184 protein-coding genes and 4 pseudogenes (2 of these 188 running past the window's edge) are annotated in these 230,686 nt (G+C 61.6%); 94 read left to right on the forward strand and 94 right to left on the reverse strand.

The genetic code is table 11. The annotated features are described in order from the left end of the window. The 9 genes from yejB to MHH62_RS04800 all read left to right on the forward strand — a co-directional run. Positions 1 to 63: the 3' portion of a microcin C ABC transporter permease YejB gene (gene yejB, locus MHH62_RS04760; protein ID WP_005788805.1), read on the forward strand. The gene continues 996 nt to the left of window position 1, outside the view; only the last 63 of its 1,059 coding nucleotides appear in the window; its start codon lies beyond the left edge, outside the window; the stop codon is at positions 61 to 63. Continuing rightward, entirely contained in the window at positions 63 to 1,085 is a 1,023-nt protein-coding gene (locus MHH62_RS04765) for an ABC transporter permease (RefSeq protein ID WP_014718210.1), read from the forward strand. Before yejB ends, MHH62_RS04765 begins: the two co-directional genes overlap by 1 nt. Positions 1,086 to 1,095: 10 nt before the next feature. After that, positions 1,096 to 2,667 (forward strand): ABC transporter ATP-binding protein, encoded by a 1,572-nt coding sequence (locus MHH62_RS04770; RefSeq protein ID WP_103452321.1) that lies wholly within the window; start codon positions 1,096 to 1,098, stop codon positions 2,665 to 2,667. 146 nt (positions 2,668 to 2,813) lie between these two features. Continuing rightward, complete coding sequence (locus MHH62_RS04775; protein ID WP_014718208.1) at positions 2,814 to 4,205, forward strand: sigma-54-dependent Fis family transcriptional regulator; 1,392 nt, start codon at positions 2,814 to 2,816, stop codon at positions 4,203 to 4,205. Between the two features lie 293 nt (positions 4,206 to 4,498). Next, positions 4,499 to 5,890 (forward strand): GntP family permease, encoded by a 1,392-nt coding sequence (locus MHH62_RS04780; RefSeq protein ID WP_014718207.1) that lies wholly within the window; start codon positions 4,499 to 4,501, stop codon positions 5,888 to 5,890. Positions 5,891 to 5,897: 7 nt separating this feature from the next. Further along, positions 5,898 to 6,671, forward strand: coding sequence for a 3-hydroxybutyrate dehydrogenase (locus MHH62_RS04785; RefSeq protein WP_020301581.1), 774 nt, complete (start codon positions 5,898 to 5,900; stop codon positions 6,669 to 6,671). Positions 6,672 to 6,798: 127 nt separating this feature from the next. Continuing rightward, a complete protein-coding gene (locus tag MHH62_RS04790; RefSeq protein WP_339232583.1) occupies positions 6,799 to 8,754 on the forward strand; it encodes an acetoacetate--CoA ligase in 1,956 nt (651 codons plus the stop codon). Positions 8,755 to 8,892: 138 nt separating this feature from the next. Continuing rightward, positions 8,893 to 11,430, forward strand: a complete 2,538-nt coding sequence (locus tag MHH62_RS04795; protein ID WP_014718204.1) for a PAS domain-containing protein — start codon at positions 8,893 to 8,895, stop codon at positions 11,428 to 11,430. A 43-nt stretch (positions 11,431 to 11,473) separates the two neighbouring features. Further along, positions 11,474 to 11,749 (forward strand): peptidylprolyl isomerase, encoded by a 276-nt coding sequence (locus MHH62_RS04800; protein ID WP_003174397.1) that lies wholly within the window; start codon positions 11,474 to 11,476, stop codon positions 11,747 to 11,749. A gap of 159 nt (positions 11,750 to 11,908) precedes the next feature. Here the strand turns inward: MHH62_RS04800 and MHH62_RS04805 are convergent, their stop codons facing one another. The 8 genes from MHH62_RS04805 to MHH62_RS04840 all read right to left on the reverse strand — a co-directional run bounded on the left by MHH62_RS04805 (position 11,909) and on the right by MHH62_RS04840 (position 18,480). Then, a complete protein-coding gene (locus MHH62_RS04805; protein ID WP_032903896.1) occupies positions 11,909 to 12,814 on the reverse strand; it encodes a sugar kinase in 906 nt (301 codons plus the stop codon). A gap of 128 nt (positions 12,815 to 12,942) precedes the next feature. Further along, positions 12,943 to 14,151: an amino acid deaminase gene (locus tag MHH62_RS04810; protein WP_014718202.1), complete on the reverse strand. Its 1,209-nt coding sequence runs from the start codon at positions 14,149 to 14,151 to the stop codon at positions 12,943 to 12,945. A 9-nt stretch (positions 14,152 to 14,160) separates the two neighbouring features. Next, a complete protein-coding gene (locus MHH62_RS04815; RefSeq protein ID WP_014718201.1) occupies positions 14,161 to 14,925 on the reverse strand; it encodes an IclR family transcriptional regulator in 765 nt (254 codons plus the stop codon). Between the two features lie 134 nt (positions 14,926 to 15,059). Further along, a complete protein-coding gene (locus MHH62_RS04820; RefSeq protein ID WP_003191822.1) occupies positions 15,060 to 15,449 on the reverse strand; it encodes a RidA family protein in 390 nt (129 codons plus the stop codon). Between the two features lie 14 nt (positions 15,450 to 15,463). Further along, complete coding sequence (locus MHH62_RS04825; RefSeq protein ID WP_020301585.1) at positions 15,464 to 16,246, reverse strand: amino acid ABC transporter ATP-binding protein; 783 nt, start codon at positions 16,244 to 16,246, stop codon at positions 15,464 to 15,466. After that, positions 16,243 to 16,905, reverse strand: coding sequence for an amino acid ABC transporter permease (locus tag MHH62_RS04830; RefSeq protein WP_014718199.1), 663 nt, complete (start codon positions 16,903 to 16,905; stop codon positions 16,243 to 16,245). The genes MHH62_RS04825 and MHH62_RS04830 overlap by 4 nt, the downstream gene beginning before the upstream one ends. Before the next feature lie 11 nt (positions 16,906 to 16,916). After that, the gene (locus tag MHH62_RS04835) at positions 16,917 to 17,579 is read right to left on the reverse strand and encodes an amino acid ABC transporter permease (protein WP_019817612.1); all 663 of its coding nucleotides are present in this window, start codon (positions 17,577 to 17,579) and stop codon (positions 16,917 to 16,919) included. Between the two features lie 52 nt (positions 17,580 to 17,631). After that, a complete protein-coding gene (locus MHH62_RS04840; protein WP_019817613.1) occupies positions 17,632 to 18,480 on the reverse strand; it encodes a transporter substrate-binding domain-containing protein in 849 nt (282 codons plus the stop codon). A gap of 326 nt (positions 18,481 to 18,806) precedes the next feature. On the opposite strand from MHH62_RS04840, the pseudogene MHH62_RS04845 reads away from it, so the two are divergent. After that, a pseudogene (locus tag MHH62_RS04845) lies at positions 18,807 to 19,067 on the forward strand (thioredoxin family protein); the annotation flags it as partial. Between the two features lie 49 nt (positions 19,068 to 19,116). Here MHH62_RS04845 and MHH62_RS04850 read toward each other — a convergent pair. From MHH62_RS04850 to rpiB, 3 genes are all read right to left on the reverse strand, one after another. Continuing rightward, entirely contained in the window at positions 19,117 to 20,685 is a 1,569-nt protein-coding gene (locus tag MHH62_RS04850) for a TerC family protein (RefSeq protein WP_200600852.1), read from the reverse strand. A gap of 434 nt (positions 20,686 to 21,119) precedes the next feature. Then, a complete protein-coding gene (locus MHH62_RS04855; protein WP_003191835.1) occupies positions 21,120 to 22,100 on the reverse strand; it encodes a sugar-binding transcriptional regulator in 981 nt (326 codons plus the stop codon). Positions 22,101 to 22,163: 63 nt separating this feature from the next. Continuing rightward, the gene (gene rpiB, locus MHH62_RS04860; RefSeq protein ID WP_019817614.1) at positions 22,164 to 22,625 is read right to left on the reverse strand and encodes a ribose 5-phosphate isomerase B; all 462 of its coding nucleotides are present in this window, start codon (positions 22,623 to 22,625) and stop codon (positions 22,164 to 22,166) included. A 262-nt stretch (positions 22,626 to 22,887) separates the two neighbouring features. Here rpiB and MHH62_RS04865 point away from each other — a divergent pair, with 262 nt between their 5' ends. The 7 genes from MHH62_RS04865 to dhaL all read left to right on the forward strand — a co-directional run bounded on the left by MHH62_RS04865 (position 22,888) and on the right by dhaL (position 30,249). Next, positions 22,888 to 24,375 (forward strand): sugar ABC transporter ATP-binding protein, encoded by a 1,488-nt coding sequence (locus MHH62_RS04865; RefSeq protein WP_060767524.1) that lies wholly within the window; start codon positions 22,888 to 22,890, stop codon positions 24,373 to 24,375. Beyond that, positions 24,372 to 25,349, forward strand: coding sequence for an ABC transporter permease (locus MHH62_RS04870; RefSeq protein WP_014718193.1), 978 nt, complete (start codon positions 24,372 to 24,374; stop codon positions 25,347 to 25,349). The genes MHH62_RS04865 and MHH62_RS04870 overlap by 4 nt, the downstream gene beginning before the upstream one ends. Positions 25,350 to 25,383: 34 nt before the next feature. Continuing rightward, a complete protein-coding gene (locus MHH62_RS04875) occupies positions 25,384 to 26,391 on the forward strand; it encodes a substrate-binding domain-containing protein (protein WP_014718192.1) in 1,008 nt (335 codons plus the stop codon). Positions 26,392 to 26,544: 153 nt separating this feature from the next. After that, positions 26,545 to 27,300: an SDR family oxidoreductase gene (locus MHH62_RS04880; protein ID WP_020301588.1), complete on the forward strand. Its 756-nt coding sequence runs from the start codon at positions 26,545 to 26,547 to the stop codon at positions 27,298 to 27,300. Between the two features lie 27 nt (positions 27,301 to 27,327). Then, complete coding sequence (locus MHH62_RS04885) at positions 27,328 to 28,443, forward strand: erythritol/L-threitol dehydrogenase (RefSeq protein ID WP_019817618.1); 1,116 nt, start codon at positions 27,328 to 27,330, stop codon at positions 28,441 to 28,443. Between the two features lie 156 nt (positions 28,444 to 28,599). Next, positions 28,600 to 29,601, forward strand: coding sequence for a dihydroxyacetone kinase subunit DhaK (locus MHH62_RS04890; RefSeq protein WP_014718189.1), 1,002 nt, complete (start codon positions 28,600 to 28,602; stop codon positions 29,599 to 29,601). A gap of 3 nt (positions 29,602 to 29,604) precedes the next feature. Beyond that, complete coding sequence (gene dhaL, locus MHH62_RS04895; RefSeq protein ID WP_019817619.1) at positions 29,605 to 30,249, forward strand: dihydroxyacetone kinase subunit DhaL; 645 nt, start codon at positions 29,605 to 29,607, stop codon at positions 30,247 to 30,249. Positions 30,250 to 30,382: 133 nt separating this feature from the next. Here dhaL and sohB read toward each other — a convergent pair whose 3' ends face one another. Then, positions 30,383 to 31,408: a protease SohB gene (gene sohB / locus MHH62_RS04900; protein ID WP_014718187.1), complete on the reverse strand. Its 1,026-nt coding sequence runs from the start codon at positions 31,406 to 31,408 to the stop codon at positions 30,383 to 30,385. Positions 31,409 to 31,602: 194 nt separating this feature from the next. On the opposite strand from sohB, the gene MHH62_RS04905 reads away from it, so the two are divergent. After that, positions 31,603 to 32,313, forward strand: coding sequence for a histidine phosphatase family protein (locus MHH62_RS04905; RefSeq protein WP_014718186.1), 711 nt, complete (start codon positions 31,603 to 31,605; stop codon positions 32,311 to 32,313). A gap of 56 nt (positions 32,314 to 32,369) precedes the next feature. Then, a complete protein-coding gene (locus MHH62_RS04910) occupies positions 32,370 to 32,684 on the forward strand; it encodes an SCP2 sterol-binding domain-containing protein (protein WP_014718185.1) in 315 nt (104 codons plus the stop codon). 191 nt (positions 32,685 to 32,875) lie between these two features. Here MHH62_RS04910 and MHH62_RS04915 read toward each other — a convergent pair whose 3' ends face one another. Then, positions 32,876 to 35,512 carry a hypothetical protein gene (locus tag MHH62_RS04915; RefSeq protein ID WP_060767413.1) on the reverse strand — a complete coding sequence of 879 codons (2,637 nt, stop codon included), beginning with the start codon at positions 35,510 to 35,512 and terminating at the stop codon, positions 32,876 to 32,878. Between the two features lie 198 nt (positions 35,513 to 35,710). Here MHH62_RS04915 and MHH62_RS04920 point away from each other — a divergent pair, with 198 nt between their 5' ends. Then, positions 35,711 to 37,087, forward strand: a complete 1,377-nt coding sequence (locus tag MHH62_RS04920; RefSeq protein ID WP_020301592.1) for a VOC family protein — start codon at positions 35,711 to 35,713, stop codon at positions 37,085 to 37,087. A gap of 855 nt (positions 37,088 to 37,942) precedes the next feature. Here MHH62_RS04920 and MHH62_RS04925 read toward each other — a convergent pair. After that, positions 37,943 to 38,167, reverse strand: coding sequence for a DUF465 domain-containing protein (locus MHH62_RS04925; RefSeq protein WP_060764685.1), 225 nt, complete (start codon positions 38,165 to 38,167; stop codon positions 37,943 to 37,945). Between the two features lie 175 nt (positions 38,168 to 38,342). On the opposite strand from MHH62_RS04925, the gene tkt reads away from it, so the two are divergent. Next, entirely contained in the window at positions 38,343 to 40,400 is a 2,058-nt protein-coding gene (tkt, locus tag MHH62_RS04930; protein WP_336826282.1) for a transketolase, read from the forward strand. 58 nt (positions 40,401 to 40,458) lie between these two features. Here tkt and MHH62_RS04935 read toward each other — a convergent pair whose 3' ends face one another. The 8 genes from MHH62_RS04935 to MHH62_RS04970 form a co-directional block, all read right to left on the reverse strand. Next, on the reverse strand, positions 40,459 to 42,978 hold the full coding sequence (locus tag MHH62_RS04935) for an excinuclease ABC subunit UvrA (RefSeq protein ID WP_339232588.1): 2,520 nt from the start codon (positions 42,976 to 42,978) through the stop codon (positions 40,459 to 40,461). Further along, positions 42,975 to 44,687 (reverse strand): ATP-binding protein, encoded by a 1,713-nt coding sequence (locus MHH62_RS04940; RefSeq protein WP_003191866.1) that lies wholly within the window; start codon positions 44,685 to 44,687, stop codon positions 42,975 to 42,977. The genes MHH62_RS04935 and MHH62_RS04940 overlap by 4 nt, the downstream gene beginning before the upstream one ends. A 101-nt stretch (positions 44,688 to 44,788) precedes the next feature. Then, positions 44,789 to 47,860: an error-prone DNA polymerase gene (locus MHH62_RS04945; protein ID WP_339232589.1), complete on the reverse strand. Its 3,072-nt coding sequence runs from the start codon at positions 47,858 to 47,860 to the stop codon at positions 44,789 to 44,791. 35 nt (positions 47,861 to 47,895) lie between these two features. Further along, positions 47,896 to 49,311, reverse strand: a complete 1,416-nt coding sequence (locus MHH62_RS04950) for a DNA polymerase Y family protein (protein ID WP_038449905.1) — start codon at positions 49,309 to 49,311, stop codon at positions 47,896 to 47,898. Positions 49,312 to 49,318: 7 nt separating this feature from the next. Beyond that, positions 49,319 to 49,933: a translesion DNA synthesis-associated protein ImuA gene (gene imuA, locus MHH62_RS04955; RefSeq protein ID WP_003191873.1), complete on the reverse strand. Its 615-nt coding sequence runs from the start codon at positions 49,931 to 49,933 to the stop codon at positions 49,319 to 49,321. Beyond that, a complete protein-coding gene (lexA, locus tag MHH62_RS04960; protein WP_020301598.1) occupies positions 49,933 to 50,550 on the reverse strand; it encodes a transcriptional repressor LexA in 618 nt (205 codons plus the stop codon). Before lexA ends, imuA begins: the two co-directional genes overlap by 1 nt. Before the next feature lie 595 nt (positions 50,551 to 51,145). Further along, entirely contained in the window at positions 51,146 to 51,733 is a 588-nt protein-coding gene (locus tag MHH62_RS04965; protein ID WP_020302080.1) for an NUDIX domain-containing protein, read from the reverse strand. 28 nt (positions 51,734 to 51,761) lie between these two features. After that, complete coding sequence (locus tag MHH62_RS04970; RefSeq protein ID WP_020302079.1) at positions 51,762 to 52,625, reverse strand: SDR family oxidoreductase; 864 nt, start codon at positions 52,623 to 52,625, stop codon at positions 51,762 to 51,764. A gap of 153 nt (positions 52,626 to 52,778) precedes the next feature. On the opposite strand from MHH62_RS04970, the gene MHH62_RS04975 reads away from it, so the two are divergent. Further along, a complete protein-coding gene (locus tag MHH62_RS04975; protein WP_197865759.1) occupies positions 52,779 to 53,705 on the forward strand; it encodes an alpha/beta hydrolase in 927 nt (308 codons plus the stop codon). Between the two features lie 192 nt (positions 53,706 to 53,897). Here the strand turns inward: MHH62_RS04975 and MHH62_RS04980 are convergent, their stop codons facing one another. Then, the gene (locus MHH62_RS04980; protein WP_339232590.1) at positions 53,898 to 55,058 is read right to left on the reverse strand and encodes an alpha-hydroxy acid oxidase; all 1,161 of its coding nucleotides are present in this window, start codon (positions 55,056 to 55,058) and stop codon (positions 53,898 to 53,900) included. A gap of 120 nt (positions 55,059 to 55,178) precedes the next feature. Here MHH62_RS04980 and MHH62_RS04985 point away from each other — a divergent pair, with 120 nt between their 5' ends. From MHH62_RS04985 to MHH62_RS04995, 3 genes are all read left to right on the forward strand, one after another. Then, on the forward strand, positions 55,179 to 55,964 hold the full coding sequence (locus MHH62_RS04985) for a DeoR/GlpR family DNA-binding transcription regulator (RefSeq protein WP_038449901.1): 786 nt from the start codon (positions 55,179 to 55,181) through the stop codon (positions 55,962 to 55,964). 320 nt (positions 55,965 to 56,284) lie between these two features. Beyond that, positions 56,285 to 56,578 carry a transposase gene (locus MHH62_RS04990; RefSeq protein WP_020300742.1) on the forward strand — a complete coding sequence of 98 codons (294 nt, stop codon included), beginning with the start codon at positions 56,285 to 56,287 and terminating at the stop codon, positions 56,576 to 56,578. Beyond that, positions 56,575 to 57,177, forward strand: coding sequence for an IS3 family transposase (locus MHH62_RS04995; protein ID WP_178128916.1), 603 nt, complete (start codon positions 56,575 to 56,577; stop codon positions 57,175 to 57,177). Before MHH62_RS04990 ends, MHH62_RS04995 begins: the two co-directional genes overlap by 4 nt. Positions 57,178 to 57,733: 556 nt before the next feature. Here the strand turns inward: MHH62_RS04995 and MHH62_RS05000 are convergent. Beyond that, on the reverse strand, positions 57,734 to 58,639 hold the full coding sequence (locus MHH62_RS05000) for a LysR family transcriptional regulator (protein ID WP_020302883.1): 906 nt from the start codon (positions 58,637 to 58,639) through the stop codon (positions 57,734 to 57,736). A 213-nt stretch (positions 58,640 to 58,852) separates the two neighbouring features. Between MHH62_RS05000 and MHH62_RS05005 the strand changes: the two genes are divergently transcribed. The 4 genes from MHH62_RS05005 (at position 58,853) to MHH62_RS05020 (ending at position 63,452) form a co-directional block, all read left to right on the forward strand. Further along, positions 58,853 to 59,464, forward strand: a complete 612-nt coding sequence (locus MHH62_RS05005; protein ID WP_032901907.1) for a cysteine dioxygenase — start codon at positions 58,853 to 58,855, stop codon at positions 59,462 to 59,464. Next, positions 59,461 to 61,044 carry a rhodanese-related sulfurtransferase gene (locus MHH62_RS05010; protein WP_020302881.1) on the forward strand — a complete coding sequence of 528 codons (1,584 nt, stop codon included), beginning with the start codon at positions 59,461 to 59,463 and terminating at the stop codon, positions 61,042 to 61,044. Before MHH62_RS05005 ends, MHH62_RS05010 begins: the two co-directional genes overlap by 4 nt. An 82-nt stretch (positions 61,045 to 61,126) precedes the next feature. Next, the gene (locus MHH62_RS05015; RefSeq protein ID WP_020302880.1) at positions 61,127 to 62,101 is read left to right on the forward strand and encodes an ABC transporter substrate-binding protein; all 975 of its coding nucleotides are present in this window, start codon (positions 61,127 to 61,129) and stop codon (positions 62,099 to 62,101) included. 10 nt (positions 62,102 to 62,111) lie between these two features. Further along, positions 62,112 to 63,452 carry an LLM class flavin-dependent oxidoreductase gene (locus MHH62_RS05020; protein WP_060767288.1) on the forward strand — a complete coding sequence of 447 codons (1,341 nt, stop codon included), beginning with the start codon at positions 62,112 to 62,114 and terminating at the stop codon, positions 63,450 to 63,452. An 802-nt stretch (positions 63,453 to 64,254) separates the two neighbouring features. On the opposite strand, the gene MHH62_RS05025 is transcribed toward MHH62_RS05020, so the two are convergent. The 5 genes from MHH62_RS05025 to MHH62_RS05045 are packed head-to-tail and all read right to left on the reverse strand — an operon-like array spanning position 64,255 to position 70,620. After that, complete coding sequence (locus MHH62_RS05025; protein ID WP_020302090.1) at positions 64,255 to 65,010, reverse strand: energy transducer TonB; 756 nt, start codon at positions 65,008 to 65,010, stop codon at positions 64,255 to 64,257. Further along, positions 65,007 to 65,453 (reverse strand): protein TolR, encoded by a 447-nt coding sequence (gene tolR / locus MHH62_RS05030; protein ID WP_020302089.1) that lies wholly within the window; start codon positions 65,451 to 65,453, stop codon positions 65,007 to 65,009. Before tolR ends, MHH62_RS05025 begins: the two co-directional genes overlap by 4 nt. Positions 65,454 to 65,468: 15 nt before the next feature. Beyond that, positions 65,469 to 66,161 (reverse strand): protein TolQ, encoded by a 693-nt coding sequence (tolQ, locus tag MHH62_RS05035; protein ID WP_014718164.1) that lies wholly within the window; start codon positions 66,159 to 66,161, stop codon positions 65,469 to 65,471. A 47-nt stretch (positions 66,162 to 66,208) separates the two neighbouring features. Continuing rightward, entirely contained in the window at positions 66,209 to 68,074 is a 1,866-nt protein-coding gene (locus tag MHH62_RS05040) for a phytase (RefSeq protein ID WP_336827528.1), read from the reverse strand. A gap of 35 nt (positions 68,075 to 68,109) precedes the next feature. After that, the gene (locus MHH62_RS05045) at positions 68,110 to 70,620 is read right to left on the reverse strand and encodes a TonB-dependent receptor (RefSeq protein WP_038449890.1); all 2,511 of its coding nucleotides are present in this window, start codon (positions 70,618 to 70,620) and stop codon (positions 68,110 to 68,112) included. 820 nt (positions 70,621 to 71,440) lie between these two features. Between MHH62_RS05045 and MHH62_RS05050 the strand changes: the two are divergent. After that, a pseudogene (locus MHH62_RS05050) lies at positions 71,441 to 72,354 on the forward strand (GGDEF domain-containing protein). A 1-nt stretch (position 72,355) separates the two neighbouring features. Further along, a complete protein-coding gene (locus MHH62_RS05055; protein WP_339232594.1) occupies positions 72,356 to 73,393 on the forward strand; it encodes an AraC family transcriptional regulator ligand-binding domain-containing protein in 1,038 nt (345 codons plus the stop codon). On the opposite strand, the gene MHH62_RS05060 is transcribed toward MHH62_RS05055, so the two are convergent. From MHH62_RS05060 to MHH62_RS05075, 4 genes are all read right to left on the reverse strand, one after another. Next, positions 73,380 to 74,261, reverse strand: coding sequence for a LysR family transcriptional regulator (locus MHH62_RS05060; protein WP_020301880.1), 882 nt, complete (start codon positions 74,259 to 74,261; stop codon positions 73,380 to 73,382). The genes MHH62_RS05055 and MHH62_RS05060 overlap by 14 nt on opposite strands. Before the next feature lie 197 nt (positions 74,262 to 74,458). Then, on the reverse strand, positions 74,459 to 75,076 hold the full coding sequence (gene ycaC / locus MHH62_RS05065; RefSeq protein WP_003191905.1) for an isochorismate family cysteine hydrolase YcaC: 618 nt from the start codon (positions 75,074 to 75,076) through the stop codon (positions 74,459 to 74,461). 29 nt (positions 75,077 to 75,105) lie between these two features. Continuing rightward, a complete protein-coding gene (locus MHH62_RS05070; RefSeq protein WP_014718157.1) occupies positions 75,106 to 76,944 on the reverse strand; it encodes an amidohydrolase in 1,839 nt (612 codons plus the stop codon). Next, a complete protein-coding gene (locus MHH62_RS05075) occupies positions 76,941 to 77,531 on the reverse strand; it encodes an antibiotic biosynthesis monooxygenase (protein WP_060767285.1) in 591 nt (196 codons plus the stop codon). The genes MHH62_RS05070 and MHH62_RS05075 overlap by 4 nt, the downstream gene beginning before the upstream one ends. A 178-nt stretch (positions 77,532 to 77,709) precedes the next feature. On the opposite strand from MHH62_RS05075, the gene MHH62_RS05080 reads away from it, so the two are divergent. From MHH62_RS05080 to argE, 4 genes are read left to right on the forward strand one after another with little or no spacing between them, the layout of a single operon-like run. Next, on the forward strand, positions 77,710 to 79,041 hold the full coding sequence (locus tag MHH62_RS05080) for an NAD(P)/FAD-dependent oxidoreductase (RefSeq protein WP_161981182.1): 1,332 nt from the start codon (positions 77,710 to 77,712) through the stop codon (positions 79,039 to 79,041). 23 nt (positions 79,042 to 79,064) lie between these two features. Next, positions 79,065 to 79,475 (forward strand): RidA family protein, encoded by a 411-nt coding sequence (locus tag MHH62_RS05085; RefSeq protein ID WP_014718154.1) that lies wholly within the window; start codon positions 79,065 to 79,067, stop codon positions 79,473 to 79,475. Positions 79,476 to 79,486: 11 nt separating this feature from the next. Further along, entirely contained in the window at positions 79,487 to 80,164 is a 678-nt protein-coding gene (locus MHH62_RS05090; protein WP_339232597.1) for a DUF1028 domain-containing protein, read from the forward strand. Further along, positions 80,161 to 81,306, forward strand: a complete 1,146-nt coding sequence (gene argE / locus MHH62_RS05095; RefSeq protein WP_014718152.1) for an acetylornithine deacetylase — start codon at positions 80,161 to 80,163, stop codon at positions 81,304 to 81,306. The genes MHH62_RS05090 and argE overlap by 4 nt, the downstream gene beginning before the upstream one ends. A gap of 213 nt (positions 81,307 to 81,519) precedes the next feature. Here the strand turns inward: argE and MHH62_RS05100 are convergent, their stop codons facing one another. Then, positions 81,520 to 82,431 carry a LysR substrate-binding domain-containing protein gene (locus MHH62_RS05100; protein ID WP_014718151.1) on the reverse strand — a complete coding sequence of 304 codons (912 nt, stop codon included), beginning with the start codon at positions 82,429 to 82,431 and terminating at the stop codon, positions 81,520 to 81,522. Positions 82,432 to 82,681: 250 nt separating this feature from the next. Here MHH62_RS05100 and MHH62_RS05105 point away from each other — a divergent pair, with 250 nt between their 5' ends. The 5 genes and pseudogenes from MHH62_RS05105 to MHH62_RS05125 all read left to right on the forward strand — a co-directional run bounded on the left by MHH62_RS05105 (position 82,682) and on the right by MHH62_RS05125 (position 87,530). Continuing rightward, entirely contained in the window at positions 82,682 to 84,097 is a 1,416-nt protein-coding gene (locus MHH62_RS05105; RefSeq protein ID WP_339232598.1) for a cytosine permease, read from the forward strand. A gap of 82 nt (positions 84,098 to 84,179) precedes the next feature. Beyond that, positions 84,180 to 84,275, forward strand: a pseudogene (locus tag MHH62_RS05110) (fructose-bisphosphate aldolase); the annotation flags it as partial. 431 nt (positions 84,276 to 84,706) lie between these two features. Beyond that, positions 84,707 to 86,008: an IS4 family transposase gene (locus MHH62_RS05115; RefSeq protein ID WP_080643517.1), complete on the forward strand. Its 1,302-nt coding sequence runs from the start codon at positions 84,707 to 84,709 to the stop codon at positions 86,006 to 86,008. Between the two features lie 302 nt (positions 86,009 to 86,310). Next, positions 86,311 to 86,802 carry a GNAT family N-acetyltransferase gene (locus MHH62_RS05120; RefSeq protein ID WP_014718149.1) on the forward strand — a complete coding sequence of 164 codons (492 nt, stop codon included), beginning with the start codon at positions 86,311 to 86,313 and terminating at the stop codon, positions 86,800 to 86,802. Positions 86,803 to 87,131: 329 nt separating this feature from the next. Continuing rightward, on the forward strand, positions 87,132 to 87,530 hold the full coding sequence (locus MHH62_RS05125) for a hypothetical protein (RefSeq protein WP_014718148.1): 399 nt from the start codon (positions 87,132 to 87,134) through the stop codon (positions 87,528 to 87,530). Between the two features lie 121 nt (positions 87,531 to 87,651). On the opposite strand, the gene MHH62_RS05130 is transcribed toward MHH62_RS05125, so the two are convergent. After that, entirely contained in the window at positions 87,652 to 88,845 is a 1,194-nt protein-coding gene (locus MHH62_RS05130) for a YgcG family protein (RefSeq protein ID WP_020301862.1), read from the reverse strand. 132 nt (positions 88,846 to 88,977) lie between these two features. Here MHH62_RS05130 and MHH62_RS05135 point away from each other — a divergent pair, with 132 nt between their 5' ends. Both MHH62_RS05135 and MHH62_RS05140 read left to right on the forward strand, forming a co-directional pair. Then, complete coding sequence (locus tag MHH62_RS05135; protein ID WP_014718146.1) at positions 88,978 to 89,793, forward strand: alpha/beta hydrolase; 816 nt, start codon at positions 88,978 to 88,980, stop codon at positions 89,791 to 89,793. Then, a complete protein-coding gene (locus tag MHH62_RS05140; protein WP_014718145.1) occupies positions 89,783 to 90,919 on the forward strand; it encodes a PAS domain-containing sensor histidine kinase in 1,137 nt (378 codons plus the stop codon). Before MHH62_RS05135 ends, MHH62_RS05140 begins: the two co-directional genes overlap by 11 nt. Here the strand turns inward: MHH62_RS05140 and dapF are convergent. After that, positions 90,916 to 91,719: a diaminopimelate epimerase gene (gene dapF / locus MHH62_RS05145; protein WP_339232600.1), complete on the reverse strand. Its 804-nt coding sequence runs from the start codon at positions 91,717 to 91,719 to the stop codon at positions 90,916 to 90,918. The genes MHH62_RS05140 and dapF overlap by 4 nt on opposite strands. Before the next feature lie 156 nt (positions 91,720 to 91,875). On the opposite strand from dapF, the gene MHH62_RS05150 reads away from it, so the two are divergent. Then, positions 91,876 to 92,373: an AAA family ATPase gene (locus tag MHH62_RS05150; RefSeq protein WP_014718143.1), complete on the forward strand. Its 498-nt coding sequence runs from the start codon at positions 91,876 to 91,878 to the stop codon at positions 92,371 to 92,373. A 42-nt stretch (positions 92,374 to 92,415) separates the two neighbouring features. Here the strand turns inward: MHH62_RS05150 and MHH62_RS05155 are convergent, their stop codons facing one another. From MHH62_RS05155 to MHH62_RS05165, 3 genes are read right to left on the reverse strand one after another with little or no spacing between them, the layout of a single operon-like run. After that, the gene (locus tag MHH62_RS05155; protein WP_032903525.1) at positions 92,416 to 92,826 is read right to left on the reverse strand and encodes an SRPBCC family protein; all 411 of its coding nucleotides are present in this window, start codon (positions 92,824 to 92,826) and stop codon (positions 92,416 to 92,418) included. A 25-nt stretch (positions 92,827 to 92,851) separates the two neighbouring features. Next, positions 92,852 to 93,649: an SDR family oxidoreductase gene (locus MHH62_RS05160; RefSeq protein ID WP_020301857.1), complete on the reverse strand. Its 798-nt coding sequence runs from the start codon at positions 93,647 to 93,649 to the stop codon at positions 92,852 to 92,854. Positions 93,650 to 93,660: 11 nt separating this feature from the next. Further along, positions 93,661 to 94,671, reverse strand: coding sequence for an aldo/keto reductase (locus MHH62_RS05165; protein WP_339232601.1), 1,011 nt, complete (start codon positions 94,669 to 94,671; stop codon positions 93,661 to 93,663). A gap of 112 nt (positions 94,672 to 94,783) precedes the next feature. Here MHH62_RS05165 and MHH62_RS05170 point away from each other — a divergent pair, with 112 nt between their 5' ends. Next, positions 94,784 to 95,680: a LysR substrate-binding domain-containing protein gene (locus MHH62_RS05170; protein ID WP_339232602.1), complete on the forward strand. Its 897-nt coding sequence runs from the start codon at positions 94,784 to 94,786 to the stop codon at positions 95,678 to 95,680. Between the two features lie 159 nt (positions 95,681 to 95,839). Here MHH62_RS05170 and MHH62_RS05175 read toward each other — a convergent pair whose 3' ends face one another. From MHH62_RS05175 to MHH62_RS05185, 3 genes are read right to left on the reverse strand one after another with little or no spacing between them, the layout of a single operon-like run. Then, entirely contained in the window at positions 95,840 to 97,132 is a 1,293-nt protein-coding gene (locus MHH62_RS05175; RefSeq protein WP_339232603.1) for an FAD-binding oxidoreductase, read from the reverse strand. Then, entirely contained in the window at positions 97,129 to 98,217 is a 1,089-nt protein-coding gene (locus MHH62_RS05180) for a polyamine ABC transporter substrate-binding protein (protein ID WP_339232604.1), read from the reverse strand. The genes MHH62_RS05175 and MHH62_RS05180 overlap by 4 nt, the downstream gene beginning before the upstream one ends. A gap of 25 nt (positions 98,218 to 98,242) precedes the next feature. Continuing rightward, positions 98,243 to 99,601, reverse strand: coding sequence for a glutamine synthetase family protein (locus MHH62_RS05185; RefSeq protein WP_014718136.1), 1,359 nt, complete (start codon positions 99,599 to 99,601; stop codon positions 98,243 to 98,245). A gap of 137 nt (positions 99,602 to 99,738) precedes the next feature. On the opposite strand from MHH62_RS05185, the pseudogene MHH62_RS05190 reads away from it, so the two are divergent. Further along, positions 99,739 to 100,636 (forward strand): annotated as a pseudogene (locus MHH62_RS05190) (helix-turn-helix domain-containing protein). A 59-nt stretch (positions 100,637 to 100,695) separates the two neighbouring features. On the opposite strand, the gene MHH62_RS05195 reads toward MHH62_RS05190, so the two are convergent. The 3 genes from MHH62_RS05195 to MHH62_RS05205 are packed head-to-tail and all read right to left on the reverse strand — an operon-like array spanning position 100,696 to position 103,830. Continuing rightward, on the reverse strand, positions 100,696 to 101,799 hold the full coding sequence (locus MHH62_RS05195; protein ID WP_003190667.1) for an acetoin dehydrogenase dihydrolipoyllysine-residue acetyltransferase subunit: 1,104 nt from the start codon (positions 101,797 to 101,799) through the stop codon (positions 100,696 to 100,698). Beyond that, positions 101,796 to 102,815 carry an alpha-ketoacid dehydrogenase subunit beta gene (locus tag MHH62_RS05200; RefSeq protein WP_003190665.1) on the reverse strand — a complete coding sequence of 340 codons (1,020 nt, stop codon included), beginning with the start codon at positions 102,813 to 102,815 and terminating at the stop codon, positions 101,796 to 101,798. Before MHH62_RS05200 ends, MHH62_RS05195 begins: the two co-directional genes overlap by 4 nt. A 37-nt stretch (positions 102,816 to 102,852) precedes the next feature. Then, positions 102,853 to 103,830, reverse strand: coding sequence for a thiamine pyrophosphate-dependent dehydrogenase E1 component subunit alpha (locus MHH62_RS05205; RefSeq protein ID WP_003190663.1), 978 nt, complete (start codon positions 103,828 to 103,830; stop codon positions 102,853 to 102,855). 307 nt (positions 103,831 to 104,137) lie between these two features. On the opposite strand from MHH62_RS05205, the gene MHH62_RS05210 reads away from it, so the two are divergent. After that, entirely contained in the window at positions 104,138 to 106,000 is a 1,863-nt protein-coding gene (locus MHH62_RS05210) for a sigma-54-dependent Fis family transcriptional regulator (protein WP_032903530.1), read from the forward strand. A 41-nt stretch (positions 106,001 to 106,041) separates the two neighbouring features. Here MHH62_RS05210 and MHH62_RS05215 read toward each other — a convergent pair whose 3' ends face one another. Then, on the reverse strand, positions 106,042 to 106,821 hold the full coding sequence (locus tag MHH62_RS05215; protein ID WP_003190660.1) for an acetoin reductase: 780 nt from the start codon (positions 106,819 to 106,821) through the stop codon (positions 106,042 to 106,044). Between the two features lie 191 nt (positions 106,822 to 107,012). On the opposite strand from MHH62_RS05215, the gene MHH62_RS05220 reads away from it, so the two are divergent. Beyond that, a complete protein-coding gene (locus MHH62_RS05220; RefSeq protein ID WP_339232605.1) occupies positions 107,013 to 109,175 on the forward strand; it encodes a TonB-dependent siderophore receptor in 2,163 nt (720 codons plus the stop codon). On the opposite strand, the gene MHH62_RS05225 is transcribed toward MHH62_RS05220, so the two are convergent. Beyond that, complete coding sequence (locus MHH62_RS05225) at positions 109,165 to 110,295, reverse strand: MFS transporter (protein ID WP_122299251.1); 1,131 nt, start codon at positions 110,293 to 110,295, stop codon at positions 109,165 to 109,167. The two genes, MHH62_RS05220 and MHH62_RS05225, sit on opposite strands and share 11 nt — an antisense overlap. Positions 110,296 to 110,393: 98 nt before the next feature. On the opposite strand from MHH62_RS05225, the gene MHH62_RS05230 reads away from it, so the two are divergent. Next, positions 110,394 to 111,164, forward strand: a complete 771-nt coding sequence (locus MHH62_RS05230) for a helix-turn-helix transcriptional regulator (RefSeq protein WP_038449861.1) — start codon at positions 110,394 to 110,396, stop codon at positions 111,162 to 111,164. A 5-nt stretch (positions 111,165 to 111,169) separates the two neighbouring features. On the opposite strand, the gene MHH62_RS05235 is transcribed toward MHH62_RS05230, so the two are convergent. The 4 genes from MHH62_RS05235 to MHH62_RS05250 form a co-directional block, all read right to left on the reverse strand. Then, entirely contained in the window at positions 111,170 to 111,607 is a 438-nt protein-coding gene (locus tag MHH62_RS05235) for a carboxymuconolactone decarboxylase family protein (RefSeq protein ID WP_003190655.1), read from the reverse strand. A gap of 93 nt (positions 111,608 to 111,700) precedes the next feature. Beyond that, entirely contained in the window at positions 111,701 to 113,146 is a 1,446-nt protein-coding gene (locus MHH62_RS05240) for a mechanosensitive ion channel family protein (RefSeq protein ID WP_014718127.1), read from the reverse strand. A gap of 166 nt (positions 113,147 to 113,312) precedes the next feature. Further along, positions 113,313 to 114,179, reverse strand: coding sequence for a pirin family protein (locus MHH62_RS05245; RefSeq protein WP_020301850.1), 867 nt, complete (start codon positions 114,177 to 114,179; stop codon positions 113,313 to 113,315). Positions 114,180 to 114,255: 76 nt separating this feature from the next. Beyond that, a complete protein-coding gene (locus MHH62_RS05250; protein ID WP_339232606.1) occupies positions 114,256 to 115,461 on the reverse strand; it encodes a multidrug effflux MFS transporter in 1,206 nt (401 codons plus the stop codon). Positions 115,462 to 115,561: 100 nt separating this feature from the next. Here MHH62_RS05250 and MHH62_RS05255 point away from each other — a divergent pair, with 100 nt between their 5' ends. From MHH62_RS05255 to MHH62_RS05285, 7 genes are all read left to right on the forward strand, one after another. After that, complete coding sequence (locus MHH62_RS05255; RefSeq protein WP_236466396.1) at positions 115,562 to 116,668, forward strand: efflux RND transporter periplasmic adaptor subunit; 1,107 nt, start codon at positions 115,562 to 115,564, stop codon at positions 116,666 to 116,668. A gap of 2 nt (positions 116,669 to 116,670) precedes the next feature. Continuing rightward, positions 116,671 to 119,745, forward strand: coding sequence for an efflux RND transporter permease subunit (locus MHH62_RS05260; RefSeq protein ID WP_339232607.1), 3,075 nt, complete (start codon positions 116,671 to 116,673; stop codon positions 119,743 to 119,745). Positions 119,746 to 119,891: 146 nt separating this feature from the next. Beyond that, positions 119,892 to 124,568 carry an RHS repeat protein gene (locus tag MHH62_RS05265; protein ID WP_339233025.1) on the forward strand — a complete coding sequence of 1,559 codons (4,677 nt, stop codon included), beginning with the start codon at positions 119,892 to 119,894 and terminating at the stop codon, positions 124,566 to 124,568. After that, a complete protein-coding gene (locus tag MHH62_RS05270) occupies positions 124,565 to 124,876 on the forward strand; it encodes a contact-dependent growth inhibition system immunity protein (RefSeq protein WP_014718121.1) in 312 nt (103 codons plus the stop codon). Before MHH62_RS05265 ends, MHH62_RS05270 begins: the two co-directional genes overlap by 4 nt. 50 nt (positions 124,877 to 124,926) lie before the next feature. Then, positions 124,927 to 125,211: a hypothetical protein gene (locus MHH62_RS05275; RefSeq protein WP_074059145.1), complete on the forward strand. Its 285-nt coding sequence runs from the start codon at positions 124,927 to 124,929 to the stop codon at positions 125,209 to 125,211. Beyond that, complete coding sequence (locus MHH62_RS05280) at positions 125,205 to 125,621, forward strand: hypothetical protein (RefSeq protein WP_019819573.1); 417 nt, start codon at positions 125,205 to 125,207, stop codon at positions 125,619 to 125,621. The genes MHH62_RS05275 and MHH62_RS05280 overlap by 7 nt, the downstream gene beginning before the upstream one ends. 379 nt (positions 125,622 to 126,000) lie before the next feature. Next, on the forward strand, positions 126,001 to 126,360 hold the full coding sequence (locus MHH62_RS05285; RefSeq protein WP_032903701.1) for a hypothetical protein: 360 nt from the start codon (positions 126,001 to 126,003) through the stop codon (positions 126,358 to 126,360). A 191-nt stretch (positions 126,361 to 126,551) separates the two neighbouring features. Here the strand turns inward: MHH62_RS05285 and MHH62_RS05290 are convergent, their stop codons facing one another. The 5 genes from MHH62_RS05290 to MHH62_RS05310 form a co-directional block, all read right to left on the reverse strand. Continuing rightward, the gene (locus MHH62_RS05290; protein ID WP_014718119.1) at positions 126,552 to 127,781 is read right to left on the reverse strand and encodes a M20/M25/M40 family metallo-hydrolase; all 1,230 of its coding nucleotides are present in this window, start codon (positions 127,779 to 127,781) and stop codon (positions 126,552 to 126,554) included. A 48-nt stretch (positions 127,782 to 127,829) separates the two neighbouring features. Next, positions 127,830 to 128,888, reverse strand: coding sequence for a diguanylate cyclase (locus MHH62_RS05295; RefSeq protein ID WP_014718118.1), 1,059 nt, complete (start codon positions 128,886 to 128,888; stop codon positions 127,830 to 127,832). Positions 128,889 to 128,967: 79 nt separating this feature from the next. Next, positions 128,968 to 129,600 (reverse strand): LysE family translocator, encoded by a 633-nt coding sequence (locus MHH62_RS05300; RefSeq protein WP_014718117.1) that lies wholly within the window; start codon positions 129,598 to 129,600, stop codon positions 128,968 to 128,970. Positions 129,601 to 129,669: 69 nt separating this feature from the next. Further along, on the reverse strand, positions 129,670 to 130,539 hold the full coding sequence (locus MHH62_RS05305) for a sugar phosphate isomerase/epimerase family protein (RefSeq protein WP_020303173.1): 870 nt from the start codon (positions 130,537 to 130,539) through the stop codon (positions 129,670 to 129,672). Between the two features lie 27 nt (positions 130,540 to 130,566). Continuing rightward, positions 130,567 to 130,749, reverse strand: coding sequence for a rubredoxin (locus tag MHH62_RS05310; protein ID WP_014718115.1), 183 nt, complete (start codon positions 130,747 to 130,749; stop codon positions 130,567 to 130,569). Between the two features lie 158 nt (positions 130,750 to 130,907). Here MHH62_RS05310 and MHH62_RS05315 point away from each other — a divergent pair, with 158 nt between their 5' ends. Then, complete coding sequence (locus tag MHH62_RS05315; protein WP_339232610.1) at positions 130,908 to 132,338, forward strand: PLP-dependent aminotransferase family protein; 1,431 nt, start codon at positions 130,908 to 130,910, stop codon at positions 132,336 to 132,338. 156 nt (positions 132,339 to 132,494) lie between these two features. Here MHH62_RS05315 and MHH62_RS05320 read toward each other — a convergent pair whose 3' ends face one another. Then, the gene (locus tag MHH62_RS05320) at positions 132,495 to 132,965 is read right to left on the reverse strand and encodes an Lrp/AsnC family transcriptional regulator (RefSeq protein ID WP_014718112.1); all 471 of its coding nucleotides are present in this window, start codon (positions 132,963 to 132,965) and stop codon (positions 132,495 to 132,497) included. A 123-nt stretch (positions 132,966 to 133,088) separates the two neighbouring features. Here MHH62_RS05320 and MHH62_RS05325 point away from each other — a divergent pair, with 123 nt between their 5' ends. After that, positions 133,089 to 134,333: a methionine gamma-lyase gene (locus tag MHH62_RS05325; RefSeq protein WP_339232611.1), complete on the forward strand. Its 1,245-nt coding sequence runs from the start codon at positions 133,089 to 133,091 to the stop codon at positions 134,331 to 134,333. A 231-nt stretch (positions 134,334 to 134,564) separates the two neighbouring features. Continuing rightward, positions 134,565 to 135,236: a helix-turn-helix transcriptional regulator gene (locus tag MHH62_RS05330; protein WP_072435738.1), complete on the forward strand. Its 672-nt coding sequence runs from the start codon at positions 134,565 to 134,567 to the stop codon at positions 135,234 to 135,236. A 116-nt stretch (positions 135,237 to 135,352) separates the two neighbouring features. Here MHH62_RS05330 and MHH62_RS05335 read toward each other — a convergent pair whose 3' ends face one another. Then, complete coding sequence (locus MHH62_RS05335) at positions 135,353 to 146,740, reverse strand: autotransporter-associated beta strand repeat-containing protein (protein WP_339232614.1); 11,388 nt, start codon at positions 146,738 to 146,740, stop codon at positions 135,353 to 135,355. A 411-nt stretch (positions 146,741 to 147,151) separates the two neighbouring features. On the opposite strand from MHH62_RS05335, the gene MHH62_RS05340 reads away from it, so the two are divergent. Further along, positions 147,152 to 148,963, forward strand: coding sequence for a monovalent cation:proton antiporter-2 (CPA2) family protein (locus tag MHH62_RS05340; protein ID WP_019817299.1), 1,812 nt, complete (start codon positions 147,152 to 147,154; stop codon positions 148,961 to 148,963). Between the two features lie 72 nt (positions 148,964 to 149,035). Beyond that, positions 149,036 to 149,590 carry a hypothetical protein gene (locus MHH62_RS05345; protein WP_336827489.1) on the forward strand — a complete coding sequence of 185 codons (555 nt, stop codon included), beginning with the start codon at positions 149,036 to 149,038 and terminating at the stop codon, positions 149,588 to 149,590. A gap of 133 nt (positions 149,591 to 149,723) precedes the next feature. On the opposite strand, the gene MHH62_RS05350 is transcribed toward MHH62_RS05345, so the two are convergent. The 8 genes from MHH62_RS05350 to MHH62_RS05385 form a co-directional block, all read right to left on the reverse strand. Then, entirely contained in the window at positions 149,724 to 150,440 is a 717-nt protein-coding gene (locus MHH62_RS05350; RefSeq protein WP_020303169.1) for a dienelactone hydrolase family protein, read from the reverse strand. A gap of 10 nt (positions 150,441 to 150,450) precedes the next feature. Continuing rightward, the gene (cobF, locus tag MHH62_RS05355; protein WP_019817301.1) at positions 150,451 to 151,206 is read right to left on the reverse strand and encodes a precorrin-6A synthase (deacetylating); all 756 of its coding nucleotides are present in this window, start codon (positions 151,204 to 151,206) and stop codon (positions 150,451 to 150,453) included. Between the two features lie 56 nt (positions 151,207 to 151,262). Beyond that, positions 151,263 to 152,213 carry a hypothetical protein gene (locus MHH62_RS05360; protein WP_019817302.1) on the reverse strand — a complete coding sequence of 317 codons (951 nt, stop codon included), beginning with the start codon at positions 152,211 to 152,213 and terminating at the stop codon, positions 151,263 to 151,265. After that, on the reverse strand, positions 152,210 to 153,697 hold the full coding sequence (locus MHH62_RS05365; protein ID WP_130175625.1) for an AAA family ATPase: 1,488 nt from the start codon (positions 153,695 to 153,697) through the stop codon (positions 152,210 to 152,212). Before MHH62_RS05365 ends, MHH62_RS05360 begins: the two co-directional genes overlap by 4 nt. A 135-nt stretch (positions 153,698 to 153,832) precedes the next feature. Further along, the gene (locus MHH62_RS05370; protein WP_019817304.1) at positions 153,833 to 154,381 is read right to left on the reverse strand and encodes a histidine phosphatase family protein; all 549 of its coding nucleotides are present in this window, start codon (positions 154,379 to 154,381) and stop codon (positions 153,833 to 153,835) included. A 143-nt stretch (positions 154,382 to 154,524) separates the two neighbouring features. Beyond that, positions 154,525 to 155,844, reverse strand: a complete 1,320-nt coding sequence (locus MHH62_RS05375) for an MFS transporter (protein ID WP_339232615.1) — start codon at positions 155,842 to 155,844, stop codon at positions 154,525 to 154,527. 33 nt (positions 155,845 to 155,877) lie between these two features. Further along, positions 155,878 to 157,407 carry an AMP-binding protein gene (locus MHH62_RS05380; RefSeq protein WP_058410445.1) on the reverse strand — a complete coding sequence of 510 codons (1,530 nt, stop codon included), beginning with the start codon at positions 157,405 to 157,407 and terminating at the stop codon, positions 155,878 to 155,880. A 3-nt stretch (positions 157,408 to 157,410) separates the two neighbouring features. Further along, entirely contained in the window at positions 157,411 to 158,589 is a 1,179-nt protein-coding gene (locus MHH62_RS05385) for an acetyl-CoA acetyltransferase (RefSeq protein WP_014718101.1), read from the reverse strand. 130 nt (positions 158,590 to 158,719) lie between these two features. Between MHH62_RS05385 and MHH62_RS05390 the strand changes: the two genes are divergently transcribed. From MHH62_RS05390 to MHH62_RS05405, 4 genes are all read left to right on the forward strand, one after another. Beyond that, complete coding sequence (locus tag MHH62_RS05390) at positions 158,720 to 159,292, forward strand: LuxR C-terminal-related transcriptional regulator (protein WP_003190613.1); 573 nt, start codon at positions 158,720 to 158,722, stop codon at positions 159,290 to 159,292. 238 nt (positions 159,293 to 159,530) lie between these two features. Beyond that, the gene (locus MHH62_RS05395; protein WP_339232617.1) at positions 159,531 to 160,427 is read left to right on the forward strand and encodes a glyoxalase; all 897 of its coding nucleotides are present in this window, start codon (positions 159,531 to 159,533) and stop codon (positions 160,425 to 160,427) included. Then, positions 160,424 to 161,815 (forward strand): alginate export family protein, encoded by a 1,392-nt coding sequence (locus MHH62_RS05400; RefSeq protein ID WP_339232618.1) that lies wholly within the window; start codon positions 160,424 to 160,426, stop codon positions 161,813 to 161,815. The genes MHH62_RS05395 and MHH62_RS05400 overlap by 4 nt, the downstream gene beginning before the upstream one ends. Before the next feature lie 93 nt (positions 161,816 to 161,908). Further along, positions 161,909 to 162,727, forward strand: a complete 819-nt coding sequence (locus MHH62_RS05405; RefSeq protein ID WP_014718098.1) for an alpha/beta hydrolase — start codon at positions 161,909 to 161,911, stop codon at positions 162,725 to 162,727. A gap of 52 nt (positions 162,728 to 162,779) precedes the next feature. Here the strand turns inward: MHH62_RS05405 and MHH62_RS05410 are convergent, their stop codons facing one another. Next, complete coding sequence (locus MHH62_RS05410; RefSeq protein WP_014718097.1) at positions 162,780 to 163,166, reverse strand: DoxX family protein; 387 nt, start codon at positions 163,164 to 163,166, stop codon at positions 162,780 to 162,782. Positions 163,167 to 163,349: 183 nt separating this feature from the next. Here MHH62_RS05410 and MHH62_RS05415 point away from each other — a divergent pair, with 183 nt between their 5' ends. Then, a complete protein-coding gene (locus MHH62_RS05415; protein WP_072435719.1) occupies positions 163,350 to 164,348 on the forward strand; it encodes an NAD(P)H-quinone oxidoreductase in 999 nt (332 codons plus the stop codon). A 185-nt stretch (positions 164,349 to 164,533) separates the two neighbouring features. On the opposite strand, the gene MHH62_RS05420 is transcribed toward MHH62_RS05415, so the two are convergent. Then, complete coding sequence (locus MHH62_RS05420) at positions 164,534 to 165,664, reverse strand: alkene reductase (RefSeq protein ID WP_336827493.1); 1,131 nt, start codon at positions 165,662 to 165,664, stop codon at positions 164,534 to 164,536. A 78-nt stretch (positions 165,665 to 165,742) separates the two neighbouring features. Beyond that, positions 165,743 to 166,420 carry a type 1 glutamine amidotransferase domain-containing protein gene (locus tag MHH62_RS05425; protein WP_019817311.1) on the reverse strand — a complete coding sequence of 226 codons (678 nt, stop codon included), beginning with the start codon at positions 166,418 to 166,420 and terminating at the stop codon, positions 165,743 to 165,745. Positions 166,421 to 166,586: 166 nt separating this feature from the next. Between MHH62_RS05425 and MHH62_RS05430 the strand changes: the two genes are divergently transcribed. Beyond that, entirely contained in the window at positions 166,587 to 167,525 is a 939-nt protein-coding gene (locus MHH62_RS05430) for a GlxA family transcriptional regulator (RefSeq protein ID WP_014718093.1), read from the forward strand. Between the two features lie 157 nt (positions 167,526 to 167,682). Here MHH62_RS05430 and MHH62_RS05435 read toward each other — a convergent pair whose 3' ends face one another. Further along, on the reverse strand, positions 167,683 to 168,624 hold the full coding sequence (locus MHH62_RS05435; RefSeq protein WP_339233026.1) for a transposase: 942 nt from the start codon (positions 168,622 to 168,624) through the stop codon (positions 167,683 to 167,685). 623 nt (positions 168,625 to 169,247) lie between these two features. Further along, positions 169,248 to 169,886: a GNAT family N-acetyltransferase gene (locus tag MHH62_RS05440; protein WP_014718092.1), complete on the reverse strand. Its 639-nt coding sequence runs from the start codon at positions 169,884 to 169,886 to the stop codon at positions 169,248 to 169,250. Positions 169,887 to 169,933: 47 nt separating this feature from the next. Here MHH62_RS05440 and MHH62_RS05445 point away from each other — a divergent pair, with 47 nt between their 5' ends. Further along, positions 169,934 to 170,806: an undecaprenyl-diphosphate phosphatase gene (locus tag MHH62_RS05445; protein ID WP_014718091.1), complete on the forward strand. Its 873-nt coding sequence runs from the start codon at positions 169,934 to 169,936 to the stop codon at positions 170,804 to 170,806. On the opposite strand, the gene MHH62_RS05450 is transcribed toward MHH62_RS05445, so the two are convergent. From MHH62_RS05450 to MHH62_RS05470, 5 genes are all read right to left on the reverse strand, one after another. Then, the gene (locus MHH62_RS05450; protein WP_019817314.1) at positions 170,803 to 171,765 is read right to left on the reverse strand and encodes a Dyp-type peroxidase; all 963 of its coding nucleotides are present in this window, start codon (positions 171,763 to 171,765) and stop codon (positions 170,803 to 170,805) included. The genes MHH62_RS05445 and MHH62_RS05450 overlap by 4 nt on opposite strands. 48 nt (positions 171,766 to 171,813) lie before the next feature. Then, positions 171,814 to 172,632 carry a sugar phosphate isomerase/epimerase gene (locus MHH62_RS05455; RefSeq protein ID WP_339232619.1) on the reverse strand — a complete coding sequence of 273 codons (819 nt, stop codon included), beginning with the start codon at positions 172,630 to 172,632 and terminating at the stop codon, positions 171,814 to 171,816. 2 nt (positions 172,633 to 172,634) lie between these two features. Continuing rightward, on the reverse strand, positions 172,635 to 173,834 hold the full coding sequence (locus MHH62_RS05460) for an FAD-dependent oxidoreductase (RefSeq protein WP_020303160.1): 1,200 nt from the start codon (positions 173,832 to 173,834) through the stop codon (positions 172,635 to 172,637). Beyond that, positions 173,831 to 174,157 carry a MocE family 2Fe-2S type ferredoxin gene (locus MHH62_RS05465; protein WP_019817317.1) on the reverse strand — a complete coding sequence of 109 codons (327 nt, stop codon included), beginning with the start codon at positions 174,155 to 174,157 and terminating at the stop codon, positions 173,831 to 173,833. The genes MHH62_RS05460 and MHH62_RS05465 overlap by 4 nt, the downstream gene beginning before the upstream one ends. A 104-nt stretch (positions 174,158 to 174,261) precedes the next feature. Continuing rightward, positions 174,262 to 175,344 carry a fatty acid desaturase family protein gene (locus MHH62_RS05470; RefSeq protein WP_339232620.1) on the reverse strand — a complete coding sequence of 361 codons (1,083 nt, stop codon included), beginning with the start codon at positions 175,342 to 175,344 and terminating at the stop codon, positions 174,262 to 174,264. Between the two features lie 161 nt (positions 175,345 to 175,505). On the opposite strand from MHH62_RS05470, the gene MHH62_RS05475 reads away from it, so the two are divergent. Beyond that, entirely contained in the window at positions 175,506 to 176,555 is a 1,050-nt protein-coding gene (locus MHH62_RS05475; RefSeq protein WP_020303158.1) for a LacI family DNA-binding transcriptional regulator, read from the forward strand. An 18-nt stretch (positions 176,556 to 176,573) separates the two neighbouring features. Here MHH62_RS05475 and MHH62_RS05480 read toward each other — a convergent pair whose 3' ends face one another. Next, on the reverse strand, positions 176,574 to 178,535 hold the full coding sequence (locus MHH62_RS05480) for a sigma 54-interacting transcriptional regulator (RefSeq protein ID WP_339232621.1): 1,962 nt from the start codon (positions 178,533 to 178,535) through the stop codon (positions 176,574 to 176,576). 187 nt (positions 178,536 to 178,722) lie between these two features. Between MHH62_RS05480 and MHH62_RS05485 the strand changes: the two genes are divergently transcribed. From MHH62_RS05485 to MHH62_RS05495, 3 genes are read left to right on the forward strand one after another with little or no spacing between them, the layout of a single operon-like run. Beyond that, positions 178,723 to 179,742 (forward strand): Gfo/Idh/MocA family oxidoreductase, encoded by a 1,020-nt coding sequence (locus tag MHH62_RS05485; protein WP_019817321.1) that lies wholly within the window; start codon positions 178,723 to 178,725, stop codon positions 179,740 to 179,742. Then, positions 179,739 to 180,518, forward strand: coding sequence for a TIM barrel protein (locus MHH62_RS05490; RefSeq protein WP_014718082.1), 780 nt, complete (start codon positions 179,739 to 179,741; stop codon positions 180,516 to 180,518). Before MHH62_RS05485 ends, MHH62_RS05490 begins: the two co-directional genes overlap by 4 nt. Positions 180,519 to 180,537: 19 nt before the next feature. After that, complete coding sequence (locus tag MHH62_RS05495) at positions 180,538 to 181,464, forward strand: sugar ABC transporter substrate-binding protein (RefSeq protein WP_339232622.1); 927 nt, start codon at positions 180,538 to 180,540, stop codon at positions 181,462 to 181,464. A gap of 122 nt (positions 181,465 to 181,586) precedes the next feature. Here MHH62_RS05495 and yghU read toward each other — a convergent pair whose 3' ends face one another. Then, on the reverse strand, positions 181,587 to 182,417 hold the full coding sequence (gene yghU / locus MHH62_RS05500) for a glutathione-dependent disulfide-bond oxidoreductase (RefSeq protein WP_020303155.1): 831 nt from the start codon (positions 182,415 to 182,417) through the stop codon (positions 181,587 to 181,589). 95 nt (positions 182,418 to 182,512) lie between these two features. On the opposite strand from yghU, the gene mug reads away from it, so the two are divergent. Next, the gene (gene mug, locus MHH62_RS05505; protein ID WP_014718079.1) at positions 182,513 to 183,046 is read left to right on the forward strand and encodes a G/U mismatch-specific DNA glycosylase; all 534 of its coding nucleotides are present in this window, start codon (positions 182,513 to 182,515) and stop codon (positions 183,044 to 183,046) included. A gap of 30 nt (positions 183,047 to 183,076) precedes the next feature. Then, complete coding sequence (locus tag MHH62_RS05510) at positions 183,077 to 183,673, forward strand: glutathione S-transferase family protein (protein WP_019817325.1); 597 nt, start codon at positions 183,077 to 183,079, stop codon at positions 183,671 to 183,673. A gap of 73 nt (positions 183,674 to 183,746) precedes the next feature. On the opposite strand, the gene MHH62_RS05515 is transcribed toward MHH62_RS05510, so the two are convergent. Next, positions 183,747 to 184,514 (reverse strand): SDR family oxidoreductase, encoded by a 768-nt coding sequence (locus tag MHH62_RS05515; RefSeq protein WP_014718077.1) that lies wholly within the window; start codon positions 184,512 to 184,514, stop codon positions 183,747 to 183,749. Positions 184,515 to 184,652: 138 nt separating this feature from the next. On the opposite strand from MHH62_RS05515, the gene MHH62_RS05520 reads away from it, so the two are divergent. Next, positions 184,653 to 185,801 (forward strand): aldose epimerase family protein, encoded by a 1,149-nt coding sequence (locus tag MHH62_RS05520; protein WP_073454270.1) that lies wholly within the window; start codon positions 184,653 to 184,655, stop codon positions 185,799 to 185,801. A 115-nt stretch (positions 185,802 to 185,916) separates the two neighbouring features. Here MHH62_RS05520 and araH read toward each other — a convergent pair whose 3' ends face one another. Genes araH through MHH62_RS05555 form a run of 7 tightly spaced genes read right to left on the reverse strand, consistent with a single transcriptional unit; the run spans position 185,917 to position 194,222 of the window. Further along, complete coding sequence (gene araH, locus MHH62_RS05525; RefSeq protein WP_014718075.1) at positions 185,917 to 186,885, reverse strand: L-arabinose ABC transporter permease AraH; 969 nt, start codon at positions 186,883 to 186,885, stop codon at positions 185,917 to 185,919. Between the two features lie 9 nt (positions 186,886 to 186,894). After that, positions 186,895 to 188,397: an L-arabinose ABC transporter ATP-binding protein AraG gene (gene araG, locus MHH62_RS05530; protein ID WP_339232627.1), complete on the reverse strand. Its 1,503-nt coding sequence runs from the start codon at positions 188,395 to 188,397 to the stop codon at positions 186,895 to 186,897. Continuing rightward, positions 188,394 to 189,380, reverse strand: coding sequence for a substrate-binding domain-containing protein (locus tag MHH62_RS05535; RefSeq protein WP_339232628.1), 987 nt, complete (start codon positions 189,378 to 189,380; stop codon positions 188,394 to 188,396). The genes araG and MHH62_RS05535 overlap by 4 nt, the downstream gene beginning before the upstream one ends. Positions 189,381 to 189,419: 39 nt before the next feature. Then, positions 189,420 to 190,283, reverse strand: coding sequence for an SMP-30/gluconolactonase/LRE family protein (locus MHH62_RS05540; RefSeq protein ID WP_130175718.1), 864 nt, complete (start codon positions 190,281 to 190,283; stop codon positions 189,420 to 189,422). Between the two features lie 16 nt (positions 190,284 to 190,299). Further along, positions 190,300 to 191,880: an aldehyde dehydrogenase (NADP(+)) gene (locus MHH62_RS05545; RefSeq protein ID WP_288857410.1), complete on the reverse strand. Its 1,581-nt coding sequence runs from the start codon at positions 191,878 to 191,880 to the stop codon at positions 190,300 to 190,302. A 10-nt stretch (positions 191,881 to 191,890) separates the two neighbouring features. Then, positions 191,891 to 192,883 carry an AraD1 family protein gene (gene araD1 / locus MHH62_RS05550; protein ID WP_103452472.1) on the reverse strand — a complete coding sequence of 331 codons (993 nt, stop codon included), beginning with the start codon at positions 192,881 to 192,883 and terminating at the stop codon, positions 191,891 to 191,893. A gap of 16 nt (positions 192,884 to 192,899) precedes the next feature. Then, positions 192,900 to 194,222 (reverse strand): MFS transporter, encoded by a 1,323-nt coding sequence (locus MHH62_RS05555; RefSeq protein ID WP_003190554.1) that lies wholly within the window; start codon positions 194,220 to 194,222, stop codon positions 192,900 to 192,902. A 191-nt stretch (positions 194,223 to 194,413) separates the two neighbouring features. On the opposite strand from MHH62_RS05555, the gene MHH62_RS05560 reads away from it, so the two are divergent. The 3 genes from MHH62_RS05560 (at position 194,414) to MHH62_RS05570 (ending at position 198,565) form a co-directional block, all read left to right on the forward strand. Further along, positions 194,414 to 196,150 carry an IlvD/Edd family dehydratase gene (locus tag MHH62_RS05560; protein WP_019817288.1) on the forward strand — a complete coding sequence of 579 codons (1,737 nt, stop codon included), beginning with the start codon at positions 194,414 to 194,416 and terminating at the stop codon, positions 196,148 to 196,150. A gap of 48 nt (positions 196,151 to 196,198) precedes the next feature. Then, positions 196,199 to 196,921: a FadR/GntR family transcriptional regulator gene (locus tag MHH62_RS05565; RefSeq protein WP_003190551.1), complete on the forward strand. Its 723-nt coding sequence runs from the start codon at positions 196,199 to 196,201 to the stop codon at positions 196,919 to 196,921. Positions 196,922 to 197,263: 342 nt separating this feature from the next. Beyond that, entirely contained in the window at positions 197,264 to 198,565 is a 1,302-nt protein-coding gene (locus MHH62_RS05570; RefSeq protein ID WP_080643517.1) for an IS4 family transposase, read from the forward strand. 637 nt (positions 198,566 to 199,202) lie between these two features. On the opposite strand, the gene MHH62_RS05575 is transcribed toward MHH62_RS05570, so the two are convergent. Together MHH62_RS05575 and MHH62_RS05580 are read right to left on the reverse strand one after the other, a co-directional pair. Next, positions 199,203 to 201,332 (reverse strand): TonB-dependent siderophore receptor, encoded by a 2,130-nt coding sequence (locus MHH62_RS05575; RefSeq protein WP_289329236.1) that lies wholly within the window; start codon positions 201,330 to 201,332, stop codon positions 199,203 to 199,205. 189 nt (positions 201,333 to 201,521) lie between these two features. Next, positions 201,522 to 202,613, reverse strand: coding sequence for an NADH:flavin oxidoreductase/NADH oxidase (locus MHH62_RS05580; protein ID WP_014718067.1), 1,092 nt, complete (start codon positions 202,611 to 202,613; stop codon positions 201,522 to 201,524). 90 nt (positions 202,614 to 202,703) lie between these two features. On the opposite strand from MHH62_RS05580, the gene MHH62_RS05585 reads away from it, so the two are divergent. Beyond that, a complete protein-coding gene (locus tag MHH62_RS05585) occupies positions 202,704 to 203,003 on the forward strand; it encodes a helix-turn-helix domain-containing protein (RefSeq protein ID WP_003190545.1) in 300 nt (99 codons plus the stop codon). Positions 203,004 to 203,013: 10 nt separating this feature from the next. On the opposite strand, the gene MHH62_RS05590 is transcribed toward MHH62_RS05585, so the two are convergent. After that, complete coding sequence (locus MHH62_RS05590; RefSeq protein WP_014718066.1) at positions 203,014 to 204,042, reverse strand: GGDEF domain-containing protein; 1,029 nt, start codon at positions 204,040 to 204,042, stop codon at positions 203,014 to 203,016. Between the two features lie 2 nt (positions 204,043 to 204,044). Further along, a complete protein-coding gene (locus MHH62_RS05595; RefSeq protein ID WP_172832686.1) occupies positions 204,045 to 204,896 on the reverse strand; it encodes a hypothetical protein in 852 nt (283 codons plus the stop codon). Between the two features lie 329 nt (positions 204,897 to 205,225). Between MHH62_RS05595 and MHH62_RS05600 the strand changes: the two genes are divergently transcribed. From MHH62_RS05600 to MHH62_RS05615, 4 genes are all read left to right on the forward strand, one after another. Then, positions 205,226 to 206,116 carry a bestrophin family ion channel gene (locus MHH62_RS05600; RefSeq protein WP_003190542.1) on the forward strand — a complete coding sequence of 297 codons (891 nt, stop codon included), beginning with the start codon at positions 205,226 to 205,228 and terminating at the stop codon, positions 206,114 to 206,116. A gap of 139 nt (positions 206,117 to 206,255) precedes the next feature. Next, positions 206,256 to 208,199 (forward strand): methyl-accepting chemotaxis protein, encoded by a 1,944-nt coding sequence (locus tag MHH62_RS05605; RefSeq protein ID WP_014718064.1) that lies wholly within the window; start codon positions 206,256 to 206,258, stop codon positions 208,197 to 208,199. A 195-nt stretch (positions 208,200 to 208,394) separates the two neighbouring features. Continuing rightward, positions 208,395 to 210,803, forward strand: coding sequence for a glucose/quinate/shikimate family membrane-bound PQQ-dependent dehydrogenase (locus MHH62_RS05610; RefSeq protein WP_339232633.1), 2,409 nt, complete (start codon positions 208,395 to 208,397; stop codon positions 210,801 to 210,803). A gap of 57 nt (positions 210,804 to 210,860) precedes the next feature. Continuing rightward, positions 210,861 to 212,123: a carbohydrate porin gene (locus MHH62_RS05615; RefSeq protein ID WP_019817283.1), complete on the forward strand. Its 1,263-nt coding sequence runs from the start codon at positions 210,861 to 210,863 to the stop codon at positions 212,121 to 212,123. Here MHH62_RS05615 and MHH62_RS05620 read toward each other — a convergent pair. Continuing rightward, the gene (locus tag MHH62_RS05620) at positions 212,120 to 213,295 is read right to left on the reverse strand and encodes a XylR family transcriptional regulator (protein ID WP_014718061.1); all 1,176 of its coding nucleotides are present in this window, start codon (positions 213,293 to 213,295) and stop codon (positions 212,120 to 212,122) included. The two genes, MHH62_RS05615 and MHH62_RS05620, sit on opposite strands and share 4 nt — an antisense overlap. A gap of 139 nt (positions 213,296 to 213,434) precedes the next feature. On the opposite strand from MHH62_RS05620, the gene xylA reads away from it, so the two are divergent. The 8 genes from xylA to MHH62_RS05660 all read left to right on the forward strand — a co-directional run bounded on the left by xylA (position 213,435) and on the right by MHH62_RS05660 (position 222,753). Beyond that, positions 213,435 to 214,751 carry a xylose isomerase gene (gene xylA / locus MHH62_RS05625; RefSeq protein ID WP_103452493.1) on the forward strand — a complete coding sequence of 439 codons (1,317 nt, stop codon included), beginning with the start codon at positions 213,435 to 213,437 and terminating at the stop codon, positions 214,749 to 214,751. Positions 214,752 to 214,895: 144 nt separating this feature from the next. After that, a complete protein-coding gene (gene xylF / locus MHH62_RS05630) occupies positions 214,896 to 215,897 on the forward strand; it encodes a D-xylose ABC transporter substrate-binding protein (protein WP_032903506.1) in 1,002 nt (333 codons plus the stop codon). Continuing rightward, positions 215,894 to 217,447, forward strand: a complete 1,554-nt coding sequence (gene xylG, locus MHH62_RS05635) for a D-xylose ABC transporter ATP-binding protein (RefSeq protein WP_032903505.1) — start codon at positions 215,894 to 215,896, stop codon at positions 217,445 to 217,447. The genes xylF and xylG overlap by 4 nt, the downstream gene beginning before the upstream one ends. Further along, positions 217,448 to 218,584, forward strand: a complete 1,137-nt coding sequence (locus MHH62_RS05640) for a sugar ABC transporter permease (RefSeq protein WP_014718057.1) — start codon at positions 217,448 to 217,450, stop codon at positions 218,582 to 218,584. An 836-nt stretch (positions 218,585 to 219,420) separates the two neighbouring features. Then, on the forward strand, positions 219,421 to 219,729 hold the full coding sequence (locus MHH62_RS05645) for a hypothetical protein (protein WP_003190524.1): 309 nt from the start codon (positions 219,421 to 219,423) through the stop codon (positions 219,727 to 219,729). Between the two features lie 205 nt (positions 219,730 to 219,934). Beyond that, on the forward strand, positions 219,935 to 220,876 hold the full coding sequence (locus MHH62_RS05650) for an ornithine cyclodeaminase family protein (protein WP_032903504.1): 942 nt from the start codon (positions 219,935 to 219,937) through the stop codon (positions 220,874 to 220,876). Positions 220,877 to 220,993: 117 nt separating this feature from the next. Then, positions 220,994 to 222,127: an FAD-binding oxidoreductase gene (locus MHH62_RS05655; protein WP_339232635.1), complete on the forward strand. Its 1,134-nt coding sequence runs from the start codon at positions 220,994 to 220,996 to the stop codon at positions 222,125 to 222,127. Further along, the gene (locus tag MHH62_RS05660) at positions 222,127 to 222,753 is read left to right on the forward strand and encodes a PAS domain-containing protein (RefSeq protein WP_003190517.1); all 627 of its coding nucleotides are present in this window, start codon (positions 222,127 to 222,129) and stop codon (positions 222,751 to 222,753) included. Before MHH62_RS05655 ends, MHH62_RS05660 begins: the two co-directional genes overlap by 1 nt. A 155-nt stretch (positions 222,754 to 222,908) precedes the next feature. Here the strand turns inward: MHH62_RS05660 and MHH62_RS05665 are convergent, their stop codons facing one another. Then, complete coding sequence (locus tag MHH62_RS05665; RefSeq protein ID WP_014718054.1) at positions 222,909 to 223,685, reverse strand: ABC transporter substrate-binding protein; 777 nt, start codon at positions 223,683 to 223,685, stop codon at positions 222,909 to 222,911. A 174-nt stretch (positions 223,686 to 223,859) separates the two neighbouring features. Further along, complete coding sequence (locus MHH62_RS05670) at positions 223,860 to 225,359, reverse strand: CoA-acylating methylmalonate-semialdehyde dehydrogenase (RefSeq protein WP_060767473.1); 1,500 nt, start codon at positions 225,357 to 225,359, stop codon at positions 223,860 to 223,862. Positions 225,360 to 225,467: 108 nt separating this feature from the next. On the opposite strand from MHH62_RS05670, the gene MHH62_RS05675 reads away from it, so the two are divergent. Beyond that, the gene (locus tag MHH62_RS05675) at positions 225,468 to 226,397 is read left to right on the forward strand and encodes a LysR family transcriptional regulator (RefSeq protein WP_339232638.1); all 930 of its coding nucleotides are present in this window, start codon (positions 225,468 to 225,470) and stop codon (positions 226,395 to 226,397) included. Positions 226,398 to 226,406: 9 nt separating this feature from the next. Here the strand turns inward: MHH62_RS05675 and MHH62_RS05680 are convergent, their stop codons facing one another. Further along, positions 226,407 to 228,572: a TonB-dependent siderophore receptor gene (locus MHH62_RS05680; RefSeq protein ID WP_339232639.1), complete on the reverse strand. Its 2,166-nt coding sequence runs from the start codon at positions 228,570 to 228,572 to the stop codon at positions 226,407 to 226,409. 109 nt (positions 228,573 to 228,681) lie between these two features. Here MHH62_RS05680 and MHH62_RS05685 point away from each other — a divergent pair, with 109 nt between their 5' ends. The 3 genes in view from MHH62_RS05685 to MHH62_RS05695 are tightly spaced (at most 36 nt apart) and all read left to right on the forward strand, a layout consistent with a single transcriptional unit that may run on beyond the window. Then, positions 228,682 to 229,854 (forward strand): MFS transporter, encoded by a 1,173-nt coding sequence (locus MHH62_RS05685; protein WP_032903500.1) that lies wholly within the window; start codon positions 228,682 to 228,684, stop codon positions 229,852 to 229,854. 36 nt (positions 229,855 to 229,890) lie between these two features. Next, a complete protein-coding gene (locus MHH62_RS05690; protein ID WP_003190510.1) occupies positions 229,891 to 230,406 on the forward strand; it encodes a sigma-70 family RNA polymerase sigma factor in 516 nt (171 codons plus the stop codon). Then, positions 230,407 to 230,686 carry the start of a FecR domain-containing protein gene (locus MHH62_RS05695; RefSeq protein WP_014718050.1) on the forward strand. 689 nt of this gene lie beyond the right edge of the window, so the window shows 280 of its 969 coding nt (coding positions 1-280); the start codon lies at positions 230,407 to 230,409; its stop codon lies off the right edge, out of view.

The raw sequence follows: 230,686 nt of genomic DNA on the forward strand, positions 1-230,686 counted from the left end.
ATCGGTGACCTCTGCTACACCCTGGTGGACCCGCGTATCGACTTCGCCGCGAGGAACGCCTGATGCTCAACCTCTCCCCCGTGGCCCGCCGACGCTTCGAGCGCTTCAAGAAAAACCGCCGTGGCTGGTGGTCGCTGTGGCTGTTTATCGGCCTGTTTATCCTGACCCTGGGCGGCGAGTTGATCGCCAATGACAAGCCGCTGGTGCTCAGTTTCAAGAACGAGCTGTATTTTCCGGTGTTCAAGCGCTACACCGAGCAGCAGTTCGGTGGGCAGTTGCCGTTCCAGGCGGACTACCGCAGTGACTACGTGCAAAAGCTGATCAAGCAGGAGGGCGGCTGGATGCTGTTTCCGCCAATTCCTTTCAGCGATGACACGCCCAACTACGAACTCACCCGCCCTGCCCCGAGCCCGCCGTCGGCGGTGAACTGGCTGGGCACCGATGACCAGTCCCGCGATGTGTTGGCGCGGGTGATCTTTGGTGCACGGGTGTCGATCCTGTTTGCCCTGGCCCTGACCGCCATCAGCGCCGTCATTGGCATTGCCGCCGGGGCGTTGCAGGGATACTACGGTGGCTGGGTAGACTTGCTCGGCCAGCGCATCCTGGAGGTGTGGTCTGGCCTGCCGGTGCTGTACCTGCTGATTATCCTGTCGGGGTTTGTGGAGCCGAATTTCTGGTGGTTGCTGGGGATCATGGCGCTGTTTTCCTGGCTGGCCCTGGTGGACGTGGTGCGCGCCGAGTTCCTGCGCGGGCGCAACCTGGAATACGTCAAGGCCGCGCGCGCCCTGGGCCTGGGCGACGGCAAGATCATTCGTCGGCACATCCTGCCCAACGCCATGACCGCGACCCTCAGCTATTTGCCGTTCATTTTGACCGGGGCGATATCCACCTTGAGCGCCCTGGATTTCCTTGGCTTCGGCATGCCCGCCGGCAGCGCGTCCCTGGGCGAGCTGATCGGCCAGGGCAAGCAGAACCTGCAAGCGCCGTGGCTGGGCTTGACGGCGTTTTTCACCCTGGCGCTGATTCTGTCGTTGCTGGTGTTTATCGGCGAGGCATTGCGTGATGCCTTCGACCCCCGCTCATGAGTGACCGCGTATGAACCTGATCGAAATCCGCGACCTGTGCGTCGCCTTCAACGGCCAGACCGTCGTGCGCAACCTGAGCCTGGACGTGCGCCCTGGCGAGTGCCTGGCGCTGGTGGGCGAGTCGGGCTCGGGCAAGTCGGTGACGGCCCACTCTATCCTGCAACTGCTGCCGCAAGCCGGCACCCAAACCCTGGGTTCGATCAAGTATCGCGGCCAGGAACTGATCGGCGCCTCACCGAGTACCTTGCAAAAATTGCGCGGCAACCGCATTGCCATGATCTTCCAGGAGCCGATGACCTCCCTGAACCCCCTGCACAGCATCGAAAAGCAGATCGGCGAAACCCTGCTGCTGCACAAGGGCCTGGGCGGCAAGGCGGCGCAGGCGCGCATCCTCGAACTGCTGGAACTGGTGGGCATCCAGAAACCCCAGGAACGGCTCAAGGCCTACCCCCATCAATTGTCCGGCGGCCAGCGCCAGCGGGTGATGATCGCCATGGCCCTGGCCTGCGAGCCCGAACTGCTGATTGCCGACGAGCCCACCACGGCGCTGGACGTGACGGTGCAGCGCAAGATCCTGCTGCTGCTCAAGTCCTTGCAACAACGCCTGGGCATGTCGCTGCTGCTGATCAGCCATGACCTCAACCTGGTACGCAGTATCGCCCAGCGGGTCTGCGTGATGCGTGCCGGGGAAATCGTCGAGCAGGCCGACTGCCAGGCCTTGTTCACCGCCCCCCAGCATCCCTACAGCCGCCTGCTGCTGGATGCCGAGCCCTCGGGCGACGTGCTGTGCAGCGAGCCGCGTGACACGGTACTGGAAGTGGATGACCTGAGCGTGCAATTCCCTCTCGGTGGCGGACTGTTCCGGGCCAAGACCTACCTGCGCGCAGTGGACGGCATCAGCCTCAGCGTGCAGCGCGGCAAGACCCTGGGGATTGTCGGCGAGTCCGGCTCCGGCAAGTCCACCCTGGGCCAGGCGATCCTGCGCTTGCTCGACTCCAGCGGCAGCATCCGCTTTCAGGGTGAAGCTCTGGACCCGCTCAACCATCAGCAGATGCGCCCATGGCGCAAGCAGATGCAGGTGGTGTTCCAGGACCCCTATGGCAGCCTCAGCCCGCGCATGTCGGTGCAGCAGATCATCAGCGAGGGCCTGGAAGTGCATGCCCCGTGCAGCCTGGCCGACCGCGATGCGCAAGTGGTCCAGGTGCTCAAGGACGTGGGCCTCGACCCTGCCAGCCGACATCGCTACCCCCATGAGTTTTCCGGAGGCCAGCGCCAACGCGTCGCCATTGCCCGCGCCCTGGTACTCAAGCCAGCGCTGATGCTGCTCGACGAACCCACCTCGGCCCTGGACCGTACGGTGCAGAAACAAGTGGTGGCGCTGCTGCGCGAACTGCAGGACAAATACGGCCTGACCTACCTGTTTATCAGCCATGACCTGGCGGTGGTGCGCGCCATGGCCCATGACATGATCGTGGTCAAGGATGGCAAGGTGGTGGAGCGTGGCGCGAGCCATGAGGTGTTCGAATCGCCCCAACACCCGTACACCAAAGAACTGCTGGCAGCAGCGCACATCCCTTTGTAGGGGTGAGATTGTTCCCACGCTCTGCGTGGGAACACAACCCGAGACGCTCCGCGTCGTGCCCTGGCCCTACGCCAAGTGACGCAGAGCGTCACGGTAGGCATTCCCACGCAGAGCGTGGGAACGATCATTAACAGGATTCTGTACCCATGAGCACTAGCCTCAAGGACTACCAACAGGTTCGCGGCCTGGCCATCCAGTCGCTGTTCGAGATCATCGAGCAGTCCAGCGAGGGCACGGTCATCGTCGACCGCGATGCAAATATCGTGTGGATGAACGAGCGTTACGCCAAGCGCTTTGGCCTCAAGAGCGCCGACCAAGCCATTGGCCAGCCTTGCGAGCAGGTGATTTCCAACAGCCTGCTGCGCCAGGTGGTGCGCAACGACCGGCCGATCCTGCTGGATATCCAGGACACTCCCAAAGGCCCACTGGTGGTGATGCGCCTGCCGATCCACGACGAGGCCGGGGCGGTGATCGGCGCGATTGGGTTTGCGCTGTTCGATGAACTGCGCAACCTGTCGCCGCTGATCGAGCGCTACCTGAGCATGCAGCAGGAGCTAGCCTCCACGCGCTCGCTGCTGCGTTCGCGGCAAAGCAAATACAACTTTGCGCACTTTATCGGCACCAGCGCCGCCAGCCTTGAGGTCAAGCGCCGGGCGCGGCGCAGTGCGAGTGCCGAGTCGCCGGTATTGCTGCTCGGGGAAACCGGCACCGGCAAGGAGTTGCTCGCCCAGGCCATCCACGGCGCATCGCCCCGGGCGCACAAAGCTTTTGTGAGCATCAATAGCGCGGCGATTCCCCATGACCTGCTTGAAGCCGAGTTCTTCGGCACTGCGCCCGGCGCCTTTACCGGTGCCGACCGCAAGGGTCGCCCCGGCAAATTCCAGATCGCCCAGGGCGGCACGCTGTTTCTCGATGAAATCGGCGACATGCCGCTGCCACTGCAAAGCAAATTGCTGCGGGTGTTGCAGGAAAAGGAATTCGAACCGGTGGGCTCCAACGAGATGCTGCACAGTGATGTGCGGGTGATTGCCGCGACGTCCATGGACCTGGAGGCAGCGATCAAGCGTGGCGAGTTTCGTGCCGATCTGTATTACCGCCTCAATGTGCTGCCGATCCAGGTGCCGCCGTTGCGTGAGCGGCTGGAGGATATTCCGGCATTGAGCGAGGCGATCCTCGAGGAACTGCGCAGCCAGCACGAACTGGACCGCGATGCCCTGGCGCTGTTGGCCCAACATGCCTGGCCGGGCAATATCCGCGAGCTGCGCAATGTGCTGGAGCGTGCGGCGCTGTTGAGTGATGACCTGATGCTCAATGCCAGCGACCTTCGCGCAGCGATTGGCACGTTCAGCCCGGTACAACGGGGCGCGGTGGCCGCGGTCGAGGGTGAAACTTTTGCGGCGGCGCGGCAGCGGTTTGATCGCCAGGTGATTGCGGGCGCGCTCAAGGCCAGTGACGGAAATGTTGTAGAGGCGGCCAAGCGGTTGGGGCTTGGGCGGTCGACGTTGTATAAAAAAATGCTGGCGCTTGGACTAACTTAGTCTCAAACAAGAGACGCAATTCCCAATATCAAGACTTTCTTATGTGGGAGCTGGCTCGCCTGCGATAGCGGTCTAACAGCGCCCTACAAGCCAGCTGAACCACCGCTATCGCAGGCAAGCCAGCTCCCACAAGGATCTCCCCTCGTCTCCAGATTGAGACTGCCGTCGCGAAAATCACTTTAAATCCACAATAAATCCATATATATCAACAAGTTATAAATCTGGCACACATCTCGCTATAGCTTCCTCCCACAGCCTCACCCACAACAATAACAATCCGATGGAGACACACCATGAGTGTGATCATTGCCCTGGCCGCGCTCGCGCTGCTGATGCTGGCCGCCTACCGTGGCTATAGCGTTATCCTGTTTGCCCCCATCGCCGCCCTTGGCGCGGTGCTGCTCACTGACCCGTCCGCTGTCGCCCCTGCCTTTACCGGGGTGTTCATGGAAAAGATGGTCGGTTTTATCAAGCTGTATTTCCCGGTATTCCTGCTCGGTGCGGTGTTCGGCAAGCTCATTGAGCTGTCGGGGTTTTCGCGCTCGATCGTCGCCGCCGCGATCCGCTTGCTCGGCACGCGCCAGGCGATGCTGGTGATTGTGCTGGTCTGCGCCCTGCTCACCTACGGTGGCGTGTCGCTGTTCGTGGTGGTGTTTGCGGTGTACCCGTTTGCCGCCGAGATGTTCCGCCAAAGCAATATCCCCAAGCGCCTGATCCCGGCGACCATCGCCCTCGGTGCGTTCTCGTTCACCATGGACGCCCTACCCGGTACGCCGCAGATCCAGAACATCATCCCCAGCACCTTCTTCAACACCACCGCCTGGGCGGCGCCGTGGCTAGGGCTGATCGGCACGATCTTCGTGTTTTGCGCCGGTATGCTCTACCTCGCACGCCAGCGCAACAAGGCCCAGCGCGCCGGTGAAGGTTATGGCACCGAGTTGCGCAATGAGCCCGAAACCGCCGACAACCTGAGCCTGCCCAACCCGTGGCTCGCGTTGTCGCCGCTGATCCTGGTGGGGGTGATGAACCTGTTGTTCACCCACTGGATCCCGCAGTGGTACGGCAAGACCCACAGCCTCAGCCTGCCGGGCATGAGCGCGCCGGTGACCACCGAAATCGCCAAGCTCACCGCGATCTGGGCGGTGCAGGCGGCGTTGCTGGTGGGGATTATCGTGGTGCTGGTGTTCGGCTTCTCGGCGATCAGGAGCAAGCTGGCCGAAGGCAGTAAAAGTGCGGTCAGCGGTGCGCTGCTAGCGGCAATGAACACCGCCTCGGAATACGGCTTTGGCGCAGTAATCGCCTCGCTGCCAGGCTTTCTGGTACTGGCGGACTGGCTCAAGGGCATCCCCAACCCGCTGGTCAACGAAGCGATCACCGTGACCTTGCTGGCCGGTATCACCGGCTCCGCTTCCGGCGGCATGAGCATCGCCCTCGCCGCGATGTCCGAGAGCTTTATTGCAGCCGCCCACGCGGCCAATATCCCCCTTGAGGTGCTGCACCGGGTCGCGGCCATGGCCAGCGGCGGCATGGATACCCTGCCCCACAACGGCGCGGTGATCACCCTGCTGGCCGTCACCGGGCTGACCCACCGCGAAGCCTACAAGGACATTTTTGGCATCACGATCATCAAGACCCTTGCGGTGTTCGTGGTGATCGGCACTTTCTACGCCACCGGCATTGTGTGAGGTTTTCATGACAACTTTGAATGGCAAGACCGCCCTGGTCACCGGCTCCACCAGCGGCATCGGCTTAGGGATTGCCCTGAGCCTGGCCAAGGCCGGCGCCAACCTGATTCTCAACGGCTTCGGCGACGCCAGCGCGGTGATCGCCCAGGTACAGGCGTTTGGCGGCAAGGTCGGGCATCACCCGGCAGACGTCAGCGCCCCCGCGCAAATCGCCGACATGCTCGCCTACGCCGAGCGCGAGTTCGGTGGCGTGGACATCTTGGTCAACAATGCCGGTATCCAGCATGTGGCAGCGGTAGAAGACTTCCCTGTGGAGCGCTGGGATTCGATCATCGCCATCAACCTGTCCTCGGTGTTCCACAGCACACGCCTGAGCTTGCCGGGCATGAAGGCCAAGGGCTGGGGGCGCATCGTCAATATCGCCTCGGTGCATGGGCGAGTCGGCTCAGTGGGCAAGGCGGCGTATGTGGCGGCCAAACATGGGGTGATCGGCCTCACCAAGGTGGTGGGCCTGGAAACCGCCACCAGCAATGTCACCTGCAACGCCATCTGCCCGGGCTGGGTGCTGACGCCGCTGGTGCAGAAGCAGATTGATGATCGCGTGGCTACCGGGGTCGACCCACTGCAAGCGCAGCAGGATCTCCTGGCGGAGAAACAGCCGTCGCTGGAGTTTGTGACGCCGTCGCAGCTCGGGGAGCTGGTGTTGTTCTTGTGCAGTGAAGCCGGTGCCCAGGTGCGCGGCGCGGCCTGGAACATCGATGGTGGCTGGCTGGCCCAGTAAACCCGTGATGATCGTTCCCACGCTCTGCGTGGGCACGCAGACCGGGGCGCTCCGCGCCCCAAAAGTGGACGCAGAGCGTCCAGTCAGGCATTCCCACGCGAAGCGTGGGAACGAGAAGAGGCAGCTTATGTCCGACATCCTCTGGCAACCGTCCCCGGAACGCATCGCCAACACGCGCATGGATCAGTTCCGCCGCTTCATCAATCAACGCCACGGCGTGCAGCTCCACGACTACCCCGCCCTGCACCAATGGAGCATCGACCAACGCCCGGACTTCTGGCAGGCGATTGTCGCGTTCTTTGACGTGCAGTTTCGCAGCCCGCCCACGGTGACCCTGATCGAAGACATCGAGATGCCCAGCGCCCAATGGTTTCCCGGCGCCACCCTGAACTTTGCCGAACACCTGTTGCGCCGCCGCGACGATCATCCTGCTGTGGTGGCTGTCAGCGAAGACGGCCAACGTGAACAATTGAGCTATGCGCAGCTGGCGGAACACGTGGCCGGCCTGCAAAAAAGCCTGCGGGCGGCAGGGGTCGGCCTGGGTGACCGGGTGGCCGCGTGTATGCCCAACACCTGGCAAACCCTGGTCGGCATGCTCGCCACCACCAGCCTCGGTGCGATCTGGTCGTGCTCCTCGCCAGATTTCGGCACCCAGGGCGTCATCGACCGCTTCGGCCAGATCGAGCCCAAGGTGCTGATCACCTGCGCAGGCTACCGCTATGCCGGCAAGCGCATCGACCAGAGCGCCAAGCTCAATGAAATCCTCGAACGCCTGCCCTCCCTGCAACAGCTGATCATCGTGCCTTACGCCGAGCCCGAGGCGCAGGCTGGGGACTACGCCACCCACGCCCATGTCGCGCTGTGGGACGACTTCTACCAAGCCTGCGGCGAACCCGAATTTGTCGCGGTGCCGTTCGATCACCCGCTGTATATCCTTTATTCCAGCGGCACCACCGGCATCCCCAAGTGCATCATCCACGGCACGGGCGGCGTATTGCTGACGCACCTCAAGGAACACGGCCTGCATGCCGACCTGAACCGCGAGGACTGCCTGTTCTACTACACCACCTGCGGCTGGATGATGTGGAACTGGCTGGTGTCGGTGCTGGCGATCGGCGCCACCGCGGTGCTGTACGACGGCTCGCCGTTCCATCCCGGCCCCGAACGCTTGATCGACCTGATCGATGCGGAAAAAATCAGCGTGTTCGGCACCAGCCCCAAATTTCTCGCCACCCTGGAAAAATCCGGGTTGCAGCCGCGCCTGAGCCACGACCTGGGCAGCCTCAAGGGTCTGATTTCGACCGGCTCGCCGTTGTCGCCCCAGAGTTACGACTACGTGTACCGCGAGATCAAGGCTGAGCTGTGCCTGTCCTCGATGTCCGGTGGCACCGACATTGTCTCCTGCTTTGTGATCGGCAACCCGGTGCTGCCGGTACGGCGCGGTGAAATGCAGTGCAAGAGCCTGGCCATGGCCATCGAAGTGTGGGACGACCAGGGCCGGCCCCTGATCGGGGAGAAAGGCGAACTGGTGTGCACCCGGCACTTCCCTGCCATGCCCATCGGGCTGTGGAATGACCCGCAACAGCAAAAACTGCGCGCCTCGTATTTCAGCCAGTTCCCCGGCGTGTGGGCACAGGGTGACTATGCCGAGCAACGCGCCAACGGCAGCCTGTTGATCCACGGGCGTTCCGATGCGGTGCTCAACCCCGGCGGCGTGCGCATTGGCACCGCCGAGATTTATCGCCAGGTGGAAAAGGTCCCGCAGGTGCTGGAAAGCCTCGCCATCGGTCAACGCTGGCAGGACGACGTGCGCGTGGTGCTGTTTGTGCGCCTGGATGATGGAATTGAACTGGACGAGGCGCTGCAACAGCAGATCCGCCAGGTGATTCGCGCCAACACCACACCGCGGCACGTGCCGGCGAAGATCCTCGCTGTCACGGATATCCCCCGCACCATCAGCGGCAAAATCGTCGAATTGGCGGTGCGCAATGTGGTGCATGGCGAGCCGGTGAAAAACACCGATGCCCTGGCCAACCCCCAGGCACTGGAGCAATTTCGCCACAGAGCTGAGCTGGCCGATTAGATGAAAGGTTTCAGCGCTGACACAGCGTTTTGAAGAAAAACCCTCAAGGCATGCTATTTTTCCGGGGTAGCCACCCGTTGTCGTTCCTTGGGACAATGGGTGTTGTCATTTTTCAAAGCGTCAGGCTCAGGGCTTTTTATGAATGGAACATCCACCGGTAGCGAAGCCGCTGCATTGATCAGGCGGCTGGACTGGGCGCAAAGCCCCCTCGGTGAGGCCAGTGAGTGGCCGCAAAGCCTGCGCACTGCTGTCGATATCGTCGTGCATTCACCCATGCCAATGGTGCTGCTGTGGGGCCCACACCTCATACAACTCTATAACGATGGCTTTGCCCACCTGATAGGCGGCAAGCACCCCGGCGCTCTGGGCCAGCCGGCGCACCACACTTGGCCCGAACTGGAAAGCTTCGCCGCGCCGGTCTACGACGCCGTGCTCGGCGGCCAGGTGCGCACCTTCAGCGAGCAACGCTTTGTGCTGCAACGCGAGGGCCGCGACACCGAGATATGGCTCGACCTGACCTACAGCCCGGTGCGCGATGAAAGCTGCCGGGTGGCCGGCATCCTGGTCACGGCCATTGAAACCAATGAGCGGCGCAGCAAAACCCTCGAACTGCAACAGCGCTCCGAAGCCAGCCTCAAGGCCCAGCACAACACCGAGCAGCGCCTGCAACTGGCACTGGCGGCCACCGACGCGGTAGGCACCTGGGACTGGGATATCGGCGAAGACCGTTTCATCGCCGACGCCCATTTCGCCTACCTGCATGGCGTCGACCCCAACGATTCGAGCCTGCTGCCCATCAGCGCCTACCTGCATGGTGTGCACCCTGAGGACCGGGGAACGGTGACGCGCAGCATCAAGCATTGCATTACCCATGGCACCGAATACGCCGAGGAGTATCGCTTGCTGCAAGCCGACGGCCAGGTGCGCTGGGTGTTCGCCCGTGGCCGCTGCTACAAGGATCAACAGGGCCGGCCTGCGCGTTTCCTCGGCGCCGCGCTGGACCTCACCGAGCGTAAAAACACCGAGCAAGCCCTGCGCCAGAGCCAGACCGAGCTGCAACTGATCATCAACGCCATGCCGGTGTTGATCGGCTACGTTGACCACGACCAGCGCTTTCGCCTCAACAACAGCGCTTACCTGGACTGGTACGGCAAGACGCCCCAGGAGCTGTACGGCAAAACCATCCGCGAAGTACTTGGCGACGAGGTGTATGCCGGGCGCGCAGACAAGATTGCCGCCGCGCTCAAGGGCAAGGCGTGCAGCTTCATGACGGTGACGCCTCATCGCGATGGCCGCCCGCGCCATGCACTGATGAAGTACCTGCCGCGCTTTAGCAGTGACGGTTCGGTGAATGGTTTCTACATCTTTGTGATCGACGAGACCGAACGCAAGCTCACCGAAGAAGCCCTGCGCCACCTCAACGAGAACCTTGAAGAACGCGTGGCCCAGCGCACCCAGGCGCTGGCCGAAGCCAACCAGCGCCTGCAAAACGAGATGTTCGAGCGCGAGCGTGCCGAAGATGCCCTGCGCCATGCGCAGAAGATGGAAGCGGTCGGCCAGCTCACCGGCGGTATCGCCCATGACTTCAACAACATGCTCACCGGCATCATCGGCAGCCTCGACCTGATGCAGCGTTACATTGCCGCCGGACGCAGCGACGATATCGGCCGTTTTGCCGATGCCGCCGTGTCCTCCGCCCACCGCGCCGCCGCCCTCACCCACCGGCTGCTGGCGTTCTCGCGACGCCAGTCGCTGGACCGTCGCCCCACCGACCCCAACCAACTGGTGGCGTCCCTGGAAGACCTGTTCCGGCGCACCAAGGGCGCGCATATCGAACTCAAGGTAAAACTGGGCAAGGACACCTGGCCGGTGAACACCGATGCCAGCCAATTGGAAAACGCCCTGCTCAACCTGGTGATCAACGCCCGCGACGCCATGCCCGACGGCGGCGAGCTGCTGATCGAAACCGCCAACAGTTACCTGGACGGCACCGACATCACCACCCTGGAACCGGTCAAGGCCGGCGACTATGTGATGCTTGGCGTGAGCGACAACGGCAGCGGCATGGCGCCGAAAATCCTCGCCAAGGCGTTCGACCCGTTCTTCACCACCAAACCCATCGGCCAAGGCACTGGCCTTGGGTTGTCGATGATCTACGGTTTTGCCCAGCAATCCGGCGGCCACGTGACCATCCAGAGCGAACCTGGCCAGGGCACCTGCGTGCGCCTGTACCTGCCGCGTTTGTATGGCACCGCACTGGAAAGCAGCCTGCCTACCAGCCTGACCGAAGCCCCCGTGGCCCTGGCCGGTGAAGCGGTGGTGGTGGTCGAGGACGACCCGGCGGTGCGTATGCTGGTGGTCAATGTACTCGACGAACTGGGCTATACCGCTCACCAGGCGGCGGATGCGCGTGCGGCGCTGCCGTTGCTGGAATCGGATTTGCGCGTGGACTTGCTGGTGACCGACGTTGGCTTGCCCGGCATGAACGGCCGGCAACTGGCGGAAATCGCCCGCCAGCATCGCCCCGGCCTGCGCGTGCTGTTCATGACCGGTTATGCCGAGAAAGCCGCCGAACGCCAGGGGTTCCTGGAGGACGGCATGGACATGGTCGCCAAGCCTTTTTCCATTGACCTGTTGGCCAACAAAATCCGTAGCATGATCGGCGTCGAGGCCTGAGTTCAGGCATAATCGCGCGCCGTCGCACAGCTGGTAGAGCCCCATGAAAGCCCAAGCCCGTCATATCCTGGTGAAAACCAGCGAAGAAGCCGAACAACTCAAGCAGCGTATTGCCAAAGGCGAAGCCTTTGATGTGCTGGCCAAGAAGTACTCCACCTGCCCGTCGGGCAAACGCGGTGGTGACCTGGGCGAAGTGCGGCCCGGGCAGATGGTGGGGGCGATTGATGCGGTGATCTTCAAGAAACCGGTGAAGGTGGTGCACGGGCCGATCAAGAGCAAGTTTGGCTATCACCTGGTGCAGGTGTTTTACCGCGATTGAGTGGATGGCTTCAGTCCGCTATCGCAGGCAAGCCAGCTCCCACATCCGATCGTTCCCACGCTCTGCGTGGGAATGCCTCACTGGACGCTCTGCGTCCGTTTCTGGGACGCGGAGCGTCCCGGGCTGCGCTCCCACGCAGAGCGTGGGAACGATCAGTGATCATCTCGGTATCAGCGCCCCCGGCACCTGAATCACCCGGCTCGCCAACCGATGCCCCGCCAGTGCGGCGTCTTGGGGCGAACCACCGTTGAGCCGACTGGCCAGATACGCCGCACTGAACGAATCCCCCGCCGCCGTGGTGTCCACCACCTTCTCCACTTTCAACGCCGGCACCGCAAAGCGCTCGCCCGCGCAACGAATCAAGCACGCATCCGCTCCCCGCTTGAGCACCACTTCTGCAATCGAGGGATACGCCGCAAACACCTGCTCGCTATCCTCATAGCCGAACAACGCGCGTTCGTCATCCTCGGTGAACAAGGCAATGTCCACTGCGGCCAACACCCTGCGATACGCCTCACGGGCCGTTTGCACATCGGCCCACAGCCTGGGCCGGTAGTTGTTATCGAACACCACCTTGGCGCCACGCTGGCGGGCTTCGATCAGCGCCTGCAGTAAGCGCTCACGCCCGATGTCTCCCAGCACCGCCAGGGTAATGCCACTGAAATACACCACGTCATAGCCCGGCAATGCCGCCAGGACCGGCTCGGCGGCAGGCGTGGTGAAGCAGTCGCGCACGGCCGCTTCGTTGCGCCAGTAGAGGAATTTACGTTCGCCCTGGGCATCAGTCTGGATGCAATACAAGCCCGGCAGGCGCCCAGGCAGACGCTGGACCCTGCCCAGGCCAAGGCCTTCGGCGTGCCAATGCTCACACATGGCATCGCTGAAGCTGTCATCGCCCAGGGCGGTGACGTAGTCAACGCTGCCGGCATCGCCCAGCTCGCGACGCAGGTACACCGCAGTGTTCAGGGTGTCGCCGCCGAAGCTCTGGTGCAGGCTGCCGTCGGCGCGGTGTTGCAGTTCGATCATGCATTCGCCGATGAGGGCGATGCGGGGGTGGGTGTTCATGGCAAAGTTCTCAGGTGTGCTGGAGGGCCCCATCGCGGGCAAGCCCGACTCCCGCATTCGACTGCATTCCTTCAGTTAAAACGCGGTCACTGTGGGAGCTGGCTTGCCTGCAATAGCCGCGACTCGGTCTAGAAGCAGGTACGCAGAGACTCGACCACCTGCAACTGCTCATCCACCAGGCACCCCACCTGCCATTTATCAAAGGTCAGGCAAGGGTGGGACGTACCAAAGGAAATGATGTCGCCAATACGCAATTCAACCCCGGGCGCCACGGTCATGAACGCATGCTGGTCCATTACCGCCGTGACCTTGCACCCGCTCACATCATCACCTTGCGCCGGCACGATCCCGGCCTTGTAGCGCTTGAGTGGCACCGGCAAACCGGCGTCGTAGGCCACGTCGCGCTTGCCCAGGGCAACCACCGCAAAACCAGGCTCCGGCAACGACTGCACATGCGCCCAGACTTCCATTGCCGGGCGCAGGCCCTCGTTGAGGTCGCTGCGGCGTTCGAGTACACAGCACTGCGCCTCTTTGTAGATGCCATGGTCGTGGGCCACGTAACTGCCTGGGCGCAACACGCTGAGGAAACGACCGGCGGCGTTCTGCGTTTCGAACGACTCGGCGATCAGGTCGTACCAGGCCGAGCCCGATGCGGTGATGATCGGCGTGGGCAGGTCGAACAGGCCGCTGTCTTGCAGCTCGACCGCCAGGCTCACCAGGCTGGCGGCGAAGGCGCGGATACCACTGATGGCGTGCTCGCCGTGGATCACGCCTTCGTAACCCTCGATACCGGTGAGGGCCAAGGCCGGCTGGGCCTGGACCGCCTTGGCCAGATCGCGCACTTGCTGCTCGCTGCGACAGCCGCACCGGCCACCGACCACGCCATACTCGATCATCACATTGAGGCGCTGACCACGGGCGGCGAAGAACAGGCCCAGGTCGGCAACGTTGTCCGGGTGATCGACCATGCAATGAAAGTCAAAATCCTTGTCGGCCAGCAGGTCCGCGATCAAGGCCATGTTCGCTGCGCCCACCAGTTGGTTGGCCATCAGCACGCGACGCACGCCGCTGGCGTAGGCGGCGCGGGTCTGCACGGCGGTAGCCAGGGTGATGCCCCAGGCACCGGCGGTGATCTGGCGCTGGAACAGCGCGGGCATCATGCTGGTCTTGCCGTGGGGCGCCAGCTCGGCGCCGCTGCTGCGGACAAAGTCCTGCATCCAGCGGATGTTATGTTCCAGGGCGTCACGGTGCAGCACCAGGGCCGGCAGGCTGACATCGCGAACCAAATGGGCACCGACGGCAGCGGCACCTTTTTCAACGGCGTTGAGGGCAGACATGGAAAACTCCTATTCGTTGATGCGCCGGGCCAGGCTGTTGGCACTGTCGATCAGTACCCGGCGATAGTCGTGGTAGTTTTTACTCGCATCAGCCCGGGGGGCGACGATGCACAGAGTCGCGATGCTGATGCCCTGGGCATCGCGCACCGGGGCGGCAAAACAATGGGTGAAGGTGTCGGCCACACTGTCGAAGGAGAAGAACCCATCCAGGCTGGCCTGGCGGATCTGCGCCAGGAAAGTGTCCAGCGGCAGGCGCAGGCCGTCCGGCAGGATGAAGTCGTCGGGATCGATCAGGTCGACGATCTGCTGATCGCTCAAATGCCCCAGCAACAAGCGCCCCGAGGCGGTCCAGGGAATGGGGGCGTTTTCACCGATATCCGAAGAAATACGGAAATGCCGCTGGCCCTCGCGCATCAGCGCTACCGTGTATTTGCGCCCGTTGAGCAGGCACATCTGTGCGGTTTCGTGGGTCTGGCTGACGATCTCCTGCAAGGCGTGGTCGGCCTCGCGGGTCAGGTCAAAGTGACGCAAGTGTGCCTGGCCAAGGAAATACAGCTGACGCCCCAGGTACACGTGGCCTTCCTTGCCCACGGTCTCCAGGATGCGCCGCTCCAGCAACGACGCCACCAGTTCGTAGACCGTGGATTTGGGGCTGCCGATGCCGCTGGCAATATCATTCGGGCGCAGGGGCTGGCCGATTTCCTTGAGAAAATCGAGGATATCGAACGCACGGTCCAGGCCTTTGGCGCGGCGTTTGATGGTGTCTTCGGTCATGGCAGTACTCGGTCCCGTTCCAGATGATCGTTCCCACGCTCTGCGTGGGCATGCATGCGGTGACGCTCTGCGTCACAAGCGCGGACGCAGAGCGTCCAAGGCGGTATTCCCACGCAGAGCGTGGGAATGATCAGTTAGGCCTTTTTCTTGTAGGCCACGCAATCAATCTCGACCTTGCAATCGACCATCATATTGGCCTGCACACAGGCACGCGCCGGGGCGTGTTCCGGGGTGAAGTATTCGCCGAACACCTTGTTGAAGCTCCAGAAGTCCCGTGGGTCTTCCAACCATACGCCCACCCGAACCACATCCTTGAGCTCGTAGCCGGCCTCTTCGAGGATCGCCACCACGTTGCGCATCGTCTGGCGGGTTTGCTCGATGATGCCGCCGTTGATGATTTCACCGTCCACCGCAGGTACCTGGCCCGACACGTACAGCCAGCCATCGGCTTCCACAGCACGGGCGAACGGGCGTGGCTGGCCGCCACCTGCGGTGCTGCCGGTGCCGTAACGAGTAATGCTCATATAGTTGCTCCTTGTTAAAAACGAATGTTCTTGAGAAATTCCGCCAGGCGCGGCGACTGCGGCCGCTCGAATATATCTTTCGCGCTGCCCTGCTCTTCAATGCGGCCCTGGTTCATGAACACGATCTGGTCCGAAACTTCATAGGCAAAGCGCATCTCGTGGGTGACCAACAACATGGTCATGCCCTCCTCCGCCAGCCCCTTGATCACGCTGAGCACTTCGCCCACCAACTCCGGGTCGAGGGCCGAGGTGACTTCATCGAACAGCATCAGGCTGGGGTTCATGGCAATGGCCCGGGCAATGGCCACACGTTGTTGCTGGCCGCCGGACAATTGGCCGGGAAAGTGATTGCGGCGTTCCAGCAGGCCGACGCGGTCCAACCATTTTTCGGCCAGGGCTACCGCTTCATCCTTGCCCATCTTCTTGACCTTGAGCAAGCCGAGGGTAACGTTCTGCAGCGCAGTCAGGTGCGGGAACAGGTTGAATTGCTGGAACGCCATGCCGGTCATTGCGCGGTGCTGGGCGATCACCCGCTCCGGGTGGCGTACGCGCTTGCCGCCAACATCGCTGTAACCAATGGACTCGCCATCCAGGGTGATCTGCCCGCCCTGGAACTCCTCCAGCAGGTTCACGCAGCGCAGCAAGGTGGTCTTGCCCGAGCCGCTGGAGCCGATCAACGTCACCACATTGCCGCGCTGCATGGACAGGTCGACGCCCTTGAGCACTTCCACCTGGCCGTATTGTTTACGCAGGCCACGAATGTCCAGCAGCGCTGGGTTGGTTTGAGCTTGGTTCATGGCAAGGCCACCCGTTTTTCAATGTAGCGCCCGAATAATTCGATGGCGTAGTTGATGACAAAGAACAGAAAACCGGCGAACAGGTAGAACTCCAGGGTCATGAAGGTGCGCGCGATCACCTGCTGAGTACTGAGCAGCAATTCGGCCACGCCGATCACCGACAGCAAGGTGGAAGCCTTGACAATTTCCGTGGAGGAATTGACCCAGGTCGGCAAAATCTGCCGCAGCGCCTGGGGCAACAGCACGTAGCCCAGGGACTGATAAAACGTCAGGCCAATCGCCTTACCCGCTTCCATTTGCCCACGGGGAATGGCTTGCAGCGCGCCGCGCACGATTTCCGATACATGGGAGCCACAGAACAAGGTGAGCCCGACCGCACCGGCCTGGAACGCACTGATTTGCCAGCCAAGGGCCGGCAGCATGTAGAAACACGCCAACACCAGTACAAACACCGGCGTGCCACGGATCAAATCGACATACAGACGGAACGGCGCGCGCATCCAGAATTTGCCGTAGGTGAGGATCAACCCGGCGACGATGCCGATCAGGGTGCCAAAGACAATCGCCAGCGCCGAGACCGCCACGCTTGCCTGAAAGCCAGCCCAAAGGGTCTCGCGGGCGATCCACAATTCATGCAGCCAACTGGGGGATTCGTACATGGGACCCTTCCTTAACGACGGATAGCCAAACGCTGTTCCAGGTAACGGAGCAGCATGGCAATCAGGTAACAGGCAGCCACGTAGAGCGCGGTCGTGACCAGCCAGGTTTCAATCACCCGATAGCTTTCGACGTTGATCTTGCGGGCGTAATAGGTCAGCTCCGGCACCGCGATCGCAGCGGCCAGGGAGGTGTCCTTGAACAGCGAGATAAAGTTGTTCGACAGCGCCGGCAGCACGTTGCGCAGCATCACCGGCACGGTGATGTAAGCGCGAATCCGCCACTCGCCCAGGCCGATGGCCAGGCCGGCTTCCCGCAAGCCCTTGGGAATATTCACCAGGCCTGCGCGGAATACCTCGGTGAGATAGGCGCCGGCATACAGCGACAGGGTGATGATGAACGAGGGAATCTTATCCAGGCGAATACCCAGGGAGGGCAAGGCGAAGTAGATCAACAGGATCAACACCAAGATTGGGGTGTTGCGCACCACCGTCACATACACCGAGGCAAGAATACGCAACGCACGGTGCCTGGAGAGCATGGCAAACGCCATCAACAGGCCGATCACGCAGCCGATGGCGATCGACAGCAACGCCAACTGCAACCCCAGGCCGAGCCCCGCCAGCAAGGTGTCGAAATCACGCCAGACGGCGGCAAAGTTCAACTGATAGTTCATGGTCAGCAGCACCTGAAGGGGGCGTGTTCAGGCACGCCCCTATTGTTGCGGGTCACTTGAATTCCACGGGAAAACCAATCGCCGGTTCTGGCAGGTCCACGCCGAACCACTGCTTGAACGAAGCTTTGTAGGTGGGGAACTCCACACCGGTCATGGCTTCGTGCAGCGCGGTATTGACGAAGTTCAACCAGTCCTGGTCGCCGCGCTTGACCGCGCAGGCGTAGGTTTGCGGGCTCCAGGCGTAGGTGGGGCTGCGGTAGCGGCCAGGGTTCTGCACCATCAGGTATTTGACCGAGGACTGATCGGTGGCGGCGGCATCGGCGCGACCTGAGTTCACGGCCTGGTACATCAAGTCGACACTGTCGTACTGGTCGACCTTGGCCTTGGGCAGCGCCTGGTGCACCAACTCTTCGGCGTATACGTTTTGCAGCACTGCCACGGTAACGTCATCACCTGCGGCTTGGAGATCTTCGATTTCCTTGTACTTGCTGTTGTTGGGCAGCAGCAGGCCGACGCCTTCCCGGTAGTACGGCAGGGTGAAGGCCACCTGCTGCGCACGGCTGGCGGTGACGGTGATGAACTGGCAGCTCATGTCGACCTTGTCGGTGAGCAGGTTGGGAATACGTGCATCGGACGACTGCACCACAAACTCCACCTTGCTCGGGTCATTGAACAAGCCTTTGGCCACGATGCGGCCGATGTCGATATCAAATCCCTGCAACTTGCCATCCGCTCCCTGGAAGTGCCACGGCGCATTGGTACTGCCTGTACCTACGATCAAGTGCCCACGCTTGAGCACATCATCGAGCTTGCTGTCCGCCGCCTGCACCAGGCTGGCGAAGGAAGCCGATGCAGCGACGAGAAAAACACACGCTTTGAATACGGAAGGTCGGTGATGCATGACAAGCACTCCAGGGATTGTGTATTCCGCTATACCGGAACTTGGTATGTAACAACGGAATAGACAGCAGAAAGTGTGCCACAGACGCTGGAGGAAACCTATGGGGGTAATAAATGCGTTATGGATCAGCGTGATAGTGATTGCAGAGATAAACAGCGTTGCGCCGTCGTCGCATGGCAGTGCTACGCAACGCCCCACAACGGTGTTACAGCGCACCTAGACGGGTCGAGTGCAAGTGACGCGCACCTGTGAAGGTTGACAGTAGACGGTGACGACCCTCCGGCTTAGCGTGAGCAAAAACCAACACGGCAGGCAGGAGGATCAACATGGGAGTCGCCACGCGCAGAATTTCCAGCGCCCAAGGGTTCAATCGGGTACTGAACACACCGCGCCCGGTGTTTATTCTTTTTTTTTCAGAGCACTGCCCCGCTTGCGCGCAGGCCTGCGACTTCTTCGAGCAGGCCGCCTGGAAGCATCCCTGGATAGTCAGCCTGGTACTGGATTGTGCAAATACGCCGAAGCACCCTGACGTTACAGGCACCCCGACGCTTTTAGTCTACGTGGACGGCGTCCTGGCAGACATATTCAAAGGCTTCGGCCCTTGGGAAAGTCAAGAACAGTGCGTAAAAGACATCTTCAGCCGTTATGACCTGAGCAAGGGCGCAAGTGCACTTGCGTCACCCGGCGCTCTTCCACTTCAGCCACGGTCAAACGCCAGCCTTCATGCTCCAGGCTATCGCCCACCGCCGGCAGGCGGTCGAGCAGGCTCATCACCAACCCCGCCAAGGTTTGATAGTCCTCAGTAGCCGCAGCCTTGAAGCCCGTTCGCTGACGCAGCAGGTTGAGGTTCAAGGCACCATTGGCACGGAAACCATCGCCGTCCTCGACTATGTCCGGCCCTTCGATTTCGCTGGCATCGGGCAATTCACCGGCGATGGATTCCAGAATATCCGTCATGCTCAATACACCCATGAAGTCGCCGAATTCGTTGATCACGAAAGCGATGTGGGTAGACTCCTGGCGCATCTGCTCCAGAGCGTTGAGGATCGAAAAGCTTTCCAGCAGGTTGATCGCCCGACGCGCCAAGTGCGCAAGGTTCGGCTCGTTGCCAGCCAGGTATTCCTTGAGCAGCTCTTTCTTGTGCACAAAGCCCAAAGGCTCATCCACTGCACCGTTACGGATCAACGGCAGACGCGAGTAGGACGAGTGCATCAGTTTCAGACGCGTCGTCTCGGGCTCGTCCGCCAGGTCGATACAGTCAACCTTGGCCCTTGGGGTCATCAGGGTGCGAATCGGCCGCTCGGCCAGTTGCAGCACACCGCTGATCATCACCCGTTCGCGTCGATCAAACAGCGGCCCCTGCGCAGCATCCGGCTCGCCCAGCAGGTCAGCCACGTCTTCACCCACTTCTTCCACCGCCAGGCTGCGGCCGCCCAACAAGCGCATCACCGCATGGGCGGTACGCTCACGCACCGGCAACACGCCCTGCGCCGATTTCTTGCGACGGGCTCGGGCGATCTGGTTGAACACCTCGATCAGAATCGAGAAGCCAATGGCCGCGTACAGGTAGCCCTTGGGAATATGGAAACCCAGGCCTTCGGCGGTCAGGGCGAAACCGATCATCATCAGGAAGCCCAGGCACAGCATGATCACGGTGGGGTGCGCATTGACGAAACGGGTCAGCGGCTTGCTCGCCACGATCATCAGGCCGATGGACACGATCACCGCGATCATCATCACCGCCAGCTCGTCGACCATGCCCACGGCGGTAATCACCGCATCGAGGGAGAACACCGCATCCAGCACCACGATTTGCGCGACGATCGGCCAGAACATCGCGTAAGCCACATTGCCCTTGTGCTGCGCCACATGGCCTTCAAGGCGCTCATGCAATTCCATGGTGGCCTTGAACAGCAGGAATATACCGCCGAACAGCATGATCAGATCACGGCCCGAGAAGCTCTTGTCGAACACCTCGAACAGCGGCTGGGTCAGGGTCACCAACCAGGAAATACTCGCCAACAGGCCCAGGCGCATCAGCAGCGCCAGGGATAAACCGATCAAACGTGCACGGTCACGCTGCTCCGGTGGCAGCTTGTCCGCCAGGATCGCGATAAACACCAGGTTGTCGATACCCAGCACCAGTTCCAGCACAATCAAGGTCGCAAGGCCGAGCCAGGCCGTAGGATCCGCTAACCATTCCATTTATAAATTCTCTGTCTTTAAAGTGTTCAGAACGCCGGGCACGGCAAAGTGCGGTCATACGACCGAGACAAGGTTAGTTGACGGAATACGGGGTGCTTCAGCGGGAACAGCGACAGCGGTTGTCTTGGGGAAAGACGACTGGGAGGCTCCGAGAGGGTGTTCATGCAAGTCCTGAAATGACAAAAGGACTTGAATCCTACATTTGAAATACAAATTTCCTACAGCGCAAAACTATTACAAAACCTGTAGCCCCTATCAGAAGCACACCAATACTTGTGGGAGCTGGCTTGCCTGCGATGCAGGCACCTCGGTGTTGATCGTTCCCACGCTCCGCGTGGGAATGCCGCCTTTGACGCTCCGCGTCCCACCCGCGCAAGGGTGACGCGGAGCGTCACAGGATGCGTTCCCACGCTGGAGCGTGGGAACGATCTGTATCAGGTTTTACGAGTGGCATCGTCCAGCGCCAGGATAGTGTGGGCGTTGGTGACGGTGGTCGCCAGCGTATTGATCACTCCCGAGCGCAACGCCCCCAAGGTCGCCGCCGCCTTGGTGTTCTCACTGGCAATCGCCACCACATCCGGGATGCGAAACAGCTCCTGCACCGTCAACCCGATCACCCGCCCCTGGATGGCGTTGACCGCCGGCTGGCCGTGAATGTCGATAAAGTCATAGCCCATCATGTCGCCCACAGTGCCAGACAGGCGCGCCTGGGCTATTTCCTGGGGCGAGAACCAGCCCATGCGCACCATGTTGCTGTTCTCGCTCATGTCGCCGATGCCGATCAAGGCAATGTCAGCGCGGCGTGCGCGGTCAAGGGTGGAGCGCACCGTGTCGTTGTTGATCAGCACCCCGCGCAGCTCGGGGTTGGCCACCAGCGCTGGAGCGTAGAGGCTTTCACTTTCGCCCCCAAAGCGCAGGGCCAGGCGCCGGCAGATGTGGTCAGGGTTCATGTATTCACCGGCCTTGAGCGAACCGCCGATGGCACACACGAAGGTGCAGTTGCGGGTCACCGGCAGAAACACGTTATCGGCCACCGCGCCGACGTTACGCCCCATGCCCACCGCAACGATCATGCCGTCGCCCAGGGTCTTGTTGAGGTAGTTGGCCACAAGGCTGGCGACCGCCGAGCGCTGGGTGTCGGGGTCGCTGTGGTCGACCGCAATCAAGGCGCGGTCGAGCTTGAAGCGCTCCACCAGTGCCCGTTCCAGCTCGTTGTTCATTGCCGGGTGCTGCAGCACGCGCACCTCGACAATCCCTTCATCGCGCGCGCGCTTGAGCAGGCGGCTGACTTTTGCCCGCGACAGGTCAAAACGCTTGGCAATGGCCTCCTGAGTGACGTTCTCAAGGTAATAGAGCATCGCCACTTCGGTCATCTGATCGATATCACTGGCCATGCGCTGGGTACTGTCACTCATGGGGACGGGCTTCCGTTTCGGCGTCAAAGGCGCATTCTCCCGACTCTTGCCCTGCGCCGTCCACTACTGATGCCCATCGCGCTCGATCGCATTGATGCGCTCGACCTTGGCCCCGGACCGCGCCGCTTCGAACTCCGAGGCCAAAAACGCACTGACGATGCTTTTGGCCAACTCCGCACCGATGACCCGCGCACCGATGGAGAGGATTTGCGCATCGTTGCTCTTGCGCGCCCGCTCCGCCGAGTAGGTGTCATGGGCCTGGGCCGCACGGATGCCCAGAACTTTGTTGGCCGAGATGGCCATGCCTATGCCGGTGCCGCATACCAGCACGCCGAGGCGCTGTTGCCCGGCATTGATGGCGGTGGCCACGGCCAGAGCGATGTCCGGGTACAGCACCGGCGCCGTTGAATGCGTACCGAAGTCGGTGACCGGGTACCCCAACGCCTCGATATGGCGCTTCAACAACTCTTTGAGCTCAAAACCTGCTTCATCGCATCCGATAGCCACCGGGAAAGGTGTGTTCATGGCGCCAAACTCCACTGATCAAATGATCACTTAGTGAAATATCTCTCACTCATTTCGCAAGCATTCACCCCTTACTGTCAAGCGAGATTTAACTGACCTGCCAGTCAAAGCCCTATACCAAGGCAATAACCGCGTCAAAGATGAGAATCACACCTTTTAAGTGAAAGAGATTGACTGATCAGAATTTCATTTGATACACATATGATCACAGCGAAACATGACTGTGCGACCTAATAAGAATTCACAGCACGAGGACACGCCGATGGCCACGCCATTACTGCTCCAGGCTGAACATGTCGCCAAGGCTTACGCCGGGGTGCCAGCCCTGCGCGACGGGCGCCTTTCTCTGCGCGCCGGCAGCGTCCACGCCCTGTGCGGCGGCAACGGTGCCGGCAAGTCGACCTTCCTGAGCATCCTGATGGGCATCACCCAGCGTGACGCCGGCAGCATTGTGCTCAACGGCGCACCGGTGCAGTTCAATCGCCCGAGTGAAGCCTTGGCCGCGGGGATCGCAATGATCACCCAGGAGCTCGAACCCATCCCCTACATGACCGTCGCCGAAAACATCTGGCTGGGCCGCGAACCGCGCCGCGCCGGTTGCATCGTCGACAGCAAGGCCCTCAATCGCCGCACCCGCGAACTGCTCGAAAGCCTGGAGTTCGACGTCGACGCCACCAGCCCCATGCACCGCTTGAGCGTGGCGCAGATGCAACTGGTGGAAATCGCCAAGGCGTTCAGCCATGACTGCCAGGTGATGATCATGGACGAGCCCACCTCGGCCATCGGCGAGCGCGAGGCCGAAACCCTGTTCAAGGCGATTCGCCGCCTTACCGCACGCGGTGCCGGCATCGTGTACGTGTCCCATCGACTGAGCGAACTGGCGCAGATCGCCGATGACTACAGCATCTTCCGTGATGGCGCCTTTGTGGAAAGCGGGCGCATGGCCGATATCGACCGCGACCACCTGGTGCGCGGCATTGTCGGCCAGGAACTGACGCGCATCGACCACAAGGTGGGCCGCGAATGCGCGGCCAGCACCTGCCTGCAGGTCGACCACCTGAGCCGCAACGGTGAGTTCCACGACATCAGCCTGCAACTGCGCCGTGGCGAGATCCTCGGCATTTATGGGTTGATGGGCTCCGGGCGCAGTGAATTCCTCAATTGCATCTACGGCCTGACCGTGGCGGATGCCGGCAGCGTTACCTTGCAAGGCAAGCCCATGCCCATCGGGCAGCCCAAGGCGACCATCGACGCCGGCATGTCGCTGGTCACCGAAGACCGCAAGGACAGCGGCCTGGTGCTGACCGGCAGCATCCTGTCGAACATTGCACTGTCGGCCTATAAGCGCTTGTCGAGTTGGTCGCTGATCAACGCACGCAAAGAGGCGCAACTGGCCGAGGAGATGGTCAAGCGCCTGCAGATCAAGACCAGTTCCCTGGAGCTGCCGGTGGCGTCCATGAGCGGCGGCAACCAGCAAAAGGTGGTGCTCGCCAAATGCCTGTCCACGGAACCGGTGTGCCTGCTCTGCGATGAACCCACCCGCGGCATCGACGAAGGCGCCAAACAGGAGATCTACCACCTGCTCGACCAGTTTGTGCGGGCCGGTGGCGCAGCCATTGTGGTGTCGTCAGAAGCACCGGAACTGCTGCACTTGAGCGACCGCATCGCCGTCTTCAAAGGTGGCCGGCTGGTCACTATCAGCACCGACACCGCCCTTTCCCAGGAAGCCTTGTTGAGTCTTGCCTCATGAATGCCAAAACCATCGTTGCCCCCGTTACCGCCGCGCCGCGCAACCGCCTGCGCCTGTCCCTCGACCGCTTCGGCCTGCCGCTGGTGTTTATCCTGCTGTGCGTGGTGATGGCGTTTTCCAGTGAGTACTTCATGACCTGGCGCAACTGGATGGACATCCTGCGCCAGACCTCCATCAACGGCATTCTCGCCGTGGGCATGACCTATGTGATCCTGACCAAGGGTATCGACCTGTCGGTGGGGTCGATCCTGGCGTTCGCCGGGTTGTGCAGCGCCATGGTCGCCACCCAGGGTTATGGCCTGTTGGCGGCGGTCAGCGCAGGGATGTTTGCCGGCGCGATGCTCGGGGTGGTCAATGGTTTCATGATCGCCAACCTGTCGATCCCGCCGTTCGTGGCCACCCTCGGCATGCTCAGCATCGCGCGGGGCATGACCTTTATTCTCAACGACGGCAGCCCGATCACCGACCTGCCCGACGCCTACCTGGCCCTGGGCATCGGCAAGGTCGGCCCGGTGGGCGTGCCGATCATCATCTTCGCCGTGGTCGCGCTTATTTTCTGGATGGTGCTGCGCTACACCACCTACGGCCGTTATGTGTATGCGGTGGGCGGCAATGAAAAAAGCGCACGCACCTCCGGCATTGGCGTGCGCAAGGTGATGTTCTCGGTGTACGTGGTCTCGGGCCTGCTCGCCGGGTTGGCCGGCGTGGTGCTGTCGGCACGCACTACCTCTGCCCTGCCCCAGGCCGGGGTTTCCTATGAGCTGGACGCGATTGCCGCGGTGGTGATCGGCGGCACCAGCCTGTCGGGCGGTACCGGCAGCATCGTCGGCACCTTGTTCGGGGCCCTGTTGATCGGCGTGATCAACAACGGCCTGAACCTGCTCGGCGTGTCCTCCTATTACCAGCAGGTCGCCAAGGGCCTGATCATTGTGTTCGCAGTACTGATCGACGTGTGGCGCAAGAAGAAACGCTGAAGAACGACCCATAACAATAACCGGAGTTCTACTTATGAAACTGGGTACCACCCTGGCCGCCGCGGCGGCCCTCTCCCTGCTCGCCAGCAGTATCGCCCTGGCCGCCGACGGCAAGACCTACAAGATCGGCGCAGCCGTCTATGGCCTCAAGGGGCAGTTCATGCAGAACTGGGTTCGTGAGCTCAAGGAGCATCCGGCCGTCAAGGATGGCACCGTGCAGTTGACCGTGTTCGACGGCAACTACGACGCCCTGACCCAGAACAACCAGATCGAAAATATGGTGACCCAACGCTACGACGCGATTCTGTTCGTGCCGATTGATACCAAGGCCGGCGTCGGCACCGTCAAGGCCGCCATGAGCAACGACGTGGTGGTCATCGCCTCCAATACGAAAGTAGCCGATGCCAGCGTGCCGTATGTGGGTAACGACGACGTGGAAGGCGGCCGCCTGCAGGCCCAGGCCATGGTCGACAAGCTCAACGGCAAGGGCAACGTGGTGATCATCCAGGGCCCGATTGGCCAGTCGGCGCAGATCGACCGGGAAAAAGGCGAGCTGGAAGTGCTGGGCAAACACCCGGACATCAAGATCATCGAAAAGAAAACCGCCAACTGGGACCGCGCCCAGGCCATGACCCTCACCGAAGACTGGCTCAACGCCCACCCCAAGGGCATCAATGGCGTGATCGCCCAGAACGACGACATGGCCCTGGGCGCCGTGCAGGCCTTGAAGTCCCATGGCCTCACCGCCAAGGATGTGCCCGTTACCTCTATCGACGGCATGCCGGATGCGATCCAGGCGGCGAAAAAGGACGAAGTCACCACCTTCCTCCAGGATGCCCAGGCCCAATCCCAAGGCGCACTGGACGTGGCCCTGCGCGCCCTGGCAGGCGAGGACTACAAGCCGCAATCGGTGATCTGGGAGCGCTACGCCAAGGACGTGAAATGGGCCGACGGCACAGCCAAGAACTACATCCTGCCCTGGGTGCCGGTGACCAATGCCAATGCGGATGCGCTGTACAAGCAAGTCAGCGGCGGTAAGTAGTCGTTGAGTTGAAATTCGATCAAGTGTGGGAGCTGGCTTGCCTGCGATGCAGGCACCTCGGTGCATCAGGTAGACCGGGTCGATGCAATCGCAGGCAAGCCAGCTCCCACATTGGACCAAGTTCTACCTTTTGATCTGTATGGGGAGTCATTCATGTCTGGTTTCTGGAACCAAGCCTTCGACCTCAGCGGCCGTTGCGCGGTGATCACCGGTGGCGCCGCCGGCATCGGCCTGGCCTGCGCCACCTTGCTGGCGGAACGCGGCGCAAGGGTGGCGCTGCTGGACCGCGATCCGGCCGTGGTTGAGGTGGCCGCCAGCCTGGGTGCCGGGCACCTGGGCATTGCCGTCGACCTCGGGAAGATCGACCAGATACAACCGACCGTCGACAAGGTGTTCGCACATTTCCAGCGCCTGGATTACCTGATCAACAGCGCAGGCGTGGTGCTGCTGGACAAGGCCATCGACGTCAGCGAAAGCGCCTGGGACACCACCCTGGACATCAACCTCAAGGCCAGCTTTTTCATGGCTCAGGCCTGCGCCAGGCACATGATCGCCCAGGGCAGCGGGCGCATCGTCAACCTGGCGTCCCAGGCCGCCGTGATTGGCCTGGACCGTCACGTCGCCTACTGCGCCAGCAAAGCCGCCATCGTCGGCATGACCAAAGTATTGGCTATGGAGTGGGCGCCGCAGGTGAACGTCAATGCTATCTCCCCCACCATCGTCGAAACCGCCCTGGGTAAAAAAGCCTGGGCCGGCGAGGTGGGTGAGCGGGCCAAATTGCAGATCCCGGCAGGTCGCTTTGCCCAGCCGGAAGAAATCGCCGGGCTGGCGCTGTACCTGCTCAGCGATGCCGCGCAGATGATCACCGGCGCCAACATGGTGATCGACGGCGGTTACAGCATTCAGTAATTCATCGTTATGTCGTGAGGTTTTGTCATGTCCACTGTCACCGAACGCACACCTGAACAACTCGCCCCGAGCATCCCGAAAACCATGCAGGCTGTGGTCTGCCACGGCCCGGAAGACTACCGCCTGGAAACCGTCGACGTGCCCACCCCCGGCCCCGACGAGATCCTGACCAAAGTCGAGCTGTGCGGCATTTGCATGGGCGATATCAAGACCTATCGCGGCGCGCCGTCGTTCTGGGGCGATGCCGAACAACCGCGCTACGTGAAGCCACCGATGATCCCCGGGCATGAGTTCGTGTGCCGCGTGGTCGCCCTTGGCCCAGGCGCCGAGAAGCGCGGCGTGGCCGTGGGCGACCGGGTGATCTCCGAGCAGATCGTGCCGTGCTGGGGCTGCCGCTTTTGCAACCACGGCCAGTACTGGATGTGCCAAAAGCACGACCTGTATGGCTTCCAGAACAATGTGCAGGGCGCCATGGCCCAATACATGATCTTCACCAAGGAAGGCATCATCCACAAAGTACCGGAATCCATCGCCCCCGATGAAGCGATCCTGATCGAGCCGCTGGCCTGCTCGCTGCACGCGGCGGAACGCGCCAATGTCGACCATGACGACATCGTGGTGGTCGCCGGCGCTGGCACCCTGGGCCTGGGCATCATCGGCGCGGTGCGGTTGCGCAACCCGAAAAAACTCATTGTGCTGGACATGAAACCCGAACGCGCCGCCCTCGCCCTGCGCCTGGGCGCCGATGAAGTGTGGAACCCGGCCGAGGTGGATGTGCTGGCGAAAATCCGCGAAATCACCGATGGCTACGGCTGCGACATTTATATCGAAGCCACCGGGCACCACAAGGCGGTGAACCAGGGCCTGGCGATGCTGCGCAAGCTGGGACGCTTTGTCGAATTCAGCGTGTTCAATGACGAGGCCACGGTGGACTGGTCGATCATTGGCGACCGCAAGGAGCTGGATATCCTCGGCTCACACCTGGGACCGTATATGTACCCAAGGGCCATCGACTTTATCGGCAACCGCAAGATCGACATGCGCGACGTGGTGACCCACAAGTTTGCGCTGGCGGATTTCAAGGAAGCGTTTGCAGTGATGGAGCGCGGCGACAAGTCGCTGAAGGTTGTGCTCGAACCCTGATCTGAGTAACAACACAAAACCCTGTGGGAGCTGGCTTGCCTGCGATGACGGTGCATCAGTAAAAAATCCCCAGCTGACACACCGCCATCGCAGGCAAGCCAGCTCCCACAGTGGAATAGTGCCGCCCCTAAGAACAAGAACACAGGAACCCGCGTTATGAATCGAGTCATCAACGATCCCGACCAAGTGGTCGAAGACATGCTGCGCGGCATCCTGGTCGCGCACCCCGAGCTGCGCCAGTACGAAAGCAACCCACGGGTCATCGTCAAGGCCAAGCCCTCAGCCCAGGGCCGCGTTGGCATTGTCACCGGCGGCGGCTCCGGGCATGAGCCGGCGTTCCTCGGTTATGTTGGCCCAGGCCTGGTGGATGCGGTGGCCGTTGGCGAGATTTTTTCCTCGCCCACCGCCAAAAGCTTTTTCGACGCCTTCCGCGCTGCCGACCATGGTGCTGGCGTTGCCTGCCTGTATGGCAACTACGCGGGCGACAACATGAACGTGAAGCTGGCGATGAAAATGGCCGCCAGCAAAGACATGCGCATCCGCACGGTGGTCGCCAACGACGACGTGGCGTCCGCGCCCAAGGCCGACATCGCCAAGCGTCGCGGTGTAGCCGGGGAGATCTTCATGTGGAAGATCGGCGGTGCCGCCGCTGCCCAGCATTACGACCTGGACGGCGTGATTCGGGTGGCGCAGAAAACCGTCGACCACTGCCGCTCGATTGGTATCGGCCTTACGCCCTGCACCATCGCCGCGGTGGGCAAGCCGAACTTCCAGATTCCCGACGGGCAGATGGAATTAGGTATTGGCCATCATGGCGAGCCGGGCATCGAAGTCATCCCGATTGAACCGGCCGCCGCCATGGCCGAGCGCATGCTGGCGCCGATCCTCGCCGACCGCGATTTCAGCCAGGACGACAGCGTGGTGGTGCTGGTCTCTGGCCTCGGCGCCACCCCGGTGATGGAGTTGTATATTTTCTACGCCGAGGTGGAAAAACAGCTCAAGGCCAAAGGTTTGAAGATTCACCGTTGCTACGTGGGCAACTACTTCACTTCCCTGGAGATGATGGGCGTGACCTTGACCCTGCTCGGCCTCGACGCCGAGCTGAAAACCCTGATCGACCAACCCTGCCGCTCCATCGGCATGACCCAGGCGGAGTGAACCATGAGCCAGCATTTTTCCACCCATGATGGCAGCGCCATCGTCGCCGACCTGGTCAGCGTGATCGTGGCCAACCGGGAGTACCTCAGCGAAGTCGACGGCGCTATAGGCGATGGCGACCATGGCATCAACATGGCCAAAGGCTTTGCCCATTGCGGCCGCACGATCGAAGGCCGCCAACTGACCCTGGCCGAAGCTCTGGATGAACTGACCCTGAGCCTGATGGAAGGCATCGGCGGCTCCATGGGGCCCTTGTATGGCAGCCTGTTTATCGGCATGGCCGACGAAGTGCGCGGCAGTGAAGACATCGACGCCGCCACCTTCGCCCGCCTGCTGCGCGGCGGCTTGACCTCGCTGCAGGACATCACCGAAGCGGGCGTGGGCGACAAGTGCTTGATGGATACGTTGATTCCGGCGGTAGAAGCCTTTGAACGGGCGCAGGCGTCGGGGCGTTCTTTCAGCGATGCGCTCGATGCGATGAAAACGGCCGCCTCCCAAGGGCGGGATTCGACCAAGGACCTGGTGGCCAAGATTGGCCGGGCCAGTCGTTTGGGTGAGCGCTCCCTCGGCGTTCTGGATGCCGGGGCCGTGTCGTGCTGCCTGATCCTTACGCAGTTGGCGGACTCGATTAAACCCCGTTTAACCTGACATGACCGAAAACCAATGTGGGAGCGGGCTTGCTCGCGAATGCGGTATATCAGTCAGTAGATTTGCTGGCTGACACTCCGCATTCGCGAGCAAGCCCGCTCCCACAAGGGATTACCTGGTTATCAGTACTGGCTTACCAGAACCGCTGCTGGGTCAAGCGGCTCCACCAGGTCAACAGCACCCGGTCCACCGAACCGCTGGCCGCCAGGCCCACGCGCTCTTGCAGGCTCTTACGCTCGGCATAGTGCAAGTGGAACACTTCGGCGGTCTTGGCCTTGGTAGCCAGGTATTCGTCGCTGGTTTGCAGCTCATCGACCAGTTGCTTGTCGAGGGCAGCGACGCCCAACCACACTTCACCGGTGGCCACCTCGTCAATCGCCAACTGTGGGCGGTAACGCGAGACGAAGTTCTTGAACAGCTGGTGGGTGATGTCCAGGTCCTCCTGGAACTTCTCCCGGCCCTTCTCGGTGTTTTCGCCGAACACTGTGAGCGTGCGCTTGTATTCACCGGCGGTCAGCACTTCAAAGTCGATGTCGTGCTTTTTAAGCAGGCGATTGACGTTGGGCAACTGCGCCACCACGCCAATGGAACCGAGGATGGCGAAGGGTGCACTGATGATCTTCTCGCCGATGCAGGCCATCATGTAGCCGCCGCTGGCCGCCACTTTGTCGATGCATACGGTCAACGGTACGCCGGCCTGGCGGATACGCGCCAGTTGCGAAGAGGCCAGGCCATAGCTGTGCACCATGCCGCCGCCGCTTTCCAGGCGCAGCACCACTTCATCCTTGGGCGTGGCCAGGCTCAGCAGTGCGGTGATTTCATGGCGCAGGCTTTCGGTGGCCGAGGCCTTGATGTCACCGTCGAAATCCAGCACGAATACCCTCGGCTTGGGCTCGGGCTTCTTCTTGTCTTTCTTCTTTTCGGCTTTGCTTTCGGACTTGCGCAGGGCCTTGAGCTGGTCCTTGTCGAGCAGGCTCGACTCCAGGCGCTCGCGCAAGCCCTTGTAAAAATCATTCAGCTTGCTGACCTGCAATTGGCCGGCGGATTTACGACGACCTTTGCTGCGCAGTGCTGCAAAGCTGATCAGTACCACCAGAATAGCGACCACCAGGGTGACGGTCTTCGCCAGAAAGCTCGCGTATTCGGCCAGAAAATCCATATGTCTCCTTAAAAAAAGCACTGCGCCAGGCGCGGATGGCCCCAGCATACCGACGCCACCGCGAAGGAGCCAGTGATCAAACCGCCAGCAGGCGGGCTCCAACGCGCTTTTAAAACAAGCGTATGTTTTTTCATTGACAGCTCGCAGGCATCCTCATAACCTCGCCAGACTTTCAACGTACCGGGAAAACGGACGTGGGCAGCATTTATCTGATTCGACATGGCCAGGCCTCCTTCGGTGCAGACGACTATGACGTCCTCTCGCCCGTTGGCGTGGAACAAGCGCAAGTGCTCGGTCGCCACCTGGCAGACCTGGGCATTGCGTTTGACCGCTGCATCGCCGGCGACCTGCGTCGCCAGCAGCACACTGCCAGCGCCACGTTCGATCAGTACAGCGCCTTGGGCTTGCCGGTTCCGGCGCTGGAAACAGATAGCGCGTTCAACGAGTTCGACGGCGAAGCGATTATTCGCGGCCTGTTGCCCGACCTGCTCAGCAGTGAACCGGATGCCGTGCACATCCTGCGCAATGGCCCGCAGAACCGCAGCGAGTTCCAGCGCATTTTCGCCCTGATCATCGAACGCTGGCTGGCCGGCACCTATGATCCACCGGGGCTTGAAAGCTGGCTGGGGTTTGTCGAGCGGGTTCAGGGTGGCTTGCAGCGTATCCTGGAAGCCGCGAACCACACCGACAAAATCGCCGTATTCACCTCCGGCGGCACCATCACCGCCCTGCTCCACCTGATTACCCGAATGCCTGCCGCCCAGGCCTTCGAAATGAACTGGCAAATTGTTAACACCTCGCTCAACCAACTCAAGTTCCGTGGTCGCGAGGTGGCACTGGCTTCCTTCAACAGTCACGCCCACTTGCAACTGTTGAAGGCGCCGCAGCTCATCACTTTCCGATGAACTGTGGCCAACCGTGACCCCAAGGTCACTGGACTCTACCCTTAAGGATCGAAACCATGACTGACGTAGCTAAAGCCGTAGAAGCAATGAAAGCCAAATTCAACCCAAGCGCTGCCGAAGGCTTGGACCTGGTGTTCGGTTTCCGTATCGACGACACCAAGAATTTCTCGCTGGTGGTCAAGGACAAGACCTGCGAACTCAAAGAAGGCGAAAACCCTGACGCTCAGGTCACCCTGGTGATGGACAGCGAGACCCTGGAAGGCATCGTCGACGGCTCCACCGACGGCATGCAGGCGTTCATGGGCGGCAAGCTGCGCACCGAAGGCGACATGATGCTGGCGATGAAGCTGAGCGAGCTGTTCCCTTCCTGATTCACGGGTAACCCTGAATCCTGATCCCGCCTCCCCGGCGGGATTTTTTTGCCTGCATTCTCGCGGAGAATGAAGACCCCTTGTGGGAGCTGGCTTGCCTGCGATGGCATCTACTCCATTTGCCGGACGCAACGCGGTGCCTGTATCGCAGGCAAGCCAGCTCCCACAGAAAAGCACATCCGCAAGGTTGCTCAGTTTTTGGGTTGCAGCAGTAACGCCACCAACGCGCTCCACCCGGTCTGGTGTGAAGCCCCCAGCCCTCGCCCTGTCTCTCCATGAAAATACTCATGGAACAACACCAGGTCACGACTGGCCGGGTCCTCCTGCAACTGTGCATAGCCCGCCATCGACGGCCGCACCCCGTTTTCATCTCTTAGAAACAACCGCGTCAGCCGCTCGCTGAGGCTGTCAGCCACCTCCTCCAGAGACGCCAGATACCCACTGCCCGCCGGGTACTCCACGGAAAAGTTATCGGCGTAGTAGCGGTGAAACTCGCGCAACGATTCAATCAGCATGTAATTGACCGGCATCCACAGTGGCCCGCGCCAATTGGAGTTGCCACCGTACAAGCGTGAGTCGGACTCACCGGGCTGGTAACTGGCACACAAGGTGTCGCCATTCATCTTCAACGCCAGGGGCTGCTCGGCGAACGCCTTGGACAGGGCGCGCACGCCAAAGGCCGACAAGAACTCCTGATCATCCAGCATGCGCCGCAGCAAATCCTTGGTGCGTTCACCGCGCAGCAGCGCCAGCAACAGGCGGTTGCCCTGCCCCGGTTCGGTCCAGCGCGAAACCAGCTTGGCCAGGTCCGGCCGATGATGCATAAAGCCCAGCAGGCGCTCGCGCAAGCCCTCCAAGCCTTCATGCTCGCGCTGCTCCAGCACCAGCACCGCGAACAGCGGCATTAACCCGACGATGGAGCGCAGGCGCACCGGCTCGCTCTGGCCATCAGGGCGGTGCAGCACGTCATAGAAAAACTGGTCCTGCTCATCCCACAAGCCTTCGGCGCTGTCATCGACGCGGTTAATAGCGCCGGCGATGTAGAGGAAATGCTCGAAAAACTTCACGGCAATATCCACGTACACCCCATTACGCTTGGCCAACTCCAGGCCGATGCGCATCAGGTCCAGGGCATAGGCCGCCACCCAGGCGGTGCCGTCGGCCTGGTCCAACTGGTAACCCGTCGGCAACGGGGCCGAGCGGTCGAACAAGGCGATATTGTCCAGGCCCAGAAAACCGCCCTGGAACAGGTTGCGGCCCTCGGCGTCCTTGCGGTTGACCCACCAAGAAAAATTCAACAGCAGCTTGTGAAAGATCCGCTCCAGGAAATCCATATCGCCCACGCCGGTCAGCGCCTTGTCCTGCTGATATACGCGCCAGCTGGCCCAGGCATGCACGGGCGGGTTGGCGTCGTCAAAGCGCCATTCGTAGGCCGGCAATTGGCCGTTGGGGTGCATGAAGCGGTCCTTTACCAGCAACAACAACTGTTGCTTGGCGTAACCAGGGTCGATCAGCGCGATGGCCACCGCCTGGAAGCCTTGATCCCAGGAGGCGTACCACGGGTATTCCCAGGTGTCTGGCATCGACAGGATGTCGAAGTTGCACAGGTGCCGCCAATGCGTATTGCGGATATGCAGGCGCTCGGGCGGTGGCGCGGGCTGGGCCGGGTCGCCGTCAAGCCACTGGTTCACGTCGAAATAGTACAGCTGCTTGGACCACAGCAGGCCGGCCAGGGCCTGGCGTTGTACAGTGCGCGCATCGTCATCGGCAAGGCCCTGTTGCAACACCGAGTAGAAGTCATCGGCCTCCTGGCGGCGCTGTTCGAACAGTTTGCGCGCATTGACATCGGGCGCGCCCACCGGCGCAAAACGCAGGTAAAGGGTTTTGCTTTCCTGGCCTGCCAGCTCAAGGGTGAAATGCGCGGCCACCTTGGTACCGGCGTCCCGGCGAACGGCCGACTCAACCGCGCCCACCACGTAATCGTTAATGCCATCCTTGAATGGCCCCGGCGCCGGTTGCCCGTCCAGTTTGGGCCGATTGGTTTGGTTTTCGCAGAACAGCCACTGCAACCCGTCCTGGCCCCAGGCACTGAGGTGGCGATCATCGAGTTCATGATGAAGCGCCAGAATCCGCTCGCCGTCCAGCCTCAAGCTGGGCTTGGGTGCATCGAAGGTCCAGCTCCAGTCATTACGCGCCCAGAGCTGGGGCAGCACCTGCAGGCGTGTGGGTTGGTCCGAACGGTTATGCACGGTGACGCGCATGAAAATATCGTCGGGTTGATGCTTGGCGTATTCGACACTGACATCGCAGTAATGGTTATCTGCAAACACACCGGTATCAAGGATTTCATACTCGGCATCATCCAGCCCACGACGGGCGTTTTCGGCGATCAGGTCGGCGTAGGGAAACGCCGCATGGGGGTATTTGTAGAGCATGCGCATGTAGGCATGGCTCGGTACGCCATCGACGAAAAAGTACAGCTCCTTGACGTCTTCACCGTGGTTGCCTTCGGCGTTGTCGAGGCCGAACAGACGCTCCTTGAGAATTGCATCGCGCTCGTTCCACAGCGCCAGGCCCAGGCACCAGCGTTGGGCCTTGTCACTGAAACCGGCCAACCCGTCCTCGCCCCATCGATAGGCGCGGCTGCGAGCGTGTTCATGAGGGAAGTAGGCCCAGGCGTCACCGTCGGCGCTGTAGTCTTCGCGCACCGTGCCCCACTGGCGTTCACTCAGGTACGGCCCCCACTCGCGCCAACGTTCGGCGTGTTGCGTTGCCAGGCGCTGGCCTTCAATGGTGCCCAGCAGGTTGGTTGCGGGTTTGGCCGTCATCGGGTCCTCCTTCACCTACACAGTGAGGCGCAGTGTAGAGCGCAATGACGCCCGCATGCACATGAAGACTTGGACGCAAGGTCAACTCATTCATTTGCAGAATGAAGTCCAGAGGAATCTTCGTTTGCAAGCCGGCCGGCCGCTCAACAAAATCGGGCAAAGGCCACGATCATCGCTCAAGTCATCAGGAATTTTTCTATGCACGCCACCGCCCATGTCAGCCCCGACGAGATCCGCAAGGGCTTTTCCAAGGCCATGTCCGACATGTATCGAGATGAAGTGCCCTTGTACGGCGCGCTGCTTGAGCTGGTGGCCCAGACCAATGCCCGCGTGCTCGACAGCGAACCGGGCCTGGCGCATCAACTGCAACGTACCGGCGAAATCCAGCGCCTGGACATGGAACGCCACGGCGCCATCCGCCTGGGCACCGCTGCGGAACTGGCAACCATCAGCCGTTTATTCGCGGTGATGGGCATGCAACCGGTGGGCTACTACGACCTCACCCCCGCTGGCGTGCCTGTTCACTCCACCGCCTTTCGCGCCGTGCATGAACATGCGCTGCAAACCAGCCCGTTTCGCGTGTTCACCTCATTGCTGCGCCTGGAACTGATCGAAAACCCCGACCTGCGTGCCTTCGCCGAAAGCGCCCTGGCCAAACGCTCGATCTTTACCGCCGAGGCGTTGGCATTGATCGACCAGGCAGAGACCCAAGGCGGCTTGAATGCCAGCGATGCCGAGGCCTTTATCCGCCAGGCCCTGGAGACGTTCCGCTGGCACCACACTGCCACGGTCACCGGCGCCCAATATCAGCAACTGAGCGACCAGCACCGCCTGATCGCCGACGTCGTCGCGTTCAAAGGCCCGCACATCAACCACCTGACGCCACGCACCCTGGACATCGACCAGGTGCAGGCGGCGATGCCTGGCAAAGGCATCACCCCCAAAGCCGTGATCGAAGGCCCACCTCGGCGCCAGTGCCCGATCCTGCTACGCCAGACCAGCTTCAAGGCCTTGGACGAATCCATCGCCTTCACCGATGCCCACGGCAGCCACAGCGCGCGCTTCGGCGAAATCGAACAACGCGGCGTCGCGCTTACGCCTAAAGGTCGCGCCCTGTACGACCAACTGCTGAACGCCGCCCGCGACGAACTCGGCACATTCCCCAATGAAGCCAACGCCGAACGCTATGTGCAATTGATGGAACAGCACTTCCATGCCTTCCCCGATAACTACCCGCAAATGCGTGAGCAGGGCTTGGCGTATTTTCGCTACTTCGTCACCGACAAGGGCTTGGCGGCACGCGGCCAGGTAGACCAGCCACGCACGTTGCAGACGCTGGTCAACGCCGGTCATGTGGCGGTGGAACCGCTGGTGTACGAGGATTTTCTGCCGGTCAGTGCGGCGGGAATCTTCCAGTCAAACCTGGGGGATGGGGCGCAGGGTCACTACGCGGGCAACTCCAACCGGGCAGCCTTCGAGCAGGCGCTGGGGCGCAGCACGATTGATGAGCTGCAGTTGTATGAGCAGACGCAGCAGCGTTCCATGGATATATGTGTTGAAACGCTGTTGAAATGACTGGATGCAAGACCGAACGCCAAGCGTCACGGCCTTGACGGTAACCACGATGCGAAGCGAGTCGCTCTTGATCTGCTTTTGATCTTGATCTTAGGCGCCCCGTTAAACCACGCTGGCCGGAATTCGACAGGGATTTGGGGGTAAACCGGCAGGGATGCCGGTTTAGCCGCCCCGCGCCATGGATGGCGCGTGGCGGCGGCCCCCCAAATCCCTGGCGGATTACGGGCACACCGAGCCTAGGCGAGGTGCCGAGTGGTGGGGCAAGAGCGTTTTGCTAACTTTTGTCTGGGCCGGCATTCCGGCTTTTCAAAAGTGAGCCGCTGTAAAAGCGGAACCCTAAGTGGCCGTTACCGCAGGAATGGATATGCACCCGGTCCAACTGTGTTGACTGTCAGGCCGTCATCGCAGGCAAGCCAGCTCCCACAGTTTGATTGTGGGGTGTCAGGTGGATAGGCGTCGGCTGGGAGGCCGTCTTCGCAGGCAAGCCAACTCCCACATTGGATTGTGGGGTGTCAGGTGGATAGGCGTCGGCTGGGAGGCCGTCATCGCAGGCAAGCCCGCTCCCACAGGCAGCATTTGCAGCCGACCGATTCGGCCCTGTGTTGCATGAATTCTGAGGATGCCCACCCGGCTCAAACAACGCAATCCTTGCGCCGCAACAAGCCCCAGAGCCGAGTGGACGGGGCGCATCATAAGGAGTGAAACGGCACTTGTCCTCCAGACAATTCTGAACAAATGTGCACATTCCGTGTGTGTGGAGGGAGCTTGCTCCCGCTCGGCTGCGCAGCCGCCGCCAATGGGGGCGCTTCGCACCCCAGCGGGAGCAAGCTCCCTCGCCACAGGTTGCGGGTTTGCTTACGCCAGCCGCTGCGCGATTTCGTCTTTGACCAATAGCCGTTTCTTCTTCAGCTTTTCCACATCCTCATCGCTGGCACTGGCTTTTTCCGCTTTTAGCACCTCAGCGTCGGCGTCGTCGTATTGAGTGAGCAGCGCATCCAACCGTTTATCCTGCGCCCTGCGTTCGTGAACAACTTCCTTGCTCAACCCCAAGTCCTGATACAGGTCGTGTTTCACTGGCATGGCGTACCTCCACAGATTGATCGATGGTCTACGCCCTTGAAGCTAGCCCATTCCAACAGCTCTTGTCATGTTTGAGGCCAACAACGTCCCGTTCGTCGCGGCGCAAGCGATGGGATCAAACCTTTGCCCCGCCCCGCCCTCCACTGTAGATCGCCACCCCAGGGAGAACGGTTTTATGAATCACGTTGCCACTGCTGCCGACACCCAATGCATCAACACCCTACGCACCCTGGCCATGGATGCCGTGCAGAAGGCCAATTCGGGGCACCCGGGTACGCCCATGGGCCTGGCGCCGGTGGGTTATACGTTGTGGAGTCGCTTCCTGCGTTATCACCCCGAGCATCCTGACTGGCCCAACCGTGACCGTTTTGTGCTGTCGGTAGGGCATGCCTCGATGCTGCTGTATTCGCTGTTGCACCTGGCCGGCGTGGTGGAAATCGATGCCCATGGCCAGCGCTCGGGCGAGCCGGCCGTCAGCCTGGACGACATCAAGCAGTTCCGGCAGATCGGCTCCAAGACCCCAGGCCATCCCGAGTACCGCATGACCACGGGCGTGGAAACTACCACCGGGCCGCTGGGCCAGGGCTGCGCCAACAGCGTGGGCATGGCCATGGCCGAGCGTTGGCTGGGCCAGCGCTTCAACCGCGACGGCCAGGTGCTGTTTGACTACGACGTCTACACCCTGTGCGGTGATGGCGACATGATGGAGGGCATCAGCAGCGAAGCCGCGTCCCTGGCCGGGCACTTAAAGCTCGATAACCTGTGCTGGATCTATGACAACAACACCATCAGCATCGAGGGCCACACTGAGCTGGCGTTCAGTGAAGACGTAATCCAACGCTTCCAGGCTTATGGCTGGCACACCGTGCACGTCACCGACGCCAATGACTTGCCGGCCTTGAGCGTGGCGCTGGAAACCTTCAAGGCCAACACCGGCGCCCCCACCTTGATCGTGGTGGACAGCGTGATCGGCTACGGCTCACCGCACAAACACAACACCGCTGCGGCCCATGGCGAGCCACTGGGAGAGGACGAGATTCGCCTGACCAAGGCCGCCTATGGCTGGCCGCAGGATTCAAGTTTTCTCGTGCCCGAAGAGGCCCGCACACTGTTGCGCGATGCCCTTTACGAACGCGCCGAGCCGCTGTACGCCGAGTGGAACCAGACCCTCGCCGCCCTCGACCCGCAACGGGCCGATGAGCTGCAACGCATGCGCGCCGGGGAGATGCCCGAGCAATGGCAAGCACACCTGCCCAGCTTTGCCGCCGATGCCAAAGGCGTCGCCAGCCGTGCTTCGGGCGGCGAGGTATTGAATGCCTTCGCCCAACAAATTCCATGGCTGCTGGGCGGTTCGGCAGACCTGTCGCCCTCGACCAAGACCAACCTCACCTTCGACGGTGCCGGGCGTTTCAGCGCGGGTGACTACGGCGGGCGCAACCTGCACTTCGGTATCCGCGAACACGCCATGGGCGCAATTGCCAACGGCATGGCGCTTTCCTACCTGCGCCCGTACACCTCGACCTTCCTGGTGTTCAGCGACTACATGAAACCGCCAATCCGCCTGGCGGCGATCATGGAATTGCCGGTGATCTTCGTGTTTACCCATGACTCCATCGGCGTAGGCGAAGACGGGCCCACCCACCAGCCCATCGAACACCTGACCCAACTGCGTGCCACGCCGGGGCTGTTGACGCTACGGCCGGGCGATGCGAATGAAACCCTTGAGCTGTGGAAGGTGGCGCTGGCACAAACCCATCGGCCCAGCTGTATGGTGTTATCGCGCCAGGCATTGCCGACCCTCGACCGCAACCACTTTGCCGCAGCTTCCGGCGCGGCCAAAGGTGCGTATGTGTTGGCCGACGCGGATCAACCGGAGGTCATCTTGATCGCCACCGGCAGCGAAGTGGGCCTGGCGGTGGCCGCCTATGAGCAGCTCAAAGACCAAGGCATTGGCGCTCGCGTGGTGTCGATGCCCAGTTGGGAGCTGTTTGAAGACCAGGATCAAGCCTACCGCGACAGCGTCCTGCCGCCTGCGGTAAAAGCCCGTGTAGTGGTGGAGCAGGCAGGGCCCTTGGGGTGGGACCGCTACGTCGGGCAGACCGGCGCCAAAGTGGTGATGAACAGCTTCGGCGCCTCGGCACCGCTGGCCAAGTTGCAGGAGAAGTTCGGGTTTACCGTGGAGAATGTGGTGAAGCTGGCCAAAGAGCAGATCCAGCACAACCTCACTGACTAACACGGGGCTTAATGGGGGAGCGGGCTTGCCCCTCCCACATGTTGGGCATCAGCCCCCGTTAGGTCAGTGATTGGGCTAGATAAGGTGCGGTGCGGCTGTGTTTGCTCTTGGCAACCTTGTGGGGCGTGCCGCACGCCACTACCGTTCCGCCCAGGTCCCCTGCCCCCGGGCCGATATCAATCACCCAGTCACTCTGGGCCACCACGCGCATTTCATGCTCCACCACAACCACCGTATGCCCCGCCTCCACCAAGTGATTCAACTGGCTGAGCAAACGATCGACGTCCTTGGGGTGCAAGCCGGTGGTCGGTTCGTCCAAGACATACAAGGTGGCGCCCCGGGCGTTACGTTGCAGTTCAGTAGCGAGCTTGATGCGTTGGGCTTCGCCGCCGGACAGCTCGGTAGCCGGCTGCCCCAGGCGCAGATAACCCAGGCCGATATCGCGCAGCACGACTAACGAGCGCAGGATGCCCGGTTGCTCGGCGAACACCTGCACCGCCTGCTCCACCGTCAGCCCCAGCACCTGGGCGATATTCAAGCCCTGCCATTTGATCGCCAGGGTGTCGGGGTTATAGCGCGCGCCGTGGCAGGTCGGGCATGGCGCGTACACGCTGGGCATGAACAGCAACTCGACGCTGACAAAACCTTCACCCTCACAGTTCGGGCAACGGCCCTTGGCGACATTGAAGGAGAACTGCCCGGCATCGTAATTGCGCTTTTTGGCCGCTGGCGTGGCGGCGAACAGTTTGCGCACGTTGTCGAACAGCCCGGTGTAGGTCGCCAGGTTGGAGCGCGGCGTGCGGCCGATGGGCTTCTGGTCCACCTGCACCAGGCGCTGGATGTGCTCCAGCCCGGCGCTGATGCGCCCGCCACTGGCTTGCGGTGCAGCATCTTCCAGGCTCGGTTCGTCGTCGCTTTCCAGCACACGCCCCAGGCCCGTGCCCACCAGCTCCAGCAGCGCCTGGCTGACCAGGCTGGACTTGCCCGAGCCAGAAATACCGGTCACCGCGGTGAAACAGCCCAGCGGGAAATCCACGTTCAAATCTTTGAGGTTATTTCGCGTCACGCCTGTGAGCTTCAGCCACCCGGCCGGCTCGCGGCTTGGCGCATTGGCCGGGCGAGGTGGGGCAAACAGGTATTCACGGGTCTGCGAGGCCTCGACGTCCGCCAACCCTGCGGGCGGCCCGCTGTACAACACTTGCCCGCCATGCTCGCCGGCAGCCGGGCCCACGTCGATCAGCCAGTCGGCGCGGCGCATGGTTTCCAGATCATGTTCCACCACAAACAGCGAATTGCCCGCGGCCTTTAAACGATCAAGCGCCGTGAACAATGCTTCGCCATCCGCCGGGTGCAGACCCGCCGAAGGCTCATCGAGCACATAAATAACACCGAACAACTGCGAGCCCAATTGGGTAGCCAGGCGCAGACGCTGCAGCTCCCCGGACGACAGGGTCGGCGTACTGCGCTCCAGGGACAGATAGCCCAGGCCCAGTTCGATCAAGGTGTTGACCCGTTCGAGCAGGTCCTGGGCGATGCGTTGGGCCGCCAGGCGTTTTTCCACCGACAGCTTCATCCTGTCCTGTCCCGCAGCCACCGGCCGCAGCAGCTCGGCCAATTGCGCCAAAGACAGCTGCGACAGCTCACCGATATCCACCCCGGCAAACTTCACCGACAGCGCCGCCTGGTTCAGGCGTTTGCCCTCGCACAATAGGCAGGCGCTGCCTTGCATGAACTGCGATACACGCTTTTTCATCAGCGCGCTTTGGGTGTGGGCGAAGGTGTGCAGGATATAGCGCCGAGCGCCGCTGAAGGTGCCTTGGTAGCTGGGTTCGAGCTTGCGTTTCAACGCCTCGCGGGTCTGCTGCGGGGTGAAGCCGGCGTACACCGGTACGGTGGGGGTTTCTTCGGTGAACAGAATCCAGTCGCGCTGCTTTTTCGGCAAGTCGCGCCATGGGATGTCCACGTCATAGCCCAGGGTCACAAGGATGTCGCGCAGGTTCTGGCCCTGCCACGCCAACGGCCAGGACGCCACTGCACGTTGGCGGATGGTCAATGACGGATCGGGCACCATCAGCGCCTCGGTCACTTCATACACACGGCCCAGGCCATGGCATTGCGGGCACGCGCCCTGGGGCAGGTTCGGCGAGAAGTCCTCGGCGTACAACATGGCCTGCCCTTTCGGATAACGGCCGGCGCGGGAATAGAGCATGCGGATCAAGCTCGACAAGGTGGTGACACTGCCCACCGACGAGCGCGCACTGGGTGTACCGCGTTGCTGTTGCAGGGCCACGGCAGGCGGCAAGCCTTCGATGCTGTCTACATCCGGCACGCCGACCTGGTCGATCAAGCGCCGCGCATAGGGCGCCACCGATTCGAAATAGCGGCGCTGGGCCTCGGCATACACTGTGGAAAACGCCAGGGACGATTTGCCGGAGCCAGACACGCCGGTAAACACCACCAGGGCGTCCCGGGGAATATCCACATCGACATTACGCAAGTTATGTTCACGGGCGCCACGCACCCTGACAAAGCCCGCTTGCCGGGCGGTGAGCGGTGGGATGTTGCGCTGTGAAGTCATGGGCAACCTTGTCTTGCGCTTAGCACCCTGCGCACGCGTTGGGTCAGGGCATCGGGGCTGTAGGGTTTGCTCAGCAGGTGGATATCGGCGCTGAGCAGATGATTGGAAGACAGAATGTCGCGGGTATGGCCTGAGGTAAACAGCACCGGCACCGGCGGGTTCTGCGCGCGGGCCCAGGTGGCCAGGTCGGTGCTCTTGACCCGACCGGGCATCACCACATCGGTGAAGATCAGGTCCGGCGACACGCCGCGCTGCAACACTTGCATCGCGCGGTCGCCATCCTCGGCAATCAGTACGGTATAGCCCGACTGCTGCAGCAACTCGACCACCGTCAGGCGTACGCCTTCATTGTCCTCGACCACCAGGATGGTTTCCTGGCCTCCGCCTTGCAGGTCCGCATCACTGTAGTCGTCGAAGCATTCAGGCTCCAGGCAGTGGGGGAAATACATCTGCACCACCGAGCCCTTGCCCTCCTCGCTCCACATGTCCACGTGCCCGCCACTTTGGCGCACAAAACCGAACACCATGCTCAGGCCCAGGCCGGTGCCGTGGCCTTCGCGCTTGGTGGTAAAAAAGGGTTCGAATGCGCGCTTGAGGGTCGCCTCGGACATGCCCACGCCGGTGTCGGCCACTGCCAGGCGCACGTACTCGCCGGGCTTGATGCTTTTACCGATGCAATCGTCCGGGTTGAGGATGACGTTTTCTCCGGTGATACGAATCACACCCTCGCCCTGCATGGCATCGCGGGCGTTGATCGCCAGGTTGAGCAGCGCGTTTTCCAGCTGGTTGCGGTCGACATTGATGCACCAGGAGTCCTGGGGCAGTTGCACGTCGATATGAATGGTTTCCCCCAACGCCCGTTGCAACAACTCGCCCAGGCCAGCGTAGATGCGCTGCGGGTTGTACACCGCCGGAGACAAGGGCTGGCGACGCGCAAAGGCCAGCAGTTGCGACGACAGCTTGGCCCCACGTTCCACGGCGGCGATGGCCGCGGTGACGCGACGTTGCACCTGGGGGTTGTCCGGTTCATGCCTGGCGAGCAAATGCAGGTTGCCGGCGATCACTTGCAGCAAGTTATTGAAGTCATGGGCCACGCCCCCGGTCAGGCCGCCAATCGCTTCCAGCTTCTGTGACTGGCGCAACTGGTCTTCTGCGGCCGACCGCGCCTGCACTTCAGCGGCTACGCGTTGCTCCAGATTATGGGTGAGCTCCTGGCGCACCCGCTCGGACTTCACCAGTTCGGTGGTTTCCACCACAATCGCCAGCACCCCGGCCGGCTGTTGGTTGTCCCCGGCCACGGGGCTGTAATAGAGGTCGAGCCATACGCTTTCCGGTTGGCCGTGACGCGATAGCACCAGTTCCTTGTTATTGAACGACAAGGTGCCGCCCGCCAGGCACGTATCCACCACATGCCGATTGAACTCGGCCACCTCCGGCCAGCCCAGTTCGACCGGAGTGCCCAAGAGGTAGGGATGGCGCCCGCCGGCAAATGCCGAATAGCTGTCGTTGTAGATCATGTACCCTGCCCGCCCCCACAGCATCACCATCGGCACGGGTGAGGCGAGCATCATTTGCACGGTGCAAGCCAGGCTCGTGGACCACTGATCCAAGGGGCCAAGGTCGGTACTTGACCAGTCAAACGTGCGAATCCGCTGGGCCATTTCGCCGGCCCAGCCTTCACAGCCATGGGGGTTGGATAAAAATTGCATGATTGGGCTCTGTGCAGGGACAAGACAGTCGCAAGTTTTGGAGCGCGCCAGCGGTGGATGGTTTCATCCTGAACACAGAGGAATGCATAAACCCCTGGAACTCAATGAAAATCCCGGCTGCGCACCACCATTCCATCCAGCAGCGGCGTCAAATCGGTGAGGCGCCCCGCGATCAAATGCCGCACCTCACCCACCGCCTCCCAACGGCCGTCCACCTTGAGCAAACGCGAGCCCACCAGCGCCTGGCGCTGCCGCTCGGCCAGGTCGCGCCAGACCACCACATTGAGGTTGCCGAACTCATCTTCCAGGGTGACAAAGGTTACGCCGCTCGCCGTGCCTGGGCGTTGGCGCCCTGTGACCAGCCCGGCGATGCTCACGTTGCGCCCATGTTCCACCGCCAGCAACTCCTGGGAACTGCGGCAGCGGCGCCGGCGTAACTCGGCGCGCAACAACGCCAGGGGATGGGGCCCCAGGGTGGTACCGAGGGTGGCGTAATCGGCGTGCAAATCTTCGCCTACCGTGGGCTCGGGCAATGCCACCCGCGTCTCATCGGGGCTCGGCAGGCCGGCAAACAAGCCCAGTTGCTGATGCACACCGGCTACGTCCCAGCGCGCCTGATGGCGGTTGCCGGCCAGGGCGCGCAAGGCCCCGGCATCCGCCAGCAGCGCCTGGGCACGCGTATCCAGGCCGGCGCGCGCGTCCAGGTCAGCGATGTCGTTGAACCGCCGCTGCTGCCTCGCCGCTTCGATACGCCGCCCGTCGTCCTCGCGAAACCCCGAGATCATGCGCAAGCCCAAGCGAATCGCCGGTTGCTGGCCGTCGATGGGCTCCAGGCTGCACTCCCAGTCACTGGCCTGCACATCCACCGGGCGGATCTGCAAGCGATGGCGCCGGGCGTCCTGCAGGATCTGGTCCGGGCTGTAGAAGCCCATGGGCCAGCTGTTGATCAGGGCGCAGGCGAAGGCCGCTGGCTCATGGCATTTGAGCCAGCAACTGGCATAGGTCAGCAAGGCGAAACTGGCGGCGTGGGACTCAGGGAAACCATAGCTGCCAAAGCCCTTGATCTGCTCGAAAATCTGCGCGGCAAAGGCTTCGGTGTAGCCGTTCTTCAGCATGCCGGTGCGCAAGCGCTGCTGATGCGGCTCCAGGCCACCGTGGCGTTTCCAGGCGGCCATGGAGCGGCGCAACTGGTCGGCCTCGCCGGGGCTGTAGTCGGCGGCGACCATGGCAATCTGCATCACCTGTTCCTGGAACAGCGGGATGCCCAGGGTGCGTTCCAGCACGGCTTTCAATTGCGGCGACGGATAGGTGGTGGGCTCTTCGTTATTCCGTCGACGCAAGTACGGATGCACCATGCCGCCCTGGATCGGCCCAGGCCGCACAATGGCGACCTCGATCACCAGGTCATAAAACGTCTGCGGCTTGAGCCGGGGTAACATCGACATCTGTGCCCGCGACTCGATCTGGAATACACCGATGGTGTCGGCCTTGCTGATCATGGCGTAGGTGGCCGGGTCTTCTTTGGGAATCGTGGCCAGGCTCAAGTCCCGGTGGCGATGCCGGCGCAGCAAATCGAAACAGCGGCGGATCGCGCTGAGCATGCCCAGGGCGAGGATGTCCACCTTGAGCAAGCCGACGGCGTCGAGGTCGTCCTTGTCCCACTGGATAATGGTGCGCTCGGCCATGGCCGCATTTTCCACCGGCACCAGGGTGTCCAGCGGGTATTCGCTGATCACAAAGCCGCCAGGGTGCTGGGACAGGTGCCGCGGAAAACCGATCAGTTGCTGGGTCAACGTCAAGACACGCCGCAGCAGTGGGCTGTCCGGGTCGAAGCCGCTTTCACGCAGGCGCTCCAACGGCGGCGCCTCATCGCTCCAGCGCCCGCAGCAATCGGCCAAGGCGTTGATCTGGTCCGGCGGCAGCCCGAGGGCCTTGGCCACATCACGTACCGCGCCCGTGGCGTGGTAACTGCTGACCACCGCCGTCAAGGCTGCACGGGTGCGGCCATAGCGCTGGAACACGTATTGCAGCACCTCTTCTCGGCGTTCGTGCTCAAAATCCACGTCGATGTCCGGCGGCTCGTTGCGCTCCTTGGACAGGAAGCGCTCGAACAGCAGGTTGGTCAGGCTCGGGTTGATTTCGGTGATGCCCAAGGCAAAACACACCGCCGAGTTAGCCGCCGAACCACGGCCTTGGCACAAAATCGAACGGCTGCGGGCGAAACGCACGATGTCATGCACCGTAAGAAAATAGCTTTCGTAACCCAGCTCGCTGATCAGCTGCAGTTCACGATGGATTTGCTGCAAGGTCTTGTCGTCGATGCCTTCGGGCCAGCGCTGGGCGATGCCTTCTTCGGTGAGGGTGCGCAGCCAGGATTGGGCGTCATGCCCCGCGGGTACCAGCTCGCGTGGATAGTGATAGCGCAACTGGCCGAGGTCGAAGGTGCAGCGCCGCGCGATGGCGAGGGTTTCATCCAGTAAGGCCTGGGGATACAGCGCCGCCAGCGCATCCAGGCTACGCAGGTGGCGTTCGCCATTGGGGTGCAGGCGCGTGCCGGCTTCGGCCACCGGCACGTGGTGGCGGATGGCGGTCATGGTGTCTTGCAGGGCCCGGCGGCCCCGCGCATGCATATGCACATCGCCGCAGGCCACGGCAGGGATTTGCAGACTGTGGGCCAGTTGCAAGCGCTGTTGCAGATGGCGCGCATCGTCCTGGCCGCAATGCAGATGCACCGCCAGCCACAGGCGCTGGTCGAAGGTGCGGCGCAGCCAGTCGAGGCTGGCCTGGGTGTCGCTGTCTTGCGCTACCCACAACGCCAAAAGACCGGGCAACGGTTGCTCGAAATCTTCCTGTAGCAGGCGATAGCGGCCCTTTTCAGCCCGCCGCCGGGCCAGGGTGATCAGCCGGCACAGGTGCTGGTAACCGCTCAGGCTCTCTACCAGCAGCACCAGTTTCGGGCCGTTTTCGATGTGCATTTCGCTGCCGATAATCAACGGCAAGTCTACGGCTTTGGCGGCTTGCCAAGCGCGCACGATGCCCGACAGCGTGCATTCATCGGTAATCGCCAGGGCGCTGTAGCCTTGGCGCTTGGCGCGCTCGAAAAGCTCCAGCGCACTGGAGGCGCCACGCTGGAAACTGAAATTGGACAGGCAGTGCAGCTCGGCGTAACTCATGCACCCTCCTACAGTAGGTGGCGGCCCAAGGGTTTTCATGCAAACCACCCTTGCAACCACAGCCCATCGCCTTGCCCCACCGTGCGATAGGCCCACCCCTGCTGGCCGGCGCGGGTCTGGACCAGGTAATAGTCGCGGCGCACATCGGCGCCATCCCACCAGCCGGATTCAATGCGCTCCGGGCCCATCAGGATCTGTACGCCGTGTTCGGCCAGCAAGGTCGGTTGCGGCAATAACCAGCCTGGGCGGCGGACCTTGTTCAAGCTCGGGCACGCCTGGTGGTCGGTCGTGGCCTGCCAGGCGCATTCGGGGCGATGGTCGGCCTGAAAACGCAGGCCCTGCACCGCCTCATCCCCCAGACGTGCACGCAGGCGTTCGCGCAACTGTTCCCACGGCAGGGTTTGTTGCGGGCGGTCGTCGAACAGGTCCTGGCGTTGCGGCACGAACACCGGCAAGTCCTCGGCCACCAGGCGCACCCCCCGCACCGGCGCGGTGACCTGTACCTGCTCCAGGCGCCCACGGGCCAGTTCGAACAACATCGAAGGCTCGCGCTCGGCACTGAGCAGGCCCACCTTGATCACGCTGTCGTGTGCCTGGGCGTGTTCCAGGTGCAGGTCAAAGCGCTGCACGCCACTGTCACGCCCGCACAGGAAAGCGGACAGATCGCCGGTCAAGCGCCGCAAGGGGAACAACAGCGCCTGGTGGGATTGCACGTCGAAATTCAACTCGATGCGTGCATCGAACTGGTCGGGCGGTTGATAGAACTCCAGGGCCAATGGCCGCTGCCCGCTCAGGGCGTCGAGGTGCTTGAGCAGGCTGGCATCAAAGCGTCGCGCCAAGGTGTGCCGGGGCAAGGCCTGCACCTGGGCCAGGCTACGCAGGCCCATGCGCGACAAGGCGGTGGCGGCCTGGGGTTCAAGGCCCGCGCGGTCGATAGGCAACGATGCCAGGGCCTGCATCAGGGCGCGGTCATCGGCCACGGCCAGGCCGTCGTAGCCGTTTGCCAATATCCGCGCCGCCGCCGGGTTGGGCGCAGCGACGATGCGATGGCGAAAGCCAAGTTCGGTCAGCTCTTTGCGCAAACGCGCCTCGAGGTGCGGCCAGGGCCCGAACAGGCCCAGGCTCGATTCGATCTCGAACAGCAAAGCCCGTGGGTAATACAGGCTGACCTGGGAGCTGAAACGATAGGCCCAGGCGGCCAGAAACTGCTGCAGGCGCTCGATCTCCAACGGGTCATATTCGACACAGGCAAAGTGCTTGACCAGGGCATGGGCCGCCGTCAACGATTGCCCGGGACGCAGGCCCAAGGCGCGGGCGGCGGCGTTGACGGTTTGCAGTACACGCCGCTGCGGCGTGCCGGCCAGCAGCGCCAGCGGCTGCTCGGGTTCGGGGTGCACACGCTGTGCCCCGTCCAGCGCCAATTGCGGGAAGACAATACACACCCAACGCATGGCAACCTCAATGCCCCGCCAGGGCAATCGGCGCCGGATGGGCCAGCCCGCCACGGCACTTGAGCACCCGCACTTGCGCGGGCCTGGCCTCGACCGCCAAGCGCAGGGCGGCGGGCGAGGCATTGATCGCCTCGCTCAAGGAGCGCCACGCAAACGCCAGGGTCTGCCCGGTTTCCGCCGCTACCTGCAAACGCCGCAAGGCACGATCATCGGCCTTGCGCGGCCAACACAACACCGCCCCGCAACTGCCCGAACGCAGGCATTGCTCCACCGCCCACAGCGCGTCACGCTCCTCGGCCCGGATGATGGACAACTGGCGCACATCCACCCCGGCGTTCTGCCACGCATGGGGATAGGGGGTATAGGGCGGCGCCACCAGCACAATGCGCTCGCCCAGGGCCGACAAGCGCGCCAGTGTGGGCAGCACCAGTTGCAACTCGCCCACCCCGTCCTGGGCCATCAGGATTTCACTCAAGGCCGATTCCGGCCAGCCGCCACTGGGCAGCACCGCATCCAGCGCCGCCAGCCCCGTGGGATGTACGCTGGCCGGGGGCGCGGCGGGCCGGCCCTTCCAGACTCGCCCGCCATTGAACAGCGAGTCCAGGGCAACCACGGCGCCCATCAGCCTTGCCTCACCAGGCCGCAGAACACGCCTTCGATGGCCAGGTCCTGCTCGGGCCCGACCACGATGGGTTGATACGCCGGGTTGCGCGGCAACAGGCGAACCCTGTCGCCGTGGCGCTCGAATCGCTTGATGGTGACGTCGCCGTCCAGGCGCGCCACCACAATCTGCCCGTTCAAGGCTTCGGCAGTGCGGCGTACGCCCACCAGGTCGCCATCGAGAATGCCATCTTCAATCATCGAATCGCCCTGCACTCGCAGCAGGTAGTCGGGGGTTTTGGCGAAGGTGGCGGGGTCCAGTTGCAAGCGGCTGTGCACCTCGGCATCGGCGCCAATCGGCCGACCGGCCGCTACACGGCCGAGCACCGGTACATCCAGCCACTCGGGACGCGCAGGTTGATTGAGCAAGCGAATGCCACGGGCCTGGTTGGGGTTGACCTCGATAAAGCCGGCTTCGGTCAGCGCCACCACATGCTTGCGGGCGACGCTGCGCGAGGCGAAGCCGAACGCCTCGGCGATCTCGGCGAGGCTGGGAGGCTGGCCTTGTTGCGCGATGCGCTCGCGAATGAAGGTCAGGATGGCGGTGCGGCGGGGAGTCAGGTTTGTCATGGAGTACATTTGTACTCCTGTGGGAAATTTCTGACAATAACCGTCAGTCTGCTAATTGCCAGCTACCACATGAAGGCATAGGTATCTACTTAAGTCTGTAAGCTCAACGGTTACAACGATGCGAAGCGAGCCGCTCTTGATCTTGATCTGCTTTTGATCTTAGGCGCCCCGTTAAACCACGCTGGCCGGAATTCGACAGTGATTTGGGGGGTAAACCGGCAGGGATGCCGGTTTAGCCGCCCCGCGCCATGGATGGCGCGTGGCGGCGGCCCCCCAAATCACTGGCGGATTACGGGCACACCGAGCCTAAGCGAGGTGCCGAGTGGTGGGGCAAGAGCCCTTTGGTTACTTTGGGGCTCTTTTCCAAAGTGACCCGCCGTCAGGCGGAACCCTAAGTGGCCGTTACCGCAGGAATGGATATGTACACGGTCCAACTGTGTTGACTGTCAGGCCGTCTTCGCAGGCAAGCCAGCTCCCACATTGGATCGCGGGGCATCAGTTATATCTGTGTCGGCTGCCAGGCCGTCACGGGAGCAAGCTCCCTCGCCACAGATTTAGCGTCGTGCCAAAGTTGTGTAGATACCTATGCACATGAAGGCATACCTCACCACCCCTCTTTCAACATCCGCAGCTCCAGATGCTGCAACAACATGATCGTCTTGCCATCCACAATCTCCCCGCTCTGCACCATCGCCAGTGCCTGCTCAAAGCCCAGCTCCAGCACCTCGATATCCTCGCCCTCTTCTTCCAGGCCACCGCCCGCCCCCACTCGGTCGCCTGGCTGGTATTCACCGATAAAAAAGTGAATCCGCTCGGTCACCGATCCCGGGCTCATGAACGCCGCGTAGATTTTCTCAACATGCCCCACGCGATAGCCGGTCTCTTCCTCGGCCTCCAGGCGGATGCGTTCTTCGGCGCTGGCGTTATCGAGCAAACCGGCCGCCGCTTCAATCAGGTAGCCGGGGTAATCGTTGACGAACGTGGGCATGCGGAACTGGCGAATCAGCAAGACTGTGCGTTGCTCACGGTTGTACAACAGGATGGTCGCACCGTTGCCCCGGTCATACACCTCGCGGGTCTGGGCTTGCCAACTGCCGTCGCGACGGCGCAGGTCGAAGCTGTATTTCTTCAGCAGGTACCAGTTGTCCGAGAGGGTTTCTTCGGCGGTGATGCGCACGGGGCTATCGTTCATGGTCGAGCCTTGGTAGGTGGAAACAGATTCAGGTGGTGGCCTGGGTGGGCGGCTGTTTGATATGCGACCACGCGGCGGCCACTTCTTCAGCACTGCCTGCTTTGATCCGGGCAAGATTGCGTGGGTAATCCACGCCAGGATTTTCACTGAAACGCGTGGCGGTGAATTGGCCATTGCTGGCGCGCAGGATATAGCCGGTATCGGTGCACTGCCGGGAAGCCAGGAACAACACGCCCGGCGTCACCCAATCCGGCTTGAGTTCGTCCGGCTCTTGGGTCACGCCCCACATGCGCGTCTTGGCCACCGGCGAGATCGCGTTGACGAGCACCCCGGCCTCAGCGCCTTCGTGACTCAAGGCATTCATGATCCCCACTTGCGCCATCTTGCCAGCGCTGTAGGCCACCAGCCCGGTCTGTTCGTATTGCGCATACATGGCGCGGTCGGAGGTGGTGAGGATGATGCGCGGCGCACAAGAGCGCAGCAGATGTGGCCAGGCATGTTTGCACAACCACAGCGGTGCGTAGAGGTTGATGTCCATGGCGCGCTGCAGGAACGCAGCATCGAGTTCTGTGATGGGCTGGTAGCCCACCCAGCCGGCGTTGTGAATCAAAATATCGAGTTGGCCGAAGGTTTCGAGGGTATAGCTGATCAACTGCCGACACCCCTCGTCCGTGGACAAGTCACCGCCATGGCCCGCTACCATCAACCCTTCGGCGCGCAACGCCTCGGCGGCTTGTTGCACCACCGACGCATCGGTGCCGGTGCCCACGTTGTCGGCGCCAATATCACTGATGACAACACGGGCCCCAGCCTGCGCCAGTGCTCGTGCATAACTGAGTCCCAAGCCACGCGCACCTCCGGTGACGATTGCGGTTTTACCAGTGAAATCCATGTGTTTTTCCTCCTGTTCAGCCCCTCACCCTAACAACCCGCACGAGGATTGTTCAATGCTGTAACACTTTCATCCGTCACGGCCGTCGCATTAATGCCTACCCGCCTAGGCCATCTGGTAAAACCCGTGCTTCATCTTTGTTCTGGAACCTTCATGTCTTCTGTTTCTATGCCCCGCCGGGGCCTGCGCTGGTTTGTCTGGCTGTGCATGGCCGTGTTGATTGTCGGCCTGCCGGTCGGTTGCGCCGTGTTGCAACACAAGGAGCGCGAACTTGTGTTTCGCATCGAGCCGGGAACCGCCGGCTGGTACACCGGCCTGCCCAAGGCGGTGCAGGAATTCGAACTCAAGCCCGCCAGTTTCAAAGCAGGGCAGAACATTCATGGCTGGTGGTACCCGGCAGCCAACAAAGACGCGCCCGCCATCCTCTACCTGCACGGGGTACGCTGGAACCTCACGGGCCAATTGTTTCGCATCGAGCAATTGCATGCCCTGGGCTTTTCGGTCCTGGCCATCGACTATCGCGGCTTTGGCCAAAGCCAGGGCGACTTGCCCTCGGAAGCCACGGTGTACGAGGACGCTCGCATTGCCTGGGAGCGTTTCCAGACCCTGCAACCAGACCCCGGCAAGCGCCTGATCTACGGGCACTCCCTGGGTGGCGCGGTCGCCATCGACCTCGCTGCCGAGTTGGGCAAGCAGGTGCCATTGCCGGTGCGCGGGCTGGTGATCGAGTCCACGTTCACCTCCCTGGCGGATGTCGCCACGGCCGTTGCCAACACCTCATTGCCGGTGCGCTGGTTGCTGTCGCAGAAGTTCGACTCCATCGACAAGATTGCCGACATCCACATGCCGCTGCTGGTGGTCCACGGCCTCGACGACCGCTACGTACCACCGCGCTTCAGCCAGCAGTTATTCGAAGCCGCCCAGCAACCCAAACACCTGTTGCTGGTGCCCGGTGCCAGCCATAACAACAGCATGAACCTCGCCGGACGCAGCTATGGCCAGGCGCTGGAAAACCTGATGCGCACGAAGATGCCTGCCCAGGTGGTGACACACTCCACAGGCCGCGATAACGCCTCGTAAATACGCTTTTCGACACTGGGTTCGCACTTGGCTGTCAAGCGCAAACCCTGGCCATGTTGGTCCGAAATACAAGTTGATCAAATAATGATCTTCGCTGAAATCGCCAACGCTGCCGGGCCTTCGCAAAGTTATCCACAGAGATACCCACGGTTTTCGTGGACAACTCTTTTTATATTTTTACGTTTTTTTTGCTCAAGCCGTGCTTCCAGGAAAGGTACCGGGCAACAGGATTTCGCGATTTACTTCGCGTATATCCTTATAGCCACAGAGCGCCATCGACACATCCAGTTCGCGGGCGATGATATCAAGCGCCTTGGTCACCCCCGCCTCGCCCATCGCCCCCAACCCATACAAGTGCGGGCGGCCAATCATGGTGCCCTTGGCGCCCAGCGCCATGGCCTTGAGCACGTCCTGACCGGAACGAATACCCCCGTCGAGCCACACTTCAATGCGGTTGCCCACGGCCTCGACAATCGCCGGCAATTGGCTGATGCTCGACGGCGCGCCATCAAGCTGCCGGCCACCGTGGTTACTCACCACCAACGCATCGGCACCGCAATCGGCCGCCAAGCGCGCATCCTCCACATCGAGAATGCCCTTGATGATCAGCTTGCCGCCCCAGCACCGCTTGATCCACGCCACATCGTCCCAGCTCAGGCGCGGGTCAAATTGCTGGGCGGTCCACGACGACAGCGAACTCATGTCGGCCACCCCCTTCACATGCCCGACGATATTGCCGAAACCACGCCGCTGGGTAACCAGCATGCCCATCACCCAGCGCGGCTTGGTCATCATGTTGAGAATGTTCGGCAGGGTCAGCTTGGGCGGCGCGGACAAACCATTGATCAAGTCCTTGTGGCGCTGCCCCAGAATCTGCAAATCCAGGGTCAGCACCAATGCATCCACCCCGGCCGCCTTGGCGCGCTCGATCAACTGCTCGATAAAACCGCGATCGCGCATCACATACAGCTGGAACCAGAACGGCTGGCCGACGTGCTCGGCGATGTCTTCCAGCGAACAGATACTCATGGTCGACAAGGTGTAGCGCAGCCCGAACGCAGCAGCGGCACGGGCAGTGAGGATTTCGCCATCGGCATGCTGCATGCCCGCCAGTCCAGTCGGCGCCAGCGCCACGGGCATGGCCATGTCCTGGCCAATCATACTGGCGCGGATCGAACGCTCGTCGATATTGCGCGCCACCCGTTGACGGAACTTGATACGCGCAAAATCAGTTTCGTTGGCGCGGTAGGTGCTCTCAGTCCAAGAGCCGGAATCGGCGTAGTCGTAGAACATGCGGGGGACACGTTTTTGCGCCAGCTTGCGTAAGTCTTCGATGGTTGTGATCAACGGCATCGGGTTACCTCTCCCTGAACTGAACACAGAGAGTAACCGGCAGGAGCGTGGGCAACCAGCCGTTGCGTTTAGATGGACTGACGATTAATCTCGCACAAACCCGCAATAAAGCGCACAAACATGCATAACACTCATCAAGCCATCGACCTGCCTTCCCTGCGCAAACAAAAGATCTTGTTGCTGCTGGAACGCGACGGCAAGGTCACCGCATCTGAGTTGGTCGAGCATTTCGCCGTGTCCCAGGACACCATCCGCCGCGACCTTGGCGAACTCGCTGCCGCCGGCCTGTTGCAACGCGTACACGGCGGCGCCCTGCCCCGGCCCAAGGACACCGGCAAGGATTTCTTTACCCGTGTCGGCGAGACCAACGAGGTCAAGCGCCACCTCGCCCGCGTGGCGGCGGAGCGGGTTGAAGACGGCCAGATCGTGCTGTTCGATTCTGGCTCCACCACCTTGCAGATTGCGCAGTGCTTGCCCCATGCACTGCACCTGACTGTGGTCACGCCATCCCCCATGATCGCCATCGCCCTGGCCGACCATCCGCATATAAAAGTGATCCTGGCCGGCGGCCAACTCAACCCCGCTACGCTCTCCACCGGCGGCCATGAAGCGGTGCGCCTGATCCAGAGCGTCAAGGCCGACCTGTTGTTCACCGGAGTGTGCGCATTGCACCCGCAAGTGGGCATCACCTCGCTGCATTTTGGTGAAGTCGCCGTCAAGCAAGCCTTGCTCGACAGCGCGTCCCACGTCATCGCCGTGACCACCTCAGACAAACTCGGCGCGGTGGAACCCTTTGTGGTGGCGCCATGCAGCCGTATTCATACGCTGATTACCGAGTGGGATGCACCGGATGTGCAGGCATATGAACAGTTGGGGTTGCAGGTGCAGCGAGTGGACGTGCAGTGATACAAACCACGATGCGAAGCGAGCCGCTCTTGATCTTGATCTGCTTTTGATCTGCTTTTGATCTTGATCTTAGGCGCCCCGTTAAACCACGCTGGCCGGAATTCGACAGGGATTTGGGGGGTAAACCGGCAGGGATGCCGGTTTAGCCGCCCCGCGCCATGGATGGCGCGTGGCGGCGGCCCCCCCAAATCACTGGCGGATTACGGGCACACCGAGCCCAAGCGAGGTGCCGAGTGGTGGGGCAAGAGCGTTTTGCTGGGCCTGTCCCGTGACAACGGACGCCAAGAAGCGATACTTAAATCGTTCTCTTGGAGGTTGCCATGTATCCATCCACTCGCCGTAACTACACCGATGAGTTCAAGACTCAAGCGGTTGCGTTAGCTGAAAGCGTTGGCAGAACCGAAGCTGCCCGCCAGCTAGAGATGTCCGTCAAAACGCTCGATAACTGGGTGAACGCCACGCGCAAGGGTCAACCGTTGAGCTCGCCCGAGCGCAAGCCCATCACTAAGGAGGACAGCGAGCTTGCCCGCCTGCGAGCCGAGGTTGCCGAGCTAAAAATGGAGCGTGAAATCCTAAAAAAGGCGGCGGTATTCTTCGCCAGAGAGTCCAGGTGAGATACGCCTTCGTCGCTGCTGAACGGACTCAATACCCGGTACGTATGTTGTGCCGGGTGATGGAAGTCTCAACTTCAGGTTTCTACGATTACACGCACAGGCAGCCTCGCCCTGATCCTGACGCTCAGATTCGCATTGAGTTGCGCAGCGTCTATGCGGCCAGTCGACACACCTACGGTCGGCCACGGTTGGTCGCAGCCTTACGCCAGAAATCGTATGCAGTGGGCCACAAGCGAGTCAGCCGGTTGATGCAGGAGGAGGGTATTCACGGCAAGTCCAAACGCGGTTTCAGGCCCTGTACCACTGACAGCAACCATTACTTGCCGGTCGCGAACAATGTGGTGGCGCGGCAGTTTGCCATCGATAACCCCACTCCGACTTGGGTCAGTGATATCACCTATCTCCCAACCAGAGAGGGTTGGCTGTATCTGGCCGTAGTGTTGAGCATCCAGACCCGCCAGATCTTGGGCTACAGCTTGTCAGACCGCATGCCAGATGGCCTGGTGGAAAGTGCGTTTCTGAATGCCTGGAGCGCCTGTTCTGGCACTAGCGGAGCAGTATTTCACTCCGATCAGGGCCCGTCAGTACGCAAGCAGTAAGTTCCGTCTAGCGTTAGCTAAGAAGGACTTCAAACAGAGCATGAGTCGAAAGGGAAATTGCTGGGATAACGCAGTGGCGGAGAGTTTTTTCGCTACGCTGAAAAGAGAGGAGGCTTTTGGGGTCTACCCCACCAAAAAACAGGCACAGCTATCGATCGCCAGCTATGTGCATGGGTTTTACAACAGCAGTCGACTGCACTCAGCTCTGGGGTATCGTTCTCCGAACGAATATGCAAAGAGCTTGAGGCAGAAGACTGGATAACCAGCTTCATGGCGTACGCTGCCGGGGGACAGGCCCATGCTTACTTTTGCGCTTTTCAAAAGTGAGCCGCTGTAAAAGCGGAACCCTAAGTGGCCGTTACCGCAGGAATGGATATGTACTCGGTATAACTGTATCGACTGTCAGGCCGCTATCGCAGGCAAGCCAGCTCCCACAGTTGGATTGCGGGGGTGTCTGGTAGGTAAATGTCGGCTGTCAGGCCGTCATCGCAGGCAAGCCAGCTCCCACATTGGGTTCGCCGGGGGGTCAGGTGGATAAGCGTCGGCTGGCAGAGCGTCAGGCAGCGCTGCGGATCTTGTGCAAAGCGTCTGCCACCCATTGACCAAAAGCATCCACCGGCCCTTGCAGGTTGCCGAGAAAATGCGGATAGATCAGCCACAAATCCATCACCGGCTTGAAGTCCTTGAGGGGCATCGCCGCCAACTGCTCGCGATGAGCACTGCGTTCCAGCAACGGACGTGGCACCAGGCCAAGGCCGAGGCCGTCGGCCACCAGGCCCAGTTGCAGTTCAGTGCCAAAGGTTTCCAGGTTTACCCGCAGCGCCAGGCCCTGGTCAGACAAGGTGCGCTGCAACCCCGCACGGAACCCGCAGCCGTCCGGGTTGAGGATCCAACCGCTCTGGTACACGTTCGCCAGCTTGCAAGGCTTCTTCGGCAATTGCGCCTTGGCACAGACCACCACCAACTCCATCTTGCCGATGGACTCACCGATCAAGTTGTCCGGGAAGATCTTGCCCGCGGGGAACAACGCCACCGCCGCATCCAGTTCGCCGCGTTCGATCTTGCCGACCAATTGGCTGCCCCAGCCGGTGGCAACCTGGGCACGCAAGTCGGCGTATTCGCTGCGCAGGTGCTTGAGTGCGTCCAGCAGCACCACATCGCCGATGGTCTGCGGTACGCCCAGGCGCAGCACGCCGGTGGGCGGTGCATCGGTGGCCACCAGTTCGCGCAGGGCATCCATCTCGCGCAGGATCAACCGGCATTGCTCATAGACACGGGTACCGATCAGCGTTGGCTTGAGGGGCTTGGTGTTGCGGTCGAACAGTTCCACTCCCAGAGCCTGCTCGAAGTTCTGCACGCGGCGGGTGATGGCTGGCTGGGTCAGCTGCAACGACGCGGCGGCATGGCTGATGGACTGGCAACGAATCACTTCGACAAAGGCATCGATATCGTCAATTTTCATTTGGGCCGCACATACAGATCAGTCATTAAGATGTGCGTGAAGCATAGTGGCCGCACACAGGTCTGGATAGCCCAGCCAGTGATCAATAACGTCTAACCCTATTCAAACCGGTTCTAAATTACCTCCGGCTATAAGCTAATCATTAAAAAATAGCATATTAAAAACAAACATTATGCTTAGATAAAAATACACCAACAGCCCGATGGAATGGTCATGACCCAGGCCCGACACCCCGAGAGACTCAGAGCCTTCATAGGCGCCCTGGCGGAATTGATCGACGGCAACCCGCGTGAAGGCGACCTGCTGCACCGTGGCGGCAAGTTGCTGGCGCAATTGGTCAGCCACGATGATTGGCTGCCCGACGAATTCGCCCAGCCCGACCCCGAGCGCTACCAGCAATTCTTGCTACATGCCGATTCGCGCCAGCGATTCAGCGTGGTCAGCTTTGTGTGGGGGCCAGGGCAACGCACGCCGATTCATGACCACCGGGTGTGGGGGCTGATCGGTATGTTGCGCGGCGCGGAGGTTTCCCAGGGGTTTGCCCGGGCACCGGGCGGCAGCCTGGTAGCGCAAGGCGAACCCGTGCAATTGCTGCCGGGCCAGGTCGAGGCGGTGTCGCCCAAAGTCGGCGATATCCATCAGGTCAGCAATGCCCACGGCGACCAAGTGTCCATCAGCATCCACGTATACGGCGCCAATATCGGCGCGGTGCGCCGGGCGGTGTATCAACCCGACGGCAGCGAGAAACTGTTTATCTCCGGTTATTCCAACGCCTATCTCCCGAACATCTGGGACCTGTCCAAAGAAAAGAGCCCTGCCCTATGACCACCCTATCGACCCGCAGCTTTGCGCAGATTCGCCAGGCCCTGTTGGCACGCGAAGAAGTCGCGCTGATCGACGTACGCGAAGAAGCGCCCTTTGCCGAGGCCCACCCTCTGTTCGCCGCGAATATCCCTTTGTCCAAGCTTGAACTGGAGGTGTACGCGCGCATTCCACGCCGCGATACCCAGGTCACCCTGTACGACAACGGCGAAGGGCTGGCCCAGCGCGCCGCCGAACACCTGGTTGCACTGGGCTACACCCAGGTCAGCCTGCTGGAGGATGGGCTGGACGGTTGGCGTCGGGCCGGTGGCGAGCTGTTTATCGACGTCAATGTACCCAGCAAGGCGTTTGGCGAGCTGGTGGAGAACCAGCGTCACACGCCGTCCCTGGCCGCCGAAGAGGTCCAGGCCCTGCTCGACAGCCAGGCCGATGTGGTGGTGCTCGATGCGCGCCGTTTCGACGAATACCAGACCATGAGCATCCCCACCGGCATCAGTGTGCCGGGGGCCGAGTTGGTGTTGCGCGCCCGTGAGCTGGCGCCCGATCCAGCCACGCGCATCATCGTCAATTGCGCCGGGCGCACCCGCAGCATTATCGGCACCCAGTCGTTGATCAACGCCGGCCTCCCCAACCCGGTGGCAGCCCTGCGCAACGGCACCATCGGCTGGACCTTGGCCGGGCAGACCCTCGCCCATGGCCAGGCGCGCCGCTTTGCGCCGACCTCGGAAAACCATCGCCAGCTCGCCGCCCAAAAGGCACGTGGTGTTGCCGATAAAGCCGGGGTCAAGCGTGCGACGCTCAATGACCTGCACCGCTGGCAACAGGACGCGACCCGCACCACCTACCTGTTCGATGTGCGCACCGTAGAAGAATTCGAAGCCGGCCACCTGCCGGGCGCCCGTGCCACCCCGGGCGGGCAACTGGTGCAGGAAACCGACCACGTTGCCAGTGTGCGCGGTGCGCGCCTGGTCCTGGTGGACGACGACGGTGTGCGCGCCAATATGTCCGCGTCGTGGCTGGCCCAGTTGGGCTGGCAGGTGTACGTATTGGATGACCTGCAAGCGGAGCACTTCAGCGAGCGCGGCGCATGGGTCGCGCCAGTACCGCCGCCGCCCCAGGCCGAACTGATCAGCCCCCATACCCTTGCCGACTGGCTCGGCCATGGCGACACGCAGGTGCTGGACTTCACGGCCAGCGCCAACTACGTGAAACGTCATATCCCCGGCGCCTGGTGGGTGCTGCGCGCGCAACTGCCCGAGGCCCTGAGCAAGGTACCGAGCGCCCAGCGCTATGTGTTGACCTGCGGCAGCAGCCAACTGGCGCGCCTGGCCGTGCCGGAAGTCGAGGCCCTCACCGGCAAGCCGGTCTTTTTGCTGCAGGACGGCACGGCCGGCTGGATCCAAGCGCAACTGCCCCTTGAGTCAGGCGAAAGCCACCTGGCGTCCCCGCGTATCGACCGCTACCGCCGCCCTTACGAAGGCACCGACAACCCTCGGGAAGCCATGCAGGCTTACCTGGATTGGGAGTTCGGCCTCGTGGAACAACTGGCCCGCGACGGCACCCATGGCTTCTACGTGATCTGATTCACCGCTGCACCGTTTCGCCCAACCGACCCCTTCTCCAGGCGGAGGTACTTTCCTTTACCTAACGCCTGGAGTTTTTCCCATGCTGTACGCCATTCCATTCAAACGCCTGTTGCTGGGCGCTGCCCTCGCCCTCGGCCTGCTTTCCACCGTCCAGGCTGGCGACCTGCAACCGCTGCGCGTGGCCAACCAGAAATCCACGATCAAGGCGCTGCTGGAAGCCTCGGGCGAAAGCCAGAACGTGCCCTACGAGATCAAATGGTCGGAATTCCCCTCGGCCTCGCCCCTGGGCGAAGCGCTGAACGCCGGCGCTGTGGATGTCGGCGCCCTGGGCGATGCCCCTTATGTGTTCGCCCTCGGCGCCGGTGCCTCGATCAAGGTGATCAGCATCATCCATGCCGAAGGCCGTAACACCACGGCGCTGCTGGTGCCCAAGGATTCACCGATCAAGACCGCGGCCGACCTCAAGGGCAAGAAGATCGTCACCGGGCGCGGCTCCATCGGGCACTACCTGGCGATCAAGGCCCTGAACGATGCGGGGCTGACCACCCAGGATGTGCAGTTCATCTTCCTGCTGCCCGCCGAGTCCCGGTTGGTACTCGACAACGGCACCGCCGATGCCTGGGCGACGTGGGACCCTTACACCACCGTGGTCACCTCACAGAGCAATGCTCGCGTGCTGGTGAGCGGCAAGCACCTGCTGAGCAATCATCTGTACTTCGCCGCTACCGGCCAGGCCATTGCCGACAAACGTGTGCAACTGGACGACTTTGTCGCCCGCATTGATCGCGCCTACGCCTGGGCCAATACCCATCCCGAGCAATACGCCGCTGCCCAAGCCAAGATCACTGGCCTGCCACTGGCCGTGCATATCGAAGTGGCCAAGGACACCCATCTTTCCCCGGTCACGATTGACGATACGGTGATCCATGGCCTGCAAGCCACCGCCGACACCTATGTAAAAGAAGGCCTGCTGAGCAAACACATCGACGTCTCCCAGGGCTTCGATTCCAGCTTCAACGCCAAGCGTATCCCCCTCGAACAAGCCTCGCGCTAAGGAGCAGAACATGAGCAAGCCGCGTCAATTGAAACTCGGTGCCATGGTGCACGGTGTCGGCCACGGTTGGGGCGAATGGCGCCACCCGCAGGCACAACCCGACGCCAGCACCAATTTCGGCTTCTACAAGCAGCAGACCGCACTGGCCGAAGCCGCCCGGTTCGACTTCGTGTTCATCGCCGACAGCCTGCATATCCACCCCAAGTCCAGCCCCCATTACCTCAACCGTTTCGAGCCGCTGACGATCCTCTCGGCCTTGGCCGCGCTGACCACTCACATCGGCCTGGTCGCCACCGTGACCGTCAGTTACACCGAGCCTTACCAGGTAGCACGCCAGTTCGCCTCCCTGGACCACATCAGCGGCGGCCGCGCTGGCTGGAACGTAGTCACCTCGTGGCTGAGCGGCACCGCCGATAATTTCGGCAAGGCCGAACACCCGCCCCACGCCGTGCGTTACCGCATCGCCAAGGAGCATTTGAATGTGGTCAAGGGCCTATGGGATTCCTGGGAGGACGATGCCTTTGCCTATAACAAACACAGCGGCGAATTCTTCACCCCAGGCAAGTTGCATGCGCTTAACCACAAGGGCGAGTTCTTCTCGGTCAAAGGCCCGCTGAACATCGCGCGTTCGCGCCAGGGCCAACCGGTGATTTTCCAGGCGGGCACTTCGCAGGATGGGCGTAACTTTGCCGCTGAAAACGCCGATGCGATTTTCGTGCATGTGGAAACTATCGATGAGGCCAAGGCCTACAGCGCCGACTTGAAACGCCGCGCCAAGGGCTTTGGCCGCGACCCGGACAGCCTGTCGATCCTGCCGGGCATCCGCCCGATTGTCGGGCGCGATGCCGCCGAAGTGGAAAGCCGCTACCAGCAAGCCGTGGCGCTGGTCACTGTGGAGGACGCCATCGTCGCCCTCGGCCGACCGTTCAACGACCATGATTTCAGCCAGTACCCGCTGGATGCGCCCTTTCCCGAACTGGGCGACCTGGGCGCCAACAGCCAGAAAGGTGGCTCCGAGCGTATCAAGCAACTGGCCCGTGACGAAGGCCTGACCCTGCGCGAAGTAGCCCTGCGTTTCTCACGGCCCCTGCGCGACTTTGTCGGCACCCCGCAACAGGTCGCGGATGCGATCCAAACCTGGTTCGAGAGCGGTGCCAGCGATGGTTTCATTATCAATTCGGTACTGCCGGATGGCTTGCAGTATTTCACTGAGTGGGTGGTGCCGGTGCTTCAACAGCGGGGGTTGTTTCGTACCGAGTACAGCGGCCGAACATTGCGCGACAACCTCGGCCTGGAAGTGCCAGCGAACCGCTACAGCGTGATCGAACCCCACGAGAAAGCGCTGGCCTGAACACATTCCACTGTGAGAGCGGGCTTGCCCGCGAAAGCGGTGTGTCAGTCACTGAATCTTCAACTGGACCACCGCTATCGCAGGCAAGCCAGCTCCCACATTGGTCATGTATTGCCCACAAAATCAGCGCCCGGCACAGATCCCCTGTGGGAGCGGGCTTGCCCGCGAAGGCGGTGTGTCAGTCACTGAATATTCAACTGAGCCACCGCTTTCGCAGGCAAGCCAGCTCCCACACTAGTCATGTATTGCCCACAAAAAATCAGCGCCTGGCACAGATCCCCTGTGGGAGCGGGCTTGCCCGCGAAGGCGGTGTGTCAGTCACTGAATATTCAACTGAGCCACCGCTATCGCAGGCAAGCCAGCTCCCACACTAGTCATGCATTGCCCACAAAAAATCAGCGCCCGGCACAGATCCCCTGTGGAAGCGGGCTTGCCCGCGAAGGCGGTGTGTCAGTCACTGAATATTCAACTGAGCCACCGCTATCGCAGGCAAGCCAGCTCCCACACTAGTCATGCATTGCCCACAAAAAATCAGCGCCCGGCACAGATCCCCTGTGGGAGCGGGCTTGCCCGCGAAGGCGGTGTGTCAGTCACTGAATATTCAACTGAGCCACCGCTTTCGCAGGCAAGCCAGCTCCCACACTAGTCATGCATTGCCCACAAAATCAGCGCCTGGCACAGATCCCCTGTGGAAGCGGGCTTGCCCGCGAAGGCGGTGTGTCAGTCACTGAATATTCAACTGAGCCACCGCTATCGCAGGCAGGCCAGCTCCCACAGGTTTTGGGGAGGTGGCTGGAGAAGCTCATTTGATGCGGTAGTGGAAGGTGTTGCGCACTGCCGGTACGGCAACAGCCTTGCCATCGACGATTCTCGGCTGGTAGCGAAAAGTATTGGCCGCCGCCAATGAGGGCCGAATGAACAACGGGTGACAGCCGTCCAGCACCTTGGGGTTTTCCACGTGGCCCTGGGTGTTGACGGTGTACTCCACCGAACAGTCGCCTTCGATGTTCTTGTCTAAGGCGCGTTCGGGGTAGTCGGGGGCGGCCTTGCTCAAGGGTTGGTACTGGCGGCTGTCGAATGCAGGGGTAGGCACAGGCACGGCGGCTCGGGCTTTTTCCGAAGCGGCACGCGCCTGACTCAGACGCTGCTGTTCCAACGCCTGATTGCGCTGCTCGGTCGCCATGCGCTGCTGTTGTTGCTCGAGTTTCTTTTCTTCCACCCGCTTGCGCGCCAGCGCGGCTTTCTCGAGCTTTTGCGCCTGGGCCTGCGGATCGACCGTCGGTTTGGTTGGTACCGGGATGGCAACAGGTTCTGGCAGTGCGGCAGCGACGGGTTCAGGTGTCGGAGCAGGCGCCGGCGCGGGTAAAACCACCCACTGCGTGTGCATCACCCGTGGCGCTGGCACCCCCGGTCGCTCCGTTGACCAGCCCAGCATCAACGCCACTGCCACCGCACCATGCAGCGCCACGGCCAGGCTCGCTGCCAGGCTTTTACGCCAGAAACCATCGCTGTCAGGCGCCAAGGCCAGTGCCGGACTGTGCATGATCATCACCGTCATTGTGGGGCCTCTGTCACCAGCCCAAGATTGCTGATGCCGCCCTTCTGCAGCACCGCCATGGCCGCCACCACACGGCCATAACCGGCATTGTCATCAGCGCGGATATACACCTGGGTATCGCTGCGCGCCGCCACCACCTGCATGACCTTGGCGCTCATTTCTTCCAGGGTCACCGCGCTGTCGGTCTGCTGGCGGGTCTCCAGTTCGCCCCCCAGGTTCCAGTAGTAGCCACCGTCCGCCTTCACCGATAACGTCAGGATCTGCTGGCGCGTATCGGTGGCCAGTGCCTCGGCGGCGACCTTGGGCAGTTCGATCTTCACGCCCTGGGTGAGCATGGGCGCGGTGACCATGAAAATCACCAGCAGCACCAGCATCACGTCGATGTAGGGCACCACATTCATCTCGGCCTTGGGCCCGTGCTTGCGTTGCGGCCTGATCAACATCGCTTTGCTCCTTGTTCAGGCGGCCACGGCCAGGTTGTTCGAGGTACCGCGCAGTGTGCGGTGCAGGTGCACTTGCAGCTCATTGCCAAAAGCGTAGTAGCGCGTGAGCAAGGTCTGGCTGCGTGCCGCAAAGCGGTTATAGGCGACCACTGCCGGAATCGCCGCAAACAGGCCAATGGCCGTGGCAATCAAGGCTTCTGCAATACCCGGTGCCACGGTCGATAGGGTGGCCTGTTGCACCTGGGACAAGCCGAGGAACGAATTCATGATGCCCCACACGGTCCCGAACAGGCCGATGTAGGGGCTGACTGACCCCACCGTGGCCAGAAACTGCAAGCCCTTTTCCAGCTCCAGCTCCTGCTCGGTGATCGCTACCTGCAAGGCGCGCTCCACACCCTCGAGCACTGCCGGATCGTGGTGGTGCAAGTGCTGGTATTCCTGCATGCCGGCAATAAAGATCGGCGCCACACCGCCCTCGCCCGCCTGCACGGTTTCGCGATACAAGGGTTGCAGGTCCGACGCCACGCGAAAGCGCGCCAGGAAGCCGTCAAGCTGGCGTTCCAGACCACGCAGCACACTGCTGCGCTGAATGATCAGGTACCAGCTGAGCAAGGACGCCAGCAGCAAAGTGACCATCACAGCCTTGACCAACAGGCTGGCGTCGCTGATCAAGCTCCAGATCGTCATATGTTCCATCGTCGCGTGCATGGTGAAGCTCCTATTCGATTAAAAACGGATGACTGCATGATGACAGCTCAGGGTAATTTCAACGCACGGCTCACCTCGGCCCAGGGCACGAACTTGAAGTTCTGGGCTTGCTCGGGCATGCGCTTGCGCCCGTCCTGCACCACCAGCATGCCCTGGCTCCATGGCCCGCCGAGGTTGACGGCAGTGACCTCCAGGCCATCGGTTTCCGAGGCGCCATCAATGCCGGCGGCCGCATTGAGGCCAACGCGCAAGGCGCCGCGCACAGCGAATGGCGGCTCGGCGTCCAGCACCAGGTAGCTGTCATTGCCTTGGCTGGAGATCACCAGGTAATCCCGTGCGGGGCTTTGATACAGCGCCAGGCCTTCGACATCCGCGTGCAGTTGCGCGCCGACATTGATCACCGAAGTGAGCATGGCCGGTTGGTCGGCACGGGCATCCATCGCCCACACGCCGACATCTTCCTCACCGATAAACAAGCGTTGGCGCTGGTCATCGGCCACACAGCCCTCGGGTTGGCTGTCGACCTTGAACTGACGCACCAACTCGCCCTGCACACGGCCAGCCGGTGCACTCAGGCGGTATTGCAGGAAGGTGCCATCCTTGTCATTGGCAAATGCGTAGAGTTCACCGCTGGCGGGCTGGTACAGGCAGATGCCGTAGATGTCCTTGAGTGGCGTGGAGACCTCACCGGCTTCACGCAGCTCGCCGCTCTGACGGTCGATGCTGAACAGGCTCAGGCTGTTGCGGTCGCGGTTACTCGCCACGGCCAGGTCGACGGTGTGCGTACCCAGTTTGAAGCCTGGGCGTAGGTCGACATTGTTCAGGCGCCCCACTGCCAGTTCCTGCAGCAGCTTGCCGTCGAGATCGTAGGCCAGCAGGCCCTGTTTCTTGTTGGTCCCCAGCACACGGCTTTTGGCCGGTGTTTCCGGGTGAATCCAGATGGCCGGGTCATCCGCCGCGTCGCCCTGGCGACCCACGGGTTCGGTCTGGCGCAGTGCAGCGACTTGGGCAAGTATCGGCGCAACCGGCACCGGCGTGGCTTGCCAGTCGAGACGGCCCTGATAGAGCTGGCCGCTGTTGTCGTCCCGCACCAGCACCTGCCGGCCCTGTATTACCAACTGCTCCGGTTCCTTGAGGCCCGGCAAGGCCAGGCTGGGTTGCTCAACCCAACGTTCCCCGACTTGCTGGAACAGGTGCAATTGCGCGGTTTTCGGGTCCAGCGCGAGCATCCCGCCCGGCACCAGCGCCATGACGCCGGCTTCGCGCTGGGGATCGTCGAACAGCGCCACGGGCGTGCGCTTCACCTCGGCTTCCGGGTGCGCCGGGTAGGCCCACCAGCCGACGTTTTGCTCATTCACCACCAATCGCTCGGTCGCATCGTCCACTTGGCAGTATTGCGCCGATGGAGGCAGTGGCAGGCTGCGAACACGCTGCGCCTGGGCCAACAGGGTCGCACCATTGCCCACCAGCCACTGTTCGCCCTTGCCCTCTTCACCGACCAGAAACACAAACAGGTTGGCCGCCGCATCGCGATAGAGGCACAGGCTGTTTACCGCAAAGTCGCGGGGCGGCAGGTACAGCGGCGTACCCCAGGTTTTGCCGGCGCCATCGAGGCCGATCAGCAAGGCCTGCTGGCGGTCGTTGTCGAGGCTGGCGATCAGCGATTGAGTGCCGCCAGTGCGTATGTCGAGGCTGCTGAAACGGCCTTTGAAGCGGGCCAGTTCGACGCCGTTATCGTCGAGCAGCAGCAGGCCGTCGCGGGCACTGGCCGCTACGCGCTGGGTGCCGCCGGGCAGGAAGGCAACGGCTTGGGCGTTCAGGCTCGGTGCCCACGGGGTCAACGGTAGGTCAGTGGCGAACGCATTGGCGCTGCTAACCAGTACGACCAGCAGGCACAGCTTGGAAATTCTCATGAACAGACAAATCCTTCAGGATGCACGCGTTATCGTTAGAAATGGGTGAATGTCAGGCCCAGCTTGTAGGTGGGGCCGTACTCTTCGTACTGGCCGTTGTAGCTGCGGTGGCCGGTGTAGACGAAGTACGACTCATCGGTGAGGTTCTGTGCCTCGAAGCTGACCTGCAGGTTCTTGGTCAGCGAGTAGCGCGCGCTGAAATCAACGAAGGTTTGCGCGTCGACGTGCAGGTCATGGGCCTTGTCGTTGATCGACGCCAACTCGTACAGGTAGGCCGATTTGTAATTGGCCGAGAGACGCAGGCTGAGGGTGTCGTCTTCCCAACCGAGCATCAGGTTGCCGACCGTGTCCGATTGGTTGGGCAGGCTGATGTTGCGCTTGCGATTGCGCCCGCTGGCACTGTCGAAGCCCTCGATGTCCGCGCTGGAACGGCTGAAGGTGCTGTTGGCGCCGATCATCAAGCCGTTCCACGGCGCAGGCAGCCAGTCGAACTTCTGTGAGTAGGCCAACTCCAGGCCATAGAGTTTGGCGCTGTCGCCGTTGGCAAAGGTGTGCGCCTCGGCGAAGTTGGCCCAGGCCCCGGTACCGGCGACATCGGTGTTGTAGACGAAGTTCTGGATGTCTTTGTAGAACACGAATGCCGACACGGTACCGGCACGGCCCATGAAATGTTCGATGCCCAGGTCCAGGTTGCTCGACTCCAGAGGCTTGAGGTCCGGGTTGCCGAAGGTGGCTTCGTCATCGTCGATCACAAAACCTGGGGCCAGTTGGCCAAAGGTCGGACGCACCACCGATTTGGTCCAGGCGGCGCGCACTTGGGTGTTCTTGTCAATCTGGTAGCGCGCATGCAAGCCCGGCAGCCAATGGTGATAACGGCGCTTGGTCTCGGTGGCGCTGAACTGGCCGTCCGTGGCGCCGGTGCCCTTGGCTTCGAATTCAGTGCCCTCGTAACGCATGCCGGCAATGAAGCGCCAGTCGTCAATATCGACGGTGTTCATCAGGTAGCCGGCGTTGATGTCTTCGCGGATGGTGAAGTCGTTGACCGTGGATTCGGTGGGGTCATAGAAGTCATCGCGATTGAGGCCGCCGATCAACTGGCGGATATTGCTCGCGCTGATGCCTGGGCCAAAGCGGCCGAGACGGTAGTCGACGCTGCCCTTCTGGAACTGCGTGAGGTTGAGTTGTTCATCGCTCAAGCCCTGTTCATCCAGGTCCTTGTAGACCCAGGCCTCCAGGTCATTGTCCTTGTGGCGTCGGCTCACCTTGCCGCCGAACTTGAACTGGGATGCGTAACCGCGCAGGTCGTAGTCGCGCGCCAGGTCCAGGCGCAGGTTTTTCTCGGTGTCCTGGGTGTGCTGCTTTTCCCAGTCGACTTTGTCGAGGCTGAAATTGGCAGGGTCGTAGAAACCGCTACCAACGATGGGCCGCGGCTTGGCCTTGTCGTAAAAGCCGCTGTGGGCAAAATCACCGCCATCGAAGGTCGCACCGGCAATATGCCCCGGGCTGTCTTCGCTGGAACGGCTGTAACCGGCCTGGCCGCTCAAGGTCCACAGGCCGAGCAGGCGTTCACCGCCCAATACGTAGGACTGGATTTGCTGGGTTTCCTCGCGGTTCTTGAGCTTGCGTTTGCCCTCGGCTTCGCCCAATTCACCGGGCGCTTGCGGGTCAGCGAACTCGAGGCTGGCGGCGTTGCGGGTTTCGGTGTCCTTGTAGCGGCTGTAGAGGGTGCGCAGGTAGTAGCTGCTCAGGTCATCGGGCTTGTAATCGAAGTTAAGGCCACCACCGGCGCGTTCACGGCTGATGTCGTAGTCGCGCTGCTCGAATTCGTTGAGCCGGGCGCCGTTGGTGAAGTCCCAGGCGCCGCCAGTTTCGACGTTGTCCGAGCCGAAATCACGCTTCTGCCAACTGAGCGCCGCGGCCACGCCAAAGTTGTCGATACCGTCGCCGAGGCTGAACCGGTTACTGGCGGCGCCAGAGAATTTCGGGCTGGTCTGGTGCGTGTTCTTGTCATAACTGGCCTCGGTGCTGCCGGTGTAGAACAGGCCCTTGTGGTCGAACGCCGAGAGGCTCTTCACATCGACAGTGCCGCCGAGGGAGTTGGCGTCCATGTCCGGTGTGAGCGTCTTGATCACCGACAGCGACTGCACCAATTCCGAGGGCAGAACATCGAGGGCCACGGCGCGGCGTTCGCTCTCGGGGGATGGCACCAGGGTGCCGTTGATGGTCACGCTGTTGAGGTCCGGGCCCAGGCCGCGCACGCTGACAAAGCGGCCTTCGCCCTGGTCACGTTCAACGCTGATGCCCGGCAAGCGCTGCACCGCCTCGGCAACATTCTCATCCGGCAACTGGGCGACGCCGTCGGCATGCACCACGCTCTTGATACTGTCGGAAGAGCGCTGCTCCTTGAGGGCGCTGTCGATCGCAGCGGCTTGGCCGACCACATCGACATGCTCGGTGGCCGCTTCGGCGGCGTTGAGCCGCTCGCAGGCTATCGCCAGAGCCAAGGCGGTAAGCGTAAAGCTGACGAGCCCGGTGCGCTTGTACATGAAACCCTCCCCAAGAATCCGTTGGCGCCAGGCAAAGGGCCTGGCAACTGGGAGGGCAAGCTAGGGATGAGGCGTGACGGTTCTGTGACAGGGTTGCGGGCAGAGCCTGTCAAAGCGGGGTTTACAGGCTTCTGGAGGGTACAAATGAGCTGAAATGACCTCACTCAACCTGTGGGAGCTGGCTTGCCTGCGAAGGCGGCGGTTCAATCGACAGAGAAGTCAAATGTGCCGCCCAAGTAACCACGATGCGAAGCGAGCCGCTCTTGATCTTGATCTTGCTCTTGATCTGCTTTTGATCTCAGACGCCCCGTAAACCACGCTGGCCGGAATTCGACAGGGATTTGGGGGGTAAACCGGCAGGGATGCCGGTTTAGCCGCCCCGCGCCATGGATGGCGCGTGGCGGCGGCCCCCCAAATCACTGGCGGATTACGGGCACACCGAGCCTAAGCGAGGTGCCGAGTGGTGGGGCAAGAGCGTTTTGCTTACTTTTGCGCTTTTCAAAAGTGAGCCGCTGTAAAAGCGGAACCCTAAGTGGCCGTTACCGCAGGAATGGATATGTACTCGGTATAAACAGTGTCGCCTGTCAGGTCGCCATCGCAGGCAAGCCAGCTCCCACATTTGGAACGCTGACCGTCAGATAGATAGAGGCCGGCTGCCAGGCCGTCTTCGCAGGCAAGCCAGCTCCCACATGGGCTCTATGTCCAGCTAAAAAATAGGCCAAGGGCATGAGCTGATTCGACCCTCCCCGCCCGTCATCCAACCGTCACATCCATCTGCTGTGCTGGCGCCCATTACTCATTTGCCCAAGGACCCGTGGCCATGTTTTCCGTGCTCAAACCCCACCGCTGGAAACTCGCGTTGCTCCTGATCGCCGCCAACCTCGGGCTGCTCCTGCACCTGGCCTGCGGCGAGCTCAAGAGCGTCAGCGAATGGGTATGGCTGGATATCATCGGCGAAGGCGGTTCGGCGCTGCTCGCGCTGATCTGGCTGGGCCTGGTGTTGAAAAGCCGCCCCGCCGGACGGGTCACCCAATACCTGGCCCTGGGGCTGTCGTGCATCTTTTTTCCTGGTGGATCGACAGCCTCGACGAATTCATCCGCCTGCCTGATAGCGTGTCCTGGGATCACTGGCTGGAGTCAGGGCCAATGCCGGTGGGCATGATCCTGCTGACGATTGGCATTTATCACTGGCACCACGAACAACTGGCGATCAGCGCGCAAATGGAAAAACGCGAGCGGTTGTTTCGCGAGCACCGGCTATTCGACAAACTCACGCCCCTGGCCGGCGCCGACTACCTCAAGCGCCAACTCATCGACAGCCTGCGCGACAGCCAAGCGCAGCAACAACCACTGTCGTTGCTCGCCCTGGACCTGGATAACTTCGCCACCATCAACCAGGTCTACGGGCATGCCGAGGGCGATGCGGTGCTACAGGCGGTCAGCCACGTGCTGCTGCTCAACCTGCGCCGCCAAGACCTGTTGTGCCGCCTGGCGGGCGATCGTTTCGTGGTGCTGCTGCCCAATACCGGCGAGCGTCAGGCCCAGGGCCTGGCGCTGGAGTTGCAACACGCGGTGCAGAGCCTGGCCCACAAGACCCGGCAACAGGGCGAACGCCTGCAACTGGCGGCGACCACGGCGGTGGTAATGGCCTTGCAAGAGTCACCCCACGAGCTGCTCAAACGGCTGAATATAAGCCTGGCCCGGGCCAAGCAACCCCTTGCGAAAAGCGCCTGAAATGGCCGTGAAAACCAGCTGGTATGAAAACGACAGCCGCTTCATCCCCGGTCACTATCAACCCGCCACGTTGATCGACCTGGGCTTGTCCCGGGACATCGACAGCCATCGCCTGCTGCGGGGCACCGGCCTGTTCCACGAAGACATCCTGGCCGGCAACGCGCGGTTGAGCCCGCAACAGTTTCTGGGCTTGATCGGCAACAGCCGCAAACTACTGGACGCCGATGACAGCAGTTTCCTGTTTGGCCAACGCCTGCTGCCCGGCTACTACGGCGCCGCCAGCCATGCGCTGGGGCATGCACAGAACCTTCATCAGGCCCTGGACATCCTGATCCAGCAACAAGTGCTGCTCAGCCCGCTGGCTACGCTGCAACTGGAACTGGATGAGCACCACGCTTACCTGTATTGGTTGGACAGTTGCGGCGCCGGCGAACACTGGCGCTTTCTGCTCGAAGCCAGCATGACCTCGCTGGTTGCCATGAGCCAATGGCTCAGCGGCGAGCGCTTGCCATGGGTGTGCAGTTTCAACCATGCCGAACCTCGGTATGTCGAGCAATACTGGGTGCATCTGGGCGAGCACACGCGCTTCGAACGCCCGCTGGATATGATGTGCATCCCCCGTGAATACCTCACCCACAACTGGCCGGGCGCTTCGGCCACGGCGGGCCAGGTCGCGCGCCAGCAAGCCCTTGAACAAATCGAGCAACTGGGCTTTGCCACAAGTTTTCTGGACTGCCTCTATGCCTACCTGCGCGAACATGTGCGCCAACCACCCAGCCTGGAACAGGCCGCGCACATTTTCGCCATGAGCCCGGCCACGCTAAAGCGCAAGTTGCAACGGCACGACACCGGTTTTCAGCAACAGGTCGACCGGGTGCGCAAGCATGTGGCGTTGCACCTGTACCTGGCCAAGGGCTTGAGTAACGAGGAAGTCGCGGCGTACCTGAACTTCAACGATGCGGCGAATTTTCGGCGTTCGTTCAAGCGGTGGACGGGCAGCACGCCCAACCTGATCCGCCAACTGTTCAGCAGCCGCTAGCGAGGCGTTCGCGCAGGAACTCCACCAGCGCTTGCACCGGGCGTGAACTCTGTCGGTGCTGCGGGTACACCGCCGACAGGGTCAAGGCCTCTGGGGCGAAGTCTTCCAATACCTTGACCAAGCGACCGTCCTTCAAGGCGTCGCTGACGATGAACGTCGGTAGATAGGTAACGCCCAGACCGGCTATCGCGGTATCGCGCAGCAGGTCACCGTTATTGACGCGCATGCGCCCACTGACGCTCAAGGCTTGCACCTTGCCTTTGAAGCGCCATTGCACCTGGCGGCCGTGGCCGTAGGGCAGGCAGTCGTGCGTGGTTAAGTCCTCGGGTTTCGAAGGCGTACCCCGCAACGCCAGGTAGTCGGGGCTGGCGCAATACACCCGCTCGATAGCGGCGATCCGTCGGGCGATCAGGGTGGAATCTTCCAGCGTGCCGATGCGTAGCACCAGGTCGTAGCCTTCGCCGATCAAGTCCACCGGGCGGTCGCTCAGGTCAACTTCAACGCAGACCTGCGGATGCTGACGCAGAAACAACGGCAACAGGCAACCCAGGTGCGCCATGGCGAACGACAAGGGTGCACTGAGGCGAATGGTGCCTCGGGGCTCGCTGTTCTGGCCAGCGATGCCCTGCTCCACTTGTTCCACCTCACCGAGCAGGCGCAAGGCCGACTCGTAGTAACTCTGGCCCAGCGGCGTGACGTCCAGGCGCCGTGTGGAGCGGTTAAGCAAGCGCACGCCCAGGCGGTCTTCCAGTTGGATCAGGCGGCGGCTGACGAATTGCTTGGACAAGCCCAATTGCTCGGCGGCGGCGGTGAAACTGCCGGATTCCATGACCTGGCAGAACAGGCGCATGTCTTCGAAGGGGTTCATTGTCGCTTCTCAGGGGACGATGGGCTGTTTTATAGCCTGTCAGTGGTCACACCACAAACCAAAATGTGAACACAATCAAATGTGGGAGCTGGCTTGCCTGCGATAGCGGTGTATCAGCCAGCAATGCTGTTGACTGATGCACCGCTATCGCAGGCAAGCCAGCTCCCACAGGGTTTTGCGGTGTTTTACCGACCAGGTTACTTGGCAGCGAACGCCGAGTAGCTGTTCATCAGGTTGCGGTAGTTGGGAATGCGCGGCGAGAGCAGGTTGGCCAGGCCTTCCATGTCGTTGCGCCAGTCCACTTGCAGCTCGCAAGCCACCGAGAACCAGTTGACCAGTTGTGCACCGGCGGCGGTCATACGCGCCCAGGCGGCTTGTTGCACGGTTTCGTTGAAGGTGCCGGAAGCGTCGGTGACCACGAAGACCTCAAAGCCTTCGTCAAGGGCACACAGGGTCGGGAACGCCACGCACACGTCGGTCACCACACCGGCAATGATGATTTGCTTGCGGCCGGTGGCCTTGACGGCCTTGACGAAATCTTCGTTGTCCCACGCGTTGATCTGGCCAGGGCGCGGAATGTACGGCGCGTCGGGGAACAGTTCTTTGAGCTCAGGCACCAATGGGCCGTTGGGGCCGCTTTCAAAGCTGGTGGTCAGGATGGTCGGCAGGTTGAAGAACTTCGCCACGTCGGCCAGGGCCAGCACGTTGTTCTTGAACTCGTTGGGGGAGAAATCCTGCACCAGGGAGATCAGGCCGGTCTGGTGATCAACCAACAAAACAACAGCATCGTCTTTGTTCAAGCGCTTGTAAGTCATGGGTAACTCCTTTAGGGATGGGGTGTTCTTCAAAAGGCAAAGCAGGAGCAGCCGAACGCACCCCAGAAACCCTGGAAGTCGCTGACCGGCACGCTGGAAAGGCGCGCTTTTTCATGGCTATGGGCATGCACGCCACAGGGGCCGCTGCACTGGTGAACCTGGGCCTGCATCGGCGACGTGGGGCGCCAGTGCCCCGGCACCTTGACCACCGGCGACCAGTCCGGCAGCACCGGTACCCGTGGCGGGGCGAAATCTTCGAAGTCGCCAGCGCCGTACACGACCTTGCCGCCGACCACTGTCAGCACCGACTCGATCCACTTGATAGCCTCTTCCTCGACACTGAAAAAGTCCGCCGACAACGCGGCGACATCCGCCAATTGACCGACCTTGATCTGGCCTTTCTTGCCCTGCTCGGACGAGAACCAGGCGCTGCCGTGGGTGAACAGCTCCAATGCGGTAAGGCGCGGCAAGCCCTCGGCGTGCAGCTCCAGGCCACCGACGGTGCGGCCGCTGACCATCCAGTACAGCGAGGTCCAGGGGTTGTAGCTCGACACGCGGGTGGCATCGGTGCCCGCCCCTACCGGCACGCCTTCGGCCAGCATGCGCTTGATCGGCGGCGTGGCTTCGGCGGCCTTGGCGCCGTAGCGCTCGACGAAGTATTCGCCCTGGAACGCCATGCGATCCTGAATCGCAATACCGCCACCGAGGGCACGCACGCGTTCGATGTTTTTCGGGGTGATGGTTTCGGCGTGGTCGAAGAACCACGGCAAGCCATTGAACGGAATATCGCGGTTGACCTTCTCGAACACGTCGAGCATGCGCGAGATGGACTCGTCGTAAGTGGCGTGCAGACGGAACGGCCAGCGCTGTTCCACCAGGTGGCGTACCACCGGTTCCAGCTCCTGTTCCATGGTCAGCGGCAGGTCAGGGCGGGGTTCGAGGAAGTCTTCGAAATCCGCCGCCGAGAACACCAGCATCTCGCCGGCACCGTTATGGCGCAGGTAGTCATCGCCCTGGTGCAGGGTGACGCTGCCGGTCCAGTGCTTGAAGTCGCTGAGCTCTTCCTTGGGCTTCTGGGTGAACAGGTTGTAGGCGATGCGCACCGTCAACTGTTGATCCTTGGCCAGTTGCTCGATCACCGCATAGTCATCGGGGTAGTTCTGGAAGCCGCCGCCGGCATCGATGGCGCTGGTCAGGCCCAGGCGATTGAGTTCCCGCATGAACTGGCGGGTGGAGTTGACCTGATATTCCAAAGGCAGTTTCGGGCCTTTGGCCAAGGTCGAGTACAAGATCATCGCGTTGGGCCGCGCCACCAGCATGCCGGTGGGGTTGCCGTTGCTGTCGCGCACGATCTCACCGCCCGGCGGGTTCGGCGTGTCCTTGGTGTAGCCCGCCACCCGCAGGGCTGCGCGGTTGAGCAAGGCGCGGTCGTACAAGTGCAGCACGAACACCGGGGTGTCCGGGGCGGCCTGGTTGAGTTCTTCCAGGGTGGGCATGCGCTTTTCGGCGAACTGGAATTCGTTCCAACCGCCCACCACGCGTACCCATTGCGGCGTGGGCGTGCGGTCGGCCTGGTCTTTGAGCATGCGCAAGGCATCGGCCAGGGACGGCACGCCTTCCCAGCGCAGTTCAAGGTTGTAGTTCAACCCGCCACGAATCAGGTGCAAGTGCGAGTCGTTGAGGCCGGGAATCACGGTGCGGCCCTTGAGGTCGATGACCTGGGTGCCGCTGCCGCGCAGGGCCATGGCTTCGCCGTCGGTACCGACGGCGACAAAGCGCCCTTGGTGGATGGCCACGGCGGTGGCGCGTGGGTTTTCCCGGTCCACGGTGTGGAACTGGCCATTGAACAGAATCAGATCGGCGTTCATAGGGTTTCCTTTACAGAGGCTTCAAGCCAGGGAGCGAACAGGCGGGTGGCCGCCGGCATCAGCAGGTACACCACCAGCAACACGATGGTCAGGGTGACCAGGAAGGTGGAGACCACGTAGTTGGACAAAAACGGGTGCAACCGCAGGATCGGCCCCCAGATAAACGGCAGCAGCAGGGTTTGCGGCAGGATCACAAACAGGCTGACCACCGCCTGCTTCCAGCGCGGCGGCTTGGCACCGCCATCGGCCTGGGGCGTGAACCAGAATTCATTGGCCGCGCCGATTTCCGTCTGGTCGCCATCCGCCAGCATGGGCGCGGCTTCGTCGATCAGGGCCTGGCGTTGCGGGGAGCCGAGCCACAGCTCAAGGGCGTTGGTGGAGCTATAGCGCAGCACGCAAGTGAACAGCGCCATGCCGTTTTGCTGGCTGCGCACCACGTCAACGCCAAGGTGCCCAGGGCGTTCGCCCGCGATGCGCACGATGCGGCGCAGCCAGGCTTCGTACTCGACTTCAAAGCCGGGTTTGACCCGGTGCTTGACGACCAGGGTGACGACTTCGTCGGGGCGGGTGTTGGCGGTTGATTCCATGGCTGGGTGTTTCCCCGGAGCATTGAGCGATGGGGAGAGTGTGGCCGGTTGGCAGGTGTGGGGAATTGCATGTATGTGCTGTCTGGCAGGCATTCGCCGGCTCTGCATCCGATATTTATGCTCACTTCCCAACTTAATAATATTTTATTAATCCCCCCCCGCCGCCTAACTTGACGTCATGCCCGAGCTGAATCCAACTGCATTACGCAAGGATAGAGACATGACTGTAGCGATAACAAAAATAGACACGCTGGTGGTTGGCGCAGGTCAAGCTGGCGTGGCCATGAGCGAGCATTTGAGCAAGCAAGGCGTGCCGCACCTGGTGCTGGAACGCAGCCGTATTGCCGAGCGCTGGCGCACCGGCCGCTGGGACTCATTGGTCGCCAACGGCCCGGCCTGGCATGACCGCTTCCCCGGCCTGCATTTCGATGACGTCCCCGCCGATGGGTTCGCACCCAAAGAGCGCGTCGCCGATTACTTCGAAGCCTATGCCCGTAAATTCAACGCGCCGATCCGCACCGGCGTGGACGTCACCTCAGTAGTACGCAACGAGGGGCGCCCCGGCTTTACCGTGCACACCAGCGAAGGCGTGATCGAAGCCAACCGCGTGGTAGCCGCCACCGGGCCCTTTCAAAAGCCTGTGATTCCCGCTATCGCGCCTAAAGACACCGCGCTGCACCAGATCCACTCCGCCGACTATCGCAACCCTGGGCAACTGCCAGCCGGCGCTGTGCTGGTGGTGGGCGCCGGCTCGTCCGGGGTGCAAATTGCCGATGAATTGCAGCGTTCCGGTCGCCAGGTGTACCTGTCGGTCGGCGCCCATGACCGCCCTCCTCGCGCCTATCGCAACCGCGACTTCTGCTGGTGGTTGGGCGTATTGGGCGAGTGGGACCAGGCGGCGATGAAACCCGGCCGCGAGCACGTCACCATTGCCGTGAGTGGCGCCCACGGCGGCAAGACCATCGACTTTCGCGAGCTGGCCCAGCAAGGCATGACCCTGGTCGGCCTGACTCACGCCTTCGACGGCACGGTGGCAACGTTCCAACCCAACCTGGTGGAGAACCTGGCGCGCGGTGATGAAAACTACCTGGCCTTGCTGGATGCGGCCGACGCCTATATCGAGCGCAACGGCCTCGACCTGCCCCTGGAGCCCGAGGCACGTCGCGTGTTCCCCGACGCTGAATGCATCAAGCAGCCGATCCTGACACTGGACCTGGCGGAGGCTGGCATCACTTCGATCATCTGGGCCACCGGATTTGCCGTGGACTACAGCTGGTTGCAGGTAGACGCCTTCGACGCCGCTGGCAAGCCGCAACACCAGCGCGGTGTCTCCAGCGAAGCGGGCATCTACTTCCTTGGGTTGCCATGGCAATCGCGGCGTGGCTCGTCGTTTATCTGGGGCGTGTGGCACGACGCCAAATACGTGGCCGACCATATCGCCATCCAGCGTCAGTACCTTGAGTACCGCGAAGCCGCCCCGGTTGCCCGCCAGTCCCCTGTCAGCGCCTGATCATTTTTCCCAGGAGTTTTTTGATGCCTACTCACACTCGCATTCGCATGTTCAACACCAAAGAAACCTATCCCAACCAGAGCCTGGACAACGACCTATGCCAGGCCGTGCGCGCCGGCAACACCGTGTACGTACGCGGCCAGGTGGGCACTGATTTCGACGGCAACCTGGTCGGCCTCGGCGACCCACGGGCCCAGGCCGAGCAGGCGATGAAGAACGTCAAGCAACTGCTGGAAGAAGCCGGCAGCGACCTCAGCCATATCGTGAAGACCACCACCTATTTGATCGACCCACGCTATCGCGAGCCGGTGTACCAGGAAGTCGGCAAGTGGCTCAAGGGCGTGTTCCCGATTTCCACCGGGCTGGTGGTTTCGGCCCTGGGCCAGCCGCAGTGGCTGATGGAAATTGATGTGATCGCGGTTATCCCAGAGTAAGGAGGCTAGCCATGACCTTTTCTATCGTCGGCCGTTGTGCAGAGACCGGCCAACTGGGCATTGCCATCAGCTCATCGAGCATCGCCGTGGGCGCCCGCTGCCCGTGGCTGCGGCCCGGTGTGGGCGCCGTGTCGACCCAGAACATCACCTTGCCGGCCCTCGGCCCTGACGTCCTCGACGGGCTGGAACAGGGCCTGGCTCCCGCCGACGCCGTCGATAAAGCGCTCACCCGCAACGGCTACAGCCAGTACCGGCAACTGACGGCGATTGACCATCTGGGCCGCAGCGTGCATTTCAGCGGCAGTCAGACCCTGGGTACCCATCACGCGGTATCGGGCGAGCAATGCGTGGCGGCGGGCAATATGCTCGCCGCCCCTGGAGTGATCACCGCGATGGTCACGGCCTTCGAACAGGGCGAAGGCCAGCTCGCAGACCGTCTACTGGCCGCGATGCATGCCGCCATCGCCGCCGGTGGCGAAGCCGGCCCGGTGCACTCCGCCGCGCTGGTGGTGGTGGGCGAGTTGACTTGGCCGATTATCAACTTGCGCGTGGATTGGGCCGACGAGGCGCCGATTGGCGAATTGCAAAAACTCTGGGATGCCTACCGCCCACAGGTGCAGGACTATATCGATCGCGCCCTCGCCCCCGACCGCTCCCCCGGCTACGGTGTGGCCGGAGACGACCGATGAGCCGCAGCCGCGACCTGCTGGAAACCCTGGTGGGCTTCGACACCACCAGCCGCGAGTCCAACCTGCAATTGATCGAGTATGTGCGCGATTACCTGGCCGGGCTTGGCGTCACCAGCGAGCTGGTCTACAACGCGCAACGCAGCAAGGCCAACCTGTTTGCCAGCATCGGCCCGGTGGAACTGCCAGGTATCGTGCTGTCGGGGCATACCGACGTGGTGCCGGTGGATGGGCAACCCTGGAGCCTGCCGCCGTTCACGCTGACCGAGCGCGACGGCAAGCTGTTCGGGCGCGGCACCGCCGACATGAAGGGGTATATCGCCTGCGTGCTGGCGTTGGTGCCAGCGCTGGTCAAGGCGCCATTGCGCCTGCCGGTGCACATCGCCCTGTCCTACGATGAGGAAGTCGGCTGCCTGGGCGTGCGCTCGCTGCTCGCCGTTCTTGAACAGCGTCCGGTCAAGCCGATGTTGTGCATCATCGGCGAGCCGACCGAGCTCAAGCCGGTACTGGGCCACAAGGGGAAGTTGGCGATGCGCTGCGATGTTCAGGGCCAGGCGTGCCACTCGGCCTATGCGCCCTCGGGTGTGAATGCGATTGAACACGCCGCCGAGTTGATCGGTGAACTGGGGCGCATTGGCCAACGGCTACGCGCGCGTCAGGACCCACGTTTTGACCCGCCGTTCAGCACGGTACAGACCGGCATGATCAACGGCGGCAAGGCCTTGAATATCGTGCCAGCCGACTGCCGCTTTGACTTTGAGGTGCGCGCCCTGCCCTCCATGGACCCGGGCGAAGTAGCTGAAGAGCTACAGGCCTACGCGCGGCAGCAGGTGTTGCCGCGCATGCAGGCGGTCAGCAAGCAGAGTTCGATTCGGTTCACCGAGTTGTCGGCCTACCCAGGGCTGGTCACGGATGAGCGCAGCCAGGCGGCGCAATTGATTGCGACGTTTTGCGACTCGCAGGCATTCGGCACCGTAGCGTTTGGTACCGAGGGCGGGCTGTTCGATGCGGTGGGTATTCCCACCGTGGTATGCGGGCCAGGCAGCATGGACCAAGGGCATAAGCCCGATGAGTTTGTGAGCCTGGAGCAGCTCGATGGCTGCGATGCGATGTTGCAGCGGTTGCTAGGCTTTATCAGCACCTGAAGACATCGCACCACCTATGTGGGAGGGGCCAGCCCCAATGCCGATCAGTTAAGCGCAAATCCCTGTGGGAGCGGGCTTGCCCGCGAAGGCGGTGTGTCAATCACTGCATCGGTTACTGCACGACCGCTTTCGCAGGCAAGCCAGCTCCCACCTTTGATCTTAGTTGCGTTGAGCACTGTGTTCGCTTAACTGATCGGCATTGGGGTTTGGTGTTCAGCCCAGTAGTCGCGCCAACTCTTCGCGGCAGTAGTCGACAAACAACTGCACCGGTTTGGTCAAGGGTGCGCGGCGTAGCCAGACGGCGGACAACCCCGACCCCGTGACCGTTTCCACCAAGGGAATGCACACCACTTTCTGCCCATCATAGGTGTACTCGCTGAACGGTTTGGTCACCAGGATCGAGAACCCGAACCCCCGCCCCACCATGCCCCGCACCATTTCGATGGAGGGCGAGCTAAATACAATATTCGGGGTCAGCCCGCGCTCTTCGAAGATGCTCACGAAGTAGGTACGGCTGGGCAACACGTCCAGCAAAATCATCGGCTCCAGCACCAGGTCGGCCAGGGACACCTTGGCCTGTTGGGCAAAGCGGTGGTCGGCCGGCAGCAACGCATAGGGCTGTTGCGGCGGCATCAGCGGCGTGGTCTCGATGGTGCTGCCCAGGTCGTGCTCAAACAGCATCGCCACGTCGATACTGCCCGCCGTCAGCGCCTGCACCAGCTCCTGCTGCTCGCCATCGCGGATACGGATCTCCACGCCCGGCCAGCGCGCCTTGAAACCGGCGATCAAGCGTGGCAAGTACAACGGTGCCACGGTTTCAAAACAACCGATGTCAATCTGCCCGGCCACCACATCGTTATCGGCCAGGGCGTTCTGTTCGAACTCATGGGCTACCCGCAACAGCTCCAACGCCTTGCGATAAAAGCGCGCGCCGCTGGGCGTGAGGGAAACGCCCTGGGCGTGATGGCGGATAAACAGTTGCACGCCAAAGCTGTCTTCCAGTTGCTTGATCGCCGTGGAAACCGACGGCTGGGCGATATACAGCTTGCGCGACGCCTCGGCAACGCTGCCGCATTCGGCCGTGGTCACAAAATATCTGAGCTGACGCAGGTTATAGGCTGCCATCGGCACCTCCCTAAACGTGTTTTTTTGCCCCAAACAAGTGCGCAGAAACACCGGTTTTTCAAGCCATTGACGTGCATGCAACATACCGGAGCAAAAAACCTCACGAGATACTTTTTTTAAGGTCTATAGCAACAAACTTACTAATTTACCTGCCTGCGCCCATTGCAGATGATCACTCCAACAACAAAGCGGTGCCCATGCGCCGCACAGCGAAGTACGCCCACGTACTCACCTTGCCTTGGAGCTCGTCATGGTTACCACTGCAACATCCTCCGCCCCGCTCATCGAAAAACACACGATTGGATACGTGCCCCCGGAAGATCGCCATGGAAAGGTAAGAGACCTGTTCACCCTGTGGTTCGGCGGCAACATCGCGCCGTTGCCGATCGTCACTGGCGCACTGGGTGTGCAACTGTTCCACCTCAACCTGGTGTGGGGCATTGTCGCCATCCTTGTCGGCCATTTGGTCGGCGGTGTGTTGATGGCATTGCACTCGGCCCAGGGCCCGCAAATGGGTATCCCGCAGATGATCCAGAGTCGTGCACAGTTCGGCTCCCTCGGCGCATTGCTGGTGGTGGTGATTGCCGGGGTGATGTACATCGGCTTCTTCGCCTCCAACATCGTGCTGGCCGGTAAATCCCTGCATGGTGTGGTGGACGCCGTGCCGGTGCCGGTGGGCATCGTTATCGGCGCCATCGGTTCCGGGATCATCGGCATCATCGGCTACCGCTTCATCCACGTACTCAACCGCATCGGTACCTGGGTCCTCGGCGCAGGCATCGTGCTGGGCTTTGGCTACATCTTCACCCATGTGCAGACCACCGATTTCCTCACCCGTGGCAGCTTCAACGTCTCCGGTTGGCTGGCCACTGTTTCCCTGGCTGCACTGTGGCAAATCGCGTTTGCGCCCTACGTGTCGGACTACTCCCGCTACCTGCCCGCCGACGTGCCGGTAGCCGCCACCTTCTGGACCACCTACCTGGGCTCGGCGCTGGGGTCGAGCCTGGCGTTCATCTTCGGCGCCGTGGCAGTGCTCGCCACGCCGGTAGGCATGGACACCATGGACGCCGTCAAACTCGCCACCGGCGCCATCGGCCCGTTGATGCTGGTGCTGTTCCTGCTCAGCGTGATCAGCCACAACGCCCTCAACCTGTACGGCGCGGTGCTGTCGATCATCACCCTGGTACAGACCTTCGCCTACCGCTGGATCCCGACCGCGAAAAGCCGTGCGGTGATCTCCATCATCGTGCTGGCCGCCTGTTCGATTGCGGCGGTGTTTGCCTCCCAAGACTTCATCGGCCACTTCGTTGACATGGTGCTGGTGCTACTGGTGGTGCTGGTGCCTTGGACGGCGATCAACCTGATCGACTTCTATGCCATTCACAAAGGCCAATACGACATCGCCTCGATCTTCCGCGTGGATGGCGGCATCTACGGCAAGTACAACCCCCAGGCGCTGCTGGCCTATGCGGTGGGGATCGTGGTGCAGATTCCGTTCATGAACACGCCGCTGTACGTGGGGCCGATTTCGCAGCACATCAACGGCGCGGACTTGTCGTGGGTGGTGGGGTTGGTGGTGACGTCGCCGTTGTACTTCTGGTTGGCGAGTCGGGACAGTGCGTATAAGCGCCGGATGGACAGTGGGAAGTTGGTGGGTGGGGTTTGATGCATCCTGTCGGTATGGCGGCTGTGCGTGGGAGACCTTCGGGTCTGCCGGGGGTGATTCTTCCTGGTATGCGAACCCGCGCACAGTTGCCAATACCGCCCGGATCATGGTCCAGGATGTGGCGGATGTGTTTACGGTGATTGAAAAACATGGCCTTGATTCGCCTGCTGTGCAGTAAGTTGTGAGAAAACCCGCCTCGGCGGGTTTTCTGGTTTTTGCGAAACTCAATCCTACCCGCTCCTACCCAGGCGGTAACCACGATGCGAAGCGAGCCGCTCTTGATCTGCTTTTGATCTTGCTTTTGATCTCAGGCGCCCCGTTAAACCACGCTGGCCGGAATTCGACAGGGATTTGGGGGGTAAACCGGCAGGGATGCCGGTTTACCCCCCAAATCACTGGCGGATTACGGGCACACCGAGCCCAAGCGAGGTGCCGAGTGGTGGGGCGAGGACCTTTTGGTTACTTTTGGGTCCTTCCAAAAGTGACCCGCTGTAAAAGCCAGCCCTTTCAAGGTCTTCTGTAAAATCCCCTGAAATTCATTCAGGGGGTACCTAAACGATGTGGGCGGAAGTTCTAGCGCGTTTCGAAAAAAAAGCACCTGCCAGTGTCATGGCCAAACTGGCGCTGCAGCAGGCTATTGCCCCCGAGTGGATTGATCAGGTTTTCGAAGAACACCGGCAACGGCAGTATTCTCGTGAGCTATTGTTCTCGACCATCATCAAGCTAATGTCCCTTGTTTCATTGGGCTTGAGGCCATCTCTGCACGCCGCCGCGCGACAACTGGAGGACCTTCCGGTCAGCCTGGCGGCTCTCTACGACAAGATCAGTCGTACCGAGCCTGCTCTGTTGCGCGCCCTGATTACGGGCTGTGCACAGCGCCTGGCTCCAACCATCCGGGAGCTGGGCTGCACGGCGATGCTGCCGGGTTGGCAGGTTCGGGTAGTGGACGGTAATCACCTGGCATCCACTGAAAAACGTCTGGGAGCTTTACGCAACGAGCGCGGCGCCGCTCGTCCCGGTTTTTCGGTTGTTGCATACGATCCCGATCTGGATCAGGTCGTCGACCTTCAGGCGTGTGAGGATGCCTACGCAAGCGAGCGCGTTTGTGTGCTGCCTTTATTGGCCAATGCCGAGCCAGGCCAAGTGTGGCTGGCTGACCGGCTTTATTGCACGCTCCCGGTTATGGAGGCTTGTGAGCAAGTCCAAACTTGCTTTGTCATTCGTCAGCAAGCCAAGCATCCACGCTTGATTCAAGAGGGTGAGTGGCAAGAGCCAGTACCTGTGGAAACTGGCACTGTGCGTGAGCAGATCATCCAGGTCAAAGGCGGTTACCAATGTCGGCGTGTCGAACTGACGCTTCATTCGCCAACGGACTCCGGCGACAGCAGCTTGATGTTCTGGAGCAACCTGCCTGAGAGCGTCAGTGCGCAACAGATCGCCGAACTGTATCGCCGCCGCTGGAGCATTGAAGGTATGTTCCAGCGACTGGAAGCGATCCTGGAAAGTGAGATCGAAACCCTTGGCAGCCCAAAGGCTGCCTTACTGGGGTTTGCAACGGCGGTATTGGCTTACAACGTCCTGGCTGTTCTCAAACGCAGTGTTGAACAAGCTCATCGGGATACCCAGCCTGAAGGATGGGAAGCCTCGATTTACCATTTAGCGGTTCAGGTCAGGAGTGGATATGAGGGAATGCAGATTGCGCTGCCCTCGGAACATTTTCCTGTCATTCCGTTGGAAAAACTGGCTCAGCACTTATTGGCGCTTGCCAGAAATATCCAACCTAAACAAGTTGCGAAAAGCCCCCGTGGCCCCAAGGTACCCAAGCCCAAAACATGGGTTAAAGGCACCGCGGTGAATGCGCATGTTTCAACGGACCGGATAATCAAGGCTGCCAAGACGAAAAGACCTTGAAAGGGCTGGCTGTAAAAGCGGAACCCTAAGTGGCCGTTACCGCAGGAATGGATATGTACGCAATCAACTGTGTCGCCTGCCAGGCCGCCTTCGCAGGCAAGCCAGCTCCCACATTTGGATCGCGTAGGGTCAGATAGATAGGTGTCGGCCTTCAGGCCGTCATCGCAGGCAAGCCCCACAGTTTGATTGCGCAGCACCAAAGTTGAACCTCACGCTTCACCCGTCAGGGCCGGCCTTGCGGTGCCAAAGGTGCAACGTTTCTCTATGATGTGGCCTTTCACTGAAAATCTCTGGAACGGCCCATGCCCACCCTCACCCTGCGCAACGCCCTGCCCACCGACGCAGCACGCTGCTTTGAAATCGAAACCAGCGCCTACGAGGGCGACGAAGCCGCCACGCTTGAAAAGATCACCACGCGTATCGCGCAGTATCCCGAGGGCTTTTTGATCCTGGAGGAAGATGGCGCAGTGGTGGGCTTCATCAACTCAGGGTGCGCCCATGAAGTGGTGATGTCGGACGAGGCCTTCAAGGAGTTGGTGGGCCATGTGGCCGAGGCACCGAATGTGGTGATCATGTCGGTGGTGGTCGACCCGGCCCATCAAGGCAAGGGCTATGCGAAACGGCTGATGACTGAGTTCGTGCAACGCATGCAGGCAATGGGCAAGCGCACCCTCCACCTGATGTGCAAGGCGCAGCATGTGCCGTTGTACCGAGCAATGGGCTACACCTACGTGCGCCCTTCGCCGTCGGATCATGGGGGTATGGCGTGGCATGAGATGGTGAAGACGCTTTAATGCAAGCCGTTGCACGAGTGATTGCAAAAGTGTTTCCAAGCGTGAGGCAACCAAAAGACCTGCAACGACCGAATGTGTTTCGGTGAGTGAAAAGCTGGCACTGCGCTGCGCTATCTGACAGCCAGCCTGACTTTTCGGAGCGTGGGCCGGACTGCGCCTATAGCCTTTTGACTCACTCGAAAACCAACACCTGATGCGGTTTCACGTTGTTACATCCAGCCAAAACAGACCTCGTTGAGCGCCTGCCCCAGGCGCTGTAGCCTGCGAAACGCCCTGTCAGGGCCACCCTCTGACAGGGTCAATTTCCAAGCAATCAGAGAGGTGCAATCATGTCTTCAATCAATGGCTCCGCCCCATTCGTACCCGCGTACCAGCCCGCTGCCAAACACCCTATCGATAACGATGTACCGAGGAAAAACTCTCTGGACAAACAGGCTGGAGAAGATGCCGAAGTGTCCAATGGCAAGGGCGGCTGGAAAAACATTGGCAATGCGACGCGCGACCACGCCAACCGCACTCGGCTGGATCGCAATTTCTTGCCTTCAGACAAAAAGACCGTCGATGACGCCCAGGTCAATACCAGGGCTGGATATCACGGCACCGGCACCCTGCCCGCCTTCCCAACTTGGGATGACAAGGCCTTAAACGACTCCGCGTCCAATGCCCTGCGTCAACCGATCGACTTCGAAATAAAACCTGACGGCAACGGCGGTTGGACCAAGGCGTGACAACTCCACTGTCTAAGCCGCTTTAGCACTCAGGGCTTTGCCGAACAACCAGTACCCAGGGGCTTCACCCTCAAAGGTACAGTTCAGCGGTTGTTCCACTATGGGACAGCCGCCGAGTCATCTACCAACTGCCGGAAGCCCCCCCGCCACCGCTGGAACCGCCACCGCCCGACGAACTGCTGCTGGTGCTGGAGCCGCTGGAACCTGAGCTGGACCCGCCGCCGGAGCCAGAACCTTCGCCGACCTTGCCAAAGATAATCAGCGCAACAAACGATGCGATAGGAAATGCCAGCAACCAGGCGTCGCGATCGCCGTCCATCACCTGCCCCGCCACCCCATACACGGCCACCGCCGCCAGCAGTCGTACGCTAAAACCTGCGCGGCTGGTGCGCCAGGTCTGCCTCATGAGCAGCACCAGCACCAGGTACAACCCCAGCACCACCAAGACGCCCAGGGGCCACAGCAACCAGTGGGTGAAACTGACGTCTACGTAATGGTTTGCCACCACCAACCCGAGGATATAACCCAGCAGCCCGATCACGCCGTAAAACAGCGTGCGCACCTGCCACAACGCGCCGAATAGCGCGCCGCCAATCAACAAGGTCAGCGGCATTGCAACGAGGAACATCGGCCAGTCCCGACCACCGGCCAATACCGTCAGCAACAGCGTGGCCGCAACTGCGATGATCAAAGCTCTGCGCCAGTGCAACTTGCCAGCGGCGATCAGTGTACCGGCGAGCGCCCCCAGGACAAACGCCGCCAATATCGCGAAAAATTGCGGGTTGATCCCCGGCCCGGCCACTTCAGGCAGGTCGCCGCCGTCCACCAGGACCACCAGCGCGCTCACGCCTTGCTGGATGCCACCGGCAAAATCGCCCTGACGAAACGCTGGAGTGAGACGTTCTTCAATGATGCGATGGGCCAGCAGATCAGTGACGATGCCTTCCAGGCCATAACCCACCTCGATGCGCACTGTGCGGTCGGCTTTGGCCACTACCAGCAGGATGCCGTCGTTGACGTCCTTGCGCCCCAGCTTCCAGGCGCGGAACAGTTGGTTGGCATAGTCTTCGATGCCGCTGCTGCCGGTGGTCGGCACCAGCAATACGGCCACTTGCGCGCCTTTGCGTTGTTCAAGGTCGGCGAGTTGTTGCTTGAGGCGCAGCACGGTGCCCGAGTCGAGGGTATTGGTCAGGTCGATGACCCGCTGATCAAGGGCAACCCCAATCGGCGAGGTGTCCGCATGAGCGGCGATGAACAGGCTGGAAAACACCAGGGCCAGTAGGCTGAACACCGATTGCCGCACAAGCACGATCATGTATGGTTACCTGAAGTCTCTCCCTGAAGACGCCGACTTTACCTTATCTGCACGCAAACGCGTGACCCAGGGCCTGCGACTATCTAAACTGCCCGCTAAGCTGCATAGCAATTAGCCATCCACGAGAACCCCATGGACCTACGTCACCGCAACAATATACATGTGATGGGCCACGGTCCCTCGACGCTGGTGTTTTCCCACGGCTTTGGTTGCAACCAGGCCATGTGGAATGCCTTGGCACCGCACTTTCTCGAGCGCTTTCGCGTGGTGCTGTATGACCTGGTCGGCGCCGGCCTGTCGGACTTGAGTGCGTTCGACAAAACCAAATACAGCCGCCTGGATGGCTATGCCCATGACCTGAACGAGATTATCGACGCCTATGCCCAAGGCCCGGTGATTCTGGTGGGCCACTCGGTCAGCGCGATGATCGGCACCCTCGCCGACCGTTTCCTCCCGGGCCGCATTGCCGCACACGTGATGATTGGCCCATCGCCACGCTATATCGATACCGAGGAATATGTCGGCGGTTTCCAGCGCGACGACATCGACGACCTGCTCGACACCCTCGACAGCAACTACCTGGGCTGGTCCAGCGCCATGGCCCCGGTGATCATGGGCGCCCCGACGCAGCCGCACCTGAGCGAGGCGCTCACCGAGAGCTTCTGCCGCACCGAGCCGGACATCGCCAAGCAGTTCGCCCGCGTGACCTTCCTCTCGGATAACCGCCAGGATGTGTTCGGCCTGACCACCCCGGTACTCATTCTGCAATCGACCGACGACCTGATCGCCCCCGTGGCCGTGGGTGAATACCTGCACGCCGTACTACCTAACAGCACTTATTGCCTGGTCGAGAATGTCGGCCATTGCCCGCATATGAGCGCCCCCCAGGCGTGTGCAACGGCGATGGACCGGTTCCTGGCCCCTTGGGCGGCTGCCGATGCCCGTTGACCCGCTGTTTGACAGCGCGGCGTGTGCCCTGGCGGTGACCCAGGAAGATGGCACGATCCTGCACGTCAACCCGCGCTTGTGCGACTGGCTGGGCTTTACTGCGGCCCAGCTGCTGGGCCGGCGTTTCCAGGACCTGCTGGCCATGGGCGGGCGGATTTTTTACCAGACGCACCTGGCGCCGATGCTGCGTATGCATGGCAGCGTCACCGAGGTGAAGCTCGACATCCGTCATTGCAACGGGCACAAAGTCACGGTCTTGCTCAACGCCAACCGGCGCCAGCAGCCCGACGGCGTGGTGTATGACTTGGCGCTGTTCGGCACCACCGACCGTGACAAGTACGAGCGTGAGCTGCTCAATGCCCACAAGCAGGCTGAAGCCCTGCTGCAGGAAAAAACTGCTACGGAACTGGCCCTGCAACAGGCCCAGGCCGAACTGAGCGAGGCCTATGCCATTGCCCAGCGCCGGGCGTTGTTTGCCGAGCAGATGGTGGCGATTGTCAGCCATGACCTGAAAAACCCACTCACCGCGATCCGCATGGCCTCCGACTTTCTCCAGCGTGGCGAGCGCACGGCCAAGGAGCGCCAGTTGTTGGGGCACATCGGCCAGTCGTCCGAACGCGCCCACCGCATGATCGCCGACCTGCTGGACTTCACCCAGGCCCGGGTCGGCCAGGGCATTACCATCAAGCCGCAACCGCTGGACCTGCACAGCGTTATTCATCGCAGCGTCGACGAACTGCGGGTGGCCTTCCCCAAGGCCACGCTGGTGCATCACGCCGAGGGCCAGGGCGACGCGTGCCTGGACGCCGACCGCGTGCAACAGATGATCGGTAACCTGGTGGCCAACAGCGTGGCCTATGGCGACTTGCTGCAGCCGATCACCATTACCTCGCGCCTGGGCGATAACACCTGCGCGGTCGCGGTGCACAACCACGGCCCGGCGATTCCCCAAACCCTGCTGGCCGGATTGTTCGAACCCATGACCCGCGGCACCGACCAGGGCAGCGACGTGCGCAGCGTAGGCCTGGGCCTGTATATCGTGCGCGAACTGGCCAGAGTACATGGCGGCGACGTGGCGGTGAGTTCATGTGCGAGCGCCGGCACCACGTTTACCGTGAAGTTCTAGTACAGGTACGCGGTGCCCTGCATGATCGGCTCGACCCGGCCGGTCAATATCACCCCGCCCCGCCCGTCCCATTGCACCGTGACCGCGCCGCCGTCGCACTGGACCTCCACACGCTCATCGAGCAGCCCTCGCCGGATGCCGTTGACGACCGCCGCGCAACAGCATGAACCGGACCCCAGCGGCACACCTCCACCACGCTCCCAGATACGCAGGCGGATATGGCCGCGGTCCAGCACTTGCACGAAATGCACATTGGTCCTGGCCCGAAACAGCGGGTGAACTTCCAGGCTCGGGCCCATGGCTTCAATATCGAGCGCCGTCACATCCTCCACAAAAAACGTGCAATGCGGGTTGCCCATGCTGCACGCCGCCGGCTGGCCGTCGATAGGCAACACGCAGGTGTCCATCGCCCTGGCCAAGGGTACCGACGCCCAGTCCAGCGAGGGTGGGCCCATATCCACCGACACGCGCTGCCCATCAGCACGTGTGCATGTCAGCAAGCCACGGTCGCTGCCCAGCACGATGCTTTGGGTGCCAGCCTCATGCATCAGGCGATCCGCCACGCCACGCGTCGCGCTGCCGCAGGTTTGCAAGCGTGTTCCGTCCGGGTTCCAGAACTGAACGCGCGCAGCAGCCTCCTCACAGTCGAGCACCACCGCCAGCTGATTGAAACCGATGCCGGTGCGGCGGTTACCCAAGTGGCGGGCAATCTGCGCAGTAATAGGGTTATCCTCGCCACGGCGGTCAATGATAATGAAGTCGTCGCCGTGGGCGTGCATCTTCACGAACGGCAGGGTCATGGGCGCTCCTGTGGGTGAAATGAGTCAAGCGGTTCTAATACCACTGTAGGAGCGAGGTTGCTCGCGAAAAACTCACAGGCGCCGCGTTTATTCAGGGAGTGCGCGTTATGGTTGGCGTTTTTCGCGAGCAGCGCGCCTACAAAGGGTTGAAGGGTCATGCTTATTGTATTCAGCGGCTTGCCCGGCAGTGGCAAGACCACGATTGCCAGGGAGCTGGCGCGACAGTTGGGCGCGGTTTACCTGCGTATCGATGTGATTGAGCAGGCGCTGCGGGAGGCTGCGGTGTTGGTAGGCGATGTGGGGGCCAGCGGCTACGCGGTGGCGAATGCGCTGGCGCTGAGTAACCTGCGCCTGGGGCAGCGGGTGATCGCCGATTGTGTGAACCCCGTGAAGGAAAGCCGCGATGCCTGGCAAGCGGTGGCGACAGCGGCCGGTGTGGCGCTGAGCAATATCGAGGTGGTGTGTACCGATCAGCAGGCGCATCGGCGTCGAGTCGAAGGGCGTGTGGGCGATATTCCCGGGCTGGTGCCGCCGACCTGGGAATCGGTGCAGGCGCATGAGTACGAACGCTGGGAAACCCCACCGTTCAGGCTGGATACGGCGCAGATGACGCCGGCAGAGGCTGTCGCGGCAGCCTTGCTCCATATAGGCTAAAACCCACCTGTGGCGAGGGAGCTTGCTCCCTCACCACATTCTTTAGAAGTTACCGCGCAACGCCTCAAGCCCGCCTTCGTAGACACCGGCAAACAATGCCTCGACTTGCGCCTCGGTGGTACCCGCTGCCGGCGTGAACACGCCGGACCAAGTCACTTTCGCCGAGGTGTCCGTCAGCGCTTCAACCTGCAAGGTCGCCAAGTAAGCACTCACCGGAAACGGCGAGGCTTCAATGGTGTAGCTGTAGGTGCGCGCCACGTTGTCGAAGGTCTGCAAACGCTCGACAATCGCGCCGCCGTCAGCGGTGGTCAGGTGACGCACACGGCCACCCTCGCTCGGCTCGCTCTTGGCAATCAAAGGCAGCCAGTCAGGCAGGCTGTTGAAGCCGCCAATCAGTTGCCAGACCTGGTCGGCCGACACCGCAATTTCAATCACAGAAGACGCTGTTGCCACGATCAATACTCCAGTCAGGAAAAAATCAGATTGCCATGCTGTCGACAACGCCACCGTCGACCCGCAGCGCGGCACCGGTCGTCGCCGAAGACAGCGGTGAAGCAATGTACGCCACCAGGTTCGCCACTTCATCCACATTGGCCGCGCGCTGGATGATCGAGGTGGGCCGCGCATGGCGCACAAATACATCCGCTTCCTCTCGGGCACTGCGCCCGGATTCGGCCGTGGCGTCCTTGAGCATGTGTTCCAGGCCATCGGTAAAGGTCGGCCCCGGCAAGATAGCATTCACCGTCACCCCAGTACCCGCCAGGCGCTTGGCCAGGCCGTGGGACACCGCCAGGTTGGCGCTTTTGGTCACCCCGTAGTTGATCATGTCGGCCGGCGTCGCCACGCCAGACTCCGACGACACGAAGATCACCCGGCCCCAGCCCTGCTCGACCATACCCGGCACATAATGCCGCGCCAGGCGCACGCCGGAGATCACATTGACCTCATAGAAGCGCGCCCACTCACTGTCCGGCGCGTCGAAGAAATCCACCGCGTCGAAGATGCCCAGGTTGTTGACCAGAATGTCGGCGCGGGGTTCGGCGGCGAAAAGTTTCTGTGCGCCTTCAACGGTGCCGAGGTCGGCCACCACACCACGCAGTTGAGCAGCCGGAACCGCTTGGCGAATGCTGGCCAAGGCGTCGTCCACCTTGCCTGCATCCCGCCCGATCACCACCACCGTGGCACCGGATTGCGCCAGGGCCTGGCTGATACCCAGGCCAATCCCGGCGGTGCTGCCGCTGACAATAGCCACTTTGCCACTTACATCAATTTTCATGCTCAAGCTCCTTAACGTGAGAGAGGCAAAGGTGCACGGTCCGAGATCAAGCGGGCCTCGCGCAACGCCTGCCAGAAGGCTGCTGGAATCTGTTCAGACAACGCCGCGACGTCTTCGGCAATCCGCCCCGGACGACTGGCACCAGGAATCACCGATGCCACTGCCGGATGGGCCAGTGAAAACTGTAGCGCAGCGGCCTTGATACTGACGCCAAACGCCTGGGCAATTGCCTTGATCTGCTCGACCTTGGCAATGATCGCCGGGCCGGCTTGCTGGTATTCAAAGTGCGCACCGCCAGCGAGGATGCCGGAGCTGTACGGGCCACCGACAACGATCTCGACCTGCTGGGCGTGGGCCGCGTCCATCAGGCGCTGCAAGGCGCGGTCGTGGTCCAGCAGCGTATAGCGACCCGCCAGCAGAAAACCATCAGGCTGGGCTTCGGCCAGGTCCAGGGTCAACTCGCAAGGCTCGACACGATTGACGCCCAGCCCCCAGGCCTTGATCACTCCTTGCTCGCGCAAACGGGTGAGTACTTTGAAGGCACCAGTGCGGGCCTGGTTGAAGTATTCCAGCCATTGGTCGCCGTAAAAATCCTGGGCGATGTCGTGAACCCACACGATGTCCAGGCGATCGGTTTGCAGGCGTGTCAGGCTGTCTTCAATGGAGCGCAGGGTGGCGTCGGCTCTGTAGTCATTGAGTATTTTATTGGGCCGGCCGTGTTCGAATACGCCGCTTTTTTCGCCAAGGTCACGGGCGGTTTCTTCGACTTCATCGAGAATCACCCGGCCGACCTTGGTGCTGAGCACGTAGTCATCGCGGTGATAGTTGGACAGCGCCTGGCCCAAGCGTATTTCCGACAGGCCCGAGCCGTAGAACGGCGCGGTATCGAAGTAACGCACGCCCTGGTTCCAGGCGGCCTGGACGGTGGCCTGGGCTTCTGCTTCGGGGATGGCGCGGAACATATTGCCCAAGGGGGCGGTGCCAAAGCCCAGTACGCCGGGCAGTGTGTCTTTCAAGCTCATGGTGGTTCCTCAATCGGTGCGAGGTCGCTGTGACCGTTGAGCAGATGCTAGATTGCGCAGATCAGACCGTCCAAGACATACTGCGACCAACTTGAGTCCTTGAAGGTCTTACATGATTGATCTACGCCAGTTGCGCTACTTCGAAGTGGTAGCCGAAGAAGAACACGTCGGCCGCGCCGCCGAGCGCTTGCACATTTCCCAATCGCCCCTGAGCCGGCAGATCGCCCAGCTCGAGGAACGCCTGGGCCTGACCCTGTTCGAGCGCAGCCAGCAGCGCATCCGCCTGACCCGCGACGGCCAGACCTTCCTGGCCGAAACCAAGGCCCTGCTGACCCACGCCAACCGCCTGGAGTCCCTGGGCAAGCGCCTGGGCCGCGGCGAAGAAGGCGGTTTGTGCATCGGTTATATCGAAAACGCCATGCACGCCGGTGTCCTGCCCAATGCCTTGCGCATACTGCGCGACGATAGGCCCACCGTGCATATCAAGCTGTATAACCTGCCCTCCCTGGAACAACTCGAAGGTTTGCGCCAACGCAGCCTGGACATCGCCCTGGTGAGCGAACCACCTGCCGCCGACGACCCGGACCTGACCGCCTGGCAAGTCCTCGACGACGCGATGCTGCTGGCTCTGCCCGAACAGCATCCGCTGGTTCAACAACATGGACTGTTACCCGAGCACCTGGCCGACCAACAATGGATCGGCGTGCAGCGCAAACCTGGCGCCAACCCGGCCGATGATTTCGTCGCCGCCTGTATCCGTGCCGGTTTCACCCCGCAAATCCCCATGGAGGCCAGCGAGCCCTTTACCGCACTGGGCCTGGTGGCGTCCGGGCTGGGGGTGGCGATGGTGCAAAAAGGCCTGAGCCGCAACGCACCGCCAGGCGTAGTGTTGCGCGAGCTGCCGTGGCTGGCCTACACCACACCGCTGTGGGCGGCATGGCACCGCGTCAACTTGAGGCCGCTGGTGGAAACCTTTCGCAAAGTGCTGACCGAACCTGAGGCTATCTGACTGACGTCTCACAGGGTGTCTATGCCGGGTGATGATTTTGTGAGCAACGCAGAACCAGTGCGGGAGCTGGCTTGCCTGCGATAGCGGTGGTTCAGTTGAAGATTCAGTGACTGACACACCGCCTTCGCGGGCAAGCCCCCTCCCACATTGGGTCAGGAATCAGAGTGCTTCGCGCAACCGATACCACAACATCCCCAACGCCAGCAGTGGCGAGCGCAGCGCCTTGCCACCGGGAAAGGTCATGTGCGGCACCTGGCTGAAGATATCCAGGCCCTGGCTTGCACCCGCATGTATCCCTTCGGCCAGCAGCCGTGCGCACCAATGCGTCACGTTCAAGCCGTGACCGGAATAGCCTTGGGCATAGAACACATTGGGGTACTGCTTGAGCCGCCCGACCTGGGGAAAGCGGTTGGCGGTGATGCCAATCTTGCCGCCCCACTGGAACTCGATAGCCGTGTTGGCCAACTGTGGGAACACCTTGAGCATTTTCGGGCGCATGTACGCGGCGATGTCCTGGGGGTCGCGCCCCGAGTAGTGGCAGGCACCACCGAACAACAGGCGCCGGTCGGCGGTCAGCCGGTAGTAATCCAGGCCGACTTTCTGGTCGCACAGCGCCAGGTTCTGTGGGATCAACTGCTGGGCCACGGGCTCAGGCAGAGGCTCGGTGGCGATGATGTAGCTGCCCGCCGGCAGTACCTTGCCGCTCAAGCGCGGCTCCAGCTCCTCAAGATGGGCATTGCATGCCAGCACCAGGTTGGCTGCGCGCACGCTGCCGCCTGCGCAGCGCACTTGCACCGTCTCGCCATGGATCAGCTCCAGCACCGGGCTGTGCTCAAAGATGCGCACCCCAAGGGCCTCGGCCGCACGCGCTTCACCCAAAACTAGGTTAAGCGGGTGCAGTTGCCCGGAACCCATGTCGACCAGGCCGCCGGCATACACCGTAGAGCCCACCACCTGTGCCATGTCTTGTGGGCCGACCAGCCGCGTTTCATGGGCATACCCCATGGCCGCCAGGTGCGCCTGTTCGCCCTTGAACGCGGCAAACTGCGCCGGGGTGTTAGCCAGTTCGCAAAAGCCCCAGCGCAGGTCACAGTCGATGCCGTGCTCGGCAATGCGCTGGCCCACCAGAGCGACCGAGTCGATACCGGCCCGCTCCATATAGCGCACGCCCTCCTCGCCCACGTATTTGGCAAACCCGGAGACATCATGGCCGATACCCCGAATTAATTGCCCGCCATTGCGCCCGCTGGCGCCCCAACCGATGCGGCGCGCCTCCAGCAGGATCACCGAAAGCCCGCGCTGGGCCAGTTCAATGGCGGTGTTGACCCCGGTGAAACCGCCGCCGATCACACACACATCGGCGCTCAGGTCTGCCTCAAGTGCGGGCCGCTGCACCATGGCATTCGCCGAAGCGCGGTAATAGGACGGGGCATGTTCATTGGACTGCATCATCGGTTGGACTTCACTTTGCTCCAGGCGCGGGTCATCACGGGCATGGTCGCCGGCGTGGGCGTGGTGGAAATATAGAGTTTGTCGAGAACCTCCTGGGGCGGATACACCTCAGGGTTGTTCACCAGTTCCGGTGCCATGAACGGCTTGGCGGCCGGGTTGGCGTTGGCATAGCCCACCGAGGCGCTGACCTTGGCAATCACCTCAGGCTCCAGCAGGTCGTTGATGAACGCATGGGCTTCTTTAGGGTTGCTCGCGTCGGCCGGAATCGCCAAGAGGTCGAACCACAGGTTGGAGCCTTCCTTGGGGATCGAATACGCAATGTTCACCCCGTTCTTGGCTTCCTTGGCGCGGTTGGCGGCCTGGAACACATCGCCGGAATAACCGAAGGCCACGCAGATATTGCCGTTGGCAAGGTCGGAGATGTACTTGGAAGAGTGGAAATAGGTGATGTACGGCCGCAGCGTGAGCAACTTGGCTTCGGCCTGCTTGTAGTCCTCGGCATTCTCGCTGCGTGGGTCCTTGCCCATGTAGTTGAGGATCGCCGGGAACAGCTCATCCGCTGAATCGAGGAAGGCCACGCCGCACTCATGCAGCTTCTTGATGTTTTCCGGCTCGAACAACACCGCCCACGAGTCGATGCGGTCGATGCCCAGCACTTGCTTGACCTTGTCGACGTTGTAGCCAATGCCATTGGTGCCCCACAGGTACGGCACCGAGTGCGCATTACCGGGGTCGTTCTGTTCCAGTAACTTGAGCAGCTTGGGGTCCAGGTTCTTGAAGTTGGGCAACTGCGCGCGGTCAAGCTTGAGGAACGCGCCGGCCTTCACCTGGCGCGCCAGGAAGTGGTTGGACGGCACCACCACGTCATACCCGGTGCGCCCGGCCAGCAACTTGCCCTCCAGGGTTTCGTTGGAGTCGAACACATCGTAGATCACCTTGATGCCGGTCTTGGCCTGGAAATCCGCCAAGGTGGTCTCGCCAATGTAATCGGTCCAGTTGTAGACACTCACCGTCGGCGCCGCCTGACCGGCACCGCTGAACGCCGCGACCAGGGCCAGTGGAAGAAGCTTGTTCACAAGACGCATATCGTCACCCCTCTTATGCTTGTTTTCAGACGCTCAACAGCAGGAACTCGCGCTCCCAGGAACTGATCACCCGCTTGAAATTCTCATGCTCGGCGCGCTTGACCGCGACGTAGCCGCGCACGAATTTTTCGCCCAGGTACTGCTTGACCGTGTCGCAATCCTCCATGCGCGCCAGCGCATCTTCGAGGGTGAACGGCAGGCGCAGGTTGCGGCGTTCATAGGCGCGGCCTTCCACCGGGGCACTGGGTTCGATGTGCTCGATCATGCCCAGGTAGCCACACAACAAGCTGGCAGCAATCGCCAGGTAAGGATTGGCATCGGCGCCCGGCAGGCGGTTTTCCACGCGCATCGCCTCCGGGCTGGACGTGGGTACGCGCAGGCCGACGGTGCGATTTTCTTCGCCCCATTCGACGTTGACCGGCGCCGAGGTGTCCGGCAAAAAACGCCGAAACGAGTTCACGTTGGGGGCAAACATCGGCAGCAGCTTGGGGATGTACTTCTGCAGGCCGCCGATGTGATGCAGGAACAACGGGCTCATGTTGCCGTCGGCATCGACGAACACCGGTTTGCCGGTAGCGATTTCGACCACGCTCTGGTGCAGGTGCATGGCGCTGCCGGGCTCGTCGGCCACCGGCTTGGCCATGAAGGTGGCGGCGACGTTGTGCTTGAGGGCGGCCTCGCGCAAGGTGCGCTTGAACACCGTGATCTGGTCGGCCAGGTCCAGGGCGTCGCCATGGCGAAAGTTGATTTCCATCTGCGCGGGGCCGTCTTCGTGGATCAGGGTGTCGAGGTCCAGGCCTTGGGCTTCGCACCAGTCATAGACATCTTCGAACAGCGGGTCGAATTCGTTGGCGGCGTCGATGGAAAACGACTGGCGCCCGGTTTCGGCGCGGCCCGAGCGGCCGATGGGAGTTTTCAAGGGCAGGTCCGGATCTTCGCAGCGCTGGGTCAGGTAGAACTCCATTTCCGGCGCGACAATCGGCTGCCAGCCTTGGTCGGTATAGAGCTGCAGGACTTTCTTCAACACATTACGCGGCGACAGTTCGATGGGGTTGCCCTGCTTGTCGAAGGTGTCGTGGATCACGATGGCGGTGGGCTCGATGGCCCACGGCACTACGTAAGTGGCGTTGGCGACCGGGCGGCAAATCATGTCGATATCGGCCGGGTCCAGCAGGTCGTAATAGATATCGTCGTCGACAAAGTCCCCGGTTACCGTTTGCAGCAACACACTTTCCGGCAGGCGCATGCCTCGCTCATGCAGGAACTTGTTGGTGGGTGCAATCTTGCCGCGTGCGATGCCAGTCAAGTCACTGATCACGCATTCGACTTCGGTAATCTTGTGTTCTTTCAGCCAGGTGGACAGCTGATCGAAGGGGGCGTTCATAAGGACCTCGTCTTGGGTGGGATGCGACGCTGGGTTGTACTCCCAGCGCATTGAGGTCTATCTTGGGCCAGCCTTGAAACGGCATCTATCCACTTTGCACGCGGCACAACGCACCAATAGAGTGCGCACGGATCACCATGACACAGGCAACCGCTTTGCGCGTACAGGCCTTCGCCACCGGCGATGTGGCCGCCCAATGCAGTGCGACACCCGGCTGGGTGCAGCAGTACCAGCAGATGTCCCCCGGGCATTTTGCCGGGCAGGTGCGCTACCTCGACCTGCACGGGGTGCAGGTCTACGAAGAGTGCATGAACACCCGGGTGGAGCAGCATTTCAACGCACCTGCCGGCGCCCTGGCGTTCTGTTTCGACGCCAGTGACAACGCGCTGTACCTGCTCAATGGCGAAAGCCGCAACACCTGGATCACCCCGGTAAACTACCGCGAAGTGGCCGTGGTGTTCGGCCCGCAGTTCGTCCAGCGCCAGGGCCTGGATATGGCCAAGCTCGAAGGCCTGTTCATGGCACCGCTGAGCTGCCAACAGAACGCGCTGTTCACCCGCTGGCTCAGTGGCACGCTCACGCGCTTGTCCGCACTCACCGACCCCATCAGCCGCGATGCCCTCACCCAGCAACTGCTCGACGACTGCCTGTTTATCCTCGACAACGCCTGCGTGTGCCTGGACGGCAGTTCACTGCAAAAGCGCAATGAAGAACGCCAATTGATGGCGCGCATCGGCGAATGGGCGGCGGATGCACCGGATGAAACCGCCAACCTGTTGGAACTGGCGCAGATTGCGGGTGTGCCGTTGCGCCAATTGCAGCAAGGGTTCAAGACCTACACGGGGATAAGCCCGGCGCAGTGGTTGCGGTTGCGCCGCTTGAACGGGGGCGCGGCGGGAGTTGCTGAGCACGACCGACACCACGGTGGCCGAGGTCGCGATGAATTGGTCGTTCTGGCATTTGGGGCGGTTTTCAAACAGCTACCGGGCGCTTTTTCAGGAGCTGCCCAGCGAAACCCTGAAACGCTCCAGCTGAAAAAACACGCTTGACCTTGTGGGAGGGACAGACCAAACCGTCCCTCCCTTGAACCTCAATCAGGGCTGCGCGTTCAAAAAAGTGGAGATCAGTTGATTGACCTGCTCCGCCGCCTCCAGCTGCACCATATGCCCCTGCCCCGGCAATACATGCACCTGAGCCTGCAGCCCTTGGGCGTGACTTGCCGGGATGATCGCATCGTCACTGCCCCAGATCACCAGGCTCGGCTGGCGGCCCACCTCGCTGCGAAGATCCAGCATCTGCCGCCCGCCATCGAACAGCTTGTGATCGAGCTGGCGCAACGCTTGATCCACCCCTTCCAGGCGCTTGAATTTGAGCATGTCCTCCAGCATCTGCCGCGTCACCAACGCAGGGTTACTGAACAGTTGAGTCAATGGCGGCTTGAGCGCGTTACGGTTGTTGGCTTCGACAAAACCTCGCAGGTAATCGCCGTTGATATCGGCACCCAGACCGGCGCTGGCGATCAAGGTGATGGAGGCGATACGTGCAGGCGCCAGGCTGGCGACGGTGAGGGTCACCAGCCCACCCATGGAGTGGCCGGCCAAATGCACACGGTCGAGCGCCAGGTGGTCGAGCAATGCCAGTACGGCATGACTGAGTTCGGCAGCGTCTCCCGTTTGCAGAGACTTGCCCGACTCCCCGTGCCCCGGCAGGTCCAGGGCAATCACCCGGCGTTCGGCGGCCAGGGCCGGTTGATTGAACAGCCAGTTGTTCAGATCGCCCCCGAAGCCGTGCACCAACACCAGCGGCGTGCCGCCCTCGCCCATGTCCAGATAACGCAGCAAGCGCCCGCCTACCTCGACTTTTTGTGCGCTGGGGCCGGCCTCTTTGGCTTCGGCGGCACTGGAGACGAACCCGGCGTTGAAGCTTTCGATCACGCTATCGATCTGAGCCTCTGTCGCCTCGCCCTCCACCACAATTCCCAGTAGAGCGCCCACCGGCAGGGTTTCATCACTGAGCGCCAGTACCCGACGCAGCACGCCGCTAAAAGGCGCCTCGACACTGCTGGAGATCTTGTCGGTCTCCACGTCCAGCACTTCCTCGCCCTTTTCCACTCGGTCGCCGGGTTGTTTGAGCCAGACATCGATGCGGCCCTCGGTCATCGACAGGCCCCATTTGGGCATGGTCAGGGTATGAATCATGCGGCGGTCCTCTTGTCGGCGATCTTCATCACGGCGGCCTCGATCTTCGCGGCGTTGGGGATGTACAGGTCTTCCAGTGCATCGGAAAACGGCACCGGGGTGTGCGGCGCGGTGACCATCTCGATGGGAGCGCGCAGGAAAGCGAACCCCCGCTGGGCCACCAGGGCACTGATGTCGGTGGCGACCGAGCAGCGTGGGTTGGATTCGTCGATCACCACCAGGCGCCCGGTTTTCTCGACGCTTTCAAGGATGCTGTCTTCATCCAGCGGGCTGGTGGTGCGCAGGTCCAGCACTTCACAATCAATGCCTTGACGCGCCAGGTTGGCCGCAGCCTCCAGGGCGATATGCAGCATGCGGCCGTAGGTCACCAGCGTCACATCCTTGCCCTCACGCACAAAGTTGGCTTCGCCAAACGGGACCGTGTACAGCTCTTGCGGTACGTCGCCCTGCATGCCGTAGAGCATTTTGTGCTCAAGGAAAATCACCGGGTCATTGTCGCGGATTGCCTGGATCAACATGCCCTTGGCGTCGTAGGGCGTGGCCGGGCATACCACCTTGAGGCCGGGGATATGCGTCCACATGGAGGTGAGCATTTGCGAATGCTGGGCAGCCGCCCGCAAACCGGCGCCGTACATGGCACGGATCACCAGCGGTGTAGTGGTTTTGCCACCGAACATATAGCGGAACTTGGCAGCCTGGTTGAGCAACTGGTCCAGGCAGCAGCCGATGAAGTCGACGAACATCAATTCGCACACTGGGCGCATGCCACGGGTAGCGGCGCCCACCGCCATGCCCACGTAGCCGACCTCAGACAACGGTGCGTCCAGCACGCGCCCGGGAAATTGCGGGTGCAAGCCCTTGGTCACGCCGAGCACGCCGCCCCATGCGTCCTGCTCACCGGGGGAACCGGTGCCACCGGCCACATCCTGACCGATGATGAATACGCTCTGGTCACGGCCCATCTCTTGAGCCAAGGCCTCATTGATCGCCTGCTGATAGCTGATTTTACGAGCCATTAGATTCTCTCCACGTCTTGTTTTTATAGGGTTGGTATCAGCGGTAGGCCACGTAAACGTCGCTTAGCAGGTCGGCGGCCTGGGGCTTGGGATCGGTTTTGGCCAGGCGTACGGCGTCTTCGATCAATTGCGCCACTTCACCGTCGATGCGCTCGAACTGCGCTGCATCCAGCCAGCCTTCGGCATGGCAGCGCTGACGGAACAAGGCCAGGCAATCGGCGTTTTCACGCAGGTTTTTCACTTCGTCAGCGCCGCGATAGGTTTGCGCATCGCCCTCGAAGTGCCCATAGAAACGGCTGAGCTTGACCTCGACCAGCGTTGGCCCGTCGCCTTGGCGCGCCCGCTCCACAGCAACGCCGAGTGCTTCATGCACCGCGAAAAAATCATTGCCGTCGACGATCACCCCCGGCATACCAAACCCGGCGGCGCGCTCAGCGATGTCTTTGCAGGCCACCGACCAACCGGCGCCAGTGGCCTCGGCATAACCGTTGTTTTCGGCGACAAACAGACACGGCAGCTGCATGATCGACGCCAGGTTCATCGCTTCGAACACGGCACCTTCGTTGGAGCCACCGTCGCCAAAAAATGCCACTGCCACGCCCTGGCTCCCCTTGAGCTTGGCAGCCAGCGCCGCCCCCGCGGCCAACGGTGCGCCGGCACCGACAATGCCGTTGGCGCCGAGCATGCCTTTCTCTTGGTCGGCGATGTGCATGGAGCCGCCCTTGCCGCCGCACACGCCGGTTTTCTTGCCATAGATTTCGGCCATCATGCCGAACACGTCGACGCCCTTGGCGATGCAGTGTCCGTGGCCGCGGTGGTTGGACGCGATGCAATCATCGTCATTGAGGTGCGCCATGACGCCAGCGGCGCAGGCTTCCTGACCGGCATACAGGTGAACGAAACCGGGGATCTCGCCGGTGGCGAACTCCACATGCAGGCGTTCTTCGAAATCGCGGATGGTGCGCATCACGGTGTAGGCATGCAGTAACTGATCGGTGCACAGGTGGGTGGACATCTTGTTGTTCTCCAGGTTGTCTCGACGCACAAAAAACTGGCTGCGGCCAGTGCCAAGCTGTTCAGCACAGCTTGTGCCAACCGTCGAGAAAACCTGGCAAAGCCTTGATCCAGAGCCGTGCAACACAGCGATGCCCAGGCAAGTGGTCGACTAAATGTGAGACGCAACCACGCAGTTCGACCCTTGAGTCTCAGCGGCATGAGACGCAGCGTCTCAATGCAGGCGTTGGTCAGGGTGCCCTTGTCCGTGGGCACACATGCGCGCTTAATGACGCGCATAACAACAAAGCTTGAGAACCGGAGGCTTTATGCTCGCCATGAACTCCAGGGAGCATGTCGACTGTGTCAGCCGCGTGGTCCGCAATGCCGAGCGCCTGCCCCAGGCGCCCGTGCCGTCGCTGATCTTCGATTCGTGGCGGCGGTCCATGGAGCAACACCGCCTGGACCCCGGCTCCCTGCAAGGTCCACGTATCCTCAGCGAACCCTTGCTCAAGGAATGCCGCGAGCGCGCCGAGCTGTTCATGCGCATCGCCGGCGAAGAAGTCGCACAGTTGCACCATCGCGTGCGCCATGCCGACTACTGCGTGATGCTCACCGACGCCCAGGGCCAGACCATCGATCACCGTGTCGATGCGAGCATTCGCACCGACTGCCGCAAGGCCGGCCTTTACCTGGGCACCTGCTGGTCGGAAGCCGAGGAAGGCACCTGCGGCGTGGCCACGGTGCTGACCAATAAAACGGCGGTAACGGTGCACAAGCGTGATCACTTTCGCGCAGCGTTTATCGGCCTGACGTGTTCGGCTGCGCCCATCTTCGACCCGCAGGGCCACCTGTTGGGTGTGCTGGATGTCTCGGCGCTCAAGTCGCCGGATGACCGCGGCAGCCAGCACCTGATAAGGCAGATGGTGGCGCAGAGCGCCCAGGCCATCGAAAACGCTTTTTTCATGCACAGCGCCCGGCAGCACTGGGTGTTACAAGCCCATAGCACTCCAGGCTTTGTCGACAGCCAACCCGACCTGCTGCTGGCCTGGGACCAGGACGGACGTCTGCACGCCTTGAACAGCAAGGCGCGTCAAGCCCTGCGCTTGCGCTTTGGCCAGCTGCCTGAGCATATCGGCGAAGTGTTCGATGTGGATGCATTGCGTGCAGCCACTGATCAGTCAACCCGGCAGTTGCACTGGCTGGGCAAGCCCGACGCGGTACACGTGAGGGTCAATGCACCCCGACGCCCCTCGGTTCGGGCGCTGCCAGAGACTCAAGTCGACCCGCGGATCCAGGAGCACCTGCGCTTGGCTGCGCGGGTCAAGGACCGCAACCTGCCCGTGCTGGTGCAAGGTGAAACCGGCGTCGGCAAAGAAGTCTTCGCCCGCCAGTTGCACGAGCACAGCGCGCGCCGGCACGGGCCGTTTGTGGCGGTGAACTGCGCGGCGATTCCGGAGAGCCTGATTGAAAGCGAGCTGTTCGGCTATTCGCCCGGCGCCTTCACCGGAGCCTCCAGCAAAGGCATGAGCGGGCTGCTACTGCAAGCCGAAGGCGGTACGTTGTTCCTCGACGAAATCGGCGATATGCCGTTGGCGTTGCAGACACGGTTGCTGCGGGTGCTGGCCGAGGGTGAAGTCGCGCCGTTGGGCGCAGCGAAAACCCGCGTGGTGAACATTCAGGTGATCTGCGCCAGCCACCGCGATTTGGCGGCGCTGGTCAGCGCGGGCCGATTCCGTGAAGACCTGTACTTTCGCCTGGGTTGTGCGCGCTTCTGCCTGCCGCCGTTGCGCGAACGCACCGATAAGCTGGCCCTGATCAATCGGCTGTTGGAGCAAGAGGCGCGTAACAGTGGCGTGTCGTTGGGCATCGGCCAGGCCACACTGCAATTGCTACTGGGGTATGCGTGGCCGGGCAATGTGCGGCAACTGCGGCATGTGCTGGCGTACGCCTGTGCGGTGTGCGAAGGCACTACGCTGCAAGTGGTGGATTTGCCGATTGAAATCCGGGGCGAGCAGCCTCAAGGGCTGGAAGAGCAAAGCGCCAGCCCCGAGCGTCAAATGGTTCTGGATGCGTTGATTCGCCATCGCTGGAAACCCTCGCCTGCGGCACAGGCCCTGGGGATTTCAAGGGCAACCCTGTACCGACGCGTGAACCAACTGGGTATTGATATGCCCGGCAAAACCCACTGATACAAGGGATCGACTCCCACGCAGGCGAGTCGACCACGCTGTCAGCGGTAGACCAGGCCACCGTCGATCAACGGCGCCTGCCCGGTCATATAGTCTGCGTCCGGGCCTGCCAGAAATGCCACAAACCCCGCCACATCCTCCGGCGTTTGCGCACGGCCCAAGGCAATCCCATCCACGTACTGCTTGTAGGTTGCCCCCACCTGCGCCCCGGTAATCTCGGCCATGCGCTTGTCGATCTCAACCCACATATCGGTGCCCACCACACCGGGGCAATAGGCGTTTACCGTGATCCCCGCGCTCGCCAGTTCCTTGGCCGCCGCCTGGGTCAAGGCGCGCACCGCGAATTTGCTCGCCGAGTAGACCCCTAACAGCGCAAAGCCTTCATGCCCTGCGATTGAACAAGCATTGATGATTTTGCCCTTGTGCTTGAGCGCCTTGAATTTGTTGGCGGCCGCCTGGATCCCCCACAGCACGCCCTTGACGTTGATATCCAGGGTGCGCTCGACCTGCTGCGGGCTGACATCGAGCAATGAGTCGATCTGCGCCACTCCGGCGTTATTGACGATGATGTCGAATCCGCCCAGCGTCTGGTGGGCATGCTCTACCGCAGCCGTCACCTGTTCGCGTCTGGATACATCAGCGATGAACACAGAGGCTTTGCGGCCGGTGGCGACGATTTCGGCGGCCACGGCGTTGAGCTTGGCGCCGTCAATGTCCACCAACGCGACATCGGCGCCGTCCTGTGCAAGGCGCATGGCAATAGCCCGGCCTATGCCCTGCCCGGCGCCGGTGACCAGCGCGACTTTACCTGCGATACCCATGACAATCTCCTGAAACGATGAGGGGAGCCTTGTCTATCGCAAGCCGGCGCCTGGCTGTCGAGCCGCAACAGGATCGGCATCGGAGCTGAGACGGGTTGTCTCGCCGTGCGAACCTTGCGCGAAAGCTTGTAAAAGGCCGCGCTTATGCCTAGCTTAGGCGCCCCCCGCCCAACGCTTTAAGGCCTTTACCCATGGTTTTGCGTTTTCGCCCCGTCGTCACTTCACGTTTCGCCCTCGGCCTGTTGCTCAGTGGCGGCATCGGCAGCAGCCTGGCCGCCGAGATCGAGTTGCCGACGGTAAAGGTTCAGGGCCAGGATGAGTCGGGCTACCGCAGTGAAACCGCGTCGGTGGGCGGCTTTGATGAAGCGCCGCTGTTGGACACCCCCGCCTCGATCACCGTGATCAACGCCGCGCTGATCAAGGACCAGCAGGCACGCTTGCTCAGTGAAGTGCTGCGCAACGATGCCTCAGTGGGCGACAGTTATGCGCCTATCGGTTATTACGAGAATTTCGTGGTGCGTGGCTTTTCGCTGAACGCGGCCAGCAGTTACAAGATCAATGGGCGCACCATCACCGGCGAGCAGAACGTCGCGCTGGAAAACAAGCAGCAGGTGGAAGTGCTCAAGGGCCTGGCCGGTTTGCAGAGCGGCATTTCCGAGCCCAGCGGGGTGATCAACTACGTGACCAAACGCCCCCAGGATGTGCGCTCGGTGACGGTGTCCACTGATGATCGTGGCAGTGGTTACATCGCCACCGATGTCGGCGGCTGGTTTGGCAGCGAGCAGCAGTTCGGCCTGCGCGCCAACGTCGCCCATGAAGACCTCAACTCCTATGTGGAACACGCCAACGGCCAGCGCGATTTCGTGTCCCTGGCCTTTGACTGGAACATCAGCCCCGACGCCGTGCTGCAACTGGACGCCGAATACCAGAACAAACAACAGCGCTCGGTACCGGGGTATCAACTGTTGGGCGGCACCGAAGTGCCCCACGGTGCTTCACCGAAGAAGCTGCTGGGGCACCAGACGGGCGGCAAGCAGGTGGGGATTGATTCGCTGAACCTCAACGGCAAGTTCGAGTACCGTTTCAGCGATCAGTGGAAAGGCAGTGTCAGCGCGGCGCGTAGCAAGGTGGTGATTGATGACTACAGCTCGTTTGCCTGGGGTTGCTATGGTTCGGCCAGTTGCAGTGCCGCCAGCGTGCCGAACTACTTCAGCCCCGAAGGCAATTACGACGTCTACGACTACCGCAGCCCGGACGACACTCGCCGCGACGACGAAATCCAGGCGGCCATGACCGGCCTCTTCGACACTGCCGGCATCGGCCATGAACTGACCTTTGGCAGCAGCGCGTTTCGCCGAGTGATCGACAAACGCAAGTCGGTCAACGAATTCATCGGCACCGCCAATATCAACGAAGAGGTGCCGAGCTTTCCCCCGACCGACAAGCCGTTGAACGACAGCCACCGCAACCTCGACAGCCGCCAGTACGGGCTGTTCGTCACCGACCGCATCCGCTTCAACGAGAAATGGCAAACCATCCTCGGCGGCCGTGAAGTGCGCCTGGACGAAAAAGCCTTCGACGGTGTGACCGGCAACCAGACGCGCCACACCCAGCAATACGTGTTCCTGCCCCAGGCCTCGTTGATCTACAAGCCAGTGGACAACGTTTCGCTGTACACCAGCTACAGCAAGGGCCTGTCCCTGGGCGGCACCGCGCCGTGGTTCGCAAACAATGCGGATGAAACACTCGCCCCCACTGTCTCGCGCCAGCTCGAAGCCGGGGTGAAATACGACTGGCGCCGTATCAGCTTCGCCGCCGCCGTGTTCCAGACGCGCCAGGCTTACCAGTACGCCAAACCCGAAGGTGACACGTTCAACTACGTGCAGCAGGGCCAGCAAAAAAACACCGGCATTGAATTGTCCGCCAACGGCTGGGCCACCGACCGTCTGCAGATCGCCACCAGCGTGGCCGCGATCCGAGCGCGGGTGAGCGGCAGCGGCACGCCGGCGTACGAAGGCCATCAGGCGATCAACGTGCCCAAGCTGCGCGCCAGCGTGTACGCCGACTACGCCCTGCCCTGGGTCAACGGCCTGGCGGTATTGGGCGGCGTGCAATACAGCGCCAAGAAGTCCGCCAATCGCACCCGCAATGTGGAAGTGGGCGACTACGCGGTGGTCAACGTCGGTAGCCGCTACACCACCAAGGTCGATGGCTACGAGACCGTGTTTCGCCTGAGCGTCGATAACCTGTTCGACAAGCGCTACTGGCGCGACGCCGGCGAATACATGGGTGATGACTACCTGTTCCAGGGTGCACCGTTGACCGCGCGCCTGAGCGCGTCGGTCAACTTCTGAATAGCCGCGACGTGGCCAGCCACAACGCCGCCAAAGCGCACACCAACAGGCTCCAGCCAAGATCCTGGGACCAGGTCACCAAAGCCAGCCCGCCACCAATCACCAGGTAGTACAGCAAGCCAAACAGGGCGGCGGCGGTGCCAAGGCGGTCACGGTAATCGACCAGGGCCGCCCCCAGCACGTTGGGAATCGCCATGCCGAAGGCCAGCACCACCAACAGCATCGGCCACACCAACAGCCAGCTGTGCTGCAGGGCCAACACCAACAGGCTCCCCACCACGGTCACCGCGGCGGCGACAACCACCAACCGCTCGCCGCTCCACCCATGCTTGAGCAAGGCTTTGTTCAGCCATGCACCCGAGCCGGAGCCCAGCGCCAGCAGCACACCGCTGTAACCAAACTCGGCGGTGGAACGCCCCTGCTGCGCGAAGATAAACGGCCCCACGCTGTAATAGCTGAACAGCGCAATATTGAACGCCGCGACCAACCCGACCGAGCGCCATACTCCGGCATCCTTGAGCATCAGGCCGAGCGTCTGGCCAAGGGCGGCGGTGGGCAGGGATGCCGGACGGGTCTCCGGTAAGGCCCACCAACACCAGCCCCATAACACCCCCGCGAGCATCAGCAACGTGCAGAGCACACCGCGGTAACCGAAAAACTCCACCAGGCTCGCACCGCTGAACAAGCCGATAGCAGGACTGACGGCCAGCGCAACGCCCATCACGGAAAACACCTGGGCCAGTTCGGCACCGTGGAAACGGTCACGCAGCACTGTCTGCGTGACCACCGACCCCACGGCCGCACCCAATGCCGCGCAGGCCTGGGCCAGCAGCAAGGCGTTGAATGTCGTCGCAGTCAAGGCCAGCGCCGAAGCGCCCACATAGACTGCCAGCCCCATCAGCATCACCGGCCGCCGCCCCAAACGATCACTCAACCGGCCCCACACCACCACGCCCAGGGCGAAGGCGAGGAAATACACCGACAAGGTCTGCCCCGCTCGCTCGGGCGCGACATCAAAGGCCCGGCCGATATCGCCCAAGGCCGGGCTGTAAAGGGTCTGGGCCAACTGCGGGAACATCAGCAGGGCCATGGTCAGCGCCAGCAATTTTTTAAACGTCATCACAAGATCCCTCCATAAACACAACGGACGGATTCTAGGGCGCGCCAGCTGGGCTATTATCCAGACTTCGACACTTTATCCATCAAATCGGACAACCCATGGCCTGGCTTGCCGCTACCGCGTCTTTCAACCCCGATGTTTACTCAGCGCCCGTGATCGGCATCGCGGCGGTGTTGGGCAATCACGATTCGGGCCTGCATGTGCACCAGCGCGGGCAACTGCTGTTCACCCAGCAAGGTTGCACGCGCATCACCCTGGACAATCAACTGTGCCTGTTGCCACCTAGCCGCGCAGCCTGGATCCCCAGCGGCCTGCCCCATCGTGCGGTGATGCAGCAGGCGGTGGACTATCGGTCGGTGTATGTGAGTGCGGCCCTGGCCGAGCAATTACCGGCCCAGGTGCGGGTGATCGAAGTGAGTGCCTTGCTCAGGGCAGTGCTGGAGCCCATGGCCCTGGCGCCGTTCGAGACTGATTGGCAGGCGGGTCGCTATGCCCATTTGTTGGGGCTGTGCCTGGATGAAATCCGCCACGCAGCCGCACAACCCATGCTGCTGCCGTTGCCACGGGACAAGCGCCTGGCGCCGCTGCTAGCCCAGCTCGACCGCCTGCCCCCCACGCTGCAGGACCTGGAACAGCACATTGGCGCCAGCACCAAGACCATCGGCCGGATTTTCCTCAAGGAAACCGGCCTGGGGTATCAGCAATGGCGCCAACAGTGGCGTCTGATGCGGGTGATCGAACTGCTCGCCACCGGGCGCAGCCTGGGCTACTGCGCCTTTGAACTGGGCTTTGCCAGCGACAGTGCACTGATCGCCTTTTTCAAAGGCATGACCGGCACCACGCCGCGCAGCTATTTCAAAGCCAACTGAAGGCCTTACTTGGGCATCTTGCGAAAACCCACCGCCAGGCGGTTCCAGCTGTTGATGGTGGCGATGGCGACGCTCAGGTCGACTTGTTCCTGGGGGCTGAATTGGGCGGCCAGTGCGTCGAAGTCTTCATCCGGGGCGTGGGTCTGGCTGAGCAGGGTCAGGCTTTCGGCCCAAGCCAGGGCGGCGCGCTCGCGCGGGGTGAAGAACGGGGTTTCACGCCAGGCCGATACGGTGTACAGGCGTCGCTCGGTTTCGCCGCCCTTGCGTGCATCGGCGGTGTGCATGTCCAGGCAGAACGCGCAGCCGTTGATCTGCGACACGCGCAGGCGCACCAGTTCCAGCAGTGGCAGTTCGATGGAGAGTTTGCCGACTGCCGCTTCCAGGGCGAGCATGGCTTTCATGGCGTCTGGGGAAGCGGTGTAGAAATCGGTACGGGTTTGCATGGTGTTGCTCCAGGACAGTGGGATTGGTGAGCAGGTTAGTCACCCCGGCGTCCTGGAGAAATAGCCAATCCGGGCGAAGAACAGGTGACCAATCTACAGGCCGCGGTTCCTCAGCCACTGGATGAAGCCCTTCTTCACCGGTACCACGGGCGCGTCTTCGGTCAGGGCCTGGGCGGCATGGCGGCGGAAGTCCAGCAGCGCCTTCATGGCTTCGCCGATATCATGCCGGGCGTCGAGGCACGGCTTGAGGTATTCATTTTCGATGCGGTAGAGCGTGCAGTAGGTCTTGGCCGAAAAATCCGCCAGCGCCGCCTGGTCGGAGAGAATGCCGGACTCACCGATCACCTCCCCCGGGCCCATGCGCCCTGCCTCGAACGTGTGCCCGTCCTTGATCAACAGCACCGAGACCACGCCGGACTCGATGATGAACAGGTGATCGCTGACCTCCCCCGCCGCCAGGATCATCTCACCGGCGCGGTAGGTGTGCAGGGTCATGTTCTGGCTGAAGGTGTCTTTTTCTTCCTGGCGCAAGGTGGAGAAGATCGTCGAGCGCTCCAGCAAGGCGCGGGCGCCAGACACCGCAGGCGGCGTGCTGCCTTCGGTGGCGGACAACAGGCCCACGCCCGCCGCCTGCAAATGCCGGTAGGCCAGGTCGTAAAGCTGGTTGCGGGTTTCGCGCTTGAGGCCCATGGCCGGCACAAAGCCGCTGATCTCATACTCCACGCCACTGCCGGTGGACGCCTTGAACGCGACGCTGGGCGCCGGCTGGGCCAGCAACGGCCGGCAGCCCTGCATCGCACGCTCCAGCGCTTCGATCACGGTTTGCGGGCGCGCATGGGGGCTGACTTGCAGGCTGACCGCCAGGCCGAACATGTCCGCCGGACGCGAGAAGTTGATGATCTTGGCCTTGGCCGCCAGGGAGTTGGGGATCACCGCCAGGCTGCCCTGGGAGGTTTGCAGGCGCGTGGCGCGCCAGTCGATATCGGTGACACGGCCTTCGGTGCCGTCGATGGAGATCCAGTCATCGATCTGGTAAGGCTTGGTGGTATTGAGGACGATCCCGGAAAACACATCGCTCAGAGTGCTTTGCAAGGCCAGGCCGACGATGATCGCCACGGCGCCCGAGGTGGCCAGCACGCCCTTGACCGGCAGGTCGAGCACATAGGCCATGGCGGCGATGATCGCAATGAGGAAAATCACCGCGCCCATCAGGTCCTGCAACAAGCGCCCGGTATGGCCGACCCGCTGCATCATCACTGCGCCGAGCAATACCGTGAGGGTACGCGCCGCAAACAGCCACCAGCCGATCTGCAATGCCGTGGCGGCCAGGTGCAAGGTGGTGTCATCGGCATAGGGCGCCGCCTGCATAGGGTTCATGCCGTCGTTGAACAATACGGCACTGAACACCGCAAAGATCACTAGCCGCGCTGCGAGTTTCCAGTTGGCAAGGTTTGGGGAAATAAGGCGCCACACGGCGATGTCGATCAGGATCAACGCCACGGCGCACAGCATCGGGTGATCAGCGATAAATGAGGGCATCCAGGCGACTCCAGGGCGAATGCCGAGAAGATCGCATGAAATCAGAACCCTGGAAACAAAATGTGGGAGCTGGCTTGCCTGCGATGCACACACCGCGGTGTATCAGCTACACCATGATGATGCTATCGCAGGCAAGCCAGCTCCCACAGGGGGTGGCGGTGAACCGTCAGGCGTGCATCTGCCCGAATTTTCCCGACTGGAAGTCGGCAAATGCCTGGTGAATCTCCTGCTCGGTATTCATCACGAACGGACCGTGGCCGACGATGGGCTCGTCGATGGGTTCGCCGCTGAGCAGCAGCACCTTGGCGTCGTCGTTGGACTCCAGGGTCAGTTGCTTACCGTCGCGCTCGAACAGCGCCAATTGCCCCTGGCGTGCGACCTCCTCGCCGTTGATCAACAACGTGCCGCTGAGCACCACCAAAGCGGTGTTACGCCCGGCGTGCAGGTCCAGCGTGACCGCTTTACCGGCGTTGAGGCGCAAGTCCCACACGTCTATCGGCGTGAAGGTGCGGGCCGGGCCTTGAGTACCGGCAAATTCCCCGGCGATCAGGCGCAGGTGGCCAGCGTCGTTCGCCAATGGCAGCACCGGAATGTCACCATCGACGATGGTCTGGTAACCGGCATCCGCCATTTTGTCCTTGGCCGGCAGGTTGACCCACAGTTGCACCATCTCCAGTGCGCCGCCACTACGAGCGAAGTCTTGGGAGTGAAACTCTTCGTGCAGGATCCCTTTGGCTGCGGTCATCCATTGCACATCGCCCGGGCCGATTTTGCCGCCGGCACCGGTAGAATCGCGGTGCTCGACTTCGCCGTTGTAGACGATGGTCACGGTTTCAAAACCGCGATGCGGGTGCTGGCCGACGCCGCGACGTTGTTCAGTCGGGGTGAATTCGGCCGGACCTGCGTGATCCAGCAACAGGAATGGGCTGATGTGCTTGCCCATGGTGTCGTAGGAAAACAGCGTGCGTACCGGAAAGCCATCACCGACCCAGTGGGCGCGGGGGCTGGTGTAGATACCAATCAGCTTTTTCATGGTGTACCTCCAAAGTGAGTACAGCTTAATTCGCCTCACTCCTGAGCACTAGACGGTAAAATTGGCCCTGATCGTTCTATATATAGGACAGCGTTTTAACCTGGCGTTGGCGCAGCAGTTGAAAGGCAACCAGTGCCGACAGTGCAAGCCCGGCCTGGATAATGATCATCGGCGCGGCACTGCCATCGCGTAACTGGCTCAGCAGCAACCCGCTGCACGTGGCGCCGAACATCTGTGCAAATCCCATGAGCCCGGCGGCTAAACCCGCACGGTGCGCATTGGGCATCACGGCCCCGGTAACGGATCCCGGCAGCACCAGGCCGCCGCCGAGCGTGACCAGGGCGATGGGAATATCCAGCCCCACTACCGACAACCCGAACACTAGGTAAATCGCCAGGGCTGCCACCCCGCCCACCGCCACCATCGTCACACCCATCGCCACAATGCGCTGCGGCCCCAGGCGCTGAATGTTACGCCGGGTGTAGGTGGAGCCGACGATCAGCATCGACACAATCAGCCCGAAGTTGAGCCCGTACTCAAGGCTGCTGAACCCCAGCAGATTGATAAACACCGCCGATGAACCCGCGATCACCGCAAACATCGCGCCATAGGTACACACCAGGGCCGCCGCGTAAGCACGGTACTGGCGCCCCTTGAGCAGATCCAGATACTGCCCGCCGAGGGTGCGCCAGTGTGCGGCCCTGGGATCGAGGTGATGATTGCTCTCGCGAAAGAACAGCAGCGCCAGCAATAACACCAGGCTGCCGATCACCAACGCCAGGGCGATGGGCGCACGCCACCCCAGTAATTTGATCAGCAAGCCCCCTGCTATCGGCGCAACGACGATGGCATACAACATGCCGATCATCGTCAGCGCCAGGGCCGGGCCTGCCTCGGCTTTCCACACATCGCGCACCACGGTGCGCGCTAGTACCAGCGCGGCGCACGCGCCCAGGCCTTGCAACACCCGAGCGGCGATAAACTGCTGGATGTCGGTGACCAGCAGCATCGCCAGCGTCGCCACTACGTAGAGCGCCAGGCCCCCGATCAAGACTGGCCGCCGGCCGATGCGATCCGACAGCGGCCCGAACAGTAGCTGCCCCAGGCCAAACGCAGCAACGAACGCCGACAGCGCCATCAGTGCCGAGCCTTGCGGCGCCTGCAGCGCGTGCTCGATGGCACCCAGGCCGGGGATGATCAGTTGCGTCGAGACTTCACCCAATGCGGTGAGGGCAACCAGCAAGAACAGCAAGCTGCGTGAGGGTGCCGGGGCGTTTGCCATGGGGAATATCCGGGGGCTGGATTAATTTATATTTCGACCATAATATGAGCAAAAAATTATGTCCATAATTTTTTGCCCTATGGTCACCCTGGAGTTCGTCATGCCCCCTCTCCCCCTGCGCCTTCTCACGCCCCTGGCTCTGCTGGTGGTCCTCAGTGGTTGTAACAGCAAGGCCGACAGCGCCGCCCAGGCGCCCACATCGCGCCCGGTGCTGGCCGTCAAAGTCGAAGCAGCCGGCACCCAGCAAAGCGCTTATACCGGCGTGGTGGCGGCACGCACTGAAAGTGACCTGGGCTTTCGGGTCAGCGGCAAGGTGATCGAGCGCAAGGTCGACCCCGGCCAGCACGTCTTCCGTGGTGACACCCTGTTGGTGCTGGACATCGGCGACTTCGAACTGGCGCTGCGCTCGGCCAAGAACCGCGTCAACGCCGCCCAGGCCCAACTGCGCCAGCGCCGTGATGATGAAAACCGTTACCAGCGCCTGGCCAGTACCGGCGCGGTGTCGCGGCAGATCTTCGACCAGTCGGCCACCAACCTGCGCGTCGCCCAGGCCGAACTGGCCGCGGCGCAATCGGACGCCAGCCAGATCGAAAACCGCCGCACTTATTCGGTCCTCAAGGCCGATGGCGACGGCATCATCACCGACGTGCTGGCCGATCGCGGCCAAGTGGTGGCCGAAGGGCAAATCGTGGCACGCCTGGCCCATGACGGCGCCCGCGAAGCCATCGTCAACCTGCCGGAAAACCGGCGTGACCTGGCCGCGCAAAAAGCCCTGGCGTTGCCCTTTGGCGCAGCGGACCAGGCCGTGACCGCCACCCTGCGCGAACTGTCCGCCAGCGCCGACCCGGTCACCCGCACCTACCGCGCACGTTATGTGCTGCAGGGTCCGGTCGAGCGGTTCGCCCTCGGCTCCACCATCACCGTACGCCTGCAAGGCAATGGCCAGCCCCTGCAAACCCGCGTGCCGATTGGCGCCTTGCAGGATGCGGGGCAAGGCACGGGCGTCTGGCTGATTGGCGATGACCAAAAGATCAGCTTCGCCCCAGTGAAGGTCGCCAGCCTCGGCCAGGAAGACGCCTTGCTCGACAGCGGCGTAACACCCGGCCAAACCATCGTCGCCCTCGGCGCTCACCTGCTGCACAGCGGCGACACGGTGCGCTTGCTGCCCGCCCAGGCGCTGGCCCTCAACCGTCAGCAGGATCAATGAGTATGCGCGGGATCAACCTCTCCGAACTGGCCGTCAAACACCGCGCCGTCACCTTGTTCTTGCTGATTGCGATCCTCGTCGCCGGGGTCTTCGCGTTCGGCAAGCTGGGGCGCGCCGAAGACCCTTCGTTTACCGTCAAGGTCATGACCATCACCGCCGCCTGGCCCGGCGCCACCGCCCAGGAGATGCAGGAGCAAGTGGCCGACCGCCTGGAAAAACGCCTACAGGAACTGGACTACTACGACCGCGTCGAGACCATCGCCCAGCCAGGCTTTGTGTCGATGCGCATGACCTTCCTGGAGTCCACACGCCCGAGCGAAATCCAGGAACTGTTCTACCAGACCCGCAAAAAACTCAGCGACGAAGCCACGCGCCTGCCCAAGGGCGTGATCGGGCCGTTTTTCAACGATGAATATTCCGACGTGTACTTTGCGTTGTACGCCCTGGAAGCCGAACACCTGCCCCATCGCCAACAAGTGCAAATGGCCGAGGAGCTGCGCCAGGGTTTGCTCAACCTGCCAGGGGTGAAAAAGGTCAATATCCTTGGCGAACAGGCCCAACGCGTGTTTGTGGAGTTTTCCTATGAGCGCCTGGCAACCCTGGGCATCAAGCCCGAACAGATCTTCGCCGCCCTCGCCGCACCAAACGCCGTGGCGCCCTCAGGCTTCGTCGAAACGGCGGGCGCCCGCGCTTATATCCGCATCGACGGCGCGTTCGACAGCCTGGCCTTGATCGAGAACGTGCCCCTGCAAGTCAATGGCCGCGTATTGCGCATCGCCGATGTGGCCACCGTGAGCCGCGGTTATGAAGACCCGCCCAGTTATCGCATCCGCCATCAGGGCGACCCGGCGTTGATGCTGGGCGTGATCATGGAGAAGCACTGGAACGGCCTGGAATTGGACAAGAGCCTGCAAGCCGAAGAAGCGCGGATTCAGGCCGACCTGCCCCTGGGCGTGAACTTCGCCAAGGTCTCCGACCAGGCGAAAAACATCAGCCTGGCAGTCAATGAATTCATGCTCAAATTCTTCGTCGCCCTGGCGGTGGTGATGCTGATCAGCCTATTGGCCCTGGGCTTTCGCGTGGGGCTGGTGGTGGCGGCGGCCGTGCCGCTGACGCTGTCGATCGTGTTCGTGATCATGCTGGTCACGGGCCGCGAATTCGACCGCGTGACCCTCGGGGCATTGATCATCTCCCTGGGCCTGTTGGTGGACGACGCGATCATTGCCATCGAGATGATGGTGGTCAAACTCGAAGAAGGCTTTGACCGCATCCACGCGGCCACCTACGCCTGGAGCTCCACGGCGGCGCCGATGCTGACCGGCACCCTGGTCACCATCATCGGCTTTCTGCCGGTTGGGTTTGCGCGCTCCGGGGCGGGTGAATACGCTGGCAATATCTTCTGGATCGTGGGTTTCGCGCTGATTTCATCCTGGCTGGTGGCCGTGGTGTTCACGCCCTACCTGGGCGTGAAGTTGTTGCCGCAGATCAAGCCAGTGCCCGGCGGGCATGATGCGATTTATGCCGGGCGCTACTACCAGAAACTGCGCAGCCTGGTGGAGGCTTGCGTGCGCGGGCGCTGGCTGGTGACCGGGCTGGTGGTGGCCGCGTTCGTGGTGTGCGGCCTGGGTATGGCGGTGGTGAAGAAACAGTTCTTCCCGGACTCCGACCGCTCGGAACTGATTCTGGAAGTGTATATGCCACCCGGCAGCGCCTTCAAAAGCACCGAAGCCGTGGCGGCGCAGGTGGAGAAGGCGCTGTTGCAAGAGCCGCAGACCAGTATGGTCGACACCTATGTGGGGGGCGGTGCACCGCGGTTTTTCCTGTCGTTGAACCCTGAAATGCCCGACCCGGCGTTTGCCAAATTGATTGTGCAAACCCCGGATTCCCACGCCCGCGACGCACTGAAACTGCGGATGCGCGAGCGCATTGCAGCAGGCGAATTTTCGTCGGCGCGGGTACGGGTCACGCAGCTCGTCTTCGGACCGCCGGTGCCGTTCCCGGTGGTGTTCCGCGTCTCCGGGCCGGACCTGAATGTGCTGCGCGGGCTGTCGGAAGACGTGCGTCAGGTTGTGGCTGGCAACACGCTGACCAGGGACACCTTCCTCGAATGGGGCGAACGCGCCAGCGGTTATCGCCTGGTGCTGGACCAGGATCGCTTGCGCTTGCTGGGTTTTACCCCCGACGAGGTCAAGTCCCAACTCAACGCCCTGCTCAGCGGCAACCCGATCACCGAAGTGCGCGAAGGCAACCGCACCGTCTCAGTGGTGGCCCGCGCCCAAGGCAGCCAACGCGAAGACCTGGCCAACCTCAACAACATGACGCTGACCAACAGCGCCGGTACGTCGGTGCCGCTGGCCCAGGTCGGGCATTTCCAGGCGGTAATGGAAGAGCCGATCCTCAAGCGCCGCGACCGCGCCACCACCGTGGAAGTGCGCGCCGACATCATCGACGGCGTACAACCGCCCGATGTGGAAATGGCCGTGTACAAAGACCTGCAGCCACTGATCGCCAAACTGCCCAGCGGGTACAAAATCGACATCGGCGGCCCGGTTGAGGAAAGCGCCAAGGCCAACGTCGCCCTGGCGGCGCTGTTCCCGATCATGATCCTGCTGACCCTCACGGTGATCATGTTCCAGGTGCGCTCGTTCGGCGTGATGTTCATGGTGTTCGCTACCGCGCCTTTGGGCCTGATTGGCGCAGTGCCGACCTTGTTGCTGTTCAACCAGCCGTTCGGCTTCAACGCAATTCTCGGGCTGATCGGCATCGGCGGCATCCTGATGCGCAACACGCTGATCTTCACCGACCAGATCCGCCAGAACCAGGATCACGGCATGGCGATTCGCGAGGCCATTATCGAAGCCACGGTGCGGCGTGCGCGGCCGGTGATCCTTACCGCACTGGCGGCGGCGTTGGCGTTTATTCCACTGACACTGTCGGTGTTCTGGTCGTCGCTGGCCTATGTGCTGATTGGCGGCGTATTGGTGGGCACGGTGTTGACGCTGTTGTTTTTGCCCGCACTGTGCAGTCTGGTGCTGCGCGATAAGGTTACTGAAACGTCCCACGTAACTGCCGGATAAGCTCTACTCCCCTCCCCTGTAAACCTCTGCAAAGTCCCTCGCCTGATCAAACAGTGCGAGGGATTGCAGATGGTGGTGTTCGTTAGAGCCCTGATGAATGGGGCTGTCTCTTGATCTCGGTGCTGGCCAACCTGATGCTGGTGCCGATGGATCCCGAAGCGCCGAAGGTTGAGCGCGTATTCGCGGATTTGCGCACCTGCCTGAATACCTTTGATACGTGGGCCGACAGCTTTTTAAGTGGTTCGGCACTTAGCGTGGAGCAGGTGTTCAAGGTTGGGGAAGACGTCGCACTGGTCGCGCCGATCTCTTCCGACAAGCCCAGCCGCACGGTCGCTCAATGCAAAGCCCAGGGCGGGCTGACGCTGGTGCATCTGTTCGAAAGCACGCAGTTCGTGCCTATCGGCAACACGCCCGTGAGGCTGCAAGCCGTTGCACAGGACGGCAGCCCGCTAGGCGCGCCACTGCATCGGACCATTGGCCCCAGCGGCATTCTTGAAGTCAGCGACTGTAGCCGCGACCAACAGTACGAAATCACCTTTTACCCCACTGTTTCCAAGGCTCACGTCCAGGCGCTGTATGCGTCCTATGAGTCTGTGATCGCCGGGCTGGAAGCGGATTTGCGCACGGCATGGGCCGAGCACTTCAAGCCTCGATGGGCAGACTTTGCCAAAGCGCCAGCCTACAAGCGTAGCGGCATTCAGGGCATTGCCTTTGCGACCGGGCTGGGCAAGGCGCTTTACAACCTGTGGGACAACATCACCGAGCTGTACGACCTGCTCGCCAACCTCAAGTCCAACAGCGAAACGTTGCTGAAATACCTGTCCCAGGCCGAGCTGGATGCACTGCTCAAGCTGGGCAAAGACACGCTGGCCAAGGGGTTGCTGGTACTCAGTGATGAGCCGCTGTTGTTTATCTACCTGTCGGCGCTGGTGGCCTGGGTACGCATGCTGCCGCCACCCGACATGTACGAACTGCTGGGTGAAATCACCGGCGAAGTGTTGATCAATCTGCTGCTGATCTGGGCCACGCGGGGTATTGGGGTACAGCTGCGCCTGGGTGCTCAGGTGCTTAGTGGCGTCAAGTCCGGGCGGGCGCGGGCGTTGTTGGAGTTGCTGGCCAAGCAGGTGGCGGGGCCTCGGTTGGAAACCCATGTCGAGGCCGCCAAGCCGGTGTTGCTGAGCAGTGCGGCGACGCCGATTAAGACGGTGCCGGCTGTGCCGTTGAAGGCGGGCGATACGCTGGTTTCGAACCCGATGCCGATGGTGCGCGGCAAGACCCAGCGCACGACGTTGGTCCGTCAGGAGCCTGTCGATGATGTGCCAACTGTGGCGTCGAATCCGAAGGGCGATGCGGCGGCGCCTGCGGATAAAACAGTCACTCACGGCTGCCCGGTGTCGATGGTCACCGGCGAGGAATTGCTCACCCTCACCGACGGCGCGCTGGACGGGATTTTGCCGTTTGAGTGGACACGGCTGTATCGCACTAGCGCGGTGGAGGTCGATTGTGGGCTGGGGTTGGGTTGGAGCCATGCGCTGGCTCATCGGCTGGTGGTGTCGGGCGATTCGGTGGTGTGGACCGATCATGAGAACCGCCATACGCAGTTTCCATTGCCCAGCGACTCTCGACCCGCAATCACCAATAGCCTGGCGGAAGCAGCGATCTATTTGGGTTCGGCGCCTGACGAGTTGGTGCTGGCCCAGGCCTCGCGTTTTTATCACTTTCGCGACGGTGTGCTGGTCTCGATCAGCGATGCGTATGACAACCGGCTGCGCCTTTGCCGGGATCGTTCAGGGCGGATTGAGCGGCTGGATAACGGCGCCGGTCGTTCGTTGCTGCTGCGTTATGAGTTGGGTCGCATCGTCGCGGTGGACTATCAGGTGCATCGCGCCAAAGGGCGTGAGCCCTACGTGTGGGAGACCGAGCAGAACCTTGTTTCCTACGCCTATGACGAACACGGACGACTGGTCTGCGCGACCAATGCTGTCGGGGAAAGCGAGCGTTATCGCTACGACGATCAGCACGTCATTCTTGAGCGGCAGTTGGCCGGTGGGGCGAGTTTCTTCTGGGCGTGGGAACGGTCTGGCAAGGCGGCGCGTTGCGTCCGGCATTGGGCGAGCTTCTCGCAGATGGACACGCGTTATGCCTGGGGCGATGACGACCACGTCACCGTGCATAACGCCGATGGTAGCCAGGAAGTCTATGTCCATGACGACCGGGCGCGCTTGGTGCAGCGCATCGATCCGGATGGCGCTCAGCATTACAAATCCTACGATGCCAAGGGCCGGCTGACCGTCGAGCAAGACCCGATGGGCGCGGTGACGGCCTATCAATATGACGACGCCGGACGCATGGTGGCGCTGTTTCCGGGGGATGATGAGCCGACTTCCTACGAACATGACAACGGTTTTGTTCGGGTTGTCAGGCGTGGGGAGGCGGTCTGGAAATATGAGCGCAATGTTCAGGGCGATGTCATCCGCAAGATTGACCCGGATGGCAATTCGACTGACTACAGCTATGACAAACATGGGCAATTAGTTGGGGTTTGGTATCCCGACAGCAGTTGCCAGCGGCTGGTGTGGAACGAACGCGGGCAACTGCTTGAGGAGCAATTGCCCAATGGTGGGCTCAAGCGTTATCGCTATGACGATCTGGGGCGGCAAGTTGCCTGTGAGGATGAGCATGGTGCGCTGACGCAATATCACTGGGACTGCGTCGGCAGGTTGATTCGTCTTGTATTGCCAGGAGGTAATTGTAGGGAATTCAGCTACAACCCCTACGGCAAAATCATCGCCGAACGCGACGAACTCGGTCACGTCACCGGCTACGAATACGCAGACGGCCTGCACCTGATCAGCCGCCGGCTCAACGCCGACGGCACCCAAGTCAAGTACCGCTACGACAACGCCCGGCTGCTGCTCACCGAGATCGAAAACGAAGCCGGCGAAACCTACCAACTCGACTATCACCCCAACGGCCTGATCCGCCAGGAAACCGGCTTCGACGGCCAGCGCACCGTCTACGCCTACGACCTCAACGGCAACCTGCTGGAAAAGACCGAATACGGCGACGATGACAGTCAGCTCATTACCCGCTACCAGCGCGACCACGCCGGGCGTCTCGTCCGAAAAACCCTGCCCGACAGCGCCGTTGTCGACTATGCCTACGACCGCCAAGGCAACCTCCTCAGCGTCGAAGACGGCCACTGGGCGTTGGCCTACGAATACGACCGCCAAAACCGCCTCACCGCCGAACACCAGGGATGGGGCACCCTGCGCTACGGCTACGACGCTTGCGGCCAGCTGAAAAACCTGTGCCTGCCAGACAACAACCGCGTCACCTTCAACCACGACAAAGGCGGCCACCTCGCCACGGTCGAACTCAACGGTGAAGTACTCACCTCACATCTGTTCAAGAGCGGCCGCGAACACCAGCGCCAGCAAGGCCAACTGCTCAGCCACTACCACTACGACGACCAGAGCCGCCTACACGCCCATGCGGTAACCCAACAGCAAAACCATTTTTACCAACGCCAGTACGACTACGACAAATCCGGCAACCTCACCCGCCTGCTCGACACCCGCAAAGGCGAACACCGCTACCACTACGACCCCCTCGCCCGCCTGACGCGCGCCGACCACTCCCAAGACGTACAGGAACGCTTCGGCCACAACCCCGCTGGCAACCTGCTGATGCAAGACCGCCCCGGCCCGGACATCGTTGCGGCCAACCGCCTGATGATCCAGGGCGACCGTCATTACGACTACGACGCCTTCGGCAACCTCATCCGCGAACGACGCGGCAAGGGCCAGCAACTTGTCACTGAGTACCGCTACGACTGCCAGCATCGGTTAGTCGGGGTTACAACGCCCAACGGCCAAACCGCCAGCTATCGCTATGACCCGTTTGGACGCCGCATCAGCAAAACCGTGGGCGACAAAACCACCGAGTTTTTCTGGCAAGGCGACAAGCTGATTGCCGAACACCATGCAGAGCGCCATCGCAGCTACCTCTACGAGCCCGGCAGCTTCCGCCCATTGGCACTGTTGGACGGTTTCGGCCCAAAAGAAACCAAGCCCTACCACTACCAACTCGACCACCTCGGCACCCCGCAAGAACTGACCAGCCCCGAAGGCGAAATCGTCTGGTCCGCCCACTACCGCGCCTACGGCCAGATCGCCCGGCTCGACGTGGGCAAAATCGACAACCCACTGCGGTTTCAAGGGCAGTATTTCGATGCGGAAAGCGGGCTGCATTACAACCGCCATCGCTACTACTATCCAGATATTGGTCGCTACCTGACGCCAGATCCGGTGAAGTTGGCGGGAGGGATCAATGGGTACCGGTATGTGCCCAATCCGACGGGATGGGTAGATCCCTTAGGGCTGAGCTGTAAGGTTGGAATTTGTCCTGGCTCAAAAATCGACGCTCCAGCAAAAAAAATACCCAGCGGCGTACTAGACGGGCATGAAAAAGCAGGCGGACATCTGATTAAGAAGCACGTAGAGCGGACTGACTATCAATTGGTAGAAAGGCTTGAGGTGGAGCCACATATACCTGCAGCGTCTACGTTCAAAACTTTAGAAGACGCAGAAGCACTTGTATCCAAAAGCTTGGCTTCGCACAGTCAGGAAATATCCAAATTCCTACAAGGAACGAAGGACAAGCATATTATCAGAGAGCATTCGAGCCAACCCGTAGGGTTGAGCGTTATAAGAGGCACCACAGAATCCATACCTGTTTATAAGTTTATGCTAGTTTTAATTCGAAAACCAAAAATGCCAGACGGCTACCTTTTACTGACAGGATACCCAATAGAAAAATGAACAACCAACTAACTGAACTTCAGCAATTCTTTGGAGCTTACTTCCATCAAGACTGGGTAGATGAGCACGCCACAGCTGACGAGGTCATTGATGCTTTTCTACTAGTCTCATCTACGGATGTAATCATCACCGTAAAAGAAGAAATTCTAGAACTGCTCAAATACTATACAAACGAATCAAATCTTTTGGAGAACCTGCTACACAAACAGTATTGCTATTATTATTATCCGCACGAGTGGGCATCAGGGCCGCTTTGGCTGAGCCACATCGTAAGAAAAATTGAGAACCACTTACTCCTCAAACAATAATCGATCGCCCCCCCTAAACAAATCAGCACCGCCACTAAAGGAAAAATCCTATGCAGTTAAGTACGCAGTTTAAAAGTCATCGAGCGCAACTCGCTGTACTAAATGAGGTAACCACCAGAGCAGAACGCAACCTACCACCTTTTACCGGGGAAGATTACTACGGCAACCCAGTTGTCCGAATCGAAATGCAGGGTTGCGGAAGAGGATACATACCAAACCCTTCTGACCGAAACAATCCAATACTTGATGAAAACATGGATGCAGCGATCGCAAAATTTGATCGCGAAACCAAAGAACTTTATACCGTATTCCCTGTGGGTAATGACCAATGCTGAAACACCCTTTTCTAGATATCCCGTACGCACCGAAACTTCGGCACTTACTCAGCCCGTTCGATATTTATGATCGCGAAGAGACTTTAGGTGAAGAGTTTGCACGTTACGACATCAACCTTGACACAGACAGAAGACGACTGATCAAAAAATACATAATTGAGAAATCTTCAGATCTAAGCTATCGACATCGCAAGGTTTTATGCGACAAATTGGGGGCTGCACTTAGCGACGAAACCTTTGATTTTTCGCACTTATTGAGACAGGCTCCCGGCTATTATTGCACCCTGCCGTGGGGATGGAGTGAAATGGACAATCCAAAAGGTTTTTTCGAAGAAATTTATAGATTAACTAATGAATGGTGGAAAGAAGACCTCCAAAAAGCCAGCCTCGAAGACCCTGCCACATGGTGACTTCCACATTGAATACACCGAGTACTCAATGTGGGACGGGGCAAGCCCTAATGCCAATCAGTCAAGCGAACACAACGCTCAAATCAACAAATACCAAATGTGGGAGCTGGCTTGCCTGCGAAAGCGGTACTGCAGTAACACATGCAGCGACTGACGCGCCGCCTTCGCGGGCAAGCCCGCTCCCACAGGGGGATCTGCGCTTACCTGGAACTCCTCCCACATTCAAACCCGCTTCGCTTTGCAATTCAATGATCTGTATGGAGAAGTTTATAGGTGAAGGGTATAAAAGGGATAAATCAGAATATGGAAAACAGAGATAAGCCTTTGCGCATTTGAATGAAGACAGAAACCTCTTTACTGCTTACATGGACTTTTAAACATGAAAAGTCAACCACAGCTATCAATACTTAAAGGATTATTATTTACCTACTGCATCGAAAACACCAGAGATGCGGACCGAGAAGAGCTAATTACCTCTATAAACGTGAACCATCACGAGGAACTCACATGGTTATTCAACCAGCTAACCAAGCCTGAATTCATCAAATATAAGCAAGATGAAAGAGAATGGCACATCAACACACTCCAGCATTTTCTCAGCACGGACGAAAATTTTGAGTCCGTATTTTATCTATTTGACACTTACTTCGAAGATGAAATCGTCGACAACAGAGCCTTTATGAAAACATTGCTTGAATGTCTAATTCGTTATCACGCTCAAGCGACAGCAGACGAATAATCCAACAAAACCAAGCGAACACGATCAAATGTGGGAGCTGGCTTGCCTGCGAAAGCGGTAGTGCAGTAACACATGCAGCGACTGACACACCGCCTTCGCGGGCAAGCCCGCTCCCACAGGGGATCTGCGTTTGCCTGAGGGGCATTCCTCCCCCATTCAAATCTGCTTCGTTCGATCATCCAGTGTTCTGATCAGCGCTTGGACAACTCCATAATCATCCGACTCAACAAATAAACCCGCGGCACCACACTCTCCACCTCGGCATATTCCTCCGGGGTGTGGATATTGCCCCCCACTATCCCAAACCCATCCAACGTCGGCGTGCCTACCCCGGCGGACAAGCTGGCATCCGCCGCGCCGCCGCTGCCTTCGATGGTCAACTTGCGTCCCAGTTCGCCATAAATCCCTTGGGCCATCGCCACCAACTTATCCGACTCGGCCGTCTGCGGCATCGGTGGCAGGCCGCGCTGCAGGCTGGTGTTCACTTCGGTTTCCGGGATCAATTTGTTGGCTGAAACCCGGGCCAGGTCTTTCTCGATCCGGTCGAACTCTTCCGGCAAGGCCGCACGCACGTCGGCCTTGGCGGTGGCTTGGTCAGGGATGACGTTGGTGCGGTCACCGGCCTTGAGCACGGTGAAGTTGATGGTGGTTTTCTTGTCTTCATCGCCAAGTTTGCCCAGTTGCAGGATCTGGTGCGCGGCTTCCATGGCGGCGTTGCGTCCCAGTTCCGGGGCGACGCCGGCGTGGGCGGCCTTGCCTTTGACTTCGACCACGGCGGTGGCGCTGCCTTTGCGCCACACCACCAGGCCGTCGGCGGGACGGCCGGGTTCCAGGTTCAGGGTCACGTCGTGGCCCTTGGCAGTGTTGCGGATCAGTTCGGAGGCGGCGTCGGAGCCGGTTTCTTCGCTGGCGTCGAGCAGGAAGGTGATCTGCGCGTAGTCCTTGAAACCCTGGCTTTTGAGGACTTTGAGCGCATAGATGCCCGCGACGATGCCGCCCTTGTCATCCATCACGCCGGGGCCGTAGGCGCGGCCGTCCTTGATGTGGAAGGGGCGCTCGGCAGCCGAGCCTTCCTTGAATACGGTGTCCATATGGGCCATCAGCAGGATCTTGGCCTTGCCGGTGCCTTTGAGGGTGGCGACCACATGGCTGTTGTTGGCGGCTTTATCCGGCACCAATTCGATGGTGAAACCCAACTGTTTCAACTCGTCCACGGCGATATCGCGCACTTGGGTCAGGCCCGGCTCGTAGCCTGAGCCCGAGTCGATATTCACCAGGCGCTCCAGCAGCTTCAAGGCTTGGGCCTTGTATTGTTCGGCCTGTTGCTGGATCTGTTTATGAGGCTCGGCGCTGTAGGCCGGCAGGCTGAAAGACAAGGCCAGGGTAGCGGCCAACAGGGTACGCGGGAAGGTGAAGAACATGGACCGATCCTTGTTTTTTGTTGGAGGGTGCCCCGCCACCCTACCCCACTAAACTGACCGCAACCAACTGCCCTGTACCGAGCTGACCCGGTTGCGCCCGCTGCTCTTGGCTTCATACAGCGCCTGGTCGGCATCGTTGAGCCAACTGATGGAGTCGGCGTGGCTCGGCTGGTACGGCGCCAGGCCGATGCTCAGGCTCACTCGCAGTGTCGGGTCCTGGGCGTAGGCCAAGGCGTTGAAGCGACCGCGCAAGGCCTCCATCACCTCGGTGGCACGGTTGAGGGGCATATCGGGCAGGATCACGCAGAACTCATCACCGCCATAACGGCCGGCCAGGTCGGTGGTGCGCAGGTTCTGGCGCAGCACCTTGCTCAGTTGGCGCAGGACGATATCGCCGGTCACATGGCCGTAGGTGTCGTTGATGGTCTTGAAGTGGTCGATGTCGATCAACGCGATGGCGGCACCGGCCGGGCCACGGCGGCAACGTTGAAATTCGAGGTCCAGATGGTCCTTCCAGGCGCCGTGGTTGAGCAGGCCCGACAGGCTGTCGGTGCGGCTCAAGGCCAGCAGTTCACGTTTGTGCCGGGCCAAGGTGACGGCCTGGCGATAGCAGATCCATCCCAGGGCCAGGGGATACAGCATCAGGATCGGCAGGCAGGCATACAGCTGGGCCTGGGTGGTCAGGGCGACAAACCCAGGTGTGAACAGCAACAACGCGGTGCCCAGTCCCAGTGCCTGCGCCACCCAACCCGCGAACAGGAAGCGCGGCCCGCCGATGGCGACGTTGTTCATGCTCATCATCGACAGGGTGGTGACGCTGGGCAGCGGGTTGAAGTGCATCGCGCCAACCCAGAACCCACCGCAAAAGGAATCGAACAGCAGGCTGCGGCGTTCGCTGCGCAAGGTATTGGCCGAGCGCAACGAGCATTGAAAAGCCAGGTGCGGCCACGCAAAGGCATTGACCAGCATCCAAGCCCATACCCACAGAGAGGGGTTCAACGGATACATGCCGAACGCCACGCACACAAAGCCGAGCGTCAGCCCCAGCAGGCGAGATTTGTACAAGCGCAAAGCGAGCGGAAGTCCTTTTCCTCCGACGGCTGGCATGGTGGGGGCGATCCTGGGTGAATGCCTGGAGTCTAACAGGGCGACGTCAAATCGCCACTACCGCTTATTGGCTAATACTTCAGTGCGAAAACCCGCGTGCCAGCATCAAGGCGACGCCCAACAGCAAGACGGCCGTGACCCGCTGCAACAACACCCGGCGCTTGGGGTTTTCCAGCACGTGCTTGATGCGCTGGCCGAAATAGCAATACAGGCAGCCGCTGGCAAATTGCAGCAGCAGGAAGGTCAGGCCAAGGATGGCGATGTCCGCCGCCGAACTGTGTTCACCGGCGCCGGCAAACTGCGGGAACACGGCGCTGAACATGATGATGGTCTTGGGGTTGGAAAACCCGGTCAACAGCCCTTTGCCAAACAGGCTGCGCGAACCCTCCACGGCACCTGCGTTGTTGATCGACACGCCGCTGCTGGTCCACTGCTTGTAGGCCAGGTAGAGAATATAGGCCACACCGACAAACTGGATGGTCTGGGTAATGGCAAGGTTGCCCTTGATCAGTTCCGAGAAGCCCACGGCAAAGATCAGGATGGAAATCAGGTAAGACACACTGGCGCCAATCTGCGCGGGGATCGAACTGCGCAGGCCGTCCTTCAGGCCCAGGCTCAACAACAACAAGGTCATGGGGCCGGGGCTGAAGGTCATGGTGGCGCAAAACAGCAAAAAGTAGAGAAACGACGACAGGGTTAACGCACTTGTCATGGCCAGGGACCTTGAATTAAGAGAACAACAGCAACAAGGCGAGCGCCTCAAGCGCCCGCCCCAGGCCGGTCAGGCGACGGCGATTTCAGTCGTCAGAGACTCGCGGTACATCACCGCCAGGTCAGCCAGGGCAGCCTTGGCGGTCTGGTTGCGGGTTTCAAACGCGACCAGCCCCTTCCAGTTGGTCTCGACAATGGCCTGCAGCACATCGGCGTAATCGCAGTTGCCGTCATGGATGCCGAAGTGCTGGTCTTGCACGCCGTTGTTGTTGCTGAAGGAAATGCCCTTGATCAGGTGGTGGTATTTGCGCACCACTTCTGCCGGCAGGCCGTTCTCGATGTTGGCGTGGCCGGCATCGAGGAAGAAATACACATTGCTATGGGCTTGCAGGCGCTCGAACACAAAGGCGTATTCGGCTTCATGGGTAAAGATGTAGTGGAACGGCCGATAGTTGACGTAGTTGGACAGGTTCTCCAGGTAGATATCCGTGCCCTTGGCCTCGGCATAGCGCGCCAGTTCCTGCACCGACTTGAGGTAATGCTCCAGGGCGACCTTCTTGGCCATCAGCACCATTTTCGGCTCGACGATGCAACCGCCGTGAATGATCAACGGCGCGCCCAGGCGGCTGGCGATGTCGATTTCCTTTTTCACATACTCCACGGCAGCGCTGCGGAAGGCTTCTACATCACTGCCCAACGGTGCCTTGAAGTTGCCGTGGAAAACCGGCTTGACCCCAGTCGCCGTGATTTGCGCCTGCAGGCTTTCGATACGCGCCTCGGTCCAGTCATCGACCATTTCGCCGAACAGGCTGCCGTCGATGTACCAGTGGGTGCAGTCACCTTCGATGGCGGTTTGCAGGCCCTTTTCGGCGCCCAGGTATTTCTGGTGGGCCACACCGGTGCAGAACGGGACGGTGGCGTTGATCAGTTTGCTTTCCATGGAGCGATTCCTTTCGTTGATGGAGTGTCAGGCGAATTGACGTTCAGGAAGATTGATGGCCATGAAGTCGGCCTTGGTCACGCCGCAATCCGGGCATGTCCAGTCTTCAGGCACCTCTTCCCAAGGGGTGCCTGCGGGAATTCCGTCCTCCGGAATACCCAGTTCTTCTACGTACATAAAACCGCAGGGTGCGCACATATAAGTCTTCATGGAAATGCAGAATCCATTGCTCAGGTGTAGGAAATATCGCCATCTCCAGGCGAGATGCCGCGCAGTCTAGGGGAGTGGCATTGCGCAAGGCAGGTAAAGTGATGCCTAATCCGGCCTCACTTCACCGGTAAAATCACCTGCAAACACAAGGACGCGTCATGTTTGTATCCGCCATCGCTTTCGTAGAAGGCACGCCCAAGGTCCAGCAGATCGTCGAGGCGTTCAGCCACGCCATGGAAAATGGCGAATGGGCACCGGGCAGCAAACTGCCATCCGTGCGTGAGCTGACCCAGATCCTCGGCGTCAGCAAGTTCACCCTCAATGAGGCTCTGGACCGCCTGCGCGGTCGCCACCTGCTGACCTCGAGCCAGGGCCGCGGCTACTTCGTGGCGATGGACAGCACACGCCCTGCTTCGGCGACCTGGGTCGATCTACTGCCCCAAGACCTGCTCAGCGTATTGCGCCGGCCCTTGGCCACCGCCAGTGGCGAACTGCGGCCCGGTGGCGGACACCTGCCGGAGGACTGGCTCAATGGCGAAGCGATCCGCCAGGCCATGCGCAGCGTGGTGCGTGCGCCGTCGCTGCGCATCGCCGGGCTGGGCACGCCGGCGGGGCTGTTGCCGTTGCGCCAGGCGCTGCAACAGAAACTGCATGGCGAAGGCTTGTCGGTGCCGGTGGAGCAAATCATCACAACCCCCAACACCGTGCAGGGCCTGGACATGCTCATGCGCCTGCTTGCACGCCCCGGCGACACGGTGTTGCTCGACGCGCCGTGCTATTTCAACTTCCACGCCAACCTGGCGCTGCATGGGGTCAAGGTCGTTACCATCGAGCGCCGCCCCGATGGGTTCGATTTCGCGGCCCTCGAACAGTTGCTGGCCGAACACCGCCCCAGCCTTTACCTGACCACTAGCGTTCTGCATAACCCCACCGGGCATTCCTTCAGCCCCAGCCAGGCGTTTCGGCTGCTGCAACTGACCCAGCACTATCACTGCCATATCGTCGAGGATGATCTTTATGGCGACCTGCATCCCAACCCTCCTCCACGCCTGGCCGCCGTCGCCGGGCTGGAGCAGGTCACCTACTTGTCGGGGTTCTCCAAGAGCCTCAGCGCAAACACCCGCGTCAGCTACGTCGTGGCCGCGCCGCAACTGGCCGCCAACCTCACCAATATGAAATTGATGAGCGGCGGCGTCACCTCCGAACTGTTCGAACAAATCGTCTACCGTATGCTCAGCGAAGGCAGCTATGCCAAGCATCGCAAGCGCATGGTGCAACGCCTGATGGAGGCCGGAGGGCGCGTCGAACAATGGCTCAAGCGCTGCGGGTGCGAACTGCCGATGGCGTATGAAGGCGGGATGTTCATCTGGGCACGCCTGCCGCCTGGCGTGAACGGCGAACTCCTGGCTCAGCAAGCCCTGAAACGCAGCATGGTGCTGGCGCCCGGTGCGCTGTTTGGCTATGACCCGGCCCATCGCGACTCGATGCGCTTCAATGTGGCCCACAGTGATGAGCCACGGGTGCAGCGGGTATTTGAGGCGCTGTTGTTGCATGGTGTGGCACACAAAAGCAAAAGCAGCCCAACGTAACCACGATGCGAAGCGAGTAGCTCTTGCTCTTGCTCTGATTTTGATCTCGGTATAACTGCGTCGGCTGGCAGGCCGCCATCGCAGGCAAGCCAGCTCCCACAGTTGGATCGCGGGGCGTCGGGTGGATACGCATCGGCTCGCGCCGTAAGCCTCCCGTCAACCCGGCAACGGAATCACCCGCAACGGCCGCACCGACTTGTAGGAAAAGCTCGAATAGATCTCCTTGACGCAGGGCAACGTCTGCAAAACCTCGCGGGCAAACTCGCCAAACGATTCCAGGTCTTTGGCCACCACTTCCAGCAAAAAGTCATAGCGCCCCGAGACGTTATGGCACGCCACAATCTCCGGAATCGCCAACAGGCGCTGCTCGAACGCGCGGGCGATTTCCTGGGTGTGGCTTTCCATCATGATGCTGACAAACGCGGTCACCCCATAACCCAGCGCCTTGGGAGAAAGGATCGCCTGGTAGCCACTGATCACCCCGCTCTCCTCCAGGGTGCGCACCCGGCGCCAGCACGGTGAGGTGGTGAGGGCCACCCGCTCTGCCAACTCGGCCACGGTCAGGCGGGCGTTGCCTTGCAACGCGTTTAAAAGGGCTTTGTCCGTACGGTCCAGCTTGATGGGCATAACGTGCCTCTAATCATTATTTTTATCGATGTTTGATCCACAAACGCGGGTTTTTGCAGGCTTTTTCGCAAAGTTCATCTGTGGTTATGAGCATAGCATTGTAGGAAATAAGGAGCGCCCGACATGCACACTCAACACACCAGCTTCGGCTTTTGCACCCGTGCCATTCACCATGGCTATGACCCTGTTGACCATCACGGCGCCCTCGTTCCGCCCATCTACTTGTCTGCCACCTTCGCCTTCCCCACCGTCGAATACGGCGCCGCCTGCTTTGCCGGAGAAGCCAGCGGCCACTTCTATACGCGCATTTCCAACCCCACCCTGGCCCTGCTGGAGTCACGCATGGCCAGCCTGGAAAACGGCGAGGCCGCCGTAGCATTCAGCTCCGGCATGGGCGCGATTGCCGCAACGTTCTGGACCCTGTTGCGCCCGGGCGACGAGATCATCGTCAGCCAGACCCTCTATGGCTGTACCTTCGCCCTGTTGCACCATGGCCTGGGCGAATTCGGTATCAAGGTGCGGCATGTCGACCTGACCGACCTGGCCGCCCTGCAAGCAGCATTCTCCCCGGCCACGCGCATGCTCTACTGCGAGACGCCGGCCAACCCCAACCTGCGCCTGATCGACATCGCCGCCGTGGCCGAGTTGGCCCATCAACAGCCGAATGTCACCGTGGTGGTCGATAACACTTATTGCACGCCCTATCTGCAACGCCCCCTGGAACTGGGTGCCGATGTGGTGGTGCACTCGGCCACCAAATACCTCAGCGGCCACGGCGACATCACCGCAGGTGTTGCGGTGAGCCACCAGGCGCTGGCACAGCGCATCCGCCTGCAAGGGCTCAAGGACCTGACCGGCGCAGTGATGTCACCCCAGGACGCGTCGTTGCTGATGCGCGGCCTCAAGACCCTGGCCCTGCGCATGGACCGTCATTGCAGTAATGCCCAGGCGCTGGCCGAAGCCTTGCAGGCGCACCCGGCCGTGGAGAGTGTGATCTACCCCGGGCTGCGTTCCTTCCCCCAGTACGAACTGGCGACCCGGCAAATGAAACTGCCCGGCGGCATGATTGCCTTTGAACTCAAGGGTGGGATCGAGACGGGCCGGCGCTTTATGAACGCACTGCAACTGTTCACCCGTGCGGTCAGCCTGGGAGATGTCGAATCACTGGCCCAACACCCGGCGAGCATGACCCACTCCACCTACACCCCCGAGCAACTTGCGCAGCACGGTATCAGCGAGGGCCTGGTGCGTTTGTCGGTGGGGCTTGAAGACGTTGCCGACCTGCTGACGGATATCCAACAGGCCCTGGCCAAGTGCAGCGGTGCCAACCTGCGGCCAGCCCCCACAGCGGTTTATGCCATGAAATAGCGCCTCAAGCCGTGCGTTTTGCGGTGCCTGGGCGGCGGTCGGAAGGATCCGACTGCCGTTCTACATGTTTAATGCTTTTTTTTTCGCAGATTGGATCCCCCTCCTTTAGCCAGCCTGTACTAGCATGTCCGCAGCGGGACGCACTATCACTGCAGGTTATTCACATTCGTTACCTTCTTAACCCCCGTCGCTATAAAACCGAACACCTGCACGAAACTCACGGACGAATTGATGAACTCACACCTGTTCCCACAGATAGGCAAGGTCATCGCCAGCACCGGCAGCCGCCATTTTCCACGCATGCTGCATGACCTGATCCTCACCCAACTGGCAGTGGACGCCACCCATATCACCCAATTGCACGTCAGCCGCGAAGGCCTTGGCCGCCGCAAGATCAGCCCGGTGTACACCGATTCGGTGGCGGCCCTGGGCAGCGAGCAACTCGCCGCACAACTGCACCTCACGGGCCGCAAGGACGATGTGCGCTATGTACTGTCGGTGTATCGCTCGCACCCGTCCGACAGCTTTTCCGCGCAAGAACGCAGCATGCTCCAAGACTTCTCCGCGCTGTTGCTGCCCATGGTGGAAAAACACATCACCGCGCTGCAGCCATCGCTCCCAGACAGCCCGTGCGCAGTGCCCCAACATCAGGGCATCGACACCTTGCACCGACGCATTCAGGAGCGCCTGGTGCAATCGGGGCTGACCCTGTCCAACCGTGAACTGCAAGTGTGCGTAGGCCTGCTGGCCGGGCGCACCGCGCCGGAGTTGGCCGAACAACTGGCGTTGAAGGTCAACACCATCGAGAGCTACCTCAAGCGTGCGGCGATCAAGTTGGGGATCAGCGGGCGGCATTCGTTGTTGCGGTGGATGTACTCGACCGAAGACGGCACCCGTTTCTGAGCTCACGCCAATCAAACTGTAGGAGCATGCTCGCTTCTACACGGGGTATTCGGGCAAGCCCAGCTTTCAGCAAAAAAAACCGCCCTTGCGGGCGGTTCAAGAAAACTCGGCCTTGATCAGAAACCGAGGGAGAAACTCACCGTCACGGCGTGGTCTTTGTCGTTGCGCGAGAGTTGGCCGGAATAGCCCAGGCCCAGTCTGCCGTTCTGGCTGATCTGGTAATCCAGGCCCGCTTCCACCACCGCGCTGTCCTTGGCAATCGGCACGCCCTGGGTGCTGAACGAGCCACCGCCATTGATAAAGCTCAGGTCGGCGTCGGGCTTGGTGTCACCGAAGGCATGGCGCCAGCCGATGCTGCCCCGTGGGGTGATTTTCGAGCCGTTGCCCAGGGTGATGGTCTGGCCAATGCGCACGCCCAAGGTCGAGTAGGTGATGTCCTGGTCGGCATCGCCACGCAGGGCTGCCGAGCCGCCTTTTTCCTTGATGGTGTCGCTGTCATAGTTGACGTAGGCCAGGCCGGCGAACGGTTCCAGGGCCACGGTAGGGGTTTGAATGGTGTAGCCGACTTCACCGAACACCTGCGCACTGCGTGCCTTGTAATCGGCTTTGAGGCGTTGGCCTTCGCCACCGACGGCCACGTTGCGTTTGCTTTCAACGTCATGCCAGCTGTACGCCACGCCCATGCGTGCGGCGAAGGCTTCTTGCTGGTAGGCGGTGTAGGCCATCAGGTGGTAGCTGTCCACATCGGCGCTCGAGTTGCGGCGCTTGGCGTCCAGGTCGCTGCGGGTATAGCCGGCGGCCACGCCCACGCGCCAGGCGTCGTCCACTTGCTTGTCGGTACCGAGCAGGAAGCCGCTGAGGTTGCGGTCCAGCTTGGCGCTGTTGCTGTCACCGCCCATGTGGCCCCAGGTGCCGAGCACGCGCATCCAACCGACCATCTCGCCGTGGCAACCGGCGCTGCTCAGGTGGTTTTCGCTGGGTGCCAGGGCATTGCGCGGGTCGTCCTCGCGGTAGCAACCGGGTTGGCGCAGGCGCTCGTTGACCGCATCACGCACGTAACGCGAGTCTTCAAGCATGGCGCTGGCGGTGCTGGCGTGGATTTCGCCGGACAAGCTGTCGAAGGCCGCACGTGCCGCCCCTGCATCACCGTTAAGCAGTGCATTTTGCACCGCTGCGCCACCGACTGCGGTGCCTGTGCCCAACGCCGCCGCTACGCCGCGCTGGTTACCGGTGGCCGCCACGCTGGCGTAGCTGACGTCGTTGCGGCTGACCGCCAGGGCCACTTGGGTTGGGCTGTAGTTCAACGCGGTAGTGAGGAATGCCAGGTTCTCCAGGTTGGTGGTGGCAAAGGTGCCGTTGACCGCGCCCGCCGTCAGCAGGGTGTAGGTGGTGGCGCCGGCATAGGGTGCCAGGTTGACCACATTCAAGGTGCCGCCCAGGTTGGCGGTGCCGCCCACGGCCAGGGAGCCGGTGGTGGATGGGGTGATCACCAGGTTCAGCGCACCGGTGCTGGCGTTGGTGAAGTTGCCGGCAACGGTCAGCTTGCCACCGTCGGGCGTCACCGAGCCGTTGTTGACCAGCGAACCGACACTGCCGTTACCGGTCAGCCCCGCACCGTTGGCCACGGTGACTTGGCCGCCGAGCACGGCGCCTGGGTTGGCCGCGTTGCCCACTTGCAACACGCCCTCTTCCACCGCCACGGTGCCGCTGAACGGCTGGTTGCCGGTCAGCAACAGCGCGCCTGCGCCTTGCTTGATCAGCGCACCGGTGCCGCTCAAGGTGCCGCTGAACTGGCCATTGGTGCGCTGGGTAAACAACAACCGCGCGTTGTTGAGGATCCTGCCACGCAGGCTGGTGGTGGTGCCCGCCAGCGTACCGCCACTGACGGTAGTGCCGCCGGTGTAGGTATTGGCGCCAGTCAGCAGCAAGGTGCCCGCATCCAGCTTGTTGATGCCGCCGGTTCCCACCAGCGGTGCATCAATCTGAGCGGTCACGCCGGAATTGACGCGCACTGGCGCCAGGCTGCCATCGGCCGCATTGGTCGGGCTCAAGCTACCGCCTGCGCCGGCGACCAGCGTGTAGCCGGCGTCCAGCACTTGCAGTCCAGTGAAGCCCTGGTTGCCGACTACGGTCACGGTGCCGCCCTGCCCGCCAAATACCGCGAACTGATTGGTGGACGCCTGCCCTTGAGTGCCGGTGGGGTCGGTCCAGTTGGTGCCTGGGCCCCAGGTACCACTGCCGCCGGTGATGCTGCCATCGGGGTTGGTGGTGCCGCCGTTCCAGAACTGGATCTGCCCTGGGGTGGTTTGCACCACCAGGTTGAGCTGGTTGGCCAGCGCCGTTTGCAGGCTCAGGTTGCCCAGTGCCACCGGCAAGGTGCCAAAGGTGAGGCCGTTATCGGTCAAGCTGCCGCCGTAGCGGAACAGCTGGTACACGCCGACACCGAAGCCGCCGGTATCGCTGACGTTGAGGGTGCCGTCCAGGGTCAGGTTGCCCGCCACGTTCACCGCTGTACTGGAGGCACCCGGCGCACCGAGGGCGAAGTCCAGGGTGGTGCCCGATGACAAGGCCAGCGAACCCACCGACAGCGGCGTCGCGGCACCGGCCTGGAGCACCGAGCCGTCAGCCATGTTCACCGCACCGCCCAGGGTACCGCTGCCGCCGAGGGTCGCGCCGCTGGCGACTTGCACTGCGGCGCTGTTCAAGGTGCCGTTGACCAGCAGGCTGCCGGTGTTGACGTTGGTGTTGCCGGTAAAGGTGTTGTTGCCGCTGAGCAACAACGCGCCGGTGCCGGTTTTGTTCAACACACCGGTACCGGTGAGGTTGCCGGTGTAGGTGCCGTCGATGGCTTGCTCAAAGGTCAACGCCGCGTTGTTGGCGATAGCGCCTTGCAGGCTGGTGGTGTTGCCCGTGGTGCTGCCGCCGTTGAGCGTGGTACCGCCGCTGTAGGTGTTGGCCGCGGTCAGCAACAAGTCGCCGTTGCCATTTTTCACCAGGCCGCCGCTGCCGCTGACCACGCCGTTGAGGGCTAGGTCGTGGCTGCCGGCCAGGGTCAGCGCGCCACCCAGGTTGAGGGTATTGGCCAGTTGCAGGTCGGTGCTGCCATCCAGTTGCGCCGCGCCGCCGACCGTCAAGGCACCACTGCCCAGGGCAGCATTATTGCCAAGGATCAATTGACCGGCGTTCAGGCCAGTGCCGCCGCTGTAGCTGTTGACGCCATTGAGCGTCAGCGCTGCCGCACCGTTTTTCACCAGGCTGCCGCTGCCGCTGACAACCCCATCAAGGGTCAGCGCGTTGCTGCCTGCCACCGCCAAGGCACCGTTGAGCACGGCCGCATTGGCCAGGCTGACCGCCGCGTTGCTGTCCAGGGTAGTACCACCGGCCGCCGTCAGAGCGCCTGTGCCCAGGGCACTGTTATTACCCACCACCAGGGTGCCGCCATTGAGCGCGGTACCGCCGGTGTAGCCATTATTGCCGTTGAGTACCAGGGTGCCGCTGTCGAGCTTGGCCAGGGTGCCAGCGCCGTTGAGGGTCACGCCCAGGGTCGCGGTGGCGTTGGGGTCGACGCGTACCGCGGTGTTGCCGGTGCCGCCATTGACCAGGTTGAGCACGCCCGCCGTGCCGGAGCCCAGGGTGTAGCCATCAGTGACGAACTGCATGCCGGTGATGTTTTGCGTACCGTCCACCGTCACGTTGCCCGCCGCGCCTTGGAACACCGCGAAGCTGTTGGCCCAGCCTTGGTTGAGGGTGCCGTCGACATTGGTCCAGTTGGTATTGCCGGCGTTCCAGGTGCCGTTGCCGCCGTCAATCGCACCGTTGCCGATCAGGCTGTTGCCATCCCAGAACTGCACGGTGGTGTTGGGCGCAGTCACCAGCAGGTTGACCTTGTTGGTGATCGCGGTCTGCACTTGCAGGTCGCCCGGCACCACGCTGCCTGGCAGTGTGCCAAGAGCCAGGCCGTTATCGGTCAAGGCCCCGGTGTAGTTGATAAGGTTGTAGACGCCGCTGCCAAAGCCGCCGATATCAGTGACATTGAGGTTGCCGTCCAGGGTCAGATTGCCGCCGACATTCAGCAGGCCTGTGCCGCCACCCAGCACCGGAGTGCCGAGACCGACATCCAGGTTCGAGTTGCCACCCAGCACCAACGAGCCCACCGACAGCGTGCTGCCGGTGGCCAAGCCGATGTGCCCACCGTCGGCCACGGTCACCGCGCCAGCCAATGAACCGCTGCCGGCCAGGGTCGCGCCGCTGTTCACTGCCACCGTGCCGCTGGCCAGGGAACCGGTGACATTCAAGGTGCCGCCGTTGACGTTGGCCGCGCCGCTGATGGCATTGGTGCCGCTCAGGTTGAGCACCCCGCTGCCGTTTTTATCCAGATTGCCGGCACCGTTGAGCGCACCGCCAAAGCTGTTATCCAGGTTGCTGCCACCCACCGCCAGCGTGTTGCCGCCAGCCACCTGTACCACGCCGTTGCCGGCCAGGCTGTTGAGGTTGGCGTTGCCACCCAGGTTGAGGCTGGCGCCGCTGCCGACAGTGACGCCGGAGGTGGTGCCTAGCGCACCATTACCCGTCGTGGTCACGCTGCCCGCCGCCACGGTCAGTGGGCCGCTGAAGCTGTTGTTGCCGGTCAGCAGCAGGTCCGCCGCGCCATTCTTGATCAGCGCTGCATTGCCAGCGAGTACACCGGCCAGGGTCAGGTTGTTGCTGCCTGCGACAGTGAGGTCGCCATTGAGGTTGACCGCATTGGCCAACACCAACGGCGTGCTGTTGGCCAGGGTCGCCGTACCGCCGACGGTCAATGCGCCCGAGCCCAGGGCCGTGGTGCTGCCGACGGTCAGCGTGCCGGCATTGAGGGCCGTGCCGCCGCTGTAGGTATTGGTGCCGTTGAGGGTCAGGTTGGCGCCACCGGCCTTGGTCAACGAACCACTGCCGTCCACTACACCGTTGAGGCTCAGATCGTTGCTGCCGCCGACGGTGAGCGCGGCGTTCAGGCTGGTGTTATTGGCCAGGGCCAACGCCGTGTTGGTGTCCAGGGTGGATGCCCCATTGACCGCCAAGGCACCGCTGCCCAGGGCTGACGCATTGCCCAGGGTCAAGGAACCGGCATTCAATTGCGTGCCGCCCAGGTAGGCATTGGCGCCGTTGAGCGTGAGGTTGCTCACGCCGGTTTTGATCAGCCCACCGGTACCGCTGACCAGGCCGTTCAGGCTGAGGTCGGCGGTGCCCAGAATGCCCAGGTTGCCGGCCAGATTCACCGTGTTGGCCAGGGCGACCGCCGTGCTGCTGTCGAGGGTGGTGCCGGCGGCCGCGTTCAGGGCACCACTGCCCAGGGCCGAATTGGAGGCCAGGATCAGGCCGCCTGCGTTGAGTGCGGTTGGGCCAGCATAGGTGTTGTTGCCACTGAGGGTCAGGTTGGCGATGCCATTCTTGATCAGGCTGCCCGTGCCCGCCACCGTGCCGGCCAGGGTCAGGGCATTGCTGCCGCCGAGGGTGAGGCTGCCGTTGACGTTGAGTGCATTGGCCAGGCTGACCGCGGTGTTGCTGTCCAGGGTGGTGCCGTTGGCGGTGGTCAAGAGGCCGCTGCCCAGGGCACTGTTATTGCCGACCACGAGGGTGCCGCCATCCAGGGCAGTGCCGCCGGTGTAGCTGTTGGCGCCGTTGAGCACCAGGGTGCCGGTGTCGAGCTTGGCCAGGGTGCCGCCGCCGTTAAGCGCCACGCCCAAGGTGGCAGTGACGCCTGGATCGACACGTACGGCGGTGTTGCCGCCCACGCCATTGAACAGGGTCAGGGCGCCCGCTGCCCCGCCGGCCAGGTTGTAGCCATCGGTGACGAACTGCAAACCAGTGATGGCTTGCGCGCCGTCAACCGTGACGGTGCCCGCCGTGCCTTGGAACACGGCAAAGCTGTTGGGCGTCCAGGCGGTATTGAATGCACCATTGACGCCGGTCCATTGGCTGCCGCCTGCACTCCAGGTGCCGCTGCCGCCTTCGATGGTGCCATTGCCCGTGGTTTGGCTGCCGTCCCAGAACTGCACGTTGGTGCTGCCGTTGACCAGCAGGTTGATCTGGTTGCCGATCGCAGTTTGCAGGTCCAGGTCGCTGGCCGGGATGTTCACCGGCAGGCTGCCCAATAGCAGGCCGTTGTTGGTCAGGCCACCGGTGTAGTCGATCAGGCGGTAGATACCCGCACCGAAGCCGCCGATATCCGTGACGTTAAGGGTGCCGTCCAGAGTCAGGTTGCCGTTGACCTGCACCAGCGCGGTGCCGCCCGTCGCGGGCGCGCCGAGGCCCGCATCCAGGTTGGCGTTGGCATTGAGCAGCAGCGAACCGGTGGTCAGGGTCGCGCCGGAATTGACGGCCAGGTGGCCGCCGTCGGCGATGCTCACGTTGCCCAACAAAGTACCGGTACCACCGAGGGTGGCACCACTGCCCACCGCCACGTTGGCGCTGGCCAGGGAACCATTGACGAGCAAGCTGCCGGCGTTGACCTGGGCGTCCCCGGTCACCACGCTGAGGCCACCGAGGGTCAAGGCGCCTGTGCCGTCTTTGGCCAGGTTGCCGAGGCCTGCCACGACGCCGTTGAAGGTGCTGTCCAGATTATTGTTGCCGACGCTTAAGGTGCTGCCGGCCCCTACGGTTGCAAGCCCGGTACCCGTGAGGGCGCCCAGGCTGGAGCTACCGCCCAGGTTGAGGGAAGTACCGCTCGCCAGGTTGACCCCGGCGCCGACACCCAGTGCTCCGTTGCCCAGCGTGGTGAGGCTGCCTGATTGCACATCGAACAGGCCGTTGAAGGTGTTAGTACCGGTCAGGCTCACATCCGCCGTGCCGGTTTTGACCAGGCTGCCGCTGCCGGCCAGCACGCCGGCCAGGGTCAGGTTGTTGTTGAGACCGCCCACGGTCAGCCCAGCGTTGAGGTTGACCGCATTGGCCAATACCAGCGGTGTGCTGTTGGCCAGAGTAGCTGCACCGTTTACGTTCAAGGCGCCGGTACCCAGGGCTGCTGCCGTGCCCAGGGTCAGCGTGCCGGCGTTGAGGCTGGTGCCGCCTTGGAAGGTGTTGACGCCATTGAGGGTCAGGTTGGCCGCGCCGTCTTTGCTCAGGCCAGCCGTGCCGGTGACCAGGCCACCCAGGGTCAGGTCGTTGCTGCCGGTGACGGCGAGGTTGGCGTCAAGCACGACGCCATTGCCCACACTCAGCGCTGCCGTGTTATCCAGGGTCGCCGCGCCGCCAACGGTGAGGTTGCCCAGGCCAAGGGCGGTGGCGCTGCCCAAGGTCAGCGTACCGGCGTTCAGGGTGGTGCCACCCAGGTAGGCGTTGGCGCCGCTGAGGATCAGATTGGCCGTGCCCTCCTTGGTCAGGCTGCCTGCACCGTTGATTGCGCCGCCGAGGGTCAGGTCAGCGGTGCCGCCGATGCCCAGGTTGCCCGCCAGATTGATCGCGTTGGTAGTGGTGACCGCCGTGCTCGCGTCCAAGGTGGTACCGACTGCGGCATTCAACACGCCCGCGCCCAGCGCCGTATTGCTGGCCAGGATCAGCCCGCCTGCGTTCAAGGCCACAGGGCCCAGGAAGGTATTGGTGCCGCCGAGTGTCAGGCCTGCCGTGCCATTCTTGACCAGGCCACCGGTGCCGCTGATGGCGCCATTGAGCGCCAATGCGTTGCTGCCGCCGACCGTCAGGCTGCCGTTGAGTACCGCATCATTGCCCAGGGTTACAGAGGCGTTGCTGTCCAGGGTGGTGCCCGCCGCAGCGGTCAGCGTGCCAGTGCCCAGCGCGGTGTTGCTGCCGACCACCACCGTACCGCCATTGAGCAAGGTGCCGCCGGTGTAGCTGTTGGCGCCATTGAGCACCAGCGTGCCGGTATCGAGTTTGTTCAGCACGCCCGCGCCGGTGATATCGACGCCGAGGGTGGCAGTCGCCAGTGGGTCGACGCGCACGGCGAAGTTGCCGCTGCCGGTGCTCAACTGCCCACCGGTGCCATTGACCAGGCTGTAGCCATCGGTGACGAATTGCAGACCGGTGATGGTTTGTACGCCATCCACGCTGACAGTGCCCGCAGCACCTTGGAACACCGCAAAGCCACCGCCCCAGGTCTGGTTGGAAAGGCCGTCGGCCGACGTCCAGTTGGTGCCCCCCGCTGTCCAGGTGCCGTTGCCACCGTCAACAGTGCCGTTGGCAAGGGTGTTGCTGCCGTCCCAGAAACGAATATTCGGCGCCGCTACCACCAGGTTGACCTGGCTGCCCACTGAGGTCTGTACCAGCAGATCACCCAGGCCATAACCCAGCGGCACCGTGTTGACGTTCAATGCGCCGGTCAAGCCGCCGGTGTAGTTGATCAAGCGATACACACCAGCGCCAAAGCCACCGGCATCGCTCACATTAAGGTCGCCGGCCAGATTCACGTTGCCGCCGACATTCATCAGCGAGGTCAGCGACGGTGCGCCAAGCGCCACATCCAGACTGGCCCCGGCACTCATGTTCAGGCCAGCGGCCGACAAGGTCGTGCCACTGCCCAGCGCCAGGTGCCCGCCGCTATTGATATTCGCCGTACCCAAGAGCGAGCCACTGCCGGTGAGGGTGCCGCCGCTGTTCACGTTGACCAACGCGCTGCCCAGAGAACCATCGACATCCAGAGTGCCCGCGTTGATCGCCGTGTTACCGGTGATGCCATTGATTCCGTTGAGCGTGAGCGTGCCGGTACCCACTTTGATCAAGCTGCCCGCGCCGCTGAGGTCACCGTCAAAAGTACTGCTGGTGTTCACCCCTCCCACGGTGAGATTCAAACCGCCGCCGACTGCCACGCCACCCGCACCGCTGAGGCCGGCCAGGCTGGAATCGACGCCCAGGTTCAGTGCGGCGCCGGTGCTGACATTGACGCCAGAGGTGTTGCCCAATGCACCGGTGCTGCCGGTGGTGACGCTGCCGGAGACAATATTCAATGGCCCGGTGAAAGTGTTGTTGCCGCTCAAGGTCAGGTCAGCCAAGCCATTTTTGATCAGCGCACTGGCGCCGCTGAGCACGCCGCTGAGGTTCAGGTCATTGTTGCCCGCGAGCGTCAGGTCGCCATTCAAGGCAATCCCGTTGCCCAGGGTGAAGGTCGCGCTGGTATCCAGAGTTGCCGCACCACCGACCGTCAAGGGGCCTGCGCCCAATGCGCCTGCCGTGCCCAAGGTCAACGTACCGGCGTTGAGGCTGGTGCCACCGGTGAACGTGTTGGTGCCGTTAAGGGTCAGGTTGGCCAGGCCATCCTTGATCAGCGCACCCGCGCCGCTGACCACACCGCCCAGGGTCAGCCCATTGGTGCCGCCGACGGTCAGCCCGGCGTTGAGGGCAATACCATTGCCCAACGCCACCGCCGAGGTGCTGTCCAGGGTGGCGGCGCCGCCGACGGTCAAGCTGCCCAGGCCAAGCGCCGTGTTGCTGCCGACGGTCAGCGTGCCGGCATTCAGCGTGGTGCCACCCAGGAAGTTATTGCTGCCGCTCAGTGTCAGGCCGGCTGTGCCGTTCTTGGTCAGGCTGCCTGCACCGTTGACTGTGCCGCCCAGGGTCAGGTTGGCGCTGCCACCGATTCCAAGGTTACCGGCCAGGTTGATCGCGTTAGTCAGCGTGGCACTGGTGCTGGCGTCCAGGGTCGTGCCTGCGGCTGCATTCAACGTACCCGCACCCAAGGCACCGGTAGCGCCAATCACCAGCTTGCCGCTGTTGAGTGCCGTGTTGCCCAGGTAAGTGTTCGCTTGATTGAGGAGCAGATCCGCCGGGCCGTTCTTGATCAACCCACCAAGGCCCGCCACCACACCGCCAAGGGTCAGCGCGCTGCTGCCGCCAAGGGTCAGGTTACCGCCCAGGTTGAGGTTATTGCCCAGGCTCACTGCTGCACTGGCATCCAACGTGGTACCCGCCGAGGCGTTCAACACACTGGCGCCGAGCGCAGTATTGGAGCCCACCACCAGCGAACCGGCGTTGAGGGCCGTGGCGCCGGTGTAAGTATTGTTGCCCGTAAGCGCCAGGCTCGATACGCCCTCCTTGATCAACCCGGAACCACCGCTGACAACCCCGCCAAGGGTCAGCGGGTTCACGCCGTCTACGGTCAGATTGGCGTTCAAGGTAATCGCATTGCTGGTTGTCAGCGCAGCATTGCTCTGCAAAGTACCTGCACCCGCCACGGTCAATGCACCGGTACCTAGCGCTGCGGCATTGCCCAATGTAAGCGTGCCGGCGTTCAAGGTGGTACCACCCTGGAAGGTGTTGGTGCCACTGAGGATCAATTCGCCGGTACCCGCTTTGCTCACACCCGCGGCGCCCGAGATCACACCACTCAGGGTCAACCCGGTCGAGGCGCCCTGTACCGTTAAACCACCGGTACCCAGGGTCATCAGGTTGGCCAGTGTCAGGCCGTTGCCGGTGGCCTCGATAGCGCCGCCGTTAGACGTGAGCACACCGCTGCCAAATGTCGCGTTGTTATTGAATTGCGCCACACCGCCATTGAGCGTAGTGCTGCCGCTGACCAACGGCCCCTGCAACGTCCAGGTGCCACTATTGATGGCCAGGTTGTTGAAGTTGACATAGTTGGCGCTTGAAGCCGTGCCGGTGCCTGTACTGCCACCACCGACGCCCGTCGTGTTTTCAAGGATCAGCGAGTTGCTGCCGCCTGCGCCGCCGTCCACCTGGCCGGTGGGGGCGAACGTCAGGTTCACGCCGATCAGTCCGCCAAGGCTTAAGCCGAGGCCGCCGCCGTTGGTCACTTGCGAGCCCGTGACTGCCGTAAAGGTGTTGGTACTGGCGGCCCCCATCGACACACCGCCAGAGATAGTGCCGGTGTTGCGGAACGTGTTCCCTGTAGTGGAGCTCTCGAACGCCACGCGCCCGGTCAGGGTGCCGTTATTCGTCATATTGACCTGCCCGCCACCCTGCACGGCCACCACCGGGGTATCGGAAGTGAGCAGCGACAGGCCGAGCAAAGAAGAAGAACCAATGACCCCGTTGTTGACGATCGTGGTGGTGCCGCCTGCGCCGTTGGTGGCGTTCAGGGCCATGCCGTCCAGCGAGGCCAGGTTCAGCCCCAGCAATGCGCCAGTACCGCGCATGATGCCGGAGGCGCTGTTGGTGATGTTCAATGCGCTGGCTGCCGTGTTGCCGATCACTACGCCACCGCTCAGCACCGAAACCAATCCGAGAAGTGCCGGGTCAATGGTGCCGGAGTTGTTCAACGTCGTGTTGTTGCCGGTCAGGGTCAGTGCTTTACCGCCCAACGTCGCATTGAGCTGCGCCCCCGCGTTGACGTTGACCGTCAGGCTGTTGACTGCACTGCTGAAGGTATTGAGAAACAGCGGCAATGTCGGCACACCCGTACAGGTCACCGTCGCTCCAGCGGTGGGACTCGCCGGGCTACAGGCGGCGAACACATCCGGGCTCGCCAGCCCCATCACCAGCCCGGCCACGCCCAGGCGGATCGCAAGAGAAAGCGCAGAAATACGAGGTAAAGCGGCAGTCGCAAGTCTTCTATCCACGTTCTACTCCTTGTGGTCCAAGCCTTTCATCCGTGACTGCGTGCACGCCTTGTTTCAACGATCCACACGCATCGAATTCGAAACACCTGACCGTGGTGACTACTGGTTCAGTTTTTCGAAACGTTAGTAGACCTGCGCGAAAGCCATTGAATTAAATGGTATTAATACTTTCGTAAAACCGGTGTAAGAATGGGATGAGAGCCAACATCCATTGACTGTCGCGTCAAAAATACAAGTTTCCAAATGTGAAAAAGCGCTCTAATAGCGCCCTATCCTCCCCACCGTAGGAGCGAGCCTGCTCGCGAAAATCCTCAACGATGACGCGACAAACCAGACACAACGCGGTGCCCTTGCGTTCTTCGCAAGCAAGCTCGCTCCTACCGTTGATCGATGCAAATGCTGGAGTTCGTAATGCCCCATGAAGGCAACCTGTTACAAGCAGCCGTGGTGTTCCTGTTCGCCGCCGTGCTGACCGTGCCCCTGGCCAAGCGCCTGCAATTGGGCGCGGTGCTGGGCTATCTGTTTGCCGGTGTGATCATCGGCCCGTCTGTTCTCGGCCTGATCGGCAACCCGCAAAGCGTGGCGCAGTTCTCTGAACTGGGCGTGGTGCTGTTGCTGTTCATCATCGGCCTGGAGCTGTCGCCCAAACGTTTGTGGGTGATGCGCAAGGCGGTGTTCGGCGTCGGCCTGGCCCAGGTCCTGCTCACCGGCGTGGTGATGGGCGCGGTCGCGCTATGGCTGTTTGGCCAGTCGTGGAACAGCGCCATCGTGCTGGGCCTGGGCCTGGCGCTGTCGTCTACGGCGTTTGGCCTGCAAAGCCTGGCCGAACGCAAGGAACTCAACCAACCCCACGGGCGCCTGGCCTTTGCCATCCTGTTGTTCCAGGACATCGCCGCCATCCCGCTGATCGCCATGGTGCCGTTGCTGGCCGGCAGCGATCATCCGACCACCGAGGCCCAAGGCCTGCAACATGTGCTGCAGATCCTGGGCAGCATCGCCGTGGTGATCATCGGCGGGCGCTACCTGTTGCGCCCGGTGTTTCGCATTGTCGCCAAGACCGGCCTGCGCGAAGTGTCCACCGCCACCGCGTTGCTGGTGGTGATCGGCACCGCCTGGCTGATGGAGTTGGTGGGCGTGTCCATGGCCTTGGGGGCCTTCCTCGCCGGCCTGCTGCTGGCGGATTCGGAATACCGCCACGAACTGGAATCCCAGATCGAGCCGTTCAAGGGCCTGCTGCTGGGGCTGTTTTTTATCAGCGTGGGCATGGGCGCCAACCTCAGTCTGCTGCTCAGCACACCGCTGGTGGTGATCGGCCTGACCCTGCTGCTGATCGGCTTGAAGCTGCCGCTGCTGTACGCCGTCGGGCGGATGGTGGGCGACCTCAACCGCGAAAGCGCTTTACGCCTGGGCGTGGTGCTGGCGGCGGGGGGTGAGTTCGCCTTTGTGGTGTTCAAGATCGGCCGCGACCAGGGCCTGTTCGAACCGCAGCTGTACGACGTGCTGGTACTCACCATCACGCTGTCCATGGCCGTGACCCCGCTGCTGTTGCTGGTGTGCCCGAAGCTGTTCAAGCCCAAGGTCAAGCCGGTGGAAGTACCCGAGGAATACCGCGCCATCGAAAGCGATGCGCCCCGCGTGGTCATCGCCGGCATGGGCCGTATGGGCCAGATCGTGGCGCGCATCCTGCGCGCGCAGAACATCTCGTTCATCGCCCTCGACACCTCGGTGGAAACCATCGAGCTGACCCGCAGTTTCGGCGGTATGCCGGTGTTCTACGGCGACCCCCAGCGCCCGGAAATCCTCCACGCGGCCAAAGTCGATCAGGCGGAATTCTTCGTGATCGCCATGGACGACCCAGAGATCAACATCAAGACCGCCGAGTTGGTGCGCAACCTCTACCCGCACATGAAGATCATCGCCCGTGCGCGTAACCGCCAGCACGTACACCGCCTGGTGGACCTGGACGCTTCACCGGTGCGCGAAACCTTCTACTCCAGCCTAGAAATGAGCCGCCGTACCCTGGTCGGCCTCGGTTTGAGCCAGGCCCAGGCCGATGCGCGCATCAACCGCTTCAAGACCCACGACCAGCAGGTACTTGCCGCCCAACACGCGGTGTACGACGACGCGGCCAAGGTCATGCAAACCGCCCAGGAAGCCCGTGCGGAACTGGCGCGCCTGTTTGAAATGGACAGGCTTGAGGAAGAGTCTTCCGACAAAGTGTGACGGGGCCGATGAACGAGATTGCGAATTTTCTGACAGAATACGCCGCAATTTCGTTCATCCCCGGAGTGCTTCATGGCCACGTTCACCAAGACCGCAATGCTGCTGGCCCTCGCGCTCACCGCCGGCAGCGTATTCGCTGCTGCAAAGCCCACCACCCAGACCATCGCCACCTTGGGTGGCAAGTTCACCTTCAAACTGCCCAAGGCCTACAGCGCCGACACCCTGCCCTCCGGCACAGCGCAAGACGGCACCGCTGACACCCAAGGCACCCTGTACGCTAACTCAACGACGAAAAGTGTGGTGATCGTCGCCGAAACCGTGCGCAACGATGGGGCAACTATCCAGGATAACGACCCGCAGTTCCTAGACGGCGCCGTGGCCGATTTCGTCAAGGACCAGAGCGCTGCGCTGCCTGACTTCAAGAAACTGGGCGAGAAGAAACTCACCTACAAGGGCCTGGGCCTGCGCCAAGTGGACAGCAGCGCCACCCAAGGTGGTGGCAAGACCTTGAACTCCACTTTTCTGGGGGGTTCGGGCAACCATTTGCTGGTGATCCAGGCGATTTCCCGGGCGGATGATGTGAAGGGGCATGCGCAGTTGGTGAAGCAGATTACAGGCGGCAAATGACCCTCCTCTTTACAGCCAACACAAAACCCATGTGGGAGCGGGCTTGCCCGCGATAGCGGTGTGTCAGTCACTCATTCTTTTACTGAGCCACCGCTATCGCAGGCAAGCCAGCTCCCACATTTTCAAGCGCATTTCACTTCAGGCTTTTCTCAAGCCAGGCTTTTAAGTCCTGGATTTCCGCTTCGCTGATGGTGTGATTCATCCCCGGGTACTCATGAAACTCCGGCTTGAGCCCCAACCCTGTCAGCACCTTGTTCGCCTGCGTGGCCGAGCTGAAGGGCAGCGCCTGGTCCAAGGTGCCATGGCCGATAAAGATCGCCAGCTTGCCCATGGACGCATCCGGTTTCAGCGCAGACCTGAGCCCCGGTAGCACGCTGCCACTGAGTGCGGCGATACCGCGCACCCACTCGGGTTCACGCAAGGCCACCTCGTAAGACATGATCGCGCCCTGGCTGAACCCCACCAGGAACACCCGATCACTTTGGGTGTGGTACTTGGCGGTGGCCTTGAGCACAAAGTCCTTGATCAGCCGGGCGCTGCTGAACAGTTCATCGGTCTCGCCGTTGTACTCAGGCTCATCGGTCTTGGTAAACCAACGATACCCCTGCGGCTCCACCGGCAGTGGCGCACGCACTGATAGGTAGGTCCAGGTAGACGGTAACGCGTCCTTGATGCCAAATAAATCTTCCTCGTTGCTGCCAAACCCATGCAGGAAGATCACCAGCGGCTGGTTGCGCGCATCGCCCTGGGTCTGTTCCAGGTAGGACAACGGCAAGTCGGTGTGCAAGCCGGTGTCGGCATGAGCGGCGCCGGCCACCAGGGCCAAGGCGAGGGCAAGCTGTTTGAGCATCGGGTTTACCTCAGGGTTTGCGCAGCAAATAGGTGTCCATGATCCAGCCGTTTTCCAGGCGTGCCGCCTTGCGTACCCGTTCGATCTCTTCTGCCACGTGCGCCACTTTACCGCTGATCAGGATCTCGTCCGGCGTGCCCAGGTAGGCGCCCCAGTAAATATCCAGGTCCTGATCCGCTACGCTGCGGTAGGAATCTTCGGCGTCGAGCATCACCACCAGGGTATCGGCATCACTCGCCTGCCCCGCCGCCAGCCGTCGCCCAGTGGTGATTTCGATGGACTTGCCGATACGGTTGAGCGGCACCTTATGCTGCGCCGCCAGGGCCTGCACGCTGGTGATACCGGGGATCACTTCAAACTCGAACACACAGCGGCCACTGGCAAGAATCGCCTGCAAGATACGAATGGTGCTGTCGTACAGCGCCGGGTCGCCCCAGGCCAAAAACGCCCCGACTTCGCCGTCGGCCATTTCTTCGTTGATCATGCGTTCGAAGGTCTGCTGCTTATCGCGGTTGAGGTCTTGCACGGCGGTGGTGTAGTCGATTTCACCACGCACCCGCTCCGGGCAATCGGCCTCGACAAAACGGTAGCCGGGTTCGGTGATGTAGGTGTCGCAGATTTCCCGGCGCAGGTCGATCAGCTTGTCCTTGCTCTGGCCCTTGTCCATCAGGAAGAACACGTCGGTACGGTTCAGCGCCTTCACGGCCTGCATCGTGATGTAGTCAGGGTTGCCGGCGCCAATGCCGATGATCAGGATGCGTTTCATGGGGTGCTCAGTACAGGGCGTGAAATGTTGCCATGTTACTGGGTTGCCCTGCTGGGTCAAATCACCTTGAACTGCCGGGCGATGTCAAGTTTGAGCTTACCTGCGATCACATTTTTATAACTGTCGTTCGTTTCATCAAAGCCCAAGGGGTGTTTGTCAGAGAAATTCAACTTTGTCAGTATCTTGGTCAACATCCTATATCTGCCCCCCAGTCTGGAGCGTTTCGCCACTAATAGCGCATCGGGTACACAGACTTGATAACGAGGGACTAAGCGAAAGGTCGCAATTGAATTATCCACTTTCAGGCATGTGCCATTGGTTGCCATCACCTCAATTTCGTAGGACGTACTGTCAGCCTGAAGTCTCAATTTATTCAAGTCTAGCCCCCCGCCCTTATATGCAAGCCTGAAAGATATATTCTCCGCATCCACCAAGGGGTGCAGATGAGGTGTCAAGTCAAACCGGGTAGTGCCTTTCATTTGTGGCCCGTTACACTTTTCGCAGCAGGGGATGAAATTCCCCATGGTTAACGCTAGTAAAGGAAATTCGGCCTGCGGGTAATAATGATCAATATTTGGCCTGTACGCTTTCAACCCATCAGGACTTACATAAGTGTCAATGGGCGTTATATGGCAATAAGGGCAAATTTTCGATCGGATGGATGTACACAATGCATAGGCGTCCCATCTTTTTAACAGGACCACCCTCTCTTTAGCTGAAAACTCCTTATAGCACAGATACTTTTTGAAAAAACCATTCAAATAGTCAATATCAACAACACGGGCAAAAGTCTGACTAAAGGCAACAATCACACCCGGCAGCGCCAACGGGTCACACCCACATATGGCCTCCCTGTGTTTATCCAAGAACTCGACAAGACGATGCTGAGTCATGGCCGGCCCGACGAATCCTTTTAAGGCATCAGTCAGTCCTTGCAGCTTCCATAGCATGAATAATTTGTGCCTGACTGCGATGTCCTCCCACACCCGCGCGATGTTAACAATCATGAATATCGCCTCTCCGGAGCACGATATAACGCTTCCTTGATGCCAATATCGCCAATGCTCTCAAGCAATAATTTATCCAAGGCCGAAGAAATGCCCTGTTCAAGACGCTGATGGAGTGCATTTATCTTTTCCGCCGCAAACTCACCAATGGCAGCAGTCCCAAAAGAGTTCAGGATAATGTCTTCCAATGGAGCTGCAAACGTATTCTGAGGTGTGACCCTGTCATCCAGGTTAGTTACCATGCACGCTGGAAAATCACCCGTTATCACAGGGGAGTGCGTGGCAACCACTACCTGCACAATCTTCATGTCAAACTCCGCTTTCACCCCTGCCAGGAATTTATTCAGCAAGGAAATATAACGGCGCTGCCACTCAAGATGAAGATAGGCATCGCCCTCATCGATAAGCACCATGACGTGCTTTAATTTCTTTCCCGCCATGGTTACAAAACCTTGGCGGAGCAAAAAAAACTGGTCAACCAGGGCCCTTACACCCGAGCTTTGATCTGTCCAACGCACTTCGACTGCAGCGGTCGACATTTTTATCTGCTTGATTTCCTCTGCCGAGCCTATAGCAAATGAATAGGACCGGGGGTGTTTGCGGATATCATCCTTCGCCCCAACCTTTATAAAATTGAGCGTGGCACGATAAGTCATCATCAGCAAATCGAACACTTCCTTATCTTCGTCGTAACGTCCATCGCTGGCGAGTTCAAAAAAATTAAAGAAAAATCGCCCAATACGATCATGATCAGGGATTTTTTTTGCCACCGACGTTAAGGCAGCGAGCATTACTAACTTATTGCTTTTACCACGGGGAAGTTTCGATAGAGCAAAACGCTCCAACCTGAGCACGCAGGTATCAAGCAAACGCTCAATCTGGATGTTCAAACGTTCATTCTCATAGTAATCCGAGCTTACAAACTGGCGCTTTTTTTGAATTTTCGCGTATTCAGATAAAAATGTAATCACCGGCTTGTGCGCCGTTTGAAACCCGGCAAGATTGCTCATGACGACAAGCGCAGGCGCCAACACGGTCTTGAACAGCTCAAATTCATAACATACTTCTGCCCTCAAACTTGCGTTCAATTCCAGATCGCTGGCCACTTGGTAGAACTGCTCGGCTCGCGCAGAATTCTCTACCTTTCCAAACCGAGGAGAAGCATCGACGAATCGGTTACGAAAAGGTAGCCGGCGCCGGTAGGGAACGGGAGAGAAGTAAATTACACCAATACGTTCAAGCTCTTCGTCAGACAGTTTCTCCGAAGATGTTTCGCGATCATCATAAACGGCTCTTCGAGGGGTAGAGACAGGCGATGAAATATACGCTGCCATGTCACACAACAAGGCAGTTTTACCAGAACCGTTATTACCCAGAATCAAACGAATCGTGTCCACATCAAAAAAGCCATTCCATTTCAGGCTCTCTTGATTTTCGAATTCAAATTTATTCGTACCTGTCTTGACCGCAATCAACTTGTTCATCTGCATAGAATCCCTTACGCAGCCCGTCAATCATTAGGGCAATTCAAAAAGTCGTGTGTCGTGGGCCAGACAATGGCACCAACAAGTGATGCCATTTTGCCACATGTCTGTGCCCTGCGGTAAGGCATGCGTACTTCACGCCATTAACCGCAACCGCCAATACCCATTGAACCGCAACTCCACCGACGATAATGGCTCAACATCAATCCGGTAGAACATCAAGACAGGCAACTGCATGACGTACAGCATCGCCGCGCGGATGACGAACGGGTGGGTCACGGCGATGACATGGCCGGGTTGGGTTTCGAGGGATTTAAGCCATTGGCCGACCCGCATGCACAACTGACCCACCGACTCGCCGCCGTGGGCTGCGCTGGTGCTGTCGGTGGCCCAGGTGTTCAAGGTTTCGCTGTCGAGCTGGCCGATAGCCTGGCCTTTCCATATGCCGACATCCAGGTCGCGTAAGGCGGGTTCGACCTGGGCGTTATTGCCGAACAAGCCCGCGGTTTGACGGGCTCTCACTTCAGGGCCGCACACCAGGCGTGCCTGTTGTTTGTAGCGCCCGGCCAGGGACAAGGCCGCGCCCTGCCAGTCCATCGTGACGGACTCGTCATCAGAGAAACGCCCCTGCTTTTGCAGGGGCGTGATGGCGTGGCAGATCAGGGTCAAGCGGGTGGCCGGCATGGCAATTCTCTGTACCTGTAGGAGCGAGGGGGACGCATAGTTCTTGCTCGCGAAAAGCGTCAACGATAACGCGTGCTGCCTGAATAAGCGCGGCGCCTATGAGTTTTTCGCGGGCAAGCTCGCTCCTACGGGGTGTTCGTGCTTCAAGCCAGCGCAGCGCTGGCGGGCACGGCCGTGGAGTGACCGCTGGCGACAAAATCCTCCTTGCGCAACACCACCAACGCCAGCAACGACACCACCCCGGTCGCCACGTAGAAATACCACGGCGAGGTAATGTCGCCTGTCACCTTGATCAGCCAGGTGGAAATCAACGGTGCGCTGCCGCCAAATACCGCCACCGGCACGTTATAGGCCACCGCAATCCCGGTGGAACGAATGCGCGTGGGCAGCAGTTCACTCATCAGCGCATAGGTTGACGACGCGTACAGCCCGAACAAAATCGCCACCGCCATCAACGGCGCGAAGAAGGTCGCCGGGGTGGCGGTGGGGGCGGATTTGAACAGCCAGAACATCGCCAGGGTCGCCAAGGTGCCGATCACCATCAGGAACGGCTTGCGCCCGTATTTATCGGTAAAGGCCCCGCCAAATGGCATCACGAAAGCCGCCGAGAAGCTGGCGACGAACACGTACAGCAAGGTGGTGCAGCTGTCGAACTTGAGGATCTTGGCCATGTAGGTCGAGGCAAAGGTCAGCACCAGGTAGAAAATCGAGCTGTGCAAGGTGATGATAAAGAACACCAGGGCAATCGCACGCTTCCACTGCCAGACCTCGCGCAGCGGCGCCCGCGACGTTTGCCCGGCGCGTTGCAGGGCCAGGAACTCGGGGCTGTCTTCGAGCTTGAGGCGGATGTACATGGAGATAAAGCCCAGGGGCGCGGCGATCAGGAACGGTACGCGCCAGGCCCATTCCTGCATGACCTCGGCGCCCAGCACCCAGGTCATGCCATTGGCCACGGCGCCACCGAGCAGCAGGCCAAGCACGGCGGTGACCATCAGCCAGCAAGTGGCGAAGCCGCGGCGACCGGGCCCGGCGTATTCAGAGATGAAGCTGGTGACGGTGCCGATTTCGCCGCCCGCCGAGAAGCCCTGTACGCAGCGCACCAGAATCAACAGGATCGGTGCGGCGATGCCCAGGCTGGCGTAGGTCGGCAACAGGCCCAGCATCACCGTGGAGCCGGTCATCATCACCAGCGCCATGATCAGGGTTTTGCGCCGGCCGATCTTGTCCGCCAGCGGGCCAAAGAACAGCCCACCCAGAGGGCGGATAAAGAAGCTCAGTGCAAACGCGGCAAAGCTGGCCAACAGGCTGGTGGTGGGGTCATCGGAGACGAAGAACGCTTGGCCGATATAGACCGCGAGAAAGCCATACACGCCGTAGTCGTACCACTCGATCAAGTGGCCGGAGGTGGCGCCCAGAAACGCACGGCGGCGCTTGCGGACGGTGTCTTGTGCGGGATTGCCCATCGTCGGGACTCCTTGTCTGATTATCGATCCATGTTAAAGCGCGGCGATACTCGCGGTTTGCAGCCAATGCCGCAAGTCGGTCTTGAGAATCTTGCCGTAGCTGTTCTTCGGCAAATCGCTGCGCCACACATATTTTTTCGGCTTTTTGAACGAGGCCATGCGCGCCAGGAACCAGGCCGTCAGCTCGCTTTCGTCCAGCGGCTGGCCGCTGCGCGTCACGACAAAGGCCACCACCGACTCACCCCATTGCGCGTCCGGCTCGCCCACCACGCACACTTCGAACACCTCGGGATGCTGGGCCAGCACTTCCTCGACTTCACGCGGGTACACGTTGCTGCCGCCACTGATGATCACGTCCTTGGAGCGATCCGTCAGGGTCAGGTAGCCGGCCGGGTCGAGGTAGCCGATGTCGCCGGTCAGCAGCCAGCCGTCCACCAGCGTCTGGCGCGTGGCCTGCGGGTTGCGCCAATAGCCTTGCATCACCGTGGCGCCACGCACCGCGATTTCACCGCGCTCGCCGGTGGGCAGTGGCTGGTGCTCGGCATCAAGAATGCGGATCTCGACACAGGCTTGCGCGTGGCCCACCGAGGCGGCCAAGGTGGCCCAGTCGGGACGCTGGCGCTCGGCGATCAAGGCGCGTGGCAAGACGCTGATGGTCATCGGGCTCTCGCCCTGGCCGTAGATCTGCACCAGGCGCGGGCCGAAGGTGTCGACTGCTTCGCGCAGGTCGGCCAGGTACATGGGGCCGCCGCCGTAGACGATAGTCTTGATGCCGGCGCCGTGATAATCCTGGCGCCGCGCCTGCTCGACCATGCGTTTGACCATGGTCGGCGCAGCAAACAACGACACATCGCCCATGTGCTCGGCCAGCCCGAACAGCTCGGCGGCATCGAAGCCATGGGAAGCCGGCACCACATGCCGGGCGCCGCAGCGCACATGGATAAAGTTGTACAGGCCGGCGCCGTGGGACATGGGCGCGGCATACAGCGCCGCATCGTCGGCACTCACTTGATCGACATCCGTGGCGTAGCACAGCGACATGGCGATCAAGTTGCCGTGGGACAGCATCACGCCCTTGGAACGCCCGGTGGTGCCGGAGGTGTAGAACAGCCAGGCGAGGTCGTGATCCTGGCGGGGCACCGGCTGCTCCAGGCCGGGCCAACCATGGCTGGGCGGCAGCGGGTGGCCGTCCAGTTCCGTGCAATGCACGGGCAAATCCCGCGATGAAAATACCTGGCCGCCGTCGGTAAAGATCAGCCGCGCCTCGGCATTATCGGTAATCCACGCCGCTTCGCTGGGGTGCAGCTTGGCGTTGATCGGCACCGCCACCCCGCCCATCCACCAGATGGCGTAGAGCAGTTCCAGGTAGTCGCAGCTGTTTTTCATCAGCAGCGCCACCGCGTCTCCCGGCACCAGGCCATGCTGCTCCACCAGGTGCGCGGCGCGTTGGCGCACGTGGGCGGCGAAGGTGGCGTAGTCGGCCACTTGCACGCTGCCGTCGAACAAGGCCGGGCGTTGCGGGGCCCGGCGCTGGGTGTCGTGCAGCCAGTTGGCAATGTTCATGGCTCAGCTCCGGCGTGCCTGCAGGACCGAGGCGTAGTTGGCCACCGCCATGCCGCCCATATTGAACACCAGGCCAAACTCCGGGTTGGGCACCGCCAGGCCAATCGGTTCGCCGGTCAATTGCCGGAACGCCAAGGCATGCATGGACACCCCCGTGGCACCGACGGGGTGCCCCTTGGCCTTGAGCCCGCCGGAAAGGTTCACCGGCAAGCGCCCGCCGGCGCGCACCACGCCGCTGTCGAGCACGCGATGGCCTTCGCCCTTGGGCGCCAGACCCATGGCTTCGTAGATCAGCAACTCGGCAATGGTGAAGCAGTCGTGCACTTCGGCGAAGCTCAGGTCGGCCAGGGTCACATTTGCGCCGCGCAATGCTGAGTGAATCGCCCGCTGCGGGCCCTCGAAGGCGAGGATGTCGCGTTGGGCGATGGGCAGCGTGTCGTTGACCTGGGTCATTGCACGTATCTGCACCTCGCGACGAAACGCCCGCGCACGTTTGGGCGAGGCGAGGATGATGGCGGCGGCGCCATCGCTGATCAACGAGCAATCGGTCAGGCGCAGGGACTCGGCCACGAACGGGTTGCTTTGGGAGACGTTATTGCAGTGCTCGAAATTCATCTCCCGATGCATCTGCGCCAAGGGGTTGGCCATGGCATTGGAGTGGTTTTTGGTGGCGATGGCCGCCATCGAGCCCAGCGGGCAGTGGTAACGCTCGGCGTATTGGCGGGCGGCGCGGCCGAACAACTGCGGGAAACTCAGGCCGGCTTCGGCCGGGTCGTTCTGGTAACCGGCCCCGGCCAAGGCTTGGGTGACTGCGGCGGTGCTGGTGTGGGTCATCTTCTCGGCGCCCACTACCAATACCAGCTCGGCGCTGCCGGAGAGAATCGCATTGACCCCCGCCTGGATCGCTGCCGAGCCGGACGCACAGGCGTTTTCACAGCGGGTGGCAGGTTTGAAGCGCAGACCGGGGTCGGCTTGCAATAGCAATGAGGCGGCAAACCCGTCGGGCACCAGCCCCGAGTTGAAATGACCGAGGAACAACGCATCGATTTGCGACGCGTCAATCTCGGCGTCGCTCAGGGCTTCCCGGGTCACCTGGACGATCAGGTCTTCCAGCGTCGTGCCTTCCAGGCGACCAAAGCGGGAGTGACCAGCGGCAACAATGGAGACGCAATCAGCAGGCATAATCAATTTCTTCTGTTCTTGATTCGGACTTTACTTACAATGACCCACCCCTGATCGTGCGCCAATTCGTGTAACTACTTACACGGGTAAGTAGCGCCCCAGGGCATTGAACAACGAGGCAGGATGCCCCATGACCGCGCTAGCCCAGCAATTTCCCGACCTCGAACGCCTGGCGTTCAAGCTGTCCCCTGCCCCGCAGATCGTCACCAGCGACCGCGTGATTCTCGACTGCAACGACGCTTTTCTGAAGCTGTTCGGCTATACGCGCGATGCACTGGTCAACCAACTGACCCTGCTGATCTACCCGTCCCAGGCCGACTACCACGCCATCGGCAAGCGCAGCCATGACTGGCTGCTCGACAGCGACAACGGCTTTTATTCCGATGAACGCTTCATGCAGCACCACAACGGCGAAGTGTTCTGGGCCAAGTCCCACGGTTACACCCTCACCCCCAAAGACCCATTCAAACTGATGATCTGGCACTTCGAACGCCTGGACCGCATGCACCAGGGCACCGGCGACCTCACGCCCCGTGAGCGGGAAATTGCCATGCACATCGTCAACGGCTTCAAATCCAAGGAAATCGCCCTGCGCCTGGCGATCTCCCACCGCACCGTTGAGGTGCACCGGGCGCGGTTGATGAAGAAACTGCAGGCCAAGACGGTGGTGGAATTGGTATCGAAGATCATCATGGTGGCCTGACCGCAATGCCCAAAGCAGCGAAGATCAAATGTGGGAGCTGGCTTGCCTGCGAAAGCGGTCGTGCAGTCATAGATGCAGTGACTGACACGCCGTCATCGCAGGCAAGCCAGCTCCCACATTTAAATTGAGGTGCGTCAGGTAGCTGAAACGTTCAACCGAGCACGTCCATACAATTCCCCACCGCCCTGCCCCCCTAACCTCACGGCTTTCGAACCCTCAGAAGCGCTGGAGAACGGGCATGGGTAACACAACAACCAAGGTATCGCTGGCATTGACGCTGCTGGCAAGCGCGATGATGAACAGCGCGTTCGCCGCCACCCCAAGCGTGGCCGTGGCGTCGCAATACGACACCAGCCATGTGTATGTGGCACCGGCCGATGTGGACCGTTTTGCCCAGAGTTTCCTCGCCACCTTCGGCGGCAAAAGCACGCCCCAGGTCGTGGTCAATGTGCTGCCGGTACCGAGCAGCACCACCTCGCAGCTGCTGCAAACCCCGGCGGGTACGGTGTCGTTGTTCGGCTTTACCACCCCCGTACCCCACCCGTTCGGCCAGGAACGCAACGGCTATCTGGTCAAGGACATGGACGTGGCCCTCAAGGCCGCGCGGGAAAATGGCGCCGATGTGATCGTCAGCGATTTCCCCGACCCCATCGGCCGTGATGCCGTGGTGCAGTGGCCGGGTGGTGTGAACATGCAGCTCTACTGGCACACCAAGACCCCGGATTACACCGCCTTCGACACCGTGCCGGAAAACCGTGTGTATGTGTCTCACGACAGCGCCGAGCGGTTTATCAAGGCGTTCCTGGGTTTCTCCCACGGCAAGGTAGTGAGCGACGACAAGCACGCCCCAGGGGTTGATGTCGGCCAGGCCGGCGGCCACTACCGCCGCGTGGATATCGAATCGCCGTTCGGGCGCATGGCGGTGCTGGTCACCAACGGCCAACTGCCCTACCCGTTCGGCCACGACACCACCGGTTATCAGGTCAACGACCTCGCCGCCACCCTGGGCAAGGCCACCGGGTCTGGTGCCACCGTGCTGGTGCCGGCGTTCGACAGCAAAGGTCGGCGCAGTGCGTTGGTGGAGTTCCCCGGCGGTTATGTCGCAGAAATCCACCAACTCAGCGCGGCAAAATGATTCGTCACGCAGGCTGGAGCCTGGCGGTGCTGTGGCCGTTGCTTACCGGCAGCGTGCAGGCCGACGACCCGCCGGTACGCCCGGTGATCAAGGCCAACCGCTGGCAGGAGGACTGGTCTGTGCTCAAGGACCCGGCGTTGCGCACGCAACCGCTGGACAACCTCAAGTACATCCCACTGTCCGCCGCCAACCCGTTCACCTACTTGTCGTTGGGCGCAACCTTGCGTGAACGCTTCGAGATGAACGACGCCAGCGGGTTCGGCGTGCGGGATGTACCGCGTGACCGCTACCTGATCCAGCGCTTTCAGGTGCACGCCGACTTGCACCTGAACGAACACTGGCGGCTGTTCACCCAGCTGGAAGATGTGCGGGCCTATGACAAGACCACGATTGGCGGTGCCGACCAGAACCGCGTCGACCTGCGCCTGGCCTTTGCCGAATACGTGAAGACCTTCAGCGCCGGCACCTTCAAGGCACGGGCTGGCCGCCAGGATTTCGCCTTCGACTTGCAGCGCTTCATCTCGTCACGGGACGGCCCGAATGTGCGGCAGTCCTTCGATGCGTTGTGGGCGGACTGGGAAACGCCGCAATGGCGCTTTATCGGGATCGCCAGCCAACCGGTGCAGTATCAGGATGGCCGGCATTTCGACGACAAGTCCAACAGCGACGCGCGCTTCCACATGCTGCGGGTCGAGCGGCTGGTGGGCGGCACCAATGAGCTGTCGGCCTATTACGGCGTGTACGAGCGCAGCGCCGCTCATTACCTGGACGCCGACGGCGAAGAGACGCGCCAGTTGCTGGACGCCCGCCTCGGTGGCGCAGCCCAGGGTTTCGACTGGGACGTCGAAGCCATGCTGCAACGGGGCTCGGTGGGTAGCAAGACGATTCGCGCCTGGGCCGGTGGCAGCCGCACCGGCTACACCGTTGACACGCTGGCCTGGAAGCCGCGTATCGGCCTGCAACTGGATATCGCTTCCGGTGACCGCCAGGCCGGTGACGGCCGGGTCGGCACCTTCAACCCGCTGTTCCCCAATGGCTATTACTTTTCCCTGGCGGGCTATACCGGCTACAGCAACCTGATCCACGTCAAGCCGTCGATTACCGTCAAGCCCCTCGCCAAGCTCAGCGTGCAAACCGCCGTCGGCCTGCTGTGGCGGCAGACCACCGCAGACGCCGTCTACACCCAGCCCAACCTGCCCGTGGCTGGCACGGCGGGCCAAGGTGAGCGCTGGACCGGCGCCTACGGTCAACTGCGCACCGACTACGCCTTTACGCCCAACCTCAGCGGTGCGGTCGAGGCCGTGCACTACGCGGTCGGCCAGACCCTGCGTGATGCCGGTGGACACGACAGCAATTACCTGGGCATGGAGCTCAAGTTCAGTTGGTGAGACAAGCACACCCATACAAGCCTCGGCTCAGGTTTACGGCAATAGTGATGCGGTTTTTTCACCGCCCTTTTTCAGCCCTGCAAGGAGTTTCAGATGAGCACATTCGTTGCCAAAGACGGTACCCAGATCTACTTCAAGGACTGGGGCAGCGGTAAGCCCGTGCTGTTCAGCCACGGCTGGCCGCTGGATGCGGACATGTGGGAATACCAGATGGAATACCTGAGCAGCCGTGGCTTTCGCACCATTGCCTTTGACCGTCGTGGTTTTGGCCGCTCGGACCAGCCCTGGACCGGTAACGACTACGACACCTTCGCTGACGATATCGCCCAGTTGATCGAACACCTGGACCTGCAGGACGTGACCCTGGTGGGCTTCTCCATGGGTGGCGGTGACGTGGCGCGCTACATCGCCCGCCACGGCAGTGCCCGTGTCGCCGGCCTGGTGTTGTTGGGCGCGGTCACGCCGATCTTCGGCCAGCAAGCCGACTACCCCCAAGGCGTGCCTGGTGAGGTGTTCGATGGCATCAAGGCAGGCCTGTTGAAGGATCGTGCGCAGTTCATCAGCGACTTCAACACGCCGTTCTTCGGTCTCAATAAAGGCCAGCACGTTTCAGAGGGTGTGCTCAGCCAGACCCTGCAGATCGCCATGCTTGCCTCGCTCAAGTCGACCGTGGATTGCGTCACCGCGTTCTCGCAAACCGACTTCCGCCCGGACATGGCCAAGATCGACGTACCGACCCTGGTGATCCATGGCGACGGCGACCAGATCGTGCCGTTCGACACCACCGGCAAAGTCGCGGCGCAGATGATCGAGGGCGCACAACTGAAAGTGTACAAGGATGCGCCGCACGGGTTTGCCGTGACCCACGCTCAACAGCTCAATGAAGACCTGTTGGGGTTCCTGAACCGCTGAACCTTGAAACATCCTCTCCTTGTTTGGCCGGGCTCGCCCGGCCTTTTTTTGTTCAAGCAAAGCGCTGAGCCAATACCAGCCGGCCCGGCCCGGCAATGAGGATGCTGGTAAAGATGATCAACAGCAGCCAGCCGAACTGACCTTCGAACAGCGTCCACTCCGGGTGCACCACCAGCAACGCGATGACCAGCACCGCCAGGATCGGCAGGCACGCCAGGCGCACCAGCACGCCCGCGATGATCAGCAGCGGGCACAGCACCTCGGCAAAGATCGCCAGCAGCAACGTGACATGGGCGCCCAGGTGAAACGGGTCCTCGATCAGCTTCAATTGCTCGCTGTAGTGGAACAACTTGGGCAACCCATGCACCCACAGCAGGAACAACGCCCCGCTGACCCGCAGAAACAACAGCCCGATATCCTGATTTCTTGCTTGGTTCATATGCCACCTGTTTGCGTCGAAAATGACCGGCAGTCAGTGTGTCCAACGTCGCGTCGCCGCACTTGCAGGCTTGTGCTGAAATCCTGCGTTTGCATTGCCCAAAGAACCCGGCATGATCTTGCTGAACTGCCGACCCCGCGCTACGGTCCCAACCCATACGCTCATCGCTACAGGAATTTTTCCATGACGCTTCCCCAAGAAATGACCCTGATCGAAATCACCACCCCTGGCGGGCCCGAGGTCTTGCAGCCGCGCAGCGCCGACGTGCCAGTGGCCGGGCCAGGCGAGATTCTGATTCGCGTGCACGCCGCCGGGGTCAACCGCCCAGACGCCTTGCAGCGCGCGGGCAAATACCCGATGAAGCCCGGCATGAGCCCGATCCCGGGGTTGGAAGTGGCCGGTGAAGTGGTGGCGCTGGGCACTGGCGTGAACGAATACAGCCTGGGCGACAAGGTCTGTGCCCTGACCAATGGCGGCGGCTATGCGCAGTATTGCGCGGTGCCGGCCAGCCAGGCGCTGCCGATCCCTGCGGGCATGGACTGGATTCAGGCCGCTGCCGTGCCAGAAACGTTCTTCACGGTCTGGGCCAACCTGTTCGGCCTCGGCGGTGCCCATAAGGGCCAGCGCGCATTGATCCACGGCGGTACCAGTGGCATCGGTACCACCGCGTTGATGCTCTGCCAGGAGTTCGGCATCCAGGCATTCGCCACGGCGGGCAGCGCCGACAAATGCGCGGCGATTGCCAAGCTCGGTGCCGAGCCGATCAACTACCGCGAACAGGACTTTGCCGAGGTCATCGCCAAACAGACCGACGGCAAAGGCGTCAACGTGATCCTCGACATCATGGGTGCCTCATACCTGAACAATAACCTCAAGGCCCTGGGCATGGACGGCCACCTGGTGATCCTCGGCTTCCTCGGTGGCGGCAAGGCCAACGACGTCGACCTGCTGACCATCCTCGGCAAACGCGCGGTGATCACCGGCTCACTGCTGCGCGCCCGCACCCGGGAAGAAAAGGCCGAGATTGCCCAGCAACTGCGCGAACACGTGTGGCCGGTACTCAGTGCCGGGCGCTGCCTACCGATGATCGACCAGGTCTACGCCTACACCGACGCCGCCCAGGCCCATGCGCGGATGGAAGGTGGGGACCATATCGGCAAGATTGTGTTGCGGGTGGAGTGAGGCGATTCGACTTGCTCGCGAAGGTGGTGTGTCAGTCACTGTATCTGTTACTGCACGACCGCTTTCGCAGGCAAGCCAGCTCCCACATTTGATCTTCATTGCTTCGAGCATAGCGTTCGTTTAACTGACCGGCGTTAGGGCAAGCCTCCTCCCACACTGGATAAAACACAGGCCATCATGGGCTATCACGGCTGTTGGGCATACACCGGATAGTCCACATACCCCGCCTGTGTCCCGCCATACAGGCCTTCGGCCTTCAACGCATTCAATGGCCAGCCATTGAACAGCCGCTGGGGCAAGTCCGGGTTGGCAATGAAGGGCCGTCCAAAGGCGATCAGGTCCGCCAACCCGGTCTCTACCAGCCGTGCGCCGCGCTCGGCGGTGTAGCGGCCGGCGTAGATGATCCTGCCGCTGAAGGTGCGGCGCACGGCCTGGCGGAAAGTCTCGGGCAGGTCGGGCGCGTTGTCCCAGTCGGCTTCGGCGATGGACACATAGGCGATGCCCGACGCTTCCAGCACTTTGATCGCTTCGATATAGGTAAGGTGCGGGTCTTCTTCCACCAGGCCGATGTAGACCCGGTCCTGGTCGGTGCCACTGAACAGCGGCGAAAAGCGCACGCCCAGGCGCTCCGGCCCCACCACCTTGCACACCGCTTCGACAATCTCGCGCAGCAAGCGCAGGCGATTGTCCAGCGAGCCGCCGTACTCATCCTCACGCAGGTTGGAATGGGCCGAGATGAACTGGTTGACCAGGTAGCCGTTGGCCGCGTGGATTTCCACACCGTCGAACCCGGCGTCCAGGGCATTGCGTGCAGCCTGGGCGTAGTGCCCCACCAGCTCTTCGATTTCCAGCGCGGTCAAGGCGCGGGGTACCGGTGGCTGCACCAGTTTACCCACACCCGGCCCGGTTTCAATGAAGGCTTTGGCTTGCAACGCCGCCAGTGCAGACGGCCCCACCGGTGCACCACCGTCAGGTTGCAGCGCGTGATGGGACACCCGCCCCACATGCCATAGCTGGGCGAAGATCACACCGCCCTCGTCATGCACCGCTGCGGTGACTTTGCGCCAACCCTGGATTTGCGCCGGTGTATGAATGCCCGGCGTCCACGCGTAGCCCTGGCCCCGGGGTTCGATCTGCGTCCCCTCGCTGACCATGAACCCGGCACTGGCCCGTTGACGGTAATACTCGGCCATCAGGTCGGTGGCGATATTACCCGGCTGGGCGCTGCGCTGGCGGGTCAGCGGCGGCAGTACGACACGGTTGTTCAAGCGGTGATTCCCCAGCTTAATCGGGGTGTTCAGGATGCAGTCAGGCACGGCGATATTCCAAATTCAGGACGAACGAAAACCGTGGCAACTCCTGGGAATCGCCACCGTGTAGATCGGTTGATTAACTTAAGCGCAGAGTGTCAGCAGGGCCTTGGCCACTTCGCTGGAGCTGCCTGGGTTTTGCCCAGTCACCAGCAAGCCATCGACGAGGACGAAGGATTGCCAGTCAGCGCCCTTCTCATACTGGCCGCCCAGTTTTTTGAATTCATCTTCAATCAGGAACGGCACGACTTCAGTCAACTGCACAGCGGCCTCTTCCGAGTTGGAGAACCCGGTGACGCGGCGGCCCTTGATCAACGGCTCACCGTTAACCGCCTTGACGTGACGCAAGGCACCCGGTGCATGGCACACAAAGCCAATGGGCTTGCCGGCCCGCTCGAAGGCTTCGATCAGCGCGATGGACACCGGCGACTCCGCCAGGTCCCACAGCGGGCCGTGGCCGCCTGGGTAGAACACGGTGTCGAAGTCGGCGGCGTTGACCGAGTCCAGCTTCACGGTGGTCGCCAAGGCTTGCTGCGCAGCCGAGTCTTTACCGAAGCGCTCGGTCTGCTCGGTTTGCGCATCCGGTTCATCGCTCTTGGGGTCCAGCGGCGGCTGGCCGCCGGCCGGGGAAGCCAACACCACTTCGGCGCCAGCGTCCTTGAACGCGTAATAAGGTGCGGCGAATTCTTCGAGCCAGAAGCCGGTCTTGCGCCCGGTATCGCCAAGCTGGTCGTGAGAGGTCAGTACCATTAATACTTTCATTTTCCAGTGCCTCGGTCGGTGTGAATAACAGTTGTCTCATGTTAGGCAGCGAGGCAGTGGCTCACAATGTCATATCCGCAAGGATTGCGGACATGCACCAAAGTCGGTTGCCGTTTGCCGGGCACGCGCCGACAATCGCCTCTCCCCCGCCCCTTGGAGAGATGCAATGCACAGCGTTGCGCTGATGGTTTACCCGAATTTCCAGTCGTTGAGCCTCAGCCTGGGCTCGGTGTTCGAGTGCGCCAACCTGCTGCGCGGCGAGCCGGCCTATGAGTTTCACCTGGTGTCGGAAAGCGGCGGCGCCGTGATGACCTCCCAGGGTTTTTCGGTGAACACCAGCGCGCTGCGCCCAGAGGGCTATGACACCTTGATTGTCAGCGGCTACCTGGAGTTTCGCCTGCCGGAAGCCAACCTGCTGGAGCTGGTCAAGGCCGCGTCCGCGCAGTCGCGCCGGGTGGCGTCCTTATGCATGGGCATATTTGTACTGGCCGAGGCAGGCCTGCTGGCGGGCAAGCGCACCACCACCCACTGGATCCATGCGCCGGCATTTCGCAAACGCTATCCGGATATCCACCTGGAAGAAGACAAGTTGTTCATTGTCGACGGCCAGGTGTGGACCGGTGCGGGCATGAGCGCCGGGGTCGACCTGGCGCTGGCGATGGTGGAGGACGACCTGGGCAGCGGCCTGGCCCGGCGCATTGCACGCAAGCTGGTGATTGCCCAGCGCCGCGGCAGCGAGCAGTCGCAACTGTCGGCCTTGCTGGAACTGGACCCAAAGTCCGACCGCGTGCAGTTGGCCCTGGCCTATGCCCGTGAAAACCTCACCCATGATTTGTCGGTGGACGCCCTGGCCGACGTTGCCCGGCTCAGCCCCCGCCAGTTCAGCCGGGTGTTTCGCGAAGAAACCGGTCAAACCCCAGCCAAAGCCATCGAAGCCCTGCGGGTGGAAGCTGCGCGGGCGATGATGGAAATCAGCCGTCACCCGGTAGAGGTGGTGGCCCGCGAAACCGGGTTTGGTGATCGCGAACGCATGCGCCAGGCGTTCCTCAGGGCGTTCGGGCAGCCGCCTCAGGCGATGCAGCAGGTGCTGTTCAACCCGGGCTAGGCCCGTGACGGCCTGACAGCCGACGCCTATCTACCTGAAGTGCCATGATCCAAATGTGGGAGCTGGCTTGCCTGCGATGGCGGCCTACCAGCCGACACTTACCTACCTGACACCCCGCGATCAAACTGTGGGAGATTCTATGGTTGAGGGGCAACCCTCAACCAACTTTTGGCTGATATTCGCTTTGCCCTTTCAGCAGAGCGAACACCACCCTAGCAAGCTTGCGGGCCAGTATTACCAGCGCCTGTGTGGTGCTATAGCCTCGCGCCCTCTGTGCTTGATAAAACGCTTTCCATGTCTCTGTTCGGCTAGCCGCCATCGCTGCGTTATGCAGCAGGCGCCGAGCTTCTGAGTCGCCGCGCTTACTTAAACTACGACGACCATCCTTCTGTCCTGACTTGTTGACGCGCAAATCCATACCAAGAAAGGCGATAAACGCGTCCGAATTCCTGAACTCTCCCCGTTGGAAGGTGGCAATCAAACGCGTGCCAGTCAAAAAACCGATGCCTTCGACTTTCAAGCAACGCTTCAACTGACCCAGTAAACCTGCTTCTTTCAGGCAGTCACTGATCATTTTTTCGATTAACCCTTCCAGTCTCTGCATCGACTTCACCTGCTCGGCAAACGAGGCCTTAAGAAGCGGCTCGTTCGCCCAGCTTTGCGTCAGGCTGACGCGCGCCTGAACCAAGGCTGCGCGCCGACGAAACAGGCTTAGAAGATGGCGATACAGCGGTGATGGAGGTGTCCAGGGACGCAGTTCGTCTGCCTCCTTTCTCAAATAGCGGACGAGCAGCTTGGCATCCAAAGCATCGGTCTTGGCCCGGATCTTCACGCTTTCGCGGTAATGCTTGAGCTCATAACCTCCAACCATGTAAACCACGCAACCAGCTTCATGAGCTAGATCAGCAAACTCCAAGTGGTAGATATTGGTGGCTTCAATTGCGATGGCCACTTTGCAGGACAAGGCCTTCAGCCATTTTTTGATAGCGGCTTTGGTGTTTGGGATTGTTTCTAACAGATCGACTTCAGCGTGATAAATCACCAGTTCATTCTTAGCGACATCGACGCCTACGATTGGCTTTGAGACAGAAACTGGCATTGCCATGGGGCTTCCTCCGGGCTAAGGTTTTGAGCACTTGAAGGGCTCACCCAGAGGCGCAGGCTTGTTCCTATCGTCGGTCATAGCCAGATGCATTCTTTATCGGCGCTTGGGTGAAAGGAGGAGGGGCGAAATCTCCCACGGTCTGTACTGCGTCAACAGTCAGAATCGGGCTTTGTCCCTTCTCCTCCCTTCAAGTCCTAGCATACAAGCGGGCTTGCTCGCGAAGGCGGCCTGGCAGCCGACCAGAATCTTGGATCAGACCGTGTACATATCCGTTATTTGGGTAACGGCTGCTTATGGTTCCGCTTTTACAGCGGGTCACTTTTGGAAAAGAGCCCCAAAAGTAACCAAAAGGCTCTTGCCCCACCACTCGGCACCTCGCCTAGGCTCGGTGTGCCCGAACGCAGGCTTGAATCCGTGGGCCGCCGCCACGCGCCATCCATGGCGCGGGGCGGCTAACCCGGCGTCCTGCCGGGTTACCCACGAATTCAAGCCTGCGTTCGGCCAGCGTGGTTTGACGGGGCGCTTAAGATCAAGATCAAAAGCAGATCAAGAGCGGCTCGCTTCGCATCGTGGTCACCGTAGGATATCTATGCTCATCGAGAGAAAGCCCCAGCCCGTCAATGCAGCGATGCCCGGGTAATCAGGTAGTTCACCAACTGCGGGTCATCGTCCAATTCAATGCTCTGCACCGGGCGCGGCAGGTTATCCAGCACGGTGCGCCAGAACGCCTGGGACACCTCGTCCTGATCATAGAATCGCACCAGCCAATTAGCCGCGCCGCTGCACAGCACCTGGCTGGCGATGGCGCGGCCGATGCCCTTGCGGCGGTAGCGCTTGAGGATGAACAGGTCGGCCAGTTCCAGGGCGTCGATGCCAGGCAGTTCGCTGCCTTCGATCAACAGGAAGCCGGCGATGTAGCCGTCTACCAGCAGCAGGTTGGCGCTCCATTGCGGGTCGCTCCAGTAGCGGGCCAAGTGTTCGTCATGGATGTAGAAACGCCCATCGGCCTCGACATCTTCCTGTTCCCAGTCCGAAGACTCATAGGCGTAGTACTGGTAAAGATTGCGGATCAGTTCGGCTTCTTCGGGGCCGGTCTGGATCAATTCGACGGTGGTTTCAGGCATGGGGCTCTCGGTGGAAAAACGCAGGGCGCCATTGTTCACAAAAGTGCTGCCCACGCCAATGGCCTGGCGAATCCTTTCTATTGGCTGAACCGATTGCAAATAGCGGTTGCCCTGGCCGAAATCCTGAAACATTTAGAATAAACTTCGCCGGCTCCCCCTTTTGCTCAAGGACACGTATTTTGACCAACGTCTGTACCGCCGGCCTGGATGTGGGCTTTGCCTCCCTGGATTACCTGCAGATCTTCATCCTGGGCGTGATCCAGGGCATTACTGAATTGCTGCCGGTGTCATCCACCGCCCATATGCGCGTGGTACCCGCCCTGCTCGGCTGGCAAGACCCTGGCTCGGCGTTTTCCGCAGCCATGCAATTGGCAGCGTTGGCAGCAGTGGTCAGTTACTTCTGGCGCGATGTGCGCCAGGTCACCACGGGCAGCATCAGTGCGGTGCGCCGGGGCGACTACAACGACCGCTGGTTCAAGCTCGCCGTGGCAATTGTGCTGGCAACCGTCCCGATTGGCATCGCCGGGCTGGCGTTGTCGTCGACCTTGAATGCCTGCAACTCGCCATTGCGCGGGCTGATGGTGATCGGCATTTCCTGCGTGGTGATGGCGGTGCTGCTGGCAGTGGCCGAACTGCGTGCCCGGCATACACGCGACGTGAGCCAAATGCGCCTGCGCGATGCCCTGATCGTGGGGGTTGCACAGATTGGCGCGTTGATACCGGGCGTATCGCGTTCGGGCTCCACGTTGACCGCGGCGCTGTTCCTGAATTTCAAACGCGAAGAAGCGGCGCGGTTTTCTTTCCTGTTAGGCTTGCCGGCCATCGCCCTGGCCGGTTTGAAAGAGTTATGGGTGCTGCTGCGCGCCGACCTGCCCGCCCACGCCTGGCCGCACTTGATCTTTGGCCTGGTGGTGGCCAGCGTCTCGGCGTTCTTTGCCATCTGGGGCCTGATGAAATTTCTGGAGCGTTTCTCCACCTGGCCGTTCGTGATCTACCGTGCGCTGCTGGGGATCTTCCTGATTGTGGCGGTCAGCACCGGGTTGTTGAGTTAAGCCACCGGTTCGCGGTCGGCCAGCGCTTCGAGCAAGTCGGCCGAGGGCACGAAGAACAGGCCGCCGGTCACGGCCGTGCTGAAGTCGAGCAAGCGGTCGTAGTTGCCGGCCGGGCGGCCGACGAACATGTTCTCCAGCATCTGCTCCAACGGCTGCGGCGAGCGTGCATAGCCGATGAAGTAGGTGCCGAACTCCCCGGCACCAGGGCGGCCGAAGGGCATGTTGTCGCGCAGGATCTTCACCTCCTCGCCGTCCTCGTCAGTGATCACTGTCAGGGCGCTGTGGGAGTTGCTCGGCTTGGCGTCGTCGTCCAGTTCGATGTCCGACAATTTGGTGCGCCCGATCACCTTCTCTTGAGCCTCCACCGTCAAGCCATTCCACGCGGTCATGTTGTGCAGGTATTTCTGCACCAGCACATAGCTGCCGCCTTCGAACTCAGGGTCTTCATCGCCCACCAGGGTGAAGGCCTCGGCCTTGCGCCCCACCGGGTTCTCGGTGCCGTCGACGAAACCGATAATGCTGCGCATATCGAAGTAGCGAAAGCCCTGGACCTCATCGACCACCTTCACGCTATCACCCAGGGCGGCCATCAGTTGGGTTGCCAGCTCGAAACACAGGTCCATCTGCTCGGCACGGATGTGCAGCAGGATGTCACCTGGGGTCGACACCGCCTTGCGCCCTTGCACACCGAACTCGCGAAACGGATGCAAGGCCGCCGGGCGCGGCGCGCCGAACAGGCGGTCCCAGGCATCCGAGCCAAACCCGCAAACGCACGTCAGGTTGCCCGAGGGCACGCGCTTGCCTACCGAGCGCACCAGGCCTGCGATGTCGGCGCACCAGGCCCGCACGTTTTCAACCGCATCAGGCGCCAGGGTGGCGACCATGAAGATCGCGCTGCTGGTGATCGGGTGACACACCGATTGCGGTTCGAGCGGGGGACGGACGGGGCAGGTTTTCATGGGCATTCCACAGGCTGAGGGCGGTTTGAACCCGCGCAGATTAGCAGATCATCGATGGCAACTGGCCCACACCTGGCGAATCAGGGCTTTGAGCTTGAGCGCCTCGGCCCAGCGATCGGTGAGTTCGCGCCCCTGTGCGTCGGTAATCGCATAGGGTGGCGGGCCCAACTCGCAAGTGAAGGACAGGCTCTGCGGGGTGTCAGCGCGGCCCAGCCAGTGTTCGACCCCATAGCGCCACCAGCCGGTAAATCGCTCGACCCACGGTTGGTGCTGGGGAAAATCCAGGCCAACCTGCACCTGTTCGCTGCTGGCGATGCGGCCATGAAAGCCCCAGCTGTGACGCAGGATGGTGCGTATCTGTTCGTCGTCTTCCACACTGCCGGGCTGGGGCAACTCGCGGCCAACCACGTAGTGGGACAGGTCAGCGAGCAGTTTCAGATCGGGCATCTGTGCCAGCAGGTCGAGGGTGAACAACAGGTCGTTGGTGAGCCGATAACGGTGGGTTTCCAGCAAAATCTGGAAGTCCACCTGTTCGGCCAGGCGTTGCCAGCCGTCGATCAGCCTGGCCGCCTCGGCCTGGGTACGTGGGCGCACGTCGGCTTGCAAGGTGAGGTGGTGACAGCCGTAACGGCTGATCACCTCCAATGCCCTGGCCAGATCATCCACCGATTGCGGGAACAGTTGCCCTTCAATCTGCAGGCCACTGGCCGTGGCCGCCGCGTGCAGGCGCTGCACCGATGCCGGCGCCCAGTAATGCTCGGTGATGCCGTCATAACCGGCGGCGGCGATGCGGTCCAATTGCGCTTCGAGGCTGCCGGGCTCGGTTTGCATGGCCCACATCGATTGGAATACTAACAACTGGCGCATGGTCAGCCTCGCAATAACAGCTTCAGGGATACCTCGGGGTCGGCCAGGCTGGCCGGGTTAAGCGGGATGTGGGCGGTGATCAAGTGCTCGCACAGCTTGATGTCCTTGGCTGCGCGGTGACCCATGGCCCAACCGCAGGCGCCTTGCAAACGGTGATGGTCGTCAAGGTAGAACAGCAGCAGGCCGCCGTCGGGCAATTGCCGGCGGACCATCAGTGCAGTCATCACCCCGACGGTGTGCAAGCCCCACGCGTATTGATCGGACCAGAAACCCGGGATCATCTCGAACGCCAACGCCTGCCCCAGCAGGTTCAACGCCGCGAGACGGCCCTGGGCTTCGGCGTTGCGCCAGGTTTCCTGGCGCTGATAAAGGCCCGCCAGGCGAAACTCGCACACATCCCCCGCCGCGTAGATATCCGCCGCACTGGTGCGCAACTGCGCGTCGACACGAATGCCCTGCCCGACGTCCAAGCCCGCCGCCGCGGCCACCTCGATGTTGGGCTGCATGCCAATGCCGACCACCACCAGGTCGCAGGGCAACCGCTGCCCGTCGACCAGTTGCACGGCGTCGGCGTGGATGCACTCCAGGGCGACGTTCAAACGCACGTCCACACCCTGCTCACGGTGCAATGCCAGCAACGCGTCACTGATCACCGGCGGCAACACCCGCCCTGCCAGCCTTGGCCCGGCTTCCAGTAGCGTCACCTCGCAGCCCAGGGCCCGCGCCGTCGCTGCCACCTCCAGGCCGATAAAACCACCGCCAACCACCACCAGCCTGGCGCCTGGCTTTAATTCATTGCGCAAGACCAACGCGTCATCATGGGTGCGCAGGTAAAACACGTTGGCCTGCTCCTGGGGCAAACGCCGCGCCCGGCCTCCGGTGGCCAGCAGCAGGCCGGCATAGCTCAACCACTGGCCGTCGGCCAATTGCAACCGGTGGTGCTGCGGCTCCAGGCGGCTGACCGGGTTGGCGGCGATATGCTCTACCTCGAGCGCCGCCAACTGCTGGCTGTCGCACAGGCTGCATTGCGCCAAGTCGGTCGAGCCTTGCAGCAAGCCCTTGGACAACGGTGGCCGCTCGTAGGGCAAGTGCGCTTCATCGCCAATCAGGATCAGGCGCCCGCTGTAACCTTCGTCACGCAGGGTGAGTGCCGCACGGCCACCAGCATGGCCGGCGCCGACGATGATCAGGGGAGCGTTCATTCTTCGGCCGTGACGGCGAGCAGTACCCGCCCCGCATCTACCCGCACGGGGTAGGTCTTGAGGTTGACGCACACCGGCGCGCCCAGGGCCTTGCCGGTGCGGTAATCAAAGCGTCCGTTGTGCTTGGGGCATTCGATCACATGGTCCATCACCAGGCCGTCGGCCAGGTGGATTTTCTCGTGGGTGCACAGGCCGGCGGTGGCGAAGAATTCGTTATCGGCTGAACGGAACACCGCGTAGGTCTGCGCGCCGTGGTCGAAGCGCAGCACGTCTTCTGCTTCTATTTCGCCCACGGCGCAGACGTCGATCCATTGATCGTTCATGCATTTATCTCCAATGACTGGCTTTCAGTCTGTGGCGAGCGAGCTTGCTCGCGCTGGGCTGCGAAGCGGCCCTAGATTCGTCTGTACGGTGTAGGTCTGAAGGGTTATTGGGGCTGCTGCGCAGCCCAGCGGGAGCAAGCTCCCTCGCCACGGGTGGGGCGCTGGACGAAATAGCTGGGGTCGCTGCGCTGGCGCCAGATCGTCGGAATGATTTCCTGGTAGGCCTGCCACAGGTTGGCATACGGCGGCGGGCAGTCGCTGCGGATCTCTTCGTGCAGTTGACTGAGCGCGTGGTAAGGCACCATCGGGTACATGTGGTGTTCGAGGTGGTAGTTCATGTTCATGTAGATAAAGCGCAACACGCGGGTCATGTAGATGGTGCGGCAATTGCTACGGTGGTCGAGCACATCTTCGGCCAGGCCCACGTGTTGGCTGAGACCAAACAGGTAGCCGAGCCACGCGCCGTAGAGGCTGGGCAGGCCCACCAGCATCAGCGGCAACGCGCTGTGCAGGTACAGCGCGGTGCCGATGATCAGGGCGTAGATGCCGACCCAGATACGCGCATCTCGGTACACCTTGGGCCACTCGGATTCGGGGATGAAGTCCTGCTCCTGGGCACTCATTCGCCCGAACGTATGGCGGGCCACGCCGCTGAAGGTCTTCCAGGCCAGGGGTAGGTTGAACAGACTGAGGGCCATCATCCATAAGCTCGGCGGGCGCGGTTCAACGATCTCCGGGTCGCGACCGACGACGATGGTGTCGGTGTGATGGCGGGCATGGCTCCAGCGCCACACGTGGGGTTCGAAGAGGCACATGAAGCTCGCCACCTGATACAGCGCATCGTTCATCCAGCGGGTCTTGAACGCCGTGCCGTGGCCGGTTTCGTGCCAGCGCGGGTTGGAGGCCGTGCCGTAGAGCACACCGTAGGCGATGAAGAATGGCACGCAGGCCCAACTGCCCCAGAACCAGTAGCCGCCGACACCGGTGGCCAACAACGCTGAGAACCACAGGGCGGTGTCGAGCAACGCCGGAGCGTCGCGGCGTTGCATCAGGGCTTTCATGCGATTGCGCGGGATGGGCGACTGGTACCAACGGGCCGAGACCAGACCCTTGTCGGCGGCCCGGGCGGCTTCGGGGCCGGTGAGGCTGTAATCGCGCCGAGCGCGGTGAGCGGTGTGTCCAGGCATTGTTATTGTTCTCCGCAAGCGTGGGTTTCAGGGGCTTTGCGAAACCAACGATAGAGTGCGGCTAAATCACCCTCAAGGCCTTGAATCCATTCCCTATCAAGCTATCATCCAGGCCCAGCGGGGCTTGATAGTTTTCTATCAAGACGCTCAAGGGGCCTGCCATGCACAACAACAAACGCCCAACCATCGCCACCGTCGCCGCCCATGCGGGGCTCAGCGTAGCCACCGTCGACCGCGTATTGAACGCCCGCGCGCCGGTCAACCCCGGCACCGCCGAACAGGTGTTCCAGGCCGCCGAAGCGGTGGGCTATTTCGCCGCACGGCTGATCGGCCAGCGCATTCGCGAACGTCGGCCCACCTACCGTTTCGGCGTGCTGTTGCTGGGGACCGCCCAAGCCTTCTATGCGCAGTTGGCCCACGCCATTAGCGAGGCAGCGCAGCATCACGCCACCGCTAACCTGAGCTGCCAGTTCGACTACATCAACGACCGCACGCCCGGCGTCATCGTCGCGCAAATCGAACAACTGGCCGTGCAGTGCGACGCCCTCGCGGTGGTCAGCTTCGCCCATCCGTTGATCAACGCCTGCCTGGCGCAGATTCGTGAAGCAGGCGTGCCGGTGGTTGCCCTGCTTTCGGATATCCATGAACACGCTGCCGAACCCTATGTAGGCCAGAACAACCACGTGGTCGGGCGCACCATGGGCTGGCTGCTGGCGCGCACCTGCGGCGCACGCAAAGGCAGCGTGGGCATCCTGTTGGGCGGCCATCGTTTCCTCGGCCATCAGGCACGGGTCGAGGGCTTGCACAGCTACCTGGCCGAACACGCGCCGGGGCTCAAACCGTTGGAGCCGCTGATCAACCTGGACAACTGCGACATCACCGAAGAAGCCACCCTCGACCTGCTCAGCCGCCATACCGATTTGCGTGGGTTATGTGTGGTCGGCGGTGGTGGCGACGGCGTGATCAACGCCCTGGCGCAACTGCCCAAGCGCCCGGCGCTGTGCTGCATCCTGCAAGAGTCCACGCCGTTGTCGCGTCAGGCATTGAGCAACGGCTTGATTGATGTGGTGATGGACTCGCAGCCACGGCAAACGGCCGTGGCGCTGGTGGAGTTGCTGGTGCGCTTGCAGAGTGATGAGGGGTTTGACCCATTGAGGCACCGCGTGCATATACCGCCGCAGATAGTGACCCCGGAAAACCTGTGCATCTGATCGGTTTGGCTTGAGGTTTCAGCGCTCACGGAAATCAGCGGCGCTCAAGCCAAACCGGCTCATCTTGTTGTACAGCCCGCCCCGCGACACATCCAGTTGCTGTGCGGCCAGGCGAATGTTGCCGCGGGTGCTGGTGAGCGCGGCAACGATGGCGTGCCTTTCATGGCTGCTCAAATCCTGCGCGAGCTGGGGCTGGTAGGCGCGCAACGTCGGGCGTTGCTGGGTTTCCAACGGCAAGTCGGCCGATTGAATCAGCTCGCCCATCGCCAGGTTGGTCGCTCGTTCGATAACGTTCTCCAGTTCCCGCACGTTGCCCGGCCAACCATGGGCTGACAGCAACGCTAACGCATCCGGCGCGAAACCTTGCACCGTTTTACGTAGCGAGCGGGCACAGCGCTGCAGGAAGTGCCGCGCCAGCAATGGAATATCGTCACGGCGCATACGCAGTGGCGGCACGCTCAGGTTCAGCACGTTGAGTCGGTAGTAAAGGTCTTCACGAAACGCGCCCTCGGCCACCGCCTGGCTCAGGTTGCGATGGGTGGCGGCGATGATGCGCACGTCGACTTGCCGCGATTGCTTGGCCCCGACGCGGGTGATCTCACCCTCCTGCAAAACCCGTAGCAGACTGACCTGGGCGTCGAAGGACATGTCGCCGATTTCATCCAGGAAAATGGTGCCGCCATCCGCCAGTTCGAACTTGCCTGCCGCCCCACCCCGCGCCGAGCCGGTGAACGCGCCTTCGACGTGGCCGAACAGTTCACTCTGCACCAGGTCCCGTGGGATCGCGCCGCAGTTGACCGCCACAAACGGGCCGTTGCAACGCTCGCTGCCGTTGTGAATGGCCTGGGCAAACAGCTCCTTGCCGGTGCCGCTTTCGCCGAGGATCAAGGTGGTGGACTCGCTGCGACTGGCAATGCGCCCCAGGTGCAGTGCATCTTGTATGGCCCGCGAGGTGCCCAGGATGGTCTCGAAGGTATAGCGGGCCTGGGTGCCGATAATGCGCCGGGTAATCTCGCGGATACGGCGGTTTTCGCGCACCGACACAATCACCCCACCCTGCTCCAGTGGGCATACCGAAACCAGGCAGGCGAGTTGGCTGGCGTCGTGCAAGTGGAAGGTGCAATCGCGGTCGCGCACCGACTCACCCAGCGCGTCGCTCAGTTCACTGCGGCCCAGGCGTTGGAAAGGACTGCCGATCAACTCGCGCCCCACCCCGAACAGTTGCCGCGCATAACGGTTGAGCGCCTTGATGCAGCCACGCTGATCGAGCACCACCAAGCCTTCGTTGAGCACTTCGAGTACGGCCTGTTGTTCTTCCAGCAACACCTGCAGCGCCATCTGCCGCGACACCGCCTCGGCCGCCGCTTGAACGGTGCCCAGGGTATGGAAATGAAACCAGCCGGGCTCGGCGGTCAGGGTGAGCATGGCCAGGGTCTGGCCTTGGGCATCCTTGATCGGCGCGGCGGCGCAGTGCATGTGGCGCTGGCGCAGGCCGCTGGCGAAATTTTCTTCAGCCAGCACATACACCAGGCGATCTTCGGCCAGGGCCAGGCCGGTGCAGTTGGTGCCTTGCACCGCTTCGAGCAAGCGACTGCCCACCGGGGTGATGTCCACCCCGCAAAAATACAGAGTCGTGCCCTCGGCATCCGTGAGGTTGATATGCCCGCGCGGGTTGTAAGCCAGCAATCCATGCATGACTTGCGCGGCAGCGGCGATCAGGGCGCGATGGTGGGCCAGGGTCGCCGCCAGCGCATGAGGCGCAACAAAGCGGTAGTCGCTGTTACCGGGCTCGATACCCGCCTCGACACTGCGTCGCCAGGAATCCCAGATGACCTGGCGCACCCCGTCCGGACGCACGACTTTGCCAGCCAGGCACTCTCGCCACGCCTGTTCCAACGCGGCGATGGGCCCATCGTTCAGCGCGGCAGGCCCCAGGTTCGTGAGGTATTCGAGGTCTTGCACACTGAACGCCTGGGTCATTGCGGTTATCCATGTTCACATTTTCGACATGTCAGTATAGACATGTCATGAAAATGAACACTTTTAGTTTGATTAAAATAATAAGCCTTTATAAATCAGCTATTTATAAATTGGCATAGGCCTTGCTCCCGCCCCTGTGTCACCTAGGACGGTCCTGGGGGCCCACAACAACAAAAGGGGTCGTTTCATGAGCACACACAACATCCGCCTGGGTTTGATCGGTGCCGGTCGCATGGGCAGCTTCCATGGCCTTACCGCTGCACGCCATATCCCCGGTGCCTGCCTCGCCGCCATCGCCGATCCGGTTCCAGGCCAGGCCGCTCGCCTGGCAGCAGAACTGGGGGTGGACAAGGCCTACACCGACCCGCAACAGCTGCTGGACGACCCGGACATCGACGGCGTACTCATCGCCGCACCTGCCCGTAGCCATGCCGAGCTGGTGATCAAGGCCGCACGTGCCGGCAAGGGCATCTTCTGCGAAAAGCCCATGGCGATCACGCTGGACGAAGCCGACCGCGCCATCGCCGCCGCTGTCGATGCACGGGTGCCGTTGCAGGTCGGCTTCAATCGGCGCTTCGCCAGAAGCTTTCGCACAGCGCACCTCGACGTCGTCGCTGGACGTATTGGCACGCCGCAGCTGCTACGCTCGCTGACCCGCGACCCGGCGCTGAACAACCCGGCCAACTCGCCGCAATGGGTGATCTTCCTCGAAACCCTGATCCACGACTTCGACACCCTGCGCTACCTCAACCCCGGAGCCGAAGTGGTACAGGTGCAGGTGATGGCCGACGCGCTGATCGCCCCGCAATTCAAAAGCCAAGGTTTGCTCGACACTGCCGTGGTCACCCTGCGCTTTGACAACGGCGCCATTGCCACCGCCGAAGCCAGCTTCCAGGCGGTGTATGGCTACGACGTGCGCGGCGAAGTGTTCGGCAGCAAGGGCATGCTGAGCATGGGCAGCCTTAACGACTGCGACCTGGTGCGCTACCTGGCCGAGGGCATCCAGGCAGACACCCAGCGGATGGACACCGACCTGCTGCGCGACGCCTACATCGCCGAGCTCAACCACTTTGTCGACTGCCTGCGCAGCGGCGCCAAGCCCCTGGCCAGCGGTGAAGATGCGCGCGCAGCCCTGGCAATTGCCCGTGCCTGCATTGAGTCGTACCAAACCGGCAAGGCCGTGGCCGTACAAGGAGCCCGCGAATGATGCCGTTCAAATTGGCCGTCAGCGCCGAAATGGTGTTCCTCGAGTTGCCCTTCATCGAACGCGTCAAACGTATACATGCCCTGGGTTTCAGCACCGAAATCTGGGGTTGGGCCGATAAGGACATTCAGGCCTTGGCGGCGACCGGCGCGGACTTCACCTCGATGACCGGCTACCTCAGCGGCACCCTCACCGACCCCGACGGCATCCGCCAATTGCTCGACAGCGCCCGTGAGTCCCTGGGCATTGCCGAGCGCCTCAATTGCCCCAGCCTCAACCTGCATGGCACGGGCCTGGGTGAAGGCGGCCTGCCCGTGCAGGCCGTCAGCCACACCAACGGGCGCATGTGGCTGAGCGCTTGCAAGAGCCTGGAGAAAATCGCGCGCCTGGGGGAAGACGCAGGCCGCGTGTTCCTGCTGGAAAACCTCAACACCGCCGTCGACCACCCAGGTACACCGTTCGCACGTGCCGACGACACCCTGGCCCTGATCGAAGCCGTCGGCAGCCCGCATCTGAAAATGAACCTGGACCTGTACCACGCGCAGATTGGCGAAGGTAACCTCATCGAATTGATCCAGCGCGCTGGCAGCGCCATCGGCGAAATCCAGGTCGCTGATGTGCCTGGGCGCAAAGAGCCCGGCACGGGCGAAATCCACTACCCGGCCATTGCCCGGGCCTTGCACGCCATGGGTTACACCGGTGTGGTCGGCCTGGAGGGCTGGGCCAGCGGCGACAGCGAGTCGGCTCTGGAGCGTTTCCGCCAGGCATTCACCCTATAACAATAAAAGGAACAGCCTCATGCACCGTTATTCATTACTAGTGGCCGCGCTGTTGTTGATGTTCAGCCAGTGGTCCTTCGCCGCCTATCGCATCGGCGTGAGCATTGCCCGGGTGGACGATAACTTCATGACCTACGTGCGCACCGGCCTGGAGGCGGCAGCCAAACACCAGGACGTGCAGATCCAATTTGAAGACGCCCAGGGCGATGTGGTGCGCCAGCTCAATCAAGTAGAAGGTTTTCTCAACCAGAAGGTCGATGCGGTGATCGTGCTGCCGGTCGACACCGCCGCCACTGCCAACATCACCAGCGCCGCCGTGGCGGCGAAGACACCGCTGGTGTACGTCAACCGCCACCCGGATGAGCGTACGCTGCCTGCGGGCGTGGTCACGGTGGCCTCCAACGACATCGAAGCGGGGCAATTGCAGATGCGCTACCTCGCCCAAAAACTGGGCGGCAAGGGCAATGTGGCGATCATCATGGGCGACCTTGCACAGAACGCCACCCATGACCGTACCGAAGGCGCCAGGCAGGTGCTCAAGGACTTTCCGGGGATCCAGGTCGTCGAGCAGCAAAGCGCCGAATGGCAACGCAACAAAGGCATGGACCTCACCAGCAACTGGCTGCTGGCAGGTACACAGTTCGATGCCATTGTCGCCAACAATGATGAAATGGCAATCGGTGCGGCCATGGCGTTGCAGCAAGCCGGCAAGGCCAAGGGCGAGATTGCGATCGTCGGCATCGACGGCTTGCCCGACGGTTTGGCAGCGATCAAGCGTGGGCTGCTTGCTGCCTCAGTGTTCCAGGACCCCAAGGCCCAGGCGACCCAGGCGGTGCAAGCGGCGATCAAGATGATCAAGGGCGAGCCGATTGAAGCCCAAGTGTGGGTGCCGTTTGAACTGATCAAGCCCGAACAGGTGGCGGTATTCGAACAACGCTACAAATAAATCGAAGCGAAGGAAAACTAAATGTGGGAGGGGGCTTGCTCCCGATGAGGGTGGATCAGTTGTTACATCTGTGACTGATTCACCGCCATCGGGGGCAAGCCCCCTCCCACACTGGATCTGAATCAATCCAGGTCACTTGCATCATGCCGTTCTGGCAACTGCTCCTCACCCGACACCCGGTTCACCCGCCGCCCGCGCTGCACCGCCGGCCGGGCGTCAATTGCGTCGGCCCAGCGCAGCACGTGCTTGTATTCATGCACAGAGAGAAACTCCGCCGAGTCGCCATACAAGCGGCCTTTGACCAACCCACCGTACCAAGGCCATATCGCGATGTCGGCAATGGTGTATTCATCCCCGGCGATGTATTGGCTGACCGCCAGGCGCTTATCCAGCACATCCAGTTGGCGCTTGGTCTCCATGGCGAAGCGGTTGATCGGGTATTCCATCTTGCTCGGCGCATAGGCATAGAAATGCCCGAAGCCACCCCCCAGGTAAGGCGCGCTGCCCATCTGCCAGAACAGCCACGACAGGCATTCAGCCCGTGCGGCGGGCTCCGTGGGCAGGAACGCACCGAACTTCTCGGCCAGGTACTGCAGAATCGCACCCGATTCGAACACGCGAATCGGCGTGGCGCCGCTGTGGTCCATCAGCGCTGGAATCTTCGAGTTCGGGTTCACCGCCACAAAGCCACTGCCGAACTGGTCGCCGTCGCCGATCTTGATCAGCCAGGCATCGTATTCGGCGCCGCTGTGCCCCAGGGCCAGCAGTTCTTCCAGCAGGATCGTGACCTTCTGCCCATTGGGCGTGGCCAGGGAGTATAACTGCAGCGGGTGCTTGCCCACCGGCAGCGGCTTTTCGTGGGTGGCGCCGGCGATGGGCCGGTTGATGCTGGCGAAGGTGCCGCCGCTTTCGGTGTCCCAGGTCCAGACTTTGGCAGGTACGTACTCGGTCATAATCAATGCTCCAGAGGCGCTTGTGATCCACTAAGCGTTCCAGACTAAACCAAAGGTTGATGACTCGTCACACCTATCAGCATGGAAGATCCGGCATGAACGAGCGACTCGACGACCTCCTCGCCGACCACTTGCACGTACTGTTCTGCGGCATCAACCCTGGCAAGGGCTCGGCAGCCCTCGGCCTGCATTTTGCCAATCGCAGCAACCGCTTCTGGCGCACCGTGCATCTGGCCGGTTTCACGCCCCATGAAATTCGCCCGCAAGACGGCGCCACCTTGCTGCACTACGGTTGCGGATTGACCACCTTGGTGGCACGGCCAACGGCCAGTGCAGGCGAGTTGGCGCGGCATGAATTCCAGGACGCGGCGGCGGCGTTCGAACACAAGATCCGCCGCCATGCCCCGCGTTTCGTGGCGTTCCTCGGCAAGCCCGGCTATAGCGCGCTGAGCGGCCAGCGCGAGGTCGCCTGGGGTTTGCAAGCGCAGCCACTGGGCGACGCCTCGGTCTGGGTACTGCCCAACCCCAGCGGGCGCAACCTGGCGTTCAGCCTCGATCAATTGGTGCAAGCGTATCGGCTGCTGCACAACGCCGTTGCGCACGCCCGGCCCGTGCCCGTAATCTCTTGAGCCCAACACCCTGTAAGCAATGGAGGCTGCATGAAACTGGTCGGAATGCTGGACTCGCCCTACGTACGCCGCGTGGCTGTTTCCCTGGAGTTATACGGGGTGGACTTTGTGCATGAACCGCTGTCAGTGTTCAGCACTTACGCTGAATTTGCCCAGATCAACCCCGTAGTCAAGGCCCCTACCCTGGTGCTGGACGATGGGACGGTGCTGATGGATTCGAGTCTGATCCTCGATTACCTGGAAGCGCTGGCGCCGGCTGACAAGAAGCTGCTGCCCCAACAACCGGCGGCACGTGCCCGTGACCTGCAACTGCTTGGGCTCGCGCTGGCGGCATGCGAGAAAAGCGTGCAGATCGTCTATGAACACAACCTTCGCCCCGCTGAAAAATTGCATGCGCCGTGGCTTGAGCGCGTTACCGGGCAACTGCTGGCGGCTTATGCGCTGCTGGACAAGCAGCTGGCAGGCAATGAAGCGCTGACCCAGGCGTCGATTACCGCAGCGGTCGCCTGGTCGTTCAGCCAGTTCACCGTGCCCTCGGTGGTGAAGGCCGATGCGTTCCCCAACCTCAAGCGCCATGCTGAACGCCTGGAGCAGCACCCGGCGTTCAAGCGTTACCCCATCGAGTAAGCACCACAATTTAACTGTGGGAGCGGGCTTGCCCGCTCCCACACTCGATGTGCATCATTCTGAAAGTCGCGTGTTATACCCACCCGCCGTCAACGATAAAGTTCTGCGCCGAGCACATCGCCGAGGCATCCGAGGCCAAAAACAGCGCCATGTTGGCGATGTGTTCTGGCATCACGCTGCCGGGCAGGCACTGGCTGCGGGCGATGAGTTCCTTGGCGGCGTCGTCGACCCACATGGCCAGTTGTTTTTCGGTCATCACCCAACCCGGCACCAAGGTGTTGACGCGAATACGGTTGGGCCCCAGCTCACGCGCCAGGGCTCGGGTCATGCCGTGGGCGGCGGCCTTGCTGGCGGCGTATACGGGGTAGCCGGCCGAGGCCATCATCCAGCCCACCGAGCCCAGGTTGATGATCGAGCCGCTACCGGCCTCCTTCATCATGGGCACCACCGCCTTGGCGGCAAAGAAGGCGTGCTTGAGGTTGACCGCAATCAGCTGGTCGAACATGTGCGAGTCGATTTCTTCCAGGCTGTGGCGCACATCGTTCGCTGCGTTGTTGACCAGTACCGTGATCGGCCCCAAGGAATGCTCGAAGCGCCCGATCGCCGCGCGGTAGCCGATCTCGTCGGTGATATCGCAGCACTCGAACTCGACACTGTGCCCTTTGGAGTTGAGCAGCGCCGCCAAGCGTTCACCCTGGCTCTGTGCACGGTCCACAAACGCCACCTTGGCACCCTGCGCGGCGAAGGCACGCACCATGAACTCGCCAATCCCCGACGCCCCGCCGGAAACCAGCACGGTTTTGTCCTTGAGGTCGGGATAAATTGCTTGCTGGGTAGTCATAACAATCAGTGCTCCGCTTAATTAGTCTTATTTTATTTTGCAAGAACGGCGTTAAAGGCTATAAATCTGCTGTCATATCGACAAAATATCTCAAATTAGTAGAACTATTCCAGCAAAACAACAAAAGGAAGTTCGACCATGAAGCACCCTCGATACCTGCTGTCCGGCCTCGCGCTGTCCATGCTGATCGCCAGCGGTGGCGCGCACGCCGCCGGCCTTAGCAGCGAACACAAACCCTTCGGCAAAACCAACGATGGCACCGCCGTCGAACAGTACGTGTTGCGTAACAGCCATGGCATGCAAGCCACGGTGATCACCTACGGCGGCGTGCTGCAGTCGCTAAAAGTGCCAGACAAACACGGCAAGCTCGACGACGTGGTGCTGGGCTTCGATGACGTGCAAGGCTATCAAGGCGGTACCGCGTTTTTCGGCGCGACCATTGGCCGCTTCGGCAATCGACTGGCCGGCGGCGCCTTCGAACTCGACGGCAAACGCTACCAGGTACCGCTCAACGACGGCCCTAACTCATTGCATGGCGGCGCCCAGGGCTTCGACAAGCAGGTGTGGCAAGCCAAATCGGTCAAGGACAAGGATTCGGTGGGCGTCACCCTCACCTACCTGTCCAAAGATGGGGAAATGGGCTTTCCGGGCAACTTGAAAACCGAGGTCACCTACCGCCTCAACGACCACAACGAACTGCACATCGACTACACCGCCACCACCGACAAACCGACGGTGCTCAACCTCACCAACCACAGCTACTTCAACCTGGCCGGCGCGGGCAACGGCGACATTCTCAAGCAGGTCGCCACCTTGCACGCCAGCCACTACACACCGGTGAATGCCACCTTGATTCCCACCGGCGAACTGGCGCCGGTCAAGGGCACGCCCATGGACTTCCTGAAGCCCACACCCATCGGCCAGCACATCAAGGCAGACCATCCGCAGCTCAAATTCGCCGAGCCCAAGCAAGGTGGCTTCGACTTCAACTGGGCGCTGGATACCAAAGGCGACGTCAAGCAACTGGCCGCCGAGGTGCATGATCCTGAATCAGGCCGACGTTTGCAGCTCTACACCACAGAGCCTGGCGTGCAGTTCTATACCAGCAACTTCCTGGACGGTTCGGTGAAGGGCAAAGGCGGCAAGACGTACCAGCACTGGAGTGGGTTTACCTTGGAGACCCAGCACTTTCCCGATGCGCCTAACCAGCCGAGCTTTGCCTCAACGCGTTTGAATCCAGGGCAGACTTACACCCAACACACTATTTTCAAGTTCACCGCTGATTAAATTGTGGGAGCTGGCTTGCCTGCGATGGCGGTGGCACAGGCTACACAATTATTGCCTGAACCAACGCTATCGCAGGCAAGCCAGCTCCCACATTGGTTTTTCACAGCGCCTGGGTTCAGCGTTGTTTCATGCGGTCGATGACCACGGCCAACAGCAGGATCGAACCGCGGATCACATACTGGTAAAAGGTATCGATGTTCTTCAGGTTCATCGCATTCTCGATGATCGCCAGAATCAACACCCCGGCGATCACATGGCGGATCATGCCGATGCCGCCGCTCAGCGACACCCCACCCAGCACGCAGGCCGAGATCACCGTCAGCTCGAAACCCTGGCCGATCATCGGTTGGCCAGAGGTCATGCGCGAAGCCAGGATCACCCCGGCCAAGGCGCCGATCAGGCCATGGATGGCGAAGATCAGGATCTTGGTGCGGTCAACGTTCACGCCCGCCAGCAGCGCCGCCTCCGGGTTACCGCCGATGGCCATGGTGTTGCGCCCATAGGTGGTGTAGTTGAGCAGCCAGCCGAAGAACAGGAAGCAGACAATGGTGATCAGAATCGGCACCGGCACGCCGAACAATTGGCCGTTGCCGAACACGAAAAATTGCTCCTGGGACACGCCTACCGCCTTGCCGTCGGCAAAGATGTAAGCCAGGCCGCGCACGATCTGCATGGTCGCCAGGGTAGTGATCAAGGCGTTGACCCGCAGCTTGGCGATCACGATGCCGTTGATCAGCCCCACCATCAGGCCCATCAGCAGCGCTGCACCAATGCCCAGCATCACGCTGTCGGTATCGCGCATTACAATCGCCGCAACTACCCCGGCGCAGGCGATCACCGAGCCTACCGACAGGTCGAAGTGCCCCGAGGCCAGGCAGAACAGCATGGTGCACGCGGCAATACCGACAGTCGAAATCGCCAGGCCCAAGCCGCGCATGTTGAGCGGAGAGAGGAAGTTATCGATCAGCAGCGCGCACAGTACGAAGATGCCCACCGCCGCCAAGAGCATCGCCCAGTTATCGAGCAATGCACGCATATCGAGGGGTTTGCGTGCCGAGGGCAACGCGTTGTTTTGAATGGTCATGGTCGTCTCTCAGTTCGCCAGGCCGCGTGGCAAGGCCAGCTGCAGCAGGTTGGATTCAGTCGCGTGCTCGCGCAGTTGTTCGCCGCGCAGGGCGCCTTCGCACAGCACCAGGATGCGGTCAGAGATGCCCATCACCTCCATCAGGTCGCTGGACACCACGATCACCGCAATGCCACTGGCCGCCAGGTTATGGATGATCTGGTAGATCTCCGACTTGGCGCCGATGTCGATACCGCGAGTGGGTTCGTCGAGCAGCAACACCTTCATCGGCATCGACAGCCAGCGGCCAAGAATGGCTTTCTGTTGGTTGCCGCCGGACAGGTACAGGATCTTCTGCGCCGCGTTCGGCGTTTTGACCCGCATCGCCTGGATCTGTCGGTCGGCGTTGCCTTTCTCCCAGCCTTCGCGCAACAGCCAGCCAAAGGTGGAATGGGCGCCACGGGCGCTGATGTTGATGTTTTCAGCGACGCTGCCCAGCGGGATGATGCCCTCTTTCTTGCGATCCTCCGGACACAGCAATACCCCGGCGGCGATGGCGTCCCGGGGTGAGCGCAGTTGCAGCGCTTGCCCGCACAGTTCCAGGTTGCCGGCACTGGCGCGCTCTAGCCCACTGAGCAGGCGAAACAGCTCGGTACGCCCCGCCCCCACCAGCCCGAACAGGCCCAGGATCTCGCCCTTGCGCACCTGGAAACTGATCGGTTCACGCAGGCCCGGGCCGAGCAAGCCGTCCACCTTGAGCGCCACTTCGCCTTGCTCGCGCGGGCGGTAATCGTAGATGTCCTGAATATCGCGACCGACCATGCAGGTCACCAACTGGTCGTGAGTCAGCGTGCTCATGTCCTCGAAAGTACGCACGTAGCGGCCGTCCTTGAACACCGTCACCGCATCGCAGATACGGAACACTTCTTCCATACGGTGCGACACGTAGAGCACCACTTTGCCCTCGTCGCGCAGGCGCGTGATGATCGCCATCAAGCGGTCGATTTCCCGCGCCGATAAACTGCTGGTGGGTTCATCAAAGGCGATCACGTTGGCGCCGCGAGACAGCGCCTTGGCGATTTCCACCAGTTGGCGCTGGCCCAGGGACAGGCGCCCGAGTTTCTCGTCGGGGTCGATTTCATCGGCCAGCCCCTTGAGACACGCCAGGGCCTGCTTACGCAGCAGGCTCCGGTTGACCACGCCAAAGCGCGTGGGCAAATGCCCGAGGAACAGGTTCTCGGCCACGCTCATTTCCGGCACCAGGTGCAGCTCTTGGTGAATCACCGCCACACCGCTGGCGATGCTGTCGGCGGCGCATTTGAAGGCCATGGTCTGCGCGCCGATCTGCACCGTGCCGCTGGACGGAATGTAGGCGCCGCCGAGGATTTTCAGCAGCGTCGACTTGCCTGCGCCGTTCTCGCCCATCAGCGCGTGCACCTGCCCGGGGTGGGCGGTGAAGCAAATGCCGTCCAGCGCCTTGACCCCGGGAAAGGTCTTGCCGATACCGTCAAACCGCAGGGCCGCAGCGGTCATTTCCACAGCCCGATCTTGGTCAGTTCCGCCTGGAAGTTTTCACGGGTGATCAGCGTCACTTCGTCCATGGCCGTGTATTTCGGCGGCTCGGTGCCTTGGGTAACCCACTCGTACATCATCTCAGCGGTTTTGTAGCCTTCAATGTGCGGGCTGGGCAGCATTGAGCCGAAGAAGCCGCTGTTGGCTTTCTTCAATTCGCCGATGGCGTCGGTGCCATTGATGCCGATACCGATCACGTTGGCTGCGGCGAAACCGGCACTTTCGGTGGCACGCACGCCGCCGAGCACGGTGTTGTCGTTCATGCCGCCGATGATCAGGTTCTTCGCCCCACTCGGCAGCTTGACCAGGGCCGAGTTGGTGGCGTCCATGCTGCCAGGTACGTCGAGGGTTTTGAGCGCGGCGGTGAGGATGTGGTCCTTGGGAATCCCGGCTTCCTCCAGGGATTTGATCGAGCCGTCGGTGCGTTTCTTGCCGGTGTCGAGTTCGTTGAAGGTATTGATCACCGCGTAGGTGTCCTTCCAGTCCCAACCACGTTTTTTCGCTTCGGCGGCCATGGCGGCGCCTTGCTTCTGGCCGACTTCAAACGCGGCCATGCCCAGGTACGGCACGTCTTCCATGAAGTTGCCCTTGGCATCGACAAAGCGGTCATCCACGGCCATCACTTTCAAGCCGTTGGCCTTCGCTTTGGCGACAATGGCCGGGCCCAGGGACACGTCCGGCGGGCAGATCACGAAGCCTTTAGCGCCGTTGGCGGCCAGGCTGTCGATGGCCGAGAGGGTTTTCTCGCCGTCGGGCACCGCGATCTTGATGAGTTTGAAGCCTTTGTCCTGGGCGGCTTTTTCCGCAAACGCCCACTCCGTCTGGAACCAGGGCTCTTCGGCCTGCTTGACCAGAAAGCCGATCTTCACGTCTTCAGCGGATACGATGCTGCTGAGGCTGCTTAACGCAACAGCGGCAGCCAGAACGCGTAGAACCTTTTTCATGAACGACACCTCTTGTTGTTGTTTTTTTAAGTCTTGGGTTTAACCGGCGAAACGATGGCAAGGCTTGCCAGGAACATCGACTTCAATGGCCAATACCGCACCATCAAGGGGGTGATCCAAGGGACTCGCCGCGCTGGTGATGTACAGCGTGGTGAGCTCGGGCCCACCGAACACGCAACTGGTGGGACGGCTGACCGGCAGTTCGATTATGCGATCCACCTCACCTGAAGGCGTCAGACGCAGCAGGCAACTGCCGTCCCAGCGCGCATTCCAGATGTAGCCGTCAGCGTCCATGGCCGAGCCATCCGGCCCGCCGCGTGTGTGCGGCCCGAACCAGGCCTGGGCGGCACCGAGTTGACCGTCAGCCTGGATCGAATGCTGATAGAGCGTGCCGTCCATGCTGTCGCCGAAATGCACCTGGCTGCCCTCCTCGTTCCAGAGCAGGGTGTTGGGAATGCCCAGCCCAGTCAGCAACGGCGTGACCCGCGCATCGGCATCGATGCGAAACAGGCCACCGGAGCGCCGGGTAATCGGCAGGTCTTCGCCCTGCTCGCCGATGTTGTTCTGCATGGTGCCCAACCACAGCCGGCCCTGGGCATCGCAGCGTGCTTCATTGCCGCGGTTGCCCGTTTGCGGGTCGGCTACGCACAGCAGGGTCAAGGCTTCGGTGGCCAGGTCCAGGCGATATACGCCGCTGCTCAAGGTCACCAACGCATCACCGCGTTGACAGGGGATGAACGCCGAGACGTGCTCAGGCAATTGCCACACCTGCAACTGCCCACCCATCAGACGCAGCGCCTGGCGGGCGGCGATATCCACCCAATACAGGGCCTGGGTCGGTACATCCCAGAACGGCCCTTCGCCCAACCGGGCACGGTGCGGGGTGACTGCGCTCAACGACATGAAGCCTCCTGATCAGTTACAGCGATTCGCGCGATGGCGTGCCATTTACCAGGCGCTGAATACGCAAGGGGTTGGCGTTTTTCAACGCGTCGGGCAGCAGGCTATCAGGGTAGTTCTGGAAGCACACCGGGCGCAGGAAACGGTCGATGGCCAGCGTGCCGACCGAGGTGCCACGGGCGTCGGAAGTCGCCGGGTACGGCCCGCCGTGAACCATGGAATCGCACACCTCCACGCCAGTGGGGTAACCGTTGAGCAGGATGCGCCCGACTTTCTGTTCCAGCAGCGGCGTGAGTTCGGCGAACTGTTGCAGGTCGGCCGGTTCGCCGATGAGCGTGGCGGTCAACTGCCCGTGCAGCCCCTGCAGGGCGGCGCTGAGTTGGGCCTGGTCGGCCACTTCGACGAACACCGTGGTGGGGCCGAACACTTCCTCTTGCAGCACTTCGTCGCCGTCAATCAACAGACGTACATCCGCCTTGAACAGCTGCGGTTGCGCCTGGTTGCCCGATTGCGCGCTGCCCGCCAGATGCTGGATGCCCGGGTGAGAGCGGAGTTTTTCCAGGCCCTTGCCGTAGCTGCCCAGGGTGCCGGCATTCAGCATGGTCTGCGCCGGTTGCTCGCCAATCAATTGCGCGACCTGCTGAGTGAACGCGGTGAACGCAGGCGAAGCGATACCGATCACCAGACCTGGGTTGGTGCAGAACTGGCCGCAGCCTTGCACCACCGAGGCGGTCAGGTCGCGGGCGATGCTCTCGGCGCGGGCGTGCAGCGCCTGGGGCAGCACGATCACCGGGTTGATGCTCGACATTTCGGCAAACACCGGGATCGGTTGCGGGCGCGCCGCGGCCATGTCGCACAGGGCGCGGCCGCCTTTGAGTGAGCCGGTAAAGCCCACCGCCTGGATCGCCGGGTGCTTGACCAGCGCCTCACCGACGCCGCCGCCAAAAATCATGTTGAACACGCCGGCCGGCATCTCGGTGGCCTCGGCGGCACGAATGATCGCATCGGCCACGCGCTCGGCGGTCGCCATGTGGCCGCTGTGGGCCTTGAACACCACCGGGCAACCGGCGGCCAATGCAGCCGCCGTGTCACCGCCGGCGGTGGAGAATGCCAGGGGGAAGTTACTGGCACCAAAGACCGCCACCGGACCGAGGCCGATGCGGTATTGGCGCAGGTCTGGGCGCGGCAACGGCTGGCGCTCTGGCAGGGCCTTGTCGATACGCGCGCCGTAGAAGTCACCGCGGCGCAGCACCGTGGCGAACAAACGCATCTGGCCGCTGGTGCGCCCGCGTTCGCCTTTGATGCGTGCGGCCGGCAATGCGGTTTCGCGGCAGACCAGTTCGACGAAGTCATCGCCCAAGGCGTCCAGCTCATCGGCCACCGCATCCAGAAACTGCGCACGTCGTGCGGCGCTCAAGGCGCGATAGGCCGGGTACGCCTGGGCCGCGGCCTGGGCGGCGGCGTCCACTTCCTGGGCGGTGGCCTGGTAGAAATCCTGGGGCAAGGCTTCGCCGGTGGTGGCGTCGATGCTTTGCAGCTTAGTGCTACCGTTGGCGCTGCGCTGGCCGCCGATGTAGTTGTGGCCGAGGAACGGGGTCATGTTGATCTCCTTAAAGGGGGGTGACTTGGCCGGGTTCAAATGCCGCATCGCTGCTGCCGATACCGTTGATCAACGGCGCGCCGAATTCAGCCTGGCTGATCTCGAACACATCGCCCGGCTGGGTACGTATACCGTCGGCGAATGACAAGGTGGCGGTGCCGAAGAAGTGAATGTGCACATCACCCGGCTTGAGGAACTGGCTGTATTTGAAGTGGTGGTATTCGAGGTTTTCCAGGCTGTGGCACATATTGGCCTCGCCACTGAGGAATTCGTTCTGCCAGATGACCTCGCCGTTGCGCAGGATGCGGCTGGTGCCCGCCAGATGCTCGGGCAGTTCGCCCACGCGCAGCTCCGGGCCGTAACTGCAACTGCGCAGCTTGGAATGGGCCAGGTACAGGTAATTCTTGCGCTCCATCACATGGTCGGAGAACTCGTTGCCCACCGCAAAACCCAGGCGATAGGGCTTACGGTCATGCCCGATCACATAGAGGCCACCGATTTCCGGTTCTTCGCCGGCATCTTCGGCAAACGGCGGCACCGGGAAGGCCTGGCCCGGGCGCACGACGATGCTGCCATCGCCTTTGTAGAACCACTCCGGTTGCACACCGGCCTGGCCGGCGCCTGGTTTGCCGCCCTCCACGCCCCATTTGAAGATGCGCATGGTGTCGGTCATCGCGCTGTCGTCACCGGCCTGCTGGTGCATCTTGTCGCGGGCCGAAGCACTGCCCAGGTGGGTGAGGCCGGTGCCGCTGATCAGCATGTGGGCCGGGTCCGGGTGGTCCAGCGGGGGCAGGATTTTGTGGTCCGCCAACAAGGCGGTGTAGTCATGGCTGGCGCCCAGGCCGAGGGCTTCTACCTGTTGATGCAACTTGCCGCCGGCTTCGATGGCGGCCAGCGCCAGTTCACGCACGCTGTGGGCGCCGCGCACTTCGCGTACCTGGTTGCCTTCTACCACGCCGACGCGGCGCTCACCGTTGCTCAACTCGAACTGAACTAAACGCATGCAGGTTCTCCTGGATTTAAGTGCGTGTGGCGCCACGGGCGCTGGCGGCGAATTGGTCGACGGGCAGCACGTGCTTGCGTTCCAACAAGCGGTAGACCACGAGGGTCAGCAGCAACCCGAACACCATCACACCGGATAAGAAATACAAGCCTGAGGCCAGGTTGCCGGTGTACTCCTTGAGCGCACCGATCACGAACGGGCCGATATAGCCGCCGAGGTTGCCCACCGAGTTGATCAAGGCAATACCGGCCGCCGCACTGGCGCCGGCAAAGAAGCGCCCCGGCAGGGTCCAGAACACGGCGGTGCAGGAAAACATTGCAAACGCCGCCAGGCACAGCGCGGCCATTTGCAGCACTGGCACCGTGAGCCAGGCGCTGCAGAACAGGCCGATGGCGCCCAGCACATAGAGCACGGCGAGATGGCCGTAACGGTCGTTCAAACGGTCGGAACTGCGCGGGATGATCAACAGGCCGATGATGCCGAAGATATAGGGCACGGCGGAGATGAAGCCGGTGGTAAGGTCGCTGCCGCCAAACTGCTTGATCAGGGTCGGCAGCCACAGGCCGAGGCCGTAGATGCTCAGGGTCACCGGCAGGTAGAACAGCGCCAGCAACAACACGCGCTTGTCCTTGAGCGCATGCAAGGGGTTGCCATGGCGTGTCTGGCCGTAGGCTTGCAAGTCTTTGTGCAGCTCGCCGGTGAGCCAGGCTTTTTCTTCCTCGCTCATCCAGTTGACCTTCTGGGGGCCGTCCGGCAGGTAACGCAGCACCGGCCAGGTCAGCAGGATCGCCGGGGTACCGATCACGATAAACAGCCACTGCCAGCCATGCAGGCCGAGAATGCCGTCCATGCCGAGCAGACCGCCGGACACTGGACCTGTGATCATCATTGCAATCGGTTGGGAGAGGATGAACAGCCCGAGGATCTTGCCGCGATGGCGCACCGGGAACCATTGGGTGATGTAGTACAGCACGCCGGGGAAGAACCCCGCCTCCGCCGCGCCCAGCAGAAAACGCATCACATAGAAGCTGTGCGGCCCTTGCACGAACGCCATGCCGATGGTGATGGCGCCCCAGGTGATCATGATGCGCGCAAACCAGCGCCGCGCGCCGAAGCGGTCGAGCATCAGGTTGCTGGGAATCTCGAACAGGAAATAGCCAATGAAGAACAACCCGGCACCGAGGCCATAGGCGGCGTCGCCGATGCCCACGTCAGCGCCCATGTGCAGCTTGGCGAACCCTACGGCGGAACGGTCCACGTAGGCGATCAGGTACAGCAGGATCAGGAAGGGAATCAGTTTCAGCGTGATGCGCCGAATAAGCCGCAGTTCCTGGCTCATGGGGTCGATCTCCGATTGTTGTTTTTATAGAAGCTCGGGGGACGCCTCTGACGAAATCCGCCAGGGCCATACCTCAGTTAAGACCGACTATATAGTATGACTATTTGCAAAACAACACTTCCAAAGCGGCGATTTTGCGCTTATGTTTAAGCACGCATAGAACATATAGTCATACAATAAGAGAATCGATCATGCCTGACAAAAAGCCCGGCCTACGCTCTGCCCAGTGGTTCGGTACTGCCGACAAGAACGGCTTCATGTACCGCAGCTGGATGAAGAACCAAGGCATTGCCGACCATCAGTTCCATGGCAAGCCGATCATCGGCATCTGTAACACCTGGTCGGAGCTGACCCCGTGCAACGCGCACTTCCGTCAGATAGCCGAACACGTCAAGCGTGGCGTGATCGAGGCCGGAGGCTTCCCGGTGGAGTTCCCGGTGTTTTCCAATGGCGAATCCAACCTGCGCCCTACCGCCATGCTCACCCGCAACCTGGCGAGCATGGATGTGGAAGAAGCGATTCGCGGTAATCCGATTGATGGCGTGGTACTGCTCACCGGCTGCGACAAGACCACCCCAGCGCTGCTGATGGGCGCCGCCAGTTGTGATGTGCCGGCCATCGTGGTCACTGGCGGGCCGATGCTCAACGGCAAGCACAAGGGCCAGGACATCGGCTCGGGGACGGTGGTGTGGCAGCTCAGCGAACAGGTCAAGGCCGGCACCATCACCCTGGATGATTTCCTCGCGGCCGAGGGCGGCATGTCGCGTTCGGCGGGCACCTGCAACACCATGGGCACGGCCTCGACCATGGCCTGCATGGCCGAGGCGCTGGGCACGTCCCTGCCCCACAACGCGGCGATCCCGGCGGTGGATGCACGGCGATATGTGCTGGCGCATATGTCCGGTATGCGTGCGGTCGAGATGGTGCGCGAAGACTTGAAGCTGTCGAAGATCCTCACCAAAGAAGCGTTTGAAAACGCGATTCGCGTAAACGCAGCCATCGGCGGTTCGACCAACGCGGTGATCCACCTGAAAGCCATCGCCGGGCGCATCGGCGTGGAGTTGGACCTGGATGACTGGACCCGCATCGGCCGCGGTATGCCGACCATCGTCGACCTGCAACCCTCGGGGCGCTTCTTGATGGAAGAGTTCTACTACGCCGGCGGCCTGCCCGCGGTGCTGCGTCGCCTGGGTGAGGCCAACCTGATCCCCCACCCGAACGCTTTGACGGTCAATGGCAAGTCCCTGGGCGAGAACACCCAGGATTCGCCGATCTACGGCCAGGACGAAGTGATCCGCACCCTGGACAACCCGATCCGCGCCGACGGCGGCATCTGCGTGCTGCGTGGCAACCTCGCGCCCCTGGGTGCGGTGCTCAAGCCTTCGGCAGCGAGCCCCGAACTGATGCAGCACCGTGGCCGCGCCGTGGTGTTCGAGAACTTCGACATGTACAAGGCACGCATCAACGACCCGGAGCTGGACGTGGATGCCAACTCGATCCTGGTCATGAAAAACTGCGGCCCCAAGGGTTACCCCGGCATGGCCGAAGTCGGCAACATGGGCTTGCCGGCCAAGCTGCTGGCCCAGGGTGTGACGGACATGGTGCGCATTTCCGATGCGCGCATGAGCGGCACCGCCTACGGCACCGTGGTGTTGCACGTGGCCCCGGAAGCCGCTGCCGGCGGGCCATTGGCGACAGTGAAGGAAGGTGACTGGATCGAACTCGATTGCGCCAATGGCCGCCTGCACCTGGACATTCCAGACGCCGAGCTGGCAGCGCGCATGGCCGACCTGCCCCCAGCGCAAAACCTCATCGTCGGCGGCTATCGCCAGCTGTACATCGACCATGTGCTGCAGGCCGACCAAGGCTGCGACTTTGACTTCCTGGTGGGCTGTCGCGGGGCAGAAGTCCCACGGCATTCCCACTAATTGGGATGCTATGATGCGGCGAATCTAAGCCAGAGCCTCCCCGTCGTTATGGATCACCAGCCGCCCAAGCCGCGCAAGAGCCAGCATGCCCAGATCGTTCAGGACCTGGGCATGCACATCGTTTCCGGTCGTTTCAAGCCTGAAGAACGCTTGCCCATGGAAGCTACGCTGTGCGAGGAATACCAGGTCAGCCGCTCGGTATTGCGCGAAGCCACGCGGGTGCTCAGCGCCAAGGGCCTGGTGTATTCCAAGCCACGGGTGGGCGCGGTGGTGCGGCCACGCTTGAAATGGCACCTGCTCGACCCGGACGTGCTGTCCTGGTTGATGCAGTCCACGCCCCACAGCGAGTTCTTCAACACCCTGGCCGGGGTGCGCCGCATCCTCGAACCGGAAATCGCCGCGATGGCCGCGACCACCGCCACCGATGAAGACATCGCCACTATCGAACACGCCTACCAAGGCATGGAAACCGCCAAGACCCACGAGGAGCTGTTGCAGGCCGACCTGGACTTCCACCGTGCGATTGCCGACGCCACCCGCAACGACCTGCTCGCCTATATGTGCAACATGCTCTCGCTGCCGTTGCGCGAGTCGATCAACATCACCAACCGCCGTCCGGATATCCAGGGCCTGAGTCTGCCTCGGCACAAAGCGATCCTCACGGCGATCCAGAACCGCGATGCCCTGGGTGCGCGGCATGCGTCGCTGGTGCAACTGGATGACACGCGGGTCGCGCTGGACACGGTGATGAATGTGTTGACGCCGTTGTAACCCCGCGTCATTCCTGACTGTTAACTTTCGCCCAGCTCACGATGCGAAGCGAGCCGCTCGTGCTCTTGCTCTGCTTTTGATCTTGATCTTAGGCGCCCCCCCAAATCACTGGCCGATTACGGGCACACCGAGCCTAGGCGAGGTGCCGAGTGGTGGGGCAAGAGCCCTTTTGGTTACTTTTGGCTGGGCCGGCATTCCGGGCTCTTTTCCAAAAGTGACCCGCTGTAAAAGCCAGCCCTTTCAAGGTCTTCTGTAAAATCCCCTGAAATTCATTCAGGGGGTACCTAAACGATGTGGGCGGAAGTTCTAGCGCGTTTCGAAAAAAAAGCACCTGCCAGTGTCATGGCCAAACTGGCGCTGCAGCAGGCTATTGCCCCCGAGTGGATTGATCAGGTTTTCGAAGAACACCGGCAACGGCAGTATTCTCGTGAGCTATTGTTCTCGACCATCATCAAGCTAATGTCCCTTGTTTCATTGGGCTTGAGGCCATCTCTGCACGCCGCCGCGCGACAACTGGAGGACCTTCCGGTCAGCCTGGCGGCTCTCTACGACAAGATCAGTCGTACCGAGCCTGCTCTGTTGCGCGCCCTGATTACGGGCTGTGCACAGCGCCTGGCTCCAACCATCCGGGAGCTGGGCTGCACGGCGATGCTGCCGGGTTGGCAGGTTCGGGTAGTGGACGGTAATCACCTGGCATCCACTGAAAAACGTCTGGGAGCTTTACGCAACGAGCGCGGCGCCGCTCGTCCCGGTTTTTCGGTTGTTGCATACGATCCCGATCTGGATCAGGTCGTCGACCTTCAGGCGTGTGAGGATGCCTACGCAAGCGAGCGCGTTTGTGTGCTGCCTTTATTGGCCAATGCCGAGCCAGGCCAAGTGTGGCTGGCTGACCGGCTTTATTGCACGCTCCCGGTTATGGAGGCTTGTGAGCAAGTCCAAACTTGCTTTGTCATTCGTCAGCAAGCCAAGCATCCACGCTTGATTCAAGAGGGTGAGTGGCAAGAGCCAGTACCTGTGGAAACTGGCACTGTGCGTGAGCAGATCATCCAGGTCAAAGGCGGTTACCAATGTCGGCGTGTCGAACTGACGCTTCATTCGCCAACGGACTCCGGCGACAGCAGCTTGATGTTCTGGAGCAACCTGCCTGAGAGCGTCAGTGCGCAACAGATCGCCGAACTGTATCGCCGCCGCTGGAGCATTGAAGGTATGTTCCAGCGACTGGAAGCGATCCTGGAAAGTGAGATCGAAACCCTTGGCAGCCCAAAGGCTGCCTTACTGGGGTTTGCAACGGCGGTATTGGCTTACAACGTCCTGGCTGTTCTCAAACGCAGTGTTGAACAAGCTCATCGGGATACCCAGCCTGAAGGATGGGAAGCCTCGATTTACCATTTAGCGGTTCAGGTCAGGAGTGGATATGAGGGAATGCAGATTGCGCTGCCCTCGGAACATTTTCCTGTCATTCCGTTGGAAAAACTGGCTCAGCACTTATTGGCGCTTGCCAGAAATATCCAACCTAAACAAGTTGCGAAAAGCCCCCGTGGCCCCAAGGTACCCAAGCCCAAAACATGGGTTAAAGGCACCGCGGTGAATGCGCATGTTTCAACGGACCGGATAATCAAGGCTGCCAAGACGAAAAGACCTTGAAAGGGCTGGCTGTAAAAGCGGAACCCTGAGCAGCCGTTACCGCAGGAATGGATATGTACTCGGTCTGACACCCTGTGTCGGCTGTCAGGCCGCCATCGCAGGCAAGCCAGCTCCCACAGTTGGAACGCGGGGCGTCAGGTAGAAATGTGTCGGCTGGCAGGCCGTCTTCGCAGGCAAGCCAGCTCCCACAGTTGGAACGCGGCGTGTCAGGTAGAAATGTGTCGGCTGGCAGGCCGTCTTCGCAGGCAAGCCAGCTCCCACAGTTGGAACGCGACGTGTCAGGTAGAAATGTGTCGGCTGGCAGGCCGTCTTCGCAGGCAAGCCAGCTCCCACAGTTGGAACGCGGCGTGTCAGGTAGAAATGTGTCGGCTGGCAGGCCGTCTTCGCAGGCAAGCCAGCTCCCACAGTTGGAACGCGACGTGTCAGGTAGAAATGTGTCGGCTGGCAGGCCGTCTTCGCAGGCAAGCCAGCTCCCACAGTTGGAACGCGGCGTGTCAGGTAGAAATGTGTCGGCTGGCAGGCCGTCTTCGCAGGCAAGCCAGCTCCCACAGTTGGAACGCGGGGCGTCAGGTAGATAGGCGCCGTGGCGGGAGCAAGCTCCCTCGCCACAGGCCCTGCGTGGTACCGCAGCTGTTCATCACAGGGTGTAGGCGATGCCCACCTGCACAGTTCGCGGTGCACCAGGGTAAGCGTAGATATTGCCGAACGCGCCCTCTTCATATTCACGGTTGAACAGGTTCTTCACATCCAGGTTCAAGCGCACACGCTCATTGACCTTGTAGTAACCGAGCAGGTCGACCACGGTATAGGCGTCCATGGAGAATGCCGTATTGGCGGTCTGGCCGGCGCGCTGGTCGACGTACTTGCCGCCGGCGCCCAGGCCCAGGCCTTTGAGCGCGCCGTCCTGGAACTCGTAGACGTTGAGCAGGCTGAAGCTGTTGCGCGGGATGTTCATCAAGCGAGTGCCGGAGCGCAGAGTGTTATCACGGGTGACTTCGGCATCTACATAGGCGTAACCGCCGATCACGCGCCATTCGGGCGTGAGGTTGCCTGCAACGTTCAGGTCAAATCCACGACTGCGCACTTGGCCGGCCGCGACATTAAAGGCACTGTCCACCGGATCGGGGGTCAGCACGTTTTTCTTCTCGATCTGATAGATCGCCGCATCCACGCTCAACTGCCGGTCCAGCGCCTCCCACTTGAGGCCCATCTCGTAGGACTTGCCCTTCTCCGGCGCAAAACCACCGCCTTCGCGGCTGGCGCTGGCGTTGGGTTTGAACGAACGTGCGGCGTCAGCATAGACCGCGACGGTGTCGGTGAGGTCGTAGATCACACCCACGCGCGGGGTGACGGCGTTATCGGCGGCCTGCCAGCTTTTACCTACATAGTTCTGGTAGTCATGCTCGAAACGCTCGAAGCGGGCACCGGCCAGTACTTTCAGCCGTTCAGTGAGGGCGACCTGGTCCTGTACGAAGGCGGCGTAGGTCTTGAGGTTTTCCTTATCGTGGGTCGGCGTTCGGGTCAGCGCCGGACGCGTTTGGCCGTACACAGGGTTGAAGATGTCGACCGGGTAAGTGCCCACCTCGTCGCTTGAACGTTGAATGATCGACTTATAGTCGTAATCCTCGTACTCGATACCGGTAAGCAAGGTGTGATCGAACCCGCCGGTGGAGAAGTGCCCGGTCAGGTTGAGCTGATAGTCCTTGTCGGTCCATTCCAGCTTGCGGTAGTTGAAGTTGCGTTGCAGGGTCCGGCCATCGGCGCCCAGGCTACCCGGCCCATTGGCCTCAATGGCGTTGCCCTTCAGGCTGCCGTCCAACCATTGAAAACCGCCGCCCAGGGTCCAGTTGTCGTTAAGCACGTGCTCGAAACGCAACTGCGCCATGTTGTTGTCGTTGTGCAGCTTGCCGGCATCCTTGTCGCCCCAGAACGTATCGCGCGAGGGGGTGCCACGCTGGTTGGGGAAACGCGTCAGGCCGCGGTCCAGCGGGTGGTTGTTGCGCATGAAATCGCCTTCGAAGGTCACCTTGGTGTCATCGGTGGCCTGCCAGGTGATCACCGGCGTCACGCCGTAGCGTTCCGTCTCGACGTGATCTCGGAAGGTGTCGCCGCCCTCGCCCACCACGTTCAGGCGATAGGCCAGGCGGCCTTCCTCGTCCAGCGGGCCGGAGGCATCCAGGGTGCCGCGCTTCATGCCCTGGTCATTGAGCTGGCTGCCCAGGGTGACGGTGCGTTCAGCCAGCGGCTGCTTGGACACCACGTTGAAGGTACCGCCTGGGTCGCCACGGCCGTAGAGCATGGTCGCAGGGCCGCGCAGCACTTCAAGACGCTCGATGGTGTTGGCGTCCGGCATGTTCGGGTAACCGCGGTTGATCGGGAAACCGTTGCGGTAGAACTCACCGGTGGTGAAGCCGCGCACGGTAAAGGTGGTCAGGCCCTGGCCGCCGAAATTGTTGGCGCGGCCCACGCCGCCCGCGTAATCGAGGGCATCCTGCAGGCGCGTTGCACCGAGGTCTTCGACCACGTCCTTGGACACTACGCTGATGGACTGTGGAGTTTCATGAATGGCGGTGTCGGTGCGCGTCGCACTGGCTGAACGTGTGGCGTGGTAGCCCTGCACGGGGCCTTGGGCCGACTCAAGGTCCGCGGTGGCGGTGACATTGGTCGCTTGCAGCTCGATACTGGCGTTCTCGGCAGGTGCCTGCTCTGCCCACGCGAAGGGGGAAAACGCCTGGAGCACACAGATGGAAATCAGGGTACGACGCATGGGTGTAGAACCTAGTGAATGAGCCAGATGGGACGGCAAACCTGCCAAGAATTCGCGGCGCATCCTATATCAGCGGATTCTCGTTTGACATCGATTCTCATTTGTTATTTTTCACCGCGTAGGTCGCCAAAAGCGACAGGCGAAAAAAAGCCACTCAATCGAGTGGCTCATGCAACGCGCAGGCGTACCTCAGCGATAGCGTTCCAGCCAATGCGCGTAAGGCGCCGGCAAGGTCCAGGAGGACTTGTCCACGCCCAGCTCCTTGGCAGCAAAGTAGGCCCAATGCGGGTCGGCCAGATGCGCACGCCCTACCGAAACCAGGTCCAGGTGCCCGGCCTGCAAAGCGCCTTGGGCCAGTTGCGGCGTGCCGAAGCCCCAGGCCGAGGTCACCGGAATACCGGCTTCACGGCGTACACGCTCGGCAATCGGGCCCATGAAGGCCGGGCCCCATGGGATGTTGGTGTCAGGAATGGTAAAGCCGACGCTGACGCTCAACAGGTCCAGGCCCCCGTCCTTGAAACGGCGCGCCAGTTCAATGGACTCGGTGAGGGTCTGCTCATCACGACCGTCGTATTCGATCACGCCGAACCGGGCGGTGAGCGGCAGGTTTTCCGGCCAGACTTCACGCACCGCAGCCAGGGTTTCGAGGAGGAAGCGGCTGCGGTTGTCGAAGCTGCCACCGTAGGCATCGGTACGCTGGTTGGAATGCTCGGAGAAAAAGCTCTGGCCCAGGTAACCGTGGGCGAAGTGCAGCTCGATCCATTCAAAACCGGCATCGCGGGCGCGACGGGCCGCGTCGACGAAGTCCTGCTGCACGCGGGCGATGTCTTCCAGGGTCATGGCACGCGGTACGTTGGGCAGGTTGGCACCGAACGCGATGGCAGAGGGAGCGATGGTTTCCCAGCTACGGGCATCAGAGGCCGGGATGTGGTCATCACCTTCCCAGGGGCGATTGGCACTGGCTTTGCGACCGGCGTGGGCGATCTGGATGCCCGGCACCGAACCTGCGGCCTTGATGGCTTTGACCATGGGCACGAATGCCTGGGCGTGGGCGTCGCTCCAGATCCCAGCGCAGCCTGGGGTGATGCGTCCTTCAGGGGCGACCGCGGTGGCCTCGACCACCAGCAGGCCGGCACCGCCACGGGCCATGCCGGCCAGGTGGACGTGGTGCCAGTCGTTGACCATGCCGTCTTCGGCCATGTATTGGCACATCGGGGGGATAGCAATGCGATTGCGCAAGGTCACATCTTTGAGTTTGAACGGTTCGAACAAAGCCGACATTGAGAACTCCAGGAAGGGGTGGGTGATTCGATAGTTCGATGGTAATCGAACTATGGTATTGAACGCTACCCCCCTGTTATGATCCGCCCCATGCGAGCCTTCAAACACCCTACCCCCCAAGAATTGACGCTTGAGCGTGTGCTGTACGCCTTGAGCGACCCCGTGCGCCTGGACATCGTGCGCTACCTGGCCAACGTGCCAGAGGCCACCTGTGGCGAACTCGACGGGGGGCGGCCCAAATCCAGCATGTCCCATCACTTCCGGGTATTGCGCGATGCCGGCCTGGTGCACACGCGCAATGTGGGCACCACCCATATGAACTCGTTGCGCCGTGACGAGCTGGAAAGCCGCTTCCCTGGGTTGCTGGCGAGCGTTCTGTCACAGCACTAGACGGCACGCGTCAGGACAAGACCGCCTGTAGCAATGCGCCGTCCAGGTGCACACAGTCCTTGCCATTGCGCTTGGCGCCGTACAGGTTCTTGTCCGCCATCTTGAGTACGGCCGACAACTCGTCGCCTGGCGAAAAACGCGCCATCCCCGCACTGCAGGTGTAATGGTGGGGCGCAGGCACGCTGCTGCGGATCGCCTGCAACAAGTCCAGGGCATAATCACAGGCCACCTCCACATCGTCGCCCTGCAATAACACGCCGAACTCTTCCCCGCCGATCCGTCCAAAGCTGTGGCTGCCCTTGGCGTTTTTCAGGCACAGGGCCATGGCGCGCAGAATCTTGTCCCCCACGTCGTGGCCATACAGGTCGTTTTTTTCCTTGAAACTGTCGATATCCAACATGATGAAGTAGCCGCCCCGCTCCCCACCGAGCAACTTCTCGAAGCTCTGCATAAAGGCGCGCCGGTTGAGGATGGACGTCAGGTAGTCGGTCTCGGCCAAGGCGCGAAACTCGCTTTCCACCAGCAATACCGAACGCAGGTTCTTCAAGTAGGAATAACTCAAGATAAACCCGATGGACACCGACGCCGCGCAGAACAGCAGCAAATACACCTCGGTGCCGGCGTATATATCCGCCTGCATGGGCGGCCACAGGATCAGCCAGATCAATAGCGCATCGGCCAGATAATCCTGGACACTGATAAACAAGATTGCACTGCCCACCACCAGGGTCACCGCCAACGGCAAGCCATAGATACGCAACTCTGCGTGCATATGAATCAGATAAGCGAAGCCGACGGACAACAACACCATATAGGTGACTCCCAGTACTCGCCAGAGCAGAAAGTTCGTGGTGGTGGCATGTACCCGGCAAACAATCAGCAGGCCCACCGTGACGGCCAACATATAAAAATCCAACTTCAGGGCCGCAGGAATCAGGAGCATGCCGACCCAGGCAATAATCCCGACCCATTCGGCTTGGGTCACCGCAGGTGACAACAAACTGCGCATTCTGGGCCGCAACTTCAAGTTAGCAGGCATCCTTACGCTCCCATCTCAATAGCATGCAGGCCCATCGCAAATGAAAAGGCCATGAACCGCTTTACCAGGCTGGCAAAGGGTGGCAGAACTTCCAGCCGGGTTTTGGAGTGGGCTTTGAAATAACCCTTTTCGACCCCCTCCTGCACCATACGGATAATGTGGGTCTTGGACACGGAAAGTTGCTTGGCCAAGGCCAGGTAGGAAGACGACCGGAAGGTGGCGCGGTCGTTCTCAGGGGCAAAGGCATCGTTGTAGATCGCCAGCATCAACAGATGGCCGGCATCGCGTTTCACCAGCCAATAACATTCGGGCAGCAAGACATCCACCGTCAACTCGGCCGCGAGAATCATGGCAAAACCTTTGAAATAGAGCGCCAGGAACTCACGGTCATCCAAGTCGCGCATCTGCCGGAACACTTCCCGTTCGGGGTAGAGCAACGCCAACGACTCCGTGAGGGCGGTGAGCATCAACCGCGCTTCGCGGCAGGCTTCATCCGAGGGTGCATACACCCTGAAGCGACTGTCTTCGGGGTGCGGCGCAACCTCCATGAAACCCAGAGCCCGGAATAGCAAAAAAATCGATTCCAGGCTGTTTTTCGAACAATATTTGCGCGTTACGCACAAGGCTTTAACTTCTGCCAACAACGGCAGCGGTGTGGAAAAGTATTGGCTCAATAATGCAAACGACACCATCAAGCGGCTGTATTTAAGGGCACTCTTGTAGAAAAACGGTCGTTTTGAATAGGGCACGAGCAGCACGTGGTAATGCGCTCTCATGCACGATTCAAAATCCTTATGACGTTCGAGCGCTTGCGCGGTATTACACATAGCCAACTTCAACGAACTGACACGCATGAAAGAGCCCTGATCATCCAACTTGATGCCACTGATCTCAGCTACGAAATCCCTGCAGCCCGGCCCCAAAACAAATCACTTCAAAATTCCTGCCATTAATGGCTTTTTGCCTCGAACGCAATGTACAGCGATTGCCGGACAAGACGTCATCAGTACCAAAGTTGTTCCACCGTCAAATGCCCCGTAGCACACACTTACGCGCAACCTTTGGTTACATTCTCTCCGCCTGGCGGTTAGAGGACTAATCGATTCAGCACACTGCGAACCTTCCTTCCTCGACGGCGTCGTAACAGGGGATTGTTGCCAACCGCCCGACGCGAGGTTCTCGTTTGAAAGCTGCCCTTCTGAAGAAATACCGCCTGATCATCAAGACCATGGGCTATGTGGGCTGGGCGTTGTTCTGGCTGTTGTTGTGGGATGTGGCGGTGACGGTGGATTTCATGCTGTTTCTCACCGCCAAGATCAATTTGCCGCTGATGCCCCTGACCTTGCTCGGCTCGGCACTGGTGGTGCTGATCAGTTTTCGCAACAGCAGCGCCTATAACCGCTGGTGGGAAGCACGCACGCTGTGGGGTGCGATGGTCAACAACTCGCGCAGTTTTGCCCGGCAAGTACTGACCCTGCTCGATGACGCCCCCGGTGAGGTGAACCCGGTGAAGTCGACGCTGTTGCGCCGTCACGTGGCTTACGTCAACTGCCTGGCTGCGCACCTCAAGGGCCAGCCGTGCCCGGAGGAAGTGCGAGCCTTTATCCCCGCCGAAGAATTTGCCCGCAACGGCGCCACCAATAACTTCGCCAATGACATCCTCACCGGCTCAGCCTCGTTGCTGGCGCGCGAATACCAGGCCGGGCGCCTGGACAGCATCCGCCTGGCGCGGTTGGAGTCGACCCTGGTGGACCTCTCCAACGCCCAGGGCGGCATGGAGCGGATTGCCAACACGCCACTGCCCTACCCTTACGTGTACTTCCCGCGGCTATTCATTTCGCTGTTCTGCCTGATCGTACCGGTGGGCCTGGTGGAATCCCTCGGTTGGTTCACGCCGCTGGCTTCCACAGTCGTGGGCTTCATGCTGCTGGCCATCGAACGCATCGGCACCGACCTGCAAAGCCCGTTCAATTCCAGCGAACACCAGATCCAGATGGAAAGCATCTGCGAAACCATCGAGAAGAACCTGCAGTCGATGCGCCGCGATGCCCTGGTCGGTGACCCGATCGCCTGATTCCCCCCTGCTCAAGTGCCAACTCCCTCGGCCGATATACCGAGGGTACGCATGGCCTCGCCTCTCACAAAAACGCCTGCGACACGCAGCACTAATTTTTCTCCCCTTGCCAAAACTATAAATACCCGCGGGTGAAGTCATGAATATCAAGCAGAAGCTGACATGGGCGTTTGCGGCCATCGCGTGCGTGCCGGTCATCCTGGTCGCCATTATCGTGGTGCTGAATCTGCGCGAGGGTGCGCTGGCCAACTTCCTCGACAGCAGCGGCCGCGAGATCCGCCAGATCGACAATGGCATGCAGCAGTTTTTCGACGGCATCAGCCAGAATGTCGACTTCGTCGCCAAGGACCCGCGCGTGATCGCGGCCAAGAACCTCAAAAGCTATGCCGGCGCCGATGCCGCGCAAATCCCGCTGACGCCGACCAACACAGAGCTGCTGGCGATTTTCGATCAGTTCGCCAAAAGCCACCCCAGCACCGCCTACCTGTCCCTGGGCCTGAGCGATGGCGGCTACGCCAGTTGGCCAGACGACGCCAAACTGACGCAATACGACCCGCGCACCCGCCCCTGGTACCAGGCCGCCATCGCAGCGCCAGGCAAGACCGTGCGCACAGGCGCCTACTACTGGGCCCCGGACGATGTGGTGCTGATCGGCACCGTGCGCACCGTCGCGGATGCCACGGGTAACGTCCTTGGGGTGGTTGGCCTGGACGTGTCGCTCAAGCAACTCACCGAGCTGGTGCGCACCATCAAGCTGGGCGACAGCGGCTACCTGATGCTGGTGGAAGCCGACGGCAACGTGCTGGTGGACCCCAGCGATGCCACGCACAATTTCAAGCCCCTGGCGGGCCTGGGCGCGAACTACGCCGAACTGGCCAAGCACGGCGATGGCGTGACCGAGGTGAGCATCGACGGCGTGGCCTACATGGCTAACGTGGTCAGTTCCAAAGACCTGGGCTGGCGCTTTATCGGCCTGATCAAGCGCGACGAAGTGATGGCCGGCGCCACCCGCCTGACGTGGTTGATCGCGGCGATTGCCGCCGTATTGGCCGTGGTGTTCGCCATCGTCGGCGCCAGTTTCGCCCGCGTGATCGTGCGACCCATTCGCGGCGTGGCCGACGGCCTGCAGGAAATCGCCGAAGGTGAAGGCGACCTCACGCGCCAGCTCAAAGTGCAAGGCAAGGACGAAACCGCCAGCCTGGCCGGCTGGTTCAACCAGTTCCTGAGCATGATCGCGCAATTGGTGCAGCGCATCGGCAACGCCTCCTCAGACCTGCAAACCGCCGCCGCCGACACCAGCGCCGTGGCCAACAATATGAACCAGGCCGCCGGCCGCCAGCGCGAAGCCGTGGAACTGGTGAGCACTGCGTTCAACGAGATGGTCGCCACCGCCAACGAAGTCGCGCGCTCATGCAGCGCCGCCGCCACGAGTGCCGATGAGGGCTATCGCGACGTGCACACCGGCCAGCAGCACATCGGCGAAGCCACCGGCAGCGTGCTCAAGCTCAGCGAAGACCTGCAAAAATCCACACAGACCATGCAGTTGCTCGAGCAAGACAGCCAGAACATCAACACCATCCTCGACACCATTCGTTCGATTGCCGAACAGACCAACCTGCTGGCGCTCAACGCCGCGATCGAAGCTGCCCGCGCTGGCGACCAGGGCCGCGGCTTTGCGGTGGTCGCCGATGAAGTGCGTGCACTGGCGCGTCGCACCGCCGACTCCACCGGCGAAATCGACAGCCTGCTGGGCAACCTCGCCCGCCGCACCCAGGAAGTCACCCAGCAGATGCAAGGCAGCTTGCTGGTGTCCAACACCAGCGTGGAGCGCATCCAGCAGGCCCGTGACAGCTTTGACAAGATCCGCGGCTCGGTGGATTCGATTCGCGACCAGAACACTCAGATCGCCACCGCCGCCGAAGAGCAGCACCAGGTGGCCGAAGAGATCAACCGGCATATCGCGCAGATCCACGCTGACGCGCAGTTGGTGGAAGGCTTTGCGCATTCGGCGCAGACCGGTTCAGGGCGGCTGACGGATATTTCCGGCCAGCTCAATGGGCTGGTGGGGCGCTTCAAGTTCTGATGCCGTGGCGAGGGAGCTTGCTCCCTCGCCACAGAGGTTTGTCGATTGTCTGGGCCACCTACTGACCCCTTCAGAAGAGGGCCGCGCCATCATCGCAGTACCTGCAACAGTCTATTGCAGGACTCAAATGTACTAACTGGTTACTTATCTTGCTAAAATCGCGTCTTTGCCCTCTCTCACTCGAGTCCATTCGACATGAAACGAGCATCGCGCGCCGCTGGCGTCTCTAGATTCTTACTCCTGGGCCTGGGCGTCGTCATCGCCCTGCTCGGCCTTGCGCTGGCCGTCGGCGGCGCCAAACTGGTCAGCCTGGGAGGCTCCTGGTACTTCCTGCTCGGCGGCGTGGCCATGGCCATTTCCGGGCTGTTGATTGCCCGCTGCAAGCCTGCCGGCGCCTGGTTGTTCGCCGCGTTTCTAGTGGCTACTGCCGTGTGGGCAGTGGCCGACGTGGGCCTGGAATACTGGCCGCTGTTCTCGCGACTGTTCATGTTTGCGGTGATTGGCGTGGTTGTGGCGCTGGTGTATCCATTGCTGGCCGGCAAACCGGCGCGGGGTGCCTATGGCGTCGCCGCCGTGTTGGCGCTGGGCGTGGCGGTGGCGGCGGGCAATATGTTTGTCGCGCACCCAAGCGTTGCGCCCACCGGTGCAGGCCCGGGCATGACCCCGGTGGCGGCGGCCGATGCGCAGAAAGATTGGGCCCACTACGGTAATACCGAAGGTGGCAGCCGTTTCGCCGCGCTGGACCAGATCAACCGCGACAACATCGACAAGCTCAAAGTCGCCTGGACCTACCACACCGGCGACGTGGCCATCAGCGACGGCAACGGTGCCGAAGACCAGCTGACGCCCCTGCAGGTCGGCAACAAAGTGTTTATCTGCACCCCGCACAACAACCTGATCGCGTTGGATGCCGACACCGGCAAAGAACTGTGGAAGAACGAAGTCAACGCCAAATCGGCAGTGTGGCAGCGTTGCCGGGGCATGGCGTATTTCGACGCCAGCGCGCCGATTGCCCAGCCGACCCAGCCCGACAGCTCGCCGGTCCTGGCCGCCAGCGTGCCCGCCGGTGCGCAGTGCCAGCGTCGCCTGCTGACCAACACCATTGATGCACGCCTGATCGCCGTAGACGCCGACACCGGCAAGTTCTGCGAAGACTTCGGCACCCACGGTCAGGTGGACCTCAAGACCGGCTTGGGCAATGTGCCGGACAGCTACTACCAACTGTCCTCGGCGCCGCTGATGGCCGGTACCACCGTGGTGGTCGGCGGGCGCGTGGCAGACAACGTGCAGACCGATATGCCCGGTGGCGTGATCCGTGGCTTTGACGTGATCACTGGCCAGATGCGCTGGGCGTTCGACCCAGGCAACCCTGAAGACAAGCAGGCCCCGACGGGCGACGCCACCTACGTGCGCAGCACCCCGAACAGCTGGGCGCCGATGTCTTACGACCCACTGATGAACACGGTCTTCCTGCCTATGGGCAGCTCCTCCACCGATATCTACGGCGTGGAGCGCACCCAGCTCAACCACAAATACGGCGCTTCGGTGCTGGCACTCGACGCCTCCACCGGCGCCGAGAAGTGGGTCTACCAGACAGTCCACAACGACCTCTGGGACTTCGACCTGCCAATGCAGCCCAGCCTGATCGACTTCACCCCGCCCGGCAGCGACAAGGCTGTACCGGCCGTGGTCATCGGCACCAAGGCCGGGCAGATTTACGTGCTCGACCGCGCCACCGGCAAGCCGCTGACAGACGTGCAGGAAGTGCCGGTCAAAGCCGCGAACATTCCCAACGAGCCGTATTCCCTGACCCAGCCGAAATCCGTGGGCATGCCGCAGATCGGCGCGCAAACCCTGACCGAATCGGACATGTGGGGCGCGACGCCGTATGACCAGTTGTTGTGCCGCATCGACTTCAAGGGCATGCGCTACGACGGCCTGTACACCGCGCCGGGCACCGATAAATCCCTGAGCTTCCCCGGTTCCCTGGGCGGCATGAACTGGGGCAGCATCTCCACCGACCCGGTGCACGGTTTTATCTTCGTCAACGACATGCGCCTGGGCCTGTGGATCCAGATGATACCGTCGCAGAACAAGGCCCAGGCCTCTTCCGGTGGTGAAGCGCTGAACACCGGCATGGGCGCCGTGCCGCTCAAGGGCACGCCGTATGCGGTGAACAAAAACCGCTTCCTGTCGGTGGCCGGCATTCCGTGCCAGGCGCCGCCGTTCGGCACCTTGACCGCCATCGACATGAAGACGCAAAAGGTCGCCTGGCAAGTACCGGTGGGCACCGTTGAAGACACCGGCCCCCTGGGTATCCGCATGCACCTGCCGATCAAGGTAGGCCTGCCGACCCTGGGCGGTACGCTGTCCACCCAAGGCGGCCTGATCTTTATTGCCGGCACCCAGGACTTCTACCTGCGCGCCTTCAACAGCAGTAATGGCGATGAAATCTGGAAAGCCCGCCTGCCCGTCGGCAGCCAGGGCGGGCCGATGACCTACGTGTCGCCGAAAACCGGCAAGCAATACATCGTCGTCACCGCCGGCGGCGCACGCCAGTCCACCGACCGTGGCGACTACGTGATCGCCTACGCCCTGCCGTAACTGCCCTCTGTTCGCGCGGTGCTCCGGCACCGCGCTTTGTGTTTGGAAAGATCCCTCATGACCCCTACTCCTCATACCGCCTGGCGCCTGGCGCTGGGCCTGGCCTTTGCGGCCGCCCTGCCCGTTCAAGCCGACGACACCACCCTGACCGGCGACTGGGGCGGCCTGCGCCGCGAACTCGACGCGCAAGGTGTGCGCTTTACCGGTGACTACAGCGGCGAGACCGCCTACAACGCCCACGGCGGCCAGCATCGTTCGGCGCGCTACTCGCAAAACGTCAAGCTCGGCGTGCAGTTCGACCTGGGCAAGCTCTACGGTTTTACCAACGGCGACCGCATCCAGCTGACCATCAACGACCGACGCGGCAACAGCGCCTCCGAGGACCTGGTGGGCAACCGCCTGCCGATCCAGGAAAACTACGGTGGCCTCTACACGCGCCTCACCGAACTGAGCTACGAGCGCACGCTGTTCACCCCGGCGCTGAACCTCAAGCTGGGCTATATGGCCATGGGCAATGACCTCGGCGGTCTGGACAGCGGCATCCTGTGCAACTTCATGAACGCCGGCTTCTGCGGGCATCCGCTGAACATGTCCGGCGGCAGTGGCTGGGCCAACTACCCGAATGCGCACCTCGGTGCCCGGTTGAAGTACGACTTTTCGCCCAACTGGCAGCTGCGCGTGGCGGCGTTCAATGTCGACCCGTCCAGCAACGGCAACTCCAGCCGTGCCTGGCACCTGGGGCCCAAGCACACCACCGGCACCGTGGTGCCCATCGAGCTTATCTACAAGCATGCGGGCGCACTGCCCGGGGAATACAAGCTCGGGTATTACTACGACAGTTCCGATGTAAAACGCATTGGCAGCAACAAGGACGTCAGCGGACGTGGCGGTCACTACCTCTTGATCGACCAGGCTGTGTGGGCCTCACAATCATCCCAAGGCCGTAGCCTGCACGCCTTCGGCCAGTACTCTGCCGCCAGCCAAGCGGCCTCGCCGTTCACCAAGTGGTATGGCGCAGGCGTGGTGCTGTACAAACCGTTCGAAGGTCGCCCGCGCGATACCGTCGCCCTGGGCTACGGCCGTGCGGTGCCGAACCCGCGCAGCCGTGATGTGCAAGAGTTGACTGCGTTCAACGCCGGGACGGCCTATCCCGACCTGGACACGGCCGAACAGCTGATCGAGCTCAGTTATGGCTACCAGGCCACGCCTTGGCTGACCTTGCGCCCGGATGTGCAATACATCATCGAGCCGGGAGCTTTTTCCGGGGAGAGCATCGACAATGCGCTGGTGCTGGGCTTGCAGGTCAAAGCGGTGTTCTAGTTCGTGCCCTGCTGATACTGACGCGGCGTACAGCCAAATTCGCGGCGAAACACCGTATGCAGGTACTGCGCAGAGGTGAAGCCACAGCGTGCAGCAATGTCGGCAATCGCAAGGCTGTGGTTTTCCAGGCCTTTGGCGGCAGCGGTAAGTTTGAAGCGCAGAATCTCATCATGCACGCTGCAGCCGCGGGCCTTGCGAAAATGCGCTTCCAGGGACGAGCGGGAAACACCGACATAAGCCGCGACCTGATCGGTCTTGATGCCCTGGCAGGCGTACTGGCGGATAAACAACAAGGCCTGCATCACGTAAGGGTTGCCCAGGGGCTGATGCAGGCTGGAGGCCTGCACGTTGATGGCGTCCGGCGGCACCAGCACCTGCGTGCCCGTGCAGGGTTTGCCGTGCAGCATCTGATGCAACAGCGCCGCAGCGGTGCGGCCCATGGTCTCGGTGCCCTGGATCACCGAACTGAGCGGCACCCGCGTGAGGGTACGGGTCAGCGGGTCGTTATCGATGCCGATCAACGCCACCTCCTCCGGCACCGCAATACCCGCCGTCAGGCAGGCTTGCAGCAATTGCCGAGCGCGGGCATCGGTCACCGCGATGATGCCGATAGGCTTGGGCAAGCTGTGCAGCCAGGCAATCTGCTGCTCCACCGCGCTGTCCCACAACGGCGCACTGGTGCCCAGGCCGCGATACACCTCTACCTGCAAGCCATCGCGCTGCATCAAGCGGCGAAAAGCTTTCTCACGCTCCTGGGCCCACCGATTGGCCTGGGCTTCGGGCAGGCTGAAACAGGCAAACCGCGTCAACCCCGCCTCCACCAGATGCTCGTAGGCCAGCTTCATCAGGGCATGGTTATCGGTGGCCACATAAGGAATGCCCTTGGGGTACTTGCTGACATCCTCATAAGAGCCACCCACCGCCACCACTGGAAGCCGACTGCCGGCCAGCGCCTCGCCAATCAGCGGGTCATCGAAGTCAGCAATGATCCCATCCCCCTGCCAACGCTCGATACCGCGCAGGCGACAGAGGAAGTCCTCTTCCAGGAACAGGTCCCAGGATGCGCGGGTGCTGCTCAGGTAGTTGCCGATACCGGCGATGATGCCGCGGTCGTAGATTTTGCTGCCGTTGAAGAGCAAGGCGATACGGTGAACGGGCGGTAGGGTTTTCATTGTTTTTGTCCTTAGGCCGGTAGGGACAGACTAACCCTCACCACTCAAAATCGCACTACACCTTGGTGATTTTCATAATCAGCCGCCCAGGTGCCGTTGCTAGTATCCAGACACCGCCCAGAACAATAAGGAAAACCCCATGCCGTACTTCCCCGGTGTCGAGAAGGTGCGCTTCGAAGGCCCTGCCAGCACCTCTGCCCTCGCGTTTCGTCACTACGACGCCAACAAGCTGATCCTCGGCAAGCCCATGCGGGAGCACCTGCGCATGGCGGCTTGTTACTGGCATACCTTCGTGTGGCCGGGGGCGGATATGTTTGGGATGGGGACGTTCAAACGCCCGTGGCAGCGCAGTGGCGATCCGATGGAGGTGGCGATCGGCAAGGCCGAGGCGGCGTTTGAGTTTTTTTCCAAGCTGGGCATCGACTACTACAGCTTTCACGACACCGATGTGGCGCCCGAAGGCAGCTCGCTCAAGGAGTACCGCAACCACTTCGCGCAGATGGTCGACCACCTGGAGCGCCATCAGGAACAGACCGGCATCAAGCTGTTGTGGGGCACTGCCAATTGCTTCAGCAACCCGCGCTTTGCCGCCGGGGCGGCGAGCAACCCAGACCCAGAGGTGTTCGCCTTCGCCGCCGCCCAGGTGTTCAGCGCGATGAATGCCACGCTGCGGCTCAAGGGCGCCAACTATGTGTTGTGGGGTGGTCGTGAGGGTTATGAAACCTTGCTCAACACCGACCTCAAGCGCGAGCGCGAACAGCTCGGGCGTTTTATGCGCATGGTGGTGGAGCACAAGCACAAGATCGGCTTTACGGGTGACCTGTTGATCGAGCCCAAGCCCCAGGAGCCGACCAAGCACCAATACGATTACGACAGCGCCACTGTGTTCGGCTTCCTGCATGAGTACGGCCTGGAACACGAAATCAAAGTGAACATCGAGGCCAACCACGCGACGCTGGCCGGGCACAGTTTTCATCATGAGATCGCCACCGCCGTGTCGTTGGGGATCTTCGGCAGCATCGACGCCAACCGCGGCGACCCGCAGAACGGTTGGGACACCGACCAGTTCCCCAACAGCGTCGAGGAGATGACCCTGGCCACCTATGAAATCCTCAAGGCGGGCGGGTTCAAGAACGGCGGCTATAACTTCGATTCCAAGGTGCGCCGCCAGAGCCTCGACGAGGTGGACCTGTTCCATGGGCATGTCGCCGCCATGGATGTGCTGGCCCTGGCGTTGGAGCGTGCGGCGGCGATGGTGCAGGACGACCGCTTGCAGCAGTTCAAGGACCAGCGCTATGCCGGCTGGAGCCAACCATTGGGCCAGGCGGTGTTGGCCGGTGAGTTCAGCCTGGAGTCATTGGCTGAACATGCCTTTGCCAACGCGCTGGACCCACAGGCGGTGAGTGGGCGCCAGGAGATGCTTGAAGGCGTTGTGAATCGGTTTATCTACACCTGACTGTGGCCAGAGATTGCTCCCGCTGGGGCGCGAAGCGGCCCCAAAAAATGGGAGTGCTACGCACTCCAGCGGGAGCAAGCTCCCTCGCCACAAAGAGGATCTTCACCTAGTGTCTTTCCAACAACAATAAAAGGACGCACCACCATGAAGTCATTCAAACCTGCCCTGCTCGCCGCAGCCCTGGCGCTGTTCGCCCTGCCGGTAATGGCCGACCCTGCGCACCCGAAAATCGGTTTTTCCATCGACGACCTGCGCCTGGAGCGCTGGTCCCGCGACCGTGATTACTTTGTCGCCGCCGCGGAAAAGCTCGACGCCAAGGTGTTCGTGCAGTCTGCCGATGCCAACGAGCAAAAGCAGATTGCCCAGATCGAAAACCTCATCTCCCGGGGCGTCGATGTGATCGTGATCGTGCCGTTCAACGCCACGGTGCTGACCAACGCGGTGGCCGAAGCCAAGAAGGCCGGGATCAAGGTGGTGTCCTATGATCGCCTGATCCTCAATGCCGACATCGACGCCTACATTTCTTTCGATAACGAAAAAGTCGGCGAGATGCAGGCCAGCGGCGTGTTGCAAGCGGCGCCCAAGGGCAATTACTTCCTGCTGGGCGGCGCGCCGACGGACAACAACGCCAAGGTGCTGCGCGAAGGTCAGATGAAGGTGCTGCAACCGGCCATCGACAAAGGCGATATCAAGATCGTCGGCCAGCAATGGGTCAAGGAATGGAACCCCACCGAGGCCTTGAGCATTGTCGAAAACGCCCTGACCCGTAACGACAACAAGATCGACGCCATCGTCGCCTCCAACGACGCCACCGCCGGCGGTGCGATCCAGGCCCTGGCCGCGCAGAAACTGGCGGGCAAGGTACCGATCTCCGGCCAGGACGCTGACCTCGCGGCGATCAAGCGCGTGATCGATGGCACCCAGACCATGACCGTGTACAAACCGCTCAAGCTGATCGCCACCGAAGCGGCCAAACTTTCGGTGCAGTTGGCACGCAGCGAACAACCGACCTACAGCTCGCAATACGACAATGGCAGCAAGAAGGTCGACACCATCCTGCTTACGCCGACGCCGTTGACCAAAGCCAACATCGACCTGTTGGAAAAGGACGGTTTCTACACCAAAGAGCAGATCGCCGGGCAATGACCGTGGCCGCCGATTACCTGCTACAAATGAACGGCATCGTCAAAAGCTTTGGCGGTGTCAACGCCCTTAACGGCATCGACATCAAGGTCAAACCTGGGGAGTGTGTGGGCCTGTGCGGTGAAAACGGTGCGGGTAAATCCACCTTGATGAAGGTGCTGTCGGCGGTGTACCCGCACGGCACCTGGGAGGGGGAAATCCTCTGGGATGGGCAGCCGCTCAAGGCCCAGTCCATCCGCGAAACCGAGGCCGCCGGGATTGTCATCATTCATCAGGAACTGACCCTGGTGCCCGACCTGTCGGTGGCCGAGAACATTTTCATGGGCCACGAACTGACCCTGCCCGGTGGGCGCATGAACTACCCGGCGATGTTGCACCGCGCCGAGGCGTTGATGCGTGAACTCAAGGTGCCGGACATGAATGTGGCGCTGCCGGTGTCGCAGTATGGCGGCGGCTACCAGCAATTGGTGGAGATCGCCAAGGCGCTGAATAAACAGGCGCGCCTGTTGATCCTCGACGAGCCCTCCTCGGCCCTGACCCGTGGCGAAATCGAGGTGCTGCTGGACACTGTCCGGGGCCTCAAGGCCAAGGGCGTGGCCTGTGTGTATATCTCGCACAAGCTCGATGAAGTGGCGGCGGTGTGCGACACCATTGCAGTAATTCGCGACGGCAAGCACATCGCGACCACCGCCATGGCCGACATGGACATCCCCCGGATCATCACGCAGATGGTCGGCCGCGAAATGAGCAACCTCTACCCCACCGAGCCCCATGAGGTGGGCGAGGTAATTTTCGAGGCGCGTAACGTCACCTGCTACGACGTCGACAACCCCAAGCGAAAGCGCGTCGACGACATCTCCTTCGTGCTCAGGCGCGGTGAAATCCTTGGCATCGCCGGCTTGGTGGGGGCCGGGCGCACGGAGTTGGTGTCGGCGCTGTTCGGCGCCTACCCCGGGCGCTACAGCGCCGAGGTGTGGCTGGAGGGTCAGGTGATCGACACGCGCACGCCGCTCAAGTCGATCCGCGCCGGGCTGTGCATGGTGCCCGAAGATCGCAAGCGCCAAGGCATCATCCCCGACCTGGGCGTGGGCCAGAACATCACCCTGGCGGTGCTGGACACCTACGCGCACCTGACCCGCATCAACGCCGAAGCCGAACTGGGCAGCATCGACCAGCAAATCAGCCGCATGCACCTCAAGACCGCCAGCCCGTCGCTGCCGATCACCAGCCTCTCAGGCGGCAACCAGCAAAAGGCCGTGCTGGCGAAAATGCTGATGACCCAGCCCAAGGTGCTGATCCTCGACGAACCCACACGCGGGGTGGACGTGGGCGCCAAGTACGAGATCTACAAACTGATGGGTGCGCTGGCCGCCGAAGGCGTGTCGATCATCATGGTCTCCTCGGAATTGGCCGAAGTGCTCGGCGTGTCCAACCGCGTGCTGGTGATTGGCGACGGCCAGTTGCGGGGAGATTTCATCAATGAAGGGCTCACCCAGGAACAGGTGCTCGCCGCCGCGCTCAGCCATAACCCTAATGATCGGAAGACCGCGTAGATGAATCAGGTCAAACATCTTTTTACCCGCTACAAGATGCTCGCGCTGGTAATCGCCGTGGCGTTCATCTGGTTGTTTTTCAGTTGGCAGACCGAGGGTGGTTTTCTCACCCCGCGCAACCTCTCCAACCTGCTGCGGCAGATGTCGATCACCGGAATATTAGCGTGCGGCATGGTGCTGGTGATTATCAGCGGCGAGATCGACTTGTCGGTGGGCTCGTTGCTCGGGCTGTTGGGCGGGCTGGCGGCGATTCTGGATGTGGTCTATCACGTGCCGCTATTGGCCAACCTGAGCCTGGTGGCGCTGTGCGGCTTGATGATCGGCTTGGCCAACGGCTACATGACCGCTTACCTGCGCATCCCCTCGTTCATCGTCGGCCTAGGCGGGATGTTGGCGTTTCGCGGGATACTGCTGGGGATTACCGGCGGCACCACCATTGCGCCGGTGTCGCCGTCGCTGGTGTATGTGGGCCAGGGGTATTTGCCCCACAACGTCGGCATCGGGCTTGGCGTATTGTTGTTTGCCCTGACACTGTTCCTCACCTGGAAACAACGGCGCAACCGTGCGCTGCATGGGTTGGCCGCGCATTCACGGCTGCGCGATGCACTGCGCGTGGTGCTGATTGGCGCGGTGCTCGCAGGCTTTGTCACCACCCTCAACCGCTACGACGGCATCCCCGTGCCGGTGCTGCTGTTGCTGGCGCTGCTGGGGGTGTTCAGCTATGTCACGCACCAGACCGTGTTCGGCCGCCGGGTGTATGCGGTGGGCAGCAATATGGAGGCCACGCGGCTGTCGGGCATCAATGTGCAAGCGGTAAAACTGTGGATCTTCGGCATTATGGGCGTGATGTGCGCCCTCGCTGGCCTGGTCAACACCGCGCGCCTCGCGGCGGGCTCACCGTCGGCCGGTAACATGGGCGAACTCGACGCCATCGCCGCGTGCTTTATTGGTGGCACCTCGATGCGCGGTGGTTCGGGCACGGTGTATGGCGCGTTGCTTGGGGCATTGGTGATTACCAGTTTGGACAACGGCATGTCGATGCTGGATGTGGACAGCTACTGGCAGATGATCGTCAAGGGCAGCATTTTGGTGCTGGCGGTGTGGGTGGATGTGAGCACGCGCTCGGGCAGGCGGTAACTCGTCCGCCAGAACATCATCGATTACCTGTGGGAGCTGGCTTGCCTGCAATAACGGCCTGACAGCTGATCTCCATCTACCTGACACCCCACGGTCAAACTGTGGGAGCTGGCTTGCCTGCGAAGGCGGCCTGGCAGTCAACACAGTTGAATTGTGTGCATATCCATTCCTGCGGTAACGGCCACCTAGGGTTCCGCTCTGACAGCGGCTCACTTTTGAAAAGAGCCCAAAAGTAAGCAAAAGGCTCTTGCCCCACCACTCGGCACCTCGCCTAGGCTCGGTGTGCCCGTAATCCGCCAGTGATTTGGGGGGCGCCGCCACGCGCCATCCATGGCGCGGGGCGGCTAAACCGGCATCCCTGCCGGTTTACCCCCCAAATCACTGTCGAATTCCGGCCAGCGTGGTTGACGGGGCGCTTAAGATCAAAAGCAGATCAAGATCAAGAGCGGCTCGCTTCGCATCGTGGTTAGCGGCGATTGCAGGCAAGCCACATTGATCGTATTGCAGCGTGGGTTAGTGGCATTTGGTCATGGTTTGTAAAGGGCCAGCAAGGCGTGTCCCTTTAAATTGCAGGACGTTTCCTAGACAATCCTTGCCGCCTTGTGCCTGCTGGAATCGGTGGCTAGTCTGCGGTCCGTCACTGCCAAATCAGTGATCGGGTTTAGTCGCCCGGATTCGAGCAAGCGTTTGGTCCCATAACGTTTTTATGGTGGCTGTGCGCGGGGCGCCCTCGGGTGCGCCGGATGCTCTGGACCGGTCGACTAACCTGCGTACAGCCGCCACCCTACGTTTAGTCGCGAAGCGTGTCGGCTCCATGAACATTCCGGAGCTATACCATGAATAAAGTACTACCAGACCCACCCATCGATCCCGCAAAAGACCGCGCCGCCTTCAACCGCGCCATCGACCATTACCTGCCTACCCAAGGCTTCCACTGTGTCAACGAAGACCTGAGTTTCGAGGACGCCCTGCTCTACACCGCCAGCCTGCTCGACAGTGCCTCTGCCACGGCGCTGGATTGCGGCGAGCTGCTGCAAAGCCCTGAGCGGGCGAAGATCCTGGCGGTGTGGCATTTGCTGGAAATTGCAAAAACCACCGTAGATCGCTCCATCGAGTGCCTGACCGGCACCAAGGCCACTGCCTAAACGCGGTTAAAACTGTGGGAGCGGGCTTGCCTGCGAAGGCGGTGTGTCAGTCATTGCATTTGCTGCTGTACTAACGCCATCGCAGGCAAGCCAGCTCCCACATCTGATCTTCATGGCTCCCACATTGATCTCATTTTTCCCTCGGGTTATTGCGGATAAAAACTAAATGTCCATAATGGACAAATTAGTTTATACGGAGAACCCCATGTCCACGACGCCCCTCGTTATCGACCAAGCCCAGGCCCGTACCTTGCTGGCTCAAGTCGACGTGCCGTTGATCCTGCGCAAGCTGTTCCGCGACCTCGCCGCCGGGCACGCGGTGCAGCCGGCGCAACAATTGGTGGAGTTTCCCCAGGGTGCCGGGGATTTCATCAACTACTTGGGCGTATTGGCCGAAGACGGGGTGTACGGGGTCAAGACTTCGCCCTACATCGTGCGTGAGCAAGGCCCGTTGGTGACGGCCTGGACCCTGTTGATGTCGATGCACAGCGGCCAGCCGTTGCTGTTGTGCGATGCCGCTGAATTGACCACCGCACGCACCGCCGCCACCACGGCCTTGGCGGTGGATGCGCTGGCTCCGGCGGCGGCGCAACGTTTGGCGATTATCGGCAGCGGCAAGGTCGCCCAAGCGCACCTGCGTTATGTGCAGAACCTACGCGACTGGCAGCAAATCTGCCTGTACTCACCGAGCCTGGACAGCGCCAGCGCCGAAACACGCGCGCAGTTGGCCTGCCTGGACCCGCGCCTGACCCTCGCCGCCACCTGCGAGGCCGCCCTTGAAGACGCGGATGTGATCCTGCTGTGCACCTCGTCCGCTGGCCCGGTCATCGACCCGTCACGCTTGAGCAAACCCGCGTTGATCACCTCCATCAGCACCAACGCGCCACGCGCCCATGAAGTGCCGCCGCACTGCCTCAACCAGATGCACGTGTTCTGCGACTACCGCCAGACCACCCCGGATTCGGCCGGTGAGATGCTGATCGCCAGCGAACAGCACGGCTGGGACAAACGCACAATTGTCGGCGACCTGCCCGAGTTGTTCAGCGACATGGCCCAGCGCCCGGACTACGATCGTCACGTGTTTTTCCGCTCCATTGGCCTGGGCCTGGAAGACATCGCCCTGGCCAATGCCCTGTACCGACTGTAGGAGCGAGCTTGCTCGCGAAGACCTCACAGCTACTGCGTTTACACAGGATGGGCGCGTTATCGTTAACGTTTTTCGCGAGCAAGCTCGCTCCTACAATGCTTATTTCAGGAGATCTTCATGAGCCAGGCAGACTTCATCATTATCGGCGGCGGCATCGCCGGCGCGTCCACCGGGTTCTGGTTGTCGCAGCACGGCAAGGTTCTGGTGCTGGAGCGTGAAAATCACCCGGCCTATCACTCCACCGGGCGTTCGGCGGCGCTCTACACCGCCGCGTATGGCACCCCGCAAGTGCGGGCGCTGACCTTGGCCAGCCGGGCCTTCTTCGACCAGCCACCCGCAGGCTTTTGCGAACACCCACTGCTGACGCCCCGGGGCGAAATGACCGTGGATTTCAACGGTGACCCGGCCGAACTCGACAGCCAGTACCTGAGCGCCAAGGCCACCGTGGCGCAGGTGCAGCGCCTGACGGTCGATGAAGCCTGTGCACGCTTGCCGATCCTGCGCCGTGAAAAAGTCCATGGGGCAATCTACGACCCTACCGCCTGTGACATCGACACCGACGCCCTGCATCAAGGCTACCTGCGCGGTATCCGCCGCAACCAGGGCGAAGTGCGCACCGACAGCCATGTGCTGGGCTTGAGCCGCGACGCCGATGGCTTGTGGCAGGTGCGCACCCAGGCTGCAATCTTCAGCGCGCCGGTCATCATCAACGCCGCCGGTGCCTGGGCCGACCATATCGGCGGGCTGGCGGGCGCAGCGTCCATCGGCTTGCAGCCCAAGCGCCGCTCGGCCTTTGTCTTTGCTGGTCCCGAGGGCATGGACAGCCACGACTGGCCGATGCTGGTGGCCCTCGACGAAGCGTTCTACATGAAACCGGATGCCGGCATGTTCCTCGGCTCGCCGGCCAACGCCGACCCGGTAGAACCCCAGGATGTGCAACCCGAAGAGCTGGATATTGCCATGGGCATTTACCAGATCGAGGAAGCCACCACCCTGACCATCCGCCGCCCCACGCGCACCTGGGCCGGGCTGCGCAGTTTTGTGCAGGACGGTGATTTGCTGTCAGGCTTTGACCCGCAAGTATCGGGGCTGTTCTGGGTGGCAGCGCAAGGCGGCTATGGTATCCAGACCTCACCCGCCATGGGCCAGGCAAGCGCCGCCCTGGTGCGCGGCGAACCGCTGCCGGAGGCACTGACCCGGTTCGGCCTGGACGCTGGTATGCTCTCCCCGGTCCGCCTGGAGCCCCATTGATGAACACCGCCGAACAAGACAAGGTCATGCAGAACTTCCGCGCGATTGCCGATGCAATCGCCACGTTGTTCTTTCCCCATGCAGAAGTGGTGCTGCATGACCTGCGCACGCAAACCGTGGATTACATCGCCAATAATCTGTCCAAACGCAGCCTGGGTGACGACTCGTCCCTGGAGGACATGCTCGACGGTGACGTCAGCGAGGTGAATATCGGCCCTTACGAAAAGCTCAACTGGGATGGCCAGAAAATCCGCAGCCTGAGCACCGTGCTGCACGACCACAAAGGGCGCAGGCTGGCTGTGTTGTGCATCAACCTGAATATTTCAATGTTCGAAACAGCCAAGGCGGCGCTGGATTTATTCCTGTCGCCAAGCAAGCTGATCGCACAGCCGGACGCGCTGTTCCGTGATGACTGGCAGGAACGCATCAACACCTTCCTGCATGCCTGGCTGCGCGAGCGTCAGTTGAGCCTGAACCTGTTGACCCGCGACCACAAACGCGAACTGGTGCTGGCGCTGCATGCCGAAGGCGCATTCAAGGGCAAGAGCGCCTCCAACTATGTGGCCAATGTGCTGGGCATGGGGCGAGCGACGGTCTACAAGCACTTGAAGGAACTCAAGGGTTGAGCCCTTTCTGACCACGGCGCCGATTCCCTGTGGGAGCTGTCGAGCCCCGGCGAGGCTGCGAAGGGGCCGGCAAGGTCAACATTTGCATCACCTGACCCACCGCTTTCGCAGCCTCGCTAAAGCTCGACAGCTCCCACATTGACCGCGTCTTTGCATCAGTCGCCGTAGATATCGGCCTTGAAGTACTGCTGTGAAATCTTCTGGTATTCGCCACTGGCGCGAATGCCGTCGATCGCCGCATTCAATTCGCTGACCAACTCGCCATTGCCCTTGCGTACTGCAATGCCGGCCCCCTCACCCACGTATTTCGGGTCCTTGAGCTCCGGGCCGACAAAGGCATAACCCTGCCCGCGCGGCATCGACAGGAAGTCGCTCAGGGGGATGGTGTCGGCAAAGATCGCATCCAGGCGTCCCGCTGCCAGGTCCATGTAGATTTCTTCGTTATTGCTGTAGCGCTTGACGTTGATGCCCTTGGGTTCGAACACCTCGGTGGCATAGCGGTCGGTGGTGGTGGCGCGCTGTACACCGACGTTCTTGCCCTTGAGGCTGGCGTACTGGTCATCCACCACGGCGCCGTCCTTCATCACCAGGCGCGACGAGGTGAAGTAGTACTTGTGGGTGAAATCCACCGACTTCTTGCGGTCTTCGTTGATGGTCATGGACGACAACGCCATGTCGATCTTCTTGACCTTGAGGGACGGAATCAGCCCGTCGAACTCCCCTTCGATCCACACGCACTTGACCTTCATTTGCGCGCACAGGGCGTTGCCGATGTCGTAGTCGAAACCGACGATCTTGCCGTCGCCGGTCTTGGAGGCGAACGGGGGGTAAGCCGCCTCAATACCGATACGCAAGGTTTTCTCGGCGGCCAGCAGGTGGCTGGAAGCAAACAGGCTCAGGGCCAGGGCGGGAAGGAGATGGCGTTTCTTCATGGAGGGGTTCTCGCAAGTTGTTGTTGGTTTGGCAAGAGTGAAGAAAAACGTGCAGCAGCTATTTTGTACTTATAATTCCATACTGGACTTTTATGTGTTTCACCGTCAACAGGCAAAAAAAATGTGGGAGGGCTTGAGCCTTCCCACATCAGATCCAGCAGCACAGCTTAAACCTTACTTGGACACCGGCATTGCAAACTCCGCGCCCTGCTCGATGCTCTCCGACCAGCGCTGCATGATCGACTTCTGCTTGGTGTAGAAGCGCACGCCCTCGGTGCCGTAGGCATGCATGTCACCGAACAGGCTCTTCTTCCAGCCACCAAACCCGTGCCAGGCCATGGGCACCGGGATCGGCACGTTGATACCGACCATGCCCACCTCGATACGCCGCGCAAACTCACGAGCAATGTTGCCATCGCGAGTGAAGCAACTGACGCCGTTGCCAAACTCGTGGTCGTTGACCAGCTTCACCGCTTCGGCAAAGTCGTTGACGCGCACACAGGCCAACACCGGGCCGAAGATTTCTTCGCGGTAGATGCTCATGTCCTGGGTCACGTGGTCGAACAAGGTCGCGCCGAGCCAGAAGCCGTTTTCCAGGCCGGGTTCGGTGGGCACGTAGTCACGGCCATCGAGCAGCAACTGCGCGCCGGCGTGTACACCCTGCTCAATGTAGCCACTGATGCGTTCCAGCGCGGCCCGCGACACGATCGGGCCCATCTCGGCTTTGAGATCGCGGCCATCGGTGATGCGCAGCAACTTGGCGCGTTCGGTCAAAGCGGCGATCACCTTGTCGCCCACATCACCCACCAGCACCGCCACCGAGATCGCCATGCAGCGCTCGCCGGCACTGCCGTAGGCGGCGCCCATCAGCGCATCCACGGTGCGTTCGATATCGGCGTCGGGCATCACCACCATATGGTTTTTCGCCCCGCCCAGGCCTTGCACGCGCTTGCCATTGCGGGCGCCGCTCTCGTAGATGTATTGGGCAATCGGCGTGGAGCCGACGAAGCTCACGGCCTTGACGTCCGGGTGTTCGATCAGCGCGTCCACCGATTCTTTATCACCCTGCACCACATTGAACACGCCTTTGGGCAGGCCGGCTTCATGCAGCAACTCGGCCATGAACAGCGACGCGCTCGGGTCAGTCGGGCTGGGCTTGAGGATAAAGGTGTTACCCGCCGCAATAGCGATGGGGTACATCCACATCGGTACCATCACCGGGAAGTTGAACGGCGTCACGCCGGCGACCACGCCCAGCGGCTGGCGCATCGTCCAGTTGTCCATGCCACGGGAGACCTGGTCGGAGTGTTCGCCCTTGAGCAGGTTGGGAATGCCGCAGGCAAATTCGAGAATGTCGATGCCACGGTCGACTTCGCCCTGGGCATCGGTGAATACCTTGCCGTGCTCGGCGACGATGATGCGCGCCAGGTCGTCCTTGCGTTCGCGCAGCAGGTGCAGGTATTGGAACAACACGCGGGCGCGACGGATCGGCGGGGTGTCGGCCCAGCCGGCAAACGCAGCCTGGGCGGCGGCGACGGCTTCGGCCACGGTCTGGCGGCTGGCCAGGGCCACACGGGCGGTGACTTCACCGGTGGCCGGGTTGTAGACGTCCTGATAACGGTCATCGCGGCTGACGCGCTGGTCGTTGATGTAGTGCTCGATGGTTGCAGTCATGGCAGTCGATCCAGATGGGTGGCGTTGGTCCACACGATAGGCTTTCGCTTTGTTCCGAACCAGAGCAGAATCCAGAACTTATTGTCCTTACATGCGAACAATACACCCATGGAAAAGGCTGAGATCGAAGGGTTGTGGACCCACATTCACTGGCTGTCAGTGCTGGAGGAACAAGGCACCTACACCGCTGCCGCCGCGCGCCTGGGGGTGAGTAAATCGGCGGTGAGCCAGCGCATTTCCGACTTGGAAAAGGCCACCGGCACGCGGCTGGTGACGCGCACCACCCGCAGCGTGCGGCTGACCGATGCGGGGCTGTCGTTGACCCGCGAAGTACGCAGCGCCTACGCGCAGATCGCCCGCAGTTTTTCCTCGGTGCGCGACTCGGTCGGGGAAATACGCGGGCTGCTGCGCCTGACCGCCCCCGTGGCGTTCGCCCGGCAACAACTGGTGCCGCACCTGTCCGGCTTTTTGCAGCTGTACCCTCAGGTGCGTATCCAATTGGACGTCTCCGATGCCTTGAGCTCATTGGCCGCCGAGGGTTACGACCTGGCGGTGCGCCACGGCTTCCAGGTGCCCGAAACCCACGTGGCCTGGAAGCTGTGCGACACCAACTCGGTACTGGTCGCCACCCATGACTACCTGCAACACCACGGTGAACCCCTCGAGCCGGGCGACCTGTCGGCCCACAACTGTCTGTTTTACCCACGCGGCACCGACCAGCCCGCCTGGACCTTTGAACGCGGCAGCCAGCCCCTCGAGCGCCTCACCGTGCCTATCGCCGGCAGCTTCGCCACTAATAACAGCGAAGCCTTGCGCGACGCCGCACTCAACCACCTGGGCATCGCCCTGCTCCCGGACTTCAGCGCCCAGGCGGCGCTGGCCGCTGGTCAGTTGGTGCAGGTGCTCAAGGACTGGACCCTCAAGGGCGCGTTTGCCGATGAGATCTACCTGATTCGGCCCTACTCGCCCCATGTACCCAAGTCGGTGAGTGCGTTGGTCAACTACCTGAAGGACAAACTCTCGGGCGGGTTCCGCTAGGCGGCAGGGTTAAAAGTCCACCGTCGCCGACAGCTGCAAAGTACGTGGATACCCCGGCGAGAAGGCGCCGTAAGACGCGACGCCCGACCAGTACTCGCGGTCAAATACGTTCTGCACGGTGGCGCGCAAGGTGGTGGGCCGCCCTTCGATCTTGGTCGCGTAGCGGACGCCGGCATCAATGCGCGTCCAGGCATCCAGCTCCTGGGTGTTGGCCTGGTTGACATATTGGCTGTCGGTGTAGATCGCCCCGCCGGTGAGGGTAAAACCTTCCAGCCACGGGGTGTCGTACTCGGCCCACAGGTTGGCCTGGATATCGGGCACGCCGACCGGTTTGTTGCCTCGGTTGGCGGCGCTCGCCGACTGGGTCAGCTCGCCATCGAGGAAGGTCACGCCGCCCATCAAGCGCGTGCCAGGCGCCACTTCGCCGTATACGCTCAGCTCGACACCACGGTTGCGCTGCTCGGCCTGCGCGGAGTACACACCGTTGGCGCCCAATTCGCCGCTGGGCTTCTCGATCTGGAATAACGCCAGGGTGGTCATGAGGGTGCCGTGTTCATACTTCACGCCCAGTTCGTGCTGCTTGGATTCATAAGGCGCGAAGGTTTCACCGGCATTGCTGGCCGTACCCGGCGCGATATCGCCTTTGCTCAACCCCTCGACATAGTTGTAGTAGAGCGACACGTCATCCCAGGGCTTGACCACCACGCCCACCAAAGGCGTGGTCGCAGCGTCCTTGTAGCGCGAACTCACCGCGCCTGCGGCGTTGTAGTTACGCGACTCGATGTCTTGGCGCCGCACGCCCAGGGTCAACTGGATGCGCTCATCGAGAAAGCCCAGGGTGTCGGTGAGCGCCACGCCGGACAGCTCCGATTCGGAGATGCGCAGCACTTTCGGCGCCCGCAGGTTTTGCTTGGGCGTGTCCACCGGGTGGTAGATGTTGGAGCGGATTTCGGTGCCGTTGTTGATGCCGCGAGACAGCTCATCCTGGTAACGGGTCGCCATCAGCGTGGTGGTGTGGGTGATCGGGCCGGTGGCGAACTGCGCACGCAGGCCCACATCGGCGGTGGAACGGTCGACGTTGAACTTGTAGTAACCCGGAATATTACTGGTGTCGCCAGCATCATTGAGGATGCGCGGCACCTGGTCCGACAGGCGCTTGACATCCGACCGCCCGCCGCCGGCATGGGCGAACACGGTGAGCGAATCGCTGAGGTCATATTCACCGCCGAGCAAGGCCGATTGCTCCTTGGTGTCCGACCAGCCCCACTTCTGCGGCAGGCTGGTGCGGCCATTCGGGGCCGAAGGCACCTGCACGCCCGGCGCCAGGGTGAACGGGCGCGAGGCGCCTTCAAAACTTTCTTTCTGGCTGATGTAGTCCAGGTTCAGGCGCAGGCGCTCGCCGCGATAATCCAGGGCAATGGCGCCCACCCCCACGTCGCGATGCTGATCGTCCACGGCGGTGTCGCCCCCTTGCAGGCTGCCGTTGAAGCGCACACCAAACTGGTTTTCCTCACCGAAACGGCGGCTGATATCCAGGTGACCGCCGACTTGGGTGTCGGAGGCATAACTGCCGGTAAAGCGCGTCAGGTCCTGGTCCAGCGGGCGCTTGGGCACGATATTGATCACACCGCCCACGCCGCTGTTGGGCGAGATGCCGTACATCAGCGCCCCCGGCCCCTTGAGCACTTCGACGCGCTCGGCGTACTCGGTGAATGCGCGGTAGTTGGGGGCCACGCCATACACGCCGTCATAGGCCAACTCGCCCAGGTTGCCCTCGCCAATCGCAAAACCCCGCACGAAAAACGAGTCGACAATACCGCCAGTCTGCCCGGTAGAACGCACCGAGGGGTCGCGCTCCAGGGCATCGGCCACGGTCACCGTCTGCAGGTCGGCGAGGGTCTTGGCAGTGTAGCTGGTCACGCTGAACGGCGTGTCCATCACGTCCTTGTTGCCCAGCATGCCCAGGCGCGCGCCACGGGCCACCTGGCCGCCAGCGAGCACCTCGGGCAGGTCGGTGGGGCCCAGATAGCGGGCGTTGACGTTCGTCGCGTCAAGGGTCAGGCTCTGCGCGCTGTCGTCGGTTGACTCGGCGGTGGCGGCCCAGGCGTTGCCACTGGCAGCAGCCAGCAACAGGGCGGTACGAATAGCGAGGGTTAACCGGCTGGCAACAGGCATGACGTCAGGGCCCTTTGATCAAGTGAAGTGAGAATTACGCTTGATGCCAGTCGACGCGTGAAAAAGTATCACCCCAGCCGCGACTTTTTTTGTATAGCGAGACTGCTCCATGCCACCCACCCGCGTCCTGATTGCCCTGCTGTTCACGATCCAGCTTGTGTCCATGGGCGCCATGGAAATGAGCGGGCCGTTCTGGCCGGTGCATTTACGCCAACTGACCGACTCCGACACGCTGTTCAGCTTCGCCAGCGTCGCCGTGTACGTGGGGCCGATGCTCGGCATTCTGTTGACCAGCGCGTTCTGGGGCCGCATCGGCGATCGCTACGGCCACAAGCTGATGATGATTCGCGCACTGGCGGGCCTGACCCTGACGCAACTGGGGCTGGCCTTGTTCAGCGACCTCTGGACTATTCTGGTGCTGCGTTTTCTGCAAGGCGCCTGTGCCGGCTACATCGCCCCGGCCCAGGCGTATGGCGTGAGTATCGAGGTGCCGTCACGGCGTGCACGGCTGTTCGCACTGCTGCAGATTTCCACCAACGTCGGCTCGCTGCTCGGCGCCGTGGTCGGCGGCTTGATCCTCGACCATGCGACGTTCTTCTGGATCAACCTCAGCGCCGCGGCGCTCTGTGCGGTGTGCACGGTGATTGCAGCGCTGACCTTGCCGAACGTGCCACCGGTGAAGAAAACCACAGCCCCCTCAACGGGCGGCACCTGGCAGGCCTCGGCCCTGCTGCCGCTGTTGACGGTGATGGGCATTCTGCTGCTGGCGCGGATGCTGCCGCAGACCTCGTTCGCGCTGTATGTGAGTACGACGTTCGCCGTCAGCAATGCCCTGGTCGGCCTGTGCTACGGCTTGCTGGCCCTGGGTTTTATCCTGTCGGCCACCGCCTGGGCGCGCCAGTTCGAAGGTCGCAGCCAGGCAGACAGCTTGCGCCGCCTCACCTGGGTGGTGGCCGGCTGCATCGCGCTGACAGCCCTCGCCGGCCTCACCCGCAACCCGCTGGTGTTTGTGCTCGCCTATTTTGTCTGGGGCGTATTGCTGGGCGCGACCACGCCGGTACTGATGGCGCTGGTTTCAAGGACCGCCGACAGCACGCAGCAAGGCCATGTGCTGGGGATCGCCCAGGGCACGGCGCAATTTGCCTCGATCGTGGGTATCTGCGCCGGCGGCTTGCTCAGCCAGGTCTATGGCTTGGCGTACACCTACCTGTTTGTGTGTGTGGCCTATGCCATGGCGCTGATTGCGATTCTCGCGTTGCGCAACCGATGGGTTTGCACTTAGCATTGGGAATACTTCTCAATTGCACGGTTGCGCGCCATGAGCGAAAGCCTTCCCGCCGATAACACCCCTCACCTGCGCGCAATCGAGGCGCTGTACAGCGGCCATCACGGCTGGCTGTACGCCACGCTCAAACGCAAACTCGGCAATGCCATGGATGCGGCGGACCTGGCCCAGGACACCTTCACCCGCATCCTGGCCTCGCAGGTCACGGTGATTGACCAGCCACGCGCCTACCTGAGCTGCGTGGCCAAGGGCATCCTGGTCAACTGGTACCAGCGCAAGGCCCTGGAACGTGCCTATCTGGAAGCGCTCGCCAGCGTGCCGGCCCACGAGGTGCCGTCGCCGGAAGCGCACTTTCTGGTGCTGGAGACCCTGCACGAAATCGACGCAATGCTTGACGCGCTGCCGCCGCTGGTCAAGCGTGCGTTCCTGCTGTCGCAGCTCAACGGCCTCAAATACCAGGACATCGCCGAGCAATTGGGCGTGTCGCTGATTACCGTCAAGCGCTACATGAAACAGGCACTCGTCCAGTGCCTGATGCGGGTGGAATAAGTGCTCAGCCTGGGCAAGGAACCGCCGCTGCCCACCGACGCCCTTGAAGAGGCCGCCGAATGGCTGATGCGCCTGAGCGAGAACGAATTGAGCGCCAGCGAACGCGCCGAGTGGGAGCGCTGGAAGGTCAGCAGCCCTGAGCGTGGCCGGGCTTGGGCGCGCGCGCAATTGCTGCAAAGCAAGCTCGGTGGCCTGCCGCCGTCCCTGGCGATGTCGGCGCTGGACCGCCCGAGCAACCCCCAACGCCGCGAAGCCCTGGGCAAACTGGCCTTGTTGCTGG

Origin of the sequence: Pseudomonas sp. FSL L8-0168 (assembly GCF_037976155.1) — a bacterium.
Lineage (GTDB): Bacteria > Pseudomonadota > Gammaproteobacteria > Pseudomonadales > Pseudomonadaceae > Aquipseudomonas > Aquipseudomonas paracarnis.

Coding starts and splice junctions, on each gene's coding strand:
- MHH62_RS04880 (WP_020301588.1), top strand. CDS start 26,545: ATGTCTGGTTTCTGGAACCAAGCCTTCGACCTCAGCGGCCGTTGCGCG.
- MHH62_RS05405 (WP_014718098.1), top strand. CDS start 161,909: ATGAGCACATTCGTTGCCAAAGACGGTACCCAGATCTACTTCAAGGAC.
- MHH62_RS05375 (WP_339232615.1), bottom strand. CDS start 155,844: ATGGGCAATCCCGCACAAGACACCGTCCGCAAGCGCCGCCGTGCGTTT.
- MHH62_RS05000 (WP_020302883.1), bottom strand. CDS start 58,639: ATGAAAATTGACGATATCGATGCCTTTGTCGAAGTGATTCGTTGCCAG.
- MHH62_RS05175 (WP_339232603.1), bottom strand. CDS start 97,132: ATGATGCAGTCCAATGAACATGCCCCGTCCTATTACCGCGCTTCGGCG.
- MHH62_RS05085 (WP_014718154.1), top strand. CDS start 79,065: ATGCCTACTCACACTCGCATTCGCATGTTCAACACCAAAGAAACCTAT.
- MHH62_RS04925 (WP_060764685.1), bottom strand. CDS start 38,167: ATGCCAGTGAAACACGACCTGTATCAGGACTTGGGGTTGAGCAAGGAA.
- MHH62_RS05485 (WP_019817321.1), top strand. CDS start 178,723: ATGAGCACACACAACATCCGCCTGGGTTTGATCGGTGCCGGTCGCATG.
- MHH62_RS05020 (WP_060767288.1), top strand. CDS start 62,112: ATGAGCAAGCCGCGTCAATTGAAACTCGGTGCCATGGTGCACGGTGTC.
- MHH62_RS05470 (WP_339232620.1), bottom strand. CDS start 175,344: ATGCCTGGACACACCGCTCACCGCGCTCGGCGCGATTACAGCCTCACC.
- tolR (WP_020302089.1), bottom strand. CDS start 65,453: ATGTTGATCAGGCCGCAACGCAAGCACGGGCCCAAGGCCGAGATGAAT.
- xylF (WP_032903506.1), top strand. CDS start 214,896: ATGAAGTCATTCAAACCTGCCCTGCTCGCCGCAGCCCTGGCGCTGTTC.
- MHH62_RS05425 (WP_019817311.1), bottom strand. CDS start 166,420: ATGAAAGTATTAATGGTACTGACCTCTCACGACCAGCTTGGCGATACC.
- MHH62_RS05585 (WP_003190545.1), top strand. CDS start 202,704: ATGCGAGCCTTCAAACACCCTACCCCCCAAGAATTGACGCTTGAGCGT.
- MHH62_RS05105 (WP_339232598.1), top strand. CDS start 82,682: ATGGTTACCACTGCAACATCCTCCGCCCCGCTCATCGAAAAACACACG.
- MHH62_RS05595 (WP_172832686.1), bottom strand. CDS start 204,896: ATGCGTGTCAGTTCGTTGAAGTTGGCTATGTGTAATACCGCGCAAGCG.
- MHH62_RS05685 (WP_032903500.1), top strand. CDS start 228,682: ATGCCACCCACCCGCGTCCTGATTGCCCTGCTGTTCACGATCCAGCTT.
- MHH62_RS05440 (WP_014718092.1), bottom strand. CDS start 169,886: ATGTTTCAGGATTTCGGCCAGGGCAACCGCTATTTGCAATCGGTTCAG.
- MHH62_RS05215 (WP_003190660.1), bottom strand. CDS start 106,821: ATGGGTATCGCAGGTAAAGTCGCGCTGGTCACCGGCGCCGGGCAGGGC.
- MHH62_RS05310 (WP_014718115.1), bottom strand. CDS start 130,749: ATGAAGACTTATATGTGCGCACCCTGCGGTTTTATGTACGTAGAAGAA.
- MHH62_RS04975 (WP_197865759.1), top strand. CDS start 52,779: ATGTCTTCTGTTTCTATGCCCCGCCGGGGCCTGCGCTGGTTTGTCTGG.
- dhaL (WP_019817619.1), top strand. CDS start 29,605: ATGAGCCAGCATTTTTCCACCCATGATGGCAGCGCCATCGTCGCCGAC.
- MHH62_RS05070 (WP_014718157.1), bottom strand. CDS start 76,944: ATGAACGCCGATCTGATTCTGTTCAATGGCCAGTTCCACACCGTGGAC.
- MHH62_RS04920 (WP_020301592.1), top strand. CDS start 35,711: ATGCACGCCACCGCCCATGTCAGCCCCGACGAGATCCGCAAGGGCTTT.
- MHH62_RS05295 (WP_014718118.1), bottom strand. CDS start 128,888: ATGCCAGCCGTCGGAGGAAAAGGACTTCCGCTCGCTTTGCGCTTGTAC.
- MHH62_RS05455 (WP_339232619.1), bottom strand. CDS start 172,632: ATGCGCCAGTTGTTAGTATTCCAATCGATGTGGGCCATGCAAACCGAG.
- MHH62_RS05575 (WP_289329236.1), bottom strand. CDS start 201,332: ATGCGTCGTACCCTGATTTCCATCTGTGTGCTCCAGGCGTTTTCCCCC.
- MHH62_RS05125 (WP_014718148.1), top strand. CDS start 87,132: ATGTCTTCAATCAATGGCTCCGCCCCATTCGTACCCGCGTACCAGCCC.
- MHH62_RS05395 (WP_339232617.1), top strand. CDS start 159,531: ATGGGTAACACAACAACCAAGGTATCGCTGGCATTGACGCTGCTGGCA.
- MHH62_RS04950 (WP_038449905.1), bottom strand. CDS start 49,311: ATGCGTTGGGTGTGTATTGTCTTCCCGCAATTGGCGCTGGACGGGGCA.
- MHH62_RS04770 (WP_103452321.1), top strand. CDS start 1,096: ATGAACCTGATCGAAATCCGCGACCTGTGCGTCGCCTTCAACGGCCAG.
- MHH62_RS05665 (WP_014718054.1), bottom strand. CDS start 223,685: ATGAAGAAACGCCATCTCCTTCCCGCCCTGGCCCTGAGCCTGTTTGCT.
- MHH62_RS05220 (WP_339232605.1), top strand. CDS start 107,013: ATGGTTTTGCGTTTTCGCCCCGTCGTCACTTCACGTTTCGCCCTCGGC.
- MHH62_RS05330 (WP_072435738.1), top strand. CDS start 134,565: ATGAACTCACACCTGTTCCCACAGATAGGCAAGGTCATCGCCAGCACC.
- MHH62_RS05555 (WP_003190554.1), bottom strand. CDS start 194,222: ATGAGCCAGGAACTGCGGCTTATTCGGCGCATCACGCTGAAACTGATT.
- MHH62_RS05130 (WP_020301862.1), bottom strand. CDS start 88,845: ATGATCGTGCTTGTGCGGCAATCGGTGTTCAGCCTACTGGCCCTGGTG.
- MHH62_RS05390 (WP_003190613.1), top strand. CDS start 158,720: ATGACCGCGCTAGCCCAGCAATTTCCCGACCTCGAACGCCTGGCGTTC.
- MHH62_RS05140 (WP_014718145.1), top strand. CDS start 89,783: ATGCCCGTTGACCCGCTGTTTGACAGCGCGGCGTGTGCCCTGGCGGTG.
- MHH62_RS05490 (WP_014718082.1), top strand. CDS start 179,739: ATGATGCCGTTCAAATTGGCCGTCAGCGCCGAAATGGTGTTCCTCGAG.
- MHH62_RS04810 (WP_014718202.1), bottom strand. CDS start 14,151: ATGTCTGCCCTCAACGCCGTTGAAAAAGGTGCCGCTGCCGTCGGTGCC.
- MHH62_RS04865 (WP_060767524.1), top strand. CDS start 22,888: ATGGCCACGCCATTACTGCTCCAGGCTGAACATGTCGCCAAGGCTTAC.
- MHH62_RS05080 (WP_161981182.1), top strand. CDS start 77,710: ATGCCCGAGCTGAATCCAACTGCATTACGCAAGGATAGAGACATGACT.
- MHH62_RS04830 (WP_014718199.1), bottom strand. CDS start 16,905: ATGTACGAATCCCCCAGTTGGCTGCATGAATTGTGGATCGCCCGCGAG.
- MHH62_RS04805 (WP_032903896.1), bottom strand. CDS start 12,814: ATGAACACCCACCCCCGCATCGCCCTCATCGGCGAATGCATGATCGAA.
- MHH62_RS05225 (WP_122299251.1), bottom strand. CDS start 110,295: ATGACGTTTAAAAAATTGCTGGCGCTGACCATGGCCCTGCTGATGTTC.
- MHH62_RS05285 (WP_032903701.1), top strand. CDS start 126,001: ATGAAAAGTCAACCACAGCTATCAATACTTAAAGGATTATTATTTACC.
- MHH62_RS05040 (WP_336827528.1), bottom strand. CDS start 68,074: ATGAGAATTTCCAAGCTGTGCCTGCTGGTCGTACTGGTTAGCAGCGCC.
- MHH62_RS04945 (WP_339232589.1), bottom strand. CDS start 47,860: ATGAGTTACGCCGAGCTGCACTGCCTGTCCAATTTCAGTTTCCAGCGT.
- sohB (WP_014718187.1), bottom strand. CDS start 31,408: ATGGATTTTCTGGCCGAATACGCGAGCTTTCTGGCGAAGACCGTCACC.
- MHH62_RS05180 (WP_339232604.1), bottom strand. CDS start 98,217: ATGCGTCTTGTGAACAAGCTTCTTCCACTGGCCCTGGTCGCGGCGTTC.
- MHH62_RS05345 (WP_336827489.1), top strand. CDS start 149,036: ATGGCCACGTTCACCAAGACCGCAATGCTGCTGGCCCTCGCGCTCACC.
- MHH62_RS04795 (WP_014718204.1), top strand. CDS start 8,893: ATGAATGGAACATCCACCGGTAGCGAAGCCGCTGCATTGATCAGGCGG.
- MHH62_RS05670 (WP_060767473.1), bottom strand. CDS start 225,359: ATGACTGCAACCATCGAGCACTACATCAACGACCAGCGCGTCAGCCGC.
- MHH62_RS05520 (WP_073454270.1), top strand. CDS start 184,653: ATGAAGCACCCTCGATACCTGCTGTCCGGCCTCGCGCTGTCCATGCTG.
- MHH62_RS05255 (WP_236466396.1), top strand. CDS start 115,562: ATGCCCCCTCTCCCCCTGCGCCTTCTCACGCCCCTGGCTCTGCTGGTG.
- ycaC (WP_003191905.1), bottom strand. CDS start 75,076: ATGACTTACAAGCGCTTGAACAAAGACGATGCTGTTGTTTTGTTGGTT.
- MHH62_RS05250 (WP_339232606.1), bottom strand. CDS start 115,461: ATGGCAAACGCCCCGGCACCCTCACGCAGCTTGCTGTTCTTGCTGGTT.
- MHH62_RS05465 (WP_019817317.1), bottom strand. CDS start 174,157: ATGAACGATCAATGGATCGACGTCTGCGCCGTGGGCGAAATAGAAGCA.
- MHH62_RS05060 (WP_020301880.1), bottom strand. CDS start 74,261: ATGAACCCCTTCGAAGACATGCGCCTGTTCTGCCAGGTCATGGAATCC.
- MHH62_RS05195 (WP_003190667.1), bottom strand. CDS start 101,799: ATGATTCATACCCTGACCATGCCCAAATGGGGCCTGTCGATGACCGAG.
- MHH62_RS05290 (WP_014718119.1), bottom strand. CDS start 127,781: ATGTTCTTCACCTTCCCGCGTACCCTGTTGGCCGCTACCCTGGCCTTG.
- argE (WP_014718152.1), top strand. CDS start 80,161: ATGAGCCGCAGCCGCGACCTGCTGGAAACCCTGGTGGGCTTCGACACC.
- MHH62_RS05360 (WP_019817302.1), bottom strand. CDS start 152,213: ATGATTGTTAACATCGCGCGGGTGTGGGAGGACATCGCAGTCAGGCAC.
- mug (WP_014718079.1), top strand. CDS start 182,513: ATGAACGAGCGACTCGACGACCTCCTCGCCGACCACTTGCACGTACTG.
- MHH62_RS05315 (WP_339232610.1), top strand. CDS start 130,908: ATGTTTGTATCCGCCATCGCTTTCGTAGAAGGCACGCCCAAGGTCCAG.
- MHH62_RS04785 (WP_020301581.1), top strand. CDS start 5,898: ATGACAACTTTGAATGGCAAGACCGCCCTGGTCACCGGCTCCACCAGC.
- MHH62_RS05090 (WP_339232597.1), top strand. CDS start 79,487: ATGACCTTTTCTATCGTCGGCCGTTGTGCAGAGACCGGCCAACTGGGC.
- MHH62_RS05535 (WP_339232628.1), bottom strand. CDS start 189,380: ATGAAAAAGGTTCTACGCGTTCTGGCTGCCGCTGTTGCGTTAAGCAGC.
- MHH62_RS05615 (WP_019817283.1), top strand. CDS start 210,861: ATGACCCCTACTCCTCATACCGCCTGGCGCCTGGCGCTGGGCCTGGCC.
- MHH62_RS04890 (WP_014718189.1), top strand. CDS start 28,600: ATGAATCGAGTCATCAACGATCCCGACCAAGTGGTCGAAGACATGCTG.
- MHH62_RS05245 (WP_020301850.1), bottom strand. CDS start 114,179: ATGAAAAAGCTGATTGGTATCTACACCAGCCCCCGCGCCCACTGGGTC.
- MHH62_RS05200 (WP_003190665.1), bottom strand. CDS start 102,815: ATGGCTCGTAAAATCAGCTATCAGCAGGCGATCAATGAGGCCTTGGCT.
- MHH62_RS04870 (WP_014718193.1), top strand. CDS start 24,372: ATGAATGCCAAAACCATCGTTGCCCCCGTTACCGCCGCGCCGCGCAAC.
- MHH62_RS04775 (WP_014718208.1), top strand. CDS start 2,814: ATGAGCACTAGCCTCAAGGACTACCAACAGGTTCGCGGCCTGGCCATC.
- MHH62_RS05265 (WP_339233025.1), top strand. CDS start 119,892: ATGGATCCCGAAGCGCCGAAGGTTGAGCGCGTATTCGCGGATTTGCGC.
- MHH62_RS05015 (WP_020302880.1), top strand. CDS start 61,127: ATGCTGTACGCCATTCCATTCAAACGCCTGTTGCTGGGCGCTGCCCTC.
- MHH62_RS05005 (WP_032901907.1), top strand. CDS start 58,853: ATGACCCAGGCCCGACACCCCGAGAGACTCAGAGCCTTCATAGGCGCC.
- MHH62_RS05300 (WP_014718117.1), bottom strand. CDS start 129,600: ATGACAAGTGCGTTAACCCTGTCGTCGTTTCTCTACTTTTTGCTGTTT.
- MHH62_RS05055 (WP_339232594.1), top strand. CDS start 72,356: ATGGCCGTGAAAACCAGCTGGTATGAAAACGACAGCCGCTTCATCCCC.
- araD1 (WP_103452472.1), bottom strand. CDS start 192,883: ATGCGTTTAGTTCAGTTCGAGTTGAGCAACGGTGAGCGCCGCGTCGGC.
- MHH62_RS05450 (WP_019817314.1), bottom strand. CDS start 171,765: ATGAAAACCTGCCCCGTCCGTCCCCCGCTCGAACCGCAATCGGTGTGT.
- yghU (WP_020303155.1), bottom strand. CDS start 182,417: ATGACCGAGTACGTACCTGCCAAAGTCTGGACCTGGGACACCGAAAGC.
- imuA (WP_003191873.1), bottom strand. CDS start 49,933: ATGGGCGCCGTGGTTGCCCTGGACTCGCTGTTCAATGGCGGGCGAGTC.
- MHH62_RS05680 (WP_339232639.1), bottom strand. CDS start 228,572: ATGCCTGTTGCCAGCCGGTTAACCCTCGCTATTCGTACCGCCCTGTTG.
- MHH62_RS05280 (WP_019819573.1), top strand. CDS start 125,205: ATGCTGAAACACCCTTTTCTAGATATCCCGTACGCACCGAAACTTCGG.
- MHH62_RS05305 (WP_020303173.1), bottom strand. CDS start 130,539: ATGGAAAGCAAACTGATCAACGCCACCGTCCCGTTCTGCACCGGTGTG.
- MHH62_RS05325 (WP_339232611.1), top strand. CDS start 133,089: ATGCACACTCAACACACCAGCTTCGGCTTTTGCACCCGTGCCATTCAC.
- tkt (WP_336826282.1), top strand. CDS start 38,343: ATGAATCACGTTGCCACTGCTGCCGACACCCAATGCATCAACACCCTA.
- MHH62_RS04990 (WP_020300742.1), top strand. CDS start 56,285: ATGTATCCATCCACTCGCCGTAACTACACCGATGAGTTCAAGACTCAA.
- MHH62_RS05570 (WP_080643517.1), top strand. CDS start 197,264: ATGGCCAAACTGGCGCTGCAGCAGGCTATTGCCCCCGAGTGGATTGAT.
- MHH62_RS05045 (WP_038449890.1), bottom strand. CDS start 70,620: ATGTACAAGCGCACCGGGCTCGTCAGCTTTACGCTTACCGCCTTGGCT.
- MHH62_RS04765 (WP_014718210.1), top strand. CDS start 63: ATGCTCAACCTCTCCCCCGTGGCCCGCCGACGCTTCGAGCGCTTCAAG.
- MHH62_RS04935 (WP_339232588.1), bottom strand. CDS start 42,978: ATGACTTCACAGCGCAACATCCCACCGCTCACCGCCCGGCAAGCGGGC.
- dapF (WP_339232600.1), bottom strand. CDS start 91,719: ATGACCCTGCCGTTCGTGAAGATGCACGCCCACGGCGACGACTTCATT.
- MHH62_RS05210 (WP_032903530.1), top strand. CDS start 104,138: ATGCTCGCCATGAACTCCAGGGAGCATGTCGACTGTGTCAGCCGCGTG.
- MHH62_RS05620 (WP_014718061.1), bottom strand. CDS start 213,295: ATGAAAACCCTACCGCCCGTTCACCGTATCGCCTTGCTCTTCAACGGC.
- xylA (WP_103452493.1), top strand. CDS start 213,435: ATGCCGTACTTCCCCGGTGTCGAGAAGGTGCGCTTCGAAGGCCCTGCC.
- MHH62_RS04885 (WP_019817618.1), top strand. CDS start 27,328: ATGTCCACTGTCACCGAACGCACACCTGAACAACTCGCCCCGAGCATC.
- MHH62_RS05435 (WP_339233026.1), bottom strand. CDS start 168,624: ATGCCAGTTTCTGTCTCAAAGCCAATCGTAGGCGTCGATGTCGCTAAG.
- MHH62_RS05160 (WP_020301857.1), bottom strand. CDS start 93,649: ATGAAAATTGATGTAAGTGGCAAAGTGGCTATTGTCAGCGGCAGCACC.
- MHH62_RS05205 (WP_003190663.1), bottom strand. CDS start 103,830: ATGTCCACCCACCTGTGCACCGATCAGTTACTGCATGCCTACACCGTG.
- MHH62_RS05025 (WP_020302090.1), bottom strand. CDS start 65,010: ATGACGGTGATGATCATGCACAGTCCGGCACTGGCCTTGGCGCCTGAC.
- araG (WP_339232627.1), bottom strand. CDS start 188,397: ATGACCGCTGCGGCCCTGCGGTTTGACGGTATCGGCAAGACCTTTCCC.
- MHH62_RS04850 (WP_200600852.1), bottom strand. CDS start 20,685: ATGGAATGGTTAGCGGATCCTACGGCCTGGCTCGGCCTTGCGACCTTG.
- MHH62_RS05540 (WP_130175718.1), bottom strand. CDS start 190,283: ATGTCGTTGAGCGCAGTCACCCCGCACCGTGCCCGGTTGGGCGAAGGG.
- MHH62_RS04840 (WP_019817613.1), bottom strand. CDS start 18,480: ATGCATCACCGACCTTCCGTATTCAAAGCGTGTGTTTTTCTCGTCGCT.
- MHH62_RS05560 (WP_019817288.1), top strand. CDS start 194,414: ATGCCTGACAAAAAGCCCGGCCTACGCTCTGCCCAGTGGTTCGGTACT.
- MHH62_RS05675 (WP_339232638.1), top strand. CDS start 225,468: ATGGAAAAGGCTGAGATCGAAGGGTTGTGGACCCACATTCACTGGCTG.
- MHH62_RS04800 (WP_003174397.1), top strand. CDS start 11,474: ATGAAAGCCCAAGCCCGTCATATCCTGGTGAAAACCAGCGAAGAAGCC.
- MHH62_RS05270 (WP_014718121.1), top strand. CDS start 124,565: ATGAACAACCAACTAACTGAACTTCAGCAATTCTTTGGAGCTTACTTC.
- MHH62_RS05365 (WP_130175625.1), bottom strand. CDS start 153,697: ATGAACAAGTTGATTGCGGTCAAGACAGGTACGAATAAATTTGAATTC.
- MHH62_RS05235 (WP_003190655.1), bottom strand. CDS start 111,607: ATGCAAACCCGTACCGATTTCTACACCGCTTCCCCAGACGCCATGAAA.
- lexA (WP_020301598.1), bottom strand. CDS start 50,550: ATGTACTCCATGACAAACCTGACTCCCCGCCGCACCGCCATCCTGACC.
- MHH62_RS05385 (WP_014718101.1), bottom strand. CDS start 158,589: ATGCCTGCTGATTGCGTCTCCATTGTTGCCGCTGGTCACTCCCGCTTT.
- MHH62_RS04915 (WP_060767413.1), bottom strand. CDS start 35,512: ATGACGGCCAAACCCGCAACCAACCTGCTGGGCACCATTGAAGGCCAG.
- MHH62_RS05230 (WP_038449861.1), top strand. CDS start 110,394: ATGGCCTGGCTTGCCGCTACCGCGTCTTTCAACCCCGATGTTTACTCA.
- MHH62_RS04910 (WP_014718185.1), top strand. CDS start 32,370: ATGACTGACGTAGCTAAAGCCGTAGAAGCAATGAAAGCCAAATTCAAC.
- MHH62_RS05010 (WP_020302881.1), top strand. CDS start 59,461: ATGACCACCCTATCGACCCGCAGCTTTGCGCAGATTCGCCAGGCCCTG.
- MHH62_RS05645 (WP_003190524.1), top strand. CDS start 219,421: ATGAATAAAGTACTACCAGACCCACCCATCGATCCCGCAAAAGACCGC.
- MHH62_RS05260 (WP_339232607.1), top strand. CDS start 116,671: ATGCGCGGGATCAACCTCTCCGAACTGGCCGTCAAACACCGCGCCGTC.
- MHH62_RS05115 (WP_080643517.1), top strand. CDS start 84,707: ATGGCCAAACTGGCGCTGCAGCAGGCTATTGCCCCCGAGTGGATTGAT.
- MHH62_RS05275 (WP_074059145.1), top strand. CDS start 124,927: ATGCAGTTAAGTACGCAGTTTAAAAGTCATCGAGCGCAACTCGCTGTA.
- MHH62_RS04790 (WP_339232583.1), top strand. CDS start 6,799: ATGTCCGACATCCTCTGGCAACCGTCCCCGGAACGCATCGCCAACACG.
- MHH62_RS05350 (WP_020303169.1), bottom strand. CDS start 150,440: ATGCTCAAACAGCTTGCCCTCGCCTTGGCCCTGGTGGCCGGCGCCGCT.
- MHH62_RS05120 (WP_014718149.1), top strand. CDS start 86,311: ATGCCCACCCTCACCCTGCGCAACGCCCTGCCCACCGACGCAGCACGC.
- MHH62_RS05495 (WP_339232622.1), top strand. CDS start 180,538: ATGCACCGTTATTCATTACTAGTGGCCGCGCTGTTGTTGATGTTCAGC.
- MHH62_RS05240 (WP_014718127.1), bottom strand. CDS start 113,146: ATGCCCTCATTTATCGCTGATCACCCGATGCTGTGCGCCGTGGCGTTG.
- MHH62_RS04940 (WP_003191866.1), bottom strand. CDS start 44,687: ATGCAATTTTTATCCAACCCCCATGGCTGTGAAGGCTGGGCCGGCGAA.
- MHH62_RS05650 (WP_032903504.1), top strand. CDS start 219,935: ATGTCCACGACGCCCCTCGTTATCGACCAAGCCCAGGCCCGTACCTTG.
- xylG (WP_032903505.1), top strand. CDS start 215,894: ATGACCGTGGCCGCCGATTACCTGCTACAAATGAACGGCATCGTCAAA.
- MHH62_RS05185 (WP_014718136.1), bottom strand. CDS start 99,601: ATGAACGCCCCCTTCGATCAGCTGTCCACCTGGCTGAAAGAACACAAG.
- MHH62_RS05565 (WP_003190551.1), top strand. CDS start 196,199: ATGGATCACCAGCCGCCCAAGCCGCGCAAGAGCCAGCATGCCCAGATC.
- MHH62_RS05340 (WP_019817299.1), top strand. CDS start 147,152: ATGCCCCATGAAGGCAACCTGTTACAAGCAGCCGTGGTGTTCCTGTTC.
- MHH62_RS05170 (WP_339232602.1), top strand. CDS start 94,784: ATGATTGATCTACGCCAGTTGCGCTACTTCGAAGTGGTAGCCGAAGAA.
- MHH62_RS04965 (WP_020302080.1), bottom strand. CDS start 51,733: ATGAACGATAGCCCCGTGCGCATCACCGCCGAAGAAACCCTCTCGGAC.
- MHH62_RS05480 (WP_339232621.1), bottom strand. CDS start 178,535: ATGACCCAGGCGTTCAGTGTGCAAGACCTCGAATACCTCACGAACCTG.
- tolQ (WP_014718164.1), bottom strand. CDS start 66,161: ATGCACGCGACGATGGAACATATGACGATCTGGAGCTTGATCAGCGAC.
- MHH62_RS05475 (WP_020303158.1), top strand. CDS start 175,506: ATGCACAACAACAAACGCCCAACCATCGCCACCGTCGCCGCCCATGCG.
- MHH62_RS05075 (WP_060767285.1), bottom strand. CDS start 77,531: ATGGAATCAACCGCCAACACCCGCCCCGACGAAGTCGTCACCCTGGTC.
- MHH62_RS05590 (WP_014718066.1), bottom strand. CDS start 204,042: ATGCCTGCTAACTTGAAGTTGCGGCCCAGAATGCGCAGTTTGTTGTCA.
- MHH62_RS05400 (WP_339232618.1), top strand. CDS start 160,424: ATGATTCGTCACGCAGGCTGGAGCCTGGCGGTGCTGTGGCCGTTGCTT.
- MHH62_RS04815 (WP_014718201.1), bottom strand. CDS start 14,925: ATGACCGAAGACACCATCAAACGCCGCGCCAAAGGCCTGGACCGTGCG.
- MHH62_RS05370 (WP_019817304.1), bottom strand. CDS start 154,381: ATGCCGGCCACCCGCTTGACCCTGATCTGCCACGCCATCACGCCCCTG.
- MHH62_RS05610 (WP_339232633.1), top strand. CDS start 208,395: ATGAAACGAGCATCGCGCGCCGCTGGCGTCTCTAGATTCTTACTCCTG.
- rpiB (WP_019817614.1), bottom strand. CDS start 22,625: ATGAACACACCTTTCCCGGTGGCTATCGGATGCGATGAAGCAGGTTTT.
- araH (WP_014718075.1), bottom strand. CDS start 186,885: ATGACCATTCAAAACAACGCGTTGCCCTCGGCACGCAAACCCCTCGAT.
- MHH62_RS05545 (WP_288857410.1), bottom strand. CDS start 191,880: ATGACCCCGTTCCTCGGCCACAACTACATCGGCGGCCAGCGCAGCGCC.
- MHH62_RS05515 (WP_014718077.1), bottom strand. CDS start 184,514: ATGACTACCCAGCAAGCAATTTATCCCGACCTCAAGGACAAAACCGTG.
- MHH62_RS05510 (WP_019817325.1), top strand. CDS start 183,077: ATGAAACTGGTCGGAATGCTGGACTCGCCCTACGTACGCCGCGTGGCT.
- MHH62_RS04835 (WP_019817612.1), bottom strand. CDS start 17,579: ATGAACTATCAGTTGAACTTTGCCGCCGTCTGGCGTGATTTCGACACC.
- cobF (WP_019817301.1), bottom strand. CDS start 151,206: ATGAAACGCATCCTGATCATCGGCATTGGCGCCGGCAACCCTGACTAC.
- MHH62_RS05135 (WP_014718146.1), top strand. CDS start 88,978: ATGGACCTACGTCACCGCAACAATATACATGTGATGGGCCACGGTCCC.
- MHH62_RS05320 (WP_014718112.1), bottom strand. CDS start 132,965: ATGCCCATCAAGCTGGACCGTACGGACAAAGCCCTTTTAAACGCGTTG.
- MHH62_RS05150 (WP_014718143.1), top strand. CDS start 91,876: ATGCTTATTGTATTCAGCGGCTTGCCCGGCAGTGGCAAGACCACGATT.
- MHH62_RS05380 (WP_058410445.1), bottom strand. CDS start 157,407: ATGAACATTGCCAACTGGCTGCACGACACCCAGCGCCGGGCCCCGCAA.
- MHH62_RS05660 (WP_003190517.1), top strand. CDS start 222,127: ATGAACACCGCCGAACAAGACAAGGTCATGCAGAACTTCCGCGCGATT.
- MHH62_RS05460 (WP_020303160.1), bottom strand. CDS start 173,834: ATGAACGCTCCCCTGATCATCGTCGGCGCCGGCCATGCTGGTGGCCGT.
- MHH62_RS04985 (WP_038449901.1), top strand. CDS start 55,179: ATGCATAACACTCATCAAGCCATCGACCTGCCTTCCCTGCGCAAACAA.
- MHH62_RS05640 (WP_014718057.1), top strand. CDS start 217,448: ATGAATCAGGTCAAACATCTTTTTACCCGCTACAAGATGCTCGCGCTG.
- MHH62_RS05580 (WP_014718067.1), bottom strand. CDS start 202,613: ATGTCGGCTTTGTTCGAACCGTTCAAACTCAAAGATGTGACCTTGCGC.
- MHH62_RS04980 (WP_339232590.1), bottom strand. CDS start 55,058: ATGCCGTTGATCACAACCATCGAAGACTTACGCAAGCTGGCGCAAAAA.
- MHH62_RS05605 (WP_014718064.1), top strand. CDS start 206,256: ATGAATATCAAGCAGAAGCTGACATGGGCGTTTGCGGCCATCGCGTGC.
- MHH62_RS05415 (WP_072435719.1), top strand. CDS start 163,350: ATGACGCTTCCCCAAGAAATGACCCTGATCGAAATCACCACCCCTGGC.
- MHH62_RS04820 (WP_003191822.1), bottom strand. CDS start 15,449: ATGAGCATTACTCGTTACGGCACCGGCAGCACCGCAGGTGGCGGCCAG.
- MHH62_RS05165 (WP_339232601.1), bottom strand. CDS start 94,671: ATGAGCTTGAAAGACACACTGCCCGGCGTACTGGGCTTTGGCACCGCC.
- MHH62_RS04855 (WP_003191835.1), bottom strand. CDS start 22,100: ATGAGTGACAGTACCCAGCGCATGGCCAGTGATATCGATCAGATGACC.
- MHH62_RS05690 (WP_003190510.1), top strand. CDS start 229,891: ATGAGCGAAAGCCTTCCCGCCGATAACACCCCTCACCTGCGCGCAATC.
- MHH62_RS05430 (WP_014718093.1), top strand. CDS start 166,587: ATGCACAGCGTTGCGCTGATGGTTTACCCGAATTTCCAGTCGTTGAGC.
- MHH62_RS04970 (WP_020302079.1), bottom strand. CDS start 52,625: ATGGATTTCACTGGTAAAACCGCAATCGTCACCGGAGGTGCGCGTGGC.
- MHH62_RS05100 (WP_014718151.1), bottom strand. CDS start 82,431: ATGGCAGCCTATAACCTGCGTCAGCTCAGATATTTTGTGACCACGGCC.
- MHH62_RS05410 (WP_014718097.1), bottom strand. CDS start 163,166: ATGAACCAAGCAAGAAATCAGGATATCGGGCTGTTGTTTCTGCGGGTC.
- MHH62_RS05655 (WP_339232635.1), top strand. CDS start 220,994: ATGAGCCAGGCAGACTTCATCATTATCGGCGGCGGCATCGCCGGCGCG.
- MHH62_RS04780 (WP_014718207.1), top strand. CDS start 4,499: ATGAGTGTGATCATTGCCCTGGCCGCGCTCGCGCTGCTGATGCTGGCC.
- MHH62_RS04825 (WP_020301585.1), bottom strand. CDS start 16,246: ATGAACCAAGCTCAAACCAACCCAGCGCTGCTGGACATTCGTGGCCTG.
- MHH62_RS04875 (WP_014718192.1), top strand. CDS start 25,384: ATGAAACTGGGTACCACCCTGGCCGCCGCGGCGGCCCTCTCCCTGCTC.